Source organism: Herminiimonas aquatilis, assembly GCF_042665175.1.
GTDB classification, from domain to species: Bacteria; Pseudomonadota; Gammaproteobacteria; order Burkholderiales; family Burkholderiaceae_D; genus Oxalicibacterium; species Oxalicibacterium aquatilis.
The window spans coordinates 1737672-1964410 of record NZ_JBHTCC010000001.1; the positions used below are offsets into that span (position 1 = coordinate 1737672).

The window sequence follows — 226739 nt, forward strand, 5'->3', positions numbered from 1 at the left end:
CGGCAATGCTGATGTCCTGTAATTTCTTGCCGTAATAAATTTGTGCCGCGGATGAAAAACCATAGGCACGTTGCCCCAGATAAATCTGGTTCATATAGACCTCAAGAATCTGGTCTTTCGTCAGATTCTTTTCAATTTTCCAGGCCAGCAGCACTTCGTAGATCTTGCGTTTAAGCGTTTGCTCGCTGGACAGGAAGAAATTGCGCGCCACTTGTTGCGTAATTGTGGATGCGCCCTGGCGTGCTCCGCCGCTCAGATTGTGCACGGCTGCGCGCACGATACCGACGTAGTCGACGCCACCATGCTCGAAGAAGCGATCATCTTCAATCGCCAGCACAGCCTTTTTCATGATGTTGGGAATTTCTTTGATATGGACCAGATTGCGCCGTTCTTCGCCGAACTCGCCAATCAGGACGTTATCTGCCGAAAAAATACGGAGCGGGATTTTGGGCCGGTAATCGGTCAGTGAATCCAGTGCAGGCAGGTTGGGATATGCCATCGCCAAGGCAAAAAACAGTATCAGCGCGCCGATGACGCCAAGGCCAAATATCAGGCCAACCAAGCCCAGTCCGAATTTCAAGACGGTATTGGAGGCGCTTTTTGCTGGTTTGGAGGAGGTGCTGCCGGACGATGATGTTTTGGAAGTCATGCAGGGAAAAAGTGAGGGGTAGATATCCGCGCCATTATAGCTGCCTGCCGCAAGCGGGCGCGATTGTGACCAAGAATAGACTGCAATTGCAACATCCCAAACCCCGCGTGGATTTTTGGCAACGGATTTGCAAATTACTTTATGGAAATTGCTTTACAGTTTTGGAGCCTTGTTGCTACGATTTAATGTAACGTTTTATCAATGTGTCCTAAATACACGTTTTTAAACACATTTTTATTGAAATCCTTATATCTTTTAATCAAGGTCGGGGTTTTGACAAGCTAAACGGCACCGCGTTCATATACTAATAACGTTTTTGGGGAGAACTGCCCTTGGCTTTAGATTTTGGCTCCTTATTCGGCAAAAAGAATCCGCCGCTGATTGGCTTGGACATTAGTAGTTCCGGGGTGAAACTCGTCGAACTGTCCGAAGTCGGCAAAGGTGAATTACGCCTCGAATGCTTTGCTTCCGAACCCCTTGCGCGTGGGGCAGTCGTTGACGGCAACATTGAAAACATTGATCAGGTGTCTGACGCGATACATCGGGTCTGGAAAAAGAGCGGCACCCGCGCCAAGTTGGCCGCTATGGGCATGCCACCTGCATCCGTTATCACTAAAAAGATCATTCTTCCAAGCGGCTTGTCCGAGGAGAGTCTGGAGTTGCAGGTCGAAACCGAGGCAAGCCAGTACATACCGTTTGCGCTGGATGAAGTGCGCCTTGATTTTGATGTAATCGGCCCGGTAGAGAACTCGCCGGAAGATGTCGAAGTCATGCTTGCGGCAACCCGTAAAGAAAAAGTCGAGGATCGCGTTGCGGTTGCCGAGGCGGCGGGTATCACCCCGACGGTAATGGATATCGAATCCTATGCTGCGCGCGCAGCAATTGACCGACTCACCAAACAATTGCCAAATGCAGGAAAAGGTCAAATTCTCGGTTTATTCCAAATCGGTTCGCAGGTAACCCACGTTTCGGTTTTGCTGGATGGTCAATTGGTTTATGAACGCGAACAACCGTTCGGAGGTCATCAATTGACGCAGGAAATCGTGCGCACCTATGGCTTGTCGTACGAAGAAGCGGAAGCCAAAAAGAAGGCAGGCGATCTGCCGGATGGCTATCAAAGTGAAATTCTCGATCCGTTTCTGGAAAGCGCTGCGCTCGAAGTTACCCGCGCCATTCAATTTTTCTTCACTTCCACTCCCTACACACGGATAGATCAACTTTTCCTGGCAGGCGGATGCGCCATTATCCCCGGCATGGTGGATATGGTCGCCAATCGCACTAAATTGTCTACCTCTGTGGTGAGCCCTTTCAAGGGTATGCAGCTCGGGCCCAACGTGCGTGAGAAGCAATTACGCATAGAGGCACCCGCTTATTTGGTTGCGTGCGGGCTGGCAATGCGGAGGTTTGACTGATGATCAGAATTAATCTTCTCCCGCATCGCGAGGAGAAACGCAAGCAGCGTAAAAAAGAATTCGTCGCGATGATGTTGTTGAGCGCGATCTTGGGCGCTTTAATCGTCATTGCAGTCGGCGGTTATTTTTCCAGCCAACTTTCCGAGCAGGAGCAACGCAATACCTTCATCAGAAATGAAAATGCGCGACTGGACGAAGAAATCAAGGAAGTTGCCAGCCTGAAGCAGGAAATCGAAGCACTCAAGGCGCGCCAGCAAGCGGTCGAAGATTTGCAGGGCGACCGCAATCAGCCCATCTATTTGATGGATGAATTGGCGCAACAGGTACCTGAAGGCGTGTATCTGAAATCATTTAAACAGGATGGACAGCGCGTTTTATTGAACGGTTATGCGCAATCGAACGAGCGCGTATCTGAATTGCTGCGCAACCTGGGAAATCATTCGCCATGGCTGGAGCGTCCAGATTTGATTGAAATTCGGTCAGTTGGTATCGGGCAGGGTAAGGATGCGAAGAAGGTATTCGAATTCAGTATCAATGCAGGAATTAAACGACCTCGGGATAACGATCAACCAGTAGCGGATGTGAAGGTGCTCGCACCGGTTACAGCTCCATTGAAACCTTGATTGTGAGACAGGCACCATGGCAGATTTGAAAAATATCGGCGAGTCGGTCAGCGCGCAGTTTCGCGATCTGAATGGCTTGCATCCCGGGCAGTGGCCTATCGTTCCACGCTTGCTTTGCGCGGTAGGCGTGTTGCTGGCTGTTATGGCGGTGGGATGGTACGCGTACTGGAGTACGCAGCTTGAAGAGCTGGATCGCACTGCGGCTGAAGAATTGACGTTGAAAGATGCTTACAAAATAAAAGTGCAACAGGCGATCAATCTCGAGGGATTGCGCAAGCAAAAAGTCCAAGTGAATGAATATGTTTCCACTCTGGAAAAGCAACTGCCAAGCAAGGCTGAAATGGACGCTTTGCTATCGGATATCAACCAAGCAGGATTGGGACGCGGCTTGCAATTTGAATTGTTCAAGCCGGGCCAGGTGGTGGTAAGAGATTATTACGCGGAATTGCCTATCGATATCAAAGTCACGGGTCACTACCATGACGTCGCAGCATTCGCGAGCGACATCGCAAATTTGCCTCGCATTGTTACTTTGAATCAGATGAATCTGGCTGTCTCAAAAGATAATTCCTTGACCTTGGATGCGGTAGCGAAGACCTTCCGTTATCTGGATGACGATGAAGTGGCCGCACAGCGCAAAGCTGCTTCCGGAAACAAAAAAGGTGGCAAATAATGATGCGCCTTCATTTTATTCGTCTTGGTTTGTCGGGTTTGGTTGTGATGGGGCTGTCTGGCTGCGGAGATGGCGGGATACAGGATGTCAGCGAATGGATGAAAGAAGTTAAACAGCAGACAAGAGTATCAATCAAGCCATTATCCGAGCCGAAAAAATTCACGCCTTTTTCGTATGATGCAAAAGGCAGAGAAGATCCGTATAGCCCGAATAAACTGGCCGTCGCCTTGGCAAAATCAAAAAAAGACAATGGTTCTATACGTCCGGATCTTGAGCGTCGCCGCGAAGCCCTTGAAAGCTACCCGCTGGATAATTTGCGCATGGTCGGAACCATGGCCAAGCCGGGCCTGACCTTTGCCTTGTTGCAAGCGGATAAGTCGGTATTCCAGGTCAAGGTTGGTAACTACATCGGGCAGAATCTCGGCATGATTACCAGGATTACGGAAACTGAAGTGGAACTGAAAGAGATCGTTCAAGATGCGTCCGGCGAATGGGTCGAACGTGAAGCCAAGCTGGAGTTGCAGGAGACGCAAAAATGATCGCGCACCAAAAACAATTCAAAGACTCGCAGGGAACCATGCAAACATTAAAGCGTACATTTGCGTTCATTTATCTCTCAATGATGTGCGGCCTTGTCGCAGCACAAGAAAACGCGATTCAATCCATTAGCGCGAATCAGCAAGGCTCGAATATCGTGGTGAAAGTGGCATTGAAAAATCCACTAGTCAAACCGCCGATCGGGTTTTCGATCACTAATCCTGCGCGTATTGCGCTCGATTTTGCAGGCACTGCAAATGCGACCGGCAAAGGGGTTCAGGATATCGGTTTGGGCGACGTGCGCAATGTGAATGTCGTACAGGCAGGTGATCGTTCACGTTTGGTTTTCAATCTGACTCGCCCATTGAACTACGCGACTACCGTCGAAGGTAATGCAGTGATTATCACCATTGACGGCACAGGTGGTCTGGCCACGGCAGTCAATGCGTCCGGACTTCCGGTTGCGGCGCCACAGATAAATATGGGATCCGGACGTCAGGCATTGCGTGATATCGATTTCCGTCGCGGCAATAACGGCGAAGGTCGTATTGTCGTTGAATTGCCGAATAATCAGGTCGCTTTGGACGTGCGTCAGCAAGGCAAAAAAATCGAAGTCGATTTTATGAAAACCACGGTGCCGGATGTGTTGCGTCGCCGTCTGGATGTCGCCGACTTCGGTACGCCGGTCAATATCATCACGACCCAGCAGCAAGGCGAAAACGTTCGCATGACGATTGAGCCGAAGGGTTTGTGGGAGCACAGCGCTTATCAAAGCGACTCTCAACTGGTGATTGAAGTTAAGCCGCTCAAAGAAGAGGCCAATAAACTCGGTCAAGGTGTGCGCGATTACCGTGGTGAAAAACTGTCGCTGAATTTTCAAAATGTGGAAGTGCGCGCAGTGCTGCAGGTGATTGCTGATTTCACGGGCTTGAACATCATCACCAGCGATACAGTCAGCGGCAATGTCACCTTGCGCCTGAAAGACGTGCCTTGGGATCAGGCGCTGGATATCGTGATGCAGGCGAAGGGCCTGGATATGCGCAAAAACGGCTCTGTACTGTGGATTGCTCCGCGTGACGAATTGCTGACGAAAGAAAAATTGGAGCTGGAGCAGCGCGCGCAAATTGCTGAACTTGAGCCGGTCAAGACAGAAACTTTCCAGCTTAATTATCAAAAAGCCGAATCGTTTAAACAGGTATTTGGCATTGATGGCGGCAACCGCAGCATCCTGTCCAAGCGCGGCAGTGCTGTTGTTGATCCGCGCACAAATCAATTGTTTATTACCGACATCCCTTCCAAGCTGGAAGAAATTCGTGCACTGGTACAAAAAACGGACGTTGCCAGCCGTCAAGTCATGATTGAGGCGAGAATTGTCGAGGCAAATGACACTTTCAGTAGCAGTTTGGGTGCGAAATTGTCTTTTGGCGTGCAGCAGAACAGGTTTAATCTTGGCGGTAATCAGCCAGATGCAACCACCGGTCTGTCTCCCCCAATTCCGAACAGCAGTTCAGTAAATTTGCCTGCCAGTATTGCGGGTAATACTGCCGGGACAGTTGCATTGACTTTGTTTAATGCTGCCGCCACCAAATTTATCGGTTTGGAATTGTCTGCACTTGAAGCGGATGGGAAAGGAAAAATTATTTCCAGCCCGCGTGTGATTACTGCGGATCAATTAAAAGCATTAATTGAGCAAGGTACAGAACTGCCTTATCAGCAAGCAACCAGTAGTGGCGCCACGAGCGTTTCCTTCCGCAAAGCAAATCTGAAATTAGAAGTTACTCCTCAGATTACGCCGGATGGCAATGTAATTTTGGATGTCGACGTCAACAAGGATAGTGTTGGTATTGAAACGCGCGCAGGCTTTGCGATTGATACCAAGCATGTGAAAACACAGGTCCTGATCGATAATGGCGGCACGGTTGTCATCGGTGGTATTTTCCAGCAGACGGAGCGTACTTCGATCTCCAAGGTACCCTTCTTCGGTGACATTCCTGTTTTTGGTAATTTGTTTAAAACCACCGGTCGCACCAATGACAAAACTGAATTGCTGATATTTTTGACACCTAAAATCCTGACTGACAAGGTATCAATCAGGTAGGATGCTGGTTGTGGCAGCGACCGTCTCGGTCGCTGCATCTGGCGAGAAAGAGTTAGTGCAACGTGGGTGGAAATATTTTTCTGGTCGGCTTGATGGGGGCTGGCAAAACGACAGTGGGTCGTGCGCTGGCGAAACGGCTGAACAAGCAGTTTATTGATTCCGATCATGAAATCGAAGCGCGCACAGGCGCTTCGATTCCCTTGATTTTTGAAATCGAAGGCGAGGACAGCTTCCGCCAGCGCGAGGCAGAAGTTATTCGCGACCTCACCGCGCAACAGGATATCGTATTGGCCACGGGTGGCGGTGCGGTACTCAATCCTGAAAGTCGCGCTTATCTCAAGTCGCGTGGCACAGTGATCTATCTTCGCGCGAGCGTCAATAGCATCCTGCAGCGCACCAGTCACGATAAAAATCGCCCTCTGCTGCAAACTGCAGATCCTCGCAAAACGATCGAGGAATTATCGCGCACCCGCGAACCGTTCTACAATGAAGTCGCCGACATCGTTATCGACACGGGACGGCCTAACGTACAATTCCTGATGCAATCGATACTGGCGCAGTTGGGGCCGGAACATGCGCAGCCCCCTACGCCTGCATCTCAGCAACACGATTCTTTTTCTAAGCACATTACGATGGCACAGCTTTCTTCTTTTCATACTCTGCACGTTGATTTAGGTGCGCGCAGTTATCCCATCAGTATTGGTCAGGAGCTGTTGAGCGATCCTGCCGTTGTTGCTGCGCATATTGCCGGTCCGCGCGTCGCGATTGTGACCAATACCGTGGTCGCTCCGCTCTATCTTGAGCGTCTGAGCAAAACCCTGGAAGCTGCAGGCAAGCGGGTAACTCAAATCATCTTGCCGGATGGTGAAGAAGAAAAGAATTGGGCCAACCTGATGAAGATCTTCGATGTGTTGCTCGAAGAGAAATGCGATCGAAAAACTACCTTGGTCGCTTTGGGCGGCGGCGTGATCGGCGATATGACCGGTTTTGCGGCAGCTGCATACATGCGTGGCGTGCCATTTGTCCAAGTACCTACTACACTACTGTCGCAGGTTGACTCTTCCGTCGGTGGCAAGACCGGGATCAATCATCCGCTCGGCAAGAACATGATTGGCGCGTTTTACCAGCCGCAAGCCGTGATTGCCGACACTTCAACATTGAACACCTTGCTTGCGCGGGAGCTCTCCGCCGGTTTGTCCGAAGTGATCAAGCATGGCGCGATCATTGACGCGCCATTCTTCGATTGGATAGAGGCAAATATCTTCAAGCTGGTGGCAAAAGATGCGGATGCTTTGGCTTATGCCATAAAACGCTCATGCGAAATTAAGGCGGATGTGGTGCGCCAGGATGAGCGTGAAGGTGGATTGCGTGCAATCCTGAACTTTGGCCACACATTTGGACACGCAATCGAAGCTGGCATGGGTTATGGCGTCTGGCTGCATGGGGAGGCAGTTGGTTGCGGCATGGTCATGGCAGCTGAGTTGTCGCATAGATTGGGTTTCATTGATGCGCCCTCAAAAGAACGCATCGCCGCATTGGTAAAGGCGGCTGGTTTGCCGACGGTAGCGCCGGACCTTGGTGTCGCGCGATGGCTGGAATTGATGGAAGTCGACAAGAAGAATGAGGGTGGCGAGATCAAATTCATTTTGCTCAAGCCTTTGGGCAAGTCGATTATCACTACGGTGCCGCAAGATATTCTGCTCGAAACTTTGCATGCGTGCGTTGCCTGATTCAATTTTCAGAAAACCCGCGTGCGAGGGCATACTGACATGAACATCGAAGCCCATCTCGCACCATATGCCGCGCATTCCGAGCAATCTGCCGGACGTCGCTATTCAGAGTCGGCAACCACGTCGCGTACCGAGTTTCAGCGCGATCGTGATCGCATCATTCATTCCGCTGCATTTCGCCGGCTGGAATACAAAACCCAGGTATTTGTTAATCACGAGGGCGACCTGTTTCGTACCCGTCTGACGCACAGTATTGAAGTCGCGCAAATTGCGCGTTCAATTGCGCGCAATTTGCATTTGAATGAAGACTTGGTCGAGGCGATTTCGCTGGCGCACGATCTCGGTCATACCCCTTTCGGACACGCCGGCCAGGATGCACTGAACGCGTGTATGAGCGACTATGGCGGCTTCGAACATAATCTGCAAAGCCTGCGCGTGGTTGATACGCTGGAGCAGCGTTACGGTGCATTCGATGGTTTGAACCTGATGTTTGAAACCCGCGAAGGCATACTCAAGCATTGCTCGTTAGCGAACGCAAAAAAGCTCGATGCTATCGGTTTACGTTTCATTCAAAAAAAGCAGCCTACGCTGGAAGCGCAGCTTGCCAATCTGGCGGATGAAATTGCCTACAATAATCATGATATCGACGATGGCTTGCGTTCCGGTTTGCTGACGACAACACAGCTGGATGAAGTTGATTTTTATGCGCGTCATCGTCAGCAGGTGGAGCTCGCATTTCCCGGCATTAACGGCCGCCGCGCGATTAACGAAACCATACGTCGCATGATCAATGCGTTGATTGTTGATGTGATAGAAACATCGCAACAGCGGATTCAAGTGGCACAACTAAAGACAGTGGATGATGTGCGCAATGCGGCGCCATTAATTGCCTTCTCAGACACGATGCGTGCTGAAGCAGTTTTGCTGAAACGCTTCTTGCGAGAAAATCTTTACCAGCATTACCAGGTCAATCGCATGACCAGCAAGGCACGTTGCATCGTGAACGATTTGTTCAGCGCCTTCATGCGCGAGCCGAATCTACTGCCGCCAGATTACCAGCAAGCGATTAACGATACCCCGCAGGCAATCGCAACGCAAGCACGCAAGATTGCGGATTACATTGCTGGTATGACAGACCGGTATGCAATACGCGAGCATCGTCGTCTGTTCTTGATAGAGGAAATGTAAGCGTGATTGCATATCCAGCGCGCTGTTGTTCCGTCAAATAGTCTTGACGAGGCTAGCCGCCAGCCGGCCTCATGTCGGGAAATGAATGGTCGCCAGCCTTTGCTCAGAATCGATAATTCAGGCCAGCTCACGCAAAGGATGCGCGTAGTCTGGCCAGGCTGAAGTGAAAAAGGGCGCGATCATTTCTGGCGTCACATCTTGTAACGACGCAGGATTCCACTGCGGCGCGTTATCCTTGTCGATAACCAATGCACGTATGCCTTCTACGGTTTCCCCGTGTTCGAAACAACGCCTGACCATGGTGCGCTCCAGTCGCAGGCAATCCGCTAATTCCATATGGGCAGAGCGACGGATTTGTTCCAGCGAAACGCAAACCATCAGCGGCGAGCGTTTTCGTATGGTGTTCAAAGTTTTCTGAGAAAAAGGGGTGTCATCTTTCGCCAGCGATGCGGTAATGGCGGCTACGCTGTCATGTGAAAAATGACGATCGATCAGAGGGCGCTGTTTGGCGAGCATGCTGTTCGCAGGATTGATTTGTGCTGCAAACGGTGCGGCAAATGCTTCAGTCGCCTGTCGATATTGATGATCATCCACCGATTCAATCAAGTTCATTAACGCAGGCAGTTCCGCTCGCGGCACAAATACATCTGCCAGATTTGCATACAAGGCATCATCGGCGCCGATAATTTCTCCAGTCAGGCCAAGATAGGTGCCAAGTTCGCCCGGCAGCCGCGATAGAAAATAACCACCACCGACATCTGGGAACAGTCCGATATTCACTTCGGGCATCGCCATTCTAGTGCGCTCGGTTACAACGCGGATGCTCTGCGCCGCGCTGCTTTGTGAGATGCCCATACCGCCACCCATCACAATGCCATCCAGCAGAGCGATATAGGGTTTTGGATAATGATGAATCAAATAATTCAACGCATATTCTTCGGTGAAAAAATCTTCCAGTAGCGCGCTGCCACCAGTGAGGCCGCCGACCGCAACTTCATGAAAAAAATGGATGTCGCCACCAGCACAAAAAGCCTTTGGCAGCGTGCTGCTGATAACAACGGCTCGTACACGTTGATCTTTTTGCCATGCGTGCAGGCTTTGCGCAAGCGTACGAATCATGTCAAGAGACAAAGAATTCAATGCTTGGGGGCGGTCTAGCACTAAAGAGCCTAAGCCATTGTGGGTAGAGGTTTGAATATCTGTGCGCATACGCGTGCTCGGTCAAATGTAGGCATGCATTTTAGCGGCTTCTGCGCAACAGCTCTCATATGAGGAGCGCCGTTTATGGCAGGAATCAAACCGCTTATCGGTTGCGGCTGGCATTGCGAATTGATTGGTTTAAATTAACCTTACTTAAAGGAAATTTACTATGACGCCTGCCATTTTTTTTTCACTGAAACGCAAATCAGCGGGTTTCACGTTGATTGAATTGATGATTACGGTTGCGATTATTGGTATTTTGGGGTCCATTGCTCTCCCTTTTTATGGTGATTACGTCCGGCGCGGCAAGGTGCAGGAGGCAACGTCAGAACTTGCAAATATGCGCATCAAGATGGAGCAGTGGTATCAAGATAATCGTACTTATGCAGGCTATGTCAATGCCAGTTGCGTAGCTGCAGGCGGAGCAGTGGTTTCGGGCAAATACTTTACTTTTGCTTGTGGCACTGACGCCGCGACGCCGAATGTCTATAGCGTAACTGCGACGGGTGTGGCGGGGCAGGGCATGAACGGATATGTGTATTCACTGGATCAAAACAACGCCAAAAGATCAACCGTCCCTCCCGGGGCGGAAGTCAACTGCTGGATTAGCAAGCGTGGCGAAGCATGTTGAAAAGATCTTCAGGTGATCAGGGATTTACCCTGATAGAACTGATGATCGGCATCGCCATCATGGCGATCGTTATTACATTGGGCATGCCCAGTTACAGCACATGGATTCAAAACAGCAGGCTTCGAAATGCCGCTGAATCCATTTTGAATGGTTTGCAGCTCGCTCGTTCGGAGGCAGTAGCGCGAAATCAAAGAGTCCGTTTTACATTGGGCGCGGGATCTTCATGGGTGGTCTGCCTACCTGATCCGGACCCAGATGCGGACTGCGTTCTAATTCAGAGCAGGGCGACCGGAGATGGGTCATCTGCTGCAGTGACAGTTGTCGCTAACCCCGCCATTACAGATGTTGATTTTTCGCCTTTGGGACAAGGAACCGCCATCAGCATAGATGTGGATGTAAATACAGCGGTGTTGTCTGCAGAAGACAGTCGAAATTTACGCATTTTGGTCAGCGGTGGCAACGTGCGCATGTGCGACCCAAATGTCAACGCACCTGATTCGCGGGCTTGTTAAGGAAGATGATGACAATGAAAAGTCCTGCCAATAATTGCGCGCCCGCAAATCAAAAAGGCATTGTGTTGTTGGAGGGTTTGATTGCCATTCTAATTTTTTCTATTGGCATTCTCGGGGCGGTGGGTTTGCAGGCAACCATGATCAAGGCAAATTCTGATGCCAAATACCGTGTGGAGGCGGGCTTGATTGTAGAGCAGCGTATTTCGAGAATGTGGGTAGATCAACTGGGATTGGCTAATTATTCGGAATTGGCTCCTGGAACAGATATATCCGCAGAATCAGGATTGCCGAATGGACGCAGGATTACTATTCGCGGCGATGTTGCAAACTGTGCCGGCGATCTTTCCTGCTTTGTCGTGAGAGTCACATGGCAGCAACCAGGCGACGATGCCGAGCATAACGTCACGAGTGTGGCAAGAATAACGGGGGGCGTATGAGGCCTTTCGATGAGCGAGATGGGCCTTGTGGTCGCCGCGTGGGCGGTTTCGGCTTGGTTGAAATCATGGTGGGGCTGGCCATTGGCATGATCGCGACATTGGTGATTGTGCAGGTGGCAGCCATGTTTGAAGGACAGAAGCGCTCCACTACTGGCACGGCTGATGCACAGACGGCAGGCAGCATTGCCATCTATGCGATGCAACGCCAGATTCAGATGGCGGGGTACGGTCTGCCGGTTTTTAGCGCACAGAATCAGGTGTTGAATTGTCCCGATAAACCTTTAATGGATGCGGACAATGATCCTGCAACGCCAGATATTGGGGTCAGTATCACGCCGGTAGAGATTATCAACGGCGCCAACAATGGCAACGACCAAATTATTGTTCGCATGGGTGATACCACCTCTGGTGGCGTGCCCCTGCGATTTCCTTCGCTTCCAAATCAGAACAACGTCTTGTCTTGTCGTGATGGGGACGTGGTACTGATTACGAATGGCACGAAATGCGCAATGACCAGAGTGAACGGCGTCCCTACCGCGGCCGGGATCGTGTTTGATCCGGTAATTACTGATCCGGCCGAAGGGAGTTTTGCATGCCTGGGGCCAAATTGGCTGGCACGTACCTATCAAGTCGTGGGTAATAATTTGCAGGAGGGCGCGACGCAGATTGCCGGTGGCGTTGTCAATATGCAGGCCCGTTACGGCATCACCCTGGCTGGCAATGTGAATCAGATTGCACCGGATGCCTATGTTGATGCGCTCGATCCTGAATGGGGGCCTGCAATGTCAGCCGCCAATCGAAATCGCATCAAGGCGATCCGTGTCGCACTGGTTATTCGCAACAGCGCGATGGAAAAAGAAGATGTGACCTCAGCCTGCTCGTCATTGACTGCGGCTGCGCCAACCGGTTTGTGTGCGTGGGCCGGTACGGCAGATAATCCGGCTCCCGCGATAGACCTAAGCGCCGACCCGGATTGGCGCAGGTATCGTTACCGGGTGTTCGACACACTGATTCCAATTCGCAACATGATTTGGTCGGCGGATAAACTATGAACAAGCTCGCCTGTATGCGTAAGCGAATGACTATCCGTGCAAGGCAAGATGGCGTAGTGCTATTCATTGCACTGATTGCACTGGTCACGATCATGCTGGCAGCGGTGGCCCTAGTGCGCTCGGTTGATACGTCCAGTCTCATTGCCGGCAACATAGCGTTTCGTCGCGCGGCTACTTCTTCTGGCGACAGTGGATTGGAAGGGGCCATTGCCTGGTTGGCTGCGCAAGAAATAGCGGATCAGGCACAACTACCTGCAGATCGAGGATTGAATAATACCAATGGACTGCAAGGGTACGATGCCAGTCTTGCAAATTTTAATATCACTTCAGTCGACTCTTGGACGGACCAGTTAAGCGTCCGTGCAGCTAAAGACGCCGGTGACAATGAAGTGCGCTACCGAATTGAACGCATGTGCAGTGCCAGCGAAGGTATCGCACCTGTCAAGGAAAATTGTGTATTCAGCGATGCCGAGTCGCAACTTGACTCAATGGCCACAGGCGGCCAGCGCGCAGAAAAGAGTGGGGTTAGCGTCATGTATCGGGTGACGATACGTGTGACCGGGCCGCGCAATACAGTCAGCTATGTGCAAGCATTTATCTATTAAGAGGCAAACATGAAACGCCATTTCAAAACAACGCGTGTCGCTAGTTTCATAGCATTGACTACGTTTGCTTTAGGTTTGTTGTTGCCTCTACGCGCATTTCCGGCATCGCTCGCCTTGACACAAGAACCTCTTGCCAATGCGACTACGACGACGGTGCTGCCGAACTTGATGTTTATTCTCGATGGTTCGGGAAGTATGGACTGGAATTATTTGCCGGATTGGGTAGACGATAATATTTGTAAGAATACCGATGGCGACTATGATCGGAGTTGCGTAAATTCTCCCTTGTTCAAAAGTCCGGATGTAAATGGTGTTTACTACAACCCCACCATTAATTATTTGCCTCCAGTGGATAGTGCGGGGACCAGTTTTGCCAGTCAAACCTCATGGACCAACGTAAAAAATGACGCGCATGGTATTCAAAGCTCTGGCACAACCAATCTGGTAACTGGTTACGTCGACATTGAATGGTGTACGGATGCAGTGAATGGCTTTGGCAATCTTACTTACGCCGATTGTTTGCGGAATGATAATTACGTATTGCCCGGGGTTGTTGGAGGGAAAAATTACAATACTCCACATAACACTACTGCTAGTGGGACCGGGCTTGTAGCGACAGGGGATCCTGATATTGCGACGACGGCTTCGAAAACCTTTGGCCCGCATTATTACCGTATTACACCGGGTGAGTGGTGCGACTCGGACAAGCTGATCAATTGTCAGGGAACGGCAACGACGCAGTACAGTTTTCCTGCGAGAGTTCGCTGGTGTACGGACGCTACCAATGCTACTGCACTGACTCCAGCAGCAAACTCATGCCAAGGCTTGCGTGCGGGCAGCTATAAGACGATACGTTTCCCAACTAAATTTCAAATCCCTCCCCAGCCAGAGGTGCCTGCAGTGCCAGCAGTCGGTGCAAGCGCGAAATTTGAATTTTCGATGGCAGGGTGTAACAATTCGAAGAATGTAGGTATTGCAACAATAAGCATAAATAATGTCAATATCCTGCCTTCGGCGACCAATAATAGGCGCTACGCTGCCGATTTGGCTAATGATGTGCGCTCTAAAACGCCGCCTGCAGGTTATTCATTCGGCGGTACTGGGGCTACTTTGATTGTCAGGGTTCCTGCGTCGCTTGGGGATGTCCGTTATAACGTGGTTCTGGCCCGAACGGCAAGTTCACATGCTTCATGTTCGTTTAGTCCTACTAGCGTGGAATTAAGTGGTTACGTTGCGGCGAAGCCTGCAATTCCTGCAGTAGGCGGCTCCTATTCGGGCTCTTTCGTTCGTACGGATATTGTCAGTGGAGTAACTTACCCCCGTGCTGCAGGACGTACAGATTGCACAAGCAGTACAACCACATGCAGCTATAACGAGGAAATGACTAACTTCGCGAATTGGTGGACTTACTATCAAACGCGCATGCAGACCATGAAAACCGCAACCAGTCGGGCTTTCAAATCAATTGATAGTCGCTATCGTGTCGGTTTTATTGATATTCAGGGTAATAATTATCTGCCGATTGCGCAATTTAATGCAGGCACGAACAATACCAAGGATAAATGGTATAAAAAATTGTTTTCGATCAATCCGAATAACGGCACTCCACTGCGCTCTGCATTGAGTCGCGTGGGGCGTTTGTATGCCGGACAGAAGCCTGTCGGTACTGCAGATCCTATGCAATATTCCTGTCAACAAAATTTTGCATTACTGACGACAGATGGCTACTGGAATACCGATTCAAATTCAGACGTTAAGGGTCTTGATGGTTCTGCCGTCGGTAATCTGGATGGGGGTAGTACCGCACGCCCTCTGTATGAAGGTCCTACGGCTAGTTCAAATAGCCTGGCGGATACGGCAAAATATTATTACGACACCGATTTACGTAACAGCTCACTTGCCAATTGTAATGGTGCGTTAGGGGTCGATGTCTGCACGGATAATGTATTCGTCAGTGGCACCGATAATAATGTTAAACAGCACATGACGACCTTCACCTTGGGTTTAGGTGTTGATGGGACACTTTCTTATACTAGCGACTACAAAACTGCGACATCAGGCGATTTCTACGATATCACCAACGGCACGGGAACTTCCGTTACTAATTGGTCGGTGCCGTCGGCTGACAATGAAACTGCAATCGATGATTTGTGGCACGCTGCGGTCAACGGACAGGGTACATATTTTAGCGCCAAGGATCCGGCGCAGTTGACCAGCGGTTTGAACGGAGCGCTTGCTGCGATCAGCTCCAAATTGGGCGCTGGATCTGCAGCTGCCACGAGTACTCTGAATCCTGTTGCCAATGACAATTTTGCCTACGTTGCGAGTTATACCACCGTGAAATGGCAGGGCAATCTTGAAGCACGCACAATCAACCTGAGTACTGGGGACGTGAGCGAATCTCCCTCCTGGTGCGTTGAAAATACAGTCGCTGGAACTTGTGCCTCACCAGGGACAATAACGCAATCAACCGACGGTAGTAGCAATGCTTATTATTGCGTTACGCCTGATGCAACGGCGGACACGTGTACGAACGGGACGCTAGAAGGAGGCAGTTGCAAAGTTGAAATGGCAATAGCATGTACTGGGACGATGCGCTCCTTGGTAGGATCGTCCAGCGATGGCCGCAATATTAAAATGGTCGGGACCGCTGGTACTCTCGTTGACTTTATTTACGACAATTTATCGACGACGCAAAAAACCTATTTCACTGCTTCTGGATTGAGCCAATGGGCGGATCTTTCTGCAGATCAAAAGACGCTTGCAGCAGGTTCAAGCATGATTTCCTACCTGCGCGGACAGACCAGATTTGAAATGGACCGCACCAGCAATGCCGCCGAAGATAGGCTGTATCGATATCGCGAAGCGACATTAGGTGATGCAATCGAGTCGCAACCTGCATTCGTTGGCAAACCGTATTTTAGTTATGCCGACACAGGTTACGCTGCCTATATCACTGCCAAGGCTTCTCGCCCAAAAACGGTTTATATGGGAACCAACGATGGCATGCTGCATGCATTTAATGCTGTAGATGGAACAGAACGATGGGCTTTTGTCCCTACATTGGTGATCCCGAATCTCTGGCATCTTGCAGATAAGAATTATGGAAGTCAGCACAGGAATTATGTAAATGGCAGGCCGATCATCGCGGATGTTTATAACCCGGCGACATCTGCTTGGCGGACCATCTTGGTAGCCGGTTTGAATGGCGGCGGCAGAGGATATTACGCACTCGATATTACCGACCCTACCACGCCGATTTTGCTATGGGAAATTGATTCCACGAATGAGGCCAATCTGGGATATAGCTATGGCTACCCAGTTGTGACGAAAAAGGCAGACGGCACTTGGGTTGTTTTGTTCACATCTGGCTATAACAACACCAGTCCAGGAAATGGTGAGGGTTATTTGTATGTGCGGAATGCTCTTACTGGTGCTCACATATCACGGATAGGTATTGGCGTTGATCCGGATGTCGATGATCCTGCTATTACGCCGAGCGGATTGGCTAAGATAGCAAACTATGCTAACGATCCGGCGCGCAACAATACGTCTTTGTATGTTTATGGCGGCGACCTTTCGGGTAACGTGTGGCGTTTCGATATCAATACCAATACAGTATTGAAATTTGCAGTTTTGAAGGATCCGTCTGGTGCTAGGCAACCCGTTACGGCGGCGCCTGAGTTAGGTGTCGCTTACGGTAAGCGATTGGTTTTTGTTGGGACCGGAAAGTATCTAGAGAAAAGCGATCTGGAAAATACGCAGAGACAAACCTTGTATGCAATAAAGGATAACAATGCGACCACTACTCTGGTGAATCCACGGCTATCGCTAGTGCAACAAACTATTACGACCTCAGGATCCACCCGCACTGCATCGCAAAATGAAATTGATTTCAGGCTTGATTCAGGATGGTTTATCGACTTGCCGGATACGGGGGAGCGTATTCATGTGGAACCTATACTTGATTCTGGTCTCTTGATTGCGCCTTCTACCGTGCCATCCAATACGGTATGTTCACCGGGCGGGTATGGTTGGCTTAACTACTTTAATTACCTGAATGGAAATAATGGCGACGGCATTGTTTCGGAAAAATTCAATGCCCCGATTGTCGGTGTAAATTATTACTACACTCCTGACGGGGAACGACATGTTTCAGTGGTTACCTCAGATCATCCGACGCCTGACCAACCTACAAACAAGTTGCCTAAGCCGCCTAACGCCTTGTCATTTCAAGGTAAGCGCGTAATTTGGCGCGAATTTATACCAGACTGATTTTTAATGTAGATTGATCGGCGGCCCTACGTGGGCCGCCTTTTTTATTTTCCTGCTGGCTCGTCTTGCTTATCTGTGTTTTTCCACACTTCGATGCGTATTTCACTAGGCACGGCGATGCCGGAAATTTGGGCTGCTGCAAAAGTCATTGTTTTAAAAGCAGTGGTAATCAACAGCAGTTTTTCACTGTCAGCAATATCGCCAGGGATGAATACTTCGTCTACCGTTCCCACATTACTGATGCGCAAAGTCATTATGAGTGGCTCAGGCAATCCTGCGATATCGGGCAAGAAAAAATCTGCAGGTAGGTCATTGATGACTTGTGGTTTCTGGCTTAATTCATCCGATTTGAAATAGTAGGATTGAAAGGGTAGTTGTGCACCGATCGGAATTTCAGCCAACGAGGGCGCCGCCGGTAACGATGGTATTTCTGGCTGTATCAGATTGTGGACGTTTTGACTTTTAGTGGCTATGCGCTGAGGCGCATGATCTAATTTTTCACTCAGTAAACGGACAACCACCCCTGTCGTCTCACTGCTATTTTTATTGTTAGTCTCAGCAAATTCAGCGAGCGAGTAAAGAATAAAAGCATGTCCTGAAAGGGTCAAAATCAGCGCGATAGCTGAAATTGGCTTGGCGAGAGAAGAGGGAAAATACTTTTTGCGATGGTCATGCATCCAGTCATTTTATATTGATGTTTAGCGATTTTTAATCGATTTCTGTAGAGCTTTGACATTAAAAAAGGGCGCAATCTGCGCCCTTCATTTTTAGTGACTGATTTTCTCAGCCTGATGATTTCCCGTTAAGGGGTGACAGCAGCGTCGGATTCATCCGGCAATCGTTTGATTGCATCATGTTGATGATCTTGCTGCTTGGTTTTGTATTTGATGACTTGTCGATCGAGCTTGTCGACCAGTGAGTCAATCGCCGCATACAAATTGTCGGCAATACTTTCCGCATGCAGATCCTTGCCTCTCACGCGCAAGTTGATTTCTGCTTTCTGGCGTTTTTCTTTTTCCGGAAGATTGTCTACAGTCAGGATGACTGCAATGTCGATAACGTGATCGAAGTGACGTTTGATACGCTCCAGTTTTCCTTGTACATATTCGCGGATTGCTGGGGTTAATTCGAGGTGATGTCCACTGATTGTGAGATTCATACAGTGCTCCTATGATAATTCACTGGAGGTTCAAGCGCCTTGTTACCTGGCCACAAGAACACAGCAAGGTATAACAAAAACTACTAAGGACAGTTCTACAACGATTTGCGCAAATTGACTGGGGGAATTTTCAAGGCTTCACGGTATTTTGCAACGGTACGTCGCGCCACAACCATACCCTGTTCCGCCAGCATTTCTGCGATTTTGCTATCAGAGAATGGGATTTTCGGGTCTTCAGCTCCTATCAATTGTTTGATCAGTGCCCGTATCGCAGTGGAGGATGCTTCGCCGCCTGTTTCCGTTGCGACATGGCTGCCGAAAAAGTACTTCAGTTCGAACATTCCATGCGGTGTGAGCATGTACTTTTGCGTCGTTACACGAGAAATAGTGCTCTCGTGTAGACCTAGTGTATCAGCTATTTCACGCAACACAAGTGGGCGCATCGCGACAGCGCCATGTGAGAAAAAGTTGCGTTGTCGTTCTACTATCGCCTGTGATACGCGCAGGATAGTGTCGAAGCGCTGACGCATATTTTTGATCAACCATTTGGCTTCTTGCAGTTGCGATCCGAGCGATCCATCGCCCTTGCTTTGCTTCAAAATATTGGCGTACATGCTGTTGACGCGCAAGCGTGGCATGACGTCGTGATTGAGCATGACTTGCCAGCCGTTGCGTGTGCGTTTGACGATCACATCAGGCACCACATAATCGGAAGAGCCGCTTGCGAAAATCGCTCCTGGGTGTGGATTGCATTGTTTGATGATGACTTGTGCTTCGCGCAAATCTTCGTCGTCGCAATCGAGGGCCTTGCGCAGTTTGTTGAAGTCGCGTTGCGCAAATAGAGTGAGATGATTTTCAACAATCGCGAGCGCCATGCGGCGCGTGACCATTGCAACTTTCGGCATGCGTTTGATTTGCAGTGCCAGGCATTCAGAGGCATTGCGCGCACCCACACCAGGCGGATCGAAGCTTTGCAACAGGTTCAATGCAATCTGCAATTCTTCCAGTTCTATTTCCAGCTCTTCCGGCAGGCGCGCGTGGATTTCTTCCAGTTCTTCTTCCAGATAGCCGTTGTCGTTCAATGCATCGATGATCAATTCAAGCAACGCACGATCACGCGTCTCGCGCACAGTTACGCGCATCTGTTCCAGCAGGTGCTCACGCAATGTTGTTTCGTGTGCTTCCAGCTGCGGGCGGGCGTCATCATCTTCCGGTGCTTTCGATGTACGTGCGACATCGTCAAAACTCCATTCGGCATCGCCGTTGGATGATTCGGGTGCGTCTGATGGCGTATCGAAACTGGCTTCGCTTTCCGGGACTTGCGCATTGGCCTCTATGCTTGCGCCTTCCGGTGTGGTTCCGGTAGAGCCGATGGCGCCATCGGCCAGCAAGCGGATCGCGTGATCCAGCGGATCGTCGGTGCGCTCCAGCAGTGGATTGTCTGCGAGAATTTGTTCCAACTCCTGATGCAGTTCCAGCGTGGACAATTGCAGCAGACGGATTGATTGCTGCAATTGCGGCGTGAGTGCCAGATGTTGCGAAACGCGTAGCTGCAGGGATTGCTTCATAGAGTTATCTAGCTTCCGGCATCACATGCGGAAGTGTTCGCCGAGGTAAACCCGGCGCACCGATTCGTTGGCGATAATCTCGTCAGGGCTGCCGCTGGCGAGCACTGCACCTTGATTGATGATGTAGGCACGATCGCAGATGCCGAGTGTCTCGCGCACATTGTGATCGGTGATCAGTACGCCTATGCCGCGCTCTTTGAGGAAGCGCACAATACGTTGAATTTCAATTACTGCTATCGGATCAACGCCGGCAAACGGTTCATCCAGCAAAACGAAACGTGGATTGGTTGCCAGTGCGCGCGCAATCTCGACGCGACGACGTTCGCCACCGGACAAAGACATCGCTTGATTTTCACGCAGCTTCTCGATTTGCAGGTCAGCCAGCAAAGTATCGAGACGTTGTTCGATCTGCGGCTTGCTCAAGGATTTGCCATTGAGGCGCTGTAGTTCGAGCACGGCGCGAATATTATCCTCGACGCTCAGCTTGCGGAATACCGACGCTTCTTGCGGAAGATAGGACAAACCCAGCTGCGCGCGTTTGTGTATGGGCTGGCGCGAGATATTGACACCATCCAGTTCGATGCTGCCGGCATCCGACGGTACCAAGCCGACGATCATGTAAAACGACGTAGTTTTGCCGGCGCCGTTAGGGCCCAGCAGGCCAATCACTTCACCGCTCTCGACTTGCAAGGCGACGTCACGTACAACCTGACGCGCGCCATAGCTTTTTTGCAGTCCGCTGACTATCAACTTGCTCGACATCTTAAGGGGCCTTTGTTGTATCGGCACGCGGCTGGATGATGGCCTTGATGCGTCCTGCACCTGGCTTGCTGTCGCCCCCGCTAGTGTTATGCACGGTGAAAAATTCAGCGCGTGTATCGTAGGAAATATACTCGCCGTTGACTTCATCGGTAGTCTTGCCATTTTCCAGGCGACGCATACGAGCCTTGGAATACAGTTTCATGATTTCATTCTTGTCGTCGTATTCGATGCGCTCGGCCTGGCCTTCTATCCATTGGTCGGGACCGCCGTCACGTTTTTGACGGAAACTGGCAAGTGAGCCAGGGGCCGCATACATGACGACAAATTGATAGCCGGCCGGATCTTGCGTGACCACCATCTTGTTGGATTTCATCAGAATCGAGCCGCGCGTCAATACGACATTGCCGACGAAGGTGTTGATCTGTTTGACGTCGTCGTACTGCATTTGATCGGCTTCGACGTTGGTCGGCTTGGTTGCATCGGCTTTTTCAGCATGGACGCAAGTCAGCGCGCCCAAACCAGCGATAAGCAGCATTGCAGAAAGTAATCGTTTCATGAAATTTTTCTAAGAGAATCCATCGATTAAAAGTCGGATCACGAAATCAATTGGTGACGACAGGCGGCTGGTACTGGCCTTTTACATTACTCGACAAGCTGAATTCGCCGGTTGCATTGTTGACAAACATGCCGGCGCCATTCAGCGTCGATTTCCCAAGTTGCAGTTCAACCGGCTTGGGGGTTTTCATGACATCCTCGTCTGGCAATATCAGCAAATAAGATGTCTTGAGTTGAAAATGCTGCGACTTTGCGGAAGCGGGTCTGTCTATATGCACATTGTCATACATATGGACTTCGCTGCTGTTGTTAGTCACTTTGGCGCGCAAGGAGCGACTCACCATCGGTGGCCGATCAGCGCTATAACTATGCATGACCGGATTCTGTATTTGATAGGAGTCGTCTTGCGGGTAATGTTTCATTTCGGTGCCGGTGAGGTTGTAACGTGCCTCGCCGGTTTTTGCCATGCGCACGAAATTAAATTTCTCTACATAAAAATCGGGCTCCGTGCGTACCCGGGCAGGCAGGGAATCTTCAGTTTTGCGCTGCATCACTTCGACTAGCCAAAAACTGCCGAGCGCTAATCCTGCGCTCAACGCAATCAGCACAATCAGGCGCATGCCATTGCCTGGACGCGGCGCTTTCAAGACAAGTACAGCGCGATGGCCGCCTCGTAATTGCCTTGTGCGCGCAGAATGAAATCGCACAATTCACGTGCCGCGCCGCGACCGCCGCTGGCTTGCGTCACGTAATGCACGCGTGAGCGCACTTCCGGATGTGCATTGGGTACGCTTGCTGCAAAGCCGACGCGCGACAGGATAGGCAAGTCTATGACATCGTCGCCGATGAAGCCGCATGCACTGGCGTCAGTGCCAGTTTGTGCGAGCAATTGTTCAAATGCACTGCGCTTGTCATGTATGCCTTGAAACACATGATGAATGCCAAGGTCCGTCGCGCGGCGCAGCACAATAGGTGATTGGCGTGCACTGATGATCGCGGTCGCGACACCGGATTGCTGCAGCAATTTGATGCCGTGGCCATCGAGAACGTTGAAGGTCTTGATGACCTCGCCATCCGCGCCAAAATGCAGGCTGCCGTCGGTCAGAATGCCATCGACGTCAAATATCATCAGCCGCACATTCGCTGCACGAGCGGAAGCAGCTGACACTGAATTGGAAAAAACCGCGGCAGAATCTGCAGAGGAGGTCATCAGATTACTTTCGCGCGGGTCAGATCATGGATGTGCAATGCGCCCACCAGTGTGCCGTCAGTATTGGTTACCAATAATTGATTGATGCGGAACTCTTCCATCATGTCGACTGCATCGACGGCGAGCTGCTCCGGCTGCACGCTGCGCGGGTTGGCGTGCATCACATCGGCAATCGATAAAGTCGAAAAATCTTGCTTGTTTTCAATCAGGCGGCGCAAATCGCCGTCCGTGAATACGCCGATGGCGCGACCGTCAGCATCAACTACGGCTGTCATCGCCATGCCTTTTTTACTGATTTCCAATAGTGCGGAGTAGAGTGTCGCATCAGCAGCGACGGTAGGAATCGCATCGCCGGTGCGCATCACATCACGCACGTGCGTCAGCAAACGGCGGCCGAGTGCGCCGCCCGGATGCGAACGTGCAAAATCTTCTTCGCCAAAACCGCGTGCATCCAGCAGTGCCATCGCCAACGCATCGCCGAGCGCAAGGGTTGCGGTGGTGCTGGCAGTCGGTGCCAGGTTCAAAGGACAAGCTTCCTTGTCGACCTTGACGTTCAGGTGGACGTCAGCAAACTGCGCCAGACTTGAGGCGTCGTTGCCGGTAATGGCAATCAGGGTCGCGCCCATGCGTTTGATGATCGGGATGATGGCCAGCAATTCGCCGGCTTCACCTGAATACGAAATCGCGATCAGTGCATCATTGGCGGCAATCATGCCAAGGTCGCCATGCGAGGCTTCGGCCGCGTGCACGAACAAGGCTGGTGTGCCGGTTGAGGCCAGAGTCGACGCAATCTTGCGCGCGATATGGCCGGACTTGCCGATGCCGGAGACGACCACACGGCCATCGCAATTCAATAATAGGGAAACTGCCTTGACAAATTGCGCACTGGTTTCCTCGCTGATTCGTTTCTTTAACGCAAGAATTGCATCTGCTTCGATTTGCAGGGTTGCGCTGGCAAATTGCAGCGCGCGCGCTGTGCTTGTGGCATCAAAAGTTGCGGGCACGGTTTTGGCATGGGGTACACTCATGCCCGAAAGTATAAACGAATTCATCTGGCAAGAAGGGCTGACTAAGCAAAAAACCTGCCAGACGCAGAAAAATATGTTTTGATCGCTCTACGTACATTTTCCGAATAACCCAAGCCGGCATCACATTATGCTTTCCCCTTTAGAACTGACCCTTCTGTTGCTTGCTGCTGCGGTGCTGGGCGTGGTGGCCTTCCGCATGATGCATTTGCCGCCCATGCTGGGCTATCTGATGGCGGGCATCCTGATCGGACCGCATACCCTGGGTTGGGCGGAAGATAATGCCACCACGCACGCTCTGGGCGAATTCGGCGTGGTGTTTCTGATGTTCTCGATCGGTCTAGAATTTTCTCTCGCGAAGTTGTCGGCGATGCGGCGCACCGTTTTCGGGCTGGGCATGGCGCAAGTGTTGCTGACCATCATACTGACAATGATTTTCGGCTGGCTGGTGGCAACCATATCTACGCGTTTAAGCGCCATCAGCTGGCAAGCGGCTTTTGCTATTGGCGGTGCGCTGGCGATGTCGTCGACCGCGATCGTGTCAAAAATATTGACTGAGCGACTGGAGCTGGAAAGCGAGCATGGCCGGCGCATCATCGGTATTTTGCTGTTTCAGGATCTGGCGCTGGTGCCGTTGCTGATCCTGATTCCCGCGCTGGCTCATCCTAAAGGCGATCTGGTCGCCACGCTTTCATGGGCTGCCTTCAAGGCCGTCATCGTGTTGCTGCTGTTGTTCTTCGTTGGGCATAAGCTGATGCGGGGCTGGTTCCGCATCGTCGTCAAACGACGCTCGCAAGAATTGTTCATGCTGAATCTGTTGCTGATTACCCTGGGCGCGGCGTGGATTACCGAGATGGCCGGCCTGTCGCTGGCCTTGGGCGCATTTGTCGCCGGCATGCTGATTTCCGAAACTGAATACAAGCACCAGGTAGAAGAGGACATCAAATCGTTTCGTGATGTATTGCTCGGCTTGTTCTTCATCTCGATCGGCATGCTGCTGAATGTGCGCCTAGTGATTGAATACTGGTGGCTGGTATTGCTGCTGCTGACCGGGCCGGTATTGCTGAAATTTGGTTTGGTAACGATCTTGGCGAAATGGTTTGGTGCGCCGGTCGGCGTGGCCTTGCGTACCGGATTGGCCTTGGCGCAAGCGGGCGAATTCGGATTTGTATTGCTGCACCAGATCAGCGCCTTGAATCTGATTGAGCCGCTGATTATTCAATTGATTTTGGCATCGATGGTGCTGTCTATGCTGGCCGCACCGGTCATACTCGCCAAATCCGATGCGATCGTGATGAAATTGTCGGCCAATGAGTGGATGGCGCAATCGCTGGCGTTGACGCAGATTGCGACGCGCACGATGGCGGCGCAGCAGCACGTCGTGATTGCCGGCTTCGGCCGAACTGGCCAGAGTCTGGCCAAGCTGCTGGATGAAGAGGGCATCCCTTATCAGGCGCTGGATCTGGATCCTGATCGCGTGCGCGATGCGCAGGCAGCTGGTGTGAACGTATCTTATGGTGACGCCGGCCGTCGTGAAAGCCTGGTCGCGGCCGGTATCAATCGGGCGGCAGCGCTAGTGATTACCTACGCCAGCACGCCGTCGGCATTAAAGGTCTTGCATCATATGAAGGATCTGGCGCCTGCACTGCCCGTCATTGTGCGCAGTTACGATGATTCGGATTTGGATAAATTGCGCGCTGCCGGCGCGTCGGAAGTCGTGCCCGAAGCGATAGAAGGCAGCCTGATGCTGGCCTCGCATGCATTGCTGACCATGGGCGTACCTTTGCGGCGTGTTGTACATACGATTCAAATGGCGCGCGGCGAACGCTATGCCTCTCTGCGAGGATTTTTTCATGGCGCCAGCGATGTGTCGGATACGGCTGAACATTTGCAGGTGCGCTTGCGTTCCGTATTGCTGACCGAAAGCGCGAACGCGCTAGGCAAAAAGCTGGGACAATTGGAGCTGGATGCGCTGGGTGCGGAAGTGACCGCGCTACGACGCAATGGTGTGCGCATAGACTGGACGCCGGACACGATACTGTTAGCAGGTGACATCCTTGTTTTGCGTGGAGCCCTCGAAGGACTGTCGCGCGCCGAAGGTCGCTTGCTAAAAGCATGAGGCGGGCGTTTGTGGTTGACGCTGGCTATGTGAAGACGGAAAATTGCCCACCTTTAAATACACTTGCAAGGATGGATGCGGCTTTGCAGTGTGTCGGCGATGAGCTTCGTCGAGATATTCCATTGTTAGCGTCTTTGGCAACGCGATTGGCAGTTTCCTAAAATTTCTCTGTTCCCATGGTGGTGATTTGAGCGTTTCCCCCGGCAGTCCTTCTCGTCCTTCATTTGCCGCGCCCGATACCGTGCGTGAAGATGTGCCGAACGCGGCAGACAACGCTGCGCTGCCACTGTATGTCGACCTTGACGGCACGCTGACCTATACCGATCTTTTATTCGAGTCGGTCTTGCTGCTGATTAAACGCAACCCGCTTTATCTATTTCTTTGTTGTGTATGGCTGCTGCGTGGACGTGGCAATTTGAAATCGCAGATTGCCAGACGCATTCAGCTTGATGTGTCACTGCTGCCTTATAACGAGGCACTGCTGACCTACCTTCAGCAGCAACGCGCCGTGGGGCGTCGCTTGGCCCTGGCCAGTGCATCCGATTGCACGCTGGTGCAGCGCGTTGCTGATTTTCTCGGCATCTTCGATACGGTGCTCGGTAGCGACGAGGCGACCAATCTGAAATCACACACCAAGCTGCAGGCGATCATCGCAGATGCCGGTGCGGGCGGCTTTGCTTATGCGGGGAATGGTGCTGCGGATCTATCGGTATGGCGCAGTGCGACAGAGATTATCGTCGTCAATGCATCGTCCTCTGTCGTCGCGCAAGCACAACAAATCAAAACGCCGACCCTGATTGTTCCGCCACGCCCGTTCAAGTTGCTTCTGGTGATCAAGGCTTTGCGCCTGCATCAATGGGCCAAAAACGCGTTGCTGTTTGTGCCCTTGATGGCTGCGCATGATTTGAACGGAGATAGCTGGCTGGCAACGCTACTGGCATTCATTGCATTCGGACTATGCGCATCGGCGACGTATGTCATCAACGATTTATTCGATCTGGCATCTGACCGCGCGCATCCACGCAAGCGTGCGCGACCTTTCGCTGCGGCGACGCTGACGATTCAATTCGGCGTCATGCTGGTGCTGGTATTGCTGCCTTTTTCCCTGTGGCTGGCGGCTGCCATTTCCCTGCCGTTTTTTGGTCTGATGGTGTTGTATGTGGTCGCTACCTTGCTGTATTCGGCGCGCCTGAAGCAAGTCGCGATTGTGGATGTGCTGGTGCTCGCTTCGCTGTATACGCACCGTATCCTGGCTGGCGGTCTGGTCAGCACGGTGGTGATTTCCAACTGGTTGCTGGCCGTTTCGCTGTTCATGTTTCTGAGCCTGGCATTGGTCAAGCGCTGCGCCGAACTGGAGTTCATGAGCGGCGACGGCAAAGTTTCCCTGGCCGGGCGCGGTTATCGCACCAGCGACTTGTCCTATCTGATATCGATGGGTATCGCCAGCGGCTTTGTCGCGGTGATGTTGCTGGCGCTATATGTAGATAGCCAGGTCGGTGGTGCCATGTATCCACATGCAGAAATCCTGTGGCTGATCCTGCCGCTGATGCTGTTCTGGATCATGCGCCTGTGGCTGAAGATTTCACGCATGGAGATTCACGATGATCCGCTGCTGTTTGCCATCACGGATCGCACCAGCTGGATAGTCGCGGCGCTGGTTGCCTGCGTCGCGTTGGCAGCATCGGTGGGAGGGATGGCATGAGTCAGATGGGCGCCTTGGGGCTGGCACTGTTTTGCGTCTGTCTGACGGCAGCGGCGCAGGTTTTGTTAAAGATGGGTATGTCGTCGCCGGCAATTCAGCAGGCAATGTCGGGCGGGTTGCGCTCGGTCTATTGGCTGGCGTTGACCAGCCCCTTGATCTGGGGCGGCATGATTTGTTTTGGCGCAAGCGCCGGACTGTGGCTGCTGGTCCTCGGTAAGCTGGAAGTCAGCATGGCCTATCCATTGATTTCGCTGGGCGTCGTGTTGACGACGCTGGCGGGGATATTTATTTTGGGCGAATCGGTCAGCATCTATAAAGTGCTAGGCGTATCGCTGGTAATCGCAGGCGTACTCGTCCTGTCAGTAAAGAATTAGGAAATTGGAATGAATTTGAATTCAACACGTTCGCTGTACGCTGGTGCCGATCCGGTACGTGCGCGTCAGGTTTTCAGAGTGACGTTTGCAATTACGCTGATGATCAAGATGTGGTTGGCTGCGTATTTCCCGATGACGGGTGATGAAGCATTCTTCTATCAGTGGGGTGTATTTCCTGCATGGGGCTATTCCGATCACCCGCCTATGGTCGGCTGGTTACTGTTTGTGCTGAATAGTATTTCTGCCCACCCTCTATCACTACGCTTCTTCACCGTATTGATGTGGAGCCTGATTGCGCTAGGACTGGTTGATTTGTTGCGTCGGCTTGCTCCGTATCAGGAAGCAGTTGCCTATCGCCTGGGCACTCTGTTCCTGCTATTGCCGTTCACGCTGTTGTTGAATCTGGTCACGACCGACACGCCGCTGATTTTCTTTATCTTCCTGAGCGGCTATTGCTTTATTCGCGGCACGATGTCCGACAAGTTGGTCTGGTTTTTCGGCGCTGGTATCTTCCTTGGCTTCGCGTTGCTGTCGAAATATTTTGCCGGTTTGCTGGCGATTGCCTACTTTGTCTATCTCTGTCGTTCGCGTCGCGGCTGGCTTAAGCTGATCATCATTGCTGCATGCTCTGCGCCTTTGTTCGCCATCACCGTGGCCTTCAATGCAAATAATTGCTGGACCAATGTGATGTTCAACATGATCAATCGCAATGAGAACACGCAGTTTTCCTTCTATACGGTGGGCGAATATGTATTGATGATGATTTACCTGATAACGCCATGGGTATTCGTCAAGTTGCTGCGTTCGGGCGGCATGCTGATCCAGCGCGGCGCCATCGTCGTGCTATTCCTGGTGCCATTTGCCCTGTTCCTGTTGCTGTCGATGGAAAAAACCATAGGCCTGCATTGGGTGCTCGGCTTCATGCCTTTCCTGTTTCTCTTCATCGGCACGACTGCCCATGCAGACGACTTGCGCAAGTATGCAAAATGGACTGCGTGGTTTGCCGTGCCGCACTTCCTGTTCCTGGCGGCGATTATTTTATTGCCAACCGCGATGTGGCAAGGCTATGCACTGCACGACGATATCGTATTTCACAAGCAGGCACCAACCATCGTTAATACCTTGCGCAGAGGACTGCCGGCCGATGGTGCGATCATGGCACGGGCTTACACGCCATCCGCGTTGCTGTCCTATCACGCCGGTGAGTATTTGCCGACCTTCGGCACGGGCAAATTCCATGCGCGTCAGGATGATTTGAATGTTGATTTCAAAAAGTATGCGGGCAAGACGATACGCATTTTCGATAGACGCGCAATTAATGCAGACGAATTGACGCCTTATTTTTCGGCGGTTACGGTGCATACGATGCAGGCTGACGGCGTCACCTTCTGGTACGCCGATGGCAAGGATTTTAACTATGAGGTGTATCGCGAACGTATTCTTAAAACGATCGCTGATCGTTATTACCGTATCCCTTCATTCCTGCCGGTATACGGTTGCCAGTTCCTTGAGCGCTACGATATCAAGCGCCCGTGACCTGGTCATTAGCAAGAGTAACAACGCGCTGTAAGCCACACATAAGTTTGTTGTAGTAAGGTGGCTCAGGGATATCGATGCCGAATGGGAGCACTCCTGTTCGGCATTTTTCATTGCGGTCAACATGGTTGAATAAATGGAAATATTTGAACGCATACTTGGCATTATTTTGCCGGTCTTCATCATCATCGCGCTGGGCTATGGTTATGCGCGCCTGCGCGGCGATGCCGTGCGCTCGGACATGACAGCCGTCAATCGCGTCAGTATGGATGTGTTGTGCCCATTGCTGGTATTTACGGCATTGGCGGCCAAGGATTTCGATCTGGCGGATAACGGCATGTTGATCCTTGCCGGCGCATTGATCTCGCTCGGCTCGGGTTTGCTGGCATGGCCGATTGCGCGCTGGCTGGGCTACGACGTACGCAGTTTCGTGCCTCCCATGATGTACAACAATTGCGGCAACATGGGTTTGCCTTTGGCGATACTCGCGTTCGGTACCTCCAGTCTTGGTTCAGCGGTGGCCTTGTTCATGGCCTGCAATCTGGTTTATTTTTCGGTGGGTATCAAGATTATCGAAAGCGGTCGCGATAAAAATGGGGTACGCACATCACCGTGGAAATTCCTCGCAAATCCAATGATGATAGCGATGATCATCGGCATGGCATTTGCGATCGTGCATGTACCTTTGCCTAAGCCTTTGTTTATCGCAATGAAAATGCTGGGCGACGCCTGTATTCCATTAATGTTGTTTGCGCTCGGCGTGCGCATGATGGATGTAAGTCTGAAGAGTTGGCATATCGGTTTGATGGGTGCCATCGTTTGCCCGATCGCTGGTCTGGCAGTTGCCTTGCTGCTGGATCAATTCATCAGTTTGACGGCAGAGCAACGTGGGCAAATGTTCCTTTTCGCATCTTTGCCGCCGGCAGTGTTTTGCTTCATGGTGGCAGAACAATACAAGCAAGAGCCGGACAAAGTCGCATCGATAGTTTTGCTGGGCAATCTGGCTGCGCTGTTGTTTGTGCCAGTTGGTTTGTGGATGGGGCTTCCTAAATAAATTTGCAAACAGAAATCTGCAAAGAGAATAGAAAAAGGGCGAACCGAAGTTCGCCCTTTTTTATTCATGCTGATACTTGTATTGATACCAGTGTTGATAGTTATGCAGCAGATTTTTTCTGTTTCAGTAAAGGCGTTAGATACTTGCCCGTGAAACTGGCAGGATTTTTCGCCAACTCTTCCGGCGTGCCGGCACCGATTACTTGTCCGCCGCCAGCGCCACCTTCCGGTCCCATGTCGATCAACCAGTCGGCTGTCTTGATGACGTCCAGATTGTGTTCGATGATGACGACCGTGTTGCCTTGATCGCGCAAACGATGAATTACCTTCAGCAGCAAGTCGATATCGTGGAAGTGCAAACCGGTGGTGGGTTCATCCAGAATGTACAGCGTGCGGCCGGTATCGCGCTTGGATAATTCCAGCGACAGCTTGACGCGTTGTGCTTCACCACCGGATAGCGTTGTTGCGCTTTGGCCGAGGCGGATATAGCCCAAGCCCACGTCCAGCAGCGTTTGCAATTTACGCGCAATCAGCGGCACTGGTTTGAAGAATACATGCGCTTCTTCCACTGTCATGCCCAGCACTTCGGTGATGTTCTTGCCCTTGTATTGGATCTCTAGGGTTTCGCGATTGTAGCGATTGCCGTGGCAGACATCGCAAGGTACATACACGTCCGGCAAAAAATGCATTTCGACCTTGATCACGCCATCGCCCTGGCACGCTTCGCAACGACCGCCTTTGACGTTGAATGAAAAACGTCCGGCCGAATAGCCGCGTTCCTTCGAGGTTGGCACCGTCGCAAACAAATCGCGTATCGGCGTGAACAAACCGGTGTAAGTGGCCGGGTTCGAACGTGGTGTGCGACCGATAGGTGCTTGATCGACCGAGATTACTTTGTCGAAATGTTCAAAGCCGCTGATAGATTCATGCGCAGCCGGTTCCGCTTGTGAGCCGTACAAATGACGCGATGCTGCGTGATACAAGGTGTCGTTAACCAGCGTCGATTTGCCCGAGCCCGAGACGCCGGTCACGCAAGTCAGCAAGCCGACCGGCAATTCCAGCGTGACGTTCTTCAGATTGTTGCCGGTAGCGCCGGTGATGACAAACTGCTTCTTGGGATTAACGGGCGTGCGCTTCTTCGGCACCGCGATACCGAGCGTACCGTTCAGATATTGCGCGGTGAGTGATGTTTTGCTCTTGAGGATGTCTTTCAAGGTACCTTCGGCAATCACTTCGCCACCGTGTACGCCTGCACCTATGCCCATATCGACGACATAATCGGCGCAACGAATCGCATCTTCATCATGCTCAACGACCAGGACGCTATTGCCGATATCGCGTAAATGCTTGAGCGTTTCGATCAGTCTGTCGTTGTCGCGTTGATGCAAGCCGATAGACGGTTCGTCCAATACGTACATGACGCCGGTCAGACCGGAACCGATTTGCGATGCAAGGCGAATACGCTGTGCTTCACCGCCTGACAAGGTGTCTGCGCTGCGGTCCAGCGACAGATAATCGAGGCCAACGTTGTTCAAGAACTTCAGGCGCGAAACGATTTCCTTGACGATGCGATCGGCGATTTCTTTCTTGGCGCCGATCAATGTCAGTGTTTCAAAAAACTCTAATGTTTGACGCAGAGGTGTTGCCGCTACTTCGTAGATGGCACGTTGTTGTGCGCCATTACCGACCAGGACATTGCGCGCTTCAACACGCAGACGCGCGCCGTGGCAGCTTGGGCATTCTTTCTCATTAATGAACTTGGCGAGCTCTTCCTTGACGGCCATCGAATCGGTTTCGCGATAACGACGCTGCAGATTGTTTACGACGCCTTCGAATTCGTGTTCGCGAATGACGGTGCGACCTTTTTCATTGACGTAAGTAAATGGGATTTTCTGCTTGCCGGAACCAAACAGCACGGCCTGTTGCGCGGCTTCCGGCAGTTTTTCAAATGGTAGGTCGAGATCAAAGCCGTAGAACTCGGCGAGATTCGACAGCATCTGGAAATAAAACTGATTGCGTCTGTCCCAGCCTTTGACTGCGCCGCTGGCGAGTGACAGATTGGGAAAGGCGACGATGCGTTTTGGGTCGAAGAATTCGATATGACCCAGGCCATCGCACTCCGGGCACGCGCCCATCGGATTGTTGAAAGAAAACAAGCGCGGCTCAAGTTCCTGCAGCGCATAGCCGCAGATCGCGCAGGCGAATTTGTTCGAATATAAATGTTCGACGCCGGTATCCATTTCGAGGACCAAAGCGCGGCCTTCGGCCAGGCGCAATGCAGTCTCGAAACTTTCTGCCAGACGCTGCTTGATATCGGCCTTGACCTTGATGCGATCGATGACGACATCAATCGTGTGTTTTTCTGCCTTCTTCAATTTCGGCAAATCGTCGACGTCGTATGTTTTCGCGTCACCGGTGCCGCTTTGCACGCGGAAGCGCACAAAACCTTGCGCCTGCATCTGCTCGAACAGGTCGACGTGTTCGCCTTTGCGATTGGCAACAACCGGTGCCATGATCATCAGCTTGGTATCTTCCGGCATCGCCAATACGGCATCGACCATTTGCGACACCGATTGCGCTGCCAGCGGTTTTTCCGGATGGTCAGGGCAATACGGTGTGCCGACGCGGGCGTACAGCAAACGCAGATAATCGTGAATTTCGGTGACCGTGCCGACTGTGGAGCGCGGATTATGCGAAGTCGCTTTTTGCTCGATGGAGATGGCCGGCGACAAGCCTTCGATCAAATCGACATCCGGCTTTTCCATCAATTGCAAAAACTGCCGCGCATATGAAGACAGCGACTCGACGTAGCGGCGCTGGCCTTCTGCGTACAGCGTATCGAAAGCAAGCGAGGATTTGCCGGAGCCGGACAAGCCGGTAATCACGATCAATTTATTGCGCGGTAAATCCAGATTGATGTTTTTGAGGTTGTGCGTACGCGCACCTCGGATACGAATTTCGTCCATTCACTCTTTCAGCTAGGCTTTTCCGATGCCGGACGTCTTTTTTGAAGTCGCGCGGCGGGTTAAAACGGGTCAACCTGCTACTATAGCGGGTTTTAAAGCTGGTCGTAAAACCACCTTTGCGGTTCTTCTCTGCTTATTTCCTGTTTGCCATGTCATCCAACTCTTCAAACGACGTCAGTAGCGGCATGAGCCGTGACGAAATCCGCGCCAGTACTTCGCTGGCGTCGATTTTTGCGTTGCGGATGCTGGGCCTTTTCCTGATCCTGCCGGTATTTTCCGTGCATGCAAAAGGCTTGCCGGGTGGCGACAGTGCGACGCTGGTCGGCTTGGCTTTGGGTATTTACGGATTGACGCAATCGTTCGGACAAATTCCATTTGGTATTGCTTCGGATAAATACGGGCGCAAGCGCATCATCGTCATTGGCTTGATCCTGTTTGCTTTGGGTTCCTTTATTGCTGCTGCCGCGGATACCATCGTCTGGGTCATCATCGGTAGGGCAGTGCAGGGCGCGGGCGCTATTTCTGCGGCGGTGACCGCTTTCATTGCCGATTCAACCAGAGAAGAGCATCGCACCAAAGCGATGGCAATGGTCGGCGCTTCCATCGGCCTGACATTTGCCGCCTCGCTGGTGATTTCCCCTTTGCTGTATCAGGCAATCGGCATGGGCGGTATTTTTGCACTGACCGGCATCCTGTCAGTGCTGGCGATTTTTGTGGTGATCTATATTGTTCCTGCCGCACCTGCGTTGCCACCGGGGCGTGCATCGATACGCGAGGTGCTGGCGAACGGCGAATTGATGCGACTTAACTATGGCGTGTTCGCATTGCATTTAACGCAAATGGCCATGTTTGTCGTCATGCCATCTGCGCTGATTCGGTTCGGCAATCTGCCACTTGCTGAACATTGGAAAGTTTATTTGCCAGTCGTAGTCGCATCCTTTGTTTTTATGCTGCCGCCTATCTTTATTGGTGAAAAACGTGGCAAGGCGAAACAGGTTTTTGTCGGCGCGATTGCTTTATTATTGCTGGTCCAGATCGGTATGTGGCTGGTCTTGTCGCAAACGCAGGCCCATTGGTCATGGCTGGTTGGGTTGTTGCTGGCCTTTTTTGTTGCCTTCAATATTCTGGAAGCCAGCCAGCCATCCCTGGTCTCGCGCATTGCGCCACCCGCCAGCAAAGGCGCAGCTCTGGGTGTCTATAACACTCTGCAAGCGCTGGGTTTGTTTTGCGGCGGTGCGCTGGGTGGTTGGTTGACGCAGCATGCAGGCAGTGCGTCTGTCTTTGTTTTGGGTGCAGTGTTATCGGTAGCGTGGCTTATAATTGCTGCCAATATGAAAAACGTACCGCGCCGCAGCCAGGTTCAGGCTGCCGTAGTTTAATCGGAGAAAATTAATGGCATCAGTCAATAAAGTCATCATCGTCGGCAATCTGGGTCGCGATCCTGAAACACGCTACATGCCAAACGGTGAAGCTGTTACCAACGTGGCTGTCGCCACGACGGAAAGCTGGAAAGACAAGAACAGTGGTGATAAAAAAGAAATCACCGAATGGCATCGCATTACTTTTTATCGCAAGCTGGCAGAGATCGCAGGTCAGTATTTGAAAAAAGGTTCGTCGGTGTATATCGAAGGCCGTTTGCAAACACGCAAATGGACAGATAAAGACGGCGTCGAGCGCTACACGACCGAGATCATTGCAGATACGATGCAAATGCTGGGCGGACGTCCAGGTGCAGGCGGTGGCAGTGCATCCATGGATGACGACTACGGCAGCAGCGCCCCGGCGCCGCGTCAAAGTTCTGGTGGCGGTAGCAGTAGTGGTAGCAGCGCAGCGCGACCAGCAGCCAAACCTGCTGCGTCCAATTTCAATGATATGGATGACGACATCCCTTTCTAAAATATACCTTTTTTAATTTGCAAACAATTTTTGTAAGAAAAACCCGACGATCCTTTGGGATCGTCGGGTTTTTTTTGTGCCTGGATAAATAGCTTCGTCGTCTTACAGTATTTATTTCTGTCGCTTTTCTATTCATTTGCACTTGATCATGCTGCATAGGCTGGATGTGAATCGCATTATCTTTCATCTCATGCGGTGAATTTTCTCTCGGGCAACTAAAGTTTGCCGCAACGATTGTCGTTATAGAGCGACAAGTTGTAGTTCCGTGGTTGATTCCCGTTGCATATTCTTTTCAATAATTGAGTTTGAACTGCGCGATTTTCTTGGGCATTTATCGCAGGCGACAGACCGCAGTTTTGCGCAGGACGACAGTTGTAGTTTTACCTTGAGGCAGTCGTGGGGTAATTTCCCACTCCATCAGTATTTAAATATGAATAACGAGAAAAAATGAAAATTAAAAATTTGAAAATAGGCGTACGAATGGGTATGGCTTTCGCGCTGATATTGTTATTGATGGCTTTCATGACGGTGATGGGTATTGCGCGTTTGCAAGATGTGGCGGCTGCAACTTCGACAATGGAAGAAGCGACAATAAAAGAACGGCTCTCGCAGCAGTGGGTTGAAGGCATTGCCACCAACACGGTACGTACTTTTGCGCGTATCAGAACCGATAATCCAGAAGAAGAAAAAGAACTGAAGTCAGAAATGACGGCAGTGAGTGCGGATGTCAGTAGAGTGCAAAAAGAACTGGAGCCTATGATACAGAGCGAAGAAGGTAAAAAAATGATCGCGCTGGTTGCTGAGCAGCGCAAGACATATAGCGCAATTCGCGATGCGACGTTCAAGCTTAAGGAAGAAAAGGGTGCGGGGCCTGAGCTGACCGCCGCAATTGAAACAAAAATGGCTCCTGCCGCCAAAAGCTATATTCAATCTGTCAGGGATGTAGTCGAGTTTCAACAAAAAATTTTTGAGAATTCAAAAAAACAGGTCGATGCAATTTATGAAGCCGGCCGCAATCTCCTGATCGTGCTCGGCGTTGCTGCGGTGGCATTGGGCGTGTTGTTGGCATTTTTTCTGACACGCAGCATTACCAAGCCTTTAAGCTATGCCGTTGATGTGGCGCGCATTGTTTCTTCCGGCGATCTGCGCAGTCAGATTGTGGTGGAATCGACCGATGAAACCGGTCAGTTGCTGCAGGCACTGAAAGATATGAACGATAGTCTGGTCAATAGCGTCAGCCAAGTGCGTACCGGTATTGACACGATTGCGACCGCGGCAAATCAAATTGCATCCGGTAATCTGGATCTGTCTTCGCGTACTGAAGAGCAAGCCAGTTCACTGGAAGAAACAGCATCCTCGATGGAGGAGTTGACCTCTACCGTCAAGCAAAACGTCGACAATGCACGTCAGGCGAATCAACTGGCGATCACTGCTTCCAGCGTTGCGGTAAAGGGCGGTGCCGTGGTATCGCAAGTGGTTGATACGATGGATGGTATCAACACATCATCCAAGAAGATTGTTGACATCATAGGTGTTATCGACGGCATCGCATTTCAAACCAATATTCTTGCTTTGAATGCAGCGGTGGAGGCGGCGCGTGCTGGTGAGCAGGGCCGCGGATTTGCCGTCGTCGCCTCTGAAGTCCGCAGTCTGGCGCAGCGTTCAGCTGCGGCCGCCAAGGAAATCAAGTCCTTGATCGATGAGTCGGTTAACAAGGCTGATGCGGGTAGTCGCCTCGTTGCGGAAGCGGGCACGACCATGGTTGAAGTGGTCGATAGTGTCAGGCATGTCACCGATATCATGTCTGAAATCATGGCCGCGAGCCAAGAGCAAAGTGCCGGCATTGAGCAGGTCAATCAGGCCATTTCGCAAATGGATCAGGTAACGCAGCAAAATGCCGCCTTGGTCGAGGAGGCAGCAGCAGCGGCTGAATCCTTGAACGAACAAGCCGGTCGCCTGGCGCAAGCTGTTAGCGTCTTTAAGCTGGACGGAATGAGAAGCGGAGTTTCAGTCGCGCCGAAATTGGCGAGTGCACCTGCTAGAGCGCCAGTTGTGCGCCCGGTTGCTGTAGCGCAAGCACCGAAAAAAATCGCCAGCGAACCGCGTGCAGGCGGAGCGGACGATTGGGAAGAGTTTTAAGCCTGTTCATATTGCTGATGTTTGTAAAAAAGCCCACGGCTGAACCGCGTGGGCTTTTTTGTTTGTGCCGTTTCTGAAATTGATGTAGTCCGATAGGCTGTAAATCAAATGTATGAAAGAGGAGGGGAAATATAGACGCCACTTAAAGGTTTGCACGCCGATTACAAATTCCGTTTTGGAAATGTTGTTATTTAACATCCATTTTTGATGCCGCTAAACTTGCTACGCATGAAAATAGTGCAAATGTGAATTTATATTTTTTTTAGTGCAATCTTTTCTATTCATTTCTTTTTCGCTGCATTAAGATTTGAAGATAAAACTAACGTAATTTTACAATTCGATTACTTGTATTTATCAATTTTGTTGCTTTAAAGTATTTTTGGCATAAAAACAATTAATGAAAAGCGCAAAGACATTTGCTTAGCCTCAGCCAAACCCTAGCCGTTTTAAATATGTTGCCAAAGCGTAACGAAATTCATAGCCATCAATTATCCAGCTTGATGGAGGTCGCAGGCGAAATTGTGCTGCGTTTGAATACGCGCGGCGAAATTTTATTTGCAAGTGATCGCGCAGCCGATGCGCTCGGGCATGACGTCAAGCTGGTGGGTAGAAGCCTGCTTGAAATGGTGCGCCTGTCGGATCGGCACGCTATCGAGGCCGCGTTGCGGCAAACCGTACAGTCGCTGGAAGTGACGCGCGTCAGCGTGCGAATGTCCACGCAGGTCGCACTCCTATGGTTTGAGTTGCAAATGATCGCGTACTCGACCGATACGACCGAACTTGAGATCGTGGTGGTCGGACGCGACATTTCGAGTCAGCAGCGAACCGAAGAACGTCTGCGCCACATGGCCACACATGACGAGTTGACTAATCTGCCCAACCGTACGTTGCTGGCCGATCGTTTGAGAATGACAATTGCGCAATCGCGTCGCACCAATATCGGTTTTGCTGTCATCGCGCTTGATCTTGACGGCTTCAAGAAGGTGAACGATGCACTGGGCCACCCGGTGGGCGATGCGCTGCTGCGCATTGCCGCCAAGCGTTTGCGTGAAACGTTGCGCGATGTCGATACCCTGGCACGCGTCGGTGGCGACGAATTCGTAGCTGTGCTGCCAAGTGCTGTCGATGAAGTGGAAATTCAAAATGTCGCGCGGCGCATGATTTCAGCGATACAACTGCCATTTGAAATAAATGGGAATGCCTTGTATGTGAGTACATCGATAGGCGCGGCAGTTTATCCAGTGCATGGCGATAGCGAAGTGAAGTTGCTGGCGCATGCCGATACTGCAATGTATCGCGCTAAAGAAACGGGAAAATCGCGTTGCGTGGTTTATAACGAAGCCGCTTTTAACAACGTTGAGCATGATGTATCGATGGAAGCCGCGATGTTTGAGGCTGTCAGAAACGGCGAATTTTTGCTGCATTACCAACCAATCGTTGATGCGCGCAGCAAGCAGATCCTCGGCTTTGAAGCATTGATGCGCTGGATGCGGCCCGATATCGGCCTGGTACCGCCGAGTCAGTTCATACCTATGGCCGAAGACAACGGCTTGATCAATCTACTCGGTGCATGGGCGCTGAAATCTGCTTGTGTGCAATTGAAGCGATTTGAAGAAATCGCGGGTAGACAACTCTATGTGTCGGTCAACGTCAGTCCGCGCCAGTTCCGCAATGACCAGTTCCTCAAGATGATGGACGATGCGCTCAAGCTTTCCGGCGTAAAAGGGCATCAACTTTTGCTCGAGATTACCGAGGGGATATTGATGTCCGATCCCGAGCATGCGGAACAACTGTTGACGAAAATTGCTTCGCGCGGCGTGCGCATCGCAATCGATGATTTTGGCACGGGTTATTCGTCGCTGATTTATCTGAAGCGGTTTCCGATTGCGGCGCTCAAAATCGATCGTACCTTCATCAAGGATTTGCCGTCCTCCGTCAAGGATGCAGCCATCTGTAACGTGATACTCAGCCTTGCGAGCCATTTGAGTTTGCTGACGGTTGCCGAAGGCGTCGAGAACGAACTGCAATTGGAATTTCTCGCAGCACAAGGATGTTCTCTGATACAAGGTTTTCATACCGGCTATCCTGAATTGCCGGATGCCTTGATCGACATACTGAAAGCAGATGCAGCTGCACTGCAACATTAATCTGCTACGCAAAAGAATCGATTCATGACAACACAAATCAGTCCTTCTGCGCTATCCGACAAAACACTGGAATTGCTGTGGGCGCGCGTGCGTCAACGCGGTGACATGCCCGGGTTTTCCAAAGTAGTCACCGCTATTGTTGGCGCCATGCACGGCGACGATGATCGTGAATTCAACATGACGAGAACGGTGTTGTCAGATCCTACGCTGACGCAACGCGTATTGCGTCTGGCAAATAGCGCAATGTATTCCGCATTTGGACAAGGCATCAATACCGTTTCAAAAGCCGTGATTGTGCTGGGCACGGAGACCATCGGTCATCTTGCCCTCGGTTTGAAATTGATAGATGGCCTGGCCGCCGCGTCACCTGATACATCGAATACACGCGATGAAATGGGCAAGGCCGTGCTGGCCGGCCAAATCGCGCGTCAAGTCGCGTCATCATCGACGCAGCGTGATACGGAAGAGGCCGTGGTCTGTTCCATCCTGCATTCGCTGGGCCGACTGATGGTGTCGTTCTACTTGCCTGAACAGTGGGCGCAAGTTCAGGTTTTGGTTGCGCAAAAAAGTCTCGATGAGAATGAGGCGAGCAGAGAAATCCTCGGCCTGGCATTGGATGAAATCGGCCGCGCGGTGGGCAAGCGATGGGGTTTGCCGAACGGTCTGGTTGAAAGTTTGAAAGATATGCCGCCGCGTATTGCGCCGGGAATATCCCACGAACCTCTGGAGCATGCAGATTGGCTGGCGGCGGTTTCCACCATGTCAACGCGCTGCGCAAGCGTATTGAGTGTGGAAGGTGATGCGGTGCTGGCCGATCTGACGCTCATTGCAGAAAATTATGCAGACATGATTGGCCTGGATGTGTCGTTTGTTTTGCAAGCGATAGAAACCGCGCAAAAAGTGGCGGCGGACGAGGTGCTGCTGGAAAATGTTGGGGACTCCGCCGGTGACGAGAAAAAGCAATTGGCGCTCGCATTGGGCAAGCCTGCCGACTCGATTCAAATTCTCAAGCGCGGCGTTGGCGATATGGGCAGTGGCGCAGCCGCCAGCACGAATACAGGTCAAATGATGACGGTGGCTTTAGAGACCGTTTATCAGGGGTTGGGCCTGAGCCGGGCGATTGCATTTTTACGCAATCACGATGAGGGAAAATATATTGCGCGCAAGTCGTTTGGTGACGGCGCGGAAGAATTGTTGCCGCGCCTGCGATTTAATGATGCCTATCAGCCGGATGTTTTTCACGCATCGCTGGCAAACGATAAAATGATTTTTGTCGAAGATGCGCAAGCACCCGGCTTCATCAATAAATTGCCGCGCTGGTGGCGCGAAGAATTGGGTGCTTCGCGCAGCTTCATGATCTTGCCCCTGATGCTGAACTTCCACCCGGTCGGCTTTATCTATGGTGATTGGAGCGCATCTTTGCCCACTGCAGAGATAGCGCCGAATGAAGTTGCCTTGCTGGATGAGTTGCGCGCATTGATGGTCAAGGCGATCGAGCGCCGCTGCCATGCCGAGCCATCCTGGGCGCGTGCAATGCATTGATGTTGAGCGGCTGCGCGGGTTGCTCCCATTTGCAATTCTTGTGGTCAAATACAATTTATGGCTCGTCTCCCCCGTCTCGTAATCCCCAATCAACCGCATCATGTGATTCAGAGCGGCAATGACGGATTAGTCATTTTCCGCGACCTTGCTGATCACGCCGCATTTTTGAGTCGTCTGAAAGATGCTGCGAGGCAATTCAAGGTGGCTATCCACGGCTATGTCCTGATGCCTACTCATCTGCATCTTTTGCTGACGCCTAGCGATTCAGAAGGCCTCGGAAAAATGATGCAGTGGATAGGGCGCTCTTACGTCCCTTACTTTAATCAAAAATATGCGCGCACAGGTACGCTTTGGCAGGGGCGTTACAAAGCGACCGTGATTGATCCTGAGCGCTACTTCATGACTTGTTCCGCCTACATCGAGTTGAATCCGGTGCGTGGCGGGATTGCGCGCACGGCGGGCGAATATCCGTGGTCTAGTTACCAGCACCATATCGGGCTTCGCCCCGACCCGATTATTTCCGATCATCCCTTGTATTGGTCTTTGGGCAATACGCCGTTTGAACGTGAGGCTGCCTACAAGGCACTGGTCGAAAATGGCGTAAATGAAGAAGAAGTGCGCCGTCTGACGGAAGCCACCCTAAAAGGTTGGGCTTTCGGCTCGGAACAATTCCAGGCTTCGCTGGAAAAACAGGTCGCGCGTCGCGTGCGTCCTGCAAAACGGGGTCGGCCTGTAACCAAACTAGCCGAAGCACGCACCAAAATATTCTAGTCTTCGCGCTGGATGCGGTGCAAACTGGTGCAAAATCGATCACTCTGTCCCTACTTAATATGAAGCCCCGGCAGGCTTACACTTTAATTTACTCTGACCCCATTTTTTGAGGTTGAATTTACTGTTGCGCTGCACTATCCTTCAGCCTCAACTTGAAAAGTAGTGGAGAAGGCTATGCATGCGCAAGGTTTGTACGATCCGGCTAATGAACACGATGCTTGTGGCGTAGGTTTTGTCGCCCACATCAAAGGCAAGAAAAGCCATTCTATCGTTGAGCAAGGTTTGCTCATCCTCAAAAATATCGATCATCGCGGCGCTGTCGGTGCCGACAAGCTGATGGGCGACGGTGCCGGTATCCTGATCCAGATCCCGGACCAGTATTACCGCGAAGAGATGGCGAAGCAGGGTGTAACCTTGCCGCCAGCGGGCGAATACGGTGTGGGTATGGTTTTCCTGCCGAAGGAAAACGCATCCCGTATCGCTTGCGAACAAGAACTCGAACGCTCGGTGCTGGCTGAAGGCCAGGTCGTTCTGGGCTGGCGCGATGTACTGGTCGACAAAGAAATGCCGATGTCGCCGACCGTGCGTGAAAAAGAGCCTGTGATTCGCCAGATATTCATCGGTCGCGGTCAGGACATCATGGTTACCGATGCGCTGGAACGCAAACTGTACGTGATCCGTAAAGCATCAGGCCATGCGATCCAAGCCTTGCATTTGTTGCACGGTCAGGAATTCTTCGTGCCATCGATGTCGGCACGCACAGTTGTCTATAAGGGTTTGCTGCTGGCCGATCAGGTCGGTGAATACTATAAAGATCTGCAAGATCCGCGTTGCGTTTCCGCACTGGCACTGGTGCATCAACGCTTCTCGACCAACACCTTCCCTGAATGGCCGCTGGCCCATCCATACCGCTTGCTCGCGCATAACGGCGAGATCAATACAGTCAAAGGCAACTTCAACTGGATGCGCGCGCGCGAAGGTGTAATGAAGTCGGCAGTGCTGGGAGACGATTTGAAAAAATTGTTCCCGCTGATTTATGAAGGCCAATCCGATACCGCATGTTTCGACAATGCACTCGAACTGCTGGTGATGGCTGGCTATCCAATTGCGCAAGCAATGATGATGATGATTCCGGAAGCATGGGAAAACCATACTTTGATGGATGACAATCGCCGTGCCTTCTATGAATATCACGCTGCAATGATGGAACCATGGGATGGCCCGGCTGCAATGGCATTTACCGATGGTCGTCATATCGGCGGCACTCTGGATCGTAACGGTTTGCGTCCTGCGCGTTACATCGTGACCGACGACGATCTGGTGGTGATGGCATCCGAATCCGGTGTATTGCCGATTCCAGAATCGAAGATCATTCAAAAATGGCGCCTGCAACCAGGCAAAATGTTCTTGATCGATCTGGATGCCGGTCGCATCATTGACGACAAAGAATTGAAAGACACGTACGCAAACGCCAAGCCATACAAGCAATGGATTGAGTCGGTACGTATCAAGCTTGACGAATTGAACAAGGAAGCGGCCGAAGCCAAACCGACCACGCCACTGCTCGATTTGCAGCAGGCATTCGGTTATACACAGGAAGATTTGAAATTCCTGATGTCGCCTATGGCGATCACGGCGGAAGAAGCAACCGGCTCGATGGGTAACGATTCGCCGCTGGCTGTCATGTCGAACAAAGACAAGACGCTGTATAACTACTTCCGCCAGTTGTTCGCGCAAGTCACCAATCCACCTATCGATCCGATACGCGAAGCGATGGTGATGTCGCTGGTGTCTTTCATCGGACCGAAGCCTAACCTGCTCGACACCAACAACATCAATCCGCCGATGCGTCTGGAAGTGTCGCAGCCGATACTCGACTACGCGGATATCGCGAAGCTGCGTAACATCGGCGCACACACAGGCAGCAAATTCAAATCGCATGAATTGAACATCTGCTACCCGACTGCGTGGGGCAAGGATGGTATCGAGGCGCGTCTGGCATCGCTGTGTGCACAAGCCGTCGATGCCGTGCAATCCGGTCACAACATTCTCATCATTTCCGATCGCAGGATCGATGAAGCCAATGTGGCCATTCCCGCATTGCTGGCAACGTCTGCAATTCACTTGCACCTGGTCAGCAAAGGTATGCGTACCTCCACTGGTCTGGTGGTGGAAACCGGTTCCGCACGCGAGACACATCACTTCGCATTGCTGGCAGGTTACGGCGCCGAAGCAATTCATCCTTACCTCGCGATGGATACCGTGAGCGAAATGGCGAAAGGCTTGCCAGGTGACTTGTCGCCAGAAAAAGCAATCGCCAACTTCCAGAAAGCCGTCGGCAAAGGCTTGATGAAAGTCATGTCGAAAATGGGTATTTCTACCTATATGTCGTATTGCGGCGCGCAGATTTTTGAAGCCATCGGCCTCAACAAATCGCTGATCCAGAAATACTTCAAAGGGACTTCATCCAACGTTGAAGGTATAGGCGTGTTTGAAGTGGCGGAAGAAGCTTTGCGTTTGCACAAATCTGCATTCAGCGCTGATCCAGTACTCGCACATTCGCTCGATGCGGGTGGTGAATACGCGTATCGCGTGCGTGGTGAAGAACATATGTGGACGCCGGATGCGATTGCGAAATTGCAGCACTCGACACGCGCCAATAACTTCAGCACCTATAAAGAGTACGCGCAGATCATCAACGATCAATCGAAGCGTCACATGACCTTGCGTGGCTTGTTCGAATTCAAATTCGATCCATCCAGCGCGATTCCGCTGGATGAAGTTGAGCCGGCAAAAGAAATCGTCAAGCGTTTCGCTACTGGTGCAATGTCGCTCGGTTCGATCTCGACTGAAGCGCATGCAACCCTCGCGATTGCAATGAATCGCATCGGTGGCAAATCGAATACCGGCGAAGGGGGTGAAGATACCAAGCGTTATCGCTCGGAACTGCGCGGGATTCCTATCAAGGATGGTTCGACACTGGCATCGGTGATTGGCAAAGACGTGGTTGAAGTCGACATGCCTTTGATGCCCGGCGATTCGCTGCGATCGAAGATCAAGCAAGTGGCTTCGGGCCGTTTCGGTGTCACTACCGAATACCTGACATCGGCTGAGCAGATCCAGATCAAGATGGCGCAAGGTGCAAAACCTGGCGAGGGCGGTCAATTGCCTGGCCATAAAGTATCCGAGTACATCGCACGCCTGCGTTTTTCGGTACCTGGCGTCGGTTTGATTTCGCCACCGCCGCATCACGATATTTATTCGATCGAAGATTTGGCGCAGCTGATTCACGATTTGAAAAACGTGAATCCAACTGCTTCGATCTCAGTCAAGCTCGTTGCTGAGGTTGGTGTAGGCACGGTTGCAACCGGTGTGGCAAAAGCGAAAGCAGATCACGTTGTGATCGCCGGCCATGATGGCGGCACAGGTGCATCACCATTGTCGTCGGTCAAGTTCGCCGGTTCTCCATGGGAGTTGGGTCTGGCGGAAACACAGCAGACTCTGATCCTGAATGGCTTGCGCACGCGTATTCGCGTACAGGCCGATGGTCAGATGAAAACCGGTCGTGACGTGGTCGTCGCTGCACTGCTGGGCGCGGATGAAATGGGTTTCTCGACGGCTCCGTTGGTCGTTGAAGGCTGCATCATGATGCGCAAATGCCATCTGAACACCTGCCCGGTCGGCGTCGCGACGCAAGACCCTGTTTTGCGCGCCAAGTTCTCCGGCAAGCCTGAGCACGTGGTTAATTATTTCTTCTTCATCGCAGAAGAAGCGCGTCAGATCATGGCGCAACTGGGTATCCGTACATTCGATGAATTGATAGGCCGTGCCGATCTGCTGGACAAATCCAAAGCGATTACACACTGGAAAGCCAAGGGCCTGGATTTCAGTCGCATGTTCTATCAACCGCCAGTGGCAGAAGGCGTTGCGCGCTATCACACCGAAGTCCAGGATCACGCTTTGGAAAAAGCACTGGACAACAAGTTGATCGCGCAAGCGAAAGCGGCCATCGACCATGGCGAAAAAGTCTCGTTCATTTCAACGATCAAAAACGTCAACCGTACTGTTGGTGCGATGTTGTCCGGTCAGGTCGCGAAGAAATACGGCCATGAAGGTTTGCCTGATGACACCATCCACATCCAGTTGCAAGGTACAGCAGGTCAATCGGCCGGCGCATTCCTGGCCCACGGTATTACGCTGGATCTGGTCGGCGAAGGTAACGATTACGTTGGTAAGGGCTTGTCGGGCGGTCGCATCATTGTGCGTCCGAACACCGAGTTCCGTGGTCGTGCAGTAGAAAACATCATCAGCGGCAACACCTTGTTGTACGGTGCGGTTGCCGGTGAGGCATTTTTCAATGGCGTGGCAGGCGAACGTTTTGCTGTACGTAACTCCGGCGCGATTGCGGTTGTCGAAGGCACTGGCGATCACGGTTGCGAATACATGACAGGCGGCACAGTTGTAGTGCTGGGCGAGACCGGACGTAACTTTGCTGCCGGCATGTCCGGTGGTATCGCTTATGTATACGATCCTAAAGGTGAATTCGCCGGTAAGTGCAATATGTCCATGGTCTCTTTGCATGCCGTTCAATCTGCAGCAGAGCAGGAAGACAAGGCAGAACACAATTCCTGGCATAGCCATGTACGCGGTGCCGATGCGCAAACCGATGAAGCAATTCTCAAAGGTTTGATCGAGCGTCACTTCAAGTACACCGGCAGTACACGCGCACGGGCTTTACTGGATGAGTGGAGCAGCGCACGCAGCAAGTTCGTCAAAGTATTCCCATCGGAATACAAGCGCGCGCTGGCCGAGATGCATGCTGTCAAGGCTGAGCAGGCAGTGTCCACCAAGGTCGCAGTGTAAGACTGCATAAACAGTCCGCAAACGATGTCATGGCCAGCTCGAACAGAGCTGGCCGCAACGAATGGTCTAGAAGGCGAGAGAAACATGGGAAAGATTACCGGCTTTATGGAATTTCAGCGCTTGCGTGAAGCGAGCGAAGAACCGGAAAAACGCACCGCGCACTACAAGGAATTCACGCTGCATTTGAGCGATTCCGAAGCAAAAATTCAGGCAACACGCTGCATGGATTGCGGCATTCCGTTTTGTAATAACGGCTGCCCGGTCAATAACATCATTCCCGACTGGAATGATCTGGTGTACAGCGGCGCGTACAAGCAAGCGCTGGACACTTTGCACTCGACCAACAATTTCCCGGAATTTACCGGTCGCATTTGCCCTGCGCCGTGTGAATCCGCATGCACACTCGGCATTAATGACGATCCAGTCGGCATCAAGTCGATCGAGCATTTCATAATCGACAAGGGTTGGGAAAGCGGTTGGGTTGTGCCGCAACCTGCAACTGTTAAAACTGGCAAGAAAGTTGCCGTCGTCGGTGCCGGTCCTGCCGGTATGGCAGCTGCGCAGCAACTGGCGCGCGTCGGTCACGATGTAACCGTGTTCGAAAAGAACGATAGGGTCGGCGGCTTGCTGCGTTATGGCATCCCTGACTTCAAGATGGAAAAATCGCACATCGACTTGCGCGTCAAGCAGATGGAAGCCGAAGGCGTGAAATTCCGCACCAGCGTATTGGTTGGCAAGGATTTCCCATCGAATATCATCAACTGGGCAAAGGAAACGATTTCGCCGGAACAGTTGAACAAGGATTTCGACGCAGTGATCATCTCCGGCGGCGCAGAACAGCCGCGCGATCTGCCGGTTCCTGGTCGCGAGTTGAAAGGCGTGCATTTCGCGATGGACTTCCTGCCTTTGCAAAACAAGGTCAATGCCGGTGATAAGGTCAAGGATCAATTGCTGGCGACCGGCAAGCATGTAGTCGTGATCGGCGGCGGCGATACCGGTTCCGATTGCGTTGGTACTTCGAATCGTCACGGTGCCGCATCCATTGCGCAATTTGAATTGTTGCCGCAACCGCCGGAAGAAGAAAACAAGCCTATGGTCTGGCCTTACTGGCCAACCAAGCTGCGCACCTCGTCTTCGCATGAAGAAGGCTGCGAACGTGATTGGGCGGTTGCGACCAAACGTCTCGAAGGTAAAAACGGCAAAGTTGAAAAACTGATTGCTGCGCGCGTCGAATGGAAAGATGGCCGCATGCAGGAAGTGCCGAATTCAGAATTCGAAATGAAAGCTGATCTGGTATTGCTGGCGATGGGTTTCGTGTCGCCAGTCGCGCAGGTGCTCGAAGCATTTGGCGTCGAAAAAGATGCGCGCGGCAATGCCAAGGCAACCACGGATGGTGAAGGTTGCTATCGCACTTCAGTCGATAAAGTATTTGCTGCCGGCGATATGCGTCGCGGTCAATCTTTGGTCGTCTGGGCAATTCGCGAGGGTCGTCAATGTGCACGTGAAGTTGATGCATTCCTGATGGGCGAATCGGTTTTGCCGCGTTAATCGGCATCGCTAGATAAAAAGCCCGCTGCTTTTCACGAAGCAGCGGGCTTTTTTACAACGCTTTGCAAAAATGCAGTTATTCAAAAATCGTATGAGCAAGAGCGAATTCTCGTTCTGAACTACAATTACGGCATTGCAATAGAAATACGTCGCTGTGCCTAATCTTGTTGAAATCCGTGATCTACATTTTGGCTATGGAGAGCGTCCGATTTTGTCGGAACTCACCATGGATTTCCCGCGTGGCAAAGTCATTGCCGTCATGGGTGGCTCGGGATCGGGCAAAACCACCGTTTTGCGCCTGATAGGCGGGCAGTTGCAGCCGCAGTCAGGCAAGGTGACGGTCGATGGTCAAATCGTGCACTCCCTGGAAACCAAGGCGCTGTATCAGTTGCGCCGCAAAATGGGTATGTTGTTCCAGCACGGCGCATTGTTTACCGATATGTCGGTCTTCGATAATGTTGCCTTCCCATTGCGCGAACACACCAATCTGTCGGAACAGTTGATTCGCGATCTGGTTCTGATGAAGTTGCATACGGTTGGCTTGCGTAATGCCGCAAAGCTAAAACCGGCCGAGATTTCCGGCGGCATGGCACGTCGCGTTGCGGTAGCCCGCGCGATTGCTCTTGATCCGCAACTGATCATGTATGACGAGCCGTTTGCCGGTCTCGATCCTATCTCTATGGGCATGACGGCGAATTTGATTCGAAAATTAAATGACGCCTTGGGCTCGACCACTATTCTGGTGTCGCACGATGTGCATGAATCGTTTTTGATCGCCGACTATGTCTACTTTCTGTCCAGTGGCAAGGTGGTAGCGCAAGGCACCCCTGCAGAAATGACGAGTTCGACCGATCCGTATGTGAAGCAGTTCGTCAATGCTGAGCCTGATGGTCCGGTACCGTTTCATTATCCAGGCGCGTCGCTGTCGGATGACTTGGGTTTTGGGGGGCGCACATGATAGTAGTTACGTTTCTAACGATGATCGGGTGCGGTGTGCGTGAGTTTGTGACGAATCTCGGATTTGCCACGCGCACTTTTTTTGCTGTGATCGGCGCTTCCGGCGACTTGCTTCGCCGCCCGCGCCTGGTAGTCGCCCAAATTCATTTTATCGGCAACTACTCACTGGTACTGATTGCCGTGGCAGGTTTATTTGTTGGCTTTGTGCTTGGTCTGCAAGGCTACTACACACTGAACAAATACGGCTCCGAGCAGGCACTGGGCTTGCTAGTTGCCCTATCGTTGACGCGTGAACTGGGCCCGGTAGTGACTGCTTTATTGTTCGCAGGTCGGGCCGGCACATCACTGACCGCAGAAATCGGTTTAATGAAAGCCGGAGAACAATTGTCCGCAATGGAAATGATGGCAGTCAATCCGCTGCAACGTGTGCTGGCGCCGCGTTTCTGGGCGGGGGTTATTGCGATGCCGGTATTGGCGGCAATTTTCAGCGCAGTTGGCATTATTGGCGGCTACATCGTTGGCGTACAGATGATAGGTGTCGATGAAGGTGCGTTCTGGTCGCAGATGCAAGGTGGTGTCGACGTTTGGAATGACGTGGCTAACGGCGTGATTAAAAGCATCGTATTTGGTTTTGCAGTCACATTTGTCGCGTTGTATCAAGGGTATCAGGCGCAGCCGACGCCGGAGGGTGTGGCGCGGGCCACCACACGTACCGTCGTGATTGCATCGTTGTCTGTGTTGTGGCTAGACTTTTTGTTAACGGCATTGATGTTCAGCTAAGAGTTGTCGGGAGCGGGCATTTTACTTTTCGATTAAAATGTTCGCCCCTCTTGCGCTTTGATCGTAATGCATGGTGAGGCGATTTATATGAGTGATTCATATAAATAAAAGCACTTTCTCCCATATTTGAGGTATCTGTTTATGCAACGAAAATCATTAGACTTGTGGGTAGGCCTCTTTGTGTGCTTGGGCGCTGCCGCGCTGTTGTTTTTGGCGATGAAGGCTGGCAACATGAGTTCGCTGTCTTTTGAAAAAAATTACACGGTGATCACCCGCTTCGACAACATTGGTGGCTTGAAGCCACGCGCGCCGGTTAAAAGTGCGGGTGTTGTCGTAGGGCGGGTTGCCAATATCACATTCGATGATAAAAATTATCAGGCAACGGTGACGCTGGATATTGAAAGTCGTTATCAATTTCCAAAAGATACGTCAGCCAAGATTTTGACTTCAGGTTTGTTGGGTGAGCAATATATAGGGCTTGAAGCTGGTGGCGATATCGCCAATCTCGCTGCAGGTGACAGAATTACAATGACGCAATCGGCAATAGTGCTGGAGAATTTGATCAGTCAATTCCTCTTTAGCAAGGCAGCCGAAGGGAAAGAAGAGCAAAAATGAAAAACATGAGCAAAACCATCCTGTTCGCTGCGGCGTTACTTCTCAGCGGCTGCGCAACTACCAATGGCAGCAATCCGGATGATCCTCTTGAAGGTTTCAACCGCACGATGTTTGATTTTAACGATGGGCTTGATCGCGTTGCGTTAAAACCTGCAGCGACTGCCTATCAGGAAGTCTTACCTTCTTTTGTGCAGACCGGTGTCAACAATTTCTTCGGCAACATCGGCGACGTGTGGACTATGGTCAATAATTTCCTGCAAGGAAAGGTTGATCAGGGCTTTTCGGACGTGATGCGCGTAACGTTTAATAGCACATTCGGTTTGGGCGGCGTGCTCGATATTGCTTCGGAAGCGGGCATTCCGAAACACAAAGAAGACTTTGGCCAAACTCTCGGCAAGTGGGGCGTCGCTTCCGGCCCTTACGTCGTGTTGCCTGTTTTTGGCCCTTCGACTGTGCGTGATACGGCCGCTTTGCCAGTGGATATAGCTGGCGATTTGTGGACTTACACTACGCCGGTTGATGTGCGTAATATCGGTGCCGTGGTGCGTGTGATCGATTTGCGTGCCTCCGCTTTGAAAGCAACTAATTTGCTGGAAGAGGTCGCGCTGGATCGTTACACATTTATTCGCGGCGCTTATTTGCAGCGTCGTGAAAGCCAGGTCAATGACGGTATCGAGTCGACCAAGCCGGCAGCTGACAAGACTATCGGCCCGCAAAGTAATGCCGCGCCATTCCTGCCTGCAACTGATACGGCTGTTGCTATTGAGACAGCATTGGAACCACAGGTATTGGACGCTGTCGAAAACCTTGCAAACGAGCCGGTTGCACTAATGTAGTGTGCAAGGAGTGAATCCTCCGCCGGATTTCTTTTGGGTCCGGCACGGATGGTACAAGCAAATGTGGGACTCGTTACAAACAGAATCGGAAAAAGATGAAATTTTTGAAAAAGTTTATTTTCGCGGTGGCCGTAATGACCTTCGCCACTTCTACAGTTACAGCGGCGGTGCAAGAGACGCCTGATGTATTGATCAAGCGTATTAGTGAAGAAGTCATGACCATCGCCAAGTCCGATAAGGATATACAAGGTGGAGATTCGCGTCGCGTACAACAAGTCGTAGAAGAGAAAATCCTGCCGCATGTTGATTTTCAGCGCATGACTTCTCTGGCTGCTGCCCGTCACTGGCGTGACGCGACACCTGAACAGCAAAAACAATTGACGACAGAGTTTCGCAGCTTGCTGATGTACACCTATTCAGGTGCGATTTCGCAAATTCGCGATCAAAAACTGGAGTATCGTCCTTTGCGCGCTGATCCGGCTGATACAGAAGTGATCGTCAACACGCAAGTGATTCAGCCGCGTGGCGAACCGATTCAACTCAGTTATCGCCTGGCAAAGTCGCCTAATGGCTGGAAAATCTACGACGTTAATGTTCTGGGTGCTTGGCTGGTAGAAACATATAAAGGCAGCTTCGCTGCAGAAATCAGCAAAGGCGGCATCGATGGCTTGATCAAGGCGTTGTCGGATAAAAACAAGAAACTTGCCGGCAGTATCGCTAAAACTGGCAAGGCCACTGTAGCAGCACAATAAGTGAACATGTTTCAACCCGGCGTATCGCTTACCTTCGACAATGCGAAAACGGCATTGGATGCGGGCTTGCAGGCGATCGCCTCGGGACAGACAGATATAGATTTTTCCGCTTTGGTCACTGTTGATTCCGCAGCCGTAGCAACCATGCTGGCTTGGCAACGGGTCGCTGCGGCCAAGGCGATTTCTTTGTCTTTTCGCAATATTCCCGGTAATTTACTCAGTCTGATTTCTCTTTATGATGTAACCGCACTGATCGCACCGAATATTGTGCGTGCTGATCTGCCGCATCATTGACCTTTCGCTAGCGGTCAACACTCTCTCTTCCCTTTCGTCGCTCTCTGCATAACTGCCCTAAAACCGCGGTACCAGACGAAAATCCAATATAATCAAGGGTTTCGCCATTCGGTTAGTGCGAGTTGCGCAACCAATAGTGGCAACGATCAGCGTTTCCCATTTTCCATAAAGTGCTATTAGCCACCATGGCTGCAATTCAAATAAACAATGTCGAAAAAAGCTATCGCTCGCTGAAAGCGCTCAATGGCATTTCACTGTCGATCGAAGAGGGTGAATTTTTTGGATTGCTCGGGCCGAATGGCGCCGGCAAAACCACATTGATCTCCATCATCGCGGGTTTGAATCGTGCTGATTCTGGCACCGTGGAAGTGCATGGGCACGATGTCGTAAGCGACTACCGTCAGGCGCGCAAGCTGCTCGGAGTGGTGCCACAAGAGTTGGTGTTCGATCCTTTTTTTACAGTGCGCGAAACGCTGCGCATGCAGTCCGGCTATTACGGTTTAAAAAATAATGACCCGTGGATAGACGAGGTGATGCATCACCTTGATCTGACCAACAAGGCAGACGCCAATATGCGTGCCTTGTCGGGTGGCATGAAGCGCCGCGTGCTGGTCGCGCAGGCCTTGGTGCACAAGCCACCTGTGATCGTGCTGGATGAGCCGACGGCGGGTGTCGATGTTGAGTTGCGGCAGACGTTATGGAAGTTTATTTCACGCCTTAACCGTGAGGGACATACGGTTGTCTTGACCACGCATTATCTGGAAGAGGCGCAAGCCTTGTGCAACCGTGTCGCGATGTTGAAGGCGGGGCAGGTCGTTGCGCTGGATTCGACGTCGGCATTGATCAAGCGCATCTCCGGTTCGCAACTAGTGGTGCAGCTTGCCTCGGGCAACTTGCCTGATGAATTGAAGGATTTGGTTTCTCATCCGGAAGAACTAGTGCTGGGTAATAAGTACACCTTGCGCGTCACTGAATACAAAGACGTCGAGCCGATACTGGCAAAATTGCGCTTGTGCGGTGCCGTCATCGAAGACATGCAATTGCAGCAAGCCGATCTGGAAGATGTTTTCATTCAGATCATGGAAGGTGAAAAATGATCGGCTTCCAGACCTTGTTCTATAAGGAGATGCTGCGCTTCTGGAAGGTGGCGACACAAACGGTTGCTGCGCCTATCTTGACTGCAGTTTTGTATCTGCTGATATTCGGCCACGTGCTGGAAGATCATGTACAGGTTTATCCCGGCGTCAAATACACGGCATTTTTGGTGCCTGGCCTGGTGATGATGAGTGTGTTGCAGAACGCGTTTGCCAATTCCTCATCGTCGCTGATCCAGTCCAAGATTACCGGCAACCTGGTATTCGTTTTGCTGACGCCCTTGTCGCACTGGGAATTGTTTGGCGCCTATGTATTGGCTGCGGTGGTGCGCGGTGTGGTGGTTGGCAGCGGCGTGTTTCTGGTGACTGCTTGGTTTGCAGACATGTCGTTTGCGGCGCCGTGGTGGATACTGATTTTTGGTGTTCTGGGTGCGAGCATGCTGGGCACTATGGGTTTGATCGCCGGGATTTGGGCAGAAAAATTTGATCAACTGGCGGCGTTCCAGAACTTCCTGATCATGCCCGCAACTTTCCTGTCCGGCGTTTTTTACTCGGTGCATTCCTTGCCGCCATTTTGGCAAACCGTCTCGCACCTTAATCCATTCTTTTACATGATCGACGGTTTCCGTTACGGCTTCTTCGGTCAATCGGACGTCGATCCTCTGGTCAGCTGTGTTGCCGTCGCGTTCTTCCTGTTGCTGCTGTCAGGCCTGGCAGTGCAGTTGCTGAAAAATGGTTACCAGCTGCGTCATTGATTGCTCGCAAAGCATTTTTATTTATTCACTTATCATTCCATATTTAAAGGCATAAGCATGTTGCCCACACCAGAATTAGTTAAAAGTTATATCTCTGCAGGCATGGATTGCACGCACATCGAAGTAAGCGGGGACGGCGCGCATTTCGAGGCAGTGATCGTATCGCATGCATTTGCAGGCAAGCGTTTGATTCAGCGTCATCAATTAGTCTATGCCGCACTCGGCGACCGCATGCGGGAAGAGATTCATGCGCTGTCGATGAAGACGCTGACGCCGGAAGAATTCCAGCAGTAATGTCGTTATGAAAGGTATGCGCCTGCAAGTTTCCGCGCGTGCAGAATTCAAACGCCTTAATAATTCAACTCATTTATGGACAAGCTTTAAATGGACAAGCTTTTGATTCAAGGCGGTCATCGTCTTTCCGGCGACATCGATATCTCCGGTGCCAAGAATGCCGCTTTGCCCATCCTGTGCGCAGGACTGTTGACAGCCGATTCTGTTCAACTCAGCAATGTGCCGCGGCTGCAGGACGTCGCGACGATGTTGAAGTTGTTGCGCCAAATGGGTTTGCAGGTTGAGCAGGATGGCGAGCACGTTACCTTGAATGGTAGCGCGATTGACAAGCTGGAAGCGCCGTATGAAATGGTGAAAACCATGCGCGCATCGATACTCGTGCTCGGTCCATTGCTGACGCGTTTCGGCGAAGCCAGGGTTTCGCTGCCTGGCGGTTGTGCGATTGGTTCACGCCCGGTTGATCAGCATATCAAGGGACTGCAGGCGATGGGCGCCGAGATTACGATCGAAGCCGGTTACATTCATGCGAAAGCAAAGCGCCTGAAGGGCGCACGTATCGTCACTGACATGATCACGGTCACGGGTACCGAAAACCTGTTGATGGCAGCGGTACTGGCTGATGGCGAAACGATACTGGAAAACGCTGCGCGCGAACCCGAAGTCACCGATCTGGCGAATCTGCTGGTCGCGATGGGGGCGCAAATCGCCGGCATAGGTACCGATCGTCTGGTAATCCAGGGTGTGGAACGCTTGCACGGCGCGTCGCATGCAGTCATTCCTGATCGCATTGAAACCGCCACTTTCCTGTGTGCGGTGGCGGCAGCGGGTGGCGACGTCACTTTACACAAGGCGCGCACCGATACGCTGGATGTTGCATTCGATAAGCTGCGCGAAGCAGGCGCGATCCTGACTTCGGCTGACGACTGGATACGCGTGCAAATGTCGTCGCGTCCCAAAGCTGTGAGCTTCCGTACTACCGAATATCCAGGTTTCCCGACCGACATGCAGGCGCAATTCATGGCGATGAACTGCATTGCCGAAGGCAGCAGTCGCGTGATCGAAACGATTTTTGAAAATCGTTTCATGCATGTGCAGGAAATGAACCGTCTGGGTGCGGCGATTACGATCGAAGGTCACACAGCGATTGTCGACGGTGTCGATAAACTGGTGGGCGCGCCTGTGATGGCGACCGACTTACGCGCATCCGCCTCGCTGGTGATTGCCGCGCTGGCTGCGGAAGGCGAAACCCTGATCGACCGCATTTATCATCTGGATCGCGGTTACGATCGCATGGAAGTCAAACTGTCTGCCGTCGGCGCACATATTCAGCGAGTGAAATAATGACGCAATTCGATACGAAATTTGACACACAAAATAATCCGCAGCAACTGACGCTGGCCTTGTCGAAAGGCCGCATCTTTGAAGAAACCTTGCCCTTGCTGGAAGCTGCCGGCATCAAGGTAAAGGAAGATCCGGAAACTTCGCGCAAACTGATTCTGCAAACCAGCGATGCGAATGTGCGCGTGATTATCGTGCGTGCGTCCGACGTGCCGACATATGTGCAATACGGCGCTGCTGATTTCGGCGTGGCGGGCAAGGATGTCTTGCTGGAGCATGGCGGCGAAGGCTTGTATCAGCCTATCGATTTGAATATTGCCCATTGCCGCATGTCGGTCGCGGTAAAAGACGGCTTCGATTATGCCAGTGCGGTGCGCCAGGGTGCACGTCTGCGTGTCGTGACCAAATATGTGCAAACCGCGCGCGAGCATTTCGCCGCTAAAGGGGTGCACGTTGATTTGATCAAGTTGTATGGTTCGATGGAACTGGGTCCGCTGGTTGGCCTGGCTGACGCGATCGTCGACCTGGTCAGCACCGGCAGCACCCTGCGCGCGAACCATCTGGTTGAAGTCGAACACATCATGGAAATTTCGTCGCGCCTGGTGGTGAACAAGGCAGCGCTGAAATTGAAACGTGAACGCTTGCAACCAATACTGGAAGCATTCGAAAAGGCGTCGAAACGCCAGTCTTGAAATAGCGAATGAATGATGAATAAGCGCATTCATTTCTACGTGAGTTGATAGAGAAAAAAATGTCCATACAAATCCGAAAATTTGATTCCAGGCATCCCGACTTCAAGGCACAACTCGCCGATGTGTTGGCATTCGAGGCGAGCGAAGACGAAGCGATTGACCGCGGCGTCATGCTGATACTGGATCATGTCAAGCGCGAGGGCGATGCAGCGGTCCTGGAATACACCAAGCAATTCGATCATGTAGACGCGTCGAATATGGCGGCGCTGGAAATTTCACAAGATGAATTGCAAGCTGCGCTGAATAACTTGTCACCCGTGCGCCGCGCTGCTTTGCAAACTGCAGCCGATCGCGTGCGTGTTTATCACGAACGCCAAAAAGCGGAAATCGGTTCTGCCGGGTTTAGCTATACCGAAGCCGACGGCACCATCCTCGGCCAAAAAGTCACGCCACTGGATCGCGTCGGTATTTACGTACCGGGCGGTAAAGCCGCATACCCGTCATCGGTCTTGATGAATGCGATCCCTGCCAAGGTGGCCGGGGTGCAAGAAGTCATCATGGTGGTGCCTACGCCGAAGGGCGTGAAGAATGAATTGGTGCTGGCCGCAGCGGCGATGTCAGGCGTTGATCGAGTCTTCACGATCGGTGGTGCGCAAGCTGTCGGCGCACTCGCATACGGCACTGCAACGATACCGCAAGTCGATAAAATCGTCGGTCCTGGCAACGCCTATGTTGCGGCGGCCAAACGGCGCGTGTTCGGCACTGTTGGCATAGACATGATCGCCGGACCGTCGGAAATCCTGGTGATTTGTGATGGCAGCACCGATCCGGACTGGATTGCGATGGATCTGTTTTCACAAGCCGAGCACGACGAGCTGGCGCAATCTATTTTGATTTGTCCTGATGCCGCTTACATTGATGCCGTTGTTGAAAGCATCAATCGCCAATTGGCCGAGATGCCGCGCAAGGATGTGATTGCTACCTCGCTGACTAACCGCGGTGCGATGATCAAGGTCCGCGATATGGATGAAGCGTGCGAGATCGCGAACTCTATCGCCGCCGAACATCTGGAAATTTCGACGGAAAATCCGCAACAATGGGCTGACAAGATTCGTCATGCCGGCGCGATGTTCCTGGGCCGCTTTTCTTCCGAATCGCTGGGCGATTACTGTGCCGGCCCGAATCACGTATTGCCGACATCGCGTACCGCGCGTTTCTCCTCACCACTAGGCGTATACGACTTCCAGAAGCGCTCCAGCATGCTGCAGGTAAGTGAAGGCGGTGCGCAGACTTTAGGCAAGGTTGCAGCAGAACTTGCCTACGGCGAAGGTTTGCAGGCACATGCGCGTTCGGCAGAATATCGGCTGAAAAAATGACGTGCTTGCGGGCGATGCAATGACGGACTGGCGCGATCGCATTTTTTGCGAAGATGCGCTGGCTGGTCTGGCCCGTATCCCGGATGGCGCTATCGATTTGATCATTGCTGATCCGCCTTATGGTCTGGGCAAGGATTACGGTAACGATTCCGACAAGATGGACGCCGATGCTTATCTGCATTGGATGGAGCAGTGGGTAGACGCAGCATTGCCCAAGCTCAAGCCGAATGGCAGCCTGTATATTTTTCTGACCTGGCGTTATTCGCCGGAAGTGTTTGTCATGCTGAAAAAACGCATGACGATGGTGAATGAAATTATCTGGGACCGACGCGTGCCATCGATGGGCGGCAGTACACGCCGCTTTTCTTCGGTGCATGACACGGTAGGTTTCTTCGCCAAGGCCAAGGATTATTACTTCGATCTGGATGCTATTCGTATTCCCTACGATGCCGTCACCAAGAAGGCACGTTCGCGCTCAATTTTTGTCGGTGCCAAATGGCTGGAGCTGGGTTACAACCCTAAAGATGTGTGGAGTGTCTCGCGCCTGCATAAAGAGCATAAAGAACGTGCCGATCATCCCACCCAAAAGCCGCTGGAAATTGTCGAACGCATGCTGAAGGCATCTTGTCCACCCGATGGTGTGGTACTCGATCCCTTCATGGGCAGCGGAACGACGGCGGTCGCAGCCAAGCGCTGCGGTCGCCATTTTGTCGGTTTTGAACTGAATGCCGAATATTGCGATTTGATCGCAATGCGGCTGGCAGCGCTCGATATCGAGGCTGAGGACGCGATTGCAGTGCTGCCTGACCATGACAAAACGGTACCGGAAGAGACCTGATTGCCTGGTAGCGTGGAGTCATCGGTTCATGCCTTTAGCAGCGTCTTGTTGCGCAAGTTTTGCCGCTCGTAAATGCAAAAATTGCGGAGATAGACGGAATCAGTGTCTGGAACGCAAAGTGCTAGCTGAAAATATGGGTAAAATGCGTGTATTGTCAGAAAGCGCTTTTGGCTTACGCTAGCAGCATCAGGAAATACCACTACCTCGACGGTTTTAAAACCTCATTCTCATCGTAACGGTCACTCGAATATGTCTACGCCACGCACCGCAGAAATCACCCGCAATACCAATGAAACGCAAATCCGCGTTGCGATCAATATCGATGGTTCCGGCAAGCAAAAGCTGAATACCGGCGTGCCTTTCCTCGATCACATGCTGGATCAGATTGCGCGTCACGGCCTGATCGATCTGGATATTGAAGCCAAAGGTGATTTGCATATCGATGCGCATCATACGGTGGAAGACGTCGGCATCACGCTCGGCCAGGCTTTTGCCAAAGCGCTGGGCGATAAAAAAGGCATTCGTCGCTATGGCCATGCTTATGTGCCACTGGATGAAGCGCTGTCACGCGTCGTTATCGATTTCTCCGGCCGTCCAGGTTTGGAATTCCACGTGCCATTTACGCGCTCGATGATCGGTGCATTCGACGTCGATTTGACCAGCGAATTCTTTCATGGCTTCGTCAACCACGCGTTGGCGACCGTGCACATTGATAATCTACGAGGCGTTAACGCCCATCATCAGTGCGAAACTGTATTCAAGGCATTCGGCCGCGCATTGCGTATGGCGGCAGAGCTGGATCCGCGTTCCGCTGGCACGATTCCATCGACCAAAGGCAGCCTGTAAGCTGTTGTTGGCGAAAAAAAATGTTTCAATTCACTGAAATCTGAACCATCAGCATGAACAAAATAGTTGTAGTGGATTACGGAATGGGCAATTTGCGCTCGGTGGCGCAGGCCTTGCGTCAAGTCGCGCCGGAAGCGGATGTACGCATTTCCGGTGAGGTTGGCGACATTCGTTCCGCCGACCGCATCGTGTTGCCGGGACAGGGTGCGATCCCTGATTGCATGCGTTCGCTGCAGGAGTCAGGTTTGCAGGAGGCGGTGCTGGAAGCTGCTGCCAACAAGCCCTTGTTCGGCGTGTGTGTCGGTGAACAATTGATGTTTGACTGGAGCGAAGAGGGCAACACCAAAGGCTTGGGTCTTTTTCCAGGCAAGGTGGTCAAGTTCCGTTTCGACGGCCAGTTGCAGGAAGACGGTTCGCGCTTCAAGGTGCCACAAATGGGCTGGAACCGCGTGAATCAATCCTTGTCCCATCCCTTGTGGAACGGGATTGCTGACGACAGCTACTTTTATTTCGTGCATAGTTACTACGCAGTTCCGACGGAGCGCGCGCATATTGCAGGTGAAACGCCATATGGCGCCCTGTTTTGCAGCGCGATCGCCCGCGACAATATTTTTGCAACGCAATTTCATCCGGAAAAAAGCGCGAGCGCCGGTTTGCAACTGTACAAAAACTTTGTTCACTGGAAGCCGTAAGCATTCATCTGCAACTCTCATTTCTATAACTTAACTAACTCAACGTATCCATGCTGCTCATACCTGCCATCGATCTCAAAGACGGTCACTGCGTTCGCCTGAAACAAGGCGATATGGAACAAGCCACCGTATTCTCCGAAGACCCCGCCGATATGGCGCGACACTGGCTGGAACAAGGTGCACGCCGCCTGCATTTGGTCGATTTGAACGGCGCATTCGCCGGCAAGCCGAAGAATGAGCCGGCAGTCAAAGCTATCCTGCAAGCGGTACGCGAATACGCAGAAAAAAACGGCATTGAAGAAATCCCGGTCCAGCTCGGTGGCGGGATTCGTGATCTGGATACCATCGAGCGTTATCTCGATGACGGGTTGAGTTACATCATCATCGGTACCGCCGCCGTCAAGAACCCAGGCTTTTTGCATGATGCTTGCAGCGCCTTCCCGGGACAGATTATCGTCGGCCTGGATGCCAAGGATGGCAAGGTGGCAACCGATGGCTGGAGCAAATTGAGCGGCCACGAAGTGATCGACCTCGCGAAAAAATTTGAAGACTATGGTTGCGAATCGATCATCTATACCGACATCGGCCGTGACGGCATGATGGGTGGCGTGAATATCGAAGCGACCGTCAAGCTCGCGCAAAGCATGACGATTCCGGTGATCGCATCCGGCGGCGTGCACAATATCAAGGATGTTGAGTCCTTGTGCGCAGTGCAGGACGAAGGGATTGAAGGCGTGATCTGCGGTCGTTCGATTTACGAAGGCACGCTGGATCTGCGTTCGGCGCAGGATAGAGCTGACGAGTTGAGCGGTATCGAGCCGGAAGTAGACGAATGACTTTGGCAAAACGCATCATCCCTTGCCTCGACGTGACTGCTGGTCGTGTCGTCAAGGGCGTTAATTTTTTGGAATTGCGCGATGCCGGCGATCCGGTAGAAATTGCCAAACGTTACGATGACCAAGGGGCGGATGAACTGACCTTTCTCGACATCACGGCAACTTCCGATGGGCGCGATCTGATCCTCGACATCATCGAGGCGGTAGCTTCGCAGGTATTCATTCCACTTACGGTCGGCGGTGGCGTACGCGCAGTCGATGATGTACGGCGTTTGTTGAACGCCGGTGCCGACAAGGTTGGCATCAACAGTTCTGCGATCAGCAATCCGCAACTGGTATTCGATGCATCGCAAAAATATGGATCGCAATGCATAGTCGTCGCGATCGATGCGAAGAAAGCCTCGGATGGCCGTTGGGAAGTGTTCACGCATGGCGGCCGCAAGGCAACGGGACTGGATGCGATCGAATGGGCGAAGAAAATGGAAAGTCTGGGCGCAGGTGAAATTTTGCTAACCAGCATGGATAGAGACGGTACCAAGAGCGGTTTTGATTTGGAACTGACGCGCTCGGTGTCGGATGCCATCAGTATTCCCGTTATCGCTTCTGGCGGTGTCGGTGGCCTGCAGGATCTGGCCGATGGCGTGAAAATAGGGCGTGCAGATGCCGTGTTGGCAGCGAGCATTTTTCATTACGGTCAGCACACAGTGCAGGAAGCCAAGCGCTTCATGGCTGAACAAGGTATTGCGATGAGGTTGGTATGAGCGGCAGCGCAAAATGGTTGAACAAGGTGAAGTGGGATGAGCATGGTCTGGTCCCTGTCATCGCACAGGAAGCAGGCACTAACGATGTGTTGATGTTTGCCTGGATGAATCGCGAAGCACTGGAAAAAACCATCACTTCCGGGGAAGCAATCTACTGGAGCCGTTCGCGCAAGAAGTTGTGGCACAAAGGCGAAGAATCCGGTCACACGCAAAAAGTGCATGAAGTGCGCCTCGACTGCGATGAAGATGTGGTCTTGCTGAAAGTGGAGCAGGTGGGTGCGATTGCCTGCCACACCGGTCGCCACTCCTGCTTCTTCCAGAAGTTTGAAGGTGATGCAAAGGACGGCGACTGGCAAACGGTTGAGCCTGTGCTGAAAGACCCGACGACATTCTACAAATAAAGTTTTACAAATAAGCTTTTACAGACAAGGCAAACTCGTCATGAGTGAAACACTGAAACGTTTGGCCGATGTACTCGAGTCGCGCAAACCAGCCAATGGTGGTGACCCGGAAAAATCATATGTTGCCAAGCTGTTTGTTAAAGGCGACGACGCGATTTTGAAAAAAATCGGTGAAGAGGCGACCGAGCTCGTCATGGCAGCAAAAGATGCGCGGGTGGATGGTGATAAATCCCACGTATTGTACGAATGCGCCGACCTATGGTTTCATACGGCAGTGTTACTTGCGCAGTTTGATCTGAAGCCGCAAGATGTACTCAACGAACTGGCGCGTCGTGAAGGCATTTCCGGTATCGACGAGAAGATGAGCCGCAAAGCCGACTAGCAGGCATTGTATTTGCATGCAGTGATTTGATCATAGCCTCACGGAGATTCATTTGGATAATTGTATTTTTTGTAAAATTGCAGCCAAACAAATTCCTGCGCAGATTATTTATGAAGACGACGATTTGCTCGCATTCAACGATATCAATCCAGCCGCACCTATCCATTTCCTGATCATTCCCAAAAAGCATCTGGCTACTTTGGCAGATTGCACTGAGAGTGATATCGCTTTGTTGGGTAAAATATCGTTGCTTGCTCCCAAGTTGGCAAAAGAACTTGGTTGCGGCTATGGTGTGGATGCAAACGGTGCCCCGCAAGGCGGGTTTAAAACACTCTTCAATACCGGTCCCGATGGTGGTCAAGAGGTGTACCATCTGCATATGCATGTGATCGGTGGACCGCGCCCGTGGCGTCGTTCATTGGCGTAACGAACAATTCTGAATTCCGGACGGAGACGTCCTTCGAGGAGAAAACAATGGGTTCATTTAGTATCTGGCACTGGCTGATCGTACTGGTTATTGTTGCACTGGTTTTTGGTACCAAAAAAATCGGCAGCATGGGTACAGACGTCGGCAAGGCGGTCAAGGGATTCAAGGACGGCATGAAGGGTGAAGACGACAAGCCTGCAGCCCAGAATGCTGCGCCTTCGCAAGTTGCAGATAAAGGCACTGTTGATGTCGAAGTGAAAGAGAAGTCGAACAGCTGATGTCTTGCGCGTTCGCTACGACGGGTGTTGTAGCGTTGCGCGCAAACTATTCAGCCTATCGCCCATCCTATGATCGATATTGCCTTCTCCAAACTTGCGATCATTGGTGTTGCCGCACTGGTGTTCATCGGTCCGGAAAAACTGCCTAAAGTAGCGCGCATGGCCGGTACTCTATTCGGCCGTGCGCAACGCTATATCAATGATGTCAAATCTGAAGTAAGTCGCGAGATGGAGTTGGACGAGTTGCGCAAGATGCACAAGGATGTGCAGGATGCAGCTACCGATGTCGAGCGCAGCATTGCGCAAAATATGTCCGCCGCAGATAGCAGTTTGCATTCGGCCTGGGATGGCTCGGACACAGACATCAATCCCTTGATGGAGCCGCCGACTTTCGATCAATCGTCGGATAAATCAAAAAATTTCCGCAAGAAGAAACTCGCCGCGAGCTCAGCAGTGCCATCCTGGTACAAGCATCAAAGCGGGCAGAAATCACGCGTCATTTCCGGCGCAGCGCGCATGGCAAAGTTCCGTCCCGCGAGTGCACGCAAGTCGACAACTTTTTTCCATTGATAAGTGGTCGCATAAAAGATATTTTTGGCGGCTCCGATCTGACCTGGCTATTAAATTAGCTTTGGCGCTTGCAACGGCTGCAACACACTGAATGAAGAAAAACACATGATAGGTAATGAAGATTCGTTCATTTCGCATTTAGTCGAGTTGCGCAGTCGCTTGATGAAAGCGTCTATCGTCGTGCTTGTAATCTTCGTTTGCCTGATGCCGTGGGCTGGCACCATTTATGATTTTCTCGCGCGCCCAATGATGCTGGCGTTGCCGGAAGGCAGCAAGATGATCGCCACCGGTGTGATCACGCCATTTCTGATTCCTGTCAAGGTCACGATGCTGGTGGCCTTCATTCTGTCGCTGCCGTGGGTGCTGTATCAGTTGTGGGCCTTTGTCGCGCCAGGTTTGTATACGCATGAAAAAAAGCTGATCGCGCCACTGGTAGTGTCGTCGTCTGCCTTGTTCATGATCGGTGTCGCGTTTTGCTATTACTTTGTGTTCGGCGTGATTTTTCACTTTATCAATAACTTCGCGCCGAAATCGATTTCGGTGGCGCCGGATATCGATAGTTACTTCGGTTTCGTGATGACGATGTTCATCGCTTTCGGCTTGACGTTTGAAGTGCCGGTGATTGTGATTGTGCTGGTGCGCATGGGGCTGGTTTCTGTTGAAAAACTCAAACAGATACGTCCCTACGTAATCGTCGGGGCGTTTGTGATTGCAGCGATTGTGACGCCGCCTGATGTAATGAGCCAGCTGCTCCTGGCCATACCACTGTGTATCTTGTATGAGGTCGGCTTGCTGCTGGCGCCCTTGTTCGTGAAAATTACACAGGCTCCAAAAGAATCCGAATCGATTTGATCGTTAAGCCTGGCGTAACCAGGTAATCAGTGGATATGCGTCCTTGAAGTCGGAAGCCAAGGTTTTTTCCAGATTGGTTGAGACTTTTTTGACGTCGACTTCTTTCCACACGATGAAGCTTTTCAACTTGAGATATTCAAGATGGGGCATATCGGCGTCAAAGCCTTTGGGCGGGCGCATCAATTTGCCTTCCTGTTGCAACTCACCGTAAGTCTCTTTTAGCTTCTTGTTTTTCAGTAGCTTGGAAAATCCTGCCGCATCTTCCACCATATGTTGCCGAATCGCGCGCAAGCGTTCGGATGGCGGCATCCATTCGCCGCCTGCAATAAGCAGAGTGCCAGTTTGATCAATGTGGAAATAGTAAGTCGCGCCACCACCCTGGCTGGGCTTCTTCAAGCCGCTGGCATTGATCGCTGCTGAGAAATGCGTTTTGTACGGGATTTTTTCTTTCGAGAAACGCATGTCCCGGTTAATGCGGAATAACGCCTTCTTGGGATTGCAAGCGGCCACTGCCGGATCGAATTTGCTGATGTCCGCGATCAAGGCAGTCACCAACTCAAGGAACTCCGCGCGCAAAATATCGTAGCGGGGCTTGTTCATGACAAACCATGCCCGATTATTGTTTTCCGATAGTTCGGCGAGGAATTGCGTTAGGTCGCGTATGTGCATGACGTGCGTTGACTTTTGACTCTTTATTCGGCGGTACGCGGCGGCGCTTTCGGGCGCATACCGATCGTGATGTTCAGGGTGTTTTCCTGATTCCTGCGCATGACGACCATTTTGGCTTTCTTGCCAGGCGTCAGCTGGGCGATCTGATTCAGCATGTCTGCCATATCCGTCACGTCTTTATCTTCAACCGAAACCAGAATGTCACCAGGCTGCATGCCTGCCTTGTCGGCCGGGCCGCCTTTCAATACGCCGGCAATAATGGCGCCTTTGGTTTTTTTCAAGCCAAAACTTTCAGCCAGCTCTGGTGTGATGTCTTGCGGTTCGACGCCTATGTAGCCGCGTACCACCTGGCCATTCTTGATGATCGCATCCATTACCGATTTGGCGGTGGTAACCGGAATCGCGAAACCGATGCCGAGTGAGCCGCCGCTACGTGAATAGATCGCCGTATTGATGCCGAGTAGATTGCCGTTGGCATCGATCAATGCGCCGCCGGAATTGCCTGGATTGATGGCAGCATCGGTCTGAATAAAGTTTTCGAATGCATCCAGAATGCCGAGATGGTTGCGGCCCAGGGCAGAAATGATACCCATCGTGACTGTTTGACCGACACCGAAGGGGTTGCCGATGGCCAGTACCGCGTCGCCGACGCGCGCATCTTCTACATGACCGAGCGTGATGGCAGGCAGATTGTCGAGGTCAATCTTGACGACGGCGAGATCGGTCTCGGGATCGGACCCGACGACTTTCGCAATCGCCTTACGACCATCGGCCAGCGCGACTTCGATTTCATCTGCTGCTTCGACCACATGGTTGTTCGTCAGAATATAACCTTGTGCACTAACGATAACGCCGGAGCCGAGGCTGACTTGTTTTTCCTGCTGCTCGTCGAAACGGTCGCCAAAGAATTTCCGGAAGAATGGATCATCCAGAAATGGATTTTGCGAAGGCGCTGCGGTTTTGCTGGTGAAGATGTTGACGACCGATGGCATGGCCAGTTTGGCGGCATCGCGGAATGAGCCTTGTGTGGGGGCTGTATTCGGCGGTGCTTCCAGCATGGGTACCGAGGTCGCGCTAAGAATCTTTTGCGAGCCGCCGAATACGCCGCCTGCCCATTCGGGCTTCAAGGTCGTTACAATGAACAAAATCGCTAAACCGACAGTTACGGTTTGCGCAAACAACAGCCAGAGACGTCGCATAAGGGTAGGAAAAATGAGTCAGAAAACGATAGATAGAGATGATCTTGCCAAATATATGGCGAGAACGCTTGATATTACTCGTTTTCGAGATTTTTGCCCAAACGGCTTGCAGGTTGAGGGACGTAAAGAGATTAAAACACTGGTGACAGGGGTCACCGCCAGCCAAGCCTTGCTCGAAGCGGCGATTCAAAAAGGGGCTGATGCAATTTTGGTGCATCACGGCTATTTCTGGCGCGGGGAAGATGCACGCGTGATAGGACAAAAGCATAAGCGTCTTAAAATATTATTGGCGAATGATGTGAATTTATTTGCTTATCATTTGCCGCTCGATATGCATGTTGAGTTTGGCAATAATGCGCAACTTGCACACCGCCTCGGCTTGCGCGCCGAATCGCGGTTTGGTGAGGATGATCTGGGTTGGTTGGGTGTCATGGCGGATGCGTCAATTTCAACAGTCGCTGATCTGGCGCAGCAGGTTGAACGTCAACTGGGACGACGACCGTTGGTAATCGGTGATCCGGCGCAAAAATTGGGGCCGGTCGCTTGGTGTACCGGCGCCGCGCAAAGCTTGCTGGGTGATGCAATTGCGGCCGGTGCCAATGTGTATTTAAGCGGCGAAATTTCGGAACCGACTGTGCACCTGGCGCGTGAGAGTGGCGTAGCCTATCTTGCATGCGGGCATCACGCCACCGAGCGTTACGGTGTGCAGGCATTGGGCGAGCATTTGGCGGCGCAGTTCGGGATCGCCCATCATTTCCTCGATATAGATAATCCAGTGTAATTCCAGTGTAATTTTATCGATGGGATTGTTGGCTCGATCATTGATGGTTTTCAATCCGATTCGTCCTACAAATGTGTAAATTGCTATGGTATAACTAGCAATTCAAAAATAGACAGAGCGCGCAACGTATGCGTGCCAGAGACAGGGATATCGATCAATCATGTCGCAACCTATAACGGATACACCTGCCAAACCCATTACTGTTTTGCTGGTCGAAGACGACGCACTAACGCGACGCACCTTATGTCTGGGCATAGAGAAAGAGCCTGCGTTCAAGCTACTGGATGCGCTCGATAGCGTGAAGGCCGCATTGAGCTGGCTGCTGCTTCAGCCGGTCGATGTTTTGCTGGTTGACTTGGGTTTGCCGGATGGATCGGGGATAGATATCATCCGTTTCTGCGCGCAACGTTACCCTGATTGCAACATCATGGTCATCACAACATCAAGTGACCAAGATAGCGTGGTCGATAGCATAGAGGCCGGTGCCTCCGGCTATATATTAAAAGATGCCGGACCGATTGATATTGGTCGTTCTTTGCTGGAGTTGCATACCGGCGGCTCGCCGATCAGTCCGACAATTGCCCGCAAGTTGTTGGCGCGCATGCGCGACGACAAAAAAGAGAACGATACTTTGCCTGAGCAAGCGGACCGCGAAACCGGTGCGCAGGTGTTTTTGACCAAGCGCGAGGCGGCTATTCTCGATCTGATCGCGCGTGGCGATAGCTACGGTGAAGTGGCCCGAGAATTGACTTTGTCAGTTGGTACCGTACAAACGCACATCAAGAATATTTATGACAAATTGTCCGTGCATTCACGCGGCGAAGCAGTGTATGAGGCAAATCGTCGCGGCCTGCTGCAGATGGATCAACTCAAGTCCAGGCGCTGATGCGACCTGTTGGTACCATCCCGTATTTTTGTGTTTATACAAATAAAAAAAGCCGCCAGATTTGGCGGCTTTTTTATTTTGTTTTCAGTGAATCGCGAATTTCGCGCAGCAGTACGATATCTTCCGGTGTTGCTGGCGCTTCTACAGGCGGTTCATTTCGTTTCAATTTACTCAGGATGCGCACCATTTGAAAAATGATGAATGCAAGAATCAGGAAGTTGATCAAAATCGTGATGAAGTTCCCGTATGCGAAAACAGCGCCCAATTTTTGCGCTTCCACCAAGGGCAGGCTGGGATCCTGATTATTCAATGGTAAGTAATAGTTTGCGAAATCCAGTCCGCCAAAAATCTTGCCTACGATGGGCATGATGATATCCTTGACCGCGGAATCAACTATCTTGCCGAAAGCCCCGCCGATAATGACGGCAACGGCCAGATCAACTACATTTCCTTTTATTGCAAAAGCTTTAAATTCCTGCATCATGCCCATGGCAATTCTCCGTTGACGTGTTTATAAAAGTGCAATGCGCTAGCGTATGCTAGATTTGGAGGAGTTAAAGGTCAAATTAAATTTCCGCTATTTCAAGCAAATCCGATGGATAATGCGTCGCAAATAAGTAAATAGAACAACAGAATTATTAGAAAAGCTGAGCAAAATTGGCTTTGAGACATCGATTCTCTTCAAAACGGACGTTGCCTTCGATATAATCAAAGGTTGCTAGAAGTTTCGTACAGATTTCGCATTTTGACGATTGGGGTTGGTATGAGTAACGAAAAGCAGGTCGACTCCGGTCGACGTGGCTTGCTCGTCGCTACGTGCGCGGCAGGCGGTGTGGCAGGGTTGGCTGCAACAGGCGTTTTAGTATCTACATTTCAGCCTTCGGAACGTGCGAAAGCTGCTGGTGCACCTGTAGAGGTGGATATCGCCAGTTTGATGCCTGGCGAGATGAAAACGGTGGAGTGGCGCGGTAAGCCGGTCTGGATACTGAAACGTTCACCCGAAATGCTGGCCGGTATCAAGCAGGTCGACGGTGAAGTGGCGGATCCAAACTCGGAACGCAAGCCGGATGAATTGACTCCTGAGTATGCACGCAATGAATACCGTTCTATCAAACCGGAAATTCTGGTTGCCGTCGGTATTTGTACCCATCTGGGCTGCTCGCCTGTAACCCGCTTCCAGACTGGCGCGCAACCATCGTTGCCGGATGACTGGCACGGCGGTTTCTTGTGCCCATGCCACGGTTCAACCTTCGATCTGGCAGGTCGTGTATTCAAAAACAAGCCTGCGCCAGATAATCTCGAAGTGCCGCGTCACATGTTTGTGGGCGACTCCAAACTGGTCATCGGTAAAGACGAGAAAGGCGAGGCATAATCATGGCTTTCCACGAAAAACAACTTCCTGCCGATGCGCCTATCGCGGACAAGGCATTGAACTGGGTCGACGCACGTTTCCCGCTGTCGTCGACTTATAAAGCGCATCTGTCCGAGTACTACGCACCAAAAAATTTCAACTTCCTTTACGTCTTTGGTTCGCTGGCGCTGTTAGTGCTGGTGATCCAGATCGTGACCGGTATTTTCCTCGTCATGCATTACAAACCGGACGCCGCTCTGGCTTTCGCTTCGGTTGAGTACATCATGCGCGATGTGCCTTGGGGTTGGTTGGTGCGCTACATGCATTCGACTGGTGCTTCGGCGTTTTTCGTGGTGGTCTATATACACATGCTGCGCGGCCTGTTGTACGGCTCGTATCGCAAACCGCGCGAACTGGTCTGGCTGTTTGGCGTCGGCATTTTCCTGTGCCTGATGGCTGAAGCATTCTTTGGCTACCTGCTGCCTTGGGGGCAAATGTCGTACTGGGGCGCGCAAGTTATTGTCAACTTGTTCGGTGCCATCCCTTTCATCGGCCCTGATCTGTCCTTGTGGATCCGCGGCGATTATGTGGTGTCGGATGCCACATTGAATCGTTTCTTTGCGTTCCACGTGATCGCGATTCCATTGGTATTGATCGGTCTGGTTGTTGCCCACATCGTTGCTTTGCACGAAGTAGGTTCGAACAATCCGGATGGTGTTGAGATCAAGGAAAAACTGGACGAAAAAGGTGTCCCGCTCGACGGCATTCCTTTCCATCCTTACTATTCGGTACACGATATTTTCATCGTATCGATTTTCCTGTTCGTGTTCACCAGTGTGGTTTTCTTCGCGCCGGAAATGGGTGGCTACTTCCTCGAGTACAACAACTTTGTGCCAGCGGATCCGCTTAAAACGCCGCCACATATTGCGCCTGTCTGGTACTTCACGCCGTTCTATTCGATTCTGCGTGCGGTAACTTCAGACTTCATGGTGTGGCTGGCCGCAGGTGTAGCCGCTTACGTCGCACTGATCATTCTGAAAACCCGCCTGGCGACCAAGTTCAAAGCTGCCGCCGCAGTTGGTGGTCTGGTTGTCGTTGCACTGATGTTTGTTCTGGATGCGAAATTCTGGGGCGTAGTGCTGATGGGCGTATCCGTGATGATCATGTTCGGTTTGCCATGGTTTGATGTGTCGCCGGTTAAATCGATACGCTATCGTCCAAGCTGGCACAAATACATTTATATCGTTTTCGGCATTATGTTCGTCGTCCTCGGTTATCTTGGCGTGCAAGCTCCTACCCCGATCGGTACTGCAGTTTCGCAGATCGGGACCTTCATCTACTTCGGTTTTTTCTTGCTGATGCCGTGGTGGAGTGCGATGGGAACATTCAAGCCTGTGCCGGATCGTGTTGTTTTCCATCCGCACTAAGCCGCAAAGGAATAAAAGAATCATGAACATGATGAAAAAACTGATTGCGACACTGCTACTTTTGCCAGGCTTGGCATTGGCTGCGGAAGGCGGATTTCCACTGGACAAAGCACCTGACCATACCAAGGATCTGGCTGCTTTGCAGAATGGCGCCCGCCTTTTTGTAAACTACTGCTTGAGCTGCCATTCGGCATCGGCTTTGCGTTACAACAAGCTGCAAGACATTGGCCTGTCTGAAGAGCAAATCAAGAACAATCTGCTGTTCACGTCAGACAAGGTCGGCAGCATGATGACCATTGCGATGACTCCGAAAGATGCGAAGGAATGGTTTGGCGCAGCACCACCGGATTTGTCGGTGATCGCTCGTGCAAAAGCATCCAGCGCAGGTTCGGGACCGGACTGGCTCTACACTTATCTGCGTACCTACTACAAGGACGATACGCGCGCGACTGGCTGGAATAACCTTACTTTCCCGAGTGTGGCGATGCCGCACGTGTTGTGGGAGCTGCAAGGCATACGCGAAGCCAAGTTCGTGGATGAAAAAGATCCGCATGATGCAAGCAAGGTGATCCATAAATTTGCCGGTTTCGAGCAAGTTACACCTGGCAAGCTGACTGCACTTGAATACGATAAATCAGTGGCTGATCTGGTGTCTTTCATGACCTGGATGGCCGAGCCTGCACAAAATACCCGCAAACGCCTGGGCGCTTGGGTATTGATGTTCCTGGGTGTGTTTATCGTAATCACCTGGCGCTTGAACGCTTCCTACTGGAAAGATATCAAGTAATTTTTTGCCCGTAACCTGCGGGCATTTGTTTTGGGGTGAGCCGCCTGCGTCTCACCCCTTTGTTTCTAAGGAACTATAAAAATGATGGTTCTCTATTCGGGCACGACTTGCCCATTTTCCCAACGCTGCCGTCTGGTCCTGTTTGAAAAAGGCATGGACTTTGAAGTACGCGATGTGGATCTGTTTAACAAGCCAGAAGATATCTCGACCATGAACCCATACGGCCAAGTGCCGATTCTGGTCGAGCGCGATTTGATCCTGTATGAATCGAATATCATCAATGAATACATTGATGAGCGTTTTCCGCATCCACAATTGATGCCGGCTGACCCATTGATGCGCGCACGTGCGCGCCTGATGTTGTTCAATTTCGAAAAAGAATTGTTCATCCACGTCCATGTATTGGAAAACGACAAAGGTCGCAGCGGTGAAAAAGCGCAGGAAAAAGCACGCAATGAAATCCGCGATCGCCTGACCACGCTGGCTCCCTTGTTCCTGAAGAACAAATACATGCTGGGCGATGAGTTCTCGATGCTGGATGTCGCGATCGCTCCATTGCTGTGGCGTCTGGATCATTACGGTATCGAATTGTCGAAAACCGCTGCACCTTTGATGAAATACGCAGAGCGCATCTTCTCGCGTCCTGCCTACATCGAAGCGCTGACCCCTTCTGAAAAGGTCATGCGTCGTTAAAATTTGCGTCATGCATCAAAATCGTTGAGTGAAAACGGATGGTTCATCTTGTGTTTCATTCAACGACATTGTTTTGATTTCATGGCACACTTTTTACATGCGTTGCATCGATAGGCATCATGTCTGAAACTTCTACCAAACCTTACCTGTTGCGTGCCATTTACGAATGGTGCACTGACAACGGCTATACCCCGTATCTGGCTGCAGTAGTCGACGCGAGTACGCGGGTACCCATGGAATTCGTCAAGAATGGCGAGATCGTGCTCAACATCAGTTTTAGCGCGACCAGTGGCTTGAAGATGGAAAACGATTTGATACGCTTCAGCGCGCGTTTTGGCGGTGTCTCGCGCGACATTTCGGTTCCTGTCGATAATGTCGTTGCCATCTACGCGCGTGAAAACGGGCAGGGCATGGCATTTGAAGCAGGCAGCAAGTCGGATGCGGCGCAGGCTGCGGACGAGCAGCCAGAGGATATTTCCGGTCAACCGGCGCAGTCTTCATCAGGTCCCTCATTGACTTCGGTGCCTATGGCACAGAAGCCAAGCGAGATAAATACGGGCGATGATGCGAATGATGTGCCGGATCCACCAAAAAAAGGTGGAAGACCTACACTTACTCGTATTAAATAGCGTAAAATACGCGCTGCGAAAAGTTTAGCCGACTTAGCTCATTTGGTAGAGCAGTTGATTTGTAATCATCAGGTGGCCAGTTCGAAACCGGCAGTCGGCACCAAATAAAAACCCTCTGTAACGTCAGTTACAGAGGGTTTTTTCTTGCCTGTTCCCGATGACTTATCTGGCGGGTGTTGCCTTGTTCAAGGCCACAGGCTCATCTATGTAGGCCGCAGGAAAAATGCGTTTCAGGTTGCTGATTTTCGGCAGATCGTTATAGACGATGTAGGGATGGCGCGGATTCCGCTGCAGAAAATTCTGGTGATAGGCTTCCGCTGGATAAAACTGCGTGAGCGGTACTACCTGCGTAACGATCTTGCGCTTGAATGCGCGCGCCTGATCCAATTGCGCCACATAGGTTTCCGTCAATTTCTTTTGCGTCTCGTCGCCATAAAAAACTGCAGAACGATACTGCGGCCCGGTATCCGGGCCCTGACGATTCAGTTGCGTAGGATCGTGTGCAACAGAGAAGAATATTTGGAGGAGTTCTCCATACGATACTTCTGCCGGGTCGTAGGTGACCTGCACGGCCTCGGCATGGCCGGTACGTCCGCGACTGACTAAATTATAGGTGGCGTCATCCTTGGTGCCGCCCGCATAGCCTGACATCACATTGCGTACACCGCGCACATGTTCAAACACACCTTCCACGCCCCAAAAGCATCCCCCTGCGAAAATGGCGGTTTGCAATGCGCCCTTGGCTTTCTGATTATCCAGCGCAGGCGCGGCGATGATTACGGGAGCTTCGGCCGCCTGGATAATAGGGGAAACAAAACCGCCCAGTGTGAGCAGGGATAGGAAAGTGACTTTGGTAATGACTTTGCTATTGCGTGCATTCATTGAATACTCCTGAACATTCATTGCAAGAAAATCGGTAGGCAGCTTATCCGCGCGGTACAAAATTCAGTGACACGGAATTCATGCAGTAACGTAGACCGGTAGGTTTTGGGCCATCATTAAAAACATGTCCCAGATGCGCGTCACACAGTGCGCAGGAAATTTCATCGCGTTGCATGCCGAAGCTTCGATCTGAACTCTTGCTCACATTTAATGCTGAGATCGGCTGCCAGAAGCTAGGCCAGCCAGTGCCGGATTCAAACTTGGTTTTTGAATCGAACAAAGCGTTAGCGCAGCAAATGCAGCGATACAAGCCGTCACCATGACTCTTCGCATACTCGCCGCTGAATGCCCGTTCAGTGCCGTCTCTGCGCGCGACCTTGAACGCTTGCACCGACAGCTGCTTGCTCCATTGCTCATCGGTCTTGATGACTTTTGGGATCGTCACAACTTTTTCACTCTTGCCAGCTGCTGAAAAAATTTCTATCGATACATCGCTAGTCTTGGTGGCAGATTCTTTTGTCGCATTTGCGGCAACAACCTCGCGTGAAAAGATGCCGCTGAACAAAGCCGCGATGCCACCTTTCAATAAAGTGCGGCGCGAGCTGCTTTCGTCATTGGGCTTGTCAGTTGTGCTGATGCTAGGTCTATCTTTGATCATCGTGTCTCCTGGATAAAGCTGGCGAAAAATTCGCGCTCGTATGGGTATATACGTTCCACGAGCATCTGTGGATTCGCTTACACCAGTTATTTCGTCGTGCAGGGGAAAAGGTTACAGAGAAACAAAGATAAGGATGCAGGGATGTAAAGCCGGCAATGCAGATAAGCAACGACGCTTGATGCGCAAAAGATAGAAGTGCTGAAACTTGCCCGCAGGCGACAGTTAAATTTATTCGGATTTCATACCCGACCAGCGCGGCGTCAATGCGTGCTGTATCTCGAATAAATCGAGTACGCGGCCAACCGTGTGATCGACCATTTCTGCTATCGATGCAGGGCGGTGATAAAAACCGGGGAGAGGTGGAAATATGATGCCGCCCATTTCGGTAACAGCAGTCATATTGCGCAGATGCGCCAGATTGAATGGGGTTTCACGCACCATCAAGACCAGACGGCGACGCTCTTTTAAAACCACATCGGCGGCGCGCGTGAGCAGATTGTCGGACAAGCCGTGAGCAACAGCGGCTAGCGTTTTCATCGAGCAGGGCGCGATGATCATGCCATCTGATTGGAAAGAGCCGCTGGCGATCGATGCGCCTACGTTGCGCACGTTATGCACAACATCTGCCAGCACTTCGACATCCTTGCGCTTCATGTCTAGTTCTTGATGGAGGTTCAGCAGGCCCGCTTCAGAAATCAGCAGATGCGTTTCCACATCTGCATGATCGCGCAGCACTTGCAACAGGCGCACGCCATAGATAACACCGGTAGCACCGGTGATCGCGATGATTAATCGCAACCGGCGCGGTGCTTGCGGCTGCGCTAATGAGAGTGCGTCAGCAGACGCCGTCACATTAAGCTTTCAACAAAGTTTGCAGTTCGCCCGACGCGAACATTTCGTTCATGATGTCGGAGCCGCCGATGAATTCACCGTTGACATACAACTGAGGAACGGTAGGCCATTGGGAGTAATCCTTGATGCCTTGGCGAACTTCTGCATCGTCCAAGACATTGACGGTGATCAGATCAGTTACGCCGCTTTCTTTCAGCAATGCAATCGCTTTGCCTGAGAAGCCGCATTGTGGAAATTGGGCTGTGCCCTTCATGAATAAAACGACTGGATTTTGGGTTACGGTTTCTTTGATCCAGGATTGTACGTCGTCGCTCATTACTGCCTCGCTGTGTAAGTTAATGCGTCATTATAAGAAAAACCGGGCGCTTCTGCTGCTTATCCCTTGAGTTTGGCAAAAGCCGCTGCCATCGCGCTACTACCGGACTCCGCCTGCCGTCCTTGTTGGTTCTGATGCTGAGACAGGCGCTTGCTGTCATTTCGATCTGCGCGTTGCTCAGGCTTGCTGCCAGCCACTGGTGCGGCATCGGATAAACGCATTGTCAAAGCGATACGTTTACGTTTCTCGTCCACTTCCAGAACTTTGACTTTCACCACCTGACCCGCTTTGACTACCGTGTGAGGATCTTTGACAAAAGTGTTCGACAGCGCGGAAATATGAACCAGTCCATCCTGATGCACGCCAATATCGACGAAGGCGCCAAAGGCAGCAACGTTAGTCACCACGCCTTCCAGAATCATGTCAGGACGTAAATCGCGTATCTCTTCCACGCCATCCTTGAAAGTCGCTGTGGTGAACTCTGGACGCGGATCGCGACCTGGTTTTTCCAGCTCTTTCAAAATATCGGTAATCGTCGGCACGCCAAACTTCTCATCCGCATATTTGGCCGGATTCAAGGACTTCAATGTCTTTTCATCACCAATGATGCTTTTTACATCGCGCTTGATGTCGGTCAGAATTTTTTCAACCAGCGGATACGATTCAGGATGCACGGCAGACGCGTCTAGCGGATTGTCGCTGACCATCACGCGCAAGAAGCCTGCAGCTTGCTCAAAGGTCTTGTCGCCCAGGCGCGGCACTGCGCGCAAATCTGCTCGCGAGGCAAACATGCCCTTCATGTCGCGATAACTGACGATGCTTTGCGCCACGCTATTGTTCAAGCCCGATACGCGCGCCAGCAACGGTGCGGATGCAGTATTGACGTCCACGCCGACGGCATTCACGCAATCCTCAACGACGGCGTCCAGCGAACGCGCCAACTGGGTTTGGCCGACGTCATGTTGATACTGGCCGACGCCGATTGATTTAGGGTCGATCTTCACCAATTCTGCCAAGGGATCTTGCAAGCGACGCGCGATGGATACGGCACCGCGTATCGAGACATCCATATCCGGCAATTCGCGCGAGGCAAATTCCGATGCGGAATACACCGATGCGCCAGCTTCCGACACAACGATCTTAGTCAGCTTCAATTCAGGACGCAGCTTGATCAAGTCTTGCGCCAGCTTGTCGGTCTCACGCGAGGCGGTGCCGTTGCCGATAGAGATCAATGCGACTTTGTGTTTCTCTGCCAATTGCGACAGCGTGTGCAAAGTGCCTTCCCAATCATTGCGCGGTTGATGCGGATACACCGTCGCGGTATCGACCACTTTGCCGGTCGCATCGACTACCGCAACCTTGACACCGGTACGCAAGCCTGGATCTAGGCCCATGGTTGCGCGTGGGCCGGCTGGTGCGGCCAATAAAAGTGCTTTTAGATTCAATGCAAAAACATGGATCGCTTCGACTTCTGCTTTCTCACGCAAGTTGGTCATCAACTCGGTTTCCAGATGCATGAAAGTCTTGACGCGCCAGGTCCAGCGCACGGTATCAGCCAGCCATTTATCGGCAGCACGATTTTTATTACTGATGCCGAAGCGCGCTGCAATGCGGCCTTCGCATGGATTGTGCGGCGCATCCCATTTTGGTTTTTCTTCTTCGGTGTCGAGACGCAGATTCACGTTCAACATTTCTTCGCGACGACCGCGGAACAGGGCGAGTGCGCGATGCGAAGGAATGGTGCCTATCGTTTCCGAGTAATCAAAATAATCGGCGAATTTTTCACCGGCATCCTGTTTGCCTTCGACCACTTTGGATTCGACGATGCCGTGTTCAGTCAGGTATTCGCGCAAGCTTTGCAGTAGCGTTGCATCTTCAGCAAAGCGCTCCATCAAAATCTGCCGCGCACCATCGAGTGCGGCTTTGGTATCGACTACACCAGGATTGTCTATGCCATCAACTGTGAATGCCGGTTTCAGATATTTTGCCGCTTCTTCTTCCGGATTCAGCGTTGGATCGGCCAGCAGTGCATCGGCTAATTCTGTCAGCCCGGCTTCGACCGCGATCTGTGCTTTGGTGCGACGTTTTTGCTTGTACGGCAAATACAAATCTTCCAAGCGCGTTTTGTCTTCAGCATGCGTGATGGCGTCGAACAAGGCCGGCGTCATCTTGTTTTGTTCTTCGATGGATGCGATGACTGCTGCGCGTCGGTCTTCCAGTTCGCGCAAATAGCGCAGGCGCTCTTCCAGCAAGCGCAGCTGGATGTCATCCAGGCCGCCGGTTGCTTCTTTGCGGTAACGGGAAATAAAAGGCACGGTCGCGCCTTCATCCAGCAAGGCGATTGCCGCAGCAACTTGTACGGGTTTGGCCGCGAGTTCGACGGCGAGACGTTGTTCTATGGAAGGCAGCATGAATATTGATTAATGAGTGTAGCGAGCGCTAGATGATACGCAATTCAGACGATTGCGCCAGTCTTGACAGAGGTGAAAACTCGGGAGACGAAATACAGTTTATTGAGGGATGTTTCTTGTTGTTACGTTTATGGTAACTACGGATGCGTTTTCTTCGATGAGCCTCAGTTGCCGGGGGTAGCCCGGCGGCTAGTTACCTTTTTTGCTTCGCCAAAAAAGGTAACCCAAAAAAGGCGACCGCAAGCCGCTGCCCTTCGGGTTCCCGTTTGTACAAATCAAAAAATGGGAAGCGAACGAAACTCGCCTGCGGCTCAGACAACGTTCACTTCTTTATCCATTTTCTGCTCCGCACAAACGGCAGCGTCACAGCGGAAGAGCGACTAGTTCGACTCGCCTTGTCAATGCCGGCTCAAACCTATGATGCAATTGAAATGAGCGGGGTGAAATGGTAAGAAGCTAGCGTGCTGACGTTGGATGTGAGGGGCGGCAGCGCAAAGGCTGCTGAAGAAGCATGCCACTTCGGTTCCGCAGTCCTCTTGATCTAAGGGTTAGTCAGTAAGCACCTTAGCAAGAGCGTGCAACCTAGATTCGTATTGTTCGAAAACGAGTTTGTCGACGGAGGGGAATATCTCCGCCAACTCAAAGACTGCCTTGATCTGGATTTCTATGGCTACAAGCCATGCTACCTCTTGATTTTGTGTGTCTGGCTCGTTCTGCATTTCGATAAGAAAGTTGTCGGCGTCCTTTACCATGTGGCGCTCTAGATCGATTGCCGCTCCATGGGCGGACCAACTCAGCGTCATGTATAAGCTGCGATACCAGTCTTCGTATCCGCCAGCCTCCGCAAGCTCAAAAGTTGAAATTGACTTTGATTCATCATTCAAGAACTCTTCCAGCTTACCGCTATCCTGCTGTTCTGCGGCAATAGTCTTCAGATCAGGATGCTGCCACAGCGTGATGTTTTTTGCTGCCCGTCGTTGTTCTGCTTTATGGGCTTCAATGAGGCGATCTACAAGTTCCGGTTTGGTAGCGATCGCGCCCAACGAAAACAATGCTTCGAGTGCACTGCGCAGAACACAATTAGCTTGAGCAACAAGGCCATGTTCAAGCAGTATCACTGCAGCTTGCGAGGAAGACAGAATCCGCGCGAACAACACAGCCCCAAACAATTCCCTGGGCTCTTCAGAATAGATTGTGATTTGATGTTGTAGCTCCACAGCTATGATGTTTACTTCGTGAAGAAGCGCATGCCATGACTTATGGTTGAGACGAACTTGGTGTCTCACCTCATCGAATGGCTCCGACAAAAATCCTCGCTCAAAACTGTGCATGGCTCATCTCTTATTGACTAACATTGGAAGCAAAGGGTGCGGAGACGACGCGCTGGCATAACATCTCTTGTTGCCGACGAGGGTATATCAGTACAAGAGGGGATAAGCGCCGATACACACAATAGAGAAACCTAAAAGATCAAATAGGCTTCCACGGAGAGATGCACTACGGTTATAGCTAGTAATTTTCATCCCTGGAGCAATCCTTGTTTGAAGCGGATGATTTATCCACTCACCTAGACCAATGAAGAATGCTCCCAAACTAATGAGAATGACGGTCTTGTTATCGACGCCCTTGAGGTCAACAGTCAAGGCCACTAGAAGAAAAACAATGCTGGCGACAACCACGGCTTTATACCAATAGTCGATCACCAATGATTGCAGTGGGTTTGTCATGGCAATGGTCAACTTGTTTTATATAGATAAAATAATAGATGCATGTAGGTTTCCTTATCATCCGGCTTTACTTCCCTACGAACCTCCGCAGGTTATTTTTTAAAACAAGAGTAATGTGAAGCGGGCAGTCGCACCACTGTCATTTCAAAGAAAAATCAACCCGATTCGCCTTCGCTTTTGCCGCATCATCTTTAGCACCTTGATTACCCGACTTCGATCCCAGTATGAAAATTCGTGTATCCGGCACTTTGCCTTCGCCGGTCAGCCAATCTTTCACAGCTTGTGCGCGGCGATTGGCGAGTGAATTCAGGTCGTCGTCGCTGACGGTGGCGTTGGTGCTTAAGAGATTTTCCATTTCTTCAACCGGCACGTCTTTTTGCAGGCCGACCAAATTGCGCGGCTTCTTGAAGTCGGCGTCTTTATAAACACGTTTCAGCAAGGCTGGATATTCTTGCGGCGTAACGGTGATGCTGTTTGCTTCAGCGGACTCGCCGCGGCCTACCATGTCTTTCAATTTCAATGCGCGGACCTTGCGGTCTATCGATGCTTTCTTCAAGCCTTCGCGATCTGCTTCAGGATCGGTGCGGCCGGTGATTTCCAGTTTCAGGGCGGGGCGATCCAGCAATAGTTTGGACATGCTGGTCAGCTTGGCGGCGCCAGCGTCGGTGATGCGCGCACGGCCCGGATCAAATTCGAGTATCGATAATTCTTCGCCGCCGCCGAAGAGCGAACCCAGCAAGGTGAACGGTGCTGTAACTGCTTTGGTGATGACGTTGACGATGACCTTGACGATCAGGCCGCCGACTGAAAACTGCGGATCGTCCAGCGAACCGCCTATGGGCAGATTGATGTCGATGACGCCGTTCCTGTCACGTAATAGCGACAGCGCAAAATTCACCGGCAGGTTGGTCGCGGTGGGACTTTCAATTTTGTCGCCTAGCGTTAATTGCTCCAGGATCAGGCGGTTCTGCGCAGTCAGTACGCGGTTCTCGACCCGGTAGGCGACTTCGAACGAGAGCTTGCCTTTCTCTATGCCGTAGCCGATGTAGCGACCTGAATAAGGCGAGAGCGGCGCCAGTTCCATGCCACGCACTGCCGCCTTGATATCCATCTCCAGATCGCCCTTGAGCGGATTGATCTTGCCGTCAATCTCTAGCGGCGCGCTGTTGACTTGTCCTTTCAAATTGACGTTGGCGCTGGAGTTCGCATCGGATGACAGGCCGCTGACGACGCCGCCAAATTTCATCAGGTTGGCAGTGTAGTTCGGCTTGATGAAGTTGTCGGTGAAGCGCACATGGCCGCCCTGCAGCGTCAGCTTCTTGATCTTGATGGGCGGGATGTCGCTCGCGGGTTTTGCAGGCGGCAGTACTGCAACCTTTTCTTTTGCGGGGGCTGCGGCAGGTGCAGTAGTCGGCTCTGCCTGTGTCACGCTTTTTTGTACGCCGCCGGTATCGGCAACTTTGACATCCTGCAAATTGATGCGTCCATTTGCATCGAGAATGATGCGGGCAAAGAAGTCGCTGAGGGCAACCTGATCGATGCTGAGCGCGAACGGTGCGAGGCGTACATCCATGCCGCCAAAGTACAGCGACTTCCAGCGCAGGAATTCATTGGTGCTGAGTTTGTCCACGGTGCCCAGATTGCCCAGCGTGACATCGCCCTTGAAGCCGCCCAGCAATTCGCCATTTTTTCCTTGATCGATTTGCAGTGTGCCCTTGCCGGAAATGTCGGCCCGCGTCAGCAAGATATTGATTTGATCGGTGATGTAGGGCTGCACTTGCATGATGTCCACACTCTGCAAATCCAGTGCCAGATTGGTGTGCAGAGGAGCCATGCCGAGATCGCCGCTGATGGCGACCTTGCCGGTTTTGTTGACTGCCGCCTGCAAGTCGAGCTTGCCACGCGCGCCCGCCTTGGTCGATACGTTTTGCATGGACAACTTCAACGGCTCTATGGTGGTGATGGCCGGACGTTTCAGGCTGCGGTCTTCCAGTCTTGCGGACCAGTTGTCGATGCCGATCTTTTTGACATCGATGGTGTAGGGTGCGCTCGCAGCCTCGCCCTTGGCTTTGTCGCTGCGCGCCACGCTGGCGGCTTTGCCGGCATCCGTCCGTGACTTGTCTTGCTGCAAAAAGAACGTGGCCTTGTTCGATACCACTTCGTCGACGCTGACGAGCTTGCTGCCGGTATCGACATTTATTTTGTGGACGGCCAGGTCAAACTTTTCTGCCTTGGCTTGCATCGGATGGGCTGCCTGCATATCGGTAAAACGCAGGGCTGCATTTTGAATAGAGAGTTCAGCCAGCGCAAAGCTGAGCGCGGCTTCGGGTTTTGCGGGTTCTGCTTTGCCTGCAGCGGGTGCTGCAGTAGTGCTTGCTGCAGGTGCTGCAAATGCCTGCGCTGCTACAGGCGTTGTGCCTTTTTTGGTATTCGCTGTCCCTGCACTCGGCGGCGTCAGCAGGTTTTCAAAATTGAATTGTTGATTTGGATTGCGGGTGATATCCGCTTCGATGCCGTTGATTGCGAGCTTGGCGACTTCGATGCGCTTGCTCAATAGCTGCGCATCTTTTAGCGTGACCGTCAGCTCCGGCAGTTTGATGATGGATTTATTGGCCGCATCATTCAGTTGCAGCGACTTCAGCTTGATGTCGCCGCTCAGCAATAGCGCCGGTGCCTGATTTTTGGGTTGCTGGAAATTCGCGATCAAATGCATATCGAGGCGCGCGCTGGGGACCTTGAAGTGCGGCGTGCCGGGTATGTATTTCAAATAGGTGGTGAGGTCGAGATTGTCCAGGTTTAGATCGACGACGGCCTGGACCGGGTCGGCGAAGGGCAGAGTTTTGCCCTTGATCAGCAGGGGTGTGTCATTGACGTTCGCGCTCAGCAGCGGTTCAACGAAGATGTCGATTTGCGAATGCAGCGATGAAATGAAGGGGACGCCCAGTTTTAAATCTGTCACCTGATGTACGGTATTAGCCGGTCTATCGTCGAATTCGATATGGCCCTTGTCGATCTGGATATTGAAGACGGAAAAGCGTGCAGGCTCTGGCGATGGCGGCTGGCTGTTGATCAGCGCGATGATGTCGTCGATGTTGTAGCGTGTCGCATCCTTGCGCACCAGGTGCACATAGGGCGCGCTCAGTTGCAATTGTTCGACCACCGGCGCGAAGCGGAACAGCGATTTGTACGAGACATTGACGGTCAGCGCTTCGAAGCCGGCAAATTTCACATCGCCTTCGGGTTCCATCATCTTGACATCGCGCAGGGTGACGCGCATCGCGTACGGGCTGACTTCTACCTGGCCTATGGTGGTTTGTCGGTTGAGCTTCTCGGAAATCAGTTTTTCTGCCTGTGACTTGATGATGCCGGGCAGCGCAAAGTAGCCGAACAAGCCGATAAAAACGATGAAAATCACCAGCCCAATTGCGGTCCGCCTGACCGCCGGTTTGCCTGAAAGTTGACGTAATTGGTGCGGCAGCTGCTGTAGGGATTTTTGCATGGAAGTCAGCATGGACCGAGAGTGGTGGTAGGTGGATTCTACCAGTGCACCCGCTGAATTGTTGCTGATTTGAATACGCTTTTAGTGGCTAGCTCAACGCTGCCGTGCGGCGCCATCGGCATGGCTGAAAGCGTGGGGCCGGCTGGCGTTGCCGCTGTCACTAGCGAGGTGACTCAAGCGGCTGGCTTCAACGCAAGCACCCCGCATTTAAAAATGCAGAGGAAGAAATTCAATCCTTCTTGGAGAATTGATACACCTCGTCAGCGTCGGCGCCCGTCACGCGCTTGCCGAGGCGTAAATCCCGATAAACCGCCGCCCGCATAATCAGCATGGCGACGACAGGTGCAGTCAGCAGCAGGAAAATCGTGATGATGATTTCATGGATGACCAGCCGTGATTGCAGCACGCTAAAGTACAGCATGGACGCAAGCAGTATGCAGCCTGCGCCCAAAGTGACCGTGATCGCGGGACCGTGTATGCGTTGATAAAAAGTGGGCAGGCGCATCAAGCCCAGTGCGCCTATCAGGATGATGGCGCCACCGAGTATCAGCAGCAGCGAGACCGGCAAAGCGGCCCAGGCCGGCAGGCTGTCAAAAGTCTTCATTCAATAATCTCCCCGCGCATCAGGAACTTGGTGAGCGCAATAGTGGAAACAAAACCGAGCAGTGCAATCAGCATCGCAGCTTCGAAATAAATCAGGCTGCCGAAGGTGATGCCCATCATCAACGCCAGCAGCATTGCGCACATCCACAAGGTGTCGAGTGCGAGCACGCGATCATGTGCGGTCGGGCCTATCAATAAACGTATCGTGCAAAACAGCATCGCCAGCAAGATGCAGATGAAGGCGAAGCCGATCGACCATTCCAGCAGCGTCGTCATGCTGTCTTCTCCTGTTCAAAGATTTCAATCAAGGGCTGTTCGTATCGCGTCTTGATGGTATCTATCCACCATTGCTCGTCATGCAGATCGAATACATGCAGCGCCAGTTCATGGTTGTCCGGCAGGATTTCCACCCACACGGTGCCGGGTGTTGAATTGATCAGGCACGACAGTACAGCGAGTCCATAGGGATTGCGCATCGTGAGCGGAATCTTGATGAACTGCGAATTCAACTTGCTCTTGGATGCAAACAAAATCACCCAGCTGACATTGAAGCAGGAGCGCACGATTTCCACCAAAGCCATCCCCAGCAGGCGAAACAGCTTGAAAGGGTTTGCCATGTGCGGATAGAGCATGGGCTGAAGCGGACGCGTCAGATGCGGCAAGACCACAGCAACGATGGCTCCTAACAGCAGATGTGCGGGTTCCACACTTTCGTTGAGCAAAAGCCAGAACAGGAAGAGCACAATCGACATCACGGGTGTGGGCAGCCATCGTTTCATGGTGCAACTCCTTCGTTGCGCGTGCCAGGCACGACGGGCGCGTCCAGCACCTTGTGTATATATTGCGTCGGCTGATGCAGGTCTTTACTGGTGCGCGCCAGATAATCGTAGGCGGGGCCGGCCTGCACCGTCAACGCGACACACACGAGCAGCAGCAGGCTGATAGGGGCGACTTCCGAAACATGCAGGCGCGGCGCGGCGATCGCGCCGGCAGCCCAGAATGTCCTTACGCCGAAACGCAGCATGGAAATGATGGCGGCCAGGCCGGACAGCACGATCAGTGCCATCAAGACCCAGGTACGCGAATCGATCACAGCATCAGGCGACTCTGGATTGAGCAGCGCATGGAACAAACCGAATTTCGCGACAAAGCCGGACAAGGGCGGCAGGCCCGTGATGATCAATGCACAACCGGCAAACGCCAGACCAAGAAAAGCCAGTGCGCCGGGGATGCCGACGCCGGCCGTTTCTTCCGGCGCTTCTTCAATCGCGAATGCTTCCATCGTCAGCGCCAACATGGCGGCACCGGGCGAACGTATGCGCTCTACCAATTCAATCAACAATACGAAGGCTGCCATCGCCAGTGTCGAGCCGATCAGATAGTACAAGCCCGCGGTGACCAGCGATGCCTGTCCATAACCGATTACGGACAGGAGCGTGCCGGACGAAACGATCGCGCCGTAGCCCGCCATGCGCCCCGCCGTCTGACTCGCCAGCATGCCGGCAGCACCGAACACGATGGTCGCCATGCCGCCCCATAACAATGCTTCAAAGCCGAAACCTGCGGCCGCGCTGGCATCTGAAGAGAAAGCCAGCAGCCATAGACGCAGAATCACGTAAGCGCCGACCTTGGTCATCAATACCAGCATCGCGGCCACCGGCGGTGAGGCTGCCGCATAAGTTGTGGGCAGCCAGAAGCCGAGCGGCCACATCGCACTCTTGACGAGGAAGGCGATTGCCAGCACGGCCACGCCTATCTTCAACAAGATCAGGTCGGTGGTGTCTATGTCGACCAGGCGCACCGCCAGATCGGCCATGTTCATCGTGCCGGCGCTGGCGTAAATCAAGGCGACGCCGATCAGGAACAAGAGCGAGGCAGCCAGATTGACGGCGATGTATTGCATGCCGGCGCGTATGCGGTTGGTGTTGTAGCCATGCAGTACCAGGCCATACGACGCTGCCAGCATGACTTCAAAGAACACGAACAGATTGAACAGATCATGCGTCAGGAAGGCGCCGTTAATTCCCATCAGCAGGAACTGGAACAGTGTGTGGAAGTGGACGCCGATGCGGCTCCAGCGCAGCATCGAGAACAGCAATGCGGCCATGGCCAATATGGCAGTCAGTAATAACATCAGCGACGCCAGTCGATCTGCAACCAGGGCGATGCCGAACGGTGCCGACCAGTTTGCCGCCAGGTAGACGCCCATGCCTTCCGTCCAGTGGCCGCTATCGGTCAGATAAACGAGTGCGACGGCAACGGCGAGCTGCAACAGCACTGACGACAGATTGACGAAGAACTTGAACTGATGGCGTTTTTCGTTGATCAGGATCAGTAACGCGCCGCACAGCAGCGGCAACAGCACAGGCAGAATGATCAGGTGTTGCATCCAATCCAGCTTCATTGCTCGGACTCCTCACCATCGACGTGATCGGTGGCGGTCAGGCCACGCGAACCTATCATCACCACCAGATACAGGGCGGTCGTGGCAAAGCCGATCACGATCGCTGTCAACACCAGCGCTTGCGGCAGAGGGTCGCTGAACAGGGACGGATCGGGCGTGCCCGCGCCCAGCGTCAGCGGCGGACGGTTCACCCAAAGCCTGCCCATGATGAAGATAAACAGATTGACTGCATATGACATCAGCATCAAGCCGGTCAGGACCTGAAAACTGCGCGGACGCAGCAACAGCCAGATGCCCGAGCCGAACAGCACACCGATTGCGAGCGAGATAACAATTTCCATTAAATGATTCCTCGCTTGTTGGTTGCCGCAGCGGGGTCGTTCGCGCTAGCGGCTTGCGGACGACGGCTACGTATCGATTGATGCGCCAGCGCGACCAGGATCAACATGGTGGCGCCGACCACGACCACGAACACACCGAGATCGAAGAAGAAGGCACTAGGGATATGTATTTCGCCGAGCAGCGGCAAATTGACATGGGCGGTGTGGCTGGTCAGGAAAGGATAGCCAAGCACGACTGCGCCGAGGCCGGTTGCGCAGGCAGTGACCAGCCCGAATGACAGCCAGCGCAACGGCCGCAGATGCAAGTGCGATTCCACCCAGGTAGTGCCTGCCACCATGTATTGCACGATGATGGCAACGGCGAAGATCAGGCCCGCGACAAAGCCGCCGCCCGGCAGATTATGGCCACGCATGAAAAAATACACGACGATTATGCCCATGAAGGGCAGCAGAAAACGCAGGTACACAGCGGGAATCATCAGGTAGCCGCTATCCACCTGTTCGGCCGGGGTTTGTTTGGCGGCGAGGTCGACCTTGTTGAGTTGCTGTTCAGGCAGCGCCATGCTTTCCGGCGTGGGACGGAAGCGCCGCAACAGGGCATAGACGGTCAGTGCGACGATCGCCAGTACGGTGATTTCTCCCATTGTGTCGAAGCCGCGGAAATCGACCAACAGTACATTGACCACATTGCTGCCGCCACCTTCCGACATGGCGCGCAGCAGGAAGAAGTCGCCTATGCTCGCCGGTTGCGGATGCGTGAGCACGATGTAACTGACGGCGGCGATGCTGAGACCGCCTATGATCGCCAGCGCCATATCGCGGGAACGGCGCAACCAGACTGTGCGCGGGATCTGCATATTCAATTCGCGCGGCACCAGGCGCCGTGGCAGCCAGCGCAAGCCGAGCAGGATCAGCACGGTGGTGACGGTTTCCACCATCAATTGCGTCAATGCCAGATCCGGTGCCGATAGCCACAGGAAGGTCATGCTGACCACTGCGCCCGTGCCGCTGATCAGGATCAGTGCGGCAAGGCGGTGATATTTTGCCTGCCATGCGGTAGCAATCGCGCAGGCACAACCGATCAACCACATCAGCGCAAACAAAGGATCAACGCTGGAAAACGAGATATCGCCTAATTTCGGCAAGGGTCTCACGAGCAAAAGCGGCACTGCAATCATCGCGGCGATGATCAGGAATAATTGCGGTTGCAGGCGGCGCGTGCCCAGCACTTTCACCAGCAAGGCTGCGCCAGCCGACACGCGCAACATCGTGCTTTCGTAGGCTTGCGCGCCACTCAAGCGGTGCAGTACCGGCACGCGATCGCGTGACTGCAGCGTAAAGTATTTGCGCAAGATGACATACAGCAGCACACCACCAGCGAGCGCAGCAAAGCTCATTACCAGCGGTAAGTTGAAGCCGTGCCACATGGCCAGATCGTAGACTGGAGCGCGCGCGCCCAGTACAGACACCACCGCGCTATCGAGAAACGGTTTGATGCTGATGCCCGGGGCAATCCCGACGATCAAACAAAGCAGTACCAGACAGTCAACCGGGAAGCGCATCCAGCGCGGTGGTTCATGCGGCGTTTTCGGCAAATCTTGCGACAGCTTGCCAAAGAATACGCTGATGAAACGCAAGGAATAAGTCACGCTGAAAATACCCATCGCAACTGCGGCATACGACATCCACCAGTTGTCACTGCCGCCGACCAGTGCGGTTTCGGCAAAGAACATTTCTTTCGATAGAAAACCATTCAGCAAAGGCACGCCTGCCATCGCCGCGCTGGCAACAATCGCCAGCGTTGCGGTAATCGGCAAGGCATGGCGCAAGCCGCGCAAAACCCGCATATCGCGCGTGCCGGTTTCATGGTCGATGATGCCAGCCGCCATGAACAGTGACGCCTTGAAAATCGCATGATTCACCGTGTGGAAAATCGCTGCCACCATGCCGAGTGGTGAGCCGATGCCCAGTAAAACCGTGATCAGTCCAAGATGACTGATGGTGGAATAGGCCAGCAAGCCTTTCAGATCGTGCTGAAAGATCGCGAACAAAGAGCCGAGTAATAAAGTGCAGACGCCGGCGCCGGCGATGATCCACATCCATTCTTCAGTGCCCGACAAGGCGGGCCAGAATCGCATCAGCAAAAATACCCCGGCTTTGACCATCGTCGCTGAGTGCAGATACGCCGATACCGGGGTCGGCGCCGCCATCGCGTGCGGCAGCCAGAAATGAAACGGGAACTGTGCGCTCTTCGTCAGTGCGCCCAGCGCCACCAGTATCAGCACCGGCAGGTATAAATCATGAGCGCGTATCAGGTCGCCGGCCTCCAGCACGGTATCGAGATCGTAGCTGCCGACGATGTGACCGATGATCAATACACCGCACAGTAGGCACAGGCCGCCGGCACCGGTCACGGTGAACGCCATGCGGGCACCGCGCCGTGCATCGATGCGGTGATGCCAGTAGCCGATCAGCAAAAATGACGTGATGCTGGTCAACTCCCAGAACACCACGAGCTGAATCAGATTGCCGGACAATACAACGCCCAGCATCGACCCCATGAACGCCAGCAGGAAAGAGAAGAAGCGCGGCACCGGATCTTCCGGCGACATGTAATAGCGCGCATACAGCACGACCAGCAAGCCCACGCCCAGCACCAGCATGACGAACAGCCACGCCAGACCATCCATGCGCAACATGAATTCCACGCCGAACGCCGGCATCCATGCGGCTTGATAACGCACGACTTCGCCAGCGCCGACTTGCTGATACAGATACGCGGAGACCAGCAAGCCGAATAGAGCGATGCCACCGGCCAGTACAGATTCACGATTGCGGGCGGTGGCCGGCATGCATGCGGCGATCACGCTGCCTATGAAGGGCGCGAGAACGATGGTGAGCAGCAAGATGGATTCGGAAATTCTGTACATGCGCAGGGAATCTTCAGGGAAAACGCTCAGCCGCTATCACTAGAAATCAGCAGAGATCAGAAAATAAGGCTCGCATCGCATGGGCGCGAGAATTCTTGATTGATAAAAATATCCCCTCAATGTTCGGAGATGATTGCGTTGGTCACAGTCCAGGACTGGATAAAACTCTCAACCACCCGCCTGAAGGCATGGCAGGTTTGTGTTGAGTGCGATGCGGGTAAGGCATTGCGGTTTTGCTATGTGATTACTGAGAATTGATGCGTGAGGTTGCGCGCATCACGTTTGCCTCAGTCAATATTATAAGGGCACGACGAAAACACGCGGGCAAAAAATCATCCGCGAATTTTCTGGAAGATCAATTTTTACAGCGTGAGTGGTCCCAGCACGCCTATCGCAATCGTCAGCAAGCCGATTACCAGATTGGTGGCGACCAGTTTGCGCATGGTTGCCATTGCGGCCCCGCCCGCTTGCCAGTCTTGCGCTGCGACTGCACGTTTCAGGCGGCGATAAGGTGCAAAAAAGATGTGCGCAAAGATCAGCATCATGGTTACGCCGAGTACGAACATCAGCATCACATGCATAGGCGGTTTACCCATGCCGGCCATCAGCGCCATACCGCTGGCAAAAATCAGAGCAATCGAAATCCACACCCAAAGGAAAAATTTGGTAAACACGCCAGCCAGCAAAGTCAGGCGTTGCGGCGGTTCCAGTGTCACTGCGGCAACAGGGCGCAATGCATTGTGGGCGAAGAACATGCCGCCTACCCACACTGTGAACCCCAGGATATGAAGAAATTTCGCTATGAGCATGGGATTTTCTTTGGGAAATGAATGTCGAGAGCCATAGAGTAGCCGATGAAACGCAGATCACAAAGCAGTTCAAGGCAATCAGCAGGCCAACATCGATGTGTCGAGTAAGCGATAATCGCGGTTTGCGAAATTGAAGCAGAAATTGAAGTGGAAGTTGCAGCAGTTGCGGCGATACGCCAATGATTGCTATCTGGAGAATGGAATGCTGGGCTGGTTTGAAAAATTATTGCATCCGTATCAGGAAGAAGTGCCGGCGACCCCGCCGCGCGGATTCATTGCATTTGTGTGGGCATGTACCAAGGGCGCGCGCCGCTATATCCTGGCCATGACAGTCGTGACCGCGTTGACCGGTGCATTTGAAGCATTGCTGTTCGCGATGATGGGCCGCATAGTCGATTGGCTCGCGCATGTGGAACCGGCGATGTTGTGGCAGCAGGAGGGTGACAATTTGTTATGGCTGGCAGCGATCATCATGCTGAGCGTGGTGCTGGTTGCATTGCAGACTTTCTTCAAACATCAGACGCTGGCTGGTAACTTTCCGATGCAGCTGCGCTGGAATTTCCACCGGATGATGCTCAATCAGAGCATGGGCTTTTATCAGGATGAATTTGCCGGTCGTGTCGCAACCAAGGTCATGCAGACTGCGCTGGCGGTGCGCGACGTGTGCATGATCACTGGCGATATTCTGGTGTTCGTATTCATTTACTTCATCACACTGGTCAGCGTGGTCGGCACCTTCGATCGCTGGTTGCTGGTGCCGTTCTTGACGTGGGCATTTTTCTATCTGTGCGCCTTGCGTTATTTCGTCCCGCGACTGAGCAAGGTCTCGCGCAAGCAGGCCGATGCGCGTTCGCTGATGACAGGTCGCATCACCGACGCCTATACCAACATCAGTACCGTCAAACTGTTCTCACATGCCGGCCGCGAAGCCGGCTATGCACGCAGTGCGATGAAAGAATTTATGGTCGCCGTGCACGGCCAGATGCGTTTGGTCAGCGGGTTTGAAATCGTCAATCACAGCCTCAGCATGTTGCTGATACTCGGCACCGCCGGTGCCGCGCTGTGGTTGTGGACCATGGGCCAGATCGGCGTCGGTGCGGTAGCTGCGGCGACTGCGATGGCGTTGCGCCTGAACGGTATGTCGCATTGGGTGATGTGGGAAATGTCGTCCTTGTTCGAGCAGGTCGGCACCGTACAGGACGGCATCAATACGCTGTCACGCGTACACACGGTGACGGATGCTGCCGATGCCATGCCCTTGCAGGTAAGCAGGGGCGAATTGAAATTCGAGCAGATCGGTTTTGCTTATGGTGGCAAGCGGGCCGTGATTGATCATCTGGATTTGACGATACGCCCGGGCGAGAAGGTCGGCCTGGTCGGTCGTTCCGGTGCGGGCAAGTCGACTATCGTCAACCTGCTGCTGCGCTTCTACGATCTGGAAACGGGCCGCATCCTGATCGATGGACAAGACATTGCGCACGTCACGCAAAATAGCTTGCGCGCACAAATCGGCATGGTCACGCAAGATACCTCGCTCTTGCATCGCTCGGTACGCGACAATATTTTGTATGGTCGCCCGGATGCCAGCGATGCCGACATGATAGACGCGGCGAAACGTGCCGAAGCGCACGATTTCATTCTGAACTTGAGCGATGCAAAAGGGCGCACCGGTTACGATGCGCATGTGGGTGAGCGTGGCGTCAAATTATCCGGCGGGCAAAGACAGCGCATTGCGATTGCACGCGTGATGTTAAAAGATGCGCCGATATTATTGCTGGATGAAGCAACCAGTGCGCTCGATTCAGAAGTCGAGGCCGCCATCCAGACCAGTCTGTATGAACTGATGCAAGGCAAGACCGTGGTGGCGATTGCACATCGACTGTCGACGATTGCCGCTATGGATAGATTGATCGTGCTGGACAAGGGCCGCATCGTGGAACAGGGTTCGCATCGCGAGCTGCTGCAACAGAACGGATTGTATGCCCGCCTGTGGGCGCATCAGAGCGGTGGTTTTTTGGGCGAGGAAGCAGAAGACGAGCAGCTGAGCCTCAATGCCTGAATGGTTTGCGCCATGTAAAAATGTCCAGGCGTGACGCACGCCTGGACATTTTTATTTCAGTTCGCTCCGCGTAATGCGTGTTGCTAAGCGCGATTCTTTACCAGCAACAAGGCAACGAGCGTTAACGCCGCCGCACCGGAAAGATAAAAACCGACGTAGTGCAAACCGTAATTGGTCGCCAGCCATGTAGCGGCATACGGCGCCAGCGAGGCGCCAAAAATTCCACCGAGATTGAAGGTCAGCGACACGCCGGTGTAGCGAATTTCGGCAGGGAAAAGTTCAGACAGCATGGTGCCGAGCGGACCATACGTCATCCCCATCAGCGCCAGCCCCAGCGACAGGAAAATTGTCACCGCAACGATATTGTTTGCGACAAACATCGGCGCCATCAGCAAGCCGAACAAAATCATCGCAATTGACACCAGTATCATCGTGATGCGTCGGCCGTATTTATCGGCCAGCAAAGCAGAGACGGGAATCGTGATCGCAAAAAACACGACGGCAAACAATTGCAGGATCAGGAACTGCTGGCGTGAATAACCCAGCGCTGTGGTGCCCCAACTCAAGGCGAACACAGTCATCAGGTAAAACAGCACGAAGGTGGCGAGCGCGATGATGGTGCCCAACACCAGCATGCGACCATGTTCGCTGAATACCGTTGCCAGTGGAATTTTGACGCGCTCGCCCTTGTCCAGCACTTTCTGGAAGGCCGGTGTCTCGGTAATTTTCAAGCGCACATACAAGCCGACTAGTACCAGCACCGCGCTGGCGAGGAAAGGAATGCGCCAGCCGTAGCTGAAGAATTGTTCATTGGTCAGCGTTTCACTCAGTAACAGGAAGATGCCGCCCGACATGAAGAAGCCCAGCGGCGCGCCCAGTTGCGGAAAGCAACCGTACCAGGCGATCTTGCCCGGCGGCGCATTTTCAGTCGCCAGCAATACCGCGCCACCCCATTCGCCGCCCAGACCCAAACCTTGACCGAAGCGGCACAAGGCCAGCAGCAACGGTGCGGCAGTGCCTATCGATGCATAGGTTGGCAGCAGGCCGATGGCGACGGTCGAGATCCCCATCGTCAGCAGCGCTGCGACCAAAGTGGCCTTGCGCCCTATGCGATCGCCGTAGTGGCCGAACACTGCAGAGCCGATAGGCCGCGCGAAAAAGGCAATTGCGAAAGTCGCCAGCGATTGCAGCACGGCGGCAGTCGGGCTGGAGGACGGGAAGAACAGATGCGGAAAAACCAGTACCGCAGCCGTCGCGTAGATATAGAAATCGAAGAACTCGATCGTGGTGCCGATCAGGCTGGCGAACAGGACGTTGGCAGGGGAGTTTACTTTTTTCAAGTCGGCAGTAATGCCGTGACCATCGCTCATCTTTTTATTCTTTCATCCCTGAGGCATTCAATGCCTTGCTTTATTGTTTTGCCGGCGGCAGTTAATTGCTGTTGTTGATGGCGGTTATGCTGCCGGTGGTGACGCCATGCGCCTGCTGGTCTGCGTGGTAGCTGGAACGCACCATCGCGCCGACTGCCGCATGCGCAAAGCCCATCTTGTAGGCTTCTTCTTCATACATTTTGAAAGTGTCGGGATGCACGTAGCGACGTACCGGCAAATGGTCGCCGCTAGGCATCAGGTACTGGCCTATGGTCAGCATGTCGACATCGTGGTCGCGCATGTCGCGCATCACCTGCAAGACTTCTTCATCGGTTTCGCCCAGGCCGACCATGATGCCGGACTTGGTAGGGGTGTTTGGATGCAGCGCCTTGAAGCGTTTCAGCAAGTTCAGCGAGTATGCATAGTCGGAACCCGGACGCGCTTCCTTGTACAGGCGCGGTGCGGTTTCCAGATTGTGGTTCATCACATCCGGTGGGGCGAGATTCAAAATCTCCAATGCTTTATCCATGCGGCCGCGGAAGTCGGGGACTAAAACTTCAATACGTGTGTTTGGCGACAGTTCGCGTACGCGGCGTATGCATTCGGCGAAATGACCGGCGCCGCCATCGCGCAGATCGTCGCGGTCAACCGAGGTGATGACGACATAACTGAGGCGCAATGCCGCGATGGTTTTTGCGAGGCTCTCGGGTTCGTTCACATCGAGCGGATCGGGACGGCCGTGGCCGACGTCGCAGAACGGGCAGCGACGCGTGCACTTGTCGCCCATGATCATGAAGGTCGCAGTGCCTTTGCCGAAGCATTCGCCGATGTTCGGGCAACTGGCTTCTTCGCAAACCGTCACCAGATTATTGGCGCGCAGGATGTCCTTGATTTCGTAGAAGCGGGTCGACGGTGATGCGGCTTTGACGCGTATCCAGTCCGGTTTCGGCAGCCGTTCCATCGGCACCACCTTGATCGGGATGCGTATGGTTTTGGCCGAACCTTTTTGCTTTTCGCTTGGGTTATAAGCGCGGGCAGGGGCTGCAGTTTGAGCGGCAGCTTCAGCTGTTGCGGAGGATTCTGGATTGTTGTCGATCGTCATTGGGCTGGTCGCTCTTCGTCAAGTATTGCCATGACAGCGCTGGGTACGGCGCTGGATAGCAACGCGTGGCGCAGACGTTCGTCTTTGCCACGATAAAAATGGATACGGCAGGTAATAAAAACAGTAATGCAAAAACGGTAATACAGAATGTGAATACGCGTCTATCTGGACAGGCTTTGCGTCAATTTTTCAGCCAGCGCATTTTGCACGGCACTTAATGTCGCGTGTGCGCCCAGACTTTGCATATCGATCGTGGCCAGGCCTTCATAACCGCAGGGATTGATCCAGGAAAACGGCGTCAAATCCATCGCCACATTCAGCGATACGCCGTGATAGGTGCAACCGTTGCCGCGTATCTTCAAACCCAGAGCCGCGATTTTTGCGCCTTGCAGCGGACCGTCCGCCAGGTAAATGCCGGGCGCGCCCAGCTTGCGTTCACAGGCAAGATTATACGCCGCCAGCGTATCGATCACCGCCTGCTCGATTTTGTTGACCAGCTCGCGGGCAAAGATGCGCGCATCGGCTTGATTGCGTCGCAAATCCAGCAGCAGGTAAATGACAACCTGGCCGGGGCCGTGATACGTGACTTCGCCGCCCCTATCGGTTTGTACTACCGGAATGTCATGCGGGTCGAGGACATGCGTAGGATCCGCCGCCAGCCCAAGTGTGAAGACCGGCGGATGTTCGACTATCCACAATTCGTCGGCAGTCTGCGGCGTACGCGCATCGGTAAATGCGCGCATCGCCGTGTAGGTGATGTCGTAGGATTCGCGCCCGCGTTGCAGAACGACGGGGCGGTTGAGTACTGTCATGCGGCTACTTACAGCACCACTTTCACCATCGGATGCGACGATAGTGCCCGATACAGATTGTCGAGTTGCTCGCGGCTGGTGGCACGTATCGTGACTGTCAGCGCCAGATAATTGCCGCCCGAGGATGGACGTGTTTCCAGTTTTCCCTCATGGAATTCAGGATCGTGCAGCGTAACCAGATCCACGATGGTCGCGGCGAATTCATCGTGCATCGCACCCATGATCTTGATGGGGAAGTCGCTGGGATATTCGATCAGGCTTTCGCTCGGATCAATCGGTTTGGTCAAATCAAGTGGTTTGGTCGGTTCAGTCATGGTGGTGCTCTCAGTGGTTGTCAGGTCGCGCAACGATATCAATAAAGTACGCAATAAAGTGCGTAATAAGTGCAGTAGTGATGAAGTGCGTCGGATGGATTTTCATGCAATTTTCACCGCCTGGTAAGCGGTGTATAACTTCTTGCAAATGGGGCCGGGCCTGCCGTTTCCAATGGCCTGACCATCAATGGACACGACAGGCAACACTTCCTTGGACGCCGATGACAATAATACTTCGTCAGCCGCAAAGACTTCTTCCCGCGCAATGCGCTGCGTCTTGAAAGGGATGTGGTCGGCGGCGCACAATTCTTCCATCAAGCCATAGCGTATACCTTCCAGGATCAGGTTGTCGGTGGGCGGCCCGATCAGGCTGCCATCCTTGACTATCCACACATTCGACGCCGACCCTTCGGTCAGAAAGCTGTCGCGGAACTGTATTGTTTCATTGGCGTCATTGGCTGCCGCATTCTGTGCGGCGAGTACATTGCCGAGCAGCGAGATGGATTTGATTTCGCAACGCAACCAGCGCTTGTCTTCCATTGTGACGCAGGCCACGCCGTGTTCACGGCTTGCTGCCGGGATCGGCATCAGCGGATTGCTCATGATGAAAACGGTGGGCGTCGGTTCGCTGCGCGGGAACGCATGTACGCGTTGCGCAACGCCGCGTGTGACTTGAATATAGACGAGCTGATCGGTAGCCGGTTGAAGGCGCACGACTTCGTCGATCAGATCCAGCCATTGTTGTTCGGTGTGCGGATTGACGATGCTGACGGCAGCCAGGCCACGAAACAGACGGCCTAGATGTTGTTGCGGACGGAACAATCTGCGGCGATACACCGGGATGACTTCGTAGATGCCGTCGCCGAAAATAAAACCCCTGTCGAGCACAGGGACTTTCGCTTCGGAAAGCGGGGTCATCGTGCCGTTCAGGTATACGAAGGGATCATCCATGGCTGTTCGCATCGTGGTTGAAGAACAGATTTTGGCACAAACGCTGTCGCTACGCGTTGAAAACATTGCAACAGCCTGGCAAGGGGAGCTCAAGCCAAAAAGACAAACGGCACATTCAAATGGATTGAATGTGCCGTTGCACTTGCTGCTTGATTTTGTGCGATGGCTGTGGCGCCAAGCGTTAGTTTATCGCCGCTATTGCCGTCTCATACTGCCAACCCGCGTGGGGGGGATCAATGTATCCACAAACGGATCGAATCCAGTGCGCGACCGAACAGGCCGGCTTGCGCCACTTGTTCCAGTGCCAACACCGGCAATTCGGCAATGACTTTATTGTCGGCTGACATCACCTTGATGGTACCGACCTGGCTGTTCTTGTCGATAGGCGCAACCAATGGGTCTTTGCGTGCCAGCACTGGCTTGATTTTTGCGCCTTGGCCTTTCGGTACGGTCACATAAACATCATGGGTAAAGCCGATCTTGATGCTGTTTTGCGAACCTTTCCAGACGTTCGGAGTAGCGATCGCCGCATCTTTTGAATACAGTTTGACGGTATCAAAATTCTGGAAGCCCCAGTTCAACAGCTTCTGGCTTTCCTGCGAGCGCGATTGATCTGAAGTTGTGCCCAGCACGACAGAAATCAGGCGGCGTTCATGATTGCCGTTTGGACGTTTTGCTGTCGAGATCAGGCAGTAGCCTGCTTGTTGTGTATGGCCAGTCTTCATGCCGTCTACGCTAGGGTCCAGCCACAGCAAACGATTGCGGTTGGATTGCTTGATCTTGTTGTATGTAAAGTCCTTGGTCGCATAGATCTTGTAAAACTCGGGATGATCGTTGACCAGATGCGTCGCCAAGATGGAAAGATCGCGCGCCGTTGAATAATTGTTCGGGCTAGGCAAGCCATGTGAATTGGCGAAACGGGTGGACTTCATTCCCATGCGTTCTGCCTCACGATTCATCAATACGGCAAATGCATCTTCAGTACCGGCAATTGCTTCTGCCAATGCCACCGCAGCATCGTTACCCGATTGCACGATCAAGCCGTACAGCAAATCGTTGACGGACACCGGAACGCGTGGCTCGATAAACATTTTCGAGCTTTCCGCATCGACTTTCCATGCATTGGTCGAGACCGTGACCATTTGAGCCAGGCCGATGCGTTTTTCCTGAATAGCGGAAAAAGCAATGTAAGCGGTCATCAATTTGACTAGCGATGCCGGCTCTATGCGCATATCCGGCTCACTAGATGCCAGGATTTGATTACTGGTCGAATCCAGCAAGAGCCACGATTTGGCGGCGATGGTCGGGGCCGGGATGGCCTGTGCAAAAGATGTCTGCGCAACAGCGTTGCTGGTGACTATGGCGGAAAGGGAAAAGACGGAGGCTGCGATGATCGCAAATAATTTTTTCATAAGACTCTGTATTGGACGCACGCGGTGACCATGCCATGCTGATTGAAGAAAGGGTGATTATAGACTTGCGGCCCTTGGACGGACAGAGATGCGAACAAGTTCCATCATCGTCTCCATAAGGCGATGACGTGATTTTTAATGTGATGCAGCTTGCGACCAAAAAAATGGTCTGCGCCGGGTACCACGATCACCGGCAGATCTTGCGGCCGGGCCCATTCAAAGACATTCGTCAATGGAATCGTTTCATCGAACTCGCCATGAATCAGAATGGTATCCGCCGGCACATCCGGCAAAGGCCATTTTCCCGGCGCCGAGCCGACCAGCACCAGCCGTTCGGCGGGCGTTCCCTGTTCTTCCAGACGTTTTTGTAATTGCGTCTGCACAAAGGTGCCGAAAGAAAATCCGGCCAGCGCAAACGGTACATCCGGATATTGTTCACGCATGTGGGTCAGCAGTTGCGCCATATCGTCGGTTTCCCCAACGCCTTCATCGTAAACACCCGCGGAAGCGCCGACGCCGCGGAAGTTCATGCGCACTGCGGCGTAATTCAGCGCCACGAATGCGCGTGCCAGCGTATGCACGACCTTGTTATCCATCGTGCCGCCGAACAGCGGATGCGGATGACCGATCAGCGCAAGGCCGCGTGGGCTTGCCTCAGGAAGATCGAGTGCGCATTCCAGCGCACCGGCTGCACCTTGCAAGGAAAAACGTTGGGTTTGGGCGTTCATGTTTTATCTTGAATGACGGGCTGTAGTGCTGATTTGCAGTGCAAGTCGTGTGCTTCGAATATTGCTGAAGAAACTAGATTTTCAAACGATCCACGATTTTTCCGGCGACCAGATGTTCGTCGATGATTTCATCGATGTCGTGATTGTCGACATAGGTATACCACGTGCCTTGCGGATAAATCACGAGTACCGGGCCTTCTTCGCAGCGCCCGAGGCAGCCGGATTGATTGACGCGCACATCACCGCTACGGCTCAATCCGAGTTCCTTGACGCGTGCCTTCAAGTGTTGCTGCGCAGCGTGCGCACCTTTTTCGGCGCAACATTCGCGGCCATCGTCGCGTTGGTTCATACAAATGAAAAGATGCTGGCCAAAATGCTGTTTGTCTTCTGTCATCACGGTGCTCGCTTTAAAGACCGGAATGATACACCGGCATCATGTTCGCTTCACGCGATGGCTCGCATGCAGCAAGAACCACAATGCTGCAGCCGGCCATAGCAAGGACAGGAATTGTGCCGCACCATTGAAGTTGAGGAATTTTCCCTGTACCCAGGTTTCTAGCGTGGCAACAAAATAAGGGTTGGCCGGTGCCAGATTGATGACGACGAATGCCGCGATCAGCAAGGCGACGGCACTCCGTCTTTGCGTGGCCGATGGCATAAAAGCAAAGCCTGTCAGCAATCCAAGTCCCAGCAAGACGCCGCCTTGCGCGCCTGGCGTGATCCACGTAAAGGCGTTTTCCGGCGTAAAGAAGAGGGCAGTGGAAAGCGCTTTGACGGCCAGCGCCGCAATCAGCAAAGCAAGCAGCAGTAGCACGCGCGGCGCCTTGTCGCGCAACACGCAGAGAAACGCCAGCAAGGCACCGCTCATACTCAATGCGGTAATGATGGCTTCTGCCAGCCAGTATTGTTCAACCGAAAGTTGCACTCCATTGCGCAACCAGCTGCCGAGATCGACAGGTGCTTCCAGCAGCATGGATAACCAGTCTGACAAGATAGGCAGGATTTGCCCATTGCCGAACAAATAGCTTTGCGGGTAAATCTGCGCCAACGGCCACAACGCAAAAATGATCAGGCCGCGACTCGCTTGTGCCGAAAACCAGCGTTGTCTGTAGTAGCGCAAGCGGCTGCGTTCCAATACCAAATGGCTGCTTGCACTGCCGATCAAAGCGCCTATCAATGCGCCCAGGCTATTGGTAACGAAATCCAGATTAGAGGCGACACGATTCGACAGCAGGGTTTGGATTGCCTCCATCGAGCCGGATAAAACCGTGCCAAAAAGTAGCGCGAGCAGGACCGCAGCGATGCGACGAATTCTGGGGTGCAAAGAATATACGGTCAGGATGCCGAGTGGCACATAACCGAGCACATTGATGGCGACGTCGAAGCCGGTCCAGTAGCGCGGCCATCCGGCAAGCAGATAGGTTTCTAGCGGCAGTCCCATGCTTTGCCAGCCTGTAAATGGATACAGACTCGCATAGATGATCAGCAGCAGATAAGCCAGTAGCGCACCACGCGAAAATGCCGATGCCTGCGGCTTTGGCGCGAGCGGTGGCAGCGGGCTTATTTCTTCGGCGGCAGTGTCGCTAACCATACGGCCATTTCATTAATGATTGCATCACTTGCCGCAGCAAGTGCAACGGCACCGCCCTGCGCATCGGCGCTGGTGGCTGGAACCTGCTTCACAAACATTTTTTGCGCACGCAGGATGCGGCCATCGAATACCGATGCACGCATCGCGATATTGCCGCTACTTTGTCCTGCGCTATCGAAGCCTTGCGAAAAATCATCGGCTTCAATGCGCAATATCGGCAGGTTGACGGCGCCATCCGATGCCGGCACCACCACACCGCCCGCCTGCGACAGACGGGACTTCAGACGCAATAAAAATAACTGGGCGGGCGCCATCGTCCATTTGCTCGCCGAATACGGGCGCGGTTGCAAATCGTTGGCGTAATTGAGCCGATAAAACATGGCCTGGCTATCCAGCCAGCTCGGTGCCTTGATATCGGCAACGCTGATCGCCGGCAAGGGTGCGCCGGCATTCAAGGTAGTCTGTGCGCGTAGCGGACCCAGATCGAAGAGGGCGGTGGATTGCGGATCGGTCGCGCACGCTGTGAGCAGCAAGCTACTACTTAATATGAGTGCAGCGGTGTGCGCAGTCAAAAATCGGCGGGATAGGTTTTTCATCTTAAGCCTTGAGCAATATTTTATTTACCTGCAGGTGCGCTGAAGCCGGTTTCGCCCGGCCCTGGCTGTGCGGGGCTGGTGCCAAACAAGATGCTTTGCGGCTGCTGATTGAGTGTTTCCAGTGTGCGATTGAGCGCGCGCATGGTGGTGCGGGTTTCATCGATCAGCGGCACGACTTCATATTCCACCGTTGATGCAGCCGAGCCGATATTGTCGACTGCGCCGTTGAAGCCGTTCAGTGCGCCATCCGGTCCATTCAAGCGGGTCGTGAATTCATTCAGGTTGCCGGTCAGTCGGGTTGCGTCGTCGGACAATTTATTGAGCGATAGCAGCACCTTATCTGCTTTCAACGTCAATGCCGGCAATTTGCTCAAGGTCGGTTCCAACTGATCCGAGATAGTACCTACCTTCTTGGCCGCGCTGCTGACATCCTTGAAGGCGGCCAGAATATCTTTCTGATTTTCATCCGTTAACAAGGTGTTGATCTTGCCTATCGTGGCCTCGGTTTGCTTGAGTATTTCCAGTCCGCGCATCTGCAAGGTGTCGAGGAAACCAGGACGCAATTCTATGCGTGCCACTTTTTTGCTGGACGATGGCAGCAAGACAGGTTTGCTGCCATCGTCATCGAGTTGTACATAAGCGAGACCGGTCACGCCTTGATAATTGAGCGTGGCAAAGGTGGATTGCGTGATCGGCGTATCTTTTGATACGCTGAAACGGATCAGGATCTGGCCGGGTTTTTGCGGATCGAACAGGACCGCGTCAACCCGACCGACGTCCAGCCCGCGATAGCGCACACCGGCTTGTGGATTGAGTCCAGGCACCGAGAGCGTAGTAGCGATTTCATACGGTACACGTTCTACCCGGTCGCGATTGAACCAGAGTGCGATAAACACGGCAGCGATCAATAAGACGATCGTGAAAATACCGGCCAGCAAGGCATGCGCTTTATTTTCCATAATTGCTTCTCAGATTGTTCAAGGTGCATTGTCCTGACGATGCTGCGGTTGAATTTCCGGGCGCTTTTCCTCCTTGCTTTCCGATTCACTGTCTTGTGCATCGGGCATCGCTTCGATGGCGCGCAAACCACGCTCACCGCGGAAAAACGTTTCGATAAACGGATGCTTGAACTCGACCACGTGAGCCGGTTCGCAATACGCGATGATGTGCTTGTCTGCGAGCACGGCGACGCGCGATGACAGCGCAAAAAGCGTGTCCAGATCATGCGTCACCATCACGACTGTCAAACGCATTTCATCGCGCAAGGTGCGGATCAGGTCGACAAAGCTTTCCGATGCATTCGGGTCCAGTCCTGCGGTCGGCTCGTCGAGAAACAGCAATTCCGGCTCCAGCGCCAGTGCGCGTGCGAGCGCCACCCGCTTGATCATCCCGCCGGATAAATCGGATGGCATCTTTAGCGCATGCTCGGGGCCAATGCCGGCCATGTGCAATTTCAACAGTGCGGCTTCGCGTATCAATTCTTTCGGCAGTACGCGCAATTCACGCATGGGCTGCGCCACGTTGTCGAATACGGTTAATGATGAAAACAGCGCGCCATGCTGGAATAGCATGCCCCAGCGGTTGCGCAGTTTCTGCAGTTCTTGCTGGCTGATCTGGTTGATGTCCTCGCCGAAAATACGCACCGTTCCGCTGGCGGGATGCGTCAGGCCCAGCATCTGCCGCAACAACACTGTCTTGCCTGAACCGGACCCGCCCACCAGAGAAACGATTTCGCCCTGGTTGATAGTCAGGTTCACATTTTCGTGCACCACGACATCGCCGAATTGCGTGCACAGATTTTCAATCTGGATGACAGGCTGCTCGCCTGCATCTGCGGCGGGACAGTCGATCACATTCTCCGGTACATTTGTTGGCGTTTTTTCCATTAAAAACCCACTCCGGTGAAGATGATGGCAAACACTGCATCGGCCAGAATCACGATGGTGATCGCACTCACGACGGAAATGGTGGTGCCTTCACCCAGACTCTCGGTATTCGGTTTAATCCGCAGCCCGAAGTGGCAGGCGACCAAGGCTATCAGGCCGCCGAAGACAACTCCCTTGCCCAAACCTATCCAGTAATTTGCCAGCGGCACGGCATCCGGCAATTCGCGAATAAAGTATTTATACGACAAGCCCAGCTCCAGATTTGCTGCCACCATGCCGCCTATCAACGCCATGGCATCGGTCCACACGACGAGCAAGGGCATGGAAATCGCCAGCGCAATGACCTTGGGCATGATCAAGCGATATCCGTGCGGCAATCCCATCACCAGCATCGCATCCAGCTCTTCGGTTACGCGCATCACGCCGAGCTGCGCCGTGATCGATGAGCCGGACCTGCCAGCCACCAGAATCGCTGCCAGCAAGGGGCCGAGTTCGCGAATCACGCTCATGCCCAGAATATTGACGAGAAACACATCGCCGCCAAACTGATGCAATTGTTGTGCCGACAAATAAGACAACACCACGCCGATTAAAAATCCCACCAGCGCGGTGATCCCCAATGCCTGATAGCCGGTATGGAAAATATTGGCGGAAATTTCTTTCCACGGACCGCGCACAGGATTTTTCGCGAACTGACCGAGATCCAGCGCCAATTGACCGATCAGGCTGACGAAGCCGACCAGATGATCCAGCATCTTGTGCTTGAATTGCAGCAGGGAAGCCGGTGCGTACCAGTATATTTTGGGTGGTTTCTTTAAAGCCAGCGTGCCGGTTTCTTCCAGCCGAAGGAAAAAATCTTCATGCTGCGGTGCCAGTGTTAACTGGGCCGGACGTTTCCTGCCCCATGCATCCCACAGCAATTGCGCGCCTATGTAATCGAGCGCAATCACTTGCGACAGATCCCAGTGCACATGGTCTGCGGCCTTGCACGCCGGACGTAGCGCGGCAGTGATGCTGGTCATGGTATTGCCCTCTGCCAGCGCGCGGACCTGCCAAGCGCCTGCCAGCGTGGCGGTAGCAGGATCGTCCGGTGTATAGCTAAGGGTGGGGGCTGCATCGTTGAGCATGCGGGAAGTGTAAGGGAGAAACGCCCATGCGTCACGTACGGCACCGCACATCCCGCGTATCCATTTGTGGCCTTCGTGCCGGATTGATTCCGTCGGCGTAGTCATCCCGCTACAATGCGCACATGACATTGACTGCCGCATCGCAAAACCTGGCTGCATTGTGCGCACCCGCTGCGCAACATATCGCTATCCGTATCGTCGCCGAGACGGGATCGACTAACGCCGACTTGCTTGCCGCGGTGGCCCACCTCGATGGCCCGACGCTGTTATGGGCCGAATCACAAACTGCGGGCAAAGGCAGGGCCGGCCGCAGCTGGCATTCGGCCGCAGGTGCAACGCTGACATTCTCGCTGGCCTGGAAGTTTGCCTTGCCGGTGCAGGCGCTGGCAGGTTTGTCGCTTCTGGTCGGCGTTGTGGTGGCGGAAACCCTAGCTTCTTTCGGGGTGGATGCGCGCTTGAAATGGCCGAACGATGTGCTCAAGGACGGCGACAAACTGGCCGGCATGCTGATTGAAACGGCGATGGATAAAACAGATCGCTCATCGATCTGGACGGTCATTGGAATCGGTATTAATCTCGCGCAGGCATCGCAATTGAGCGCACAAATCGGGCGCCCGGTAGCACAGGCCCCTGAACTGCTGGAGCAACGCGAACGTGTGATGGCCGCGTTGCTGAATCGATTCAGTATCGCGTTACCGGCATTCGAGCAAAATGGATTCAAGATGTTTGCTGCCTCTTGGAATGCACTGGATGCCTATGCCGGACGCGCGGTGAATATTCTGGATCAGCGAAAAGTTCTATATAGCGGAACAGACATGGGGGTCGACGATAGCGGCCGCCTGTTGCTGGATACCGCACAAGGTCGTATTGCGATAGTCGCTGGCGATGTGTCGCTGCGAATTGCAGAAGAATACAGAGAGGAATAAGACGATGCTGCTATTGGTCGATGCGGGGAATACGCGTATCAAATGGGCGGTGGTCGATAGCGCGCACGCGCAGACGCCGGGTACCTGGCATGCGTCCGGCAGCGTGGCACGCATCGATGTCGCACCACTGGTGCAGGCATGGCGTGATTTCAAGATAGACCGCATCCTGTTATCGAACGTGGCTGGTGCTGCGATGCGTGACGAACTCGAAAAAATAGTGGTGCGCCTGACCGGCATCAAGCCGATCGCGATGGAATGGTTTGCCTCGGTTGCCGCGCTGGCTGGCATACGTAATCAATATTTGAATCCGGCGCAACTTGGCAGCGATCGTTTTGCTGCAGTCATAGGCGCGCATGCCTTGTTCCCGGACCGGCACCTGGTGGTCGCGACTTGCGGTACTGCGACCACGATTGATGCGGTGAACGCAGAGGGTGTATTTGTCGGCGGCATGATTCTGCCCGGGCTCGGTTTGATGGCATCCTCGCTGGCAAAAAACACTGCGCAATTACCCGAAGTTGCCTTGCACGCGAATGCGGCGCAACCGTTTGCCGACCACACCGATGCGGCGATTGTCAGCGGGTGTCTGGCGGCGCAGGCGGGCGCCATCGAACGTGCGGTCGTTGCCCACGCAAACGCCCATCCCAACGACGAGGTTTGCTGTATTCTGGCTGGCGGCGCTGCGGATCTGATCGCACCGCAGTTATCGATTGCCTGCCAGCGCATCGATAATCTGGTCTTGATCGGTTTGCATACTGTGGCAATTCACACTCTACCAACATGCTAAAAATTCTGTTCGGCTTACTGTTAGTAATCAACGGCGGCTTGCTCGCCTATCAGCAGGGCTATCTGGATACATTGTCGCCACCGAGCCGTGAGCCATCCAGGCTGACACAGCAATTGAATGCGGAGAAACTGCAGCTGCTTTCGACGCCGGTGCAGACGGATGCGGACGCCAAGGCCGAGGACGAGGCCAAGCCGGATGCCAAAGCCACAACAGTGCTTGCCGCCGTCGAACCTGAAAAAACCCTGGCGCGCGCAGACAAGATGTCGAATGCGCTGGTCTGTGCCGAGGTCGGCAATTTTGATGCAAGCGAAGCGAAGAAATTCGAAGCGCAACTGGCAGGACTGGCGCTCGGCGAGCGCCTGACGCGCCGCTCCATTCCAGAAAATGTACGACACATGGTGTACATCCCGCCACAGGCCAACAAGGAAGCGGCAGACAAAAAAGCCGGTGAACTCAAGCGCCTGGGGGTGCAGGATTTCTTTGTCATTCAAGACAGTTCTGCAATGCAATGGGGCATCTCGCTGGGCGTATTCAAGTCTGAAGAAGCCGCGCGCAATCAACTGGCAGCACTGAATCAAAAAGGCGTGCGCAGCGCACGCATAGGGACGCAGGCGACAGGGGCGACCAAAGTGGCATTCCAATTGCGTGGACTGGACGCGACGGCCAGGAGCAGTGTCACCAAGATCAAGGAAGATTTCCCCCGGCAGGAACTGCGCGACTGTAGCGCCGACGCAGGATAGCAAGCCGCACTGGCTACATCAGACCATGCACGGAAGTATTAGCGATCTCCGCTCAGCCGCCAGGCTTTGCGCGTGACGTACGCAAGGTCGTCAGACATTGTTCACACATGCAGGTTTTTGCCTGACCGTCCGCATCCACTATCAACTTGGATTTGCTCGCCGTCGGCAAGGCCATGCACCAGCACTGTTGCGCCCAGACGGTATCGATCATCCCGCACGAAAATTCAATCCCGCATTGTGAGCAAAGACTCATTGTCGCTCCTGTCTTAATCCCGCATTCTTATAACGACCTACCGGGCACTTTTCAGCATCAGAGATATTGGCGCGGTGCCGTCACGCGCTTCGCCCGGTAGTGGCGGCAGTGTGGGATGCATCAAAGTGGGGCGCAACAGTCGATATGGATGGCCGATGTTGCGTGAGTGGCAGCTATCGCCCGGAATTTTTGTGCCATTTTGACAATCGCGCAATCCACGCGTGGAAAATTTGTGGAAATCCAGACAAGAGCCGGGAAAACATCCGGCATTCGCTGTAAAATCGCGGTCATCTATTTTCAGGACTTGCCATGACTGACACGAATGCCGATCTTACTGTAGTTTCGCCGCAAATACAGGCGCAAATCCTGGCCGAGGCGCTGCCGTATATCCGCAAATTCCACGGCAAGACCATCGTCGTCAAATACGGCGGCAATGCCATGACGGAAGAACGCCTGAAACACAGCTTCGCGCGCGATGTGATTTTGCTCAAGCTGGTGGGCATGAACCCGGTCGTGGTCCATGGCGGCGGTCCGCAAATCGACAACGCACTGAAGAAAATCGGCAAGCAGGGCACCTTCGTGCAAGGCATGCGCATCACCGATGAAGAAACGATGGAAGTCGTTGAATGGGTGCTGGGCGGCGAAGTGCAGCAGGATATCGTGATGCTGATCAATCACTACGGCGGGCAGGCAGTTGGCTTGACCGGCAAGGATGGCGGCTTGATACGCGCACGCAAAATGAAAATGCCGGACAAGGAAAATCCAGGTCAGTTTATCGACCTCGGTTTTGTCGGTGACATTGATGCGATCAACCCTGCGGTTGTCAAAGCCTTGCAGGACGATGCCTTCATCCCGATTATTTCGCCTATCGGCTTTGGCGATGATGGCCAGGCCTACAACATCAATGCCGACGTGGTGGCAGGCAAGATTGCAGAAATCCTGAAAGCTGAAAAGCTGATCATGATGACCAACATCGCCGGCGTGCAGGACAAGCAGGGCAATCTGCTGACCGATCTGTCAGCGCGCGAAATCGATGAAATGTTTGATGACGGCACGATCTCGGGCGGTATGTTGCCGAAGATTTCTTCCGCGCTCGATGCCGCGAAATCGGGTGTCAATACCGTGCACATTATCGATGGCCGCATTGAACATTCGCTGTTGCTGGAAGTGCTGACTGAACAGGCGTTCGGGACGATGATCCGTTCGCACTAAACAAAATTCACTCATATAAAAGGCGTGCCGACTTGATTGTCGGCACGCCTTTTATATTGGCTGTTGAGTGTTTGCTCAAGATTGAAGTGCATAAATCTTGAGTTGATTCGGCAGGATTGTGTCGGGCCCTGAAGCTGCCATTAAAGCGGTTTCCTGACTAGCTGCAACCGACTCAAGCTGGCCGTTCAGGCTTTTGGGAAGGGCAGTCCCTCTCGACTGCAGGGTTAGGCAAATTCATTGCGCACATTCAGGTAGCTTTATCCGTACAAAGACTGGGTGAGATCCAAAGAAAAGCAAGACCATGAGTGACGTTCTTTTATCTAGATGGACCAGTTTGCATAAAAATGTATCGCCGTTGAAATGATGAAATCGTTCAACAGAGAGTACGGTAAATTCTTTATCATTGGTCATAACGTTTTCTAGTTCAATTTCTGCGTTTTTGTGCAGTATTTCTCCTGATATTCGCCAGTACATGGCGCGGCATATTCGCTGAATGGCCGTTTTGAAGTGATTGAAATCAAAAGTTATCGCAACCATAGGCTTTGGGTCGCCAGAAGGTTGTTGCAAAAGAACATGCTCGGCAGTGCTAAATACTTCTGAGGCTATTCTTTTATTGTGACCGATTGTTCTACTGATGGAATCGACTAGCTCCTCTTGATGATCACGGCTATCTCCGGTTGAAATGCCAATGACAATCTTTAGGTGTTCGTCGTACTTACTTCCCCCTCCATTACATTCCAGGCATGCAGGGACTGTATGGAAGTCGAATTTCGCGGATGTTCTCTCAGATTTTGTGTAGATATTTTTGGGTGGGACATGGTCTCCCTTTCCAGAGAGCGCCGCTTTTTCCCCGCATATCACACACATCGGAACGGACATAGGATTTGCCTATCGTTTGAGATGAGAGGATGTGCCCCGGCAAGCCGGGGCACATCCTCTCGATTGAAGGGTTGGGCGTCACTTTGCTCAAGCTCCTAGCCTAATGGTTTGCCCTAAGGTAAGGCGCGTAGACTTTCTCCATCTGCTTCTGGATCAGCAGTCTTGTGCATCCACCGAGCAGGTTGTACGTTTCCAGAAGTTGGAAGGCATGTGACTTCATTTCTTCGTAGGTAGGGTTCTGCGAGAAAGAGATCAAAGTCTTCTGACGTTCAGAGAGTGTCTTGAACTCTTCAGACGACGTAAGACCTGACATTTGCATGTCATTCAGAAGAACCGTGATTTCTAGCGGAGCATGCTTAGCAACCGAGTGCATGAGACCGCCCATAAGCAACGCAAAGTCTTGACCGTCAGGCGATGAATCACCTGCTCGATAACCTGCTGCATAGCCAATCATGTGGCCGATTTCGGCATTCAGCTTTTCGGTCTGTTGATCAATGTGAAGCAAACGCTCCTTCAAGTGAGAGAAGACACTTTCTCTCGCCTTGAACTGATTTCCTTTGTCCAACTCGAGTAGCTTGGCATTGAGTTGAACCGCGGCGGCCTTGTAGGCCACATACGCCGCGATGCTGGCTGGCCCCAGAATTTTTATCGCCTCAAGCGATACCGTCTGAATGAGATTGATCGTTTCAATGTTCATCGAACTTGCCTTGGTGACGCCCAACGTAATGTATGCCGCAAGACCTGCGGGATAAAAAGACGGTTGAGGTATACATTGACTATGAGAATCCTTGAGATATAGCTTGCCTGCTTGTTTTTCAGCGCTTGTTTAGAAAATTCAGCAGTATAAAAATACTACGAAACCGCGCAGGCATCACGATAGCGGGAGTCGAACCCCCGATCACAAATGCTGCAGCAAGGATAAGTGCAGAACTAACGAAGCGTCAATCAGCGTCGCAAATAGAGATGATGAGACATTCGATGTGGCACGTATCCGATTGGTCGCTTGAATTCAAGGGCGATCTCGGTTCTTCGGGGGGCAATTCATTTTCGCTAAAGGCTGAAGTTAGGGATGCAATGCTCTACGCTAATGCAATCTAAACCTCAATACAATTTCTGCACCTTGTATCCGCGTTGCCGCAACAACTCAGGCACGCCTTTGTCACCGATCAAGTGCAAGGCCCCGACCGCGACAAAACTCTTCTTGTCGGTTTTCAGTAGCGTCTCTATCTTGTTTGCCATATTCGGATTGCGTTCGTCCAGTAGCACGCGCTGCAGGAATTTGGCCGACGTCGATTGCTCGCTTTGCAGCTCTTGCAACGCTGCCTGCAAAGCACGGTTGTCGGCGTGTTGCCAGGCAGTGATCAAGGCCAGTCCTTTCTTGATTGCGCTACCGTCGGCCAGTTGCGCCAGATTCTCCAGCAAGTATTCTTCCTGTTGCGCATCGCTCAGGCCGTTGAATAGCGAGAGTTGATAGTCGGCCGTTTCCAGTTGCTGCACGAGCTTGTTTTCCTTCTTGGCGACCGCAAGAAGATACAGTTCTATTCCCTGTTCGGTCGGGTATCCGGCGCGCGCCATTGCTTGCGCGATCAGCAGATTGGTCACCATCCACGGTTTCATTCTTGCAACGTTGTCGAATGGGGTGCCGGCGACTTGCAAGGCTTGCTTCAATTTTTCCAGACTCGCGTTCGACAGATGCTGGGTGATGCTTTGCCCTTCCGGGTAGATGCCATGTCGCATCACGGATTGCTGCAGCATGGCGGTGTCGCGGATGTCGACTTCCAGCACCAGTTTGTCGGCTGCTGACAAGGCGCGTGTCACTTGCGGTTCGAGTGGGTAGAATGCTGCTTGTCCGACATGGACGGTACCGAACAGATAGCAGGTATTGCCGCGATAGCTGGCGCGGTATAAAACGCCACGCTGCGGCGCTGACGATTTTTGCGCGCTGGTTGCCGGGGTTTTTAGGGCAGTATTGTCCGCATGCGCGGACGAGAAGAACAAACTGAACAGCAGGGTTACGACAAGAACAAAATGACGATGCATGTATATCCTTCTTCTGCGTTGATAGTGCGATCCCTGCATCATGCGTAAGCTGACCTGGTTGTTCGATCTGGACAATACGCTGCATGATGCCTCGCATGCGATTTTCCCGGCAATCAATCTGAATATGAATGCCTTCATCGCGCTGGTGCTGCACAAAGACGGCTTGCCGGCAGATGAGGCGGCAGTGAATGCTGCGCGCATCGCTTACTGGCAGCGCTACGGGGCAACCTTGCTCGGTATGGTAAATCATCATCAGGTCAGGCCTGAAGATTTCTTGCGTGAGGCGCATCGCTTTGATGATCTGGCGACCATGATACGTGCCGAACGCGGTTTGGGAAAAGTGTTGCGCCGTCTTCCCGGACGCAAGATCTTGCTGACCAATGCGCCGCGCCGGTACTCTCGCGACGTATTGCGCCATCTGGGTTTGCATAGGTATTTCGCCAAGCATGTGCCGATAGAGGCGATGCATGTTCATGGTCGCTTGCGGCCCAAGCCATCCAAACAGATGTTGCGCAAACTGCTAGCCCGCGAGCGTATTTCACCGCGTGATTGCGTACTGGTAGAAGATACAGTCGCGCATTTAAAGGGTGCGAAAGAACTCGGTATGAGTACCGCATGGATCACGCAATATCTGGCCAGCGATTCGATTAAAGGCGGCGTGACTGGCACGCACGCAACAGTCGCGCACACAAAACGCCCTATTTATGTCGATGTCAAAGTAAAATCCGTTGGGCAACTATTCAGGACGTTGCACCGACTGCGCTAGTCCGATTGCTTACCTACTTATAAAAAATATGGCAACCACCAAACCAGGCGAACGCAAGCTGCAGATACTACAGACATTGGCGACGATGCTGGAGCAGCCGAAGGGGGAGAAAATCACGACGGCCGCCTTGGCCGCGCGTGTAGAAGTTTCAGAAGCTGCCTTGTATCGGCATTTCGCCAGCAAGGCGCAAATGTTCGAAGGCTTGATCGAGTTCATCGAATCCACCGTGTTTGGCTTGATCAACAAGATCACCGAACAAGAGGACAACGGCTTGTCCCAGGTCCAGGCCATCGTGGGCATGCTGCTCAATTTCGCAGAACGCAATCCCGGCATGACGCGCGTGATGATAGGCGATGCGCTGGTCAATGAGGACGAGCGCTTGCAGGCACGCATGAATCAATTCATTGAGCGTATCGAACTGGCGCTCAAGCAAGCGCTGCGCGTGGCAGCCAGTCAGGGCCAGGCAAACGAAGCCGAAGTTGCGGCACGCGCTAACCTGATTGCGAGTAGCGTGCTCGGCCATTGGCAGCGTTACGCCAAGACCGGCTTCAAGCAAAATCCATCCACTTACGCGCCGGCACAGATCGCGATGCTGCTGGCTTGATATTCGACTCGCCGTCGCTGATCAAAATCGGCGGATGGCGTCTGCAAGCTGTTGCTGCTTGGTCGTACAATAGACGCCTTGCCCAGCATCGCTTGCCCTGACTTATGTCCCTGTTTGTTCCCGCCGATTCATCTTCCGACTGCTACGCTCTGCTCGATGATTGCGATGCCAGTGCGGCAGACGCGCGCTCACGGCTCTATTCTTCGCATTTCGGTACGCTGGTGTGCCGCGCAGCTGATCAATTACCGGCCATGTTGCAGCAGCTGCAGCAGGCTATGCAGCAGGGCCGCTATGCGGTCAGCTTGTTTGCCTATGAGCTTGGGGCGGCCATGCACGGCATTGCACCGCATCAGCTGTCATCACTTGAGATGCCGCCATTAGCGGAAGTGCTGCTGTTCGAGCATTGTGAAAAGCTGTCGGCCGATCAGGTCGGCGCATGGCTGGACGAGCGTGCTGGATCGTCGCCGGCTGGGATCGCCAACCTGCATCCGGATATCAATGAAGAGGCATTCGATAGTGCGCTGACACGGATACACGATTACATCGCTGCCGGCGATACCTATCAGGTCAATTACACCTACCGCTTGCGCTTTGATGCATATGGTTCTGCGCATGCCCTGTATCGCCGTCTGCGCGAACGCCAACCTGTGCCTTATGGCGCGTTGATAGATTTGCCGGACGGTCGCGCTGTCTTGTCCTTATCGCCGGAATTGTTTGTAAGACACGATGACGGCAGGCTGGTCGTGCGGCCCATGAAGGGCACGGCTGCTGCCAGTGGCAATTCGCAGCAAGACGATGCAGCTGCGCGTGCCTTGGCGGCCGATGCAAAAAATCGCGCAGAGAATTTGATGATCGTTGATCTGTTGCGCAATGATCTTGGGCGCATCGCAGAAGTCGGTACGGTAAGCGTCGATAAATTATTCGACGTGCAGCGCTACAGCAGCGTGTTGCAAATGACCTCGACGGTGCATGCGCAAATGCGCAGCGACACCGGATTGCCCGAGGTCTTCGATGCACTGTATCCCTGCGGCTCGATTACCGGTGCCCCGAAACATAGAACGATGCAAATCATTCGCGAGCTGGAAGCGCATCCGCGCGGCATTTACACCGGCGCGATAGGCTGGTTCGATCCGCCGCAGTCCGCGCGCTCACTCGGCAATTTTTGCTTGTCGGTACCTATACGTACCCTGCAACTGCAGGCGCAGGATGCGCAGCAAGTTCGCCGCGGAGAAATGGGCGTGGGTGCGGGGATAGTACATGACAGCGTGGCACAGGCCGAATATGAAGAATGCCGGATCAAGGCAGGCTTTTTGATCGATATGCCGGCCGAATTCGAACTGTTTGAAACGATATATGCAACGCGGGAAAATGGTTGTCGCCATCTCGATCGGCATCTGCAGCGCTTGCGTGCTTCGGCGAACTATTTTGGTTTTGCATTTGATGAAGCCGGGATACGCGCTGTCTTGCAGGACGTATGCGCGCATTTCGAGGCGGGTACGCCGTATCGCCTGCGGTTGGCTTTGCGAGCCGATGGCCTTGCTGCGATTCAAACTGCGTCGCTATCGGCAATGGCCGAACCGGTAAAAATTCTGTTGGCGCAAACAACAACTGACGCAGGCGACATCTTCTTGCGCCACAAGACCACGATCAGAACCGGTTACGACGCCGCATGGCGTGCAGCCGAGCAGCAGGGCGCATTCGATCAATTGTTTTGTAATGAACAAGGGCAGGTGACGGAAGGCGGACGCAGCACGGTTTTTATCAAGAACGATGGCCGCTGGTATACGCCGCCTTTGAGCGCAGGCGTCTTGCCCGGCGTGATGCGCGCAATATTGCTGGAAGATCCTGCGTGGAACGCGGTGGAAAAGACATTGACCTTGAGCGATCTGCGCAATGCAGAAGCGGTCATCGTCTGCAACGCCCTGCGCGGTGTATTGCCGGCCACGATCATCTGGAACAACTAAACAAATGACCGTGGCTGCGTAGAAACTTATGCCGGCAAGGTAACGTTGAAACAGCTGCCGGGTTCGTTACGCGCAACGCAAGCGACATCGCCGCCATGTCGGCGTGCAATTTGTCGTACCAGGCTCAAACCCAGACCGACGCCACCTTCGCGCTCGCTGGCACCTGCTACCCGATAGAAGGGTTCGAAGATTTTTTCACGTTCTGTCGCAGGTACGCCGGGGCCGCCATCGCAGACTTGCAGCAGGATACGATTGCCAGGTGCAGTCGATAGCGTCACATGGATCTCTGTGCCATTGCCGTAGCGTCGCGCATTTTCCAGCAGGTTGCGCACCATGCGCCGCAGCAGCCGTGCATCTCCAGCCAGTTCTATGGCTTGCGCGTCGAGTTGCGCATCGAGGCGTGCACATTCTTCCGCGACCAGCGCAGTCAGATCGATTTTTTCAAATGCTTGTGTCGTGTCAGCAGTTGCATCGAGTCGGCTGGCGAGCAAGATTTCATCGATCAATTGATCGAGTTCGCCGATGTTGCGCTTCAGCTCGCTACGGATTTCCGGTTGCGCTTCGCTACCCATCAATTCGATCGCCATGCGTATGCGTGCCAACGGTGAACGTAATTCGTGCGAGGCATTTGCCAGCAAGGCTTTTTGCGCATCAACCAGCGCTTCAATGCGCGCGGCGGAACGGTTGAAGCTGGTGGCGAGGCGCCCGACTTCATCCTGCCCCTCGACGGCAATGCGTGTCGATAACTGACCCGCACCCAGCGCCTCGACGCTGGTTTGCAGACGTTCCAACCTGCGCGTCAAACGCCGCACAATTGGGTAGGAACCTATGCCCATCGCCAAGCCGATCAAGACCAGCGTGGTGAAAAAACTGAAAGGCGGTTTGCGCCGCCCCGGATGCTGGCCGACCAGCCAGCGATCATCCGGCAATTTGACGGCAAAGACAGGTGGCCCGCCACCCATCCAGCCGCTGGTGGTTTGTGTTTCATCGAGCGGTGGCAGTTCGCGCCCGGCGGATGCAATTTTTTCCCGTTTGGCCGAGTACAGCGTCAAATCTGCACGCATGCGCGATTGCCAGCGCGCGAGTGCCTGTTGCTGCTCTTTGTTACTTGCTTCAGGTGGCGGCAATACGTCGGAAGCAATCGCCGCAAATGATTCAAGGCTGGGGCCGATCTGGCGTGAATCGGCATTCATGCGCCACGCAGCGGCAAACAGCAGACCGGCCACAGTCAGGCTGATCAGCATCGCCAGATAAATGCGCACATAAAGCCGGTGTGACCAGCTGAAGCGCGCGCGTGTTGCCTGTTCAGACATCCTGCGCCTTTGCAAATACATAGCCGGCGCCGCGTACGGTGATGATGCGCTTGGGCTGTTTGGGGTCATCTTCAATTGCTGCGCGCAAGCGGCCGATGTGGACGTCGATCGATCGATCGAATGCTTCCAGCGGTTCGCCTTTGACGGCATCCATCAATTGCTCGCGCGATAAAACACGTCCGGCCCTGTCTGCCATCGCTGCCAGCAGATTGAATTGATAGGCGGTCACTGGCTTGTCTTGCTCGTCGAGTCGAATCACGCGTGCATCCAGATCGATTTCCAGACGGCCAAAACGCAGCACGCGCTCGGCGCTAGTGGCAACGCCTTGCTGGCGACGCAATACGGCACGCAATCTTGCCAGCAATTCGCGCGGTTCAAACGGTTTGGGAATGTAATCATCAGCGCCGAGTTCCAGCCCGACCACACGATCCATGGGATCGCCTTTGGCGGTCAGCATGACGATGGGCATGGAACCTGTGGGTTGCGGCTGTGCGCGTATTTGCCGACAGACATCCAGTCCGTCGGCATCCGGCAGCATCAGGTCGAGCAGCACGATGGAGAACGCTTGCGTGGCATCGGCTTGCTGCAGTTGATGCAAGCCATCCTTGGCCGTCGCACTGTGCTGCACGTCGAAACCGTTCTGGTTAAGGTAAGTGGCGACCATGCTGGCGAGGCGCTGGTCGTCTTCTATCATGAGTAGTCGTAGAGTCATCTTGTTAGTGTAATTCCATTTCGCAATCAAAGCGGTAATCGTGTTGCCAGTTCCAGCAGTATGCGTGTGCTTCGCTTGCGGAATGGAATAATGTGCAGGTCACTAAAAAAGAGAAGTAATTGCGCCAGCATGACCGATCCTCCGGTCATGCTGGCGCTTTCATCTTAGCTCTGGCTTATGGTTTTGCTGCTGGTTCTGCAGCGCGTCCTTCGCCTTTGCCATGGTGTTGACCGTGGCGTGGTCCATGACTGTCACGACCGAAGCGATGGCCGCGCTTGCCCAGTTCTTCCACCGCTTTCACACGTTGTGCAGGTGTCAGCACGTCGGCTGCATCGGCAAACGCTTTGGTGACTCGACGTGAACGCTGGTCAGCCAGTTGTTGCTGTGTTTGGCGGACTTGTTCCAGCGCATTGCGATCGATTGTTGGCTGGGCCAGCAATTTCATGCCTTGTGCACGCGCTTCACGACTTTTTTCCTGTATCGGGCGCAGGTCAGTGAAGGCGGCTTTGGCAATGGTATCAAGTTTGGTTTTTTGCTCCGCCGTTGCATCTGGGACCAAGCGTTTCAGCATATGCTGCATGCGTTTTTCTGCACGGGCAGGATCCATTTTTCCGTGCGGCCCGAACTGATGTTCTGCCTGCGGCTTTTTCGGTGCCTGGACTTCTTGCGCATAGCTGACGCCGACGATGGAAAGAGCGCTGACAAGAGCAGCACCTGCGGTGATCATGATCATGCGGCGACCGTGACCTGTATTTTTAAGTTGTGCCGATACCGTGCTTGGGATTTGCTTGTTCATTCAAAACTCCTTTGTGTATCAAATGGAGCCTGCTGTGCTTTGCAGGCATGGTGCTACTTTAGTGGCGCTCTGTTGAGACCATGCGAGCGAGCGGTAAAGTTATGTAAAGGGATTCGACCGTCGTTGTTGGTGCAGGGGCTTGTCGGCGCGAGCGTGATCGCGCACCAATTTGGCGATGTGCAGAGCGTGCGGGGCTGAGTGCGCATGGGTTGGCGGGGTGTGGCTGGCACATCTTTTGCACTCAGGAATCTATGCCGGTCCTGCCTCGTGCCGCCATTTGACTCTAGCCCTCAATATAATAAGGAATAAAAAATGAACAGGCGTCACTTCCTCCAAGCCAGCCTGGTTGCCAGCGGGAGTTTGCTGGTAATTCCCTATGGCTATGCCGATGGCCCTATCACGCACATTAATGACGCCATCAACAAATCGGGTCGCCAGCGCATGCTGTCGCAGCGTGTGGCGAAAAGTTATCTGCAAATGGGCCAGTCCATTGATTTGCAGCGATCGAAAAAAATCTTCAGCGCCTCAATCGCTCTGTTTGAACGGCAGTTGTACGAGCTGGAAGCGTTCGCGCCCACGTCTGACAACAAGGGCACGCTGAACGATTTGAGGAAAACATGGGCCGCTTACAAAACCGTCCTCGTCGGCAAGGTGCCGAATCGTCAGGATGCGAAAGAGATGATGGTGATCAATGAGGAAGTGCTGACCCTGGCGCACGCGTCCACTGTGCAACTGGAAAGATTCTCGGGTTCGGTGGCGGCGCGACTGGTGAATATTTCCGGACGCCAGCGCATGTTGTCGCAACGCATGGCGAAGTTTTATCAGGCGATCAACTGGGGCGTGGCATCGTCTGATGGCTTGATCAACCTGGCCAAGGCACGCGATGAATTTTTGCTGGCGATGACGGAATTAAGCAACTCGCCGAAAAATACGCCGGCCATCAATGCGGAAATGACACTGGCGCAGCAGCAATGGTTTTTCTTCGATCAAGCCTTGAAGAGCAGCGCCGATAGTGTGGAAGCCAAGGTGCGCTTTGCGACCAATGTTGCGACGACTAGCGAGCGGATTCTGGAAGCGATGGATAGAATTACCGGAATGTACGAGCAACTGAGCTAAGCATGCAGCCAGTACCACGTCGAGCAGCTGCGCTGCACACGTGGCAGCCGTGTCGCAGTATTTTTGCGGCGCTCAGTTTGCCAAGGATGACTTAGTGTGCATGTCCGCAGACGCTACAGCTGGCATTGCGCGCGAACTTGATGCTGCTCCATTCCATGGTCCGGGCATCTAGCAATAACAGGCGACCGGTCAGCGATTCGCCTATCGCTGCAATGATCTTCAAGGCTTCTGCGGCTTGCATGCTGCCGATGATGCCGACCAGTGGCGCGAATACGCCCATGGTGCCGCAATTCACTTCTTCGAACTGCTGATCTTCCGGGAACAGGCAGGAATAGCATGGCGCGTTTTCATCGCGCTTGTCGAACACACTGATCTGGCCATCGAACTTGATTGCAGCACCGGAAACCAGCGGCACGCGATTGGCAACACAGGCGCGATTGACTGCATGCCGTGTGGCGAAATTGTCGCTGCAATCCAATACCACCGATGCACTCTGCACCAGTTCATTCAGGCGCGCACCCGACACACGTTCTTTCAGCGCGACGATCTTGATGGTCGGATTGATTTCAGTCAGTGTCTGTTGTCCCGATAACACCTTGGCCTGACCGACCCGTTGCGTGGTGTGCAGAATCTGGCGCTGAAGATTGGTCAGATCCACGGTGTCATCGTCGACTAGCGTGATGGTGCCGACACCGGCGGAAGCGAGATAAAACGCCGCAGGAGACCCTAGGCCGCCCGTGCCTATGATCAAGACATGCGCTGCCAACAGCTTTTCCTGGCCTTCGATATCGAGTTCATCGAGCAGGATGTGGCGCGAATAACGCAGTAATTGTTGGTCGTTCATAAGGTATCCGTGTGGGCGCGTATTCAATATCGCATGAGTGCCGCATCATTCGCTGGGTGCACATGAGAAAAATTGTGCCGCAATCAAAAAAGCCGCATCGCTGCGGCCTTTTTGGCGAATGCTGAAGACTATTTCTTGTCGTCGGTTTTCGGTTCTGTTTTTGATTCTGTTTTTGGCTGGTTGATACCAGGTTCTTTCTTCACTTCGACTTTTGCTTTCGAAAGAATCACAGGCAAACCTTTCAAGTGATTCAGCGCTTGCGCCAACTGGAAGTCGTCTTTGCTGCCGAACTCCAGTGGTTTGCGTTTTTTCTCCAGCGCAGCGATGCGTTGTTCTTCTTCCAGCTCATCAACTGCAGGACGGGCTTCAGCTTCTTTGTCCTTGTCGTTGGTCAAATGCTTTTGCAAATCGGCTTCACGCAGGCGCAAGCTATTCAAGCCATCGCCATCTGCAGTTTCATCGACCATCAGATCCGGTACGATACCTTTGGCTTGAATCGAGCGGCCGCTAGGCGTGTAGTAACGCGCGGTCGTCAACTTGACAGCGGTATCAGCGGAAAGTTGACGTATGGTTTGTACCGAGCCCTTGCCGAAAGTTTGCGTGCCCATGATGGTGGCGCGCTTGTAATCCTGCAATGCGCCAGCCACGATTTCAGAGGCTGAAGCGGAGCCGGAGTTAACCAATACGACCATAGGGATTTTCTTGATCGCATCAGGCAGTTTCGCCAGTGGGTCGCCGACTGCGCGTGCCGCATAGAATTCGCGACGTGCGTAGAAGCTCGCTTTGGAATCCGGTAATTGACCATTGGTCGATGTGATGACCACATCTTTCGGCAGGAAGGCTGCGGAGACACCGATTGCGCCTGGCAAGACACCGCCCGGATCGTTACGCAAGTCGAGCACCAGACCTTTCATGTTTGGTTCCTGTGCGTACAAGGCAGCGATTTTCTTCGCCATGTCGTCCACTGTAGGTTCCTGGAATTGCGCGACGCGCAACCATGCATAACCTGGTTCGACAATCTTGGCCTTCACGCTTTGCACACGGATTTCCTGACGCGTGATGGTGGTAACGATAGGCTTGTCTTCGTCTTTGCGAGCAATTGTCAGCGTGATCTTGGTATTTGGTTCGCCGCGCATTTTCTTGACGGCTTCGTCCAGCGTCATGCCTTTGACAGGAGTGGAGTCAAGGCGCGTGATCAAATCACCCGCCTTGATGCCGGCGCGATAAGCAGGCGAATCCTCGATCGGCGAAATGACTTTGACGTAGCCGTCTTCCATGCCGACTTCGATGCCGAGTCCGACAAACTTGCCTTGCGTACCTTCACGCAATTCCTTGAATGCTTTTTTATCCAGATAGGCGGAGTGCGGATCCAGTGACGACACCATGCCGGAAATCGCTTCCGTCAGTAATTTCTTGTCTTCGACCGGTTCAACGTAATCCGATTTGATGAGTCCGAATACATCAGCCAGCTGGCGCAATTCCTCGATAGGCAATGGATTGCCGGCACTTTTCTGTGCCATTGCATCCAGTTGCGTGCCCATACCGATCGCGCCGGCAACCATGCCTAAACCGATCAATCCGATATTCTTGAGTTTCGTTCCCATGTTCACCTAATAGTTACCCAACTGAGCGGGTCAAACGCGCGACCTTGGTGTCGCATTTCAAAGTATAAACCTGATTGTTCATTGCCGCCGCTATTACCTGTGCTGGCAATTACGTCGCCGGCTTTGACGACATCGCCGGCGTGTTTTAAAACGGATTGATTATTGCCGTAAATCGTCATGTACTGGCTGCCATGATCAACAATGATCAAATTGCCAAAACCGCGTAGCCATTCTGCAAACACTACGCGGCCCTGCGCCACCGCTTTGACTTCCGTGCCTTCATCAGCTCGTATGAACAAGCCTTTCCAGGTTGGGCCATCGCCACGTTTGCCGCCGAATTTGGCAGTCACGTCGCCGCGTATAGGCAGATGCAACTTGCCACGCAATGCGGCGAAAACACCATCTTGGACGCTGGCATCAGGAGTCAGTTCATTTCTGGCGAGGGCTCGCGTCGGTTTTTCTTGCGCTGGCGGTTCATCGTCTTCAATCGCATTCGGGTTGTTAATCTTGCCACTAGAAGCCTTGTCATTCTGTGCGCTGCGCTTTTTTGCCTGCGCCAAACGCTTTTCACGCTCTTCGCGTTCACGTGCTGCGCGTTCCTGCTTGCGCTTTTCCGCAGCGGCCGCTTCTGCCTTGCGTTGTTCCTGAATCAATATCGCAAGTTGGTCCACCAGGCTGGAAAGTCGCTTTTCATTGCGTTCGATATTGCCGACTTCCTTGCGCTGTGCGACCAGCTTGGTCGATAACTGCGCGAGCAAGCTGGCACGCTGTGCTTTTTCCTTTTGCAGAATCGCATGCTGTTCGCGTGCCTCGCCAGCAATTTCGTCGAGTTCATCCTTGGCGTTTTGTACATGGGCCTGGTTGTCTGCTATTGCCTGCAGGTTGGCACGCAAGGATTCGATCAGCGTCGCTTGCGCGCGCGAAACGTAGCCCATGTATTGCAGTTCGCGATTGATGCGATTTGGATTGTCGCCTGAGAGCAGCAGCTTGATACGATCTTCATTGCCGGCGATATATTGCTCGCGTAGCAGTTTGGCCAGCTGGTTTTGCTGAGTTTCTACAATTTTCTTCAGCGCAGCCTGCTGGCTGGATAGATCTTTCAGTTTGGCTTCGGTTTTTTGCTGTTCATCGGCAAGGTCGCGCAAATTGCGTTGTGCGTCCGAGATTGCTTCTTCCGATTTGGCCAGGGCGTCTGCGGCGGAGCTCTTTGCTGTCTCTGTCTTGTCGATGCTGCGTTTGAGTGTTGTCAGTTTTTGCCGCAAATCGGCGCGTTCGCTCTCGGCGATAACTTTCTGCTTGCTGCGGTCGGTAGTTTTTTGCGCATGCGCGTTGGCATATACGCCTGCGCATAACGCGAACACAACACACGAAGTCATTAAGCGCATACCCGTCAATCGTTGCTTATGTTGAGCGACCGGTATGTGCGTAGTGCATCTGAAGGAAGAGAGAAGCGAAATTGGCACGGAATTTATGCGACTTGCCCGTGGCTGGCGGCTGCCTTGACGGCGGCTTCCAGCGACGCCTGATCGCCCAGGTAGTAATGGCGTATCGGTTTCAGGTTCTCATCCAGTTCATAGACGATAGGACGACCGTTTGGAATGCTGAGGGAAACGATATCCTGATCACTGATGCCGTCGAGAATTTTGATCAGCGCACGCAAGCTGTTGCCATGCGCCGAGATGATGATTTGTTTGCCGGCGCGTATCGATGGCACGATGGTGTCATTCCAATAAGGCTCTACGCGCAGCAAGGTATCTTTCAGGCATTCGCCCAAGGGAATCTGTTCGCGTTTCAAAGCGGCATAGCGCGGATCGTTGTACATCGTGCGCGGATCGTCTTCCGCCAGCGGTTTGGGCGGGATGTCATAGCTGCGACGCCATTGCAGAACCTGGTCGGCGCCATACTGCTTGGCCGTTTCTGCCTTGTTCATGCCTTGCAGGGCGCCGTAGTGACGTTCGTTCAGGTGCCAGTCGCAGACGACGGGTATCCACATCAGATCCATCTCGTCGAGCGTGATCCAGAGCGTGCGTATCGCACGCTTCAATACTGACGAATAAGCAAGATCGAAGGTGAATCCTGCTTCGCGCAGCAGTTTGCCGGCGTGCTTTGCTTCAGCGCAACCTTTTTCAGTCAAATCGACATCGGCCCAGCCGGTAAAGCGATTATCGAGGTTCCATGTGGACTCGCCGTGGCGCATCAATACGATTTTGTACATGGTTCTAATAGGTAAGTAATGGTTTTTTGATGCAAAATGCCGAATCCGAATTGTATTCGGTCTTCTATTTTATAATGCGAACATTCTTTCTATTCATTGGAACACTGTGAAATTCATCATTGATAACATTTTTCTGATCGGCATCGTGCTGGTATCGGGCGGCGCATTGGTCATGCACACACTACAACGCGCTGGCGCAAAAGTTACGCCCTTACAGGCAACCCAGATCATTAATCAAGGGAAAACCCTGATTCTCGATGTCAGAAACGCAGATGAATTTGCTGCCGGTCATATCCGTGACGCGAAAAATATTCCATTGAAAGAATTGAAAGCACGTATCAGTGAGCTGGAAAAATTCAAGGCCCGCCCTGTGATTGTTGTGTGTGCCAAGGGATTGAAATCGGCAAAAGCAACCGCACAACTGAAAAAAGAGGGCTATCCCGAAGCCGCTAGTTTACTCGGTGGCCTGGATGCATGGCAATCTCAAGGCTTGCCTGTTACCAAGTAAGCATTCAGTAATTTGAGCTTAAGAAGGAAAATTATGACTGCGCATGTGACGATGTATAGCACTGGCGTTTGCCCGTATTGCACGATGGCGGAACGTTTGTTGACTGCCAAAGGGATTGCCAATATTGAAAAAATCCGCATCGACCTCGATCCCGCCCAACGGGTGGCGATGATGGAGAAGACCGGTCGCCGCACCGTGCCGCAGATTTATGTCGGTGATACGCATGTGGGTGGCTTCGATGATTTGAATGCGCTGGAACGCGCGGGCAAACTGGATGCATTATTGCAGGCGGCCTGACGTGTTTGGCTCGATACGAGTCGACGATGCGTTAATCTGTATTCAAACAAATTAAGCGGTAACTGTTCGGAGGGCTGATCGCCCTCCATTTTTAATCTGACTGAAAGTGCTTCATGGCTGACGAAAATCTGCAACCTGTATTCCAGATCCAACGTGTTTACCTGAAAGATCTGTCGCTGGAACAACCTAATTCGCCGGCAATTTTCCTCGAGCAAGAGTCTCCTGAAATTGAAGTGGCAGTTGATGTCGGTGCAGAGCAAATCGCTGATGGTATTTTTGAGTCGACTGTAACAATTACCGTCACCGCAAAGATCAAGGACAAGATCGCATTCCTGGTCGAAGGCAAGCAAGCCGGCATTTTCGAAGCACGTAATATCCCTGATGAGCAGCTCGATCCCTTGATCGGCATCGGTTGCCCAAGCACGATTTATCCCTACTTGCGCGCGAATATCGCCGACGCGATCACCCGTGCCGGCTTCCCGCCTGTGCATCTGACGGAAATCAATTTCGAAGTGTTCTATCAGCAACGCCTGGCAGCAATCGCGCAGCAGCAGACTGAAAGCAGCTCTGGCATCGTGATGGCAGACGGTTCGGTAGCAAAGCATTAATTGATATTTTTACCGCGCGCCGTGAAGTTTGACTAAGCATGGCGCGCAGCATTTTTCGATAATGTGTTGAAGGTAATCGCATGAAATGGTCTTTCCCGGCTTGTGCAACATTGCTGATATCGATGCTGGCAACAGCGCCGGCACAGGCGGCCGAATATAAATCTGTGGGTGCTAATCCTGCTATTTTGTATAACGCACCGTCTGAGCGTGGCCGCGCAATGTTCATTGCGCCGCGCGGTATGCCGGTGGAAATCATTTTTACGCAAAATGGCTGGAGCAAAGTGCGTGATGCGACGGGCGATTTATCCTGGATTGACGCAGCCGCATTGACGTCAAAACGGAATGTCATTGTCACGGTGGCCAATCTGAAGCTGCATATCACGCCCGAAGAAAACGCTGGCGTCGTAACGACAGTGGATAAGGGCGTATTGCTGGAATGGCTGGCGCCGCCTGCCGCAGGCTGGGTCAAGCTGAGGCACAAAGACGGACCCGTCGGCTTCGCAAAAACTGCGGAAGTGTGGGGCGAGTAGGCCAAATAATCGCTGTCCGAAACAATTGCGCTGTTGCCAAACAGAGGTTTTCCTGAGCTGCCACTCGGCCATGATCGTGGCATGATCGGCATCCTCATTCTTCGATACTTAATCTACTTAAGCAAATTCACTGCATGAATATCACAATATTAGGCGCAGGCGCATGGGGTACGGCTTTGGCGATGTCGCTGGCTGATAGGCATGCGGTTGTGTTGTGGGGACGCGATGCGGCGGCGATGCAGGAAGCGGAGCGGCGGCGTGAGAATGCGCCCTATCTGCCGGGTTTTCGTTTTCCGGATAGCCTCGTCGTAAGTGCGGATTTCGCGGCTGCCATCGCGCATGTCGCCTCGGATGGATTGTTGCTGGTGGCGACATCGTTGGCAGGTTTGCGTCCGCTGGCCGAGCAACTGAAGGCGCATGCCATTCCGAATATTGTCTGGTTGTGCAAAGGCTTTGAGGCCGATACGCATTTGCTGCCGCATCAAATCGTGCGCCAGGTTTTAGGCAGTGATATTCCGGCAGGTGCTTTGTCCGGCCCTTCCTTTGCACAGGAAGTCGCGCAAGGTTTGCCGTGTGCGCTGGCGATTGCATCGGATAACTCAGCATTGCGTGAACTGGTCGTCGCTGCCGTGCACGGGCCTAGTATCCGTATCTATTCGACCGATGATTTGATCGGGGTGGAAGTAGGCGGTGCGGTAAAGAATATTCTGGCGATTGCGACCGGCATTATTGATGGTCTCAAGCTGGGTTTGAATGCGCGTGCGGCATTGATTACACGTGGGCTGGTTGAGATCACGCGCTTTGGCGTTGCGCTTGGCGGGCGGGCCGAAACCTTCATGGGTTTGGCCGGCATGGGTGATTTAATTTTGACTTGCACCGGCGACTTGTCACGCAACCGTAAGGTGGGGCTGGGTTTGGCGCAAGGTAAAAAGCTGGAGCAGATCGTGACCGAGTTGGGTCACGTCGCGGAAGGCGTGCGTTGCGCGCAGGCCGTGCGTGCGCTGGCGCATCAACACGGTATAGACATGCCGATTACCAATGCGGTGGCGGCAGTCTTGTTTGATGGCGATTCGCCAAGGGATATGGTGGGCAGACTGCTGGCGCGCGATGCGCGGAATGAAAGCGCCTGATTCTGATTGTCTCTTCTCAGGTTCGGCAATCAATCCAAGAGCCTCAGTTAGTCCATCAGTCAGCGCATCACGGCAGCTATATCAATGCTGCAGCAGCAGCGTCAATAAAACCGACGAATCTTCCAGCGCATGCAAGGCATGCGGTTCACCACCGGCCAGATAAACCAGTTCCCCTGCCAGCAAGGTTTGGGTTTTCTGATGCGCATGCAATTCGATTGCGCCTTCCAGACACTGGATTGTGACTGCGCCAGGGACGGAATGTTCCGGCATGCCTTTGCCGCGTGGCAGCACTAGGCGCATCAATTCTAGTTGTGGGGTTTTAAAGAGGGCGTTGGAAACGGATGTTGTAATTCTCGTTCCCAGTGGCCTCACGTCTATCAACTGGCCGGATGTTGCATGCGGTAGAGCCATATTCTTCTCCTCAACATAGTTCGATTGCAATCAGGGCTGGTGCATTGCGTCAGATGCCCGCGCGACAACTCAGTTGCGATTTCCCCTTTGTTATAACAAACAAACCGCGCCGAATCAATCAATCGCAAAATGACAGAAGCCTGGAACAGGGCGCTTACTGCTCGTCGGGAGTAGTAAGTTTTTTCTTCAACTGCAGTTTTTGTATTTGTCGCTGCGCCGAAACGGATTTTTGATGCGACCCGCCCACGCGTTGTTTGGCTGCGACCGCGACCGGGTTGCGCGGTTTCAGCGTACGCTGCGAGGGCTCCGTGCGTATCGTCAGTTTTTGCCGTTTGGCGAGCGCCTTATTGGCCATGATGTCAATGGTGCGCATGCTGCCATGCGCACTTTTTCTCCATGATTAAATCGCAGCACTTCTAGCAAGTGCAAGCCTACAGTACGTACCGGGACAGATCTTCGTCAACCGCCAGGGCGCCGAGTCTTTCATCGACATAGGCGGCATCGATGGACAACGTCTGGTCCGGGCTGTCGCTGGCGGAGAAAGAAATCTCTTCCAGCAGTTTTTCCATCACCGTGTATAAACGCCGCGCCCCTATGTTTTCAGTTTTCTCGTTGACCGAATAAGCGATTTCCGCCATCCGTTGGATGCCATCCTGTGCAAATACGATTTTGATTCCTTCGGTTGCCAGCAGTGCTTCATATTGCCTGGTCAGGCAGGCATCGGTACCCGTCAGGATGCGTTCAAAATCGGCGATGGAGAGCGATTCCAGTTCTACGCGGATCGGGAAGCGACCCTGCAGTTCGGGAATAAGGTCGGATGGCTTGGCCAGATGGAAGGCGCCGGATGCGATGAACAGGATGTGATCGGTTTTGATCATGCCGTACTTGGTGTTGACAGTCGTGCCTTCTACCAGCGGCAACAAGTCGCGCTGCACACCCGCGCGTGACACTTCACCGCCACCGGTTTCTGAACGCGTGGCAATCTTGTCGATCTCATCGAGAAAAACGATGCCGTTTTGTTCGACATTGATAATCGCTTTTTGCTTGAGCTCATCTTCATTGACCAGCTTGCCGGCTTCTTCGTCGATCAACAGTTTGAGTGCTTCCTTGATCCTGATTTTGCGTGCCTTCTTGCGCGTGCCACCGACACCGGAAAACATGGACTTGATCTGCTCGGTCATTTCTTCCATGCCGGGCGGGGCCATGATTTCCATGGTCGGACCTGCTTCTGCCAGTTCGATTTCGATCTCGGTATCGTCGAGCGAGCCTTCGCGCAAACGCTTGCGGAAGGTTTGGCGCGTCGTGTTATCGGGAGTGCTTGCCGTGCTTGCAGCCGGTGACGAGCTGAAGCCGAAATCGCGTGCCGGCGGTACCAGAATGTCGATGATGCGATCTTCGGCAGCATCTTCTGCGCGCGCCCGTACCTTGCGTGTTTCCACTTCGCGGGTCTGCTTGATGCCGATGTCGATCAGGTCGCGGATGATGGTGTCTACATCTCGGCCGACGTAGCCGACTTCGGTAAATTTGGTGGCTTCGATCTTGATGAAAGGCGCATCGGCCAGTTTGGCGAGGCGTCGCGCGATTTCAGTTTTGCCGACGCCGGTCGGTCCTATCATCAGAATATTCTTCGGCGTGATTTCGTGGCGTAACGGCTCTTGCACCTGCTGCCGGCGCCAGCGATTGCGCAGCGCGATGGCGACGGCACGTTTGGCATTGGCTTGGCCAACAACGTGTTTATCCAGTTCGGAAACGATTTCTTTTGGGGTCATGTTCATGATGTGTTCGCCTGAGTCGGGCGCCTTCCAAATTAGTCCAGGGTTTCTATCGTGTGCGACAGATTGGTATAAATGCACAGCTCACCGGCGATGGTCAGGGATTTCTTGACGATTTCGAGTGGCGACAGATCCGTATTGTCCTGCAAGGCCTTGGCTGCAGATTGTGCATAGCTCCCGCCTGAGCCGATCGCGCCTATGCCGTCGTTCGGTTCCAGAACATCACCATTGCCTGTTATGACCAATGTGGTTTCGTGATCCGCGACCAGCAGCATGGCTTCAAGGCGACGCAGCATGCGATCGGTACGCCAGTCCTTGGCCAGCTCGACTGATGCGCGCATCAGATGACCCTGATGCTTTTCAAGTTTGGATTCAAAACGTTCCAGCAGCGTAAATGCGTCTGCAGTGCCGCCGGCGAAACCGACCAGTACTTTGCCGCCGTAGACCTTGCGCACTTTGCGCGCGGTGCCCTTCATGACGATATTGCCTAATGTGACCTGACCATCGCCGCCGAGCGCGACGATATTACCGCGTCGTACAGACAGTATGGTGGTGCCGTGAAATTGTTCCATGCTTGCCTCTGAAATAGAAGTGGCCGATTTAATGCAAAGCAGTGATGCAAAACGGATGATGTTTGATGAGTCGTGCGCGCCCTATGCTGAGAGCGGCATTCTAGAAAAAATGGGGGCGGACGCTTCGATTACAAGTCGAAATTGCGCCTTTGGTGATGGAGTCAGTTTTTACGCGGAACGATACGTACAAGCTCAGCAACACCCATTACATGACAGAGGGCGACGATAAAATGATTGGCATTGTGCAATTCGATGCTTTTGCCGGCGCTGATCAAGGGCGTCAAGCTGCCAAACAGGCGTCCTGCGGCATTGAAATCCATGCGCGTCAGGCGTGTGCAGTCGAGTATGACCGGATTGCGCGTGTGTGCGTAGGCAGTGATGCTTTGTACGAGCGTATCTGTTTTGGCATCGATGATAACCGGCATGGCAAAATGGTCGCCGGCAGTTTCGTCAGGTTCAGCGGTTTCTTCGGCTGCGGTCACCACTTTGTTTTGCGGTGAAACGAAGGAGGGCGGCGACACTTCAAAAGTGACACAGTAATCGATGCTGGTTTCTTCAAAATCGGATTCGCGATTCAACAGGCGTAAAATTTCCAGCAGTAATAACCATGGAGCTTCTGTCTCATCGCGTCGGCCTACCATCAGGATTGCACGAATCTTTTCTGCCAGTTCCGGTGCGCCGACCAGGATCAGATTGTGGCCGGATTTTTGCAGTCTTTGCAGCACACTGAACAGCAGGCCGCAGCCGACCGGGTCAACCTCGGTGACGCGAGCGAATTCGAGTTTGATGACATTACTCATTTCCGCCATGTTTTTGATGCGCTCCAGCTGCTTGATGCTGGTGGCGTCAAGCTTGCCGGCAAATGCAACTCCCGGCGTGCTACCGGCGCGCGGCGCGGCTGCTTGCTCCTTGGCTTCTACGCTATTGCCGTCTATCCACGTCGGTGGTGACATTTCAAATTTGTTGGCATATTCGATCGACAGGTTTTCAAACGATGTGCGCTGGCCGGTGACTTGATAGAGATCGAATAACATGCCCCACACGGTCAACGGTGTGTTTCCTAGTGCATCTTCTGCGATCGCATTCAACAGTATGGGTTCGACCAGGTCGGTCTGGCCATTAGCGAACAGGATCGCAGCTTCTTCAATGACGGGTGCCGATTCTGACGCTGAAATTGCGACCGGTCCTATGACCGTTTCTGCTCCCAGCAGGAAGGCGGTACTGGCACCCATGATGTCGGGCAGCATCGATGCCTGTTCTAGCGGGACTGTCTGATTGTCTTTTGATTTTGCGTGAGCACGAGCATCGGGCACGCGCTGTTCGGTATTCATGAACTGGCTGGAGGGGCCGGGCATTGTATTGCCACTGAAAGGAAGTGGTTTGACAAACTCCGACGACATTTCAGACTCAATGGCGTCGATTTTCAGGGCGGTCGCATGGGCTGCCTTGCGCTGCACCATTTGCGTTTGTTCGTTTTCGTTCTTTGCGGCGCGAGCAGCATTCTCGTCGCGCTTCTTTTGCGAAGACTCTTGCTCAGTCGGCTTGCGTGCCGACTGCCCGTCTTTCTTGCCAAATAGCGAAAAAATCCCCACGTCTATCCCGTTGAGCAACGGCTTGCACTTGTCAAAATTTTAACGGCGCGCCAAGTTTATAAAGTGCCTAGCTCGGAATGTCCCCCCGATGCATGGCTTGCAAAAATTCTCGTCCAAAGGTAACACAGGCAAGTAGCACAAAGCGACCCGCAGATATCCTGCAGGTCACTAGTGTAGCCAAAAAACGATGAACTATCTTTAAAAACTTGTACGAACGCCAACGATCAGGTTTCTTCCTGGTAATGGTGCGTTTTCACGCAACACTGATGTCGACAAGCGGATGTCTTCATTCAGCAGATTCTTGATAATGGCAAACCAGGTGACGTCGCTTGCATTGTAGCGTTGCGTGTACGACAAATTCGCGTCGACCTGCGTATATGAGGGCGTGACGAAGCTCTCAAAGCTGGCCAGCTTGTCCTGTTGTTGCGCGTGCAACACCTTCACACCTGAACGCCACGGACCTTGGCGATGAGCAACTTCGCCGCCGAACCGAGTGGCAGGCTGCAACGGCAGATTGTCGAGGCCGGTCAGTTTGCCGCGCGATGTGTCGGCAAAACCACGCCAGGACCAGCCCTGACCACGCAGGTTGTAGCTGATTTCGGCTTCCGCTCCGCGTATCGTCGCACTGTTTTGCGACCAGAAGCGTTCAGTGAATTCGCCGTCTGGATCTGCTACGCCATCTTCACCGACTTTGGTGCCATCGGTACGGCCGTAGATGAAATTCTTCACACGGTTTTGGTAGAGGTTGGCTTTCCAGCGCAGCAGGCCTTCGGTTTTTTGCAGGCTGATTTCAAAGTTGCGGGAAGTTTCCTTGCTCAGCTGGTTGTCGCCGATGTCATAGGTCGCCGTCGATTCATGCGGACCGTTGGAGTACAGTTCTTCGATTGCCGGTGCGCGTTGCGCGACAGACGCTGTGGCACCAAGGCCATAGCCGGGTGTGAATGCCCACAGCCCGCCGAGTGAGTAGGAACCAAGGTTGAAGTCGCGCTGCGCCAAGCCCGATGCTGCATCAGGCTTGCGCTCAACTGATTCCATGCGTGCGCCCGCACTGACGCGGAACGGGCCGAAGTCGCGTTCTTCCAACAGGAAACCGGCGATCGAATTGCTCTTGGTTAACGGCACTGTTTCCGGTCCGCTACCATCTGCGGCAAGTGCCGAGAATTCCGAGTTTTCGGTTTGCAAACCGAAGGTGCCGCGCCAGCCTGCCATCGGCTTGTGCGTCAATTCGATGCGGCTTTCCAGTGCATTATTTTTGAAATCGGTTGCCGGCGTGCCGTCTTGCAGATTTTCTGTGTGCTTGTAATCGGTATGCCCCAGTTTGAAGCGCAGGGACTCGAAGTTGGCGAACGGCTCCTTCACCAGCCCATCTATATCGAAACGTGTTTGTTTCAGGGTAATGAAAGATCTTTCCTCGGTTGGAATGCCGTAGCGATCGTCGTTGACGCCAACCGATGCGCCGATGTGACCCCAGCTCTGGATATAGGACGCTCCCAGCCCCATGCTGTTGGCGCGCGCATACGAGTTGGGCAAGCGACCGGAGCCTAGGCTCGGATCGCTCAGGCTGACGTTGCCAGGAATTTTATAATCGTCGGCATCGCGCCAATTGCCATCCAGATGCAAGCCGATATCGCCGGCGGCACCATCCACGGACAGCGACATATTTTTTGTATTGTCGACCGAGCCGTAGCGTGCTTCAGCTTCGCCTGTGGGTTTGGTATTCAAGACGGTTGGAATGCGGTCATTGATGATGTTGACCACACCGCCAATCGCGCCCGAGCCGTATAACAATGCGGCAGGTCCGCGCAAGATTTCAATCTGGCGTGCAGTTGATGCTTCTCCACCGACTGCATGATCGTTGGACAGGCTGGACACATCCTGTATAGACATGCCGTTTTGCAGAATTTTGACGCGTGGACCTTCCAGTCCGCGAATGATGGGGCGCGATGCGCCTGCACCAAATGCGGATGCCGAGACACCGAGTTCCTGCGAGAGAGTGTCACCGAGTGAATTGCCGAGTTTTTCGCGCAATTCGTCGCCATACAAAACTTTGGCTGGCGCGAGTATTTGTGCGGCTTCATCGCTGTTGAACGGTGTCGAGGTGACGACGACGGCAGGGAGGGTTTGTTCTTGCGCTTGCGCAAAAGCGGAGTGTGACAATGAGGCGAGCGCGGATAGAACAGCGCTGGCCAACAGGGTGCGTTGGGCGATCATGATACTTCCTTGAAAAATCGAATAAAAGCGGATGCGCTAAATCGCCGGGCGATCAGGCATGGCTGTACAAGCAGGAAAATCAGTTACGCCGCTGGCGGTGCGCGTGAGGAAAAATGACAGAGGAAGGGCGCATCCCATGATGTATGGGCAGCCCACAGCGCCAGAACTTGCACGCTGGTTTGCAACAAAGGAATAAACGGAAGTGCAGGCGCACTATCGGCCAGCGCCATGCCATCAAACAGCGCACAAGAATGGGATTTATCGCCAGCATATTCGACAGCTGGCGCGTCTGAGCCTGCGTTACTGGATGCGCTCGTGTTCACAGTCTGTACGGAATGCAGATTATCTGCCCCGTCGGCATGTTCGATCCGATGCCGCAATCCGATCCATTGCGCGAACAGTACGGCTACGATCAACAATGCGGCGAAGCAAAGTCGAGCTGCGGTTGATGTGCGGGATGAAAATACAGGTTTCAAAAAACACTCATTTATTTACGCGGCATTTGCGTCGGATCTTCCGACTGCCAAAATAGCGTGCCACGGATTTCGCTGGCTGGACCAGATATTGGGTGCAATAACCAACTCCCCCTGCTTCGAATACTCGCTTCGAGGCGATCTGGATAATTGCCTATTGCAACAGAATTGCATTTTACAAAAAAACAAAGCGCGCGGATAGGGGCCGCGCGCTTTGTTTGTGTATGAATCGTGATTAATTCCGGTTGGAATCAGTCACCATACAGCTTTTGTTTCAATTCACGACGTTGCTGAGCTTCCAGCGACAAGGTTGCAGTAGGGCGAGCCAGCAAACGCGGTACGCCGATAGGTTCGCCGGTTTCTTCGCACCAGCCGTAATCGCCGGCATCTATGCTGGCGATCGATTGCTGTACTTTTTTCAGAAGCTTGCGTTCGCGATCGCGTGTGCGCAATTCCAGCGCATGTTCTTCTTCAATTGTCGCGCGATCGGCCGGATCGGGGACGAGAACAGTTTCACGCAAATGTTCGGTGGTTTCGTCTGCATTTTTCAACAGGTCTTTTTCAAGCTGTTGCAGGCGATTTTTGAAGAATGCGAGTTGCGCCGCATTCATGTAATCCTTTTCGCCCATCTTGAGGATTTGCGCTTCGGTTAACAGGGTGCCGTCATTAGCGTCGGTCGGGGTTGCTTTGCTTGATTTAGTTGCCACTTCGCGTACTTTCGAAACTACAGGTTGTTCAATTTTATCTACTGGTGCGGAGATGACCTTTTTCGTGCCGTCTGCTCCAGACCGAGATGCGTTTTTGTTTGCGGCTACTGCGATTGCCTTGGGCGCGACTGCAGTAACTTTCTTAATTGGTTGCGCGGTTACCGCGGTTACTTTAACAGCTGCCTTTGCTTTGACTGCCGGTTTGGCTACGGGTTGCAGATTATTTGCAACGGCCGTTTTTTTTGCCGCGACCTTTGGGGATTTTACCGCACTCTTCGTCGGGGCCTTTTTTACCACTTTGGCGACCGATTTGACAGCTGGCTTTGCAGCGGTTTTCGCTGCAGTCACTTTACCCGCCGGCTTGGAACGAGCAGGTGTAACAGCCTTTTTCGCGGCAATTTTTTTTGTGCTTTTTGCAGATTTTGTGACGGTTGCGTTCATAGTCCCTTGTCTTTCAATGAACTTTCCCACACTCGGATCATATCGTGCTCTGCGTGCGATTCACACCCCTTCGCATCGTCCCGGCCGCTCTATCCTGAGCTCAAAACTGGGCTAGTTTATACCAAACATTGTTCTAGTCCGTAAATAAAAGTTTCTTTTGGCAGATTCTGTCCGATAAATACCATTTTGTTCGAGCGGATTTCATCGTTCCCCCATTTTCCACCTATGTCCGTGCCCATTATTTGGTGAACGCCCTGGAATACCACTTTGCGATCGGCCCCGTCCATCCATAGCACGCCTTTGTAGCGCAACATGCGCGGCCCGAAAACCTGCACAATGCCGCCTAGAAATTCATCCAGCTTTTCAGTATTGAATGGGCGGTCGCTCTTGAAGACGAAGGCGGCGATGTTGTCGCTGTGATGGCCGTGATGGTGGTCATGATGGTGATCTCCATCGTGAGTGCAGGCTGCATCGCAGGCGTGGTCGTGATGCTCGTGATCGTGTGCGTGTTCTTCCGCCGCAATGAAGTCGGGATCGATTTCCAGTTTGTCGTTGAGGTTGAAGCCGCGCAGGTCGAGTACGTCGGCAATCGCTACCTTGCCGAAATCAATCGTGCTGATAGCTGCACGCGGATTGATGCGCTTGATGCGTTCGGTTAAAACTTTTAATTCATCTGCGCTGACCAGATCAGTTTTCGACAACAGCAATTTATCGGCAAAACCTATCTGGCGCTGTGCTTCTTCATAGGTGTCGAGTTGATGCATCGCATGCTTGGCGTCGACTACCGTGATGATGGCATCGACCAGATAATCAGCCGCCACTTCTTCATCGATGAAGAAAGTCTGTGCGACCGGTCCGGGATTGGCGAGTCCGGTAGTTTCAATGATGACGTGATCGAACTGCAATTCGCCATCGCGACGGCGTTGCGCCAGCGCAGTCAACGCAACGATCAGATCGCCGCGCACGGTGCAGCAGATGCAGCCATTGTTCATCTCGACGATTTGCTCGGTGCCATCCTGCACCAGAATTTCATTATCTATATTCTCCTGACCGAATTCATTTTCGATAACGGCAATCTTGAAGCCATGCGGCTCCTGGAGGATGCGATTGAGGAGTGTTGTTTTTCCTGCACCGAGAAAGCCGGTCAGGATGGTAGTAGGGATGAGTGCCATGAATTTTACGTTGTGTTGAAATCGGATACGGGAATTGAATGTGAGCTACAGTCTTATATTGGTTGCGCGGCGCAGTCGGCGCACCAGCCCTTGATGGTGAGCTCGATCTCGTGACTCTGGAAGCCTTTGCCTAGCGTACTTTGCAATACCTTTTGCAATTGCTGGCGTAGCGTGGCTGCCGATGGATTTGCATTGAGGTTGGCATCGCTGGCGAGCAGTTTTTCATCGACGTTATCGATACAAAAGACTTTGGCGCAGCGCGTGCATTTGAAGTGACCGTGCTGGTGTTGCTGCGCCGGATGCTTGCCGTGTTCTATCTCTTCTATCCCCGCGTTATAGCGGAATACCCGATCGTCGCCGGCAATCTTGTGCGCCAGTCCGGCGTCTGTCAGGCTATCCAGCGCACGGTATAGCGTGACCCTGTCCATGTCGATCAGCGTGTCCTGTATGTCCTGATGTGAAAACGCGTAACGTGCGCCTAGCAGCGCGGCCAACACCTTGATACGGGCGTCGGTGGCGCGTACGGACGTGGTGCGTAACTGGCTTTCAGCCAGAGCCAGAAAATCGGGGGCGGCGGATTTTTTCATGATGATGCAGTGGCGGGTTGTATGGCGACGTGATGGCCTGATTATGCCGCAATTTGCAATTCAGTTGCAATATATCCGTCGCTGGCGCAATCCTGTGGAAGTATTGTGGCCGTCAGGGCTTCTTTTTTGCACGCGGATGGGCTGCATCGTAGACTTGTGCCAGCCGCTGAAAATCCAGCGAGGTATAAATTTGGGTGGCGGCAATCGATGCGTGTCCCAGCATTTCCTGCACGGCGCGCAAATCGCCGGACGATTGCAACACATGCGAAGCGAATGAATGGCGCAGCACATGCGGATGCACATCCATAGGCAGGCCGACCGCCTGTGCATGCGCCTTCAAGCGAAGTTGCACCACTCGCGCCGATACGCGTGTGCCGCGTTCACTCAAGAACAGCGGATGCGGGTCAAGTTTTACCAGGGTATCGCGTACTGCAAGCCAAGATTTCAATGCATCGATGGCCGCTTGCCCTATTGGTACGCTGCGCATCTTGTTGCCTTTGCCGGTGACCATGACTTCGTGTGCATCGAAATCGATCCATCCCGCCGAAACGTAGCTACTTTCCTGTGCATACCTGATGTCCAGTCCGACCAGCTCGGACACGCGCAAGCCGCTGGAGTACAGCAATTCAAACATCGCGTGATTGCATTGCTGCATGGCCGAATCTGGATTTTTGCCGGGGCTGGTTTCCGATACCAGCCGCACTGCGTCATCGGCTGCCAATGCTTTGGGGAGCGGCTTGTTGCGCTTGGGTGTCTTGATGCCATCGACCGGATTGGAAGTAATGGCACTTTGCTCGGACAGCCAGTTGAAGAAGCCGCGCCATGCTGAAAGCTTGCGTGCAATCGAGCGTGCATTCAAGCCATGTGCATGCAATTGCGCGGCGAATTTGCGAATCTGGAAATGACTGATGGCAGTGACAGATGCGTTCTTGTCAGTGGCTGTTGCAAATGCGATCAGTTCCAGCAAATCGCGCCGGTAGCTAGTGGTAGTGAGCGGCGACAGTTGACGCTGGCTGATCAGGTTATCGAGATAACCATCCAGATAAGCCTGATTGCCGGCAACGCTCACGATACGGATTTAGTCGAGCAAGCTCGACAGCGCGGCGCTGGCGGTCTGGCCGATATTGGTCAGGAAATCGGTCGCCATATCGGAGGTGAAACGATGCGGATCGGATGAGCCGAGTACCAGCAGGCCGAAGGCTTCCGGCGCATCCTCCAGCCGCAAAGGTAGCAAGGCCAGCGATTGGATCGACGGTGCGTCTTCCAGCCAGGAGGCGGCTTCAAAATCGTTGTTGCTGCCGCAGAATGGTACGGTCAAGCCGTTCGAAAACAGGCGCGAATCGGCAGAAACCGGTGCTGCGAACCAGGTATGCGCGAATTCTTCTGCCACGCCCCACAAACGCAAGGTGACGTGCGGTACCGAGAACGCGTTTTGCAAGCCTGTGGTTAATGTGTGCGGCAGATCGACATCATTGCGCGCCAGTAAGAGCGCACGTGTCCACGCGTGAAACTTGTGCGTGATCTGATCGTTTTCCTGCCCTATGCGTATCAGTTCAGCCAGGCGCATTTCCATGATCTTGAACTTTTCGCGCATGACGTCCATTTGGCGTTCTTGCAAAGACAGGGTGCGCCCGCCTAGCGGGCTCGACAGTTTTACCTGCGCCAGCACTTCCGCATGTTCTTCAAAAAAATGCGGATGATTGAGCAGGTAGTCGGCAACAGTGTTGGAGTCCAGTGGAGAAGTCATGTGTCGTAGTTGAAATCGTAAAAAAACGGTATGAGGGAAAGCTCGGCATCGAGATTGCATTGCTTTATCATCGATTGCCTATGATTGCGCAAGAGTTGGCCATGATTCTAACCGACATCGGCATCCGGTAAGCAATTCTGCGCACCTCCGGTGCCGCCGGATTTCAAGCTGTATCTTGAGCTGAATCTCAAAGTTCGATTTCGCCTTCGAATACGGTTACTGCCGGGCCGGTCAGCATGACAGACGATGTGCCGCCCGCCCATGCAATCGACAATTCTCCGCCGCGGGTTTGTACCTTGACTGGCGAAGCCAGCAGGCCGCGCCGGATGCCGGACACTACCGCCGCACAAGCTCCGGTGCCGCAGGCTAGTGTTTCGCCTGCGCCACGTTCGAATACGCGCAACTTGATTTGATGCACATCGATGATTTGCATGAAGCCGGCGTTGACGCGTTTTGGAAAGCGTGGGTGATGTTCGATTAGTACGCCATCTTCGCGTACCGGTGCGGTCTCGACATCGGTAACAACTTGCACTGCATGCGGATTACCCATCGACAAGGCAGCGACCCAGTAAGTTTCGCCCTTGATGTCCAATGGCCACAAGGTTTCTTCGCCATCGGCTTTGCAGAGTAGATCGGTGGTGTCGAAGGGGACGTCTTCCGGCCTCAAAACCGGCGGCCCCATATCGACGGTAATCTGGCCGTTCGCTTCCAGTCGCGGCTCGATGATGCCGGACATGGTTTCGACCTTGATCACATGCTTGTCGGTCAGTTTTTTGTCGGTGACGAACTTGACGAAAGCGCGTGCGCCGTTGCCGCATTGTTCGACCTCTCCACCATCGGCGTTATAAATGCGGTAACGAAAATCGACGCCCGCAGCCTGCGGTTTTTCCACTACCAGCATTTGATCCGCACCCACGCCAAAGCGCCGGTCTGCCAGATATTGCCATTGGGCCGGCGTGAATTCGATGGCTTGGTTAATCGCATCAATGACGACGAAATCATTGCCAGCACCGTGCATTTTTGTGAATTTGATTTTCATGTGACGATTATAAAGCTACTGAACGTGCTTGGTAAAAATGCATGCGCCTATCCGCATCCATCCATTAATTATTAAGCAGGAGGGGCTTCATGCGATGCATTGGATTCGTAGAAACCGCGTTCGCCAGCTGGCCGCGTCTTGAAGCGCTTGTGTGTCCAGAAATATTCTGCCGGCGCTTCGCGCGCCCGGTCTTCGATGAATGCGTTCATCGTGCGCGTCGCTGCGGTGATGTCATCGCCGGGGAAGTTTTCCCAAGCTGGATAAAACTTGACGGTCCAGCCGCGGTAATTTGGCAGATAGGTGGCCACCACCGGAATCACCTTGGCATCGGTGGCAGCGGCAATTCTGGCCGGTGCTGTCAATGTGGCGGCAGGAACGCCAAAGAAGGGCACGAACTCCGCATCCTTTTCACCGAAATCCATATCCGGCAACATGAAGAAAGGCAGATTCTCGCGCATCGCGCGAATGATAGGCTTGACGCCGTCGCTGCGAGAAAACAGTTTGACCGGCCGAAAACGTGAGCGGCCCTTGCGCAGCACTTCATCGAATACCGGATTCAATTGCTGCGTGTAGATAGAACACAGCGATGATTCCAGCATCACCGCGACACCGGCTACATCCAGGCTGACGAAGTGCGGACACAGTAGTATGGTGGGGCTGGCATCAATAGCGGCCAGTGGTACCGCTGGTTCCACCACGATCAGTCTGCGCAAACGCGCTTCCGATCCCCACCACAAAATGCCGCGCTCCAGTACGCTGCGCGCGTAATACTGAAAATGTTTTTTGGCGATGCGCTGGCGTTCTTCTGCAGTCCATTCGGGAAAGCACAATTCAAGATTGATCAGCGTAATGCGCCGCCGTTTTTTCTTGTAGATGAACAGCAGGCTGCCAATCGTTTCACCCAAGCGCGCGGTGACAGGTAGTGGCAACCAGTGCAATAGCCACATCAGGACGACCAGCATTCTCATGCCAGATCCTTTTGAACTGATACGTCGGGTGCGCCTGGTGCGGCGACGCCGGCTGGCACTTTGTAATGGTTATAGCTCCAGAAATACTGGGCGGGACAGACTGCAATTAACTTTTCCATGGCGGCGTTAATGGCGCGTACCTGTTGCTCTTGCGAGAGTTCGACTTCCATCGTGAAGGGCTGCAGATGCAGGCGATAACCCCGGCCGCGCGGCAGGCGCTCGGCGAAAGCCAATATCATTGCCGCACCTGTCATTTCCAGCATCTTGGCCGGCAAGGTCATGGTGTAAGCAGGTTTGCCGAAGAAATCAGCCCATAGGCCTTCACCGTTCTGCGGGACCTGATCCGGCAGCAAGCCGATGGCGCCGTTTCTTTTCAATGCCTTGAACAGGCTGCGCACGCCGCTCAGATTGGCCGGTGCCAAAGACAGGTTGTGACGGGCGCGGGCGCCTTCGATCAACGGTTTCAATACTTGCTGCCGTGGTGGTCTATACAGTACGGTCAGCGGCAATTTGGCGGCTGCAACCTGGGCCGATATTTCAAAACAGCCTAGATGCGGCGTTAAAAAAATAATGCCACGCTTGGCATCTTGCGCCGCTTCGACCAGATTCCAGTTGTCGACCTGGACGCACTTTAATACGCGCTCTGGCGGCGCACACCAAACGAAGGGCAGCTCCAGCATATTCTTGCCGGCTTCGCCAACGGCGGCAGACAAGTGATCGGCAAAACCTGCCTGTCGAATATTGTCTTGCAGGCGGCGACGATAAGTGGATGAAGACAGGTAAACCGCCCAGCCGACTGCACTGCCGATTGCATGCAAAAGTGGCAAGGGCAAAAAAGACAACAGTCGGAAAGTGAGGGCGAGCATGCGATTCTTTGTGCAATTCGAGCAAGCCTCACGAGAGACTTTACCGATTTATTTCAAGAGGCGTAAAATAGCACAAAGAAGCAACCGCCGAGTTAATGACAACTTGCGAGGCGGTATATAAATTTCGCTAAAGCGTCGCAGGTTCATTCAGTTGGCCGCGACATCTAACCAACTATAGAAAGAACCTGCGATGGCTAATGATTTTTTGTTTACCTCCGAATCCGTCTCCGAAGGCCACCCCGACAAGGTCGCCGATCAAATCTCTGACGCAATCCTCGATGCAATTTTCCAGCAAGATCCAAAAGCACGCGTAGCGGCTGAAACCCTTTGCAATACCGGTCTGGTTGTGTTGGCTGGTGAAATCACCACGTTCGCCAACGTCGATTACATCGAAGTCGCTCGTCAAACCATCAAGCGTATCGGTTACGACAACGCCGACTACGGTATCGATTACAAGAGTTGCGCAGTGCTGGTTGCATACGACAAGCAATCGCCAGACATTGCACAAGGTGTGGATGAAGGTGCTGGCATCGACCTCGACCAGGGTGCTGGTGATCAGGGTTTGATGTTTGGTTATGCCTGCGATGAAACTGCAGAACTGATGCCGGCTGCGATCCACTATGCGCACCGCATCGTTGAACGCCAATCCGAATTGCGCAAAGATGGTCGCTTGCCATGGTTGCGTCCGGATGCAAAATCACAGGTTACTTTGCGTTATGTAGATGGTCGTCCAGTGTCGATCGACACCATTGTGCTGTCGACACAACATGCGCCGGAAATGCAACACAAAGATATCGAAGAAGCGGTCATTGAAAGCATCATCAAGCCTGTCGTCCCGGCTGAATGGTTGAAAGACACGCGCTTCCTGGTGAACCCAACAGGTCGTTTCGTCATCGGCGGGCCGCAAGGCGATTGCGGTTTGACTGGTCGCAAGATCATCGTTGATACCTACGGCGGCGCAGCGCCGCACGGCGGTGGCGCATTCTCCGGCAAGGATCCATCGAAAGTTGATCGCTCGGCGGCATATGCTGGCCGTTACGTTGCTAAAAACATCGTGGCAGCTGGTTTGGCAGAACGCGCTCAAATCCAGATTTCATATGCAATCGGCGTGGCAAAACCGACATCGGTCATGGTGACGACATTCGGCACAGGAAAAATCAGCGATGAAAAAATTGCCCAACTGGTGCTTGAGCATTTCGACTTGCGTCCAAAAGGCATCGTGCAAATGCTGGATCTATTGCGTCCGATTTATCAAAAAACCGCCGCCTACGGCCATTTCGGTCGCGAAGAACCAGAGTTCACATGGGAACGTACTGACAAGGCAGCGGCATTGCGCGCAGCGGCAGGGCTCTAATCCAGCCTGCACTTGTGCGTAGCCGGATCAGCCCGCTTGGGTTGGCCGGCTTTTTTCTTTTTAAGGGTTTTCTCGATGCGCGTTTCAAGCTTGATCGGCAGATGGACCATTTTCATGGTGGCGGGATCCGCACTGGCATTGCCGTTCTCCGCGCAAGCTGAAACGCCCGTCACGTTGAAGGCGAGTGAATTATGTGATCGGCTGATTGCACGCATGCCCACCGTCAACAAAGCGATGTGCATGAAAGGCGGCTTTATCCCGAGCGGACGTTATTCGCTGCAAGGGTTTCCATTGCTGGTCAAGGATGTCCCTGCACTTAATCGCAACAAGAAAAAACCACCCTTGCGCGTGCTACTGATGGGCGGCATACACGGCGATGAACTTACCTCGGCGGCGATCGTGTATCGCTGGGTAGATAACATGAACGGACCCGCGGCGCAGCGCATAGACTGGCGCATCATGCCGGTCGTCAATCCGGACGGCTTGCTGGCGAAAAAGGCCATGCGTATGAATGCCAATGGCGTCGATCTGAACCGTAACTTCCCGACTCCCGACTGGGACAAGGAAGCGCCCAAATACTGGCAGGCACGTACGCGCGCCGATCCGCGCCGTTTTCCCGGAAAATCACCTCTGTCAGAACCTGAAAGTCGCTGGGTCGAGGATGAAATGCATGCCTTCAAGCCGGATGTAATTATCTCTGTGCATGCACCTTTTGGCGTGCTGGATTTCGACGGCCCGGCACAGCCGCCGCGCAAGTTCGGCCGCCTGTTGCTCAATCGGGTCGGAGTCTATCCGGGATCGCTGGGTAATTACAGCGGCGTGCACAAGAATGTGCCCGTGATCACGATTGAATTGCCGAATGCACAAAAAATGCCGCCGGAAGCTGAAGTAAGGCGTATCTGGATAGATATGCTGGGCTGGATCAGGGAAAATGTTGAATCTCAGTCTGGTGCGCCAAGCATGCAATCGGTTTCGTTGCCGAGTAAAGATGCCACAAAGAAATAATTTCCTTCAGTCAACTACGCCCGTTTGCCAGTTTTTCGTTTAAAATAGCATCCGCATCAAGGAGCGTTGCGATAGATCGTTCGATCTACCAGGCTTGATGCAGTCAGTAACAGCAACTGCGCTCACGTTTCTTTTTTTCTAACGAAAGGAGGGCGTGATGAACGCCGCAGTTATGACTACCCCTACCCAATTTTCCGATTACGTAATCGCCGACTTGTCCCTGTCAGTTTGGGGTGACAAGGAAATTCGCATCGCCGAAACCGAAATGCCTGGCTTGATGGCAATTCGCGAAGAATTCGCTGCTGCGCAACCTTTGAAAGGTGCGCGCATCACCGGTTCTATCCACATGACGATTCAAACCGCCGTGCTGATCCAGACGCTCGAAGCCCTAGGTGCGCAAGTGCGTTGGGCATCATGCAATATCTATTCAACGCAAGATCATGCCGCTGCTGCGATCGCTGCTGCCGGTACGCCAGTATTCGCCATCAAGGGTGAAACGCTGGATGACTACTGGGAATACACGCATCGTATTTTCGAATGGCCGAACGACGCCAAAGGCGCACCGGTTTATTCGAACATGATTCTGGATGACGGTGGCGATGCAACCTTGCTGCTGCACTTGGGCACACGCGCAGAAAAAGATGCGTCGATCTTGAACAATCCAGGTTCCGAAGAAGAAATCTGTCTGTTCAACTCGATCAAGGCGCATCTGGCAGTGGACGCCACCTGGTATTCGAAGCGTCTGCCGCAAATTCTCGGCGTGACCGAAGAAACCACCACGGGTGTGCATCGTTTGTATCAAATGCACAAAGAAGGCAAACTGGCTTTCCCTGCGATCAACGTTAACGATTCCGTCACCAAATCCAAGTTCGACAATCTGTACGGTTGCCGCGAATCGCTGGTTGACGGTATCAAGCGCGCGACCGACGTCATGATCGCCGGTAAAGTTGCGGTCATCGCCGGTTACGGTGACGTCGGCAAGGGTTCGGCACAAGCGATGCGTGCTTTGTCGGCACAAGTCTGGGTAACTGAAATCGATCCTATCTGCGCATTGCAGGCAGCGATGGAAGGTTATCGCGTCGTGACGATGGATTACGCTGCAGAACACGGCGACATCTTCGTTACCTGTACCGGCAACTACCACGTCATCACGCATGATCACATGGCGAAGATGAAAGACCAGGCGATTGTCTGCAACATCGGCCACTTCGACAATGAAATCGAAGTTGCCGCATTGAAGCAATACACCTGGGAAAACATCAAGCCGCAAGTCGATCACATAATCTTCCCTGACGGCAAACGCATCATCCTGCTGGCTGAAGGTCGTCTTGTGAATCTGGGTTGCGGTACCGGTCATCCGTCCTACGTAATGAGCTCGTCGTTTGCAAACCAAACGATCGCGCAGATCGAGTTGTACGCGAACACGAAAAATTATCCAGTTGGCGTCTACACCTTGCCTAAACATCTGGATGAAAAAGTCGCGCGTTTGCAATTGAAAAAACTCAATGCACAACTGACGATGCTTACCGACGAGCAAGCCAACTACATCGGCGTGCAGCAAGTTGGTCCGTACAAGCCAGAGCATTATCGTTACTAAGAAACTGTAGATGCAATCGCAGCGGTCCGGCTCATCTTGAGATGGATTTGCTGCGAACAGCATCGCTGCTTTCGAGCGGGGGTTTGACATTAGTTGCCGCGCCGTTTCATGGTCTTGCGATGGAACGGCGGTTTCCTGAAATTGCATTCAAGGAGAAATAACATGCGCTTATTGTTAATCTGGGCGATCAATGCAGCGGCGCTGTTTGCGCTTCCTTATCTGATGACGTCGATCACGGTCGATAGCGTAGGCACGGCGATTATTGCCGCACTGGTATTAGGATTAGTGAACACACTGATACGTCCAATACTCGTTTTGCTGACTTTGCCTGTTACCTTTTTGACGCTGGGTTTGTTTATCTTCGTCATCAATGGTTTGATGTTCTGGGCAGTCTCGCAAATGGTAGGCGGCTTCCACGTTGCCGGTTTTTGGTCGGCGGTGGGCGGAGCGATTTTGTATAGCGTCATCTCGTGGATCTTGTCCGCGCTCATACTTAAAGAAAAATGAAACAACAGAATTTCAGCATAGAATTTTTCCCGCCCAAGACTCCGGTCGGCGTGGAAAAATTGCGTGTCACTTGCGCGAAGCTGGCCGAATTGCATCCCAAGTATTTTTCGGTCACATTCGGTGCTGGCGGTTCGACGCAACACGGCACGCTGGATACGGTGTTGGAAATCCGCGGTGCAGGTCATGAAGCAGCACCGCATTTGTCCTGTCTCGGCAGCTCGCGTGAAAATCTGCGCGCTATTTTGCAGGAATACAAATCGCACGGTATCAAACGCATAGTCGCCTTGCGTGGCGATTTGCCCAGCGGTTATGGTGCGATGGATGCGTCTTCCAGCGAATTTCATTACGCCAATGAGCTGGTCGAATTCATACGTGCAGAAACCGGTGACTGGTTTCACATAGAAGTAGCGGCCTATCCGGAAATGCACCCGCAAGCCAAGTCGCCGAATGACGACCTTGTCAGCTTTGCACGCAAGGTCAAGGCTGGTGCAGATTCGGCGATTACGCAGTATTTTTACAATGCGGATGCCTACTTCCGGTTTGTCGATGATGCGCGCAAGGCGGGGGCCGACGTGCCTGTAACTGCGGGCATCATGCCGATTACCAATTACTCGCAACTGATGCGTTTCTCGGACATGTGTGGCGCAGAAATCCCGCGCTGGATACGTTTGAAGCTGGCGAGTTATAACGATGACACCGAGTCGATCCGTGCTTTCGGTCTGGATGTGGTGACCGATTTGTGCGAGCGCTTGCTGGCTGGTGGCGCGCCCGGTTTGCATTTCTACACACTGAATCAGGCGGCAGCGACGCATGCAATCTGGAGTCGTTTAAACCTGTCTCGGAAATAAGCGTGATCGCAAAAAGAAAAAAGCCGCTTATGCGGCTTTTTTTGTATGTGTGACTTTAAGAAAACGTGGCTGATGGTGTCATCACGCTATCCAGTGCCACATCGTAGGGATCGGCCGCGAAAGCGATTTCTGAACAGGCATAGGCCACACCCACTGTAACCGGTCTGGGCACCAATGCCAGCGTGCGATCATAAAAACCGCCGCCATAACCGAGCCGGAAACGCTGCTTGTTAAATCCCAGACAGGGGATGATCAGAGCCTGCGGTTGCAGTTCTGAATGCTGAACTGCCGGTACGGCCGCGCCGTATCTATCCTTGATCACCGGGTCGCCTGGTATCCATGCGTAGAACTTTAATGGGGCATCATCACTCACAACAACGGGTAATGCCAGTGTTGTGCCGAGTTCAGTCAATGTTGCATATGCAGCAAGCAAGTCAGGTTCGCCGCGCATGGGCCAATAAACGCCTATCGTAGGGAAGCGCTCTACTGACCACCACGCCAGGATTTTTTCTACAAGTTGTCTATCCCACAGCTGTTTTTGCTCAGCAGACATTGCTTTGCGCGATTCAAGTAATCGTTGGCGTAATTCACTCTTGTTTTGCATGTGATGGATTAAAGATTTGAAGGGATCGCGTGCTATTCTAGTTATCGTTAATGCGAGCCTGTCGGCCGCAAGATTTTCGAGCAATGCGCGGTGCAATCTTTAGCGCATGTCTGGCTTATTGCTCCGCTCGGTACTTAGCTGAATACTCAGCTTAGTGTGCAGTATAAGCACGGTCAAAAAAAGGGTCACGGAATTCATGTTTTCAAATAAATTATTATCTCGTATCTTGCTCGTCGCGATGTCGGCTGCATGCTTGTTGCCGGCTGCGCATGCGCAAAAACGTGCAACCGGTTTTGCCAGCGACGACGATGCGTTTCTGGCATTGCGCGATGCTTCGCGCCGTAACGATGCTGGTCGCGCTGCGGATATTGCGGCGAATCTGGGCAACTATCCTATCCCGTCTTACGTTGATTATTATCAACTTAAGCCGCGCATCAAGGATGCAACACCTAGCGAGTTACAGGCCTATCTGGCGCGTTACAACGGCAGCGCGATTGCGGATCGCTTGAGGAATGACTGGTTGCTGGAACTTGGCAAGCGGCGTGACTGGCTCACGTTCGATGAACAGTATCCGCAATTCCAGCTCAACGATGATACGCAGTTGAAATGCTATGCCTTGATGTCGAAAGTTGCGAAAGGCATCAAGGTCGCCGATGAAGCGCGCGCGTTGCTGAACGTGCCCAAGGACTTTGGCGAAGCTTGTGTCGCCTTGGTGGGAACCTTGATGGAAACCAGGCAGTTTGATGACGATGATTTATGGGCGCAAATACGCCTCGCATCGGATACCGGTTCCACTGATTATGTGCGCCGCTTCGTACCGTTGACCGGCATTGAAGATGGCTCGCTGGTCGCTGCGATGGATAAACCCGCTTCTATCGTTGCACGCGGTGTGGGCTTTCGCCGTGTCCGACACGAAGTTTATGTCGTCGCATTGGGACGTATCGCCAGGAATAATCCAGCGCAAGCGGCGGATGTCTTGTCGAATAACACCTTGTTGCTGAGTAAAAAACAGGAAGCATTTGCGTGGGCGCAGATCGCGTATCAAGCGTCTATGAAGCTGGCGCCGGAAGCCGTTCAATACTGGCGCAAGGCGGGTAACGTACCCTTGTCGCTGGAGGCGCAGCAATGGAAGATTCGTGCTGCCTTGCGCGCTGGCGACTGGAAGCTGGTCCAGGCAGGTATCGAAGCGATGCCTGCGTCCCTGCGCGATGACGCTGCATGGACTTACTGGCTGGCGCGCGCCTTGCGTGAAGATGGCAAGGTCGATGCTGCGAATGCGCGTTTTCAGCTGATTGCCCCGCAAACCAATTTTTATGGGCAACTGGCACTGGAAGAGCTGGGGCAAAAAATCACGATCCCGCCGCGCGCATTGCCGGTGACCGAGGAAGAGATTGCGCCGATGGCGAGCAATGCAGGCTTCCGCCGCGCGCTCAAATTTTTCGAGCTGGATTTGCGCTTTGAAGGATACCGTGAATGGAATTGGGAATTGCGCAAGATGAATGACCGGCAGTTGCTGGCGGCCGCCGAGTTTGCGCGTCGCAGCGATGTACTGGATCGCATGGTCAATACCTCGGATCGTACCAAGGCCGAGTTTGATTTCACGCAGCGGTTCCCTGCGCCGTATCGCGACATCATGCGTAGCACGACGCAGCGTCAGGGTATGGAAATGGCTTGGGTATATGGCTTGATCCGCCAGGAGTCGCGCTTTATCATGAATGCGCGCTCACATGTAGGTGCGTCGGGCCTGATGCAGTTGATGCCGGCTACTGCCAGGCATGTCGCCAAAAAAATAGGCATGACAGATTTTTCGCATAGCCAGGTGAATGAAATCGAAACGAATATTTTGCTGGGTACCAGTTATTTGAATATGGTGCTGAGCGATCTGGAAGGTTCGCAAACAATGGCGACGGCTGCCTATAATGCCGGGCCAGGGCGGCCGCGCAGTTGGCGTTCAAGTCTGGTGCGGCCGGTTGAGGGAGCCATTTTTGCCGAGTCGATTCCTTTTTCCGAAACGCGCGACTATGTCAAAAAAGTATTATCGAATGCGACTTACTATGCCGCGCTGTTCGACGGCAAGCCGCAATCATTGAAGGCCCGTTTGGGCAGTGTTGCACCTGCTGCCTTTGTGCCGACTGATTTGCCGTAAAAGCGAATTGCCTGTCCCGGCTCCCGGCGAGCCGGGCTTGCATCCGATCACGCCACTTTTCCCCGACCACATTTATGCAAACCACAGAACTTGATCCTACCCTTTCGCAAACGCTGGGCAATGCCGAAAAGAGTGGCCTCAAACTCGTGATCGCCAATAAAAATTATTCGTCGTGGTCGATGCGCCCTTGGGTCGCTATGACGGCATTCAATATTCCGTTTCAGGAAATCCCCCTTTTGCTGGATCGTTCAGATACGACGGCGCAGATCGCGCATTATTCCTCGGCCGGTCGCGTACCTATTTTGCTAGCTGGCGAAACAACGATTTGGGATTCGCTGGCGATTTGCGAATATCTGGCAGAGCAATTTCCTGAAAAGAAAATGTGGCCAGAAGATGTAGTGGCACGCGCGCTGGCACGCTCGATTTGTGCGGAAATGCACTCCGGTTTTACCGGTGTGCGCTCCGCAATGTGGATGAACATACGCGCAAAATTTCCCGGCAAGGGCCGCACGATAGAAGCGCAAGCCGATATCGGCCGCATCAGTGAAATATGGGAAACCTGCCTGGCCTTGTCTGGCCCCGGCGCATTTCTGTTTGGTGAGTTCTCGATTGCGGATGCGTATTTCGCACCCGTAGTCATGCGTTTCCGTACGTATGAAGTCGTGCTCGGTCCGGCTCTCGATGCTTATGTCGAGCGGGTTGCTGCCCATCCGGCCGTGGCGCAATGGATAAGCGGTGCCTTGTCCGAGACCGCGTGCATTGAAAAATACGATATCTATCCCGCCTGAGCCATCCGGATCGCATGGACCTGATATGAAAACCTATATCGTCGGCGGCGCGGTGCGCGATGAATTGCTGGGCGTTGCAGTCAAGGATCGCGACTACGTCGTGGTTGGTGCCACGCCCGAGCAAATGATTGCGCAGGGTTATACGCCGGTCGGCAAGGATTTTCCGGTTTTCCTTCATCCGGTGACGCACGAGGAATATGCGCTGGCCCGCACCGAGCGCAAAACTGCGCCAGGTTACAAAGGCTTCGTATTCCATACAGATGCCAATGTCACACTGGAAGAAGATTTGATCCGGCGTGACTTGACGGTCAATGCCATGGCCAAAGATGCGGATGGGGGCATTGTCGATCCTTTCGGTGGCAAGCAGGATCTTGCTCAGTATATTTTTCGACATGTCTCGCCGGCGTTTGCCGAAGATCCGGTGCGCATACTGCGCGTGGCCCGTTTTGCTGCGCGCTTCCCGCAATTTTCAGTCGCGACGGAAACCAATGCCCTGATGCACGCCATGGTCGTTGCCGGCGAGGTCGATGCCTTGGTACCGGAGCGCGTATGGCAGGAGTTGGCGCGTGGCTTGATGGAGCAGCAACCGTCGCGCATGTTTGCCGTGTTGCGCGAGTGCGGCGCTTTGAAACGCATCTTACCTGAGCTCGATGTTCTATGGGGCGTGCCGCAACCAGCTTTGCACCATCCAGAAATTGATACCGGTGTGCACGTGATGATGGTGGTCGATTACGCGGCTCAGCAAAGGCTGTCACTGCCTATACGCTGTGCTGCACTTTTGCACGATTTGGGTAAAGGTGTGACCCCGCCGGAACTGTGGCCCAAGCATCATGGCCATGAAATGCATAGCGCAAAGCTGGTTGAGATGGTTTGCCAGCGTTTGAAAATCCAAAATGATTGTCGAGATCTGACGCTGATGACCGCGCGCGAACACGGAAATGTTGGCCGTGCCCTGGAATTGCGCGCGGCGACCATCGTGAGTTTGTTTGAGCGTTGTGATGCTTTCCGCAAGCCACAACGATTCATCGATATGTTGCAAGCTACCGAATGCGATCATCGTGGACGCACCGGTTTTTCGGAGAAAGCGTTTCCGCAAAACGCTTATTTGCAAAAAGCTTTAAGTGCGGCACAAACCGTCAATGGCGGCGAGGTTGCCGCGCTGACACGGCAGCGTTATCCAGATCAGCCTGCGCGCATTCCCGATGCGATACGTGATGCGCGGGTCACCGCAGTAGCTGCAGCCATCAATCAAGCGAAGACCGAGATTTGATGGCAGCGCTGTTTTCTAGCGTATGAAGCGGCCGTCTTTGCTGATCATTGTCATCTCGACGAACTCGCTACCGGTGTGATCGGTAGCGGTGTAACTGATCATCAAACCACCCATGTCAAATTTCTGCATCGATTCCATTGCACGGACGAAGCCTTCGCGCGTGAGATTGCGACCGGCGCGTTTCAATCCCTCCACCAATACCTTGGCCGCCACGAATCCTTCCATTGCGGCATACGACACCGTGGTGTTGCTGGCTTTGGCCAGTGCCATGAATTCCTTGCCCAGGCCTGTGGTTACCGAATTGGGGGCAGGAGTAATTTGCGACACGATCACGCCAGTGCCTGCAGGTCCAAGATCCTGCACAAAGGATTGCGATGAATTGTTAGACAAGGTCATTATTTGCACCATGCTGCCTTTGGCCCTTATTGCCTTGATGAGTTCCACCGTGTGCGCGGATGAGCTGACGATGATCAAGGCATTTGGATTCGCCTTGATGATGACGTCAGCGCTCGCTGGGTAATCAGGTTTGACGCGCGGGAAGGTCGCAACGATAGCCGGAATCATGCTGTGGTCATTCATTGCGCTGACAAAGCCCGCCAGGCCATCCATCCCGAAAGAGTCGTCGACGTGCAGCAAACCTATGCTTTTTGAGCCTATGGTGGTGAAGTGTTCGACCCCTTTTCTGACTTCATCCTGATATTTTGCGCGCACATTGAATATCAGAGGATTGACTGGAGTATGGAAAACGCGGGCTCCGGTACTAGGCGCAATCAACGGGATTTTGTTTGCTGCAAGAATTGGCAGGATCGCCTCGGTGAGTGGCGTGCCGCGGTTCTGGAACAAGGCAAATACACGTTCCTTCTTTACCAGTTGTTCAGCGTTGCTTGCGGACAGTTTGGCATCGAACTTGTCGTCCAGTGTCAGCAGCTCTATCTTGCGACCGCTGACGCCGCCGCGGCCGTTGATGCTGGCAAGGTAGGCATTGGCACCTTCATTCATTTCCTTGACAGGCCCTGCAATGGTGCCTGTCAGCCCTATCGTTTGCCCAATCAGAATTCTGGTATCGGTCACGCCATCTTCTGCATACACCTGGCAGAAGAAACCAGCGGAAATCAGACCGACAATTAGTACGCGCAAAGAACCAAACATGTTGTGCTCCCCTAGGCGGGCCATATGCGCAGTTAGCGCTGCTGGCTCATTTTTTGATGGTGCCTAAGAATGCCATAGCCGGATTCAAGCAACTGATTTTTCAATCAATAATGTTGGGGTGCAGCATGCGTTTTTGATAATTTGAAAGGTTTGCGCATACGAATGTCGAGCGCAAACGAGGGGACAATTTGGCTGCCTATGCAGCATACCACTTTGCCGTCCAACAAGTGGTCAGCGGCTTTACTCAATCAAGCCGAGTATCAAGTCATAGGCACATGACGGCGCGTGGAAAGCGCATACAGGCGTAACTCCTGGCGTGTCACGACACCATCGCTATTGGTGTCGATTCTTTCAAAATTTTCCACTACGCGGACCAGTTTGGCCGCTTTGGCTTGCGATTTTGTAATGCTTTTTGGCGTCTGCGGGTTATTGCGAGCCGCTGTATTTTCGGCTGCGGCGCGGCGTACATCCGTTCCTGCAGCTGGTTGTGAAAATGCAACATTGCTCAGCAAAACGGTAGCTATGGCGAATAATTTTGCATTCATGATGGTTCTCCCTTTACAAGCACGAAGGCGTGTAAACCGTATTGAAAAGTGATTTCGTGCGATTCGCCAATGCATTTACGCCTTGTTACATTTCTGGCGGATATTTCTTTTCCTCATAAGCAAGGAAGAAAGTCTACGGTTGAATTGATGTGTTCGATTCGTAAGCTGAAACCTCATGCATCTGATTCAGTGAGGGGGCAGATTGAATACCAATGCAATGTGTGAGCGCACGATGGAGAGTTGCCATGGACTTAATCGACTCAATCACTGCCGCGTCAGCTGCTGCATTAGTGATTGCGGCGCTGATGTGTCGTTTGTAGAGCCTAACGGTTAAATCCGCGAATTAAAATTTCGGTATGTGCAAGGTTTTGCTGATCATCAGACTGCCGGACAATACAAACAATAGTGCGAAGGGATGAAATTCCCACGGGCCCAGTAGGATGATGTTGCCGTAAATCTCGCTTCCAATACGTCCTTGCGAAGCAAGCCACGCCAGAATGCCGGTGATGACGACGCTGGTTGGAATGGGCGTGCCTTCAAAATAGGCGACTTTGTCTGCGCCTTCGGACAAGGTTTCGGCGGTAACGTTGTAACGTGCCAAGCGACTCACGCCGCAGCAGACGAAATAAATCATCGCGACCCAGTCCCAGCCACCGGTCAGTCCAGCCGCGAAACCCAGCGTTACCGGAGCGAGTCCAAATGAAATCACATCGGCCAGCGAATCCAGTTCGCGGCCCATAGCCGAATGCTGGCGGCGCCAGCGCGCAATTTTACCGTCCAGCACATCGAATATAAATGCGGCCGGTGCCATCGCTGCTGCAGCATAAAAATGTACGAGCGACTGGCTGTTCATATACAGCATCGCAAAAAACACGGCAGCCACGCCGCAAGCTGCATTACCGAGGGTAAAGAAATCAGCGAGGTGAAAACCGCGCAACATTGAAAAGTGCTTGCGCGGCGGTTTGGGTGAATTCATCGCATCTCTTTGAATAAAATTTTTTGATCAGTGCACTGACAGCAGGGAGCACAGTAATTGCGGCTGAATTGCAAGTATGTCATTGAATGAAATGATTGTGCACGGAAATAATTTCGATATGGCATGTGAGCGGCAACTGATTTCGCGTCTTGGCCATCATCACGCAATTTCGATTCAAGATATGCCGGTTACCGCACATACAAGGACTATGCATGCACTTAGTCTGGTGTTTTATAAAGCGGGAGACTGACATGTTATTTATTCAAAATAATGCATGCAACGCACGTAAGTATGTACTGGCGCTGTCTTTGTTTGCCGGCAGTATGGGTCTTGGTTCGACAGCCGCTATGGCTGCCGACGCGAGCGGCAGTTACCAGCAAGAGCGCGCGGCGTGCCTGAGCGGACAAACGCAACAGGACAGGGCGACTTGTCTGCAGGAAGCGGGCGCGGCACGTGGCGAAGCCAAGCGTGGCAATTTGAATGATGGCGCAGCCTCCTACCAGCAAAACGCGCAAACCCGATGCAATGCCTTGCCGCCAGCGGATCGTGATGCCTGTATGCGCCGCATGCAAGGTCAAGGAACGGTCTCGGGCAGTGTAGATGGAGGCGGTGTATATCGCGAAACAACGACGATAGTGCCAGCGCCTGCAACAAGCCCGCAATATTAATAATTGCCCTTTAAAAAGCCGCTGCAACGAGTCAATCGTTGCAGCGGCTTTTGGCTTTAATGACGCGTGCGCATTCAGCCTAGGTGTTAACGTACCCACTCTGTGCAAACTCGGCATACCCGCGCGCGCGCAATGCACATGCAGGGCAACTGCCGCAACCGTATCCCCATTCATGTAATTTGCCGCGTTCGCCGAGATAACAGGTATGCGTTTCAGAGCGGATCAGGTTGACCAGCGCGGTACCACCTAAATCCTGCGCCATTTTCCACGTCTGCGCTTTGTCTATCCACATCAGCGGCGTTTCCACTTCCAGATTGGTTGCCATTCCGAGGTTGAGCGCGACCTGCAGGGCTTTCATGGTGTCATCGCGGCAATCCGGGTAGCCGGAGAAATCTGTTTCGCACATGCCGCCCACTAATACGTTCAAACCGCGCCGGTAAGCGACAGTTGCCGCAACCGTCATGAAGAGCAGGTTGCGACCCGGAACGAAGGTGTTGGGCAAGCCATTTCCCAGCATCGCTATCTCGACATTGCTCGTGAGGGCAGTGTCGGATATTTTGGCAATCAGCGACAGATCAATCATGTGATCTTCGCCTAGCCGGCTATTCCATTCTGGTGAAAGGCCGCGCAGCTTTTGCAACACGGTTGGACGCACGGTCAACTCGATTGCATGACGCTGGCCGTAGTCGAATCCTATGGTTTCCACTCTCGCATAGAGCTCAAGCGCCCATGCCAAACAAGTGCTCGAGTCCTGACCGCCGCTGAAAAGTACCAGTGCGCTATCCATTGAATTCATGTTTCCCTTGCTGATCACATTCGATAGCCGAATTATATGTGTGTAAGTACGGCGTGTAAGCGCACGGCTATCTTTTGATTATCAGGATTGCGGCGTGATCTTGGAAATGGTTTGTTCGATGAAGTCGCCGGATGGTTCGGTAAAACGTATACGTACCGGATACCATTCTTTGCCGGATGCGAACCAGATTTCAATTTTTTGTTCCTTGCCTCCATCCTTGATGACCTTGTCGACTTTGACTGCTTTCAAATTGCCCAATGGCGTTTTGATGGTTTCAGTCTTGCCGACTTTGAAGGTCCATGGATCTGCATCTTTTTGTCCAGCAACGACCACTGGAATGTTGGCGCCTTGCTTGAATTTGGCGGGCAGGCTGCGTGCGATGGTTGCCAACTGCCACACGACGCTGTTGCGGTCTTGCTCGCCTCCCTTGATCGGGTAGCTGGCATCGGATGCGCTGAAGGTAATGTTGCGGGTTTCACGATTGAAGGTCGTAGTGGTCGGGTCCTTGCGATAGCGTTTCTCGGTTGAGGTCGCAGGCGCCAAACCGGAGGCATCGATCGCACCTTCGCTTTTTGCTTCGAGGATTTTGCCCAGCAACATGGCGCGTGTTTCAGTGCTGATCGCGTATCTATCCTTGCTGTTGCTCCAATGCAGCATGGCAGAGCCAGTCAATGGCAATCCCTTTTGATTGGCATTGATGGTGTAGTCCAGATCGGCTGATGGCGGCGGATTGAGTGCTGCCTTGGCGGCTTTTTGGGCAAAGGCAGCAACAGACGAGGTACTGGCGACGCACGCAAACAGCCCCGCAATTAAAGTACGCTGCAACAGAGAGCGGGAAAGCAGGGATCGAGAAAGAAAACGGGTCATTGAATCACCAAATATCAAGTGGTTGAAAAGATCTGACTAATGTACTGCGGAAACGTTCAGGTTGGTCAGCGTCATGTCGAGGTAATCGCCATTGGTTTCGGTATAGCGCAAGCGTACCGGATACCAGTTCTGTGCGGGGGCCAGCCAGATATCCAGCTTTTGTTCATGAGAGCCGGCGCGCGGTGCGCGGGCCACATGCCAGGCGCGTGTAGTGACACCATCTATCGTGATGTCTTCCAGGCCCAGGATCAGGATTTGCCAGGTTTCTGCATTGCGGGTTCCAGCCACAAAGAGATCGATGCTGGTGCCGGCGATGAATTTTTCGCTATCGCCACGCCCTATGCCTGCCAGTTGCCAGACGATGCTGGCTCTATCTTGCTCGCCGCCGGTGAGCGGGTAAGACAGGGTGGAAGACGAGAAGCTGATTGTATTGCGCTCGCGGTGAAAGTGCGTATTGGTCTCTGCCTTGCGAAAGCGCTTTTCACTGTAGCGTTCGGGAACAATGCCACCGTCCTCGATGGTGCCGCTGCTCTGAAAGCGCAGCGCGGTAATGAATAGCACGCCAAAGTCGCCGTCCACCGTGTACTTGCTGCCGTCGGTATGCCAGTTGATGGTGCCGTTGCCATGCATGGGCGCACCATCTTGCGGGATTTTCTGTATGTCGTATTTCAGATCGGCGGAAGGCGGCAAATCAATGTTGTAGCTAGTCGCTTTCGCATCCGAGGCTGTATCCATGGGCGCCTCATATGCCTCATATTCTTGCGCTGCGAGTTCATCCGCGAGTGAGATTTCGGCTTGCGTTGCAGCTAGCTCGGTCGCCAATGCGGGCTTGCTACTCGACGCTTGCAACACAGGTGATTTAGCGGCACGCGGTTTGGCCGCGCGTGTTGACACTTTGGGTTTGATGGGTTTAGTGGCGGCCTTGATCACCGGCTTTGGTGGTTGTGCTTCCAGTGTCGCCGCAATCACGGTGGTATTTTCTGGTGTTGCAGTACTTGGAAAAACGATCGCCCCGCTGAACCAGTTGATTGCGATCAAATGCAAAATAACTGCTGCGATCAAGACTGACAAATGGCGAGCAGGCGCGCGTTTGTCTTGAGTTGAGTTTGAGGGAGGATCCATCGTCATGTCAGCAGTGTAAACGCAAGCTCAGCAATTCGGTGCACAAGCGTGGGGCTGGTGCGCCGCGTAAAATGCCGTCTTTATAAAATTTCCCTGACTATGCAAAGTAAAAAGATTTTCGTTGCCGCCTTGATATGGTTCTCCTGCAATCTCGCTCATGCAGGGGACGCTATCCGTATCGGGATGATAGAAGGCATGTCCGGCGCATTCGCGAACGCTGGCGAGGCGGTCGCGCGCAATCTGCAATTCGCTATTGCAACCGTCAACGCACGCGGCGGCGTTAGCTTGCCGGATGGCAGACATCCACTGGCGCTGGAAATATTTGACAACAAGCAAGCGGTCGAAGAATCGTTGATGGAATTCAAGCGACTGACCGATAAGCGCATCGCCTTCATGGCGCAAGGTAACAGTTCTGCGATTGCCAGCGCCTTGGTAGAAGCAGTCGACAAACATAATCAGCGCACACCGGATAATCGCGTCCTGTTTCTAAATTATTCCGCAGTCGATCCTGCTTTGACGAATGAAAAATGCAGTTACTGGCATTTTCGTTTCGATGCGCATGCCGATATGCGCATGCATGCACTGACCGAGGTAATCAAAGGCGACAAGCGAGCCAAACGTATTTATCTGATTGGACAGGACTACAGCTTCGGTCGCTTGGTGGCACAAACGGCGCGCACTCAATTGGCCGCCAAACGCCACGATATTGCGATCGTCGGTGACGAATTGCACCCGATAGGAAAGGTCAAGGATTTCGCTCCCTACATTGCCAAGATCAAGGCGAGTGGCGCCGATACCGTCATCACAGGCAATTGGGGAAATGACCTGACCTTACTCGTCAAGGCTGCCAAAGAGTTTGGCTTGAACGTCAAGTTCTATACCTTTTATGGCAATAGCCTGGGTGCGCCTGCAGCGATAGGTGACGCCGGGGTGGATCGCGTACGTGCAGTCGCCGAATGGCATCCCAATGCGGGCGCGGGCGTGAAAGAGTCACCCAGTGACCGGTTCTATCAAGGCTTCCTTCAGCGCTATCCGCAAGCCAGGGATGATTACGTGCTGTTGCGCATGCATGTAATGATAGAGATGCTGGCCGCAGCGATTGAAAAAGCCGGCACTACCGATGCCCATGCAGTAGCCAAAGCGCTGGAAGGCGCCAGTTATCACAATGCGTTTCATGATGCGACGATGCGTGCCGCCGATCATCAATTGATTCAACCCTTGTATGTCTCCGTCATGCGTAAAAAGGCGACTGACGGCCTGCGCTTCGATAATGAGGGTAGCGGTTACGGATTCAAAACGGAGCTTTATTTGCCTGCAGCCAATACGGCCTTGCCGACTAGTTGTCGCATGCGAAGAACTCCACACTAAGGCAAGGCCTTTCTCTGCTAAGCTGGCATATACGACCCAGGTTTTTCATCTTGCCTTTTTCCGGAGGTGCAGCATGACCCAACCCAATATGCCTCATCTTCCAGGTTTCGACGTGATGGCCGACACGCTGGAGTTCGTTAAAAACATGTGGGGCGGCATGCAGGGGGCGACGGGGATTCCCGGCATGCCCATGCCCATGTTGTCGCTGGAAGAAATCAACAAGCAAATTGCGGACCTGAAGGCAGTCGAGTCGTGGCTGAACGTTAACATGAGTATGTTGCGCGGGACGATACAGGCGCTGGAAGTCCAGAGTGCGACGATTGCATCATTGCATGCAATGGGTGCGACCTTTGGTTCAGAAATGAAGCCGCATGCACCGTCAGCCAGTGCCTCATCTAGTGCGCCGAATACCAGCGCCAGTGCTCCACCTGCAGATAAGCCTGGTCAACCGTCTGTGCCTGCTGTCGATATCAATCATTTAAATGTCAATGCAGCGGCAGACGCAACAGCAGCGTGGTGGAATGCATTGCAGACGCAATTTAATCAAGCGGTGAATAGTGTGATGGCAGACGACCCGTCGACCAGACAGAAGCAAACCACCTCGGCCCAGCCTTCAACAACCGCTACCAAGAAATCTGCAGCAAAGTCAGGCACCAAAGCCGACCAGAGCAAAGCGGATGCTTCTGCCGAAACACCAGCCAAAACTGCTGTTAAAAAACGGCGACAATCTGCCAAAACCTGAGGCTGCCGGCCACCTCAGGTTTTTTCGCTAGTTTTCGTAGCACTTCCAGCTATGCGCAAATGCCGTGCAATCCAGATCGTCAGCGCGCCACATGCGACGGCAATATAGCCGACTGTATCGTAGTGGTCGATTTGTCCGCCAGGGGTGCGCGTAATTATCAAGCCGGCCACCAGTGTCGCCACTCCTGACGATAACATTTGCACCGAAGATACGAGGCTCATGAACGTGCCGCGCACGTGCGGCGCAGGAACTGCACTGACCATCGCCATCCCCGGCACCATCCGTCCTGGCACCAGGATGAAAAATAGCGTCGAATTAATCAGTACCAGCCACCATGCAACAGGCACGAGATGCGTCGTGATTAGCAAGGGAATAAACGACACCAATGCGACGCGGCGAAACATTTTCAGCTTGCCGTGTTTGTCCGACATCCTGCCTATCAATTGCGAAGTAAAAAAGGTGGCTGCGCCGCCACATAGATAGACCAGGGTGATGAATGATGCCGTCATGCCGACATTACTGGTCAGATAGAGCGGGATGTAGGGGATCACGGTAAAGCCCGCCATCATCAGCAAGGCAATAAAAACGAAGGCAGTCAAATGGCTGGGTTCTTTTGCTACAGCGAACAATTGCTGAAATACATTGCCGACCCGATTGTCGTGCATATGCGCGGTCAGATTTGGCAGCAACTTGTATCCAATGAACCAGAATGTACACGCCAGCAAGACAATGAAAAAGAAAGGTGCACGCCAACCGATGTCGGGAAAGGTCGACGCCAGCAGCAAGCCGAGTGGAACGCCAGCTACTGTCGACATCGAGAATGCCGTCATTACCGTGCCCATTGCCTTGCCGCGTCTTTCGAACGGGATCACATCCGCCACCATGGTTTGCACCATCGCACCGAGGATGCCGCCGAATGCGCCCGCCAGTGCGCGTGCAATGAGCAATGCCGTGTAGTTGGGCGCAAGCCCGCAACACAAGGTTGCGATGATAAAGAGCGCATACAGCGTCAGCATCAGCTTGCGCCTGTCAAAGCGGTCGATATAGGTTGCGGCCAGCAAACTGGATGCTGCAGCGGTCAACGTATAGGAAGACAATAACAAGCCGAATTGATGCGTGTCGATGTGCAGCACCCGGATCAGTTGCGGACCGAGCGGCATCATGATCATGAAATCGAGTATGTGCGTGAATTGTATGCCGGCGATAGTCAGCAGGAACAGGCGTTCATTTTTTACCAAAGGGATGGGTGAGGCTGCTTGCAAAGAGGGTCTGCCGGTTGAAATTTTGTGAAAGAATCCGGTTCAATTACTCGCTAAAATTTATGAAAGAAAAGTCAGCATGTGCATCCAGTAGGGCAGGATTTTCTATGCGCTAGTCTAACGGGTTTGGCGCCGCCTTGCTGGTCCGCATCCTGTAAGGAAGCACAGGAAATTTAATGGCGCCTGACGTATAGTGTCGCTTGCGCTGGCAATCAATTATGTTCTGCCAGTCGAGTATTTTCAGGCCAGTAAAAATAAGGCGGATCACATGCAATCTATCGTGAGTAAGTTGTTAAACCAGGTTTTGACTGTCGAGGTGTGCGCATGATGTGGTTTGGCGCGTACGTTGTCGCTGGCGCTTTTGTCGGCGTACTGGCGGGCTTGCTTGGTATTGGCGGCGGCATGACACTGGTGCCTGTCATGGCGGCTCTGTTCGCGGCGCAGCATTTTGCGCCTGATCACATCGTGCATATGGCATTGGCAACATGCATGGCATCGATTGCATTCACGTCCGGATCCAGCGTGCGCGAGCATCTTAAATTCGACGGTGTCGATTTTCACATCGTCAAGCGCATGACGCCGGGTTTGGTGATCGGCAGTTTGCTGGCCACATCGGTATCAGCCTGGATACCGCAGCGTCATCTGGCCCTGAGTTTTGCTGTGATCGTATTCTTTGGCGCGACCCAAATTCTGTTGAATAAAAAACCGAAAGCCGCGCGGACTCTGCCGACGGCGGGGCCGTTATTCTTTGTTGGCCTTGTGATCGGTATTATCGCCGGGCTGGTTTCTGCCGGTGGTGCCTTCCTGACGATTCCATTCATGTTGTGGTGCGGCGTGCCTATGAAGAAAACCATAGGGACGGGCGCAATGATGGGTATTCCGCTGGCGGTAGTGGGGACGATAGGCTACATCATCTCCGGCTGGAACGTGCCTGGCTTGCCGTCTGATGCGGTGGGGTTCATTTCGATCATTGCACTGGTAGGTATCGTCTGCGGTAGCGTGGTCACTGCGCCGTTCGGCGCACGCCTTGCGCACCGATTGCCGGTGCCGATATTGAAGCGTATTTTTGCCTGCCTGCTGTATGTGCTGGCGGCCAAGATGCTGTGGACTTATTGGTAAGAGGTGGGGCGCATCACTGGTTCGACGTGCGTCGAGCCAGTGACAAAACGGGATGTTATTCGCCGTGATTAAAAACGGATCACTGTCGGATCAGTTTTTGCGAGAGAATTTTTCTGCCAGCTGGCTGAGTTTTTCAGCGCGCATGCGATCTGCTTCTTCGGCTTGTTTTTTTGCCGCTTCCGCTTTGCGCTGGGTTTCTTCTACTTGACGCTGCGCCTTGCGTTGATCCGCATTCTTCTTGAGGCGCTCTTTCAAGGTTGTCGTCGCATGCGCGCGATGCACATCCGTGACTTCATCCGCTTGCGTGCCGTCCAGATTGAAACGTACTGTGGCCTTTTCCATCACCTTCAGATAACGCAGCGAGTTGGTGTGTATGCCCAGTGCGGTACGCAGCGCTTTACGGCTGACCTCAGGGGTGAGCGCGATCAATTGCTTGTCGATGCCGATAGCTAATGGCAGGAATTCGCCGAATACGGTGAATTTTTCCTGAAGTTCCTTGAGCAGAGTGCGGGCGGATTGAAAAGGGTTAGGCGTTGGTTCGGTAGTCGTCATGAACAGCAGTCGAGCAATGTATGAGCTAGGGTGCGCAGGATATCACGATGAAGCGGTCTTGCCTGTAGTTGTGGCTATTTATCTTGCTGCCGTATCGAGTATATCGTCGCAACGTGTACAGTGTGCGCCTGAATTCATTATTAACGATGAGAAGCAAGATGTTTGAAGATGACCAGAAAAAACCGGACGAGCCTGTCGAGCGGCCGTGGATTGTATTAAAAACCACGTACGATGTTGAAGCGTGGATAGATCAGCAGAATCGTGCAATTCAACAATTAATTAATAGCAATAAGGCAAGTGGTTGGGGGATTTGTTTTGGCTTGAGCGAGGGCGGCGAGCTTTATTTGCACACGACCTCAGAAGGAGATGTGTTGTTAGATGTCACGTCTGACGCGGAATGGGTTTCACCGCTTATTGCTGCTGCCACACAAGTCGATATGCCGGCTGGACAGATATGGGCTTTGCCCGGCGACAGGCTGACACAATTGGTATTTGGCTTGAGCAGCTTGATCGCGACCACACGACTGGTAGCTGAACACAATTTCAATATGAAGAAACGATACTAGCTTCGGGTCAATCTCTGACCTGTATTCGGACAGTTTGTAATCCGATCTTATATATGAGACTGCATAAAAAAAGGGCGAACCGGCATGGCCGGTTCGCCCTTTTTAGTGTCGAAGCAAGTGCTCTCAGGCGTTTGCTTCAAGTCGAATCACATTACGCGGCAGCAGCGTGACTGTGACGTTTGCCCAGATAAGTGCCGACAATGACTACGCCAATTGCCAATGCCAGGCCTGGGATGCTCAGGTGGAGACCCGCCAATGAGAGTTCGTGGTGTGGGATATTTGTTTCGATCCATGGGGTGACAATTGGATCGGAGAACAACATTTCGCCAGCCAGATAACCCAACAATGCAGCGCCCAAGGTGATGATGATAGGGAATTTTTCCATCAATTTCAAAACCAATGCGCTACCAAACACGATCAACGGTACGCTGATTGCCAGGCCGATTACCAACAAAGTGACATTGCCGTTGGCAGCGGCAGCAACGCCGAGCACGTTATCGAGACTCATGACCAGATCGGCAATCAGAATGGTTTTGATGGCGCCCCACAGGTTGGAATGGCCCTCAATATTTTCTTCGCCGTCACCTTCGGCCAGCAATTGCACGCCGATATAAAACAACAGAACCGCACCGATCAGTTTCAGGTACGGCAGAGTCAGCAATTGCAGTGCAAAGATAGTCAAAACGATACGCAGGATAATCGCTGCAGCACTACCCCAGATCACTGCCATTTTCTTTTGTTTCGGTGGCAGCGACTTGGCGGCCAACGCGATCACGACAGCGTTGTCGCCAGACAGCACGATATTGATCAAGATGATGTTGCCGAGTGCGGCCCAGAATGCCGCGGTTCCAATAAATTCCATGTCTTCCTCAAGGTGTATTAAGTAAAAGTGGCGGTCGACGTACGACCATGTAGTTGTCGATCATCAGGAAAACCCGAAAAATCTTTTATGGCCACTACGTGTTCGCGTGCGCGACATTTCGCTTTAAACGGAATGCCTGCGGTTCAAGATAAAAAATACTTGAAACCGGTTGGAGAAGTTGAATTGCCTAGGTAATTCACTTCACTGCACAGGCGCAGATTAGCTCTGAGGAACTTAATTAGGTGTGAGAATAACGTTAGATTTCCGTTAAAATTGTTTTAAAAACAATTCGGAAATTACTGCCATTTTTTGGATTATTTTCGACATGTAGTGTTGCGTCGAGATATTCACAGATGCGTACGACGAGTGCCAGGCCCAAGCCTGTGCCGGCAGAGCCAACCAGGGGTTTGGCAGAAGGCTTATTTTGCAGGCGTGCCTGTATGGATTCCGGCAGTCCGGGGCCGGTGTCTTCGACGATCACGGCGTGGTCTGTCATCTTGACAGTGACGGAGCCGCGCTCGGTATATTGGCAGGCGTTGCGGATCAAGTTGCCGATGGCCGCTGTCAGCAACTCCTTGCGTGCCTCCACTACAAAATCAACGCCTTCCTCGAAAGTCAGCGTGACCGGTTTGTTTGCGATGAAATGCTGGCAACGTGCAAGCTCCGCGTGTATCACATCTGCAATTGAGGTTTCGGGCCGATTGATCTGGTCTGGCGCGCGTGCCAATAGCAGCAGTATTTCGACGCAGTCGTTGGCTTCTTTGGCCGCTCGCAGGATGCGATCGGCGGGAGCGTACAGCGCCGGTTGTGCCTTCGTTTGTTCGACCAATAATTCTGCCGCGCCTGTGATGATAGTGAGCGGGGTGCGCAGTTCATGGCTGACGTCACCAGTGAAGAAGCGTTCGCGAGCCAGAAATTGTTTGAGCTCGGTAGTATGGGCGGCAAACGCGCGCGCCAATATGCCAAGCTCATCCTTGCTTTTGAGGAGCGGCAGCTCTGTTGGATGGTTATTGTCCTTTACCGCTGCGGCGAGTTCGATGATGGGATCGACAAAGCCGCGTGCGATAAAGCTGCCGAGAAACAGCGACAGTGCGACGAATCCCAGGAAGCCGGCCATGATCATCGCGTAAATGACGTGTTCGATATTTTTGTATTCGCTGGCGCGATCAACGACGACATAGGTACCGGCGTCGTCTTCTCCCACCAGAAGATGAACGACTTTACCTTCAAAACTTTCCTTGGCGACGCCGAGGGCCATGCCGCGCAGTGGCTCGGGAATATTATCCCCATGATAAAAACTGACATCAGACGGCATTTCCACCGGCATACCTATCGCATGACGCGGTGACGCCCACGCAGCGATGCTGCGTAAATGTTCATCTACCAGTAAATCTTCTGTCCCCTCAATGGCGACGGCTACCACCGCACCAAAGAAAGTACAAATCGCAAGCGCAAAGAAAAGATAGGCAACGACAATGCGTCGTCGCAATGAACTACGTCGTTTCATCCGAACCTACCAAGCGGTAGCCTATGCCCTGAACCGTGCGTAACATTGCGAAAGGATGTGCTTTATCCAGTGCCTGCCGCAATGCATGAATGTGCGTACGCAGTGCATCGCTGTCCGGCGGATGATCGCCCCAGACTTCGAGCTCCAGCGTTTCGCGCGACACGACTTTCGGCGCTTCTTTCATCAGGCAGGCCAGTATCTTGAAGCCGGTTTTGGTCAGCGTGATCGGCATGCCGCCGCGTTTGACCTGATAAGTCGAAGTGTCGAATATCAAATCACCAACGCTCAGGAAATTGGTGCCTTGGTTTTTGCCGCGAGCACGACGTATCAGTGCTTTCAGACGTACTTCGACTTCCAGCAGCGAGAAAGGCTTTACCAGATAGTCATCTGCGCCGCTGTCGAAGCCGGCAACCTTGTCGTCGAGCGTATCGCGCGCTGTCAGCATCAATACAGGAGTATCGTTTTGCAGTTCGTCGCGCATTTTGCGGCAAAGCGTCAAGCCATCGATGCCCGGAATCTTGATGTCGAGAATGACGGCATCGTATTCATGTTGTGCCGCAAGTGCGAATCCTGCATATCCATTCGCTGCGCAATCGAGCACATAGCCGCGCGGCTCAAGAAATGCGTACAGATTTGCGACGATATCTGCGTTGTCTTCAATAATCAAAATGCGCATGGTAGGAAGGCGAGGACCGCCTGTAGTCACTTTCAGTTTCGGTTTGTTTCATGAAAAAATCGCTGGCGAGAGTACGTGCCGGGTCATTTGTTCAAGAATTTGGTCAGGTTCGACATTATGCATGCTGATGGCATGGTGCGGCGCTTACTGTGCGCCGGAGCCTACATGCGTTGTTTTCTCCTGCAATTCGCACAATGGTGGATTTGAGGGCAGGTGTATCGACAGCCCCTATTTTTGCGCTATGGCCTGTTCAATATCCGCGATCAATTTTTTATCTCCAGGCGTCACTTTCGATGGGTAGCTGGCCAGGACATTGCCTTTGCGATCCAGCAGAATTTTGTGAAAATTCCATTTTGGCGGCTGCGCTCCGGCCTTCATCAAGGATTGATAAAACGCATTGCTGTTCGCACCGACTACCGATGTTTTGGCAAACATGGGGAATTTCACGCCATAGGTGTTGTTGCAAAACTCCGCGATTTCCTTATTCGCGCCGGGTTCCTGCTGGCCGAAATCATTTGATGCGAAGCCGAGGACCACCAAGCCTTGGTCTTTGTATTTGGCGTACAGCTTTTCCAATCCTTCGTATTGCACCGTGTAGCCGCAGTAACTAGCTGTGTTGACTGCCAGAACGACTTTGCCTGCGTACTGGCAAAGATTTTGCGGCGCCTCATCTTGCAGGCGCTGAACTGTGTGATTCAGTGTTGCTGGACATGCTGCCTTTGCAGCTGTTTGCGCATATGCATTTGCGCCGATGAACAGGCCAGGCAATAGCGCGCAGCGCAGGATGGTGGATATGATTTTCGTCATGATGAGGGAGATTATCGGATTTGGATGCTTGCATCTTGCATCAAGATGGGAAATTTGTCATGGCGCCTGCTGCGGAGTTCTTTGTCTGACATGGTTTTATTAAACAGCTCTTTCGGGATTGAATTGATTGCGGAATGATTTATGTTTGTAAGAGTATTGATTGCCCAGAATTGGGCCCTTGAAAGCGGCCTGGTGGGCTTTTTCCCGAGCAAGGAAAATGAAATTTCATGCTGAAAATAAAGCTTTGAACAAGCAAATTGCAGGGCTGTTGCTGGGTAAATTACGAATTTCTTGGTAGAATCAAGGACTTAACTCAATTTTTAAGGCGCATATGTTGTACCCAGAATTGTTTAAATCGTTAGAGCAAGTTCGCTGGAACATGGAAAAAGATATTCCGTGGGATCAGTTCGACGGCTCCAAGCTCACGGATGAGCAGGCACAAACCATACGCATGAATGCGATTACGGAATGGTCAGCCTTGCCAGCTACCGAAATGTTTTTGCGTGACAATCGCGGCGACAGTGATTTTTCTGCATTCATGTCAGTCTGGTTTTTTGAAGAGCAAAAGCATTCGCTGGTGTTGATGGAATACCTGCGTCGCTTCAAGCCAGAATTTGTGCCGACGGAAGAAGAGTTGCACAACGTGCGTTTCGAATTCGATCCGGCGCCTGCGCTGGAAACGCTGATGATGCACTTCTGCGGCGAGATTCGCCTGAATCACTGGTATCGCTGCGCGTCTGACTGGCACACCGAACCTGTCATCAAACAGATTTATAAAATCATCAGCCAGGATGAGGCACGTCACGGCGGCGCTTATCTGCGTTACATGAAAAAAGCGTTGAATGAAGTCGGTGATAGCGCCCGCGCTGCATTCGCGAAAATTGGTGTGTTGATGGCTTCGGCACGTCGCACTGAAAAACCTTTGCATCCAACTAATCTGCACGTGAATCAATCATTGTTTCCGAACGATACAGTGCAGTCACGTTTACCGGATCCTGAGTGGCTGGAGCGTTGGTTAGATGGCCAGATCAAGTTTGACGGTGAGTGGGAAAAGAAAGTGGTTGATCGCATCTTGCACAATATGTCGTTGCTGTTCGAGCGTACTTTCGGTTCGGTGCAGGAATTGAATCGCTATCGCAAAGAAATTGTCACGCGCATGGCAGCAGTACAGGCAGCCTGAGCGTCAATTTTTGCAATCTTGAAAAGCCGCAGAATTTTTGCGGCTTTTTGTTTGTCCGAAATAATCTACAGTGCACGTGACTCGCATTTTTGCGAGTAGGCAGAGTGTTAAGGAGAAGAGTATGCAAAGAAGAATTTTTCTCGGTGTCGCAGCTTTGTTTGGCGCGATGCCGACGATTGGTTTTGCCAAAACTGAACAACCGTTGATTGAAGTATACAAGAGCGCAACCTGCGGTTGCTGCGAGCAGTGGGTAGATCATTTGCGCGCCAACGGCTTCAAGGTACGTACTCAGAATGTGCCTAATACCGCCGCATATCGTACGAAGTTGGGCGTGCCCGCATCATTGGGCAGCTGCCACACCGGAACGATAGGCGGTTACGTGCTGGAAGGGCATGTCCCGGCGGCTGACATCAAGCGTTTGCTGGCAGAAAAGCCGAAAGCAACAGGGCTGGCGGTCCCCGGCATGCCAATGGGATCGCCGGGTATGGAAGTGCCAGGTGAACCGGCTGATACCTACGATGTCTTGTTGTTTCAGGCCGATGGAAAATCTACTGTGTACCGCCATTACGCAGCGAAATGATTTGAAGTGGAAAATGAAAAAGGGGACGTTTTAATAACGTCCCCTTTACTTATTCCGCTCGCCGCTTGCTGGTTTTTCAATAATAAACATGGCTCGACGTGCATGGTTACTCAATGATGGTGATGCTCTTCCTGTTTTAAATCAGTATTCTTGACATTATTTTCTTCAACGAAAATCGACGTTTCCACTTTTCCTGCTTTTTTGAACGTCAGTGTCAGCGGTAATTTATCACCTGCCTTGAGCGGCTTTTTCAATCCAAGCAACATGATGTGATAACCATCGCTCGGTTGCATGACGATTTTTTCTTGCGGCTTGAGTTCAATGCTGCTTACCTCGCGCATGCGCATCACATGATCGGCTGTCATGGACATGGTGTGAATTTCCACGGATTGCGCTGCCGGCGATTGTGCGGAAATCAATGCATCCGCTTGCTTACCCTTGTTTTCCAGCGTCAGGTAGGCGCCGCCGCTGGTTTGGCCAGGCACGGTTGTGCGCGCATACGGATGATCGATATGGATGTCGCCTGCGCGATACTCATGTGCAAGCGCGGCACCACTGATCAACAGGCCGACGGAAATGAGTGAGAGTGAGCTTAATTTCATACTATCCTTTGCGATAAACGGTGAGGGTGAGGTGAGCATCGTAGCGTAAAACGGGGTGGCATTAACTTCCTCCGAAAAAACCGTTTTGTCGCCACGCTTCATAGACCACAACGGCCACAGTATTAGACAAATTCAGGCTGCGGTTGTCCGGCCGCATTGGCAGGCGTATTCTTTGCTGCACAGGGAAAGATTCGCGCAATGCCGGATCCAGCCCTTTGGTTTCGGAGCCGAATACAAAAATATCGCCGGGCTGAAATGCTATGCCGGCAAAGGGTGTGGAGCCATGCGTGGTCAGCGCAAACATGCGTGCCGGATTCAAAGGCTGCTCGGCTGGAAACGATGCAAGAAAGGTCGGCCAGTCGCGATGTACTTTCATTTGCGCGTAGTCATGGTAGTCGAGCCCCGCACGGCGCATCTTTGCGTCATCCAATGGAAAGCCAAGTGGTTCGATCAAATGTAATTGGGCGCCAGTGTTTGCACACAGGCGAATGATATTGCCGGTGTTCGGCGGTATTTCGGGCTCTACCAGTACTACATGAAACAAAACAATTCTCCCTGGCTCAATAATAAATGCCGCTCGTCTTTGAATAATTAGATCGTGGATGGATCGGATGGCGCATTTTAATCCGATGTGCAGCTATTTACTTATACGGCGTGCGCGCAAAAACCAGATTGGTGATGCGCACAGCCCCATGACGCTTCAAGGTGGCGGCAATTTCATTGAGAGTCTCACCGGTGGTCAATACATCATCGACCAGGCCTATGTGCTGTCCACGAACGAACTTTATGGCGTTGGCCGGCAATGCAAATGCATGGCGGATATTGCGATGCCGTTCAGCGGTCGGCAACATTGCTTGCATCAAGGTGTCGCGGGTACGTTCAATTAACTGAGGGGCGAGCGGGATGGCAATCGCACGAGCGAGGGGCTTGGCGATTTCCAGCGCCTGATTAAAGCCGCGTTCGGCTAATCTCTTTTCGCTCAAGGGCACGGCAGCCAGCAAAGCGGGCATGGCGAAAGCTGGCTCGCGCAATATCGCGTCTCGCAGCTTGCGCGCAAACAGCGGCGCCAAAGCCAGGCGATTGCCGAATTTGAGTGCGAGTACCAATTGATCTACGGGCGCGGTGTAATCGCTGGCGACGATTGTGGCGTCAAAAGCGGGCGGGTTGCTCAAGCAGTTGCCGCAGCGCTCCAAGTTGTCGCTAATGTATGCCAGTGGCGCCGCGCATTGTGCGCAGCGATGCGGATGTTGGCCAAAAAATCGCGTATTGCAATTGTGGCAAAGCGAGTCCGCACCGCTGACGCCGCACAATGCACATGACGATGGCAGCGCCGCCGGTAACTGGCGGATGAAATGTCGAGTCCAGTCGAGAAAACGATAATGCATCGCGCAATCCAGCCTTCAACCGTGTAAACTTGCTGCATTATCTCATTGAATCTATTGCCCTATTCGTGTCTTCCCTTCCTGATTCCAGCCTGAGCGCGCCGATTGATTTAAACCGGGTGCGCACCTTGTTCAATGATCCTGCACGCGTGGTCGAGTCGACTTTTTTGCGTCGCGAAGTAGCAACGCGTATGCATGAGCGTCTGGCGCTTGTTCGGCTTGCGCCAGAACGCGTGCTTGATGCAGGTTGCGGCGAGGGGGCGGATCTGACGACTCTGCAAAAGCGCTTTCCGAAAGCGACAATGCTCGGTTTGGATGCTTCGCCGGCAATGTTGGCACAGGCGCAGTTTGCACAAACAGCAGCCTTGTCTTCCATGAATCGGCTGCTTCAGCAGTGGTTGCCGGCCGCTCTGAGCCGGGAATCAAGCGCGAATTTGTTATGCGGTAATTTTTCACAGCTTCCTTTCGGCATCAACGCCGTCGATCTGGTGTGGTCAAATCTGGCCCTGCATTGGCATCCGCAGCCGGATCGGGTCTTTGCCGAATGGCGTCGGGTGTTGCGGCAAGATGGCCTGTTGATGTTTTCCTGCTTTGGCCCTGATACCTTCAAGGAGTTGCGTGCTGCGTTTGCGGTGGCGGATAGTTCATCGCATGCCTTGCCCTTTGTCGATATGCATGATTTTGGCGACATGCTGGTCAATGCCGGATTTTCCACGCCGGTTATGGATATGGAGACTTTAACCGTTACCTACAGTTCGGTCGATAAGCTGATGGTCGACGTACGTGCTTTTGGCGGCAATCCATTAGATACAAGGCGCAGAACCTTGCTGGGCAAGCAAGCGTGGCAGCGGGTGGTGGACGAACTGGAGAAAAATCGGCGAGCGGATGGCAAGATTCCGTTGACCTTTGAAATTATTTATGGACACGCATTCAGGCCTGCACCGCGCACCACTTCAAACGGTGAGTCTATCGTCCGCTTTGATTTGCCAAAAAAGTAAGAAAAAAATTACTGAAAAACAAGTATCCTTGCTGACATAGCGTTGATTTAATGCAGCAAGTGCTACAGCAAATTTTGATCAGGTGGGGTGAAGTGTTGCGTACTTTCAGCATTTAATCCGAATAAAGGCGGCTAAATTCCTGTGCGCTTGATAACACTGTCATTTAAGACTTATACTTCGACGGTTTTGCGCTGGAGTGACTTCGGTCACCCATGCAGGCCCTAAATAAGCATGTGCTTCGACTGAGGCAAGTGCCGTAACTGCACTGAAAGCAAGATGCAGTAAGTAAGTTAGTGTGGTCGGAATCGCAAACACACCGGTCAGATGTGGGTGATTCTTGATGGTTCAAGGGGGGCATTCGAATTTGAATTGCACCAGAGGCTGGGTCTGGAAATTTTGCCCGGTGGTCAACAGAATTCTTAATTTGGGCATTTGAGGAAATCATGGAACTTGCGAAGCGCCTTCAATCTTTGATGCTCGGTGCGTCGCTCCTGACGGCAGCTTTGCCGTCTTGGGCGGTGACCGATAGTCCAGGCGGACCTGCAGTGCGTCAGCTCAATTTTCAGCAACCTGTGACGCAAATCGCCGAACAGATTTATTCGCTGCATACATTGATGCTGATTATCTGCCTGGTGATTTTTTTCGCCGTCTTTGGCGTGATGTTTTATTCGATACTCAAACATCGCAAGTCACTCGGCCACAAGTCCGCTAAATTCCACGAAAGCACTCTAGTTGAGATCGCATGGACCGTTGTCCCGTTCCTGATCGTTATCGGTATGGCGCTGCCTGCCACCAAAACGGTGGTGGCAATGAAGGATACGTCGAATGCCGACATCACCATTAAAGCCACCGGTATGCAATGGAAATGGGGCTATAACTATTTGAATGGCGAAGGGGAGGGCATCAATTTCCTGTCTAACCTCGCCACACCGCGTGAACAGATTGTTGATTCGTCTGTTGCCAAAGGTCAAAATTATTTGATCGAAGTCGACAACCCTGTCGTCGTTCCGGTGAACAAAAAAATTCGTATCGTCCTGACGGCCAATGATGTGATCCACGCATGGATGATTCCTGCGTTCGGCGTCAAGCAGGATGCAATTCCGGGTTTTGTCCGTGACACCTGGTTCAAGGCAGAAAAAATCGGTACTTACCGCGGTCAATGCGCAGAGTTGTGCGGCAAAGATCACGCCTTCATGCCTATCGTCGTGAATGTGGTCAGCGAGGAAGATTACAAAGCGTGGGTCGATGGCAAGAAAAAGGAAATGGCTGCGAATGCAGACGATCCTGCCAAGACCTGGACTATCGATGAACTCGTGCAGCGTGGCGAAAAAGTCTATACCTCAAATTGTATCGCTTGCCATCAGGCAAACGGCAAGGGTGTCCCGGGTAGCTTTCCTGCACTGGATGGCTCGGCGATTGTCACCGGTCCTAAAGATGCGAATATCCATATCCTGCTGGAAGGTAAGAATGCCATGCCAGCATGGAAGTCCGTATTGTCGGATACCGAAATTGCAGCTGTGATCACTTACACCCGCAACCACTGGTCCAACAAAGCGGCGGAAAATATTGTCCAACCGGCTGAAGTGCTGGCTGCGCGTAAGTAATTGAATCAGGAGATTGATATGAGCACAACCGCAGTCGATCATTCACACGACGCCGCCCACGATCATTCGCACGACGATCATCACGGCGCACCACACGGCTGGCGCCGCTGGGTTTATGCAACCAACCACAAGGATATCGGCACGCTGTATCTGTGGTTCTCCTTCATCATGCTGCTGTCTGGCGGTTTCCTCGCGATGTTGATTCGCGCAGAACTGTTCCAGCCAGGCCTGCAATTGATGCAGCCCGAATTCTTCAATCAGTTGACCACGATGCACGGTTTGATCATGGTCTTCGGCGCGATCATGCCGGCCTTTGTCGGGTTTGCCAACTGGATGGTGCCACTGCAAATCGGCGCGTCCGATATGGCGTTTGCACGGATGAACAACTTCTCGTTCTGGTTGTTGCCACCTGCCGCGATTCTTCTTGCAACTTCTTTTTTGGTTCCGGGTGGCGCGACTGCCGCTGGCTGGACGCTGTATGCGCCCTTGTCTACCCAGATGGGTCCCGGCATGGACATGGCGATTTTTGCGATGCACATCATGGGTGCGTCGTCGATCATGGGGTCGATTAATATCATCGTCACCATCCTGAACATGCGTGCGCCTGGCATGACACTGATGAAGCTGCCAATGTTTTGCTGGACTTGGTTGATTACTGCTTACTTGCTGATTGCCGTGATGCCGGTCTTGGCTGGTGCCATCACGATGACATTGACCGATCGTCACTTCGGCACGTCCTTCTTTAATGCGGCCGGCGGCGGCGATCCTGTCATGTACCAACACATCTTCTGGTTCTTCGGACATCCAGAGGTGTACATCATGATTCTGCCTGCGTTCGGCATCGTCTCGCACATCATTCCTGCATTCGCTCGCAAGCAATTGTTCGGCTATGCATCGATGGTGTATGCGACCGCTTCGATCGCGATCCTGTCATTCATGGTGTGGGCACATCACATGTTTACCACCGGTATGCCGGTGACTGCGCAGTTGTTCTTCATGTACGCGACGATGCTGATTGCAGTCCCGACAGGCGTGAAAATTTTCAACTGGATCGCAACCATGTGGCGCGGTTCGATGACCTTCGAAACACCTATGCTGTTCGCGATCGGCTTCATCTTCGTGTTCACGATTGGCGGTTTCACTGGTCTGATTCTGGCCGTGACACCGATTGATATTCAATTGCAAGATACCTATTACGTGGTTGCCCACTTCCATTACGTGCTGGTGGCGGGCTCCTTGTTCGCACTGTTCGCCGGTTTCTATTACTGGGGACCAAAGTGGACAGGTTTCATGTACAACGAAACCCGCGGAAAAATTCATTTCTGGGGTTCGTTGATTCTGTTTAACATAACGTTCTTCCCTATGCACTTCCTGGGGCTGGCAGGTATGCCGCGTCGTTACGCTGACTATCCTGCGCAATTTACAGACTTTAATGTGATTGCATCGATAGGCGGTTTCGGTTTCGGTTTGATGCAGGTGTATTTCCTGTTCGCTGTCGTATTGCCTTCAATCAAAGGCGGTGTGCCGGCTGCGGACAAGCCTTGGGAAGGCGCAGAAGGTTTGGAATGGACTGTGCCTAGCCCGGCGCCTTTCCATACATTTGAAACACCACCGACTGTTAAGTAAATGGAGCGACGAACACATGCAAGTGAGTTCGTCTTCAAATGACTGATCAGAAAAAACGTAATCTGCGTACCGGCCTCATACTGGCCGCGATCGCAGCAGCCTTCATGCTAAGCGTGATCGCCAAACGCATTTGGTTTAGTTAGGAAAAGATGGAAAACCAGACAGAGCCAACGGGCAGATTGAATGCCCGGATGTTCGGCAAGCTAGCCGTGATTGCGGTGATGATGTTTGGTTTTGGTTATCTGCTGGTTCCGATTTACAAGCAGATCTGCGAACTGACCGGTGTCAATATCCTGACTTCGCAAGAGATGAAGGTAAAACCGATCGACAACTCGCAAATCGACAAGAGCAGAACCATAACAGTTGAATTTGACGCGAACACCCAAGGACCATTTCGCTTTCGCCCGACGGTAAGCAGTATGCAGGTGCATCCGGGTGAAATGACGCAAGTGCTGTACGAAGTGGTGAACACGCAAGCGCGCAGTGTTGAAGCACAGGCAATCCCAAGTTATGCGCCGCAGCAGGCCGCAGCGCATTTCAAGAAGGTGGAATGCTTCTGCTTCCAGCAACAAACACTGGAACCAAGTCAGGCCAAGCAAATGCCGGTTGTTTTTTATCTGGATCCGGCCTTGCCCAAGGATGTAAAGACAATTACCTTGTCCTATACTTTTTTTGAGATTGCCAAGCCTGAAAAGACAGTCAAGTTGGCCCCCGAAGTTGCAGGATAAAAAATACGACGATGTTCAAGTCGATAGGTTTAAATGGAATTGAATTGCGGTGCTTGTGACATGGGTCAAAGTTGCCGTTGCATCGTAACTATTTGAATTTTGTATTGGGAGATGGAGATGAGTGCTCAACACGCGAATGCGCCTTATTATTTCGTGCCTGGCCCGTCCAGATGGCCGGTAACGGCTGGTATTTCGCTGCTCATAATGATGGCTGGTGCATCGGCTTGGGTGAATGACATCGCTTGGGGCCCGTATGCAAATGCAATCGGCCTGATCGGTTTTCTGGTTGTTTTGTACAAATGGTTTGGCGAAGCAATTGCCGAATCCGAAGGCGGCATGTACAACCAGCGCATTGATGCTTCTTTCCGCTGGAGCATGAGTTGGTTTATTTTCTCTGAAGTGATGTTCTTTGCGGCATTCTTTGGTGCCTTGTTCTATGCGCGCAGCATCACGATGCCGTGGTTGGGTGATCTTGATCACAAAATTCTGTGGCCTGATTTTGCGGCGCAATGGGGCAACGTTGGCCCGGCCGGCACGGTCGAAGCATTTGCGACCATGGGACCATTCTGGATTCCAACCATCAATACAGCATTGCTTTTGTTGTCTGGTGTGACGCTGACGATTTCGCATCATGCGATTCGCGCCAATCATCGTACCCAAACAGCAATCTGGTTGGCAGCGACGATTTTGCTGGGCGCGATTTTCATGGGTTTCCAGGTTTATGAGTACATGCACGCTTACAGCGAGTTGAACCTGAAGCTGACATCCGGTGTCTATGGCTCAACCTTCTTTTTGCTGACAGGCTTTCATGGCTTTCATGTGACGTTGGGCGCAATCATGCTGAGCGTAATTTTGTATCGTGTGCTGAAAGGCCACTTTACCGCTGACAATCATTTTGGGTTTGAAGGTGCCGCCTGGTACTGGCACTTTGTCGACGTGGTCTGGCTTGGTTTGTACGTCGTCGTTTATTGGTTGTAATCAGCAATAAGCAAGACGTAAAAAAGCCGCACTTCGGTGCGGCTTTTTTACGAGCAAGTCAGATGTTGTATGAGATGCAAAGATCCTTGAACCCTCGGATATTAGCGTATGCCGGTCGGCTGGATATAACCGAGGCGATACGCAAGTAGCACCAAAAGAAATAGCGTGATCGAGAAGCCGACGCGCATTGCGAGGGCCTTGACTGTACGATCGCTTTTACCTTTATCCTTCATCAGGAAAAACAGTGCGGAGCCAAGGCTGCCGAGTATCAGGATAAAAGCGATAGCAACGATAATTTTCATGATTGTGTCTGTCTACCGTATGGCATCGGTATGCAACGCAGAATGGTTTGAGTGAATTGGTATTGTAATGCGAATCACCTTTCGATTTAGGTTCATTCCGTTTGTTGCGGCAGCGATTGCAGTGGCGGTGGGATTGTCGTTGGCGCAATGGCAGACGCGACGCGCAACCGAGAAGATCGAGCTGGCCGAGAAGCTGCAAGAGCGGCAGTCTGCGCCGCCGATTCGATTGGGTGCGGCCTTGCCGGATGGTGAGGGCCTGGAGTTTCGGCGCGTGCTGGTCAAAGGAGAGTTCTTGCGCGGCTGGCCGGTCTATCTGGATAATCGCCCGAATAACGGCGTTGCCGGTTTTTATCTATTGATGCCATTCAAGATTGTCGGGAGCGATCGATATGTACTGGTGGCGCGTGGCTGGATTCCCCGCAATGTTTCTGATCGTACCAAAGTCCCTGTGATCGCGACGCCCGATGGCGTGATTGAAATCGAGGGCGTTGCGCGCCAATCGATCGGTCAGGTCATGCAGTTGGGGGCGGTTGATGCTCCGCGTCCTCATGCGATTGTGCAAAATCTCGATATTGCCAGTTTTGCCTCATCCAGCAAGTTGGCGATGCAGCCGATTTTTCTTGAACAGTTATCCGATACCCATGATGGCTTGGTACGCGACTGGCCGCTACCATCTACGGGTGTCGAGAAACATCGTGGTTATGCCTTCCAATGGTATGCGTTGGCGGCAATGGCTTTCATTTTCTTTGTTGTGACTGGAATTCGACGTGGAAATAAATAAATCCAAAGGACGCTGGAAATTAATGGCGGTTTTGCTGGTCTGCGCCTCGCCTATCATCTTGTCGTATCTGACTTATTACGTGATCAAACCGCAGAGTCGCACCAATTACGGTGCCTTCATTGATCCGCGCGAGTATCCAATTCCGGCACTGGGAACCACGACACTGGATGGCAAGCCGCTCGCTCTCGATGCTTATCAGGGAAAATGGATCATGCTGCAAGTAGATGGAGCAGAATGCCCTGCCGTGTGCGAAAAGAAACTGCATGACATCCGTCAGCTACGTCTGGCACAAGGCAAGGAAATGGAGCGCATAGAGCGCGTCTGGCTGATCACCGGTAGCAAGCCTGTCGATACGATATTGATGCGCGAATTTGACGGGACCAATATGCTGCGTGCCAAAGCGGAGGCGGTGCGTGCCTGGTTGCCAGTGGAAGACGGGACGACGATGTCCGATCATATTTACATGATTGATCCCTTGGGTAATTTGATGATGCGCTTCCCCAAAGATGCAGATCCGAACAAGATCAAGAAGGATGTGACCAAACTTTTGAAAGCGTCGTCCATTGGTTGATTCCAATACATTATTTCAGTTGGCCAGCAAGGGGCTGTTCGTCGCATTGCTGGCATGCGTGATCGTCTGGTCTTCGAAAGACCCGGACAAGTATCGCAAGCTGGTGTGGGTGACGGTATTCCTGACCTTCGATGTGATCATGTTCGGTGCTTTCACACGTCTGACCGATTCCGGTCTGGGTTGTCCTGACTGGCCGGGTTGCTATGGACACGCCAATCCTTTACAGGCAATGGAACATATACGCGCGGCCGAAGCCTTGATGCCGGATGGTCCTGTCACCGTCATGAAGGCATGGGTCGAAATGATCCATCGTTACCTGGCGATGGGCATAGGTGTATTGATTATTGCGATTGTGGTGATTGCATGGCGTTTCTGGTTGCAGAGCGGTCGCAGCAATCAGCGTTTCTCGCCACGTTATCCGATGCTGCTTTTTATCTTTGTCTGTATACAAGGTGCGTTCGGTGCATGGACAGTCACGATGAAGTTGCAACCCATCATCGTCACCATCCATTTATTGCTGGGGATGACTTTGCTCGGCATGTTGACTTGGGTGGGCGTGCGGCAAAAGGATCATGGACCGGTTGCAGCGCAGGCGTCGGCATTACGACTCCCCGCCTTGATAGGCTTGGTATTGTTGACGTTGCAAATCGCATTGGGCGGTTGGGTCAGCACTAATTACGCTGCGTTGGCGTGCACTGACTTTCCGCTATGCCACGGCGCAGTGATACCGCAGATGGATTTTGACAATGGATTTACCTTGTGGCGCAGTCTGGGTAAAACAGCGGATGGCGAATATCTGCCTTTTGCTGCACTGACTGCCATTCACTGGACACACAGAATGTTTGCCTTCGTGCTGGCAGCGTATCTGGCGTGGCTTGGTTACCAGGCGTACAAGATAGAAGGTATGAGACCGGTTGCGCGCGCTTTGCTGGTTGCACTGGCTTTGCAAATCACGATAGGTATTGCCACAGTGTCATTGAAATGGCCGCTCGCACTCGCAGTGGCGCACAACGGTTGTGCAGCGCTGCTTGTGCTGGTGCTGGTCATGTTAAACTACAAGACAAGAATCTCGGGCCAGCCCGGGAACATCGTGAGTCACATCAAATAGATTTTGCATATTGGTTTGAACTCACCGACTGCTTCAAAAGATAACGCATGACAACCTTGACCGCATCTCCCAATCGCATCGCCCAATACTGGGCACTAACCAAGCCGCGTGTCACGCAGCTTGCAGTTTTTTGCGCCGTGATCGGCATGTTTCTCGCAACCCCAGAACTTCCAAGCTGGAAGATTGTTGTTGCCGCAACTGTCGGCATCTGGCTATTGGCCGGGGCGGCTTTTGCGATTAATTGCCTAGTCGAACGCGAAATTGATTCACGCATGGCGCGCACTGCAAGACGCCCGATGGCGCGTGGCGAAATCACGGTGCCGCAGACGCTGGTTTTTTCCGGCGTGATTGGCGGCGCAGGCATGTGGATACTTTATAACTTCGTCAATCCGCTGACGATGTGGCTGACCTTCGCAACCTTCGTTGGCTACGCAGTGATTTACACCATCATCCTCAAACCTGCCACGCCGCAAAATATCGTGATCGGCGGTTTGTCGGGTGCGATGCCACCGGCACTGGGTTGGGCCGCAGTAGCAAATGATTTACCCATGCAGGCATGGATACTGGTCTTGATCATCTTCATCTGGACCCCGCCGCATTTCTGGGCGCTGGCGCTGTATCGTCGCGATGAATATGCGAAATCCGGATTGCCTATGTTGCCGATAACGCATGGCACTGCATTTACGCAATTTCATATCTGGCTGTATACGATTGCATTGGTCGCCACCACCATGCTGCCTTTCGCGGTCGGCATGAGCGGTGTGATTTATCTGGCTGCCGCTGCGGTGCTCGATGCCATTTTTGTCTGGTACGCATGGCAGGTTTATCGCCATTACACAGACATGATTGCGCGCAAGATGTTTGCGTATTCGATTATCTATTTGTCGCTACTGTTTGCCGCATTGTTGGTCGATCATTATTTGAGGTTTTGAAAAAGATGCGTTTACGTTCCCTGCTGCTGATCTGTACTGTTTTGCTTTCCCTGAGTGCCTGTGGCGACAAGGCTGTGCCATTCACGAATACCGATGTAACAGGGCTGGCGTATGGCAAGGATTTTTCCTTGCATGACCATCATGGCAAGCTACGCACGTTGGCTGATTTCAAGGGCAAGGCAGTTGTCGTGTTCTTCGGCTTCACGCAATGTCCTGATGTCTGCCCGACGACGATGCTGGAAATGGCAAATGTGATGAAGGCACTGGGGCCAGATGCCGACAAGGTGCAGGTATTGTTCATCACGGTCGATCCTGAGCGCGACACGGCAACCTTGCTGTCGCAATACGTGCCTGCATTTGATCCGCGTTTCCTCGGATTGCGCGGGGATATGGCAGAGACTGAAAAGACGGCCAAGGAATTCAAGGTCTTTTACCAAAAAGTGCCGGGTAAAACGCCGGGTAGTTATACCGTCGATCACACCGCAGGCAGTTATGTATTCGATACGCAAGGACGCATACGCTTATTCATTCGTCATGGCCAAGGTGTGGAGCCTATCGTGCACGATTTGAAGATTCTGTTGGCTGAATCGAAGTAATTGGCTCTGTAATCCGACATAAAAAAGGCGCTCCATGGAGCGCCTTTTTTGTTCACTGCTGCTTGCTTAATCACTTAAGCGTAAGCAGCCAGCGAGCCTTTCATTTTTTTCAATGCCACCGCTTCGATCTGGCGTATGCGTTCCGCGGAGACGCCGAATTCATCAGCCAGTTCATGCAGGGTCGCACCTGAGCCATCGTCGTTGGCCAACCAGCGTGCTTCCACGATACGGCGTGAACGCGCATCCAGTTTGCCCAAGGCGGTCGACAAACCTTCGGTCTGCAATTTGTCGTAGTGCTGTGATTCCAAAACCTTGGTAGGCTCCTGCATATCCGAAGACAAATAAGCGATAGGCGCAAACTTGTCATCTTCATCGTCAGTTGGCGCTTCGAGAGCAATATCGCGACCGGATAAACGCATTTCCATCTCAATGACTTCTTCGCGTTTAACATTCAGCGTTTTTGCCAAGGCATCGACCTGATCCGGTGTCATCGAATCGAGGCCGGTTTTATGGCTGCGCAGATTAAAGAACAATTTGCGTTGTGCTTTGGTTGTCGCGACTTTGACCAGACGCCAGTTTTTCAGGATGTACTCATGCATTTCTGCCTTGATCCAATGCATCGAATACGACACCAAGCGCACGCCTTGATCGGGATCAAAACGCTTCACGGCTTTCATCAAGCCGATGTTGCCTTCCTGAATCAAATCAGCATGGGGCAAGCCATAACCGAGGTAGCCGCGCGCAATCGATACGACCAGACGCAGATGCGAAAGCACCAGCTTTTGCGCAGCGCCCAAATCGTTATCGTCGCGCAGGCGACGTGCCAGCGACATTTCTTCTTCGTGCGTCAGCATAGGCAGGCGATTGACCGCCGAGATGTAAGCGTCAATATTGCCCAGCGCGCCAGAAAATCCCAGTGCCATGATGTTGCTGGCTGGAATCATTGCGGTGGATGCAGATGCTGCTTTCATGCTTTCTCCTTGCTCACTTTTATTCAAAATCGATTTGCCTTGCTTACAGGGAAATCGGTTAGAACGGCTATATTAGCACTCTATAAGAATGAGTGCTAATGAGCGTTTTATACCAAGCTGATAGCTAAAACATTATTGCAATTTTTATTACAATAAATTCTAGCTTACGGGGTTTAGAGCGAAATCCTGCAATGAAGTTGCGTGTGTGAGATGACTTTTTTACGCCGAAGCTGATTTTCTGAGCGGCACAAGAAATCGCCATGTAATCACTGAATTGAACGGTCAGGCGCCGAGTGTGTACTTACATGACTTAACGGCATGGGCAATGCAGCACTGAAACGCCGGGCTCTTTCTTGGCATCTGATGGGATTAAGTCAGCCGCGCCAAATGTCGCTGCACTGATAGCAATGCTCCCAGCAAACCCAGAAAAGCGCTGGCGGCCAGCATGATCAAGGTTGCGACTGCGTCCAAAGGTGCCAGCCTGAATTCCGAGGCATATAAGCGGGCAAAGTCGGCGATAGCCGCGTTCAACGGATTCAAGGCAATTGCAACGGCGATCAATGCAACCCCACCAGCGATCAAACCCAGTAGTGCGCCCGTATAGTAAAAAGGCCGGCAAATGAAAGCGTCCGTTGCGCCCACCAGACGCGAGACTTCGATTTCTTCGCGTTGTGTCATGACTTGCAGACGTATCGTGTTGAAGACAACGGCAACCACCACCACGCCCAGTGTCGCGGCAAGAAAAAGCAAGACCAGACGCATTACTTGCAGCAGCGCTGCCAGGCGTTCGACCCAGGCCGAGTCGATCTGTACGTATTCAACCCCGCTCAGGGCCTGCAGTTTTTCCGTGATTTGCTTGATCTTTTTGGCGTCATCGCCGTTCTGGAAACCCGTCATTTTGACGACATAGGCATCCGGCAGGGGATTTGCGCCCAGCGTGCTGATCGCATCTTCCAGTCCGGTTTTATCCTTGAGCGTACTGAGTGCCTTTTCGCGCGGGATGAATTCCACCTTGACCGGGTGCTTGGCTTCTTGCGCAATGCGTTTGATTTCCGGCGCGAGGGCGGTGGCGCGTTCACGCGAGGCATCCATCTGCATGAAAATACTGATTTCCGGTTCCACCGCCAACTGTTCGGATACAGGCCTGACATTTTCAATCAGTGTCAGACCGGCAAATGGCAATGCCAGTGCAATCGACACGACCAAAACATTCAGTAAAAAATTGCCCGGTGTCTTGAATAAATGACGGAAGGCATCGCCCAGTGCAAAGCGATGCTGTCTGAACCAGCTATTCATGCCATCACCTGCGGAGTCGTTCTGCGCCAGCTTTCGACAATCTTGCCATGCTCAAGATAAATCACGCGGGTTGCTGTATCAAGAAATTGTTCGTCATGGGTGGAAATCAGGCAGGTCACGCCGACTGCATGGAAAGCTTTTAAAGCATCCAGCACCTTGTTAGCGCTTTCCCTATCCAGATTGGCGGTCGGTTCATCGGCCAGAATAATCTGCGGACGATTCACTATGGCACGCGCAATCGACACGCGTTGCTGTTCGCCACCGGATAAAGTCTGCGGTGCAGAACTTGCCTTGTCCAGCAGGCCCACCTTGTCCAGCGCAGCGCGCGCGCGTCGTTCTGCATCTGAGCGCGAAGCGCCGCATACAATGAGGGGCAACATCACATTCGCCAATACATTGCGATCCGACAGCAAGCGTTGTTGCTGGAAAATCAAACCTAGATTGCGACGCAAATAGGGCAGGCCGGAATTCTTGATGCGACCGATATCGTGGCCACTGACAATAACCGTGCCTTCGCTCGGTCTTTCCATCGCGGCAATCATTTTCAATAGCGTCGATTTGCCGGCGCCGGAGGGGCCGGCCAGAAAGACCAGCTCACCCTTGTTGACCGACAAAGTGATGTCCGACAGCGCAGTGACGTTTTGCGTATATTTTTTTGAAACCTGGCGAAATTCAATCATCGATGTCGCGTTATCCCAAGAGTGCTTCAACAAATTCCTGCGCATTGAAAGGCTGCAAATCTTCGATCTGCTCGCCGACGCCAATAAAGTAAACCGGGATCGGTCTTGCGCGCGCAATCGCTGCCAGCACGCCGCCTTTGGCGGTGCCGTCCAGCTTGGTGACGACCAAGCCAGTCAGGCCCAAGGCGTCATCAAACGCCTTGACCTGCGTCAGTGCGTTTTGGCCCGTGTTGCCGTCTATGACCAGTAAAATCTCATGCGGAGCAGAAGCCATGCCTTTGGCCGTGACGCGTTTGATTTTCTTTAATTCTTCCATCAAATGCAATTGCGTAGGCAGCCGCCCGGCGGTGTCGACCATCACGACATTGGTACCGCGTGCCTGCGCCGAATGGACTGCATCGAAGGCAACCGCGGCCGGGTCGCCTGATTCCTGCGCGATGACGGTTACGTTGTTGCGCTGGCCCCATACAGTCAATTGCTCACGGGCGGCGGCACGGAAAGTGTCGCCTGCCGCCAATAAAACCGATTGGCCATGTGCCTGCAAATGTTTGGCGAGCTTGCCGATAGTCGTGGTTTTGCCCGCGCCATTGACGCCGGTGATCATCATGACTAGCGGCTGGTGCTGTCCAAGTACCAGCGGTTTTTGCAGCGGCGTCAGCATGTCGAGCAGCAGGCTGCGTAATGCGGATTTGACTTGCGCGGCTTCTGTCAGTTTTTCACTTTTGACCTTGCGCCTGAGTTCATCCAGCAGGAATTGTGTGGCGTCGACGCCCGCATCCGACATTAACAAGGCGGATTCCAGCTCTTCATACAATTCATCGCCAATTTTTGCGCCAACGAAGAGCGTCGTCAAATTGGATGATGTTTTGGAAAGCCCGACTTTCAGGCGCGTCATCCATGATTGTTTTTGGGCTGCAGGAGTCTCGGCGGCAACGATCTCTGCCGAAGTCGAAGCCAAAGCCGATGCGGGTGTTGCCACTGCAGTCGCAATGACGGGCGGTTCTTGTTCGGGAGCCGACGTGGCAGGTGCGCTCGCTGGCGGGGTAGGTTCTTGCGGTTTTTTCTTGAAGAAACTAAACATCGGGAATGGGGTCAGAACAGCGGTCACAGGCGCTTGCCGGTGTGTTGCAGGCAAGCGGATACAATCGACGTATTCTATCAGAGCGAAGGCTATCAAATTGCGTATTAGAACAATGAGAATAATGGTGTTGGCAACATCCATGATGTTGGCAATATCCTTTGCCCGTGCCGCACAGACTGAGGAATTCACCTTGAAAAACGGGATGAAGATCATCGTCAACGAAGATCATAGGGCGCCGACCGTGGCGCACATGGTCTGGTATCGCGTGGGGGCGGTGGATGAGCGCAATGGCACCACAGGCGTGGCGCATGCGCTGGAACACATGATGTTCAAGGGTACCAAGAAGCTGAAGGTCGGGGAGTTCAGTAAGCGCGTCGCCCAACTGGGTGGACGTGAAAACGCATTTACCAGCAAGGATTACACCGCTTATTTCCAGCAAATCGAGAAATCCAAGCTGGAAGCCGTGATGGCACTTGAGGCGGACCGCATGGTGAATCTGCAGTTCGACAAGAATGAATTCGCAAAAGAAATCCGCGTCGTGATGGAGGAGCGCCGCCTGCGCACCGACGACCAGCCCATCGCGATGGTGTACGAAGCCTTGACCTCGACTGCCTACGCGGCACATCCGTATCGCAATCCGATCATAGGCTGGATGGATGATTTGCAGCATATGACTGTCGCAGATGTGAAAGCCTGGCATGACGCCTGGTATGTGCCGAACAACGCGACGATGGTGGTATCCGGCGATGTTGATGCCAAACAGGTGTTTGCACTGGCGGAAAAATACTTTGGCCGCACTGTTGGTAGAACCTTGATCCGTACCCGTCCGCAAAACGAGCCGCCACAACGCGGTATCAAGCGCGTGACCGTCAAGGCGCCGGCAGAAAATCCATATGTTGTATTGGCGTTCAAGGTGCCTGCCTTGCAAGATGTCAAAAAGGATGACGATGCATTTGCACTCGATGTACTGGCGGCCGTGCTCGACGGTTACGATAACGCACGGCTGACAGCCAAACTGGTTCGCACTGATCGCGTCGCGAATGAAGTAGGCGCCTCTTACTCCGGCATTGCGCGTGGTCCGGTCATGTTTTTGCTGGACGGTTCGCCGGCGGCAGGCAATACAACTGAACAACTGGAAAAGCAATTGCGCGCCGAATTAACGCGCATTGCGACCGATGGCGTATCTGACGCTGAATTGAAGCGCGTGAAAACGCAATTAATTGCAGGTCAGGTTTACAAACGCGATTCGGTATTCGGCCAAGCGATGGAAATCGGCGCCATGGAAATGGCTGGCCTGTCATACAAGGATATCGATCTGATCATTGAACGCTTGCGTGCGGTGACGCCGCAGCAAGTGCAGGCAGTGGCGCAGAAGTATTTCGGCGACGATGCCTTGACCGTGGCGACGCTAGTCCCGTTGCCGATGACGGATAAGAAAGCTGCTCCGCCAGCAGCCGGTCCGCTGCATTGAGTGCGCCAATTTTATTCCGCGCTGTAAACCAATCAAGTATTTCTGGAGTCTTCATGTTCAAAATGATTGCCGGCCTCGCCTTGTGTGCCGCATGCAGTATTTCCCACGCGGCATTGCAGATCCAGTCGTGGAGTTTGCCGAATGGTGCGCGCGTATTGTTCGTCGAAAATCACACGATTCCGATTCTTGATCTCAGCGTCGATTTCGATGCGGGTTCGCGCCGTGATCCCGCCGGAAAATCCGGCGTCGCTGCACTGACAAACGCCATGCTGGCACGTGGTTTACGCGCAGTGCAAAGCCCGAGCGGGAGTGAGCCGGCTTTGAGCGAGGCGCAGATTTCCGATGGGTTTGCCGATACTGCAGCTATCCGTGGCGCAAGACTCGACGAGGATCGTTCAGGTGTGACTTTGCGTACGCTGGTTACAGAACGCGATGTTGCCGTTCCTTTGCTGGGGCGCTTGCTGGCTCAGCCCAGTTTTCCGCAAGACTTTCTGGTGCGCGACAAGGCACGCACGATTGCTTCGATCAAGGAAAGTTTGACGCAACCGGAAGCGATTGCCGACAAAGAATTCTCGCGCTTATTGTATGGCTCACATCCGTATGGGCTGCAGTTGACGGTGGAATCGGTGACTGCCATTACACGTGACGATTTGTTGGCTTTCCATGCTGCGCATTATGTGGCCAATCGCGCTGTTGTTGCGCTGATAGGTGACGTCACACGTGATCAGGCTGACAAAATAGCGCAGGAACTCACGCGACGTTTGCCACAAGGTGCGGCATTGCCAGCGTTGCCTTCCGTGCCGAATGCAAAGGGTGCAGAGGAACGTATCCCGCATCAAGCGTCACAAGCCCATATCTTGATCGGCATGCCGGCGATGGCGCGGCACGATCCCGATCACTTTGCGCTGACCGTCGGCAATTATGTGTTGGGCGGCGGCGGTTTCGCTTCTCGCCTGATGCAGCAGGTGCGCGAAAAGCGCGGGCTGACTTATGGCGTGAGCAGCTACTTCAATCCGATGGCGCAGTCCGGACCTTTCCAGATTGGCTTGCAAACCAAAAAGGAGCAGGCCGACGAAGCGCTGAAGGTCGCGCGCGATACCGTGGCCGAGTTCTTGCGCGACGGCCCGACTGCAGTGGAATTGAAAGCGGCCAAGGATAATCTGATTGGTGGTTTTTCCCTGCGCATAGATAGTAATAGCAAGATATTGCAGAATATTGCCGCCATCGGCTTTTACCAATTACCGCTGGATTATCTGGATACCTGGACTGCCAAAGTTGCTGCGATCACGACGGCGCAGGTCAAGGATGCATTCAATCGCAAGCTGCAAATGGATAAATTGTCGATAGTGGTGGTGGGTGCCGACAAGTAAATGCGGCGGACTAATGGATGGAATATGCCGATTGGATAAATACATCGCGTAGCGCTGGCTTGCATAGTCTGTAGTCATTACAATCCATGCTGCGCAAGCTTTTCTGCGTGCCGCTTCCATCACATCGCCCCATTGCATTTTCATTCATGTCCAAAAAAATACGTAACAAGCCTCCAAAACCTGTCGCCAAGCGTCCGCCGCGTCCAGTCATGACGCATCAGGTGCGCATCATCGGCGGGCAATGGAAGCGTACGCCGCTTGTCGTGATCGATGCAGAAGGTTTGCGCCCGACGCCCGATCGCGTGCGTGAAACAGTATTCAACTGGATCAATCATTTGATCGATGGTCAATGGAACAAGCTGAAATGTCTGGATTTGTTTGCCGGGACCGGCGTACTGGGTTTTGAAGCGGCGAGTCGCGGTGCTGAGCAGGTGGTGATGGTGGAAATGCACACGCCCGCAGTGCGGCAACTGGAGACGACTAAGGAAAAACTGCGTGCCGAGCAAGTCACTATTGTGCGTGGCGATGCCCTGTCGACGATACAAGGCTTGCATGCTCGTGGCGGCAATGGCCAGTTCAAACTGATTTTTCTCGATCCGCCGTATCACCAGAACTGGCTCGCCAAAATGCTGCCGGCGTGCGCGTCCTTGCTGACGGATGATGGCTTGATTTATGTCGAATCTGAAGTCGCTCTGGACGTAGCTACACCGCCGGATTGGCTGCAAGACTGGGAAGTCGTGCGCGCCGATAGCGCCGGATTGGTTTTTTACCATCTATTGCAAGCGAAAAAACTGCCTGAACTTCAGGCATAATGCGCATTCAGTTTATTTGCGGTGCCCATAGTGTCGTACTGCGCTATGCCGGAACAAGAAGCAAAACGCTCATATTGCCCCTTCAACCGGCGCATGCGCCGCGTGCTTTTTCCGCCAGCTGACACTTAGCCACCATACGGGAGCCATCATGGTCACAGCCATTTATCCAGGTACATTCGATCCACTGACACGTGGTCACGAAGACCTGGTACGTCGGGCCTCAGGTTTGTTCGACAAGTTGATCGTCGGCGTTGCCGACAGCAAGAACAAAAAGCCATTCTTTTCTCTGGAAGAACGTCTGACGATCTCCAATGAAGTGCTGGGCCATTACCCGAATGTGCATGTCGAAAGCTTTTCCGGCTTGCTGAAGGATTTTGTGCGTAGGCACGATGCGCGTGTGATCGTGCGCGGCTTGCGCGCGGTTTCCGATTTCGAATACGAATTCCAGATGGCTGGCATGAATCGTTATCTCTTGCCAGACGTGGAAACGCTGTTCCTGACCCCCTCCGATCAGTATCAATTCATCTCTGGTACGATAGTCCGTGAGATTGCCGCACTCGGCGGTGATGTATCGAAGTTTGTTTTTCCTTCAGTCGACAAATGGCTGAAAGAGAAAATCGCTGCGCAAGGGCAGGGATAAGTCGCGAATTGAGGTTGTCATGGCACTGCTGATCACGGACACGTTGAATGGGGTTTCGCAAGGCACTGCCTTGCGCCGTTCATCGCAGCGAGCGCCTGCCGGCGCTTGTTGTATTCGTCCTGATACTGCTTATTCGTTTGCTCAGAGAGGTTCATCATGGCACTTCTGATCACGGACGAATGTATCAATTGCGACGTATGCGAGCCGGAATGCCCGAACGATGCGATTTACATGGGGCAGGAGATCTACGAGATAGATCCGACCAAATGTACAGAGTGCGTCGGACATTTTGACGAACCGCAGTGCCAGCAAGTCTGCCCGGTCGATTGCATTCCATTCAATCCGGCATGGCGTGAAAGCAAGCAAGAGCTGCAGGCAAAATACGAACGATTGCAGGCCGAACTCAAAGCGGTGTAATTAATTTCAGTCGCATCAATCAGCAATAAAAAAGGGAGCAATCATTGCTCCCTTTTTTATTGCTCGTGTCGTTGCATTTGATCTGGCGATTACTCAGCACTGACTACCTTGTTTCTGCCGCCTTGTTTGGCCAGATACAAAGCCTGATCCGCTTTTGCCAAAAATTGTTGCGCTGCGGCTGCGGTTTCTTCCTTGCGGCTGATGGCTTTGAGCGTAGAGACACCGATGGAAACCGTGGTGCGCAAATCCTTGCCTGTCGTCAGTGCAATCGGCGTGTTGCAGATACTCGTGCGTATGCGCTCGGCGACGGCGACTGCGGCATCCAGCGGGGCATCAATCAGCAGGACGACAAATTCTTCGCCACCGAAACGACCGAGTGCATCGCTTAAACGCAACTCGGCCTTGATGCGGGCTGCGACTTCACGCAGTACTTCGTCGCCACCTTGATGTCCGTAGTTGTCATTCACCTTCTTGAAAAAATCCAGATCGATATACATGCTGGACAATGAGTAGCCATGTCGCTGCGTGCGGCCGACTTCTTCCAGCAGGCGCCGCTCTACATAACGGCGATTGTTGACGCCGGTCAGCGGATCGGTCAGGCCGATATGTTGCAGGCGTTCATTGTTGATGACGTTTTCTACGCAAATTGCGACGATGGAGGCGCGGTGCTGCAAGAAATCGCTCGCCATGTTCGCTGTGAAGCGGGTGGGATCCAGGCTGCCCAGGCTGAGCCAGCCGATCAGCATATTGCGGCGTATCAGCGGAAGTACGGCGACGCTGTTGGGCTTTAATACCGTATCCGGGAAAAGACGGCGATGCAGCATCGTGCTGTAGGGGCCGATAGACGGCTTGCGCGTTGGATGCGTGATCTCGTCGACGTCTTGTTCGACGAAAATGAGATTCGGGTAATCGCTGACATCAATCCGCAGGTCGGTCAGGATGCGCCGAATTTCTGCATCGGGATCGATCAGTGACAGCGTGACGACATCGAGTTCCGATGCCTCGGTGAGCGTATCGAAGACGCTATCGATCAATTCCTGGAAGGTGTTCGAGCCGATGAACTTCAGGTCGAACTCTTGATAGCGCTGCATGATTTGCTGATTGCGATGCGCCTGTTCCAGCAGTAGTTTCAACTGATTGCGTAACTGCGAATTTTCGTTAGTCAGCGTGTTCGTCATGGACATCAGGTTAAAACTGCAAGGGCAGTGGCGCTATGAAAATAGCAACAGTGTGCAGCATACTACGTCGATGCTTACCTTGTAGCAATTTTTGTGCGCAGTTAAGATCGTTTCAATCCCAATTCAAGTGCATAAAGCAGGAGATGTCCGGTGTTGCGATCAGGGCTGGGTGCCGCCTGCTTCAGAAATCCAGCTCAATTTCAACGTTTTGCCCCACGCGTATCACTTCTCCTTCGCCGCTCAGCAGGAGGGTGTTCATGCCAAACGTGATGCGATCATCCAGCTTGGGATTGCTGCGATAACTCTGCAGAATATCCAGCGGATCCGGGCCGAACTCGCCGCTGGCCTGGTCAATGGACGGAATCGGGCAGCGTGGTGACGGCTTGACCGGCTTCACCTGCGCATTGCCGATGGTGTAGAGCGTCGCATAATCTTCTTCAAACGCTGGAAGGTCGCTGAATACCAGGTTCGGACGAAAGCGGTTCATGGGCAAGGCAGCACGCCCTTGCGTCACCAGTTTTTCATTCAAGTCATCCAGTGAGCCTGTGCCGATCACCAGCATCGGAAAGCCGTCTGAAAACAGGGTCGGCGCGTCGATGTCCTTGGTCCATTCCTTGTTCGCTAGCCTTTGCGCATTCGGATGAAAGCGTACCAGTCTGCAAGCAGTGCCCAATGCGTTCGAAAACCACAGCGCAGTCGTGTCGTCGCAATCGTAGGCATCGACTTCATCGTCCCACACCTTGACGCGTATGACTTTTTCATCGGCCGGGTCGGGGAGATCCAACGGCACTTCAAAACGCAACATGCCGGGTGAACGCAGCTCCAGGGTGTCAGCCTTGATGCGTGGTTCGATCAAAGCCATTTTGGGGAATTCGCGTTGCGTCAGCGCCTGCCTGTTTTCATCGACAATCATCCATTCGCGATCATAAATATGCTGGCTCATCAAACCGGCTGGCGTCAGTGTCGCCTCGCGCAAGGAAATGCCTGCGCAGGATTTGATCGGATACAGATTGAGTTCAGTGAGGATGGGCATGGGCGTTTGGAATTGTCTGGAAAATTGCCGCTGGCTTCGGAAGATTGAAAGCAGCGGCAATGCAGGGTGAGACCGGTTAATTTTTAATTGCTTTTACACCCGACCTTCAAGTCGGGCGATAACGCAGATTGTATAAATCGTCGTACGGTTTTAATTCTGGGTTTTATACAGGCCTTTTATGCGGGCTTTTTATACATTAAACAGGAAGTTCAATACATCACCGTCCTTGACGATGTATTCCTTGCCTTCGGCGCGCATCTTGCCTGCTTCTTTTGCGCCTTGCTCGCCTTTGAACTTGATGAAATCTTCATACGCAATGGTTTGCGCGCGGATGTAACCGCGTTCGAAATCCGTATGGATCACGCCTGCCGCTTGCGGGCCGGTATCGCCGACGTGGATGGTCCATGCACGCACTTCCTTCACGCCGGCGGTGAAGTAGCTTTGCAAGCCCAGCAATGAGAAACCGGCGCGGATCAAGCGATCCAGACCTGGTTCTTCCATGCCCATATCGGCCAGAAATTCCTTTTTATCGGCATCTTCGAGTTCGGCGATTTCCGATTCGATCGCAGCGCAGATCGCAACCACAGGTGCGTTTTGCGATTTGGCATAAGCGGTCAATTGATCCAGCAAAGGGTTGTTGGTGAAGCCGGAATCGGACACGTTGCCCACATACATCGCCGGTTTGGCAGTGATCAGGCACAGCGGCTTGATCAATTCCATTTCTTCCTTGTCTAGGCCCATTGCACGTACTGGCTTGGCTTCGTTCAGGTGCGGCATGATGCGTTCCAGAATTTCGACCAGCTTGGTCGCATCCTTGTCGCCGGAACGGGCTTTCTTGTTTTCGCGATGGATTGCTTTTTCGACGGTACCCATGTCGGCCAGTGCAAGTTCAGTCTGGATGACTTCGATATCGTCGAGTGGATTGATCTTGCCGGCGACGTGGATCACGTTGTCATCTTCAAAGCAGCGCACCACATTGACGATGGCATCGGTTTCGCGGATGTGCGCGAGGAATTGATTGCCCAGGCCTTCGCCTTTGGATGCGCCGGCGACCAGGCCCGCGATATCGACGAATTCGACGGTGGATGGCAGTATGCGTTCCGGTTTGACGATGTCGGCCAGTGCCTGCAAACGTGGATCAGGTACTTCGACCATGCCGACGTTAGGCTCAATCGTGCAGAACGGGTAGTTCTCAGCAGGGATGCCGGCTTTCGTCAGCGCATTGAAGAGGGTGGATTTGCCGACGTTAGGCAGGCCGACGATGCCGCATTTGAGACTCATGATGTGTGCTTTGCTGAGAGATGAATTAACCCGCTATTTTACCGTAGCGCGAGGGGTCTGCCGTGTTTGGCGAATGACTACTTGAAGTAGCTTGTGATTAAGTCGATTGTGAGGCCAGGCTTGGCTATTTTTTCGTCATCGTTTCTTCTGCCAATCACGATGACTGTCGGAGATGCATTATTTTTCGACCGTGTGCAACTTCATCGCTGCTGCATTGAAGTTGCCTTCGCAGAGTAGCGGAATAATCGATAGACTTTTGGCGATCGCCTCATCGATCAAGGGCTGTTCTTCCTTGCGCGGTCGGTGCAAGACAAAATCAACCACGGCTTGCTGCAAGTTCAGCGTACGCGGATGGCCTATGCCTATGCGCAGTCGCCAGTAATCCTGCGTGCCGAGCGCTGCGGTAATGTCTTTCAAGCCATTGTGCCCGCCGGATGAGCCGCCTTTTTTCAGCTTGGCGATGCCAGGTGGAATATCGAGTTCATCGTGGGCGACCAGAATCTCATCCGGCAGGATTTTATAGAAGCGTGCCAATGCACCTACCGATTGCCCGGATCGGTTCATGAAGGTTTGCGGCTCCAGCAGCCAGACTTCCTGTCCGGCGATAGTCGTTTTTGCGGCGAGCGCATGGTACTTGGACTCGCGCGACAGATGGCAGCGGGGCGTGCTGCGCGCCAGTTCATCGACTAGCCAGAAGCCGGCATTGTGACGGGTTTGTTCGTATTCCTGGCCGGGATTGCCGAGACCGACGATAAGGCGAATAGGCATGGCGTTGTGAAAATTGGAAAACCTGATTATCGGGGATGCAGACGGCTTGTGTCCGTTCCATCATAAAAAAACCCGCCACGAAGGCGGGTTTTTCAATTGCCGGGCAAGCCGGCAACCATGCGATTACTTCTTGTCAGCAGGTGCGGCAGCTGCATCTGCAGCAGGTGCGGCAGCTTCTTCAACTTTGCCAGCAGGGATAGCAGCAGTAGCGATCGTTGGGTTGTCTTCACCACCGTGGATCACTGCAACAACGCCTTTTGGCAATTTGATGTCAGCCAAGTGGATCGAGTGACCGACGTCCAGTGCTGCCAGATCAACTTCAACGAATTCTGGCAAGTCAGCTGGCAGGCAGGTGATGTCGAGTTCAGTTGTGACGTGGCTGATGATGCCGGCCGACAGTTTCACTGCAGGCGACGTTTCAGCATTCACGAAGTGCAGAGGCACTTTAACGTGGATTTTTTGCTTGGCATCGACGCGTTGGAAATCAGCGTGCAAAACGAGTTGTTTGTAAGCGTGGACTTGGAAGTCGCGCAACAATACTTTTTCAACTTTGCCATCGACTTCGAGATCAAGGATCGACGAGTGGAAAGCTTCTTTTTTCAATGCATGGTACAGCGCGTTGTGGTCGAGCGAGATATTGACCGGTGCGTCTGTGCCACCATAAACGATACCAGGGGTGAGGCCTGCAATGCGCTGGCGGCGGCTCGCTCCGGTCCCCAGGTCATTACGTGCAAATGCGATTACTTTCATGATGAAACTCCATATGTGCAGGATGAAAATCATCCTGCGATTAAATCTCCCGCGACCAGGAGATTTGAAAAGTGGTGCAGTAGATTACTCAACGAGGTAACTCATCTAAGCAAACCAACCACACCGGGTTTTGGATATCGGCGAAACTGCACTTCGTCGGCATCCTTGCCTGTACCCGAAGGTACAGGTTTCAACGTTCTTGCTATGACTCTGCGAAAAGCGACATGACGGAATCGCCGGTACTGATGCGCTTGAAAGTTTCTGCCAGCAAGCTCGCGCAAGACAGTACGCGGATCTTTGAACAGGCTTTGGCTGCATCAGTCAACGGAATGGTGTCTGTAACGACCAATTCATCCAGCGGTGAGTTCGTGATGCGTTCGATTGCAGGACCCGACAATACCGGATGCGTACAGTAGGCGACGACTTTCTTCGCGCCGCGTTCCTTCAATACTTCGGCGGCCTTCGTCAATGTGCCGGCGGTATCGACCATGTCATCCATGATCACGCAGTTACGACCTTCGACTTCGCCGATGATATTCATGACTTCGGATACGTTCGCTTTCGGGCGACGTTTATCGATGATTGCCAGATCGCAGTTCATGCGTTTTGCCAATGCACGTGCGCGAACCACGCCGCCTACGTCAGGCGAAACGACCAGCAGGTCGTCGTAATTCTTCGCAACCAGATCGCTCAACAAGATGGGCGATGCATAAATATTATCAACCGGAATATCGAAGAAGCCCTGAATCTGATCTGCATGCAGATCCATGATGAGTACGCGTTCTACGCCGGCTTCCTGCAACATGTTGGCGACGACTTTTGCTGAAATTGCAACTCGCGCCGAGCGTGGGCGGCGATCCTGCCGGGCATAACCGTAGTAAGGAATGGCTGCGGTGATGCGTCCGGCCGAAGCGCGTTTGAGTGCATCGACCATCAACATGATTTCCATCAGGTTGTCATTGGTCGGTGCGCAGGTTGACTGCAAGACGAACACATCTTTGCCGCGTACGTTTTCATTGATTTCGACAACGATTTCGCCGTCGGAAAATTTGGAAACAACTGCTTTGCCGAGCGGTATGCCTAGATGTTTGGCAACCCCCAAAGCCAGATCCGGATTTGCGTTACCGGTAAAAACCATCAGGTTTTCGAGTGCCATGGAATTCCCGCTACAAAGTTAAATGACAGTAAAAAGCTGGAAAGCCGCCAAAGCCTGACGGTGACGTCTTGCGTTGGCGGCTATTGTTTTTCTTGCTATAGATATGAATGGCAGGGGAAGAAGGATTCGAACCTTCGAATGCTGGAATCAAAATCCAGTGCCTTAACCAACTTGGCGATTCCCCTACGCAACCTTTGTGTCTTTCGTACTATCTTCGCTTTGTTAGCGGCGGATAATCCGAACGACGAATTCTGACTTTTTACGACTGCTGCATTTACCTTGCTAAATAAGCGAGCGGATGATGCGCGATCGCTTTGGCTTTCCAGGCTTTCCATTGTGGCGGTACTGTTGCCAGCACTGCTTCGACTTGTTGTTCTTCCTTGAAGGCACAAAACACACAAGCACCGGAACCTGTCATTCTCGCATCCCCGTATTGTTGCAGCCATTTGATGGCGTCGGCAATCGGGGGGAACAAGTTTGCAGCCACGACTTGCAGGTCGTTTTTACCGAAGCTTTCTTGAGCTCCGGAAAAGTCCGATATTTTGACGGGTTTCGTATCCCTTGTCAATTCAGTTGCAGAAAATATCTGCTGCGTTGGAACAGACACGCCCGGTTCGATGACAACAAACCAGCATTCCGGCGTTTTTACCGCGACCAAAGCCTCGCCTATACCCTCTGCAAATGCGTTTTGCCCGAATATAAAAAAAGGTACATCCGCGCCTAATTGCAGTCCAACTGCCATTAACTCGGCGCGTGTCAGCCCGGTTTGCCACAGATGATTGAGGGCGATCAACGTGGTGGCTGCATCGGATGATCCGCCCCCGAGGCCGCCGCCCATGGGCAGATTTTTTTCAATGGCGATCTCTGCGCCCACGACTTTGCCTTGTTTTCTTGCTTCTGCTTGCAGCAGGCGCGCGGCGCGTACTACCAGATCACTTTCGGCTGGCACGCCCGCCAGTTCGGTGTTGCGCTGGATGACCTCGTCGTCACGCACCACAAAGTGCAGTACATCACCTTTGTCTATCAGCTGAAATACGCTTTGCAGCAAATGATAGCCATCCGCCCGTCGACCCGTGACGTGCAAAAAAAGATTCAGTTTGGCCGGTGCCGGGCAATTGTTGAGTATGCGAACCATAGGCGGCGGTTTAATATCTATTGGCGAAGAGCGCGGTTTATTGTGATTGCCATTTGTCGAGCACGATGCGGATCGTGACGTTGCCGGCCTGTTCGGTCTGACGGCTCAGGTCTATGCGTTTCGGACGGCTTTGCACTGGTGTCTGATCGTCGTCGTCCCAGCTCATGTACTGTATGTGCCAGCCATCCCGTGTCTGCACATTCGTCTTGGACTTGCTGGCGACAAAGGCTTGGTTATTGGTATCAATGGCAAATCCTTGCAGCCAGTTGCGCAAGCCTGAAACCGGCAAAGGCCAGCCGAGTGCCTGTTCTGCCAGGGCATCAACATCCGCTGCGCTACGCGATGGCTGGCCAGACTGCGTCAGGGTTGCTATGCCTGGTTTGCTATCGATTGTGGCCAGAATTTGCCCCAGCGGCGACAGAATGGTGATGCTGCTGCGATCTTTGCTTTGCTTCCAGTTAAAGCTGGCGTGTATCGCTTGATCTTGATCGTCTTTCTGATATTGCACAGACAAGCGTCCATCCAATTCAAGTGCCTCTTTATAAATGCGAGGGCTTGCCGTTTGTTCTTCATTGCCTGTGCTATCTGGCGATGGAATCGTTGCGCAGCCGCCCAATAACAGCGCGCATAACGCGATTGAGCCGGCAATTTTGCGTGTGAACGTTTTGGTATTTTGTTGAGACATTGAGTCCGATATATGAATATCTATCGCTGGTGTGGAATGCCACATCAATCAATCGAATTGCATTGACTGTCTGTGACTGCATCAAGCGGTCGATTGTAAACGAGTGCATGGGCGGCGTGACATGCCGGAAATGAAAATCGGGATGTGACGAAGAGTTTAGTCCGATCCCGATAAATAAAATGCTAGGCATGCCGTGGAATTAAAGCTTTAAAAAGCATGGTTCCCGTTGAGGCTTCTAACCAGGCTTCAATTCAGTCTTGAATCAAAGCGTAATTTTCAGACGTGCCAATGTGCTTTTCAGTAAATTGTTTTGCGGATCCTTTTGATTCGCATCGCGCAGCAATTGTTGGGCAGCTTCCTTTTCACCTTTGACCCACAGCACTTCACCCAGATGCACGCCGATTTCCACATCCGGACGAATTGCATAGGCGCGGCGCAGGAAATCTTCCGCTTCCTGTAATTTGCCTAGACGGAAATAGATCCAGCCCATGCTATCCATGATGAATGGATCTTCCGGTGCCAGCTTCGATGCCTTGTCGATCAGCGTGTATGCTTCCTGTAAATGGATATTACGTTCGGCGAATGAGTAGCCTAGTGCGTTATATGCATGTTGATTGCTGGGCGCGAGCTTGATGATCTTGCGCAATGCGTTTTCCATCAAGTCGAAGCGGTTGGCCTTCTCTGCCAGCATGGCGTAGTCATACAGCAAGCCGGTATCTTCAGGAAAACGTTCCAGACCTTTGGTCAGTACGGCCAGTGCTTCTGGCACACGATTGGCATCGCGCAGCAATTGCGCATCGGCCACCATGATTTGAATCTGTTCACGTTGACCGTCAGGTTTCAAATGACTGAGCAAATTACGTGCGCCACTCAAGTCGCCGGTATTTGCCATGATTTGCGCGCTCCTTACCTGTGCTTCCAGGTAGGCAGGGCCAGGTTCGACTTGCGCCAGCCACGCAAGGGCGGCAGGGAAGTCTTTGCGATCTTCGGCGATTTGCGAAAGGATCAGCAATGCCTGTACCGGATCGCGTTCGTCATCCGGATTGTTTTCCAGTTCTTTCAGATAGGCGCTCAAATATTTCTCGGCGCTCTCTCTATCGTTCATTTGCGCACCGAGAATACCCATCGCATACATGATGCTTAGATCGTTCGGCTGGTCCTTGAGCAAAATCTCGAATTGCTTGCGCGCCGCATCGTATTGCTTGTCGTCGATCAGAATTTTTGCATAAGCGATGCGGACGTCGCGCGCTTTCGGATAATTTTTCAGGAAGCTTGCCAGCGTCTGCAAAGCCTCTTCGCGGCTGGATGTGGATTGCGCCTGCATCAAGACAGCGATTTCCAGATCGGGTTTGATGGCGAGCGCTTTGCCTGCCTCGGTGCGTGCACGTGCCAGGTCACCTTTGGCATGTGCCGCCTGTGCGAGTGCGATATGCGTTTCTACCAGGCCTTGATAGGGTGCAGTCAACTCTTCCTGCAAGGTAAACGCCGCATTCTTGTCCTTGGTGCGTCCTAGCAGACGTTGAATTTGCAGGATCAGCAAGCCACGCGCTTGCGGGCTGACTTCGCGCAGACGCTCTACAAAGACCGGTTTGGCTTCAGTCAGGTTTTCACCCAGTACCACCAGTCCCAAATAAAACTGATTGGCTTCGTCCGAATGCGGTGCCAGTTCGCGCCAAAGTCTGACGGCAGACAAGGCTTCGCCTGTTTGTTTTACGCTCAAGGCAATTTCTGCAGCGCGACGTGCGAGTCGGGGGTCGCGTGTTTCCTGCGCTGCAACCAGCATCGTCACATATGCAAGTTGCCAGTCACCTCGCTGGTAGGCAAGTTCTGCGCGCAACAACTTGAAGAGCAAATCCTCCGACATGTCGAGTGTCGGCAATGGGTCTTCCAGCTTGTCGCTGACCACTTTTTTATCGGTACTTTGGCCACTTGCCGCGGAAGACTTCTGGCCTTCTTTCGCAAGTAATTGTGAGGGCTGAGGCGCTTTTGAAGTTACTAATGGTTGCGCTTGCAGGTTGGTACCGGCAGACAACAGTACGGACAGCGTTACAATAACGAGAGCATTTTTCAATTGAAGTCCAAGCAAATCGAGCAGGTTTTTATTCTACGCTTAACCGTTGCCGAATGTGCGCGGTGCCGCACTGATAGGCGCCATGGGCGAGCCACCAAGGAAGTAAAGTCGTCATGCCTGAATTACCTGAAGTTGAAGTAACACGTCGCGGCGTGGCACCCCATCTGGAAGGACAAGTTGTCACGGGTGTCGTATTACGGCATACCGGTTTGCGCTGGCCATTCCCGGCCGAGCTGTCACAAACGCTGGCAGGCCATACGGTGCGCAGTACCGGGCGACGCGGCAAATACCTGTTGATACATTTTGATCATGGCACCTTGATCATTCACCTCGGTATGTCCGGTCACATCCGGATACTGCCATTAGGCGTGCCGCCGCAAAAACATGATCACTTCGACATGGCGGTCGGCAATCAGGTGCTGCGTCTGACCGATCCGCGTCGCTTCGGAGCGGTGCTATGGCATGCGGCGGAAGAGGGCGCGGTCGAGAATCACTTGTTGCTGCGCGCTTTGGGTGTCGAACCGCTAGAAGATTTGTTCAGCGCAGAATGGCTATATAAGCAGACGCGCAGCCGCAGCTCGGCAATCAAACAAGTGTTGCTGGCGGGAGACATAGTTGTCGGTGTCGGAAATATTTATGCTTCGGAAAGTTTGTTTCAGGCGCGTATCAATCCGAAGACGCCAGCACATCGAATTGGCTTGCAACGCTATGAACGTCTGGCGCAGGCGATACGGGAAATTCTGGCCGCCGCCATCGAGCAGGGTGGTAGCACGCTGAAGGATTTCATCGGCGTCAATGGTCAGTCCGGTTACTTCCAGCAAAACTATTTTGCCTATGCGCGGGCGGGAGAACCTTGCCGTATTTGCAATGCACCCATCAAACAAATCGTCCAAGGTCAGCGTTCGACCTTTTACTGTCCAAATTGTCAAAAGTGAAGACAGATGCTAGTGTCGCTTTGTGAACGGCAGGCCCATTGGCACAACAACAGCAAAGCGAGGTCCATGTGAGTAATCTGGTGCAGAAATTTCAGCAATACAGCGGCTGGCGCGATGACGTCAAGAATTCGCTGCAGCGTTATCGCGATTGCGTGAAGGGCATTGATTTAGCCGATGGAGCCAGCGATCAGCGTTTCATGCACATGCTGGCGCGCCTGAATGAAGACAAATTGTCGATTGCCTTTGTAGCTGAATTTTCACGCGGCAAATCAGAACTGATCAACGCCATCTTTTTTGCCGATTATGGTCAACGCATTTTGCCAACATCGGCCGGCCGCACGACTATGTGTCCGACTGAATTGCTGTATGACGAAACATTCCCGCCATCGATACGCCTGCTGCCAATAGAAACGCGTGCAGAAGCGCAATCGACCAGCGATTTCAAGTCACAGAGTCAAGTGTGGACCGTGCTGCCGCTGGATATTTCATCCGGCGACGGCATGCTCGAAGCGTTCAAACAAGTCAGCCTGACCAAACGTGTGCCAGTAGAAGAAGCGGCCTTGTATGGTTTGTACGACGAAACCGATCTTGACATGGCGATGGGCGTGGATGAAAACGGCATGGTTGAAATTTCGCAATGGCGGCATGCGATCGTGAACTTTCCCCATCCATTATTGCAACAGGGTTTGGTCATCATCGACACGCCGGGTTTGAATGCGATAGGCACCGAACCGGAGCTGACCCTGAACTTGATTCCGAATGCGCATGCGGTGCTGTTCATCCTCGCTGCTGATACCGGTGTGACCAAGAGCGATATCGATATCTGGCGCAATCACATAGGTGGCACCGGCGCGGGACGTCTGGTGGTGCTGAACAAGATAGACAGCATGTGGGATGAGTTGCGTTCGCCAGCCGAGGTTGAAGAGCAGATCAATATGCAGATCGGCAATGTGGCACAAACGCTGGGCATAGGCGAGCGTCAGATATTCCCGGTTTCTGCGCAAAAAGGTCTGGTGGGTAAAATCAATCTGGATGCGCCTTTGCTTGCGAAGAGTCGCTTGCCGGCGCTGGAAAGTGCATTGTCGAATGAGTTGATCCCGGCCAAGCAAGACATTATCCGCGCGCAACTGATGACTGAAGTCAAAGAGCTGGCCGCGTCCAAACAGGCTTTGCTTTCTTCGCGCTCACGCAATGTGGTCGAGCAGTTACTGGAATTGAAAAGTTTGCGTGGCAAGAACCAGACCATTCTTGATCACATGATGAAGCGCATCGATATGGAGAAAACAGAATTCGATGGCAGCCTGTTTAAATTGCAGGCCACGCGTTCCGTGTTTACCCGCTTGTCGAATGAAGTGTTCACCCATCTCGGCATGGGCGTGTTGAAAGACAATATTCGTAAAACGCGTGACGCGATGGAAAGCAGCAAGTTCTCTGCCGGCTTGCGTATGGCAGTCAAAGAATTTTTCCAGCAGGCGTTGACCAATCTGCATCTGTCCGCCGAAAAGACAGATGAAATCGGCGAGATGATGTCTGTCATGTACCGCAAGTTTTCGACTGAACATGGTTTGGCTTTATCTGCGCCAATGCCGTTTTCGCTTGAAAAGTACATGAAAGAAATCGACATGATCGAAAAGCTATACCACAAGCAATTTGGCGCTGCGACTATCCTGACCACGCCGCAAGTCGTCTTGATGCAAAAGTTCTTTGATTCCATCGCGTCGCGCGTCAAGCAAAGTTTTCTGCAAGCCAATCGCGATGTAGAGGCGTGGCTGAAAGTCGTGATGGCGCCGCTGGAAGCGCAAATCGGCGAGCATAAATTGCAATTGAAACGGCGACGCAAATCCATAGAAAAGATTCATATGGCAACCGATAGCCTGGAAGAAAAAGTACAGGCATTTGAACAAATGCAAGCCGATCTTGAAGCGCAAAAGACAGAATTGAAGCGTCTGGAAAATGAATTGAAGGCTGCGATCCTGGCGCAGCTGGGTTTGTATAAAGCAGCGGCCTAGATGAAACGAGTAGTCGACGAACAGCAGCTTGTTGCAGATGTTTCAGATCAAACGGGTAGCTCAAAGAGATTGGCTGCAAAAGAGATGCACGCAGCCGGTCTGGCCGATCCCTCTTTCTCACAAGATGTAATCGATTGGCAAAAGCAGCACGGACGCCATGCCTTGCCCTGGCAAAACACGCGTGATGCCTATCGCGTCTGGTTATCTGAAATCATGTTGCAGCAGACTCAGGTTGCGGCGGTGATTCCCTACTACCAGCGCTTTCTTCAAACTTTCCCAACTGTAGACTCGCTTGCCGACGCGCCGTCCGAAGAAGTCATGGCGCACTGGAGCGGCCTGGGCTATTACTCGCGTGCGCGCAATCTGCATAAGTGTGCACAGGCAATCGTGGCGCAGCATGGCGGCGTATTCCCCAGCGATCCGGTGGTGCTCGAAGAACTGCCCGGCATCGGGCGCTCGACTGCGGCGGCGATCGCGGCATTTTCCTATGGAACGCGTGCGGCCATTCTGGACGGGAACGTCAAGCGTGTGTTTGCGCGGGTGTTTGGCGTCGAGCGCTATCCCGGCGAAAAAGCGATAGAGAATGAGATGTGGGCGCGTGCAGTGGCCTTGCTTCCTGGGACTGGTGTTGAAGCGTACACGCAAGGTTTGATGGATCTGGGTGCGACCTTGTGTACACGCAATCGACCATCCTGCCATCGCTGCCCGCTGGCGCAGCGATGCATTGCCTATGCAACGGCTAGAACGAATGAACTGCCAGTACGCAAACCGAAGAAAGCAGTGCCTGAGAAATCCGTGGCGATGCTATTGATCATTGATGGCGATCAGATAGTGCTGGAGCAGCGCCCGGACAAAGGTATCTGGGGCGGTTTGCTGTCCTTGCCGGAAATGGATGCGGCGCTGCAACCCGGCAATGCAGATTTCGATGTTGCGGTAACGCGTGCGACGGCAGCATTTGGCGTGCCTGATTCGGTGGAAAAACTGATGGAATTTTCCCATACCTTCACCCACTTCAAATTGCATGTGACGCCGTATCGAATCAATCTGGCGCATCGTCTGCAGATCGCCGGACAGAGCACGCACAACTGGTATCCGCTGCACAGAATGGCCGCTGCGCCTTTGCCTGCACCCATCAAAAAATTATTGCTGGCAGTTTTCCGCGAACCCGATCTGTTGTCTGAATAGATTCTAGATAATGTGATGTTGTTGCAGATACTGGTTAATGATTGTCAGGCGAATCTGCGGATCATCCAGCTCGAGTAATTTTTGTCTGGCCTTTAAAGGTATGGGCAATATTTCAGTCCATCGATCCGCGACCCAGCCCGCATCATTCAGTTGCAAGCTTTCCGGGAATGGATTTTCAAAATCTGCTCCCTGTTCGGCGCGCCTTTTGCTGTTGATATCCCGTATCACCAGTTCCAGCGTGCTGGCGCAGAGCGCATTTTGCTGTGGTAACGCGCTGACGATGTTGTCCAGCATTTCAACGCGCGCTTCCAGATGTTGATCCTTGTGCGCACGTATTTCCAGGATGCGAAAGCGTGCACCGCCTTGCGTGCGCAATAGTAGTACGCCGAGTTGCGGCGCATCCCAGTTGGTGATGTGCGCCAGACAACCCACATCTTCCGGTTCTGCTGCAACGCCTACTTCCTGTCCCGATTTAATCAGCACAACGCCGAAGGGCATTTCCTGTTTCATGCCGTTGCGCACCATGTCTACGTAGCGCGTTTCGAAAACCTTGAGAGGAAGTATGCCGCCAGGGAAGAGCACGGTGTTAAGCGGGAACAGCGGAAGCCAGTTTTTGTTTTCAGGCATGATGAAAGCGGGGTAGTGTGAATGTGGCGCGCTTGCTTGTACGAGTGTCTGCACAAGCACCACGCTACCTAGATTTTATGACATTAGTCGAGTTCGCGATGGCGGACCAATACATGTTCAGTCGGTCGAAAAAATTGCGCCAGCTGTTCAACGATATAAACCGACCTGTGCTGGCCACCGGTGCAGCCGATGGCGACAGTCAGATAGCTGCGGTTATCTTTCTTGAAGGACGGCAGCCATTTTCCGACAAAGCCGCGTATATCTGTAATCAATTCAGTAGCATCTGTTTGTGCCTGCAAGAAAGCCTGTACCGGCGCATCGCGACCCGTCAAAGGCCGCAACGCGGCATCGTAATGCGGATTGGGCAATACGCGTACATCGAATACCAGGTCTGCATCGAGCGGCACGCCGAACTTGAAGGCAAACGATTCGAACAACAGCGTCAGTGGCGCGTGATCGCTGGCGACCAGGCCCTTGATCCATGCACGCAATTTATTGGCGCTCATACCGGAGGTATCGATCACGTGACCGATTTCTTCCACGTCTGCGAGCATTTCGCGTTCTTCGCGTATGCATTCGGTCAAGGTGCCGGGATCCGTCGCATCTTGATTGCTGAATACGCGATGTGACAGCGGATGGCTGCGGCGGGTTTCAGAAAAGCGCGCGATCAGCGAGTCGGTTTTAGCAGTCAGGAAGAGAACCTTGACGTCATGCCCCTGTTCACGCAACCACGTAATGTCCGCAGGCAAGCCCAGTAATGAACTGGCGCTGCGTGCATCCATCGCTACTGCGAGCGTGTCCGTATGCTCTTCGGTACAGGTGGCAACCAGGGCGCGCAATAAATTCGGCGGCAGATTGTCTACGCAAAAATAACCCGCGTCTTCGAGGACTTTGAGGCCGACAGATTTGCCGGAACCTGAGATACCAGTGATGAGAATAATCCGCATGGCAACATCATACCGCAAGCCGGATAGGCTCACAAAAGCACAGTTGGGTACTTGACGGAGTGCCGGATGGTGAAAGGACGGGTGGCGTCGAGGGCGATTTGAAAAACTAAATTACAGCGCAAGCTACGAAGATGAAAATGGATTGCTGTGCTGTTTTAATCGTCGCTTTCCATTGCTTTTTGCTGGCGCACCATGAAGTCTTTGAGCGTATCTATGCCGCGCAACTGCAGGATGGTATTGCGTACTGCGGCTTCCAGCAAAACGGCGATATTTCGACCTGCTTCTACCGGGATCACAACTTTGCGTATCGGCAGGCCCAGTATCTCTTCGCTCTGCGATGGCAGCGGCAGGCGCTCGTAACTTTCTTCCATCGTGCTGCGTCGGACCAGATGCACAATCAGCTTCAGGCGCATTTTGCGGCGGACTGCGGTTTCGCCAAAAATCGTACGGATATCAAGCAGGCCCAGGCCGCGTACTTCCAGCAGGTTTTGCAATAGTGGCGGGCAGCGACCTTCAATCATGTGCGGTGCAATACGCGCAAATTCGACCGCATCATCTGCCACCAAACCGTGATTGCGTGAAATCAATTCCAGACCGAGTTCGCTCTTGCCCAGACCTGATTCGCCGGTGATCAATACGCCCACACCCAACACATCCATGAACACGCCATGCATAGTGATGCGTTGCGCCAGTTTTTTGGACAGATAGACGCGCAGATAATCGATGACCTGTGCCGCCGGTAGCGGCGTGGAGAACAGCGGAATATTTTTTTCATCACAGATAGCCATGATGTCTTCCGGCGTATCCAGCCCTTGCGCGATGATGAAGGCAGGTGGCTCGCCGGCAACCAGCTCTGCACTTTGATAGGCGCGTGAAGCTGGTGACAGGCGTTTGTAATATTCAACTTCCTGGTGACCGAAAATCTGGATGCGACCAGGATGGATCAGATTCAAATGGCCAACCTGATCCGCCGCGGAAGTCGCATCGCCGGAAATCAGGCGTTCGCCACCAGGGAATCCCGCGAACCAGCCCAACTGCAGCGATTCGCGGTTGTCGTCATACAGTTGCTGAATAGTGAGCGGGGTCGGTAATGGCATGGTGTGCGTAAGTGCTGAAACTAATTACGAAAACGGATGCGCGCCGTAGAAGCAGGCTGCAGCTTAGTTGGAACTTTGCATGCTTGGCTGCCAGGTAATCAGGCGCGCATGCACGGCAGCAGCATCTTCCGTTGTCGACAGCAGGGTGCGGAATGCTTCATCGGAAAACATTTCTGCCAATTCGGACAGAATTTCCAGATGCTGTTGTGTGACATTGTCCGGGATTAACAGGAAGATCAGCAGGTTGACCGGCTGACCATCTGGCGACTCGAAAGGAATCGGTTGAGCGAGGCGAACGAAAGCTGCGAGTGGCGCCTTCAAGCCCTTGATGCGGCCATGCGGAACTGCCACGCCATGACCGAGGCCGGTCGAGCCGAGACGTTCGCGCGCGAACAGGTTTTCGGAAACGACCGAACGCGCGATGCCGCAATTATTTTCAAAAATCAAACCAACCTGCTCAAATGTACGTTTTTTGCTGGAGACATCCAAGTCGAGCACGACATTGCTGGGAGGGAGAATCTGGCTTAAATGGTTCATGGTGCGATGCACAAGAAAGGGCTCTGGCGGGAATTATAGGCCTATTTTTTTACGATAGGGCTTGAATCGGGAAACGCAGGCACGTGCTGCGCCGGATTGTTGTGCAATAACCCCATTCCACTCAACAAACTTGCATTTCTACAGATGTTGCTCCTGAAAATGGAAAGTGCGGATAGCTTGGTGTCTGCATATCGATATGACATTGCATCCGGAAAATCTGACTTTAAGTGATTCACGTATAATTTTCGCTGGTTGCATAATGTTTCCCGCTTGCAATCCGAACACGTTACGAGTTCTCGTAACGAATTCCACTCTGACTCGTAAAGCGATCAAGGATGTCCTTTTTGAAGACCATGCTGGTGATCGCCTTCATCATCATTTATGTAACGTTGAGCCATGTTGCGCTCGCGGTGCATGATGCGCATCGCATCTGGCGCCAGATCGCGATGCTGATGCTGCTTGTCCCGATGAGCAGTATTGCATGCTGGGGGGCGGTGACATTATTGAAGCAATTGGGTGTAAACAAGTTGCTGCGCCTTTCATGCGGGATAGCGATGGCGTTCTCGCTGGCCTATGCCGTATTGATTTTCTGGCCGGTGCTATTGGCGCGTCTGGATCTGATTTATCTGACGGAACATATCGCGACCAATTCGATGTTGTGCTGGTTTTTTGCGCACACGCTGTTTGCCGGTCGCACGCCCATCATTACCACTCTGGCGCGCACGATACATGCGGAGATGCCGGACAACGTGGAGCGTTATACGCGCAACGTAACAGTTGCATGGGCATTGTTTTTTGCGGTACAGATTGCATTGTCATTGCTCATTTTTATTTTTGGATCAATTGAAGTGTGGTCGCTGTTTGCGAATGTGTTGAACTGGCCTCTGGTGATCCTGATGTTTGCAGTTGAATATGCATGCAGAAAACGGGTGAATCGCGACTTTCCACATGCCACCATCAAGGAAAGCATCGATGCCTATTTCAACAACAGTCGCAAAGCGTGAGCAATTGGTCGCACCAACAGACGCCATTCAATACGGTCGCCACGTTTCATTCAAGTAGTAAAGCATTCAGCAAATGGAAATGAATCATCGCTATGCAAAATAAATGGCAAGCCAGTGCTTTTCTCAAGGCGTCCGCCGCGCTGCACGCGGGTGCGGCAGCGTCGGCACTGGTGTGGCCGAGCACGATGGGGTTCGGTATCGCCAGCCTGATTGCGAATCACGCGGTGCTGGCGGCGGCGGGCCTGTGGCCCAGGAGTTCCTTGCTGGGCCCTAATGTGTTGCGGCTGGCGGGCGACAGGGCCGAAATTGCATTGACTATCGATGATGGCCCCGATCCGAAAGTCACGCCATATGTGCTGGATATACTCGCCGAGAAAAATATCAAGGCGACGTTTTTCTGCATCGCGTCCAAGGTGAAACAACATCCCGCGCTGGTGCAAAGAATGATCGCTGAAGGGCATCACATCGAAAATCACAGCATGCAGCATCGCCATTATTTTTCCGTCATGGGTATGGGCGGGATACAAAAAGAAATCCTGCTCGCGCAGCAAGCGATTGAGGATGCTACCGGGAGGGCACCGCGATTCTTTCGCGCACCGGCTGGCTTGCGCAATCCCTTCCTGGATCCGGTATTGCACAGGCTGGACTTGAAGCTGGTGAGCTGGACCCGGCGCGGCTTCGATACGCGGGTACATGATGCAAAAAAGATTACGCGTCGTTTGCTGGCAAATGCAAAGGCGGGCGATATTTTGCTATTGCATGACGGAAATGCATCGCGCAAGAGAAATGGTCAGCCGGTGATATTGGACGTGTTGCCGCAGCTTATAGACAAACTGAAGCAACAGAATTTGCGTTTCGTCAGAATCGAAGACGGCATGCGCGTCTGAACTTGCCAAGTGAATTGCTGTGCGATCGCCTCTGGATTGCCTGATCCAGGCAATCCAGAGGGATGAGGGTAGACGTTACTGACGTGCGTTGCGTGCGTTGGATGGCTGCTTGCCTGTGCTGAAATTACTGCGCCACGGATTGATATCCAAACCGCCCCTACGCGTATAGCGCGCGTAAACGGCCAGCTTTTGCGGCTTGCATTGACGCATGATGTCCATGAAAATGCGCTCCACACATTGCTCATGAAATTCATTGTGTTCGCGGAATCCGATCAGATATTGCAGCAGACCGGCTTGATCGATCGCGCCGCCCACATACTTGATCTGCACACTCGCCCAATCCGGCTGGCCGGTGACCAGGCAATTCGATTTCAGCAAGTGCGACACCAAGGTTTCTTCAATCGCAGGTTCGTCAGCTGCCGACGACAGCAACGAGGCATCCGGCGCATATTCCGTCACCTCGATATCCAGCCTGTCCAGCAACATGCCATCGAGTTCTCCCATCGGTACCTGGGCAAAATTCTCCGGCAAGGTCAGCGTGATTTGTACCGGCGCGCCGAAACCTGAACTCAGATCTTCGCGCAGCAATTCAAGCAAGGCCTCGGTGCCGCCGAGTTTGGTTTGATTCAGCGAATTCAAATACAGCTTGAAGGATTTCGACTCGATGATGTTCGGGGAATCGGCCGGCACGATGATCTTTGCCATCGCCACTTGCGGTTTGCCGCGCATATTCAGCCACGACACTTCATACGCATTCCAGATATCCACCCCGAAAAATGGCAGGGTGCCACTGCTCAAACCGATTTCATCGCGCTTGTATTGGCGCGGAATCGCAAACAGTAGGGATGGGTCGTATTGCGTCTGGTAGCTCGACGGCTTGCCTAGCGGCGAGTCGGCTGGTCCGAAAGGGTTGCTCATAACTCTCGCCCTTATAGAAACAATTTGTATGCGGGATTGTCGGTTTCATCCCAATGACGATAGCCGAGCCCTGCCAGCGAAGTACGGAAGGCTTTCATTTCTTTCTTCGGTACCTGCAAACCAACCAGAATGCGACCGACATCGCCACCCTGATTGCGATAGTGGAACAGGCTGATATTCCAGTGCGGTGCGACACTATCGAGGAAGCGCATCAATGCGCCCGGACGCTCGGGGAACTCAAAGCGATACAGCAATTCATCGTGTGCCAGTTCGCTCTTGCCGCCCACCAGATGGCGAATGTGGCCTTTTGCCAGTTCGTCGTGCGTCAGGTCCAGCGTCTTGAAACCTTGCTTTTCAAAATGCTTGGTGATCTTGCCCGGCTCATCGCGATCTGCGATTTGCATGCCGACAAAAATATGCGCTTGTTTTGCATCGCTGATGCGGTAATTGAATTCGGTCACATTGCGCGGGCCTATCAATTCACAGAAGCGCTTGAAGCTGCCGCGTTCTTCCGGAATCGTCACGGCAAAAATCGCTTCGCGCGATTCACCGACTTCGGCGCGCTCGGCGACGAAGCGCAAACGATCAAAGTTCATGTTGGCGCCGCAGGCGACTGTGATCAGCGTTTCATTCTTGATCGGCTTTTTATTCTGCCTGGCGCGTTCTATATAGGCTTTGGCACCGGCGATAGCGAGCGCACCGGCCGGTTCCAGTATGCTGCGCGTGTCCTGGAATACGTCCTTGATTGCAGCACATACGGCATCGGTATCGACCAGAATGATGTCATCGACTACCAGCTTGGCGACGCGGAAGGTTTCCTCGCCTACCAGTTTGACCGCCGTGCCGTCAGAAAACAGGCCGACGTCCGGCAATGAGACGCGGCGACCGGCTTTCAGGCTGCGTGCCATCGCGTCCGAATCGGTCGTTTGCACGCCGATGATCTTGATATCCGGGCGTACCTCTTTTACATAAGCGCCTATGCCGGCGATCAAGCCGCCGCCACCGATAGCGACAAAAATGGCGTGAATAGGGCCGGGATGCTGGCGCAGAATTTCCATTGCGATCGTGCCCTGGCCGGCAATCACATCCGGATCGTCGAAGGGATGGACGAAGGTCAGCTTGCGTTTTTTTTCCAGCGTCAGTGCGTGATTATATGCATCGGTATACGACTCGCCGAACAGCACGACTTCCACATTGTCGCCACCGCGCGCTTTGACCGCATCGATTTTGACCGGTGGCGTGGTGGTCGGCATCACGATCACGGCGCGACAACCGAGTTTGGTCGCCGACAAGGCCACGCCTTGCGCATGATTGCCTGCTGAGGCGCAAATGACGCCGCGCTTCAATTGCGCCGGCGGCAGATTCGCCATCTTGTTGTAGGCACCGCGCAGCTTGAAGCTGAAAACGCTTTGAATATCTTCACGCTTGAAGTAAATCTGGTTGCCGAAGCGCTGTGACAGCGTAGGCGCCAGTTCAAGCGGGGATTCCACTGCCACGTCATATACGCGCGCGGTGAGGATTTTCTTCAGGTAGTCGGTTGTCATAGAGATCAATGTGATTGGCACAGCCATAAAGTCGAAGCGACGCTGTGCAGCCGCTCATTATAATGGACGGCTTTTTACAGCGTCGCATTACTATGCTTTCCTTTCTGCCGAATTTACGATGACCTGCCTGGATACCGATTTGAAAACTTCACTGAAGCGCATACATGATTGAAGCCTGCGTGCAATGGTTGCTGGCTTTCCTGGCCGTGCCCGAAATCGGGCTGTTTTCGGTATTTGTCATCAGTCTGGTATCGGCTACTTTGTTGCCGATGGGCTCGGAGCCTGCAGTATTTGCCGTCATCAAGGCCAATCCATCCTTGTTCTGGATGACGATACTGGTGGCCACCGTCGGCAATACCATCGGCGGCGTAATCAATTATTGGATGGGCGTTGGCGCCAAACAGATTTTTGCAAAGGAGCGCCAGACGCGCTGGTTCGACTGGCTGCAGCGTTTCGGCCCAAAAACCATGCTGCTGGCCTGGCTGCCGGGCATAGGCGACCCGATCTGTCTGCTGGCAGGATGGTTAAAACTTCCGTTCTGGCCCTGCGTGGCTTACATGGCGGTCGGCAAGTTCTTGCGCTATGTGACGATGACCTGGTTGCTGCTGTATGTGCCTGATGGTGTCTGGCAATACCTGATCAAACTGTTTTGACCATAGCAACAATGGGTTGCGATCTGGTGCCCAACGCTGATTTTCCTGCGGCTGGCGGAGATAAAACATTGCGGCCTGTGGGCGGGTTTTCTCATTTTTTCCTCCGTTTCCCCTGCATGCAGTTCGAACGTGTTGCACTGCAATCAGCTAAAATGCTTATTTAGCGTGAATGCAACGAACCACTGATGATCGCCCACTGATGAACGCCCCGGTACATATTCAGACTCTTCTGGCCGATGCCCCTGGTGGCGCTGTGCCTACGCGCTTGCGCGAAATTCCCTATAACTACACTTCATTTTCCGACCGCGAGATAGTGATTCGCCTGCTGGGCGAAGAAGCATGGTCTTTGCTCGACGAATTACGCGGTGAGCGCCAGACAGGTCGCTCCGCGCGCATGCTGTATGAAGTGCTCGGTGATATCTGGGTCGTGCAGCGCAATCCGTACCTGCAGGACGACATGCTGGACAACCCGAAGCGCCGTCAGGCGCTGATCGATGCGTTGAACCATCGTCTGGCCGAAGTCGACAAGCGCCGCAAGAATGATCTGGCCAATACCGGTGATGCCAAGGCAGAACGCCGTGCCGTCGCAGTCGAAGCATTGGTGCAGGCTGCCTGCAAGGCGGTCGCCGATTTCGCGGAAGAATTCCGCAATACCTACGATTTACGCAAGCGCACGAACAAGGTGTTGGGTCGCTATACGGCCAAGGACAATATCAAGTTTGACGGCTTGTCGCGCGTCTCGCATGTGACCGACGCTACCGACTGGCGGGTTGAATATCCGTTCGTCGTGTTGACGCCGGATGGCGAAGATGAAATGGCCGGCCTGGTCAAAGGCTGTATCGAACTCGGCCTGACCATCATCCCGCGCGGCGGCGGCACCGGTTATACCGGCGGCGCAATTCCGCTGACGCCCATGTCGGCTGTCATCAATACTGAAAAACTGGAAGGCCTGGGCGAGGTCGAGATGACGATGCTGCCTGGCGTCGACCGTGAATACGCGACGATTTATTCCGGGGCGGGCGTGGTCACCAAACGCGTAGCCGATGCGGCCGAGAAAGCCGGCTTCGTGTTCGCCGTCGATCCGACTTCTGCCGAAGCGTCCTGCATAGGCGGCAATATCGCGATGAACGCCGGCGGCAAGAAAGCCGTTTTGTGGGGCACTGCGCTCGACAATCTGGCGAGCTGGAGGATGGTCGATCCGAATGGCGACTGGCTGGAAGTCACGCGCCTGGAACACAATCTAGGCAAGATTCATGATGCACCACTCGCCAAGTTCAAGCTGGAATGGACGCACCCGAGCGAGAAGGGCAAGACCAATCAGCCTTTCAAAACCGAGACACTGGAAATCGTAGGCCGCACTTTTCGCAAGGAAGGGCTGGGCAAGGACGTTACCGATAAATTCCTGTCCGGTTTGCCAGGTGTGCAAAAAGAAGGCTGCGATGGTTTGATCACATCGGCGCGCTGGATCTTGCACAAGATGCCGAAACATACGCGCACCGTTTGCCTGGAATTTTTCGGTCATTCGCGCGATGCGATTCCATCAATCGTCGAGATCAAGGATTTTCTCGATGCTGAAACCAAAAAAGGCGGCGCAATTCTGGCCGGCCTCGAACATCTGGATGAACGCTACCTGCGCGCCGTCGGTTATGCGACCAAATCCAAGCGCGGCATCCTGCCGAAGATGGCCTTGTTCGGTGATATCGTTGGCGATGATGAAAACGCCGTAGCGCAAGCTGCATCCGAAGTGGTGCGTCTGGCGAACACACGTGTAGGCGAAGGTTTTGTCGCCGTCAGCCCCGAGGCGCGCAAGAAATTCTGGCTCGACCGGGCGCGCACTGCCGCGATTTCCAAGCATACCAACGCGTTCAAGATCAATGAAGACGTAGTGATCCCGCTGGATCGCATGGGCGAGTATTCGGACGGTATCGAGCGTATCAACGTTGAACTGTCGATCAAGAACAAGCTGCAATTCCTCGACGAATTGCACAACTTTTTCACCAAGGGCAATCTGCCTCTGGGAAAAAGCGACGACGCCGAAGGCGACGATATTCCTGCGGCTGAATTGCTGGAAGACCGTGTGCATCAGGCTGAGGAATTAATCGCTGCCACGCAGGCGCGCTGGGCGTATGTGCTGGCGAATCTCGATCAGCCTTTGCAGGTTGCGAAGGATAATTTGCTCGCGCTCGGCATGGAAAAACTGGCGCCGGTTTTCAATGAGCGTGTGCAGGCACAGCCGAATGCCACGCTGTTCGATGTGGTGCAGGATCGCACTGTCCGTATTTCGTGGAAGGCGGAAGCGCGCTTGCCTTTGCGCCAGATTTTCAGCGGTGCTGCATTCCGTCTGATCCTCGAAGAAGCCAATGCCATCCACAAACGCATCTTGCGCGGCCGCGTCTTCGTCGCGCTGCACATGCATGCGGGCGATGGCAATGTACATACCAACATCCCGGTCAATTCCGATCACTATCAAATGCTGCAGGATGCGCATGCTGCGGTAGCGCGCATCATGAAACTGGCGCGTTCGCTGAATGGCGTGATTTCCGGCGAACATGGCATCGGCATTACCAAACTCGAATTTTTGACCAGCGAAGAACTGGCCGATTTCCGCTCATACAAAAAGCGTATCGATCCGGATGGCCACTTCAACAAGGGCAAGCTGATGGATATGTCTGAGCTGAGCGCAGATTTGCGTAACGCTTACACACCATCGTTCGGTTTGATGGGACACGAATCGCTGATCATGCAGCAAAGCGATATCGGTGCTATCGCCAACAGCGTCAAGGATTGCCTGCGCTGCGGCAAATGCAAGCCGGTATGCGCAACCCATGTGCCGCGCGCGAACTTGCTGTATTCGCCGCGTAACAAGATTCTCGCGACCTCCTTGCTGGTCGAAGCCTTCCTGTATGAAGAGCAGACGCGGCGCGGGATATCGATCAAGCATTGGGAAGAGTTCGAAGACGTCGCCGATCACTGCACGGTTTGCCATAAGTGTCTGACGCCTTGCCCGGTCGATATCGACTTCGGCGATGTGTCGATGAACATGCGCAATCTGCTGCGCAAGATGAACAAGAAATCGTTCAATCCGGGTACTGCGGCATCGATGTTCTTCCTCAACGCGAGCGATCCTGCCACCATCAATGCGACCCGCAAGGTCATGATCGATTGGGGTTACAAGGCGCAGCGTTTCGGTCACGATGTGCTGAAAAAATTCGCGAAGAAGCAAACGGCAGCGCCGCGTGCAACGGTAGGCAAGCCGCCGATCAAGGAACAGGTCATCCACTTCATCAACAAGAAGATGCCCGGCAATTTGCCGAAGAAAACCGCGCGCGCCTTGCTTGATATCGAAGACGACAAAGTCGTGCCTATCATTCGCGATCCGAAGACCACCACGATGGATACCGAAGCGGTGTTCTATTTCCCTGGTTGCGGTTCCGAACGATTGTTCTCGCAAGTCGGCTTGGCGACGCAGGCCATGCTGTGGAATGTGGGCGTGCAAACCGTGCTGCCACCGGGTTATCTGTGCTGCGGTTATCCGCAACGCGGCACCGGCAATTACGACAAGGCCGAGAAGATCATTACCGATAATCGGGTGCTGTTCCACCGGATGGCGAACACGCTGAATTACCTCGATATCAAGACTGTTATCGTGTCTTGCGGCACTTGCTATGATCAATTGCAGGGGTATGAGTTCGAGAAGATTTTCCCGGGTTGCCGCATCATCGATATCCACGAATATCTGATGGAAAAAGGCGTGAAGCTGGAAGGTGTCAACGGCGTGCGCTACATGTATCACGATCCTTGTCACACACCGATGAAACTGCAGGACCCGTTGAAAACGGTGAACGCCTTGATCACGACCGTCGATGCGCAGAAGATCGAGAAAAACGATCGCTGCTGCGGCGAGTCCGGCACGCTGGCAGTTACACGTCCCGACATTTCTACGCAAGTGCGCTTCCGCAAGGAAGAAGAAATGACCAAGGGCGCAGACAAGCTGCGCGCCGATGGTTTTGCCGGCGAGGTCAAGATATTGACTTCCTGCCCCTCGTGCCTGCAAGGTTTGTCGCGTTACAACGATGATTCCGAAACCACAGCCGACTACATCGTGGTTGAAATGGCCAAGCATTTGCTCGGACCTAACTGGTTGCCGGATTACGTTGCGCGCGCCAACAATGGTGGCATTGAGCGGGTGCTCGTCTAAGCATGACGGCGGCCTGCGAGCTGTGTGAAGAATCCGGCGGCGAAATCCTGTTCCGCAATGAGCAGTTGCGTGTCGTATTAGTTGCAGATGCCAATTACCCGGGCTTTTGCCGCGTGATCTGGAATGCCCACGTCAAGGAAATGACCGATCTGGCGATAGAAGACCGGTCCACCTTGATGCGCGCCGTGTGTCAGGTCGAAGCCGCGTTGCGTGAAGTGATGCAGCCGGAAAAAATCAACCTGGCCTGCCTCGGCAATATGGTGCCGCATCTGCACTGGCATTTGATTCCCCGCTTCAGCGACGATGCGCATTTCCCTCATCCGGTCTGGGCACCAGCAGTTCGCCAGACCGTGGACGGAGTGCTGTCGCACAGGCGCGCCTTGTTACCGGCCTTGCGTGCCGCGGTCACGCGCCACGTCTCTTGCGCAAGCTGAGATGCCGGCTTCAATATAAATATTCTTTGCAGATGCAAAAATAATTTGCTTCTGCGCAATCCGAACGAGAGACGATCATGACTGGTTCCAAACAAACACCCCCGACGCCACAACCAACCGGGCTCACAGTGCGCAAGCAATCGCGCGTGCTGGAGATCGAATTTGACGATGGTAAAAGTTTTTCCTTGCCGTTTGAATTGCTGCGCGTCTGGTCGCCTTCGGCAGAAGTGCGCGGTCATGGCCCGGGACAGGAAACCCTGCAAACCGGCCAGCGCAATGTGGAAATCACGGCGGTAGAACCGGTCGGCAATTACGCGATCAAACCAGTGTTTTCCGATGGCCACGATACCGGCATTTTTTCGTGGGAATATCTGCACCACCTCGGCAGTGAAAAAGATGCTTTGTGGGAAGATTACCTGCGCCGCTTGGAAGCGGCCGGCTTTACGCGTGAAAGCGGGCGCGATGCGCCGATGAACAAGGCCGTAGTGAGTGGCAGCGGTTGCGGTAGCCATTGATTTCAAAGCGGTTTTTGCCCTGAGCACAAATAAATTTCACGTTTATTTCACATTTTCTTAACGCATGTATAATCTAGTTAATTGAGCTGCCAGCCATGACAAATTCAACACATTTCGGTTATCAAACCGTCGCTGAAGAAGAGAAGGTCCACAAGGTCGCTGAAGTGTTTCATTCAGTGGCGGCAAAGTACGACGTGATGAACGATGTCATGTCGGCCGGGCTGCATCGCTTGTGGAAGACATTCACGATTGCGCAGGCTGGCATACGTCCAGGCTTTAAGGTGCTGGATATTGCAGGCGGTACCGGTGACTTGGCCAAGGCATTTGCCAAAAAGGCAGGACCAACCGGTGAAGTCTGGTTGACGGATATTAATGAGTCGATGTTGCGTGTCGGGCGCGATCGGCTGTTGAATAATGGCATGATCATCCCAACATCCTTATGCGATGCGGAGAAACTGCCATTCCCCGATAACTATTTTGATCGTGTAAGCGTAGCGTTTGGCTTGCGCAACATGACACACAAAGATGTGGCGCTGGCAGAAATGCGGCGCGTATTGAAGCCCGGCGGCAAGTTGCTGGTGCTGGAGTTTTCCAAGGTGTGGGAGCCTTTGAAAAAACCGTATGACGTTTATTCGTTTTCCGTGTTGCCGTGGTTGGGTCAACGCATAGCAGGCGATGCCGATAGTTACCGCTATCTGGCTGAATCGATCCGCATGCATCCCGATCAAGAAACACTGAAAAAAATGATGCAGGATGCAGGACTCGAAAGAGTTGAGTATTTCAATTTGACAGCCGGCGTGGCGGCATTACACACCGGTATAAAACTTTAGGAGGCAGCATGAAGAAATTATTATTGGTAGTGGCGGTCATGGTCAGCTCTATGACCTTTATCGCGACTGAAGTCCAGGCTAAACGCATGGGCGGTGGTGGTTCCTTCGGCAAGCAATCGCAAAGTTATCAGCGTTCGGCTCCGGCACAATCTTCGCCGACTAACACTGCCAAGCCTGCGGCAGCACCAGCAGCGGCTGGCGCGACAGGCGCAGCAGCAGCGGCCAAACCTAGCATGATGCGCAACATCCTTGGCGGCGCATTGCTGGGCCTGGGTCTGGGCGCATTGTTGTCGCACCTGGGTATCGGTGGCGCGTTGGCCAGCATGATCAGCACCATTTTGATGGTCGGTTTGTTCGCGTTCGCTGCGATGTTCATCTATCGCATGATCAAGAACAAGAGCGCAGGCAATCAACAAGGCGGTCTGCAACCTTCGTTCCCGAACAACTTCTCGGCAAAGAGCAATACGCCTGAAATCGGTTCGCGCATTGACCAGTCTTACGGTCAGCCTTCGGCATTGCAATCGGCAGCGCCTTTGGCATCCGGTTCCGCGTTTGGTACACCACATGAAGCCGGCAATGATAGTGATTTGCCTGCCGACTTTGACGTACAAGCGTTCATCCGCAATGCAAAAACATATTTCATCCGCCTGCAAGCGGCGTGGGACAAAGGCGATGTCAACGACATCCGCGAATTCACCACACCAGAAATGTTTGGCGAATTGAAAGCGCAGTTGCTGGAACGCGGCTCGTCGGAAAACCATACCGATGTCATTTCGCTTGAAGGTATTTTCTACGGCGTGGAAACCGTAGGTGACGATTACATCGCCAGCATCAAGTTCACCGGCCTGATCAATGAAGGTGCAGGCGCACCGACAGAACCGTTCAGCGAAGCGTGGAACCTGTCGAAGCCAGTGCATGGCGATGGCGGTTGGGTACTGGCTGGTATTCAACAGCTGTAACAGCCACTGAAAATCGGCAAGTCCTTAGGGATTTGCCACGATGTAGATAGTTAGCGCTGCCTTACGGCAAACTGCTAAACTTGAAGCCGCCCGTGAATAGTCACCGGCGGCTTTGTTTTTGGCTAGACCATTTTGACGATGACTTCTTTTTCTCCCTCCCATATTTTTCCGGCTGCCATCAATCACCTGCTAGCGCAGGAAGCATGGGCACGCGCCAAACTGATTCCGCATGCAGGCAAGATCGCGGTACTCGATGGCGGCGTATTGGCTGCACGCCTGAAGGTGACGGCCGACGGCATGCTGGAGGCCGCGACAGTGCATGATGTTGCAACAGTCACTATACGTGTTGCCTTATCCGATCTGCCTGTCATCATGCAAAATCGCGAGCGCGCTTTTTCCTATGTGAAGATAGACGGCGATGCCGATTTCGCTAATACGATCTCGCAACTCAGCCAGGGTTTGCGCTGGGAAGCAGAAGACGACCTGAGCAAGTTTGTCGGCGATATCGCCGCCAACCGTATTGCTGGCGGCGCGCGCTCCGCGGCACAGGCAGCCAAATCCCTGCATCAGTCTGTAAGCGAAAACGTGGCCGAGTATTTTCTGGAAGAGAATCCCATGTTGATTCGTCCGCAAGCAGTGACCGAATTTACCGCCGATGTGACCAGATTGCGCGACGACGTTGCGCGCCTGGCCAAGCGTATAGAAAAGCTGAAGGGCATTAGTTAATGACATCAATGATCTTGAAATTTGTCCGCGTATTGAAAATTTTGCGTGTCGCGATCCGCTACGGCCTCGACGACATCGCAATGTCCGGCCTGGCAATCCCGCGCACGACCAAGTTGCTGAATCAAATGATGTTCTGGCGCGACCTGTCGGAGCCGCGTGCTGTGCGCCTGCGCCGCGCGCTGGAAGATCTCGGTCCTATCTTCGTCAAGTTCGGTCAGGTCCTGTCGACGCGTCGCGACTTGATGCCGATGGATATCGCCGATGAGCTGGCGCGCTTGCAGGATCGCGTGCCGCCGTTTTCTTCCGAGCTGGCGATTGCACAGATTATCAAATCGCTGGGCGCGCATCCCGACGTGCTGTTTGCCCATTTTGAAGCCGAGCCTGTGGCGTCGGCTTCGATTGCGCAGGTGCACTTTGCCAGATTGAAAAACGGCAAGGAGGTGGCGGTCAAGGTGCTGCGTCCCGGCATCAAGAAATCCATAGACGACGATGTCGCGCTGATGCATATCGTGGCCGGCCTGGTTGAAAAATTGTGGGCCGATGGCAAGCGCCTGAAGCCGAAAGAAGTCGTTGCCGAGTTCGACAAGTATCTGCACGATGAACTCGACCTGATGCGCGAAGCCGCCAACGGCAGCCAGTTGCGCCGCAATTTCGCCAAATCAGATTTGCTGGTCGTGCCGGAAATGCACTGGGACTATTGCTCGACGTCGGTCATCGTGATGGAACGCATGAACGGCATCCCGATTTCGCAAACCGACAGGCTGATTGCTGCCGGCATCGACTTGAAAAAACTGTCGCGCGATGGCGTCGAGATTTTCTTCACACAGGTTTTCCGCGACGGCTTTTTCCACGCCGACATGCATCCAGGGAATATTCAGGTGTCGGTCGCCGCCGATACCTTCGGTCGTTACATCGCACTCGATTTCGGTATCGTCGGCACGCTCAACGATTTCGATAAAGACTACCTGTCGCAAAACTTCCTCGCCTTCTTCCGCCGCGATTACAAACGCGTTGCGGAAGCGCATATCGAATCCGGCTGGGCGCCGAAAGAAACGCGCGTGGACGAACTGGAATCTGCAGTGCGCGCCTGCTGCGAACCGATCTTCGACCGACCGTTAAGTGAAATTTCATTCGGCCAGGTGCTGCTGCGCCTGTTCCAGACCTCGCGCCGCTTCAATGTAGAAGTGCAGCCGCAACTGGTACTGCTGCAAAAGACCTTGTTGAATGTCGAAGGGCTGGGTCGCCAACTGGATCCAGAACTCGATCTGTGGAAAACCGCAAAACCGTATCTAGAAAACTGGATGAACGAGCAGGTCGGCTGGCGCGGCTTCCTGGAAAACCTGAAAGCCGAAGCGCCACGCTACAGCAAACTGCTGCCGCAACTGCCACGCCTTGCGCATCAAGCGTTGACGCAAGCATCCGAGCCGCGGCACGACAATACCGAGTTGATGAAGCGTTTGCTGGAAGAACAGAAGCGCACCAATCTGCTGCTGGGGACGGCGATTTACTTTGGTGTTGGCTTGGTAGGCGGCGGAATTTTGACGCTGGTGTTTTTTACTTTCGGTGGGTGATGCTGAGTAATTGAGGAATATAGATTCGCATCACTTTTCTCCATAATTCCGATTTGTGAATAATCATACGTTTAACTTTAGACATGAAGTCACCGACCAGTTCATCATTGCTGACGTCCGAGTTACCTATATCGGCAATGGCACCCAACTCGCCGTTTTTAGCTACAAATGTGCTAATGGCTGCGCCAGTGGTAACGCCAACCGCAGCTGCAATGACGATAACATCCCCTACGACTCCTGACTTAAATAGTCCGCTAGTTACCGCAGACGCACTTGCGAATGGATTCGCAACCCTTGTTGGAGCACTTCTAGGCGCTTTGCTTGCTTACTGGTTTCAAACCAGAGTTCTGCGCAAGCAAGAACAAAAATCTGCTTTACTCTCCGCTCATCGAACGATGTTTTCCCTCCTTCAGCAGATAAATACGATCCTGCTCATACAAAGAGACTTTGTTTTCAAGGAGCTTGAGAATCCAGTACGTTTTATTTCAATTCAACCTACGTCACCATTTGATCCAAACAAGAATGTTTTGAATGTAAACGATCTTTCGTTCTTGCTGGATACGGCCGAGGGTCGTACTGTTCTTCTTGAACTTTATATCGCACAAGAAAACTATGTTGAGGCAATCAACCATTGGAACTTGCGTTCGAATACTCATGTGCAGCAGTTGCAGCCAGCGCTTGTGGCAGCAGGGATACTCCCCAACGCAATGGTGAATATCAAGTCTTTTGAAGCGGCCCTGGGGCCGCTCTTGCTTGGAACGATGGTTAATACAACTGATAACAGTCTGCTTGCTCTACGGAGAGCGTTTAAAAAATTAACTTTATGTAAAGACAAGGTTCGGGCGTATGCAGTTCGACGATTCAAGCGTAATGATTTCACGGACTTTGATTGCCCAGATACGTGGGGTTTGACCGAGAAAAAATCGACTGAATCCGAATGAAAGTGAAGCGCCTATTTACCTGTGAGATGTAATTTTTTAAAGACGAAGCTAAGTTCTTCTTTAAATTCCAATAAATTTCAGTTCCCCTTTCAAGACGCCATTTTTTTAGAAATCAATTTCGCTATTTGCTACAATTGCCCCGTTTTTTCATTCCCTGTAACCCCTTGCAGCCCGGCCCAGGACAAGATGGCGCTTCTCGAAATTCGCAATCTCACTCGCCGTTTCGGCGATAACACCGTAGTCGACAACATCAGTCTTTCGATTGAGGCTGGCGAGTTCTTTACGTTGCTGGGTCCGTCGGGCTGCGGCAAGACGACACTGCTGCGCATGATTGCCGGCTTCGACGAACCAGACGCGGGACAAATCCTGCTTGATGGCGTGGACCTGACCGGGGTGCCGCCCGAGCAGCGCGCGGTGCGTACCGTATTCCAGAATTACGCTCTGTTCCCGCATATGACGGTGGCAGGCAATATCGCGTTTCCTTTGGAAATGGCGAACACACCGAAATCCGAGATCAAGCAAAAAGTCGATGAAGCGCTGGAAGATGTGCGCCTCACCGGTTTTGCCGCGCGCTATCCGCATGAATTGTCCGGCGGTCAGCGGCAACGCGTATCGATCGCACGCGCTTTGGTGACGCGTCCCAAATTATTGCTGCTGGATGAGCCGCTGTCGGCACTGGATGCGCAATTGCGCGAGCAGATGCAGATCGAGTTGATCAATCTGCAGAAGGAAGTCGGCATTACCTTTATCTACGTCACGCACGATCAGGCCGAGGCGCTGGCGCTGTCGCACCGCATCGCCGTGATGAACAAGGGGCAGGTCGAGCAGCTCGATGAGCCTACGCGTATCTACAGTTATCCACGCAGCCGGTTTGTCGCAGACTTTATTGGTACCTGCAATCTGTTCGACGGCACCGTGACAGATATCGCCGGCGACATGATGTCGCTGGATGTACCGGGCATGGGCGCGGTGAAGGCGTTAACGGTGGCTGGCGTAGCGGTCGGCAGCAAGGGTACGATCGCCTTGCGGCCGGAAAAAATCCAGGTCAGCGCCGAGATCGTGAGCGGCGTGCCTGATGAAAATCACTTCGACGGCTACGTCAAGGAATTGCTCTACATGGGCGGCGTGACTGTCTATATCGTAGAGACCGAGGGCGGCGTGCGCATAGAAACGCTGCTCGCCAATTCCGCCATCGGCAGGCCGCGCTTCTATGAAGTCGGCGACACTGTCGATGTTGCATGGCGCGTCGATGCCGGTCATTTCCTGGCTGACACTGTTCATGGCTAATGTTGTGCAAAAAGCGGTGAATACTCCGGCTGGCGGCAAGCAATCCGTGGCGCGCTGGCTGATTAGCGGGCCGCCGCTGCTGTATCTGATTTTCTTCTTCGCAGTGCCGACGCTGATCATGGCGTTTGCGGCATTTCGTTATCCCGGCGATTACGGCGGCTTGGCTCCCTTGTTCGATGAGAGCGGTGCGCTGGATCTGACGCTGGAAAGCTTCGCGCCGTTTTTCTCCGATTTCGTCTACACAGCGATTTTCCTGAAGTCGTTTTTGTTCGCCGTCATTACGACTCTGGTTTGCTTGTTGATGGCATATCCGCTGGCGCTGTTGATCGCACGTAGTCCGCAGAAGTGGCGCAGCCTGCTGGTGCTGCTGGTGATCCTGCCGTTCTGGAGCAATTTTCTGATACGCATTTATGCGTGGATCATCATTCTGGGGCCGCAATCGGCATTAACGCGTGGCGTGAATGCGGTGCTGGGCGTGTTCGGTTTCGAACCGGTGACCTTGCTCTACAGCGCCTTTGCAGTGATCGTCGGCCTCGTCTATGTGCATCTGCCGTTCATGGTGTTGCCGCTGTATGCCAATCTGGAAAAACACGATCCAGCCTTGCTCGATGCCGCACAGGATTTGGGCGCGAATGCATGGCAGCGCTTCTGGCGCGTGACATTTCCGCTGTCGCTGCCCGGCGTGTATGCGGGCGCAGCCTTGGTTTTCATCCCGGCGCTGGGGATTTTTGCGGTGTCGGATCTGCTCGGTGGCACCGGCGGCATCATGATAGGCAACGTTATCAAGCAGCAATTCCTCGATTCGCGCGACTGGCCGTTTGGCAGCGTGTTGTCCATCATGCTGACGGTAGCAGCGCTGGCGGCAGCCGGTTTGGCGGCCTTGCTGGCAAGACCGCGCAGGAGGGCGCATGGCTAGGTCTGGAAACAAGCGCCTCTCGATCGGACTGACGCTGGCAGCGGTGCTGGTCTATGCATTTTTATATATACCGCTGATGATCGTGGTCGTGTATTCATTCAATGATTCGCGCCTGAGTGCAGAGTGGGTGGGCTTTACGCTGGACTGGTATCGCAAGTTGTTCGCCAATGAAGAAATGCTGCGCGCCGCCGGCAATTCGCTGATCATCGCGCTGGTGTCGAGTGCAGTATCAACGGTGCTGGGAACGATGGCCGGTTTTGCGTTGCATAGATACAAAATCCGTGCGCTGCAGATACTGGTGCTGACGCCGATTGCGATTCCTGAAATTCTGGTCGGCGTGTCGCTGCTGATTTTCTTCGTGATGCTGAATCTGACTTTGGGCATGCTGTCGGTGACGCTGGCGCATATTGCTTTCAGTCTGGGCTTCGTCGCGATTGTGGTACGTTCACGGTTGAGCGGCATGGATGAAAGCTTGACCGAGGCGGCGCGCGATTGTGGTGCAACGCCGTGGCAGGCATTCCGGCGCGTAACCTTGCCTTTGATCATGCCGGGCGTGGTGGCGGGCGCGCTGATGGCGTTTACGCTGTCGATTGATGATTTCGTGATTACCTTCTTTACTGCCGGTGCGAATACGCAAACCTTGCCGCTGCAGATTTATTCAATGCTCAAGATTGCGGTTACGCCGGAAGTGAATGCCGTTTCCACGCTGCTGATGGCATTGACTTTGCTTCTGATTGTGATCGCTTCCAAATTGTCACCTAACGCCTTACGTTCCTGATTCTTTTCTCTGGACTCGCCATGAAAAAATTATTCGCTATTGCCTCGCTGATGTTGCTCGCCGTTTCCACCGCCACCTCAGCGCAGGCACAAAACAAGTTGCATCTGTATAACTGGAACAATTATCTCGCGGCAGAAACCGTGCAGCGCTTCGAGGCGGCATGCAAATGTCAGCTGGTACAAAGCTACTACGGCGACAACGAGGAAATGCTGGCCAAGCTGGCTGCCGGCGCCAAAGGCTACGACCTGATCGTGCCGACCGGGAACGCCTTGCAATCGCTGATCAAGCAAAACGCCTTGCAGCCTATCGACAAGAGCAAGTTGAGTAACTTCAAGAACCTGAATCCTCAATACCTGACCACCGATTTCGACAAGGGCAATGTGTACTCGGTGCCGTATGCATATACGATCACGCTGCTGGGTTACAACGAGCAAAAGATGAAAGAGCTGGGCGTGCCGGTCGATAGCTGGGCCGCGATTTTCGATCCGGCGATTCTGGCCAAGATCAAGGGTAAGGTGACTGTGCTGGATTCTGCCAATGAGTTGATGGCGGCGGCATTGAAGTATCTGGGTTACTCGGTCAACGACACCGATGAAAAACACTGGCAGGAAGCCAAGAACGTCATCCTGAAAGCCAAACCTTACTGGGCCGCGTTCAACGGTACCAGCTATATCAAGGGCTTGACGGTAGGCGATATCTGGCTGGTGCATGGTTATTCCAGCGATATTTACCAGGCCGATATCGATGCGCAAAAAGCCGGCCGCAAGTTCCGCATACGTCACGCCTTGCCGAAAGAGGGCGCAGCGATGTCGCTCGATAGTCTGGTGATACCAAAAGATGCGCCGCGTGCGGATCTGGCGCATCAGTTCATCAATCTCGTGCTGGACGGCAAAAATTCTGCCGAACTGACCAATATGATAGGTACCGGCAATCCGAACAGTGCTGCGCTTGCTTACATCAAGCCTGAAATTTCAAAGAACCCGGCGATCTTCCCCGATGCGGCAAATGCCGCCAAACTGGAAATGCTGAAAGACTTGAACAGCAAGCAACGCCGCGCACTGAATCGCATCTGGACCGAAATTCGCGCCAAATAAGGCCCCTTTATTACTTGCGAAGACGCGTATTGTGATGTCGCCTTTGCAAGGGATGCCCGTTATCTGGCTGGCGGCAGCTGGGTCGCTGCCATCAAGCAGGTGTTTTCCGCCCGGCGGCAGGACACCTCGCGCAAATCCGCAGTAAATCGGGGCTGAAAACCTTTATAATTCAGGGTTTTGTAAGATTTTCGCGGGAATTTGTCATGCCGATTTATGCGTACCGTTGTGAAGCCTGTGGTTTTGCCAAAGATGCGTTGCAA

225 protein-coding genes, 2 tRNA genes, 1 pseudogene and 1 riboswitch (2 of these 229 cut by a window edge) are annotated in these 226739 nt (G+C 52.9%); of the genes and pseudogenes, 122 read left to right on the plus strand and 106 right to left on the minus strand.

Going from position 1 to position 226739, the window contains the following annotated elements; all coding sequences use genetic code 11:
- Positions 1–649 carry the 5' end (the start) of a penicillin-binding protein 1A gene (locus ACFQO0_RS08090; RefSeq protein WP_382233480.1) on the minus strand. It extends 1703 nt beyond the left edge of the window, so 649 of the gene's 2352 nt are visible here — the first part of the coding sequence; the start codon lies at positions 647–649; its stop codon lies off the left edge, out of view.
- A gap of 332 nt (positions 650–981) precedes the next feature.
- On the opposite strand from ACFQO0_RS08090, the gene ACFQO0_RS08095 reads away from it, so the two are divergent.
- The 7 genes from ACFQO0_RS08095 (at position 982) to ACFQO0_RS08125 (ending at position 8910) form a co-directional block, all read left to right on the plus strand.
- Complete coding sequence (locus ACFQO0_RS08095; RefSeq protein WP_382233481.1) at positions 982–2061, plus strand: pilus assembly protein PilM; 1080 nt, start codon at positions 982–984, stop codon at positions 2059–2061.
- Positions 2061–2684, plus strand: a complete 624-nt coding sequence (locus ACFQO0_RS08100; protein WP_382233482.1) for a PilN domain-containing protein — start codon at positions 2061–2063, stop codon at positions 2682–2684. Before ACFQO0_RS08095 ends, ACFQO0_RS08100 begins: the two co-directional genes overlap by 1 nt.
- Positions 2685–2700: 16 nt before the next feature.
- Entirely contained in the window at positions 2701–3357 is a 657-nt protein-coding gene (locus ACFQO0_RS08105) for a type IV pilus inner membrane component PilO (protein ID WP_382233483.1), read from the plus strand.
- Positions 3357–3896 carry a pilus assembly protein PilP gene (locus ACFQO0_RS08110; protein ID WP_382233484.1) on the plus strand — a complete coding sequence of 180 codons (540 nt, stop codon included), beginning with the start codon at positions 3357–3359 and terminating at the stop codon, positions 3894–3896. Before ACFQO0_RS08105 ends, ACFQO0_RS08110 begins: the two co-directional genes overlap by 1 nt.
- Before the next feature lie 38 nt (positions 3897–3934).
- Positions 3935–5992 (plus strand): type IV pilus secretin PilQ, encoded by a 2058-nt coding sequence (gene pilQ, locus ACFQO0_RS08115; RefSeq protein WP_382233485.1) that lies wholly within the window; start codon positions 3935–3937, stop codon positions 5990–5992.
- A 62-nt stretch (positions 5993–6054) separates the two neighbouring features.
- On the plus strand, positions 6055–7722 hold the full coding sequence (gene aroKB, locus ACFQO0_RS08120) for a bifunctional shikimate kinase/3-dehydroquinate synthase AroKB (protein WP_382233486.1): 1668 nt from the start codon (positions 6055–6057) through the stop codon (positions 7720–7722).
- A gap of 39 nt (positions 7723–7761) precedes the next feature.
- Positions 7762–8910 (plus strand): deoxyguanosinetriphosphate triphosphohydrolase, encoded by a 1149-nt coding sequence (locus ACFQO0_RS08125; RefSeq protein WP_382233487.1) that lies wholly within the window; start codon positions 7762–7764, stop codon positions 8908–8910.
- A gap of 117 nt (positions 8911–9027) precedes the next feature.
- On the opposite strand, the gene ACFQO0_RS08130 is transcribed toward ACFQO0_RS08125, so the two are convergent.
- The gene (locus tag ACFQO0_RS08130) at positions 9028–10119 is read right to left on the minus strand and encodes an enoyl-CoA hydratase/isomerase family protein (protein ID WP_382233488.1); all 1092 of its coding nucleotides are present in this window, start codon (positions 10117–10119) and stop codon (positions 9028–9030) included.
- Between the two features lie 160 nt (positions 10120–10279).
- Here ACFQO0_RS08130 and ACFQO0_RS08135 point away from each other — a divergent pair, with 160 nt between their 5' ends.
- Genes ACFQO0_RS08135 through ACFQO0_RS08160 form a run of 6 tightly spaced genes read left to right on the plus strand, consistent with a single transcriptional unit; the run spans position 10280 to position 17622 of the window.
- Positions 10280–10741, plus strand: a complete 462-nt coding sequence (locus ACFQO0_RS08135; protein ID WP_382233490.1) for a type IV pilin protein — start codon at positions 10280–10282, stop codon at positions 10739–10741.
- Complete coding sequence (locus ACFQO0_RS08140; RefSeq protein ID WP_382233492.1) at positions 10735–11253, plus strand: GspH/FimT family pseudopilin; 519 nt, start codon at positions 10735–10737, stop codon at positions 11251–11253. Before ACFQO0_RS08135 ends, ACFQO0_RS08140 begins: the two co-directional genes overlap by 7 nt.
- Positions 11254–11267: 14 nt before the next feature.
- Positions 11268–11690, plus strand: coding sequence for a type IV pilus modification PilV family protein (locus ACFQO0_RS08145; RefSeq protein WP_382233494.1), 423 nt, complete (start codon positions 11268–11270; stop codon positions 11688–11690).
- Positions 11687–12742 (plus strand): PilW family protein, encoded by a 1056-nt coding sequence (locus ACFQO0_RS08150; protein WP_382233496.1) that lies wholly within the window; start codon positions 11687–11689, stop codon positions 12740–12742. The genes ACFQO0_RS08145 and ACFQO0_RS08150 overlap by 4 nt, the downstream gene beginning before the upstream one ends.
- A gap of 26 nt (positions 12743–12768) precedes the next feature.
- A complete protein-coding gene (locus tag ACFQO0_RS08155; protein WP_382233498.1) occupies positions 12769–13347 on the plus strand; it encodes a pilus assembly PilX family protein in 579 nt (192 codons plus the stop codon).
- Positions 13348–13356: 9 nt separating this feature from the next.
- Positions 13357–17622: a pilus assembly protein gene (locus ACFQO0_RS08160; RefSeq protein ID WP_382233500.1), complete on the plus strand. Its 4266-nt coding sequence runs from the start codon at positions 13357–13359 to the stop codon at positions 17620–17622.
- 44 nt (positions 17623–17666) lie between these two features.
- Here the strand turns inward: ACFQO0_RS08160 and ACFQO0_RS08165 are convergent, their stop codons facing one another.
- From ACFQO0_RS08165 to ACFQO0_RS08200, 8 genes are all read right to left on the minus strand, one after another.
- On the minus strand, positions 17667–18299 hold the full coding sequence (locus tag ACFQO0_RS08165) for a hypothetical protein (protein ID WP_382233502.1): 633 nt from the start codon (positions 18297–18299) through the stop codon (positions 17667–17669).
- Positions 18300–18424: 125 nt separating this feature from the next.
- Entirely contained in the window at positions 18425–18781 is a 357-nt protein-coding gene (gene hpf, locus ACFQO0_RS08170) for a ribosome hibernation-promoting factor, HPF/YfiA family (RefSeq protein WP_382233504.1), read from the minus strand.
- Between the two features lie 95 nt (positions 18782–18876).
- Complete coding sequence (locus ACFQO0_RS08175) at positions 18877–20349, minus strand: RNA polymerase factor sigma-54 (RefSeq protein WP_382233506.1); 1473 nt, start codon at positions 20347–20349, stop codon at positions 18877–18879.
- 21 nt (positions 20350–20370) lie between these two features.
- Positions 20371–21111, minus strand: coding sequence for an LPS export ABC transporter ATP-binding protein (gene lptB / locus ACFQO0_RS08180; protein ID WP_382233509.1), 741 nt, complete (start codon positions 21109–21111; stop codon positions 20371–20373).
- A gap of 1 nt (position 21112) precedes the next feature.
- Positions 21113–21667, minus strand: a complete 555-nt coding sequence (gene lptA / locus ACFQO0_RS08185) for a lipopolysaccharide transport periplasmic protein LptA (protein ID WP_382233511.1) — start codon at positions 21665–21667, stop codon at positions 21113–21115.
- A 46-nt stretch (positions 21668–21713) separates the two neighbouring features.
- Entirely contained in the window at positions 21714–22286 is a 573-nt protein-coding gene (gene lptC / locus ACFQO0_RS08190) for an LPS export ABC transporter periplasmic protein LptC (RefSeq protein WP_382233513.1), read from the minus strand.
- A 23-nt stretch (positions 22287–22309) separates the two neighbouring features.
- Complete coding sequence (locus tag ACFQO0_RS08195) at positions 22310–22876, minus strand: KdsC family phosphatase (protein ID WP_382233515.1); 567 nt, start codon at positions 22874–22876, stop codon at positions 22310–22312.
- A complete protein-coding gene (locus ACFQO0_RS08200) occupies positions 22876–23904 on the minus strand; it encodes a KpsF/GutQ family sugar-phosphate isomerase (RefSeq protein ID WP_382233517.1) in 1029 nt (342 codons plus the stop codon). The genes ACFQO0_RS08195 and ACFQO0_RS08200 overlap by 1 nt, the downstream gene beginning before the upstream one ends.
- A gap of 127 nt (positions 23905–24031) precedes the next feature.
- Between ACFQO0_RS08200 and ACFQO0_RS08205 the strand changes: the two genes are divergently transcribed.
- The 5 genes from ACFQO0_RS08205 to ACFQO0_RS08225 all read left to right on the plus strand — a co-directional run bounded on the left by ACFQO0_RS08205 (position 24032) and on the right by ACFQO0_RS08225 (position 30686).
- Complete coding sequence (locus ACFQO0_RS08205; RefSeq protein ID WP_382233519.1) at positions 24032–26020, plus strand: monovalent cation:proton antiporter family protein; 1989 nt, start codon at positions 24032–24034, stop codon at positions 26018–26020.
- A gap of 187 nt (positions 26021–26207) precedes the next feature.
- Entirely contained in the window at positions 26208–27722 is a 1515-nt protein-coding gene (locus ACFQO0_RS08210) for a UbiA family prenyltransferase (RefSeq protein WP_382233521.1), read from the plus strand.
- The gene (locus tag ACFQO0_RS08215) at positions 27719–28096 is read left to right on the plus strand and encodes a DMT family transporter (RefSeq protein ID WP_382233523.1); all 378 of its coding nucleotides are present in this window, start codon (positions 27719–27721) and stop codon (positions 28094–28096) included. The genes ACFQO0_RS08210 and ACFQO0_RS08215 overlap by 4 nt, the downstream gene beginning before the upstream one ends.
- Before the next feature lie 9 nt (positions 28097–28105).
- A complete protein-coding gene (locus ACFQO0_RS08220) occupies positions 28106–29632 on the plus strand; it encodes a glycosyltransferase family 39 protein (protein WP_382233525.1) in 1527 nt (508 codons plus the stop codon).
- A gap of 136 nt (positions 29633–29768) precedes the next feature.
- Entirely contained in the window at positions 29769–30686 is a 918-nt protein-coding gene (locus ACFQO0_RS08225; RefSeq protein WP_382233528.1) for an AEC family transporter, read from the plus strand.
- Between the two features lie 100 nt (positions 30687–30786).
- Here ACFQO0_RS08225 and uvrA read toward each other — a convergent pair whose 3' ends face one another.
- Complete coding sequence (uvrA, locus tag ACFQO0_RS08230; RefSeq protein ID WP_382233530.1) at positions 30787–33651, minus strand: excinuclease ABC subunit UvrA; 2865 nt, start codon at positions 33649–33651, stop codon at positions 30787–30789.
- Between the two features lie 185 nt (positions 33652–33836).
- On the opposite strand from uvrA, the gene ACFQO0_RS08235 reads away from it, so the two are divergent.
- The 31 genes from ACFQO0_RS08235 (at position 33837) to tatC (ending at position 65223) form a co-directional block, all read left to right on the plus strand.
- Positions 33837–35030: an MFS transporter gene (locus ACFQO0_RS08235; protein WP_382234075.1), complete on the plus strand. Its 1194-nt coding sequence runs from the start codon at positions 33837–33839 to the stop codon at positions 35028–35030.
- 13 nt (positions 35031–35043) lie between these two features.
- Entirely contained in the window at positions 35044–35547 is a 504-nt protein-coding gene (ssb, locus tag ACFQO0_RS08240) for a single-stranded DNA-binding protein (protein ID WP_382233532.1), read from the plus strand.
- A gap of 447 nt (positions 35548–35994) precedes the next feature.
- Positions 35995–37686, plus strand: coding sequence for a methyl-accepting chemotaxis protein (locus tag ACFQO0_RS08245; protein WP_382233534.1), 1692 nt, complete (start codon positions 35995–35997; stop codon positions 37684–37686).
- Positions 37687–38138: 452 nt separating this feature from the next.
- The gene (locus tag ACFQO0_RS08250; protein WP_382233536.1) at positions 38139–39833 is read left to right on the plus strand and encodes a putative bifunctional diguanylate cyclase/phosphodiesterase; all 1695 of its coding nucleotides are present in this window, start codon (positions 38139–38141) and stop codon (positions 39831–39833) included.
- A gap of 24 nt (positions 39834–39857) precedes the next feature.
- Positions 39858–41375, plus strand: coding sequence for an HDOD domain-containing protein (locus ACFQO0_RS08255; protein WP_382233538.1), 1518 nt, complete (start codon positions 39858–39860; stop codon positions 41373–41375).
- A gap of 57 nt (positions 41376–41432) precedes the next feature.
- Positions 41433–42146: a transposase gene (locus ACFQO0_RS08260; RefSeq protein WP_382233540.1), complete on the plus strand. Its 714-nt coding sequence runs from the start codon at positions 41433–41435 to the stop codon at positions 42144–42146.
- Positions 42147–42320: 174 nt separating this feature from the next.
- Positions 42321–47009: a glutamate synthase-related protein gene (locus tag ACFQO0_RS08265; protein WP_382234077.1), complete on the plus strand. Its 4689-nt coding sequence runs from the start codon at positions 42321–42323 to the stop codon at positions 47007–47009.
- Between the two features lie 84 nt (positions 47010–47093).
- Positions 47094–48557 (plus strand): glutamate synthase subunit beta, encoded by a 1464-nt coding sequence (locus ACFQO0_RS08270; RefSeq protein WP_382233542.1) that lies wholly within the window; start codon positions 47094–47096, stop codon positions 48555–48557.
- Positions 48558–48711: 154 nt separating this feature from the next.
- Entirely contained in the window at positions 48712–49515 is an 804-nt protein-coding gene (locus ACFQO0_RS08275) for an ABC transporter ATP-binding protein (protein ID WP_382233544.1), read from the plus strand.
- Complete coding sequence (mlaE, locus tag ACFQO0_RS08280; protein ID WP_382233546.1) at positions 49512–50294, plus strand: lipid asymmetry maintenance ABC transporter permease subunit MlaE; 783 nt, start codon at positions 49512–49514, stop codon at positions 50292–50294. Before ACFQO0_RS08275 ends, mlaE begins: the two co-directional genes overlap by 4 nt.
- A gap of 141 nt (positions 50295–50435) precedes the next feature.
- Positions 50436–50909, plus strand: coding sequence for an outer membrane lipid asymmetry maintenance protein MlaD (gene mlaD, locus ACFQO0_RS08285; protein ID WP_382233548.1), 474 nt, complete (start codon positions 50436–50438; stop codon positions 50907–50909).
- On the plus strand, positions 50906–51745 hold the full coding sequence (locus tag ACFQO0_RS08290) for an MlaA family lipoprotein (RefSeq protein ID WP_382233550.1): 840 nt from the start codon (positions 50906–50908) through the stop codon (positions 51743–51745). The genes mlaD and ACFQO0_RS08290 overlap by 4 nt, the downstream gene beginning before the upstream one ends.
- 95 nt (positions 51746–51840) lie before the next feature.
- A complete protein-coding gene (locus ACFQO0_RS08295; protein WP_382233552.1) occupies positions 51841–52497 on the plus strand; it encodes an MlaC/ttg2D family ABC transporter substrate-binding protein in 657 nt (218 codons plus the stop codon).
- Positions 52498–52503: 6 nt separating this feature from the next.
- A complete protein-coding gene (locus ACFQO0_RS08300; protein ID WP_382233554.1) occupies positions 52504–52791 on the plus strand; it encodes an STAS domain-containing protein in 288 nt (95 codons plus the stop codon).
- 185 nt (positions 52792–52976) lie between these two features.
- A complete protein-coding gene (locus ACFQO0_RS08305; RefSeq protein ID WP_382233556.1) occupies positions 52977–53888 on the plus strand; it encodes an ABC transporter ATP-binding protein in 912 nt (303 codons plus the stop codon).
- Positions 53885–54640, plus strand: a complete 756-nt coding sequence (locus ACFQO0_RS08310) for an ABC transporter permease (RefSeq protein WP_382233558.1) — start codon at positions 53885–53887, stop codon at positions 54638–54640. Before ACFQO0_RS08305 ends, ACFQO0_RS08310 begins: the two co-directional genes overlap by 4 nt.
- Before the next feature lie 57 nt (positions 54641–54697).
- Entirely contained in the window at positions 54698–54934 is a 237-nt protein-coding gene (locus ACFQO0_RS08315) for a BolA family protein (protein WP_382233560.1), read from the plus strand.
- A 90-nt stretch (positions 54935–55024) separates the two neighbouring features.
- On the plus strand, positions 55025–56275 hold the full coding sequence (gene murA, locus ACFQO0_RS08320; protein WP_382233562.1) for a UDP-N-acetylglucosamine 1-carboxyvinyltransferase: 1251 nt from the start codon (positions 55025–55027) through the stop codon (positions 56273–56275).
- Entirely contained in the window at positions 56275–56964 is a 690-nt protein-coding gene (gene hisG, locus ACFQO0_RS08325) for an ATP phosphoribosyltransferase (protein ID WP_382233564.1), read from the plus strand. Before murA ends, hisG begins: the two co-directional genes overlap by 1 nt.
- A 59-nt stretch (positions 56965–57023) precedes the next feature.
- On the plus strand, positions 57024–58340 hold the full coding sequence (hisD, locus tag ACFQO0_RS08330) for a histidinol dehydrogenase (protein ID WP_382233566.1): 1317 nt from the start codon (positions 57024–57026) through the stop codon (positions 58338–58340).
- 19 nt (positions 58341–58359) lie between these two features.
- A complete protein-coding gene (locus ACFQO0_RS08335) occupies positions 58360–59178 on the plus strand; it encodes a DNA-methyltransferase (protein WP_382233568.1) in 819 nt (272 codons plus the stop codon).
- Between the two features lie 249 nt (positions 59179–59427).
- Entirely contained in the window at positions 59428–60024 is a 597-nt protein-coding gene (gene hisB, locus ACFQO0_RS08340) for an imidazoleglycerol-phosphate dehydratase HisB (protein WP_382233570.1), read from the plus strand.
- A gap of 53 nt (positions 60025–60077) precedes the next feature.
- Positions 60078–60716 (plus strand): imidazole glycerol phosphate synthase subunit HisH, encoded by a 639-nt coding sequence (gene hisH, locus ACFQO0_RS08345; RefSeq protein WP_382233572.1) that lies wholly within the window; start codon positions 60078–60080, stop codon positions 60714–60716.
- Positions 60717–60766: 50 nt separating this feature from the next.
- Complete coding sequence (hisA, locus tag ACFQO0_RS08350; protein WP_382233574.1) at positions 60767–61552, plus strand: 1-(5-phosphoribosyl)-5-[(5-phosphoribosylamino)methylideneamino]imidazole-4-carboxamide isomerase; 786 nt, start codon at positions 60767–60769, stop codon at positions 61550–61552.
- Complete coding sequence (gene hisF / locus ACFQO0_RS08355; protein WP_382233576.1) at positions 61549–62313, plus strand: imidazole glycerol phosphate synthase subunit HisF; 765 nt, start codon at positions 61549–61551, stop codon at positions 62311–62313. Before hisA ends, hisF begins: the two co-directional genes overlap by 4 nt.
- Complete coding sequence (gene hisI, locus ACFQO0_RS08360) at positions 62310–62714, plus strand: phosphoribosyl-AMP cyclohydrolase (protein ID WP_382233578.1); 405 nt, start codon at positions 62310–62312, stop codon at positions 62712–62714. Before hisF ends, hisI begins: the two co-directional genes overlap by 4 nt.
- A gap of 40 nt (positions 62715–62754) precedes the next feature.
- Entirely contained in the window at positions 62755–63096 is a 342-nt protein-coding gene (locus tag ACFQO0_RS08365; protein WP_382233580.1) for a phosphoribosyl-ATP diphosphatase, read from the plus strand.
- Between the two features lie 52 nt (positions 63097–63148).
- Complete coding sequence (locus tag ACFQO0_RS08370) at positions 63149–63523, plus strand: histidine triad nucleotide-binding protein (protein WP_382233582.1); 375 nt, start codon at positions 63149–63151, stop codon at positions 63521–63523.
- A gap of 47 nt (positions 63524–63570) precedes the next feature.
- Positions 63571–63801 (plus strand): Sec-independent protein translocase subunit TatA, encoded by a 231-nt coding sequence (gene tatA / locus ACFQO0_RS08375; RefSeq protein ID WP_011872424.1) that lies wholly within the window; start codon positions 63571–63573, stop codon positions 63799–63801.
- Positions 63802–63870: 69 nt separating this feature from the next.
- Complete coding sequence (gene tatB / locus ACFQO0_RS08380) at positions 63871–64371, plus strand: Sec-independent protein translocase protein TatB (RefSeq protein WP_382233584.1); 501 nt, start codon at positions 63871–63873, stop codon at positions 64369–64371.
- 105 nt (positions 64372–64476) lie between these two features.
- Complete coding sequence (gene tatC / locus ACFQO0_RS08385) at positions 64477–65223, plus strand: twin-arginine translocase subunit TatC (RefSeq protein ID WP_382233586.1); 747 nt, start codon at positions 64477–64479, stop codon at positions 65221–65223.
- Between the two features lie 3 nt (positions 65224–65226).
- On the opposite strand, the gene ACFQO0_RS08390 is transcribed toward tatC, so the two are convergent.
- Together ACFQO0_RS08390 and ACFQO0_RS08395 are read right to left on the minus strand one after the other, a co-directional pair.
- Complete coding sequence (locus tag ACFQO0_RS08390; protein WP_382233588.1) at positions 65227–65892, minus strand: DUF2461 domain-containing protein; 666 nt, start codon at positions 65890–65892, stop codon at positions 65227–65229.
- Between the two features lie 23 nt (positions 65893–65915).
- Entirely contained in the window at positions 65916–67091 is a 1176-nt protein-coding gene (locus ACFQO0_RS08395; RefSeq protein WP_382233590.1) for a Do family serine endopeptidase, read from the minus strand.
- A gap of 13 nt (positions 67092–67104) precedes the next feature.
- Here ACFQO0_RS08395 and ACFQO0_RS08400 point away from each other — a divergent pair, with 13 nt between their 5' ends.
- Both ACFQO0_RS08400 and ACFQO0_RS08405 read left to right on the plus strand, forming a co-directional pair.
- Complete coding sequence (locus ACFQO0_RS08400; protein ID WP_382233592.1) at positions 67105–67872, plus strand: Nif3-like dinuclear metal center hexameric protein; 768 nt, start codon at positions 67105–67107, stop codon at positions 67870–67872.
- Positions 67873–68032: 160 nt separating this feature from the next.
- Positions 68033–68758, plus strand: a complete 726-nt coding sequence (locus ACFQO0_RS08405) for a response regulator (protein ID WP_382233594.1) — start codon at positions 68033–68035, stop codon at positions 68756–68758.
- A gap of 73 nt (positions 68759–68831) precedes the next feature.
- On the opposite strand, the gene mscL is transcribed toward ACFQO0_RS08405, so the two are convergent.
- Complete coding sequence (gene mscL, locus ACFQO0_RS08410; protein WP_382233596.1) at positions 68832–69248, minus strand: large conductance mechanosensitive channel protein MscL; 417 nt, start codon at positions 69246–69248, stop codon at positions 68832–68834.
- Between the two features lie 273 nt (positions 69249–69521).
- Here mscL and petA point away from each other — a divergent pair, with 273 nt between their 5' ends.
- The 6 genes from petA (at position 69522) to ACFQO0_RS08440 (ending at position 73748) form a co-directional block, all read left to right on the plus strand.
- Complete coding sequence (gene petA / locus ACFQO0_RS08415; protein ID WP_382233598.1) at positions 69522–70130, plus strand: ubiquinol-cytochrome c reductase iron-sulfur subunit; 609 nt, start codon at positions 69522–69524, stop codon at positions 70128–70130.
- A gap of 2 nt (positions 70131–70132) precedes the next feature.
- Entirely contained in the window at positions 70133–71536 is a 1404-nt protein-coding gene (locus ACFQO0_RS08420; protein ID WP_382233600.1) for a cytochrome b, read from the plus strand.
- Positions 71537–71558: 22 nt separating this feature from the next.
- The gene (locus ACFQO0_RS08425; protein WP_382233602.1) at positions 71559–72323 is read left to right on the plus strand and encodes a cytochrome c1; all 765 of its coding nucleotides are present in this window, start codon (positions 71559–71561) and stop codon (positions 72321–72323) included.
- Between the two features lie 81 nt (positions 72324–72404).
- A complete protein-coding gene (locus tag ACFQO0_RS08430; RefSeq protein ID WP_011872413.1) occupies positions 72405–73016 on the plus strand; it encodes a glutathione S-transferase N-terminal domain-containing protein in 612 nt (203 codons plus the stop codon).
- Positions 73017–73135: 119 nt separating this feature from the next.
- A complete protein-coding gene (locus tag ACFQO0_RS08435; RefSeq protein WP_382233605.1) occupies positions 73136–73645 on the plus strand; it encodes a ClpXP protease specificity-enhancing factor in 510 nt (169 codons plus the stop codon).
- A 27-nt stretch (positions 73646–73672) separates the two neighbouring features.
- Positions 73673–73748 (plus strand) — tRNA-Thr (locus tag ACFQO0_RS08440).
- Positions 73749–73807: 59 nt separating this feature from the next.
- Here ACFQO0_RS08440 and msrA read toward each other — a convergent pair.
- The 15 genes from msrA to ACFQO0_RS08515 all read right to left on the minus strand — a co-directional run bounded on the left by msrA (position 73808) and on the right by ACFQO0_RS08515 (position 91077).
- The gene (gene msrA / locus ACFQO0_RS08445) at positions 73808–74527 is read right to left on the minus strand and encodes a peptide-methionine (S)-S-oxide reductase MsrA (RefSeq protein WP_382233607.1); all 720 of its coding nucleotides are present in this window, start codon (positions 74525–74527) and stop codon (positions 73808–73810) included.
- Between the two features lie 43 nt (positions 74528–74570).
- A complete protein-coding gene (gene msrB / locus ACFQO0_RS08450) occupies positions 74571–75185 on the minus strand; it encodes a peptide-methionine (R)-S-oxide reductase MsrB (protein WP_382233609.1) in 615 nt (204 codons plus the stop codon).
- 228 nt (positions 75186–75413) lie between these two features.
- Complete coding sequence (locus tag ACFQO0_RS08455) at positions 75414–76037, minus strand: UbiX family flavin prenyltransferase (RefSeq protein WP_382233611.1); 624 nt, start codon at positions 76035–76037, stop codon at positions 75414–75416.
- Between the two features lies 1 nt (position 76038).
- Positions 76039–76353 carry a Grx4 family monothiol glutaredoxin gene (grxD, locus tag ACFQO0_RS08460; RefSeq protein ID WP_382233613.1) on the minus strand — a complete coding sequence of 105 codons (315 nt, stop codon included), beginning with the start codon at positions 76351–76353 and terminating at the stop codon, positions 76039–76041.
- A gap of 59 nt (positions 76354–76412) precedes the next feature.
- A complete protein-coding gene (locus tag ACFQO0_RS08465; protein WP_382233615.1) occupies positions 76413–78764 on the minus strand; it encodes a Tex family protein in 2352 nt (783 codons plus the stop codon).
- 548 nt (positions 78765–79312) lie between these two features.
- Positions 79313–80095 carry a DUF5677 domain-containing protein gene (locus ACFQO0_RS08470; RefSeq protein ID WP_382233617.1) on the minus strand — a complete coding sequence of 261 codons (783 nt, stop codon included), beginning with the start codon at positions 80093–80095 and terminating at the stop codon, positions 79313–79315.
- Positions 80096–80182: 87 nt separating this feature from the next.
- Complete coding sequence (locus ACFQO0_RS08475; RefSeq protein WP_382233619.1) at positions 80183–80491, minus strand: hypothetical protein; 309 nt, start codon at positions 80489–80491, stop codon at positions 80183–80185.
- A gap of 139 nt (positions 80492–80630) precedes the next feature.
- Positions 80631–83990: a DUF748 domain-containing protein gene (locus tag ACFQO0_RS08480; protein ID WP_382233621.1), complete on the minus strand. Its 3360-nt coding sequence runs from the start codon at positions 83988–83990 to the stop codon at positions 80631–80633.
- A gap of 229 nt (positions 83991–84219) precedes the next feature.
- Positions 84220–84594, minus strand: coding sequence for a monovalent cation/H(+) antiporter subunit G (gene mnhG, locus ACFQO0_RS08485; RefSeq protein WP_382233623.1), 375 nt, complete (start codon positions 84592–84594; stop codon positions 84220–84222).
- The gene (locus ACFQO0_RS08490; protein ID WP_382233625.1) at positions 84591–84869 is read right to left on the minus strand and encodes a K+/H+ antiporter subunit F; all 279 of its coding nucleotides are present in this window, start codon (positions 84867–84869) and stop codon (positions 84591–84593) included. Before ACFQO0_RS08490 ends, mnhG begins: the two co-directional genes overlap by 4 nt.
- Complete coding sequence (locus ACFQO0_RS08495; RefSeq protein ID WP_382233627.1) at positions 84866–85372, minus strand: Na+/H+ antiporter subunit E; 507 nt, start codon at positions 85370–85372, stop codon at positions 84866–84868. Before ACFQO0_RS08495 ends, ACFQO0_RS08490 begins: the two co-directional genes overlap by 4 nt.
- Positions 85369–86997: a monovalent cation/H+ antiporter subunit D gene (locus ACFQO0_RS08500; RefSeq protein WP_382233629.1), complete on the minus strand. Its 1629-nt coding sequence runs from the start codon at positions 86995–86997 to the stop codon at positions 85369–85371. The genes ACFQO0_RS08495 and ACFQO0_RS08500 overlap by 4 nt, the downstream gene beginning before the upstream one ends.
- A complete protein-coding gene (locus ACFQO0_RS08505; protein ID WP_382233631.1) occupies positions 86994–87338 on the minus strand; it encodes a Na+/H+ antiporter subunit C in 345 nt (114 codons plus the stop codon). Before ACFQO0_RS08505 ends, ACFQO0_RS08500 begins: the two co-directional genes overlap by 4 nt.
- Positions 87338–90268, minus strand: coding sequence for a monovalent cation/H+ antiporter subunit A (locus tag ACFQO0_RS08510; protein WP_382233633.1), 2931 nt, complete (start codon positions 90266–90268; stop codon positions 87338–87340). The genes ACFQO0_RS08505 and ACFQO0_RS08510 overlap by 1 nt, the downstream gene beginning before the upstream one ends.
- A gap of 362 nt (positions 90269–90630) precedes the next feature.
- On the minus strand, positions 90631–91077 hold the full coding sequence (locus ACFQO0_RS08515; RefSeq protein ID WP_382233635.1) for a CopD family protein: 447 nt from the start codon (positions 91075–91077) through the stop codon (positions 90631–90633).
- Between the two features lie 202 nt (positions 91078–91279).
- On the opposite strand from ACFQO0_RS08515, the gene ACFQO0_RS08520 reads away from it, so the two are divergent.
- Entirely contained in the window at positions 91280–93136 is a 1857-nt protein-coding gene (locus ACFQO0_RS08520; protein WP_382233637.1) for an ABC transporter ATP-binding protein, read from the plus strand.
- Positions 93137–93219: 83 nt separating this feature from the next.
- On the opposite strand, the gene ACFQO0_RS08525 is transcribed toward ACFQO0_RS08520, so the two are convergent.
- The 13 genes from ACFQO0_RS08525 to ACFQO0_RS08585 all read right to left on the minus strand — a co-directional run bounded on the left by ACFQO0_RS08525 (position 93220) and on the right by ACFQO0_RS08585 (position 105025).
- The gene (locus ACFQO0_RS08525) at positions 93220–94506 is read right to left on the minus strand and encodes an MFS transporter (protein WP_382233639.1); all 1287 of its coding nucleotides are present in this window, start codon (positions 94504–94506) and stop codon (positions 93220–93222) included.
- Between the two features lie 61 nt (positions 94507–94567).
- On the minus strand, positions 94568–95608 hold the full coding sequence (gene lipA, locus ACFQO0_RS08530; protein WP_382233641.1) for a lipoyl synthase: 1041 nt from the start codon (positions 95606–95608) through the stop codon (positions 94568–94570).
- Positions 95609–95769: 161 nt separating this feature from the next.
- On the minus strand, positions 95770–96420 hold the full coding sequence (gene lipB, locus ACFQO0_RS08535; protein WP_382233643.1) for a lipoyl(octanoyl) transferase LipB: 651 nt from the start codon (positions 96418–96420) through the stop codon (positions 95770–95772).
- A gap of 8 nt (positions 96421–96428) precedes the next feature.
- Entirely contained in the window at positions 96429–96734 is a 306-nt protein-coding gene (locus tag ACFQO0_RS08540; protein WP_382233645.1) for a DUF493 family protein, read from the minus strand.
- A 102-nt stretch (positions 96735–96836) separates the two neighbouring features.
- Entirely contained in the window at positions 96837–97685 is an 849-nt protein-coding gene (locus tag ACFQO0_RS08545; RefSeq protein WP_382233647.1) for a D-amino acid aminotransferase, read from the minus strand.
- A gap of 233 nt (positions 97686–97918) precedes the next feature.
- On the minus strand, positions 97919–99097 hold the full coding sequence (locus ACFQO0_RS08550; protein ID WP_382233649.1) for a D-alanyl-D-alanine carboxypeptidase family protein: 1179 nt from the start codon (positions 99095–99097) through the stop codon (positions 97919–97921).
- A 104-nt stretch (positions 99098–99201) separates the two neighbouring features.
- Positions 99202–99825 (minus strand): alpha/beta hydrolase, encoded by a 624-nt coding sequence (locus ACFQO0_RS08555; protein ID WP_382233651.1) that lies wholly within the window; start codon positions 99823–99825, stop codon positions 99202–99204.
- Between the two features lie 73 nt (positions 99826–99898).
- Complete coding sequence (locus ACFQO0_RS08560) at positions 99899–100219, minus strand: (2Fe-2S) ferredoxin domain-containing protein (protein WP_382233653.1); 321 nt, start codon at positions 100217–100219, stop codon at positions 99899–99901.
- A 39-nt stretch (positions 100220–100258) separates the two neighbouring features.
- Complete coding sequence (locus ACFQO0_RS08565; protein WP_382233655.1) at positions 100259–101416, minus strand: VanZ family protein; 1158 nt, start codon at positions 101414–101416, stop codon at positions 100259–100261.
- The gene (locus ACFQO0_RS08570; protein ID WP_382233657.1) at positions 101386–102012 is read right to left on the minus strand and encodes an ABC-type transport auxiliary lipoprotein family protein; all 627 of its coding nucleotides are present in this window, start codon (positions 102010–102012) and stop codon (positions 101386–101388) included. The genes ACFQO0_RS08565 and ACFQO0_RS08570 overlap by 31 nt, the downstream gene beginning before the upstream one ends.
- Positions 102013–102032: 20 nt before the next feature.
- Positions 102033–102971 carry an MlaD family protein gene (locus ACFQO0_RS08575; RefSeq protein WP_382233659.1) on the minus strand — a complete coding sequence of 313 codons (939 nt, stop codon included), beginning with the start codon at positions 102969–102971 and terminating at the stop codon, positions 102033–102035.
- 18 nt (positions 102972–102989) lie between these two features.
- Positions 102990–103898: an ABC transporter ATP-binding protein gene (locus ACFQO0_RS08580; RefSeq protein ID WP_382233661.1), complete on the minus strand. Its 909-nt coding sequence runs from the start codon at positions 103896–103898 to the stop codon at positions 102990–102992.
- The gene (locus tag ACFQO0_RS08585) at positions 103898–105025 is read right to left on the minus strand and encodes an MlaE family ABC transporter permease (protein WP_382234079.1); all 1128 of its coding nucleotides are present in this window, start codon (positions 105023–105025) and stop codon (positions 103898–103900) included. The genes ACFQO0_RS08580 and ACFQO0_RS08585 overlap by 1 nt, the downstream gene beginning before the upstream one ends.
- A gap of 122 nt (positions 105026–105147) precedes the next feature.
- On the opposite strand from ACFQO0_RS08585, the gene ACFQO0_RS08590 reads away from it, so the two are divergent.
- Genes ACFQO0_RS08590 through ACFQO0_RS08600 form a run of 3 tightly spaced genes read left to right on the plus strand, consistent with a single transcriptional unit; the run spans position 105148 to position 107475 of the window.
- Positions 105148–105951 (plus strand): biotin--[acetyl-CoA-carboxylase] ligase, encoded by an 804-nt coding sequence (locus tag ACFQO0_RS08590; protein ID WP_382233662.1) that lies wholly within the window; start codon positions 105148–105150, stop codon positions 105949–105951.
- A gap of 4 nt (positions 105952–105955) precedes the next feature.
- Positions 105956–106735, plus strand: coding sequence for a type III pantothenate kinase (locus tag ACFQO0_RS08595; protein ID WP_382233663.1), 780 nt, complete (start codon positions 105956–105958; stop codon positions 106733–106735).
- On the plus strand, positions 106729–107475 hold the full coding sequence (locus ACFQO0_RS08600; RefSeq protein WP_382233665.1) for an SPOR domain-containing protein: 747 nt from the start codon (positions 106729–106731) through the stop codon (positions 107473–107475). The genes ACFQO0_RS08595 and ACFQO0_RS08600 overlap by 7 nt, the downstream gene beginning before the upstream one ends.
- A 52-nt stretch (positions 107476–107527) precedes the next feature.
- Here ACFQO0_RS08600 and ACFQO0_RS08605 read toward each other — a convergent pair whose 3' ends face one another.
- Positions 107528–107728, minus strand: a complete 201-nt coding sequence (locus tag ACFQO0_RS08605) for a cysteine-rich CWC family protein (RefSeq protein ID WP_382233667.1) — start codon at positions 107726–107728, stop codon at positions 107528–107530.
- 309 nt (positions 107729–108037) lie between these two features.
- On the opposite strand from ACFQO0_RS08605, the gene argB reads away from it, so the two are divergent.
- Positions 108038–108940, plus strand: coding sequence for an acetylglutamate kinase (gene argB, locus ACFQO0_RS08610; RefSeq protein ID WP_112990725.1), 903 nt, complete (start codon positions 108038–108040; stop codon positions 108938–108940).
- A 234-nt stretch (positions 108941–109174) separates the two neighbouring features.
- Here the strand turns inward: argB and ACFQO0_RS08615 are convergent, their stop codons facing one another.
- The 3 genes from ACFQO0_RS08615 to ACFQO0_RS08625 all read right to left on the minus strand — a co-directional run bounded on the left by ACFQO0_RS08615 (position 109175) and on the right by ACFQO0_RS08625 (position 111859).
- Positions 109175–109819 carry a hypothetical protein gene (locus tag ACFQO0_RS08615; protein WP_382233669.1) on the minus strand — a complete coding sequence of 215 codons (645 nt, stop codon included), beginning with the start codon at positions 109817–109819 and terminating at the stop codon, positions 109175–109177.
- A 100-nt stretch (positions 109820–109919) separates the two neighbouring features.
- Complete coding sequence (locus ACFQO0_RS08620) at positions 109920–110516, minus strand: hypothetical protein (RefSeq protein WP_382233671.1); 597 nt, start codon at positions 110514–110516, stop codon at positions 109920–109922.
- Positions 110517–110920: 404 nt separating this feature from the next.
- The gene (locus ACFQO0_RS08625) at positions 110921–111859 is read right to left on the minus strand and encodes a TraB/GumN family protein (RefSeq protein ID WP_382233673.1); all 939 of its coding nucleotides are present in this window, start codon (positions 111857–111859) and stop codon (positions 110921–110923) included.
- A gap of 40 nt (positions 111860–111899) precedes the next feature.
- Between ACFQO0_RS08625 and ACFQO0_RS08630 the strand changes: the two genes are divergently transcribed.
- From ACFQO0_RS08630 to pabB, 3 genes are all read left to right on the plus strand, one after another.
- A complete protein-coding gene (locus tag ACFQO0_RS08630) occupies positions 111900–112625 on the plus strand; it encodes an HAD family hydrolase (protein WP_382233675.1) in 726 nt (241 codons plus the stop codon).
- Positions 112626–112653: 28 nt separating this feature from the next.
- On the plus strand, positions 112654–113229 hold the full coding sequence (gene slmA / locus ACFQO0_RS08635) for a nucleoid occlusion factor SlmA (RefSeq protein ID WP_382233677.1): 576 nt from the start codon (positions 112654–112656) through the stop codon (positions 113227–113229).
- A 104-nt stretch (positions 113230–113333) separates the two neighbouring features.
- Positions 113334–115193: an aminodeoxychorismate synthase component I gene (gene pabB, locus ACFQO0_RS08640; RefSeq protein WP_382233679.1), complete on the plus strand. Its 1860-nt coding sequence runs from the start codon at positions 113334–113336 to the stop codon at positions 115191–115193.
- A 26-nt stretch (positions 115194–115219) separates the two neighbouring features.
- Here pabB and ACFQO0_RS08645 read toward each other — a convergent pair whose 3' ends face one another.
- The 3 genes from ACFQO0_RS08645 to ACFQO0_RS08655 all read right to left on the minus strand — a co-directional run bounded on the left by ACFQO0_RS08645 (position 115220) and on the right by ACFQO0_RS08655 (position 118014).
- Positions 115220–116506 carry a sensor histidine kinase gene (locus tag ACFQO0_RS08645; protein ID WP_382233681.1) on the minus strand — a complete coding sequence of 429 codons (1287 nt, stop codon included), beginning with the start codon at positions 116504–116506 and terminating at the stop codon, positions 115220–115222.
- The gene (locus ACFQO0_RS08650) at positions 116499–117218 is read right to left on the minus strand and encodes a response regulator (RefSeq protein WP_382233683.1); all 720 of its coding nucleotides are present in this window, start codon (positions 117216–117218) and stop codon (positions 116499–116501) included. Before ACFQO0_RS08650 ends, ACFQO0_RS08645 begins: the two co-directional genes overlap by 8 nt.
- Before the next feature lie 175 nt (positions 117219–117393).
- Positions 117394–118014: a Spy/CpxP family protein refolding chaperone gene (locus ACFQO0_RS08655; RefSeq protein WP_382233685.1), complete on the minus strand. Its 621-nt coding sequence runs from the start codon at positions 118012–118014 to the stop codon at positions 117394–117396.
- Between the two features lie 312 nt (positions 118015–118326).
- Between ACFQO0_RS08655 and ACFQO0_RS08660 the strand changes: the two genes are divergently transcribed.
- A complete protein-coding gene (locus tag ACFQO0_RS08660) occupies positions 118327–119130 on the plus strand; it encodes a type IV pili methyl-accepting chemotaxis transducer N-terminal domain-containing protein (protein ID WP_382233687.1) in 804 nt (267 codons plus the stop codon).
- A gap of 91 nt (positions 119131–119221) precedes the next feature.
- Here ACFQO0_RS08660 and ACFQO0_RS08665 read toward each other — a convergent pair whose 3' ends face one another.
- The 4 genes from ACFQO0_RS08665 to gpmA form a co-directional block, all read right to left on the minus strand.
- On the minus strand, positions 119222–119974 hold the full coding sequence (locus ACFQO0_RS08665) for a HesA/MoeB/ThiF family protein (RefSeq protein WP_382233689.1): 753 nt from the start codon (positions 119972–119974) through the stop codon (positions 119222–119224).
- A 128-nt stretch (positions 119975–120102) separates the two neighbouring features.
- Entirely contained in the window at positions 120103–121578 is a 1476-nt protein-coding gene (locus ACFQO0_RS08670) for a S41 family peptidase (RefSeq protein WP_382233691.1), read from the minus strand.
- A gap of 2 nt (positions 121579–121580) precedes the next feature.
- Positions 121581–122954: a murein hydrolase activator EnvC family protein gene (locus tag ACFQO0_RS08675; protein ID WP_382233693.1), complete on the minus strand. Its 1374-nt coding sequence runs from the start codon at positions 122952–122954 to the stop codon at positions 121581–121583.
- 92 nt (positions 122955–123046) lie between these two features.
- A complete protein-coding gene (gene gpmA / locus ACFQO0_RS08680; RefSeq protein WP_382233695.1) occupies positions 123047–123793 on the minus strand; it encodes a 2,3-diphosphoglycerate-dependent phosphoglycerate mutase in 747 nt (248 codons plus the stop codon).
- A gap of 106 nt (positions 123794–123899) precedes the next feature.
- Between gpmA and ACFQO0_RS08685 the strand changes: the two genes are divergently transcribed.
- The 5 genes from ACFQO0_RS08685 to ACFQO0_RS08705 all read left to right on the plus strand — a co-directional run bounded on the left by ACFQO0_RS08685 (position 123900) and on the right by ACFQO0_RS08705 (position 126866).
- Positions 123900–124301: a rhodanese-like domain-containing protein gene (locus ACFQO0_RS08685; protein ID WP_382233697.1), complete on the plus strand. Its 402-nt coding sequence runs from the start codon at positions 123900–123902 to the stop codon at positions 124299–124301.
- 33 nt (positions 124302–124334) lie between these two features.
- Complete coding sequence (gene grxC / locus ACFQO0_RS08690) at positions 124335–124598, plus strand: glutaredoxin 3 (RefSeq protein WP_382233699.1); 264 nt, start codon at positions 124335–124337, stop codon at positions 124596–124598.
- Between the two features lie 113 nt (positions 124599–124711).
- Positions 124712–125206 carry a protein-export chaperone SecB gene (gene secB / locus ACFQO0_RS08695; protein ID WP_382233701.1) on the plus strand — a complete coding sequence of 165 codons (495 nt, stop codon included), beginning with the start codon at positions 124712–124714 and terminating at the stop codon, positions 125204–125206.
- Between the two features lie 80 nt (positions 125207–125286).
- Entirely contained in the window at positions 125287–125736 is a 450-nt protein-coding gene (locus tag ACFQO0_RS08700) for an SH3 domain-containing protein (protein ID WP_382233703.1), read from the plus strand.
- Positions 125737–125870: 134 nt separating this feature from the next.
- Complete coding sequence (locus ACFQO0_RS08705) at positions 125871–126866, plus strand: NAD(P)H-dependent glycerol-3-phosphate dehydrogenase (RefSeq protein WP_382233705.1); 996 nt, start codon at positions 125871–125873, stop codon at positions 126864–126866.
- Between the two features lie 81 nt (positions 126867–126947).
- Here the strand turns inward: ACFQO0_RS08705 and ACFQO0_RS08710 are convergent, their stop codons facing one another.
- The 8 genes from ACFQO0_RS08710 to dksA all read right to left on the minus strand — a co-directional run bounded on the left by ACFQO0_RS08710 (position 126948) and on the right by dksA (position 134553).
- A complete protein-coding gene (locus ACFQO0_RS08710; protein ID WP_382233707.1) occupies positions 126948–127277 on the minus strand; it encodes a cupin domain-containing protein in 330 nt (109 codons plus the stop codon).
- Positions 127278–127431: 154 nt separating this feature from the next.
- Positions 127432–127632, minus strand: a complete 201-nt coding sequence (locus ACFQO0_RS08715) for a hypothetical protein (protein ID WP_382234081.1) — start codon at positions 127630–127632, stop codon at positions 127432–127434.
- Positions 127633–127708: 76 nt separating this feature from the next.
- The gene (hslU, locus tag ACFQO0_RS08720) at positions 127709–129052 is read right to left on the minus strand and encodes an ATP-dependent protease ATPase subunit HslU (protein WP_382233709.1); all 1344 of its coding nucleotides are present in this window, start codon (positions 129050–129052) and stop codon (positions 127709–127711) included.
- A 32-nt stretch (positions 129053–129084) separates the two neighbouring features.
- Entirely contained in the window at positions 129085–129621 is a 537-nt protein-coding gene (gene hslV, locus ACFQO0_RS08725; RefSeq protein WP_382233711.1) for an ATP-dependent protease subunit HslV, read from the minus strand.
- 161 nt (positions 129622–129782) lie between these two features.
- On the minus strand, positions 129783–131213 hold the full coding sequence (locus ACFQO0_RS08730) for a hypothetical protein (protein WP_382233713.1): 1431 nt from the start codon (positions 131211–131213) through the stop codon (positions 129783–129785).
- A gap of 198 nt (positions 131214–131411) precedes the next feature.
- Positions 131412–133424, minus strand: coding sequence for a TonB-dependent receptor (locus ACFQO0_RS08735; protein ID WP_382233715.1), 2013 nt, complete (start codon positions 133422–133424; stop codon positions 131412–131414).
- 83 nt (positions 133425–133507) lie between these two features.
- On the minus strand, positions 133508–133900 hold the full coding sequence (locus ACFQO0_RS08740; RefSeq protein WP_382233717.1) for a hypothetical protein: 393 nt from the start codon (positions 133898–133900) through the stop codon (positions 133508–133510).
- A 248-nt stretch (positions 133901–134148) separates the two neighbouring features.
- Entirely contained in the window at positions 134149–134553 is a 405-nt protein-coding gene (dksA, locus tag ACFQO0_RS08745; RefSeq protein ID WP_382234083.1) for an RNA polymerase-binding protein DksA, read from the minus strand.
- A gap of 103 nt (positions 134554–134656) precedes the next feature.
- Between dksA and ACFQO0_RS08750 the strand changes: the two genes are divergently transcribed.
- Complete coding sequence (locus tag ACFQO0_RS08750; protein WP_382233719.1) at positions 134657–135160, plus strand: hypothetical protein; 504 nt, start codon at positions 134657–134659, stop codon at positions 135158–135160.
- A gap of 1 nt (position 135161) precedes the next feature.
- Here the strand turns inward: ACFQO0_RS08750 and ACFQO0_RS08755 are convergent, their stop codons facing one another.
- The 7 genes from ACFQO0_RS08755 to ACFQO0_RS08785 all read right to left on the minus strand — a co-directional run bounded on the left by ACFQO0_RS08755 (position 135162) and on the right by ACFQO0_RS08785 (position 141424).
- Positions 135162–136217 carry a CobW family GTP-binding protein gene (locus ACFQO0_RS08755; RefSeq protein ID WP_382233721.1) on the minus strand — a complete coding sequence of 352 codons (1056 nt, stop codon included), beginning with the start codon at positions 136215–136217 and terminating at the stop codon, positions 135162–135164.
- Positions 136218–136270: 53 nt separating this feature from the next.
- Positions 136271–136804, minus strand: coding sequence for a Fur family transcriptional regulator (locus ACFQO0_RS08760; protein WP_382233723.1), 534 nt, complete (start codon positions 136802–136804; stop codon positions 136271–136273).
- A 112-nt stretch (positions 136805–136916) separates the two neighbouring features.
- Positions 136917–137873 (minus strand): tyrosine recombinase XerC, encoded by a 957-nt coding sequence (gene xerC / locus ACFQO0_RS08765; RefSeq protein ID WP_382233725.1) that lies wholly within the window; start codon positions 137871–137873, stop codon positions 136917–136919.
- 9 nt (positions 137874–137882) lie between these two features.
- Positions 137883–138551: a DUF484 family protein gene (locus ACFQO0_RS08770; RefSeq protein ID WP_382233727.1), complete on the minus strand. Its 669-nt coding sequence runs from the start codon at positions 138549–138551 to the stop codon at positions 137883–137885.
- A gap of 187 nt (positions 138552–138738) precedes the next feature.
- Entirely contained in the window at positions 138739–139590 is an 852-nt protein-coding gene (gene dapF, locus ACFQO0_RS08775; protein WP_382233729.1) for a diaminopimelate epimerase, read from the minus strand.
- Positions 139591–139661: 71 nt separating this feature from the next.
- Positions 139662–140558 (minus strand): LpxL/LpxP family acyltransferase, encoded by an 897-nt coding sequence (locus ACFQO0_RS08780; protein WP_382233731.1) that lies wholly within the window; start codon positions 140556–140558, stop codon positions 139662–139664.
- Positions 140555–141424: a lysophospholipid acyltransferase family protein gene (locus tag ACFQO0_RS08785; protein ID WP_382233733.1), complete on the minus strand. Its 870-nt coding sequence runs from the start codon at positions 141422–141424 to the stop codon at positions 140555–140557. Before ACFQO0_RS08785 ends, ACFQO0_RS08780 begins: the two co-directional genes overlap by 4 nt.
- Positions 141425–141614: 190 nt before the next feature.
- On the opposite strand from ACFQO0_RS08785, the gene metK reads away from it, so the two are divergent.
- From metK to metF, 5 genes are all read left to right on the plus strand, one after another.
- Positions 141615–142778 carry a methionine adenosyltransferase gene (gene metK / locus ACFQO0_RS08790; protein ID WP_112990751.1) on the plus strand — a complete coding sequence of 388 codons (1164 nt, stop codon included), beginning with the start codon at positions 141615–141617 and terminating at the stop codon, positions 142776–142778.
- 75 nt (positions 142779–142853) lie between these two features.
- Complete coding sequence (locus ACFQO0_RS08795; protein WP_382233735.1) at positions 142854–143783, plus strand: M14 family zinc carboxypeptidase; 930 nt, start codon at positions 142854–142856, stop codon at positions 143781–143783.
- Between the two features lie 52 nt (positions 143784–143835).
- Positions 143836–143914, plus strand: a riboswitch (S-adenosyl-L-homocysteine riboswitch).
- 26 nt (positions 143915–143940) lie between these two features.
- Positions 143941–145380 carry an adenosylhomocysteinase gene (gene ahcY / locus ACFQO0_RS08800; protein WP_382233737.1) on the plus strand — a complete coding sequence of 480 codons (1440 nt, stop codon included), beginning with the start codon at positions 143941–143943 and terminating at the stop codon, positions 145378–145380.
- 162 nt (positions 145381–145542) lie between these two features.
- Complete coding sequence (locus ACFQO0_RS08805) at positions 145543–145887, plus strand: phage holin family protein (protein WP_382233739.1); 345 nt, start codon at positions 145543–145545, stop codon at positions 145885–145887.
- Positions 145884–146735 carry a methylenetetrahydrofolate reductase [NAD(P)H] gene (gene metF / locus ACFQO0_RS08810; protein WP_382233741.1) on the plus strand — a complete coding sequence of 284 codons (852 nt, stop codon included), beginning with the start codon at positions 145884–145886 and terminating at the stop codon, positions 146733–146735. The genes ACFQO0_RS08805 and metF overlap by 4 nt, the downstream gene beginning before the upstream one ends.
- A gap of 55 nt (positions 146736–146790) precedes the next feature.
- Here the strand turns inward: metF and ACFQO0_RS08815 are convergent, their stop codons facing one another.
- On the minus strand, positions 146791–147339 hold the full coding sequence (locus tag ACFQO0_RS08815) for a 5-formyltetrahydrofolate cyclo-ligase (protein ID WP_382233743.1): 549 nt from the start codon (positions 147337–147339) through the stop codon (positions 146791–146793).
- Positions 147340–147535: 196 nt separating this feature from the next.
- Between ACFQO0_RS08815 and ACFQO0_RS08820 the strand changes: the two genes are divergently transcribed.
- The 3 genes from ACFQO0_RS08820 (at position 147536) to ACFQO0_RS08830 (ending at position 151543) form a co-directional block, all read left to right on the plus strand.
- A complete protein-coding gene (locus tag ACFQO0_RS08820) occupies positions 147536–149485 on the plus strand; it encodes a lytic transglycosylase domain-containing protein (RefSeq protein ID WP_382233745.1) in 1950 nt (649 codons plus the stop codon).
- Between the two features lie 74 nt (positions 149486–149559).
- Positions 149560–150273, plus strand: coding sequence for a glutathione S-transferase family protein (locus ACFQO0_RS08825; RefSeq protein WP_382233747.1), 714 nt, complete (start codon positions 149560–149562; stop codon positions 150271–150273).
- Positions 150274–150298: 25 nt separating this feature from the next.
- On the plus strand, positions 150299–151543 hold the full coding sequence (locus ACFQO0_RS08830) for a multifunctional CCA addition/repair protein (RefSeq protein ID WP_382233749.1): 1245 nt from the start codon (positions 150299–150301) through the stop codon (positions 151541–151543).
- Positions 151544–151558: 15 nt separating this feature from the next.
- Here the strand turns inward: ACFQO0_RS08830 and ACFQO0_RS08835 are convergent, their stop codons facing one another.
- From ACFQO0_RS08835 to ACFQO0_RS08845, 3 genes are all read right to left on the minus strand, one after another.
- Positions 151559–152692 (minus strand): ABC transporter substrate-binding protein, encoded by a 1134-nt coding sequence (locus tag ACFQO0_RS08835; protein ID WP_382233751.1) that lies wholly within the window; start codon positions 152690–152692, stop codon positions 151559–151561.
- A 260-nt stretch (positions 152693–152952) separates the two neighbouring features.
- Positions 152953–153237, minus strand: coding sequence for a hypothetical protein (locus ACFQO0_RS08840; RefSeq protein ID WP_382233753.1), 285 nt, complete (start codon positions 153235–153237; stop codon positions 152953–152955).
- Positions 153238–153580: 343 nt separating this feature from the next.
- Entirely contained in the window at positions 153581–154213 is a 633-nt protein-coding gene (locus ACFQO0_RS08845; RefSeq protein WP_382233755.1) for a CDP-alcohol phosphatidyltransferase family protein, read from the minus strand.
- A 251-nt stretch (positions 154214–154464) separates the two neighbouring features.
- Here ACFQO0_RS08845 and ACFQO0_RS08850 point away from each other — a divergent pair, with 251 nt between their 5' ends.
- On the plus strand, positions 154465–154881 hold the full coding sequence (locus tag ACFQO0_RS08850) for a hypothetical protein (RefSeq protein ID WP_382233757.1): 417 nt from the start codon (positions 154465–154467) through the stop codon (positions 154879–154881).
- A gap of 79 nt (positions 154882–154960) precedes the next feature.
- On the opposite strand, the gene queC is transcribed toward ACFQO0_RS08850, so the two are convergent.
- The 3 genes from queC to ACFQO0_RS08865 form a co-directional block, all read right to left on the minus strand.
- Positions 154961–155677 (minus strand): 7-cyano-7-deazaguanine synthase QueC, encoded by a 717-nt coding sequence (gene queC / locus ACFQO0_RS08855; RefSeq protein WP_382233759.1) that lies wholly within the window; start codon positions 155675–155677, stop codon positions 154961–154963.
- Between the two features lie 81 nt (positions 155678–155758).
- Positions 155759–156544, minus strand: coding sequence for a DUF3108 domain-containing protein (locus tag ACFQO0_RS08860; protein WP_382233761.1), 786 nt, complete (start codon positions 156542–156544; stop codon positions 155759–155761).
- A gap of 36 nt (positions 156545–156580) precedes the next feature.
- Positions 156581–157666: a DUF3108 domain-containing protein gene (locus ACFQO0_RS08865; RefSeq protein WP_382233763.1), complete on the minus strand. Its 1086-nt coding sequence runs from the start codon at positions 157664–157666 to the stop codon at positions 156581–156583.
- A 99-nt stretch (positions 157667–157765) separates the two neighbouring features.
- On the opposite strand from ACFQO0_RS08865, the gene ACFQO0_RS08870 reads away from it, so the two are divergent.
- Both ACFQO0_RS08870 and ACFQO0_RS08875 read left to right on the plus strand, forming a co-directional pair.
- Entirely contained in the window at positions 157766–159034 is a 1269-nt protein-coding gene (locus tag ACFQO0_RS08870; protein ID WP_382233764.1) for a branched-chain amino acid ABC transporter substrate-binding protein, read from the plus strand.
- A 73-nt stretch (positions 159035–159107) separates the two neighbouring features.
- Positions 159108–159776 carry a PhaM family polyhydroxyalkanoate granule multifunctional regulatory protein gene (locus tag ACFQO0_RS08875; RefSeq protein ID WP_382233766.1) on the plus strand — a complete coding sequence of 223 codons (669 nt, stop codon included), beginning with the start codon at positions 159108–159110 and terminating at the stop codon, positions 159774–159776.
- A 14-nt stretch (positions 159777–159790) separates the two neighbouring features.
- Here the strand turns inward: ACFQO0_RS08875 and ACFQO0_RS08880 are convergent, their stop codons facing one another.
- Positions 159791–161038, minus strand: a complete 1248-nt coding sequence (locus ACFQO0_RS08880; RefSeq protein WP_382233768.1) for an MFS transporter — start codon at positions 161036–161038, stop codon at positions 159791–159793.
- Positions 161039–161359: 321 nt separating this feature from the next.
- Here ACFQO0_RS08880 and ACFQO0_RS08885 point away from each other — a divergent pair, with 321 nt between their 5' ends.
- On the plus strand, positions 161360–162154 hold the full coding sequence (locus ACFQO0_RS08885) for a sulfite exporter TauE/SafE family protein (RefSeq protein ID WP_382233770.1): 795 nt from the start codon (positions 161360–161362) through the stop codon (positions 162152–162154).
- A gap of 90 nt (positions 162155–162244) precedes the next feature.
- On the opposite strand, the gene ACFQO0_RS08890 is transcribed toward ACFQO0_RS08885, so the two are convergent.
- A complete protein-coding gene (locus ACFQO0_RS08890) occupies positions 162245–162706 on the minus strand; it encodes a ProQ/FINO family protein (protein ID WP_382233772.1) in 462 nt (153 codons plus the stop codon).
- Positions 162707–162864: 158 nt separating this feature from the next.
- Here ACFQO0_RS08890 and ACFQO0_RS08895 point away from each other — a divergent pair, with 158 nt between their 5' ends.
- The gene (locus ACFQO0_RS08895) at positions 162865–163272 is read left to right on the plus strand and encodes a hypothetical protein (RefSeq protein ID WP_382233774.1); all 408 of its coding nucleotides are present in this window, start codon (positions 162865–162867) and stop codon (positions 163270–163272) included.
- A gap of 151 nt (positions 163273–163423) precedes the next feature.
- On the opposite strand, the gene ACFQO0_RS08900 is transcribed toward ACFQO0_RS08895, so the two are convergent.
- The 4 genes from ACFQO0_RS08900 to ACFQO0_RS08915 all read right to left on the minus strand — a co-directional run bounded on the left by ACFQO0_RS08900 (position 163424) and on the right by ACFQO0_RS08915 (position 167124).
- Positions 163424–164134 (minus strand): TerC family protein, encoded by a 711-nt coding sequence (locus ACFQO0_RS08900; protein ID WP_382233776.1) that lies wholly within the window; start codon positions 164132–164134, stop codon positions 163424–163426.
- 256 nt (positions 164135–164390) lie between these two features.
- Positions 164391–165641 carry a sensor histidine kinase gene (locus ACFQO0_RS08905; protein WP_382233778.1) on the minus strand — a complete coding sequence of 417 codons (1251 nt, stop codon included), beginning with the start codon at positions 165639–165641 and terminating at the stop codon, positions 164391–164393.
- On the minus strand, positions 165628–166317 hold the full coding sequence (locus ACFQO0_RS08910) for a response regulator transcription factor (protein ID WP_382233780.1): 690 nt from the start codon (positions 166315–166317) through the stop codon (positions 165628–165630). The genes ACFQO0_RS08905 and ACFQO0_RS08910 overlap by 14 nt, the downstream gene beginning before the upstream one ends.
- Positions 166318–166545: 228 nt before the next feature.
- Positions 166546–167124, minus strand: coding sequence for a glutathione peroxidase (locus ACFQO0_RS08915; protein WP_382233782.1), 579 nt, complete (start codon positions 167122–167124; stop codon positions 166546–166548).
- 331 nt (positions 167125–167455) lie between these two features.
- Here ACFQO0_RS08915 and ACFQO0_RS08920 point away from each other — a divergent pair, with 331 nt between their 5' ends.
- Both ACFQO0_RS08920 and ACFQO0_RS08925 read left to right on the plus strand, forming a co-directional pair.
- A complete protein-coding gene (locus ACFQO0_RS08920) occupies positions 167456–168304 on the plus strand; it encodes a ferritin family protein (RefSeq protein ID WP_382233784.1) in 849 nt (282 codons plus the stop codon).
- Between the two features lie 121 nt (positions 168305–168425).
- On the plus strand, positions 168426–168884 hold the full coding sequence (locus ACFQO0_RS08925) for a DUF411 domain-containing protein (protein WP_382233786.1): 459 nt from the start codon (positions 168426–168428) through the stop codon (positions 168882–168884).
- A 110-nt stretch (positions 168885–168994) separates the two neighbouring features.
- On the opposite strand, the gene ACFQO0_RS08930 is transcribed toward ACFQO0_RS08925, so the two are convergent.
- From ACFQO0_RS08930 to ACFQO0_RS08945, 4 genes and pseudogenes are all read right to left on the minus strand, one after another.
- Positions 168995–169486 (minus strand): copper chaperone PCu(A)C, encoded by a 492-nt coding sequence (locus ACFQO0_RS08930; RefSeq protein WP_382233787.1) that lies wholly within the window; start codon positions 169484–169486, stop codon positions 168995–168997.
- Positions 169487–169547: 61 nt separating this feature from the next.
- Positions 169548–170030, minus strand: coding sequence for a tRNA (uridine(34)/cytosine(34)/5-carboxymethylaminomethyluridine(34)-2'-O)-methyltransferase TrmL (trmL, locus tag ACFQO0_RS08935; RefSeq protein ID WP_382233789.1), 483 nt, complete (start codon positions 170028–170030; stop codon positions 169548–169550).
- 97 nt (positions 170031–170127) lie between these two features.
- Entirely contained in the window at positions 170128–170658 is a 531-nt protein-coding gene (locus tag ACFQO0_RS08940; RefSeq protein ID WP_382234085.1) for a ComF family protein, read from the minus strand.
- A gap of 57 nt (positions 170659–170715) precedes the next feature.
- A pseudogene (locus ACFQO0_RS08945) lies at positions 170716–170871 on the minus strand (ComF family protein); the annotation flags it as partial.
- A gap of 65 nt (positions 170872–170936) precedes the next feature.
- On the opposite strand from ACFQO0_RS08945, the gene ACFQO0_RS08950 reads away from it, so the two are divergent.
- The 6 genes from ACFQO0_RS08950 to ACFQO0_RS08975 all read left to right on the plus strand — a co-directional run bounded on the left by ACFQO0_RS08950 (position 170937) and on the right by ACFQO0_RS08975 (position 176802).
- Complete coding sequence (locus ACFQO0_RS08950) at positions 170937–171866, plus strand: methyltransferase domain-containing protein (RefSeq protein ID WP_382233791.1); 930 nt, start codon at positions 170937–170939, stop codon at positions 171864–171866.
- A gap of 443 nt (positions 171867–172309) precedes the next feature.
- Positions 172310–173470 carry a cytochrome c oxidase subunit II gene (coxB, locus tag ACFQO0_RS08955; RefSeq protein ID WP_382233793.1) on the plus strand — a complete coding sequence of 387 codons (1161 nt, stop codon included), beginning with the start codon at positions 172310–172312 and terminating at the stop codon, positions 173468–173470.
- Positions 173471–173488: 18 nt separating this feature from the next.
- Positions 173489–175096, plus strand: coding sequence for a cytochrome c oxidase subunit I (gene ctaD, locus ACFQO0_RS08960; RefSeq protein WP_382233795.1), 1608 nt, complete (start codon positions 173489–173491; stop codon positions 175094–175096).
- 38 nt (positions 175097–175134) lie between these two features.
- Entirely contained in the window at positions 175135–175239 is a 105-nt protein-coding gene (locus ACFQO0_RS08965; protein ID WP_382233797.1) for a cytochrome oxidase small assembly protein, read from the plus strand.
- A 6-nt stretch (positions 175240–175245) separates the two neighbouring features.
- The gene (locus tag ACFQO0_RS08970; protein WP_382233800.1) at positions 175246–175824 is read left to right on the plus strand and encodes a cytochrome c oxidase assembly protein; all 579 of its coding nucleotides are present in this window, start codon (positions 175246–175248) and stop codon (positions 175822–175824) included.
- Positions 175825–175941: 117 nt separating this feature from the next.
- The gene (locus ACFQO0_RS08975; RefSeq protein WP_382233802.1) at positions 175942–176802 is read left to right on the plus strand and encodes a cytochrome c oxidase subunit 3; all 861 of its coding nucleotides are present in this window, start codon (positions 175942–175944) and stop codon (positions 176800–176802) included.
- 101 nt (positions 176803–176903) lie between these two features.
- On the opposite strand, the gene ACFQO0_RS08980 is transcribed toward ACFQO0_RS08975, so the two are convergent.
- On the minus strand, positions 176904–177104 hold the full coding sequence (locus tag ACFQO0_RS08980; protein WP_382233804.1) for a twin transmembrane helix small protein: 201 nt from the start codon (positions 177102–177104) through the stop codon (positions 176904–176906).
- Positions 177105–177171: 67 nt separating this feature from the next.
- Here ACFQO0_RS08980 and ACFQO0_RS08985 point away from each other — a divergent pair, with 67 nt between their 5' ends.
- Genes ACFQO0_RS08985 through ACFQO0_RS09005 form a run of 5 tightly spaced genes read left to right on the plus strand, consistent with a single transcriptional unit; the run spans position 177172 to position 181092 of the window.
- Complete coding sequence (locus ACFQO0_RS08985; RefSeq protein WP_382233806.1) at positions 177172–177885, plus strand: SURF1 family protein; 714 nt, start codon at positions 177172–177174, stop codon at positions 177883–177885.
- On the plus strand, positions 177872–178456 hold the full coding sequence (locus ACFQO0_RS08990; protein ID WP_382233808.1) for an SCO family protein: 585 nt from the start codon (positions 177872–177874) through the stop codon (positions 178454–178456). The genes ACFQO0_RS08985 and ACFQO0_RS08990 overlap by 14 nt, the downstream gene beginning before the upstream one ends.
- Positions 178449–179564 (plus strand): COX15/CtaA family protein, encoded by a 1116-nt coding sequence (locus ACFQO0_RS08995; protein ID WP_382233810.1) that lies wholly within the window; start codon positions 178449–178451, stop codon positions 179562–179564. Before ACFQO0_RS08990 ends, ACFQO0_RS08995 begins: the two co-directional genes overlap by 8 nt.
- 47 nt (positions 179565–179611) lie before the next feature.
- Complete coding sequence (gene cyoE / locus ACFQO0_RS09000; RefSeq protein WP_382233811.1) at positions 179612–180496, plus strand: heme o synthase; 885 nt, start codon at positions 179612–179614, stop codon at positions 180494–180496.
- Positions 180497–180501: 5 nt separating this feature from the next.
- The gene (locus ACFQO0_RS09005) at positions 180502–181092 is read left to right on the plus strand and encodes an SCO family protein (protein WP_382233813.1); all 591 of its coding nucleotides are present in this window, start codon (positions 180502–180504) and stop codon (positions 181090–181092) included.
- Positions 181093–181166: 74 nt separating this feature from the next.
- Here the strand turns inward: ACFQO0_RS09005 and rpoH are convergent, their stop codons facing one another.
- The 4 genes from rpoH to ftsY form a co-directional block, all read right to left on the minus strand.
- Entirely contained in the window at positions 181167–182063 is an 897-nt protein-coding gene (rpoH, locus tag ACFQO0_RS09010) for an RNA polymerase sigma factor RpoH (protein WP_382233815.1), read from the minus strand.
- A gap of 369 nt (positions 182064–182432) precedes the next feature.
- Complete coding sequence (gene ftsX / locus ACFQO0_RS09015) at positions 182433–183359, minus strand: permease-like cell division protein FtsX (protein WP_382233817.1); 927 nt, start codon at positions 183357–183359, stop codon at positions 182433–182435.
- The gene (locus ACFQO0_RS09020; protein WP_382233819.1) at positions 183356–184039 is read right to left on the minus strand and encodes a cell division ATP-binding protein FtsE; all 684 of its coding nucleotides are present in this window, start codon (positions 184037–184039) and stop codon (positions 183356–183358) included. The genes ftsX and ACFQO0_RS09020 overlap by 4 nt, the downstream gene beginning before the upstream one ends.
- A gap of 10 nt (positions 184040–184049) precedes the next feature.
- A complete protein-coding gene (ftsY, locus tag ACFQO0_RS09025) occupies positions 184050–185120 on the minus strand; it encodes a signal recognition particle-docking protein FtsY (protein ID WP_382234087.1) in 1071 nt (356 codons plus the stop codon).
- Positions 185121–185259: 139 nt separating this feature from the next.
- On the opposite strand from ftsY, the gene ACFQO0_RS09030 reads away from it, so the two are divergent.
- The 5 genes from ACFQO0_RS09030 (at position 185260) to ACFQO0_RS09050 (ending at position 189830) form a co-directional block, all read left to right on the plus strand.
- Complete coding sequence (locus ACFQO0_RS09030; protein WP_382233821.1) at positions 185260–186591, plus strand: M16 family metallopeptidase; 1332 nt, start codon at positions 185260–185262, stop codon at positions 186589–186591.
- Between the two features lie 53 nt (positions 186592–186644).
- Positions 186645–187961, plus strand: coding sequence for a M16 family metallopeptidase (locus tag ACFQO0_RS09035; RefSeq protein ID WP_382233823.1), 1317 nt, complete (start codon positions 186645–186647; stop codon positions 187959–187961).
- Between the two features lie 146 nt (positions 187962–188107).
- The gene (gene rsmD, locus ACFQO0_RS09040; protein WP_382233825.1) at positions 188108–188773 is read left to right on the plus strand and encodes a 16S rRNA (guanine(966)-N(2))-methyltransferase RsmD; all 666 of its coding nucleotides are present in this window, start codon (positions 188108–188110) and stop codon (positions 188771–188773) included.
- Between the two features lie 148 nt (positions 188774–188921).
- The gene (gene coaD, locus ACFQO0_RS09045; protein WP_382233827.1) at positions 188922–189413 is read left to right on the plus strand and encodes a pantetheine-phosphate adenylyltransferase; all 492 of its coding nucleotides are present in this window, start codon (positions 188922–188924) and stop codon (positions 189411–189413) included.
- A 156-nt stretch (positions 189414–189569) separates the two neighbouring features.
- On the plus strand, positions 189570–189830 hold the full coding sequence (locus tag ACFQO0_RS09050) for a YfhL family 4Fe-4S dicluster ferredoxin (protein ID WP_382233829.1): 261 nt from the start codon (positions 189570–189572) through the stop codon (positions 189828–189830).
- Positions 189831–189919: 89 nt separating this feature from the next.
- Here the strand turns inward: ACFQO0_RS09050 and ACFQO0_RS09055 are convergent, their stop codons facing one another.
- The 10 genes from ACFQO0_RS09055 to ACFQO0_RS09100 form a co-directional block, all read right to left on the minus strand.
- Positions 189920–191008, minus strand: coding sequence for a DUF484 family protein (locus ACFQO0_RS09055; RefSeq protein WP_382233831.1), 1089 nt, complete (start codon positions 191006–191008; stop codon positions 189920–189922).
- A 181-nt stretch (positions 191009–191189) separates the two neighbouring features.
- Positions 191190–192041: an MOSC domain-containing protein gene (locus tag ACFQO0_RS09060; RefSeq protein ID WP_382233833.1), complete on the minus strand. Its 852-nt coding sequence runs from the start codon at positions 192039–192041 to the stop codon at positions 191190–191192.
- 189 nt (positions 192042–192230) lie between these two features.
- The gene (ychF, locus tag ACFQO0_RS09065) at positions 192231–193322 is read right to left on the minus strand and encodes a redox-regulated ATPase YchF (RefSeq protein ID WP_382233835.1); all 1092 of its coding nucleotides are present in this window, start codon (positions 193320–193322) and stop codon (positions 192231–192233) included.
- Between the two features lie 177 nt (positions 193323–193499).
- On the minus strand, positions 193500–194090 hold the full coding sequence (gene pth / locus ACFQO0_RS09070) for an aminoacyl-tRNA hydrolase (RefSeq protein ID WP_382233837.1): 591 nt from the start codon (positions 194088–194090) through the stop codon (positions 193500–193502).
- 123 nt (positions 194091–194213) lie between these two features.
- On the minus strand, positions 194214–194840 hold the full coding sequence (locus ACFQO0_RS09075; RefSeq protein ID WP_382233839.1) for a 50S ribosomal protein L25/general stress protein Ctc: 627 nt from the start codon (positions 194838–194840) through the stop codon (positions 194214–194216).
- Positions 194841–195042: 202 nt separating this feature from the next.
- The gene (locus ACFQO0_RS09080) at positions 195043–195996 is read right to left on the minus strand and encodes a ribose-phosphate pyrophosphokinase (RefSeq protein WP_382233841.1); all 954 of its coding nucleotides are present in this window, start codon (positions 195994–195996) and stop codon (positions 195043–195045) included.
- A 108-nt stretch (positions 195997–196104) separates the two neighbouring features.
- Positions 196105–196181: transfer RNA gene (locus tag ACFQO0_RS09085), tRNA-Gln, on the minus strand.
- An 89-nt stretch (positions 196182–196270) separates the two neighbouring features.
- A complete protein-coding gene (gene ispE, locus ACFQO0_RS09090; protein WP_382233844.1) occupies positions 196271–197131 on the minus strand; it encodes a 4-(cytidine 5'-diphospho)-2-C-methyl-D-erythritol kinase in 861 nt (286 codons plus the stop codon).
- 37 nt (positions 197132–197168) lie between these two features.
- Positions 197169–197816: a lipoprotein insertase outer membrane protein LolB gene (gene lolB, locus ACFQO0_RS09095; protein WP_382233847.1), complete on the minus strand. Its 648-nt coding sequence runs from the start codon at positions 197814–197816 to the stop codon at positions 197169–197171.
- A gap of 262 nt (positions 197817–198078) precedes the next feature.
- Positions 198079–199887 carry a tetratricopeptide repeat protein gene (locus ACFQO0_RS09100; protein ID WP_382233849.1) on the minus strand — a complete coding sequence of 603 codons (1809 nt, stop codon included), beginning with the start codon at positions 199885–199887 and terminating at the stop codon, positions 198079–198081.
- Positions 199888–200000: 113 nt separating this feature from the next.
- Between ACFQO0_RS09100 and mutM the strand changes: the two genes are divergently transcribed.
- From mutM to mutY, 3 genes are all read left to right on the plus strand, one after another.
- Positions 200001–200822, plus strand: a complete 822-nt coding sequence (gene mutM / locus ACFQO0_RS09105; RefSeq protein WP_382233851.1) for a bifunctional DNA-formamidopyrimidine glycosylase/DNA-(apurinic or apyrimidinic site) lyase — start codon at positions 200001–200003, stop codon at positions 200820–200822.
- Positions 200823–200890: 68 nt separating this feature from the next.
- The gene (locus ACFQO0_RS09110) at positions 200891–202831 is read left to right on the plus strand and encodes a dynamin family protein (protein ID WP_382234089.1); all 1941 of its coding nucleotides are present in this window, start codon (positions 200891–200893) and stop codon (positions 202829–202831) included.
- Positions 202832–204016, plus strand: a complete 1185-nt coding sequence (gene mutY / locus ACFQO0_RS09115) for an A/G-specific adenine glycosylase (RefSeq protein WP_382233853.1) — start codon at positions 202832–202834, stop codon at positions 204014–204016.
- A gap of 3 nt (positions 204017–204019) precedes the next feature.
- On the opposite strand, the gene ACFQO0_RS09120 is transcribed toward mutY, so the two are convergent.
- The 4 genes from ACFQO0_RS09120 to ACFQO0_RS09135 form a co-directional block, all read right to left on the minus strand.
- Positions 204020–204643: an LON peptidase substrate-binding domain-containing protein gene (locus tag ACFQO0_RS09120; protein ID WP_382233856.1), complete on the minus strand. Its 624-nt coding sequence runs from the start codon at positions 204641–204643 to the stop codon at positions 204020–204022.
- Positions 204644–204726: 83 nt separating this feature from the next.
- A complete protein-coding gene (gene rapZ / locus ACFQO0_RS09125) occupies positions 204727–205590 on the minus strand; it encodes an RNase adapter RapZ (RefSeq protein WP_382233858.1) in 864 nt (287 codons plus the stop codon).
- Positions 205591–205745: 155 nt separating this feature from the next.
- On the minus strand, positions 205746–206687 hold the full coding sequence (gene hprK / locus ACFQO0_RS09130; protein ID WP_382233860.1) for an HPr(Ser) kinase/phosphatase: 942 nt from the start codon (positions 206685–206687) through the stop codon (positions 205746–205748).
- Between the two features lie 63 nt (positions 206688–206750).
- Positions 206751–207224, minus strand: a complete 474-nt coding sequence (locus tag ACFQO0_RS09135; RefSeq protein ID WP_382233862.1) for a PTS sugar transporter subunit IIA — start codon at positions 207222–207224, stop codon at positions 206751–206753.
- Between the two features lie 335 nt (positions 207225–207559).
- On the opposite strand from ACFQO0_RS09135, the gene ACFQO0_RS09140 reads away from it, so the two are divergent.
- Positions 207560–208228, plus strand: a complete 669-nt coding sequence (locus tag ACFQO0_RS09140) for a COG4648 family protein (RefSeq protein ID WP_382233864.1) — start codon at positions 207560–207562, stop codon at positions 208226–208228.
- 92 nt (positions 208229–208320) lie between these two features.
- Positions 208321–209115 carry a polysaccharide deacetylase family protein gene (locus tag ACFQO0_RS09145; protein WP_382233866.1) on the plus strand — a complete coding sequence of 265 codons (795 nt, stop codon included), beginning with the start codon at positions 208321–208323 and terminating at the stop codon, positions 209113–209115.
- 75 nt (positions 209116–209190) lie between these two features.
- Here ACFQO0_RS09145 and queF read toward each other — a convergent pair whose 3' ends face one another.
- Entirely contained in the window at positions 209191–210033 is an 843-nt protein-coding gene (gene queF, locus ACFQO0_RS09150; protein WP_382233868.1) for an NADPH-dependent 7-cyano-7-deazaguanine reductase QueF, read from the minus strand.
- 11 nt (positions 210034–210044) lie between these two features.
- Positions 210045–211577 (minus strand): threonine ammonia-lyase, biosynthetic, encoded by a 1533-nt coding sequence (gene ilvA, locus ACFQO0_RS09155; RefSeq protein WP_382233870.1) that lies wholly within the window; start codon positions 211575–211577, stop codon positions 210045–210047.
- Positions 211578–211741: 164 nt separating this feature from the next.
- Between ilvA and ACFQO0_RS09160 the strand changes: the two genes are divergently transcribed.
- The 14 genes from ACFQO0_RS09160 to ACFQO0_RS09225 all read left to right on the plus strand — a co-directional run.
- Positions 211742–212230: a YqaA family protein gene (locus ACFQO0_RS09160; protein WP_382233872.1), complete on the plus strand. Its 489-nt coding sequence runs from the start codon at positions 211742–211744 to the stop codon at positions 212228–212230.
- A 199-nt stretch (positions 212231–212429) separates the two neighbouring features.
- A complete protein-coding gene (locus tag ACFQO0_RS09165) occupies positions 212430–216428 on the plus strand; it encodes a DUF3683 domain-containing protein (protein WP_382234090.1) in 3999 nt (1332 codons plus the stop codon).
- A 2-nt stretch (positions 216429–216430) separates the two neighbouring features.
- Positions 216431–216862: an HIT family protein gene (locus ACFQO0_RS09170; RefSeq protein WP_382233874.1), complete on the plus strand. Its 432-nt coding sequence runs from the start codon at positions 216431–216433 to the stop codon at positions 216860–216862.
- A gap of 77 nt (positions 216863–216939) precedes the next feature.
- The gene (locus ACFQO0_RS09175; RefSeq protein ID WP_382233876.1) at positions 216940–217377 is read left to right on the plus strand and encodes a gamma-butyrobetaine hydroxylase family protein; all 438 of its coding nucleotides are present in this window, start codon (positions 216940–216942) and stop codon (positions 217375–217377) included.
- Between the two features lie 95 nt (positions 217378–217472).
- Entirely contained in the window at positions 217473–218207 is a 735-nt protein-coding gene (gene ubiE, locus ACFQO0_RS09180) for a bifunctional demethylmenaquinone methyltransferase/2-methoxy-6-polyprenyl-1,4-benzoquinol methylase UbiE (protein WP_382233878.1), read from the plus strand.
- An 8-nt stretch (positions 218208–218215) separates the two neighbouring features.
- Entirely contained in the window at positions 218216–219166 is a 951-nt protein-coding gene (locus ACFQO0_RS09185; protein ID WP_382233880.1) for a Tim44 domain-containing protein, read from the plus strand.
- 138 nt (positions 219167–219304) lie between these two features.
- On the plus strand, positions 219305–219892 hold the full coding sequence (locus tag ACFQO0_RS09190; protein WP_382233882.1) for a ubiquinone biosynthesis accessory factor UbiJ: 588 nt from the start codon (positions 219305–219307) through the stop codon (positions 219890–219892).
- An 8-nt stretch (positions 219893–219900) separates the two neighbouring features.
- Positions 219901–221463 (plus strand): ubiquinone biosynthesis regulatory protein kinase UbiB, encoded by a 1563-nt coding sequence (ubiB, locus tag ACFQO0_RS09195; RefSeq protein ID WP_382234092.1) that lies wholly within the window; start codon positions 219901–219903, stop codon positions 221461–221463.
- 83 nt (positions 221464–221546) lie between these two features.
- On the plus strand, positions 221547–222404 hold the full coding sequence (locus ACFQO0_RS09200) for a hypothetical protein (protein WP_382233884.1): 858 nt from the start codon (positions 221547–221549) through the stop codon (positions 222402–222404).
- Positions 222405–222590: 186 nt separating this feature from the next.
- Positions 222591–223691, plus strand: coding sequence for an ABC transporter ATP-binding protein (locus ACFQO0_RS09205; RefSeq protein WP_382233886.1), 1101 nt, complete (start codon positions 222591–222593; stop codon positions 223689–223691).
- Positions 223654–224607 carry an ABC transporter permease gene (locus tag ACFQO0_RS09210; RefSeq protein ID WP_382233888.1) on the plus strand — a complete coding sequence of 318 codons (954 nt, stop codon included), beginning with the start codon at positions 223654–223656 and terminating at the stop codon, positions 224605–224607. The genes ACFQO0_RS09205 and ACFQO0_RS09210 overlap by 38 nt, the downstream gene beginning before the upstream one ends.
- Positions 224600–225385 (plus strand): ABC transporter permease, encoded by a 786-nt coding sequence (locus tag ACFQO0_RS09215; protein ID WP_382233890.1) that lies wholly within the window; start codon positions 224600–224602, stop codon positions 225383–225385. The genes ACFQO0_RS09210 and ACFQO0_RS09215 overlap by 8 nt, the downstream gene beginning before the upstream one ends.
- Before the next feature lie 20 nt (positions 225386–225405).
- Positions 225406–226479: an ABC transporter substrate-binding protein gene (locus tag ACFQO0_RS09220; protein WP_382233892.1), complete on the plus strand. Its 1074-nt coding sequence runs from the start codon at positions 225406–225408 to the stop codon at positions 226477–226479.
- A gap of 203 nt (positions 226480–226682) precedes the next feature.
- A protein-coding gene (locus ACFQO0_RS09225; protein WP_382233894.1) for an FmdB family zinc ribbon protein crosses the window boundary here: on the plus strand, positions 226683–226739 show its 5' portion. 291 nt of this gene lie beyond the right edge of the window; the window shows 57 of its 348 coding nt (coding positions 1–57); its start codon is at positions 226683–226685; its stop codon lies beyond the right edge, outside the window.

What these genes read in the sequence shown, in the direction of transcription:
- ACFQO0_RS08100 (WP_382233482.1), top strand. Translation starts at nt 2,061, where the DNA reads ATGATCAGAATTAATCTTCTCCCGCATCGCGAGGAGAAACGCAAGCAG.
- ACFQO0_RS08105 (WP_382233483.1), top strand. Translation starts at nt 2,701, where the DNA reads ATGGCAGATTTGAAAAATATCGGCGAGTCGGTCAGCGCGCAGTTTCGC.
- ACFQO0_RS08110 (WP_382233484.1), top strand. Translation starts at nt 3,357, where the DNA reads ATGATGCGCCTTCATTTTATTCGTCTTGGTTTGTCGGGTTTGGTTGTG.
- pilQ (WP_382233485.1), top strand. Translation starts at nt 3,935, where the DNA reads ATGCAAACATTAAAGCGTACATTTGCGTTCATTTATCTCTCAATGATG.
- ACFQO0_RS08125 (WP_382233487.1), top strand. Translation starts at nt 7,762, where the DNA reads ATGAACATCGAAGCCCATCTCGCACCATATGCCGCGCATTCCGAGCAA.
- ACFQO0_RS08130 (WP_382233488.1), bottom strand. Translation starts at nt 10,119, where the DNA reads ATGCGCACAGATATTCAAACCTCTACCCACAATGGCTTAGGCTCTTTA.
- ACFQO0_RS08135 (WP_382233490.1), top strand. Translation starts at nt 10,280, where the DNA reads ATGACGCCTGCCATTTTTTTTTCACTGAAACGCAAATCAGCGGGTTTC.
- ACFQO0_RS08140 (WP_382233492.1), top strand. Translation starts at nt 10,735, where the DNA reads ATGTTGAAAAGATCTTCAGGTGATCAGGGATTTACCCTGATAGAACTG.
- ACFQO0_RS08145 (WP_382233494.1), top strand. Translation starts at nt 11,268, where the DNA reads ATGAAAAGTCCTGCCAATAATTGCGCGCCCGCAAATCAAAAAGGCATT.
- ACFQO0_RS08150 (WP_382233496.1), top strand. Translation starts at nt 11,687, where the DNA reads ATGAGGCCTTTCGATGAGCGAGATGGGCCTTGTGGTCGCCGCGTGGGC.
- ACFQO0_RS08155 (WP_382233498.1), top strand. Translation starts at nt 12,769, where the DNA reads ATGACTATCCGTGCAAGGCAAGATGGCGTAGTGCTATTCATTGCACTG.
- ACFQO0_RS08160 (WP_382233500.1), top strand. Translation starts at nt 13,357, where the DNA reads ATGAAACGCCATTTCAAAACAACGCGTGTCGCTAGTTTCATAGCATTG.
- ACFQO0_RS08165 (WP_382233502.1), bottom strand. Translation starts at nt 18,299, where the DNA reads ATGCATGACCATCGCAAAAAGTATTTTCCCTCTTCTCTCGCCAAGCCA.
- hpf (WP_382233504.1), bottom strand. Translation starts at nt 18,781, where the DNA reads ATGAATCTCACAATCAGTGGACATCACCTCGAATTAACCCCAGCAATC.
- ACFQO0_RS08175 (WP_382233506.1), bottom strand. Translation starts at nt 20,349, where the DNA reads ATGAAGCAATCCCTGCAGCTACGCGTTTCGCAACATCTGGCACTCACG.
- lptB (WP_382233509.1), bottom strand. Translation starts at nt 21,111, where the DNA reads ATGTCGAGCAAGTTGATAGTCAGCGGACTGCAAAAAAGCTATGGCGCG.
- lptA (WP_382233511.1), bottom strand. Translation starts at nt 21,667, where the DNA reads ATGAAACGATTACTTTCTGCAATGCTGCTTATCGCTGGTTTGGGCGCG.
- lptC (WP_382233513.1), bottom strand. Translation starts at nt 22,286, where the DNA reads ATGCGCCTGATTGTGCTGATTGCGTTGAGCGCAGGATTAGCGCTCGGC.
- ACFQO0_RS08195 (WP_382233515.1), bottom strand. Translation starts at nt 22,876, where the DNA reads ATGACCTCCTCTGCAGATTCTGCCGCGGTTTTTTCCAATTCAGTGTCA.
- ACFQO0_RS08200 (WP_382233517.1), bottom strand. Translation starts at nt 23,904, where the DNA reads ATGAGTGTACCCCATGCCAAAACCGTGCCCGCAACTTTTGATGCCACA.
- ACFQO0_RS08205 (WP_382233519.1), top strand. Translation starts at nt 24,032, where the DNA reads ATGCTTTCCCCTTTAGAACTGACCCTTCTGTTGCTTGCTGCTGCGGTG.
- ACFQO0_RS08215 (WP_382233523.1), top strand. Translation starts at nt 27,719, where the DNA reads ATGAGTCAGATGGGCGCCTTGGGGCTGGCACTGTTTTGCGTCTGTCTG.
- ACFQO0_RS08220 (WP_382233525.1), top strand. Translation starts at nt 28,106, where the DNA reads ATGAATTTGAATTCAACACGTTCGCTGTACGCTGGTGCCGATCCGGTA.
- ACFQO0_RS08225 (WP_382233528.1), top strand. Translation starts at nt 29,769, where the DNA reads ATGGAAATATTTGAACGCATACTTGGCATTATTTTGCCGGTCTTCATC.
- uvrA (WP_382233530.1), bottom strand. Translation starts at nt 33,651, where the DNA reads ATGGACGAAATTCGTATCCGAGGTGCGCGTACGCACAACCTCAAAAAC.
- ACFQO0_RS08235 (WP_382234075.1), top strand. Translation starts at nt 33,837, where the DNA reads ATGAGCCGTGACGAAATCCGCGCCAGTACTTCGCTGGCGTCGATTTTT.
- ssb (WP_382233532.1), top strand. Translation starts at nt 35,044, where the DNA reads ATGGCATCAGTCAATAAAGTCATCATCGTCGGCAATCTGGGTCGCGAT.
- ACFQO0_RS08245 (WP_382233534.1), top strand. Translation starts at nt 35,995, where the DNA reads ATGAAAATTAAAAATTTGAAAATAGGCGTACGAATGGGTATGGCTTTC.
- ACFQO0_RS08250 (WP_382233536.1), top strand. Translation starts at nt 38,139, where the DNA reads ATGTTGCCAAAGCGTAACGAAATTCATAGCCATCAATTATCCAGCTTG.
- ACFQO0_RS08255 (WP_382233538.1), top strand. Translation starts at nt 39,858, where the DNA reads ATGACAACACAAATCAGTCCTTCTGCGCTATCCGACAAAACACTGGAA.
- ACFQO0_RS08260 (WP_382233540.1), top strand. Translation starts at nt 41,433, where the DNA reads ATGGCTCGTCTCCCCCGTCTCGTAATCCCCAATCAACCGCATCATGTG.
- ACFQO0_RS08265 (WP_382234077.1), top strand. Translation starts at nt 42,321, where the DNA reads ATGCATGCGCAAGGTTTGTACGATCCGGCTAATGAACACGATGCTTGT.
- ACFQO0_RS08270 (WP_382233542.1), top strand. Translation starts at nt 47,094, where the DNA reads ATGGGAAAGATTACCGGCTTTATGGAATTTCAGCGCTTGCGTGAAGCG.
- mlaE (WP_382233546.1), top strand. Translation starts at nt 49,512, where the DNA reads ATGATAGTAGTTACGTTTCTAACGATGATCGGGTGCGGTGTGCGTGAG.
- mlaD (WP_382233548.1), top strand. Translation starts at nt 50,436, where the DNA reads ATGCAACGAAAATCATTAGACTTGTGGGTAGGCCTCTTTGTGTGCTTG.
- ACFQO0_RS08290 (WP_382233550.1), top strand. Translation starts at nt 50,906, where the DNA reads ATGAAAAACATGAGCAAAACCATCCTGTTCGCTGCGGCGTTACTTCTC.
- ACFQO0_RS08295 (WP_382233552.1), top strand. Translation starts at nt 51,841, where the DNA reads ATGAAATTTTTGAAAAAGTTTATTTTCGCGGTGGCCGTAATGACCTTC.
- ACFQO0_RS08300 (WP_382233554.1), top strand. Translation starts at nt 52,504, where the DNA reads ATGTTTCAACCCGGCGTATCGCTTACCTTCGACAATGCGAAAACGGCA.
- ACFQO0_RS08305 (WP_382233556.1), top strand. Translation starts at nt 52,977, where the DNA reads ATGGCTGCAATTCAAATAAACAATGTCGAAAAAAGCTATCGCTCGCTG.
- ACFQO0_RS08310 (WP_382233558.1), top strand. Translation starts at nt 53,885, where the DNA reads ATGATCGGCTTCCAGACCTTGTTCTATAAGGAGATGCTGCGCTTCTGG.
- ACFQO0_RS08315 (WP_382233560.1), top strand. Translation starts at nt 54,698, where the DNA reads ATGTTGCCCACACCAGAATTAGTTAAAAGTTATATCTCTGCAGGCATG.
- murA (WP_382233562.1), top strand. Translation starts at nt 55,025, where the DNA reads ATGGACAAGCTTTTGATTCAAGGCGGTCATCGTCTTTCCGGCGACATC.
- hisG (WP_382233564.1), top strand. Translation starts at nt 56,275, where the DNA reads ATGACGCAATTCGATACGAAATTTGACACACAAAATAATCCGCAGCAA.
- hisD (WP_382233566.1), top strand. Translation starts at nt 57,024, where the DNA reads ATGTCCATACAAATCCGAAAATTTGATTCCAGGCATCCCGACTTCAAG.
- ACFQO0_RS08335 (WP_382233568.1), top strand. Translation starts at nt 58,360, where the DNA reads ATGACGGACTGGCGCGATCGCATTTTTTGCGAAGATGCGCTGGCTGGT.
- hisB (WP_382233570.1), top strand. Translation starts at nt 59,428, where the DNA reads ATGTCTACGCCACGCACCGCAGAAATCACCCGCAATACCAATGAAACG.
- hisH (WP_382233572.1), top strand. Translation starts at nt 60,078, where the DNA reads ATGAACAAAATAGTTGTAGTGGATTACGGAATGGGCAATTTGCGCTCG.
- hisA (WP_382233574.1), top strand. Translation starts at nt 60,767, where the DNA reads ATGCTGCTCATACCTGCCATCGATCTCAAAGACGGTCACTGCGTTCGC.
- hisF (WP_382233576.1), top strand. Translation starts at nt 61,549, where the DNA reads ATGACTTTGGCAAAACGCATCATCCCTTGCCTCGACGTGACTGCTGGT.
- hisI (WP_382233578.1), top strand. Translation starts at nt 62,310, where the DNA reads ATGAGCGGCAGCGCAAAATGGTTGAACAAGGTGAAGTGGGATGAGCAT.
- ACFQO0_RS08365 (WP_382233580.1), top strand. Translation starts at nt 62,755, where the DNA reads ATGAGTGAAACACTGAAACGTTTGGCCGATGTACTCGAGTCGCGCAAA.
- tatA (WP_011872424.1), top strand. Translation starts at nt 63,571, where the DNA reads ATGGGTTCATTTAGTATCTGGCACTGGCTGATCGTACTGGTTATTGTT.
- tatB (WP_382233584.1), top strand. Translation starts at nt 63,871, where the DNA reads ATGATCGATATTGCCTTCTCCAAACTTGCGATCATTGGTGTTGCCGCA.
- tatC (WP_382233586.1), top strand. Translation starts at nt 64,477, where the DNA reads ATGATAGGTAATGAAGATTCGTTCATTTCGCATTTAGTCGAGTTGCGC.
- ACFQO0_RS08390 (WP_382233588.1), bottom strand. Translation starts at nt 65,892, where the DNA reads ATGCACATACGCGACCTAACGCAATTCCTCGCCGAACTATCGGAAAAC.
- ACFQO0_RS08395 (WP_382233590.1), bottom strand. Translation starts at nt 67,091, where the DNA reads ATGCGACGTCTCTGGCTGTTGTTTGCGCAAACCGTAACTGTCGGTTTA.
- ACFQO0_RS08400 (WP_382233592.1), top strand. Translation starts at nt 67,105, where the DNA reads ATGAGTCAGAAAACGATAGATAGAGATGATCTTGCCAAATATATGGCG.
- ACFQO0_RS08405 (WP_382233594.1), top strand. Translation starts at nt 68,033, where the DNA reads ATGTCGCAACCTATAACGGATACACCTGCCAAACCCATTACTGTTTTG.
- mscL (WP_382233596.1), bottom strand. Translation starts at nt 69,248, where the DNA reads ATGGGCATGATGCAGGAATTTAAAGCTTTTGCAATAAAAGGAAATGTA.
- petA (WP_382233598.1), top strand. Translation starts at nt 69,522, where the DNA reads ATGAGTAACGAAAAGCAGGTCGACTCCGGTCGACGTGGCTTGCTCGTC.
- ACFQO0_RS08420 (WP_382233600.1), top strand. Translation starts at nt 70,133, where the DNA reads ATGGCTTTCCACGAAAAACAACTTCCTGCCGATGCGCCTATCGCGGAC.
- ACFQO0_RS08425 (WP_382233602.1), top strand. Translation starts at nt 71,559, where the DNA reads ATGAACATGATGAAAAAACTGATTGCGACACTGCTACTTTTGCCAGGC.
- ACFQO0_RS08430 (WP_011872413.1), top strand. Translation starts at nt 72,405, where the DNA reads ATGATGGTTCTCTATTCGGGCACGACTTGCCCATTTTCCCAACGCTGC.
- ACFQO0_RS08435 (WP_382233605.1), top strand. Translation starts at nt 73,136, where the DNA reads ATGTCTGAAACTTCTACCAAACCTTACCTGTTGCGTGCCATTTACGAA.
- msrA (WP_382233607.1), bottom strand. Translation starts at nt 74,527, where the DNA reads ATGAATGCACGCAATAGCAAAGTCATTACCAAAGTCACTTTCCTATCC.
- msrB (WP_382233609.1), bottom strand. Translation starts at nt 75,185, where the DNA reads ATGATCAAAGATAGACCTAGCATCAGCACAACTGACAAGCCCAATGAC.
- grxD (WP_382233613.1), bottom strand. Translation starts at nt 76,353, where the DNA reads ATGAGCGACGACGTACAATCCTGGATCAAAGAAACCGTAACCCAAAAT.
- ACFQO0_RS08465 (WP_382233615.1), bottom strand. Translation starts at nt 78,764, where the DNA reads ATGCTGCCTTCCATAGAACAACGTCTCGCCGTCGAACTCGCGGCCAAA.
- ACFQO0_RS08470 (WP_382233617.1), bottom strand. Translation starts at nt 80,095, where the DNA reads ATGCACAGTTTTGAGCGAGGATTTTTGTCGGAGCCATTCGATGAGGTG.
- ACFQO0_RS08475 (WP_382233619.1), bottom strand. Translation starts at nt 80,491, where the DNA reads ATGACAAACCCACTGCAATCATTGGTGATCGACTATTGGTATAAAGCC.
- ACFQO0_RS08480 (WP_382233621.1), bottom strand. Translation starts at nt 83,990, where the DNA reads ATGCAAAAATCCCTACAGCAGCTGCCGCACCAATTACGTCAACTTTCA.
- mnhG (WP_382233623.1), bottom strand. Translation starts at nt 84,594, where the DNA reads ATGAAGACTTTTGACAGCCTGCCGGCCTGGGCCGCTTTGCCGGTCTCG.
- ACFQO0_RS08490 (WP_382233625.1), bottom strand. Translation starts at nt 84,869, where the DNA reads ATGACGACGCTGCTGGAATGGTCGATCGGCTTCGCCTTCATCTGCATC.
- ACFQO0_RS08495 (WP_382233627.1), bottom strand. Translation starts at nt 85,372, where the DNA reads ATGAAACGATGGCTGCCCACACCCGTGATGTCGATTGTGCTCTTCCTG.
- ACFQO0_RS08500 (WP_382233629.1), bottom strand. Translation starts at nt 86,997, where the DNA reads ATGAAGCTGGATTGGATGCAACACCTGATCATTCTGCCTGTGCTGTTG.
- ACFQO0_RS08505 (WP_382233631.1), bottom strand. Translation starts at nt 87,338, where the DNA reads ATGGAAATTGTTATCTCGCTCGCAATCGGTGTGCTGTTCGGCTCGGGC.
- ACFQO0_RS08510 (WP_382233633.1), bottom strand. Translation starts at nt 90,268, where the DNA reads ATGTACAGAATTTCCGAATCCATCTTGCTGCTCACCATCGTTCTCGCG.
- ACFQO0_RS08515 (WP_382233635.1), bottom strand. Translation starts at nt 91,077, where the DNA reads ATGCTCATAGCGAAATTTCTTCATATCCTGGGGTTCACAGTGTGGGTA.
- ACFQO0_RS08520 (WP_382233637.1), top strand. Translation starts at nt 91,280, where the DNA reads ATGCTGGGCTGGTTTGAAAAATTATTGCATCCGTATCAGGAAGAAGTG.
- ACFQO0_RS08525 (WP_382233639.1), bottom strand. Translation starts at nt 94,506, where the DNA reads ATGAGCGATGGTCACGGCATTACTGCCGACTTGAAAAAAGTAAACTCC.
- lipA (WP_382233641.1), bottom strand. Translation starts at nt 95,608, where the DNA reads ATGACGATCGACAACAATCCAGAATCCTCCGCAACAGCTGAAGCTGCC.
- lipB (WP_382233643.1), bottom strand. Translation starts at nt 96,420, where the DNA reads ATGACAGTACTCAACCGCCCCGTCGTTCTGCAACGCGGGCGCGAATCC.
- ACFQO0_RS08540 (WP_382233645.1), bottom strand. Translation starts at nt 96,734, where the DNA reads ATGACTGAACCGACCAAACCACTTGATTTGACCAAACCGATTGATCCG.
- ACFQO0_RS08545 (WP_382233647.1), bottom strand. Translation starts at nt 97,685, where the DNA reads ATGGATGATCCCTTCGTATACCTGAACGGCACGATGACCCCGCTTTCC.
- ACFQO0_RS08550 (WP_382233649.1), bottom strand. Translation starts at nt 99,097, where the DNA reads ATGAAAAAATTATTTGCGATCATCGCAGCCTCCGTCTTTTCCCTTTCC.
- ACFQO0_RS08555 (WP_382233651.1), bottom strand. Translation starts at nt 99,825, where the DNA reads ATGAACGCCCAAACCCAACGTTTTTCCTTGCAAGGTGCAGCCGGTGCG.
- ACFQO0_RS08560 (WP_382233653.1), bottom strand. Translation starts at nt 100,219, where the DNA reads ATGACAGAAGACAAACAGCATTTTGGCCAGCATCTTTTCATTTGTATG.
- ACFQO0_RS08565 (WP_382233655.1), bottom strand. Translation starts at nt 101,416, where the DNA reads ATGGTTAGCGACACTGCCGCCGAAGAAATAAGCCCGCTGCCACCGCTC.
- ACFQO0_RS08570 (WP_382233657.1), bottom strand. Translation starts at nt 102,012, where the DNA reads ATGAAAAACCTATCCCGCCGATTTTTGACTGCGCACACCGCTGCACTC.
- ACFQO0_RS08575 (WP_382233659.1), bottom strand. Translation starts at nt 102,971, where the DNA reads ATGGAAAATAAAGCGCATGCCTTGCTGGCCGGTATTTTCACGATCGTC.
- ACFQO0_RS08580 (WP_382233661.1), bottom strand. Translation starts at nt 103,898, where the DNA reads ATGGAAAAAACGCCAACAAATGTACCGGAGAATGTGATCGACTGTCCC.
- ACFQO0_RS08585 (WP_382234079.1), bottom strand. Translation starts at nt 105,025, where the DNA reads ATGCTCAACGATGCAGCCCCCACCCTTAGCTATACACCGGACGATCCT.
- ACFQO0_RS08590 (WP_382233662.1), top strand. Translation starts at nt 105,148, where the DNA reads ATGACATTGACTGCCGCATCGCAAAACCTGGCTGCATTGTGCGCACCC.
- ACFQO0_RS08595 (WP_382233663.1), top strand. Translation starts at nt 105,956, where the DNA reads ATGCTGCTATTGGTCGATGCGGGGAATACGCGTATCAAATGGGCGGTG.
- ACFQO0_RS08600 (WP_382233665.1), top strand. Translation starts at nt 106,729, where the DNA reads ATGCTAAAAATTCTGTTCGGCTTACTGTTAGTAATCAACGGCGGCTTG.
- ACFQO0_RS08605 (WP_382233667.1), bottom strand. Translation starts at nt 107,728, where the DNA reads ATGAGTCTTTGCTCACAATGCGGGATTGAATTTTCGTGCGGGATGATC.
- argB (WP_112990725.1), top strand. Translation starts at nt 108,038, where the DNA reads ATGACTGACACGAATGCCGATCTTACTGTAGTTTCGCCGCAAATACAG.
- ACFQO0_RS08615 (WP_382233669.1), bottom strand. Translation starts at nt 109,819, where the DNA reads ATGTCCGTTCCGATGTGTGTGATATGCGGGGAAAAAGCGGCGCTCTCT.
- ACFQO0_RS08620 (WP_382233671.1), bottom strand. Translation starts at nt 110,516, where the DNA reads ATGAACATTGAAACGATCAATCTCATTCAGACGGTATCGCTTGAGGCG.
- ACFQO0_RS08625 (WP_382233673.1), bottom strand. Translation starts at nt 111,859, where the DNA reads ATGCATCGTCATTTTGTTCTTGTCGTAACCCTGCTGTTCAGTTTGTTC.
- ACFQO0_RS08630 (WP_382233675.1), top strand. Translation starts at nt 111,900, where the DNA reads ATGCGTAAGCTGACCTGGTTGTTCGATCTGGACAATACGCTGCATGAT.
- slmA (WP_382233677.1), top strand. Translation starts at nt 112,654, where the DNA reads ATGGCAACCACCAAACCAGGCGAACGCAAGCTGCAGATACTACAGACA.
- pabB (WP_382233679.1), top strand. Translation starts at nt 113,334, where the DNA reads ATGTCCCTGTTTGTTCCCGCCGATTCATCTTCCGACTGCTACGCTCTG.
- ACFQO0_RS08645 (WP_382233681.1), bottom strand. Translation starts at nt 116,506, where the DNA reads ATGTCTGAACAGGCAACACGCGCGCGCTTCAGCTGGTCACACCGGCTT.
- ACFQO0_RS08650 (WP_382233683.1), bottom strand. Translation starts at nt 117,218, where the DNA reads ATGACTCTACGACTACTCATGATAGAAGACGACCAGCGCCTCGCCAGC.
- ACFQO0_RS08655 (WP_382233685.1), bottom strand. Translation starts at nt 118,014, where the DNA reads ATGAACAAGCAAATCCCAAGCACGGTATCGGCACAACTTAAAAATACA.
- ACFQO0_RS08660 (WP_382233687.1), top strand. Translation starts at nt 118,327, where the DNA reads ATGAACAGGCGTCACTTCCTCCAAGCCAGCCTGGTTGCCAGCGGGAGT.
- ACFQO0_RS08665 (WP_382233689.1), bottom strand. Translation starts at nt 119,974, where the DNA reads ATGAACGACCAACAATTACTGCGTTATTCGCGCCACATCCTGCTCGAT.
- ACFQO0_RS08670 (WP_382233691.1), bottom strand. Translation starts at nt 121,578, where the DNA reads ATGGGAACGAAACTCAAGAATATCGGATTGATCGGTTTAGGCATGGTT.
- ACFQO0_RS08675 (WP_382233693.1), bottom strand. Translation starts at nt 122,954, where the DNA reads ATGACTTCGTGTGTTGTGTTCGCGTTATGCGCAGGCGTATATGCCAAC.
- gpmA (WP_382233695.1), bottom strand. Translation starts at nt 123,793, where the DNA reads ATGTACAAAATCGTATTGATGCGCCACGGCGAGTCCACATGGAACCTC.
- grxC (WP_382233699.1), top strand. Translation starts at nt 124,335, where the DNA reads ATGACTGCGCATGTGACGATGTATAGCACTGGCGTTTGCCCGTATTGC.
- secB (WP_382233701.1), top strand. Translation starts at nt 124,712, where the DNA reads ATGGCTGACGAAAATCTGCAACCTGTATTCCAGATCCAACGTGTTTAC.
- ACFQO0_RS08700 (WP_382233703.1), top strand. Translation starts at nt 125,287, where the DNA reads ATGAAATGGTCTTTCCCGGCTTGTGCAACATTGCTGATATCGATGCTG.
- ACFQO0_RS08705 (WP_382233705.1), top strand. Translation starts at nt 125,871, where the DNA reads ATGAATATCACAATATTAGGCGCAGGCGCATGGGGTACGGCTTTGGCG.
- ACFQO0_RS08710 (WP_382233707.1), bottom strand. Translation starts at nt 127,277, where the DNA reads ATGGCTCTACCGCATGCAACATCCGGCCAGTTGATAGACGTGAGGCCA.
- ACFQO0_RS08715 (WP_382234081.1), bottom strand. Translation starts at nt 127,632, where the DNA reads ATGGCCAATAAGGCGCTCGCCAAACGGCAAAAACTGACGATACGCACG.
- hslU (WP_382233709.1), bottom strand. Translation starts at nt 129,052, where the DNA reads ATGAACATGACCCCAAAAGAAATCGTTTCCGAACTGGATAAACACGTT.
- hslV (WP_382233711.1), bottom strand. Translation starts at nt 129,621, where the DNA reads ATGGAACAATTTCACGGCACCACCATACTGTCTGTACGACGCGGTAAT.
- ACFQO0_RS08735 (WP_382233715.1), bottom strand. Translation starts at nt 133,424, where the DNA reads ATGATCGCCCAACGCACCCTGTTGGCCAGCGCTGTTCTATCCGCGCTC.
- ACFQO0_RS08750 (WP_382233719.1), top strand. Translation starts at nt 134,657, where the DNA reads ATGACCTTTTTCGTGCCGTCTGCTCCAGACCGAGATGCGTTTTTGTTT.
- ACFQO0_RS08755 (WP_382233721.1), bottom strand. Translation starts at nt 136,217, where the DNA reads ATGGCACTCATCCCTACTACCATCCTGACCGGCTTTCTCGGTGCAGGA.
- ACFQO0_RS08760 (WP_382233723.1), bottom strand. Translation starts at nt 136,804, where the DNA reads ATGAAAAAATCCGCCGCCCCCGATTTTCTGGCTCTGGCTGAAAGCCAG.
- ACFQO0_RS08770 (WP_382233727.1), bottom strand. Translation starts at nt 138,551, where the DNA reads ATGACTTCTCCACTGGACTCCAACACTGTTGCCGACTACCTGCTCAAT.
- dapF (WP_382233729.1), bottom strand. Translation starts at nt 139,590, where the DNA reads ATGAAAATCAAATTCACAAAAATGCACGGTGCTGGCAATGATTTCGTC.
- ACFQO0_RS08780 (WP_382233731.1), bottom strand. Translation starts at nt 140,558, where the DNA reads ATGAGAATGCTGGTCGTCCTGATGTGGCTATTGCACTGGTTGCCACTA.
- ACFQO0_RS08785 (WP_382233733.1), bottom strand. Translation starts at nt 141,424, where the DNA reads ATGCTCGCCCTCACTTTCCGACTGTTGTCTTTTTTGCCCTTGCCACTT.
- metK (WP_112990751.1), top strand. Translation starts at nt 141,615, where the DNA reads ATGGCTAATGATTTTTTGTTTACCTCCGAATCCGTCTCCGAAGGCCAC.
- ACFQO0_RS08795 (WP_382233735.1), top strand. Translation starts at nt 142,854, where the DNA reads ATGCGCGTTTCAAGCTTGATCGGCAGATGGACCATTTTCATGGTGGCG.
- ahcY (WP_382233737.1), top strand. Translation starts at nt 143,941, where the DNA reads ATGAACGCCGCAGTTATGACTACCCCTACCCAATTTTCCGATTACGTA.
- ACFQO0_RS08805 (WP_382233739.1), top strand. Translation starts at nt 145,543, where the DNA reads ATGCGCTTATTGTTAATCTGGGCGATCAATGCAGCGGCGCTGTTTGCG.
- metF (WP_382233741.1), top strand. Translation starts at nt 145,884, where the DNA reads ATGAAACAACAGAATTTCAGCATAGAATTTTTCCCGCCCAAGACTCCG.
- ACFQO0_RS08815 (WP_382233743.1), bottom strand. Translation starts at nt 147,339, where the DNA reads ATGCAAAACAAGAGTGAATTACGCCAACGATTACTTGAATCGCGCAAA.
- ACFQO0_RS08820 (WP_382233745.1), top strand. Translation starts at nt 147,536, where the DNA reads ATGTTTTCAAATAAATTATTATCTCGTATCTTGCTCGTCGCGATGTCG.
- ACFQO0_RS08825 (WP_382233747.1), top strand. Translation starts at nt 149,560, where the DNA reads ATGCAAACCACAGAACTTGATCCTACCCTTTCGCAAACGCTGGGCAAT.
- ACFQO0_RS08830 (WP_382233749.1), top strand. Translation starts at nt 150,299, where the DNA reads ATGAAAACCTATATCGTCGGCGGCGCGGTGCGCGATGAATTGCTGGGC.
- ACFQO0_RS08835 (WP_382233751.1), bottom strand. Translation starts at nt 152,692, where the DNA reads ATGTTTGGTTCTTTGCGCGTACTAATTGTCGGTCTGATTTCCGCTGGT.
- ACFQO0_RS08840 (WP_382233753.1), bottom strand. Translation starts at nt 153,237, where the DNA reads ATGAATGCAAAATTATTCGCCATAGCTACCGTTTTGCTGAGCAATGTT.
- ACFQO0_RS08845 (WP_382233755.1), bottom strand. Translation starts at nt 154,213, where the DNA reads ATGAATTCACCCAAACCGCCGCGCAAGCACTTTTCAATGTTGCGCGGT.
- ACFQO0_RS08850 (WP_382233757.1), top strand. Translation starts at nt 154,465, where the DNA reads ATGTTATTTATTCAAAATAATGCATGCAACGCACGTAAGTATGTACTG.
- queC (WP_382233759.1), bottom strand. Translation starts at nt 155,677, where the DNA reads ATGAATTCAATGGATAGCGCACTGGTACTTTTCAGCGGCGGTCAGGAC.
- ACFQO0_RS08860 (WP_382233761.1), bottom strand. Translation starts at nt 156,544, where the DNA reads ATGACCCGTTTTCTTTCTCGATCCCTGCTTTCCCGCTCTCTGTTGCAG.
- ACFQO0_RS08865 (WP_382233763.1), bottom strand. Translation starts at nt 157,666, where the DNA reads ATGGATCCTCCCTCAAACTCAACTCAAGACAAACGCGCGCCTGCTCGC.
- ACFQO0_RS08870 (WP_382233764.1), top strand. Translation starts at nt 157,766, where the DNA reads ATGCAAAGTAAAAAGATTTTCGTTGCCGCCTTGATATGGTTCTCCTGC.
- ACFQO0_RS08875 (WP_382233766.1), top strand. Translation starts at nt 159,108, where the DNA reads ATGACCCAACCCAATATGCCTCATCTTCCAGGTTTCGACGTGATGGCC.
- ACFQO0_RS08885 (WP_382233770.1), top strand. Translation starts at nt 161,360, where the DNA reads ATGATGTGGTTTGGCGCGTACGTTGTCGCTGGCGCTTTTGTCGGCGTA.
- ACFQO0_RS08890 (WP_382233772.1), bottom strand. Translation starts at nt 162,706, where the DNA reads ATGACGACTACCGAACCAACGCCTAACCCTTTTCAATCCGCCCGCACT.
- ACFQO0_RS08895 (WP_382233774.1), top strand. Translation starts at nt 162,865, where the DNA reads ATGTTTGAAGATGACCAGAAAAAACCGGACGAGCCTGTCGAGCGGCCG.
- ACFQO0_RS08900 (WP_382233776.1), bottom strand. Translation starts at nt 164,134, where the DNA reads ATGGAATTTATTGGAACCGCGGCATTCTGGGCCGCACTCGGCAACATC.
- ACFQO0_RS08905 (WP_382233778.1), bottom strand. Translation starts at nt 165,641, where the DNA reads ATGAAACGACGTAGTTCATTGCGACGACGCATTGTCGTTGCCTATCTT.
- ACFQO0_RS08910 (WP_382233780.1), bottom strand. Translation starts at nt 166,317, where the DNA reads ATGCGCATTTTGATTATTGAAGACAACGCAGATATCGTCGCAAATCTG.
- ACFQO0_RS08915 (WP_382233782.1), bottom strand. Translation starts at nt 167,124, where the DNA reads ATGACGAAAATCATATCCACCATCCTGCGCTGCGCGCTATTGCCTGGC.
- ACFQO0_RS08920 (WP_382233784.1), top strand. Translation starts at nt 167,456, where the DNA reads ATGTTGTACCCAGAATTGTTTAAATCGTTAGAGCAAGTTCGCTGGAAC.
- ACFQO0_RS08925 (WP_382233786.1), top strand. Translation starts at nt 168,426, where the DNA reads ATGCAAAGAAGAATTTTTCTCGGTGTCGCAGCTTTGTTTGGCGCGATG.
- ACFQO0_RS08930 (WP_382233787.1), bottom strand. Translation starts at nt 169,486, where the DNA reads ATGAAATTAAGCTCACTCTCACTCATTTCCGTCGGCCTGTTGATCAGT.
- coxB (WP_382233793.1), top strand. Translation starts at nt 172,310, where the DNA reads ATGGAACTTGCGAAGCGCCTTCAATCTTTGATGCTCGGTGCGTCGCTC.
- ctaD (WP_382233795.1), top strand. Translation starts at nt 173,489, where the DNA reads ATGAGCACAACCGCAGTCGATCATTCACACGACGCCGCCCACGATCAT.
- ACFQO0_RS08965 (WP_382233797.1), top strand. Translation starts at nt 175,135, where the DNA reads ATGACTGATCAGAAAAAACGTAATCTGCGTACCGGCCTCATACTGGCC.
- ACFQO0_RS08970 (WP_382233800.1), top strand. Translation starts at nt 175,246, where the DNA reads ATGGAAAACCAGACAGAGCCAACGGGCAGATTGAATGCCCGGATGTTC.
- ACFQO0_RS08975 (WP_382233802.1), top strand. Translation starts at nt 175,942, where the DNA reads ATGAGTGCTCAACACGCGAATGCGCCTTATTATTTCGTGCCTGGCCCG.
- ACFQO0_RS08980 (WP_382233804.1), bottom strand. Translation starts at nt 177,104, where the DNA reads ATGAAAATTATCGTTGCTATCGCTTTTATCCTGATACTCGGCAGCCTT.
- ACFQO0_RS08985 (WP_382233806.1), top strand. Translation starts at nt 177,172, where the DNA reads ATGCGAATCACCTTTCGATTTAGGTTCATTCCGTTTGTTGCGGCAGCG.
- cyoE (WP_382233811.1), top strand. Translation starts at nt 179,612, where the DNA reads ATGACAACCTTGACCGCATCTCCCAATCGCATCGCCCAATACTGGGCA.
- ACFQO0_RS09005 (WP_382233813.1), top strand. Translation starts at nt 180,502, where the DNA reads ATGCGTTTACGTTCCCTGCTGCTGATCTGTACTGTTTTGCTTTCCCTG.
- rpoH (WP_382233815.1), bottom strand. Translation starts at nt 182,063, where the DNA reads ATGAAAGCAGCATCTGCATCCACCGCAATGATTCCAGCCAGCAACATC.
- ftsX (WP_382233817.1), bottom strand. Translation starts at nt 183,359, where the DNA reads ATGAATAGCTGGTTCAGACAGCATCGCTTTGCACTGGGCGATGCCTTC.
- ACFQO0_RS09020 (WP_382233819.1), bottom strand. Translation starts at nt 184,039, where the DNA reads ATGATTGAATTTCGCCAGGTTTCAAAAAAATATACGCAAAACGTCACT.
- ftsY (WP_382234087.1), bottom strand. Translation starts at nt 185,120, where the DNA reads ATGTTTAGTTTCTTCAAGAAAAAACCGCAAGAACCTACCCCGCCAGCG.
- ACFQO0_RS09030 (WP_382233821.1), top strand. Translation starts at nt 185,260, where the DNA reads ATGATGTTGGCAATATCCTTTGCCCGTGCCGCACAGACTGAGGAATTC.
- ACFQO0_RS09035 (WP_382233823.1), top strand. Translation starts at nt 186,645, where the DNA reads ATGTTCAAAATGATTGCCGGCCTCGCCTTGTGTGCCGCATGCAGTATT.
- rsmD (WP_382233825.1), top strand. Translation starts at nt 188,108, where the DNA reads ATGTCCAAAAAAATACGTAACAAGCCTCCAAAACCTGTCGCCAAGCGT.
- coaD (WP_382233827.1), top strand. Translation starts at nt 188,922, where the DNA reads ATGGTCACAGCCATTTATCCAGGTACATTCGATCCACTGACACGTGGT.
- ACFQO0_RS09050 (WP_382233829.1), top strand. Translation starts at nt 189,570, where the DNA reads ATGGCACTTCTGATCACGGACGAATGTATCAATTGCGACGTATGCGAG.
- ACFQO0_RS09055 (WP_382233831.1), bottom strand. Translation starts at nt 191,008, where the DNA reads ATGACGAACACGCTGACTAACGAAAATTCGCAGTTACGCAATCAGTTG.
- ACFQO0_RS09060 (WP_382233833.1), bottom strand. Translation starts at nt 192,041, where the DNA reads ATGCCCATCCTCACTGAACTCAATCTGTATCCGATCAAATCCTGCGCA.
- ychF (WP_382233835.1), bottom strand. Translation starts at nt 193,322, where the DNA reads ATGAGTCTCAAATGCGGCATCGTCGGCCTGCCTAACGTCGGCAAATCC.
- pth (WP_382233837.1), bottom strand. Translation starts at nt 194,090, where the DNA reads ATGCCTATTCGCCTTATCGTCGGTCTCGGCAATCCCGGCCAGGAATAC.
- ACFQO0_RS09075 (WP_382233839.1), bottom strand. Translation starts at nt 194,840, where the DNA reads ATGAAAGTAATCGCATTTGCACGTAATGACCTGGGGACCGGAGCGAGC.
- ACFQO0_RS09080 (WP_382233841.1), bottom strand. Translation starts at nt 195,996, where the DNA reads ATGGCACTCGAAAACCTGATGGTTTTTACCGGTAACGCAAATCCGGAT.
- ispE (WP_382233844.1), bottom strand. Translation starts at nt 197,131, where the DNA reads ATGGTTCGCATACTCAACAATTGCCCGGCACCGGCCAAACTGAATCTT.
- lolB (WP_382233847.1), bottom strand. Translation starts at nt 197,816, where the DNA reads ATGTCTCAACAAAATACCAAAACGTTCACACGCAAAATTGCCGGCTCA.
- mutM (WP_382233851.1), top strand. Translation starts at nt 200,001, where the DNA reads ATGCCTGAATTACCTGAAGTTGAAGTAACACGTCGCGGCGTGGCACCC.
- mutY (WP_382233853.1), top strand. Translation starts at nt 202,832, where the DNA reads ATGAAACGAGTAGTCGACGAACAGCAGCTTGTTGCAGATGTTTCAGAT.
- ACFQO0_RS09120 (WP_382233856.1), bottom strand. Translation starts at nt 204,643, where the DNA reads ATGCCTGAAAACAAAAACTGGCTTCCGCTGTTCCCGCTTAACACCGTG.
- rapZ (WP_382233858.1), bottom strand. Translation starts at nt 205,590, where the DNA reads ATGCGGATTATTCTCATCACTGGTATCTCAGGTTCCGGCAAATCTGTC.
- hprK (WP_382233860.1), bottom strand. Translation starts at nt 206,687, where the DNA reads ATGCCATTACCGACCCCGCTCACTATTCAGCAACTGTATGACGACAAC.
- ACFQO0_RS09135 (WP_382233862.1), bottom strand. Translation starts at nt 207,224, where the DNA reads ATGAACCATTTAAGCCAGATTCTCCCTCCCAGCAATGTCGTGCTCGAC.
- ACFQO0_RS09140 (WP_382233864.1), top strand. Translation starts at nt 207,560, where the DNA reads ATGTCCTTTTTGAAGACCATGCTGGTGATCGCCTTCATCATCATTTAT.
- ACFQO0_RS09145 (WP_382233866.1), top strand. Translation starts at nt 208,321, where the DNA reads ATGCAAAATAAATGGCAAGCCAGTGCTTTTCTCAAGGCGTCCGCCGCG.
- queF (WP_382233868.1), bottom strand. Translation starts at nt 210,033, where the DNA reads ATGAGCAACCCTTTCGGACCAGCCGACTCGCCGCTAGGCAAGCCGTCG.
- ilvA (WP_382233870.1), bottom strand. Translation starts at nt 211,577, where the DNA reads ATGACAACCGACTACCTGAAGAAAATCCTCACCGCGCGCGTATATGAC.
- ACFQO0_RS09160 (WP_382233872.1), top strand. Translation starts at nt 211,742, where the DNA reads ATGATTGAAGCCTGCGTGCAATGGTTGCTGGCTTTCCTGGCCGTGCCC.
- ACFQO0_RS09165 (WP_382234090.1), top strand. Translation starts at nt 212,430, where the DNA reads ATGAACGCCCCGGTACATATTCAGACTCTTCTGGCCGATGCCCCTGGT.
- ACFQO0_RS09170 (WP_382233874.1), top strand. Translation starts at nt 216,431, where the DNA reads ATGACGGCGGCCTGCGAGCTGTGTGAAGAATCCGGCGGCGAAATCCTG.
- ACFQO0_RS09175 (WP_382233876.1), top strand. Translation starts at nt 216,940, where the DNA reads ATGACTGGTTCCAAACAAACACCCCCGACGCCACAACCAACCGGGCTC.
- ubiE (WP_382233878.1), top strand. Translation starts at nt 217,473, where the DNA reads ATGACAAATTCAACACATTTCGGTTATCAAACCGTCGCTGAAGAAGAG.
- ACFQO0_RS09185 (WP_382233880.1), top strand. Translation starts at nt 218,216, where the DNA reads ATGAAGAAATTATTATTGGTAGTGGCGGTCATGGTCAGCTCTATGACC.
- ACFQO0_RS09190 (WP_382233882.1), top strand. Translation starts at nt 219,305, where the DNA reads ATGACTTCTTTTTCTCCCTCCCATATTTTTCCGGCTGCCATCAATCAC.
- ubiB (WP_382234092.1), top strand. Translation starts at nt 219,901, where the DNA reads ATGATCTTGAAATTTGTCCGCGTATTGAAAATTTTGCGTGTCGCGATC.
- ACFQO0_RS09200 (WP_382233884.1), top strand. Translation starts at nt 221,547, where the DNA reads ATGAAGTCACCGACCAGTTCATCATTGCTGACGTCCGAGTTACCTATA.
- ACFQO0_RS09205 (WP_382233886.1), top strand. Translation starts at nt 222,591, where the DNA reads ATGGCGCTTCTCGAAATTCGCAATCTCACTCGCCGTTTCGGCGATAAC.
- ACFQO0_RS09210 (WP_382233888.1), top strand. Translation starts at nt 223,654, where the DNA reads ATGCCGGTCATTTCCTGGCTGACACTGTTCATGGCTAATGTTGTGCAA.
- ACFQO0_RS09215 (WP_382233890.1), top strand. Translation starts at nt 224,600, where the DNA reads ATGGCTAGGTCTGGAAACAAGCGCCTCTCGATCGGACTGACGCTGGCA.
- ACFQO0_RS09220 (WP_382233892.1), top strand. Translation starts at nt 225,406, where the DNA reads ATGAAAAAATTATTCGCTATTGCCTCGCTGATGTTGCTCGCCGTTTCC.